The organism is Chryseobacterium sp. 2P, from assembly GCF_059579425.1.
Window position 1 is genome coordinate 1,787,357 of the sequence record NZ_CM184194.1, and the last position, 230,686, is coordinate 2,018,042.

Consider the following 230,686-nt stretch of genomic DNA (forward strand, 5'->3'; position numbering starts at 1 on the left):
ATCCATTTCCTCCCCTTAAATAAAAATCTGCAAGTCCTCCTCGTGGTACGTTATCTTCAACCGGTTCGGGAGCAAAAGCTTTTCTTCCGTCCGGATCAATAAACATCACAGGATTATTCAGTGCATAATTATACGGATTTACCCTTGTCGTTGTTTCAGCTAAAGGATCAATACACCCCATCTTGCGATATCGCTCATGTACATTCTTGCTCCAAAATCGCTCCAGCCTGTTTCCTTCTGCAACTCTTTTCCGCTGTATTGGTAATTGTAAGAAGGATTTCCTGCGTCTGGTTATACCCTTCATGCTTCATCCCAAAAGGGTAGAAATTGTTCTCTTCAAGAACTTCTGCGCTGCCATTGGTGTTTTTAAAGTAACTTACTCTAATGTTCCCCAAATGGTCTGTATAGCTGTAAATATATTGATTTTTTTAAGAGATATTTATTAACATAAAAATAAAACAGACAGCTAATAGAAATTAGTGTCCGCTTTATTTCTTTAAGATTTTTAAAACACAAAACCCACCGCAATGCGGTGGGTTCTTTATTATTGCTCATGGATTACAAATCCGCGAGAGCGGGTTAATCATCAATAACTACACTTTTCCAAACAGTTTTACAGCTATCTTTCCATTCTTTAGGAAAATTTTTATCATTTAATATACTTTTAGATATTGAAACAAACTTTAATTTTTTAGGATTTTTCCCTTTTTGTAAGATATAGAAAAATGGAGAATTTTTATGTTTTAGAATACTATCACCAATGTCTACAAGCTTATTATTTTCTATTCCTAACAGAACTAAAGTATCTGATTTTTTATACCTTGAAATTTTTGCATGTGTTAAAAGACCCTTTCTAACCGCAACTTTTTTCTTTATTTTACCATATATTTCAGTTTTAATGTCTGCAATAATAAATTTATTCTCATTTTTAGGAAAATAAAGGAATAAAAACAACATGAATCCTGTAGCAAATAATATCAACACAAGATATATTAAGTCTCTTTTTTTCATTTTAGAAAACTTTTTTTAATATTTTATAATTTGACCAAAATACTTTCCCTCCCATCTCTCCATATGCAGCACCATTAGATATTGTAACCCAAGTTGTTTTACTTTTTTGTCCTGGCCATAATTCTCCATCATTTGTTCTATTACCCCAAGATTTTGAATATCCCCAAACTCCAACTCCAAAACCATGACCTGAAGATTTTCCAGCATAACCAGCAGCATTAAAGTTATCTTTTAATTCTTTGTCAACGAACTTTGCATAAAACTTACTAACGCCAATAGATGCTTCAAAGCCAGTATTTCCTCCAGTATATCCATAAACATAGCCACTTCCAGCATCACCTCCAGCCATAAAATAAACAAATGCAAGTCCTCCATTTGGTCCCCCTCCCAGTGTAGCACTATAATCTAAACTAAATCCGACAGCATGTGCCCCCATCTTTTCATAATCCTCCAAATTAACTGTCATTGGGTTTCCAATTTCTATATCTGTATCAATTTTTACGTCTTTGTAAACAGTCTTGGATAAAATTCGGTACATAATATGTCCTTTTCTATTTCTAATGATGATGTCATGAGGATCAGTATCTCCATAACCTGAAAAATCAATATCTTTAAAATATTCTCCAGAATTTTGTTTTACTCCAAGAAAAGATAATGCTTCATAATATGCCGAAACAACATCATCTGAATTGTCTGCGTTTACTCCGTTTTCACCGCCGCCACCGCCGTCAGAGCCGGAACCTTTGTAAAAGAAAGGCATACCATTTCCTAAGAACTCATTATATGATGCATAAGATTCATATCCTCCCCTTGAATAAAAATCAAGAAGTCCTCCTCGTGGTACGTTATCTTCAACCGGTTCGGGAGCAAAAGCTTTTCTACCATCCGGATTATTGAAATTCAAAGAGTTAATTATTTAAATTGCCATCACTAAATTTGACACATTACCGTAGCAACACAGAGTATTATTTCTTTTTAACACTCTTCTCGGAACAATAAACTGAAGATGATGGTGGAACAGGTTTTCCTTTTTCAGTATAAATATGGTTCATTGATGATTTTGCTACATCATCTCCGATTTCATAAGCTTTTAAGATCGAATATGTTCCATATTTACTTTCAAATTTGTTAAATAAAGGATGAGTATTTTCAAAACTCAAGATTGTTGAAATATCCCAGTATGCCTTACCATAATTATTTTTTTCTGCCATTAATATGGCATAATATAAAAATTCTTTATATCTACCATTAATTGCATATTGCTTACACGCTCTGCTATATGCTATGGTATCACCTTTATATATTGCTTTATTCAGATTTTCTTTTAGTGTTTTATCATTAAAATCAAAACCACTATCTACATAAGGAACGTATTCGTCTGTTTGCTTTTCATTCAATACATTTTTAAGATGTATATTTTCTTTAGATCTATCTTTACTATTACAACTTAAAAATAAAAACAAAAAAGGTAAAAATATTAAGTTTTTCATTTAATTAAAATTTGGATATTTTTTCAAAAATTCTCTATAATAATAACCACCAAGTGCTTGTCCATTTCTATAAAAAACAATTAGTCCATTATCATCTATATTTTTTTGTGATCTGCTTACATTTTTAATACCTGTAACACTTGAATCGTACATAACAAAACCTCTAAAAGCAACAACCATAAGTCTTGGATGTGCCTTTGAAATCTGTTTCGCTATAGAACCATCATTACCAACATCAGTTGCTGAAAGACAAGAATATAAAATTAATATAGGTCTTTTATATTTGTCTACATTTGTCCAATTTTTATTCTTAGCAATCATAGCTTTATCAAAATTTGCAGCATTACGAATTTCATTATCTCCGTCCCATATCATATTTAGATTTCCATGCCCGTATACTCTAAAAATACCATCACCGTCAGTATTTTTAAGACGATTATATATTTCTTTAAACTTTTTATGAAAAACTTTATCATCATCCTTTCCAAAGAATTTAACAGGTTCTTCATCACTAATATTACTAAACTGCGAGAAATCAATACCTTTAAAATATTCAGGTTCCGGATTAGCAAGATACGCCATAATATCCTTATACCATTGTGTTTCTCCGAAAGTGGTACTTCCTCCACCACCACCATAAGCACCATTGGCTCCTTTGTAGAAAAGAAGCATATCTTTTCCTAAGAACTCATTATAAGATCCATTTCCTCCCCTTAAATAAAAATCAGCAAGTCCTCCTCGTGGTACGTTATCTTCAACCGGTTCGGGAGCAAAAGCTTTTCTACCATCCGGATCAATAAACATCACAGGATTATTCAGTGCATAATTATACGGATTTACCCTTGTCGTTGTTTCAGCTAAAGGATCAATAACGCCCCATCTTGCGATGTCGCTCATGTACATTCTTGCTCCAAAATCGCTCCAGCCTGTTTCTTTCTGAAGCTCTTTTCCGCTGTATTGGTAGTTGTAAGAAGGGTTTCCTGTTGTCTGGTTATATCCTTCATGCTTCATCCCAAAAGGGTAGAAATTATTTTCTTCAAGAACTTCTGCGCTGCCATTCTGGTTTTTAAAGTAGCTTAAACGCACATTTCCCAAATGGTCTGTATAGTTGTAAATATACTTATTATTTTCGAAATTATAATATCCTTCCGATGTAGGTACAAATTTTAAGATGACAGCAGCAGGATTTGAACCAATCTGCTTAGATTCATACTGAAAACCATTTAAATAATCTGTGGTGACAGCCTCCTGCCCAGATCCTTCAGGGTTTTTATGAAGATATATTTTTCGAAGCTTTTCTCCTGATGCATTATATTGGTAAAAAGCACGAATATTAACAGGACGAGCAAAGTTTCTAGGAACATAAGTCTGGTTGAATATCAATAAACTTGGTTGGTTCATGAAATTATAGTCAATTTGCAAAACTCCTTTATCTATCTGGTTTGTCATATTTCCATTGGCATCATAAGAGATTGTATTTCCGGAAGTATCAGGATACCCTCTGTAATTGGTGGAGTTATCAGTAACGGTACTCAACCTGTTTCCCGTATAGGTATAGGTAAGGTTATCAATAAGTTCCGCTGTTGCAGAAAACTGTCCTTTAGCATTTCTCTGTAGGGAAGTAATGTTCCCGCCAAGATCATACGCTGCGGTTTCATTAAAGAAATTGTTCTGCGGAAGAGAAGCATCGGGCTCAGAGTAAATACCCTGTGTCATCCTGTTAAGATCGTCATAGCGGTATGCGTATTTTCTCAGGATATTGTCCTGCGCAGATTTCCAGCTTACTTCCTTTATGTTGCCGCTGTATTTCCCTGTGATATTGTCTGAGGGATCAAAAAAAGACAGAGCATAGGCAAAAAGGTCGTTTCCCGGGTTGGCAGGATCGTTTACCCTGGTGGTGGCTCCTCTCATATTGTAGGTGTAGTCTATGTTCTGCAGACTGTTGCCAACCTTTTTCTGGATCAGCCTCGAGAGATCATTGTATATATTTTCAGACAAAAGCTCCTGAGGATTGCTGTCTACCTGATGCCACTGTTTTTTCAGCCTGTTCTGGCTGTCGTATTCAAAGGTCTGGGTAATCACTTTCGGGGGATCCGAAGCCAGTCTCGCATGGGTAAGCCTGGTCTGCTGTACCACTCCTGCAAAATCCGGAAGAGATTCTGTTTTGGTATATCCTCCAAGATGGTTAACGGCATAGGTTCCTACCACTCTTGCTTTTTCATCGTACCAGATGTAGCTTTTCGTCCAGTTATCGTCTTCTATATTCTTCACATAAGAAGCCGTAGGAAGGTTTTTGGTATTCACCGCCATGGCAGGGTTATCGCCAATAGTGTTTTTGCCAAATACCTGGGAAGGTCTTGCAGGTGTTTCCGCAGGATAGGTATCAAAATAGTTAATACTCAGGATCTTGGTAAACGCGGTGGGGTATGCGCTGTTGGTGTAATAAGCCGTTACGCCGTTGGCGCTGAATCCTCCCGGGTTTCTGCTCTCGTTTTGAGAGACGGCGGCAGCATTGGCAGTATTCTGCTCTGCCTGTCTTCCTTCGCTGCCATAGTTCTGTGCACTGGTGAATATTCCGGTGTATACCGTTCTTCCGAACCTGTCGTACTTGGTAAAAAGCCACTGTCGGGAAGCTCCCATATTGGCATCCTGGGTCATGAGCACACGATCCTGCGTATCATATACGATGTATTCCCATCCTTTTCCCGGGAGTTTCTTTTCTACCTGCCTGCTTCTGCTGTCGTAGCGGTACTGGTAGCAAAGCTCATCCAGCACTGTTCCCGTTAACGGCTGAGAGACAGCCAGCGGAGGAATTACATAAACCAGCTGCCCGTATTTGTTGTAGAGGTAGTAGGTTTCCGTATTCTGTTTTTTTACCAGTACGGTTTGTCCTTTTCCGTTCTTATATTCGGTGGTCTGGTGTCCGTCTTCATCCGTAACGGAAGTTTTCATCAGCTCTCCTGCGCCATAGTTTCCGGCAGGAGAAACAGCATTGCTGGTTGCTCCGTTCAGCCATGAGGTCGTTACGGTATATTTTTTTACTTCGTCTGCGGCATTTACCCCATAGCCATACTGTACGGAATGCCCCAGATAATCCGATCCCGGTTTTCTCTGGGAAAGGAGCCTGCCGCCGGGAGCGTTCTCCTGTACCGACTCGCTGTAGAAATACGGATCTGAGCCATAAGCCTGAGCAGCATTTGCTTTCGGATCTGTATAGATTGCCCCGTTCTGGGTTCCCGTCTGTGGAACAGGAAGGTAAGATCTTAGCTGTCTTCCAAAGCTGTCGTATTCCGAAGGAATCACGATGTCTTTACCGTTAGGGGATGCCTTGATGCTGATGACCTGCTTCGCCCTTCCCAGCCCGTCGGAATACTGTACGGCTTCGGTTTTCCGGCTGCAGTCTTCATTCAGACAGTTTTTGGTATAGATGAAGTTATGGTCTGTGGAAAGCCCCGTGGTTTGTGCATATAGGGTGAATGAAAAAAGAAGTGTGAAAAGTGAAAGGTATTTTTTCTCCCCTTGTTTTTCACTTTTATTTTTTCCTTTTTCAATCTTATTGATTATTTTTTCTTTCATGATGATCATTTGTTGAGTGTAGATTTTGAAGTTTTGATACTGGCAACCAGCATACCGATAAGCGCATCATTTTGCGTCACATATTTATCGAAATCGTCCTTACCAATATAGTCTGTATGATGCAAAAGTTCCAGCCAGTATCGGGTTTCGTTTGCTTCTTTCAGTGAGATGGAGAGTTTGCTGATAAAGTCAGGTTTGCTTTGGGCAAATTCAGCTTCCCGTATCAGGGCTCCCGTTGCAGTTCCGCTGCGAAGCATCTGTTTAGACAGCACAAATTCTTTATTCTGCACCAGCTTTTTATAAAGGTTTATGATATCAATACTGAAAATAAAACTTTTATCCTTTAGAAAATTCTTTCCCGAACTTTTCATTTTTAATTCCTCATTTTTCATGCTCATTAATGTTTATAGTTGTACTGATTTTCTTTAATCACCTGTCCTTCGCTGTTTTTCACCCGCAGCAATCTTCCGGAATCATCATACTGGAAGGTGTTTCTGATGCCGTTGGGCGATACAGAGTTGGTAACCCCAACCAGCGGATCATAGGTGTACACCGTGATGGAATACTGCTGAAGCTGGGAATCTGTGCGCAGGGCATTGAGCGCAGTAAGCAAAGCTCCTTCATTGGCAGGGTCTGCCGCATCGGCATTGGATGCCGATATGGCGGCAGAGATCACAGAAAGGGAAGAAATATCACTGTATTTCGCTCCGGCAATCTGTGCGATGGGAAGACTGTTCTGGTATCCCCATATTGTGGTTACGGAATTTCCTGCTTTGTTGGTGGTCTGCACAAGGTTTCCGTTGCTGTCGTAAAGATCGAAGGTCACGGAAGTTTCCGCCGTCTGGTTCAGGTCTGTTGTTTCGATAGAGGTAGGATAAAAATGGCTGCTGCTGTCATACTTCGTGGTAATCCTGGTCATCACGGTGCCATCTGCTTTCACTTCGGTCTGCAAAGGGACGGAAAGCATATTTTTATTTACCAGACGGGTATTCCCAAGATCTGCGGCATATTTTGTAGAAGCTTCACTCACGGTACCGTCCTGAGCCGTTGTTTTAACAAGCATTTCCTGAAAATTGTCCGGATGGAAGGTACTTTCTTTAATGGTAGCGTAAGAGGAATTATTATCCGGATAGACAATCTCCGTCTGTTTGCTGTACTGCAGCCATGCAGGTTTTGTACTTCCTAATTCAATAAAGTTTTCAGGCGCTCCCGGAATCTCCTGAAATGTATATTCGTACAGTGAAGATTCGGTTTTCTGATTCAGTTTATTATATACTTCCTTTTTTTCAAGAATACCTTGCGATGTTAAATTGTAATATGGGGCATATCCGGTATTAGTAGGCAATATATAATCATAGGGTGTTTTGAAGTAATATTTGATGTAGCCGTTGTTTTCGGTTCCTGCTATTTCCGTTTCCTTTACATTCTTATACAGCAGAAAGCCGCTGGGATCTCCAAGATCATTCTGGAAAAAAGTCCCACCTGAACTCGAAGCATCTGAAAACAAATGGTAATCAAATGTTTTTGTTTTCACCAGCACCCCGTTTTCGTCAAAAGACCGGATCTTTTCTACCCTTGCCCCTGCATTTACAGGATGTTCGTTCCTGTAGGGTGCGGGCATTGTTTTCTTTTTGTAGAGGCTGAGAAAACCATTGCCTCCTCCGGTCATGCTTACCGTATAAGTTCCGGGGAACAGGGTAAAGATAGGAACGGTACTGCAGGAGCTGTCTTTTGTTAAGGTATGGTTTGCGGCATTTCTCACCGTATAAGTGAAAGGGATGATATCCCCATGGGGATTGGTAAGGTTGTACACCTCCATCACTCCCGGGATCAGGTATTGATAGCCTCCTGTTACCGTAAAGGAATAATGGCTTGAGGTATTGGTATCAAAAGGAATAACGTTCGTGGTATCGTAGTAATTGATTTCCAGGTCATCTGTACTTTGTGCGTAATCTGGAGCTGTTTTATCAACATATACCATATTTGCTTCAAAATTGTACACTACAGATCCTTTTGTAGGAAAGGTGATCTTTTTCAGGAGTCCTACGGTGTATTTTTTGGGATTTACAGGCTGCGTTCCTTCGCACAGAAAGTTCCCGTAGCGTGTATCGCTATAGTATCCGTATTGTCTGTCAGAGCCGTCTGCATCATATTCAAAAAGTGTTTCTTCCGTTGGTGCGAGGTTTTTATCCAGCTTCTGTATTCCGGTCAGTGCTTTTCTTCCGCTGATCTTCCAGGAAGGGGAACCCTGCAGGTTATCTTCCAGAACATACGAGGTTCCGTAGGTAAACTGGTATTTGGAGATCAGCCTGTCTGCCGGATCGGTGAGGCTTACTGCAGTAAGGGTATAGGGATCGGTAGTCACGATCTCTCCGTCATTCATCTGGTCATAGAGATAACTGAACTTCAGTTTGCCTTTTGCCGTAGAAATGGTATTGATCTTACAGTACTGGTACTTCATGATGGAAGACGTACCCATGTATTTGATCTTCTTATCGTAGCTGTAATTAATGAACTCTGTGCCGTTAGGATCTTTTACTTTTGTAAGAAAGAATGAGGTTTTGTAATTCTTATAGCTGATATCTTTAATAACCCCTACATTATAATCCTGAAATAGATACTGATATCCCAGATCATCGGTAATGGTAAAAGTATTGATGATGAATTTGCTGCTTGAGGTATTTCTTTCATAATCTATCCTGATCTTTTCACCTGTAAGATTGCTGACCATAAAATTTCCGGTAGCCGCATCTTTCAGTATTTTAAATTTGCCGGAATGCCCCGGGATATTGTAAAAGAAGATATCTGCCTGTTCTTCATTTATGAAAGAAGCGTCGGTAATTTCGTCCAGCTCGGAGACAATCTGCCGCGTTATCATCCCTGAAGCGAACATCGACCAGCCTTGTCCTACCTCACTGGCAGGGATGTGGGCTTTGGCATTGTAAACGTGATAGGATAAAGCAATATTTACCGGAAGATCTTTATGGATGCTTTCCAGCTGATAAACAGGGAAACCGATATTGGGAACCCCCGTTGCAGGAGATACTGCCGTATTGATGTAATTGGATAACGATCCGGTGGTAGGTTCTGCCACCGCAGTGTTTTGTGCCGCTGCCACTCCATAAAGCAGAGACAGGGAAAAAACAGTCAGTTTTATTTTCTTCATTTGTCTTATTTTTTAATCAATTTGGCATTCGCCGTTTTGTCATTGGTTTTCACCACCACCAGATACGCCCCCTGAATCAGAGGCTGGGTATTGATCTTAGTGATCTTATTTTTTGTTTTTACCGTTTCAAGCTTTCTTCCGCCCATATCATACACCGCAATCTCAGCCTCAAATGCGCCTTCTCTCAAACCCTCAAACCCAAGCTCCACGTACACATAATCCGTTACCGGGTTCGGGTAGATCCTGATATCCTGCTTTTCGATCAGCTGGTCAACCTGTTTATCCCCAAGCTTCACGATCTTCCAGTTTTCTTTTCCCAGTTCCTCTGCGCTGGTTCCTGCGAGTACAATGGATCCGTCACGGTTCAGCTTAATATCAGACAACCGTTCCTCTTTTTTTCGGGATTCTCCCTTCACGTGCTTTCTCCACTGTTCGTTTCCGTTCTGGTCGAGATACAGCATCCAGAAAGTCTCATCATCATTTTCAATCCTGCCTTCCGCCTGTGTGTAACCGCCCAAGAGAATTCCCTTAGACTTCCCGCCTCCGTCTTCCTGCTTTCCGGCAATGACGCTCATTCCCATCAGAACATCCCTGTTTTTAAAGCTGTAGGATTTCTGCCAGAGTTCTTCGCCCCTTTCATCAATGGAGATCAACCAGAGGTCTGTACCCTCTTCAATACCGACGGATTTATTTCCCGATCTTTCCGATCTGGATTCCCCACCGATCAGATAGCCTGTTGAAGTCAGTGCCAGTGTTCTTAGATGATCGTCGCCTTTTCCGCCAAAGTTCTTTTCCCATTCCACTTTTCCGTCTTTCGAAAGTTTCACGATCCAGTAATCGCCTTCGCCATAATTGTTGCTTGTTTTTGGCTGATAGTTGATGGTTTTACTACTTCCGGTCTCCGTCTTCCCGCTTCCTGCCAAAGCCCCGCTTCTGGAGTAGATCCCTAACAAGGCTCCCCCGTCTTTGGTGGGAATCATCTTTTCCACTTCATCCAGACCTTTTCCGCCTAAAATTAATTGGGATAATTCTTTCCCGTTTTTATCCAGTCGTACCACCAGAACATCTTTGGAGCCGTAGCCTTTCGGTGAGTTCTGCACATTGCCAACGACAAAGAACCCCATATCCGTGGTCTGAATCACCGCCCTTGCTTCTTCATCTGCTGTACTGCCTATGGTTTTCTGCCATAATTCATCCCCAAATTCGTTGATTCTGATCAGCCAGAAATCCGACCCGCCTTTGGAATCGTCTTTTTTATCCAGCCCTTTCCCTGAATAGCTGGAACCCGCCAGAAGAAATCCTCCTTCCTGCGTGTTGACGGTTGCCGACAAAAAATCATGGTTTTTCCCAGAGAAATATTTTTCCCAGACCTCTTCGCCCTGCTGGTTGAGTTTTACCAGATGGAAATCATAGCCGTTGTTCTGCTTTTGGCTGCCGGATGATGGCTGATGGTTGTCAGGACGGATGCTGCTTCCGGTAATTAAATACTGCTGATCGATGGTCGTGGTGACCTGTGAAAGAAAGTCCTGCGTAGAGGACCGGATGTCTTTCTGCCAGACTACTTCCTGGGCATATACCCCCAGAATGCTGCACAGAGTGAACACACTCATGCTGAGTTTTTTCATACTTAGTGTAATTTTAACGTTATTGTAAAGGTGAAATTAAGAATAGAACGGGTTAAAAAAATAAGGAAACCCTCATTCTTAAAAAATTATCCCGGATATAATCTGCTCGAAAATCATTTGTTGTATTCATGGTTTTTGTTTTTTTATCGGCTTTTGACAGCCTGTTTTTAGTTTTTTTTAAAATCAGAATGGTAAAAAGCTGTTAGTCTTTTTGTCTTCTGCAAAGTTACACCCCTGTAACGACAAAAGGTGTCGTTTTATTTTAAAGATGCAAAAATTTTTAAAAAGGTTGGAAATTAATCAAAAAAAAAGAAAGCGTGGAGCTTCCCATTTTCCCGTTACAATCCGGAAACGAAATTAGACAAAATATTTTTCAACGCAAAGTTTATTTACTGTGCGCTTCGGCTCCGCTCAGCGCACGGTGGTGGGTGTATTTACAATGATCTGTTTAAAATGGAGTGGTAATGAAGTACGCTCTGCAGAGTCGAAGCGGAAAATATCCGCCTTAAAATTTTATCGTAGATAAAATCTTTGCGCCTTAATACATAGAGCATGAAGTTGTTTAAAGTAAAAGATTTTGCTCCTTTAGGAGCAGAATCTGTGTAGAAATAAGAATAAATCCGTCAGTCAATCCATAGGATTGATATCTATACTGCGATAAATTTTCTAAAGATAGCGTTCCTACGGAACGCAGAACGCCTTGCGAATATGGTGTCTACACAGATAAAACTCTATAGAGTTTTCTACCATTTTACTTTAAACAACTTTGATGTTAGAAATCCTGCGCCTTTGCGATTGTAAACAATTTTGGGGAGGGTTATTCAGGATGATGTGTGCTTCGGCTCCGCTCAGCGTACGGTGGCAGGTGTGATTGACAATTATTTGTTTAATGGAATTGCAGCACCGTAGGCTTCGACTCCGCTCAGCCTACAGTGGCAGGTGTATTTACAATGATCTGTTTAAAATGGATTGACAATGATGTACGCTTTGCAGAACCGAAGCGAAAAAGCATCCGCCTTAAAATTTTATCGGAGATAAAATCTTTGCGCCTTAATAGATAGAGCATGTTAGAAATCTTGCGCCTTTGCGATTGTAAACAATTTTGGGGAGGGTTATTCAGGATGATGTGCGCTTCGGCTCCGCTCAGCGTACGGTGGCAGGTTTGCGTTACAATGATTTGTTTAAAATGGGGCGACAATGATGTGCGCTTCGGCTCCGCTCAGCCTACGGTGACGGTATGCGTTACAATGATTTGTTTAAAATGGGGTGACAATGATGTGCGCTTTGACTCCGCTCAGCGTACGGTGGCGGGTGTGGGTACAATGATCTGTTTAAAATGGAATGACATGATGTACGCTGAGCGGAGCCGAAGCGTATCTTTATTTATTTTGAAAATCATGAAAAACATCAAAATTTTTTCCGGTGAACAGCATTCATTTTTACAGGAAATTTTATCCCTCTGATTCCGGATAACTAAAATTTTAACAAATAATTTTCAGAGTTTTTATTAAAGGAATGAATTTCTGCATTGTAGTGTTTCCCCCGCTTCTGCCTTTAGGAGGCGGGATGACGCAATATTTTATATTTCCTCCACGTTTGAAATAAAAATTAATACCATCATTTCTTAAAGAGCACAATATGAAAAAGAAATTTAGCAATACCCCGTTGTATGATGAGGAGACGATGCATACCATTCTGGATATCTTTTCCGGAATTCTGGAAACTCTTGAAAAAAAGCAGATCGGCGATTTGCAGTATTATGACAGTGCCGATGTAAAAAGGCTGCTGAAGATCAGCGACAGTACCTTGTTCAGAATCCGGAAATCACAGAATATTCCGCATGTAAAGATCGGAAAGAAGATATATTATCCCAAATGGTTTTTTAATACTGCCCTCAAAAAATGAGGGTATTTTTTATGCTTTCTGTGGACGGGATCAAATCCCGGATTCTGCTGAATGAGCCGGGTATTGGGCTGGTCATTCCTCTGTCATCCTGAGCGCGAAGCTGCCGAAGGATCTCTTTTCTTATCACAATAATCTGTTGTTTTGATTTTTGTGCGCAATTATATCACGCAGATTGTGGAGATTACGCAGATGTACAATGTAACTTCTTAAGTTACTTTCTAAATATAAAACTTGTTTAAACTAATTTCAGAATTAACCGCAAAAGGGACAAAAGATAATGTTAAAGCGAATTTCCAGGATAATCAAAGCGCTCAAAAGAATAAAAATCAAAGATTTTTAAAAACTATTGTGAGCTTTTTAATTTATAATGATCAACTTTTAAATAAAAAAATTAGTAGATCTTTTGTGACTTTTGTGGTTAAATAAAAGTTTAAACAGACTTATAGTAAACAGCTGAAGGATCTTTTTATTACAATAAATAATTGTCTAACGCTTTCAATTCAATAGCATAGTCTAAAATCAATGATTTTCTGCGCTGTCATCCTGAGCGCGAAGCAGCCGAAGGATCTCTTTTTATCACAATAATCTGTTGTTTCCATTTTCATCCGCAATTGCTTCACGCAGATTTTGGAGATTACGCAGATATACAATGTAACTGCTTAAATTACTTTCTAAATATAGTAAGCAGCTAAATGATCTCTTTTTTTATTACAATAAATAATTGTCTAACGCTTTCAATTCAATAGCATACTCTAAAATCAATGATTTTCTGCGCTGTCATCCTGAGCGCGAAGCAGTCGAAGGATCTTCTTTTACTACAATGATTTATTTAAAATGGCGTAGCAGTGATGTGCGCTTCGGCTCCGCTCAGCGCACGGTGGTGGGTATGGTTGACAATGATTTGTTTAAAATGGTGTAGCAGTGATGTGCGCTTCGGCTCCGCTCAGCACACGGCGGTGGGTATGGTTGACAATGATTTGTTTAAAATGGAATGGCAGTGAAGTACGCTGAGCGGAGCCGAAGCGAAAAATATCCGTATTACATTTTATCGGAGATAAAATCTTTGCGCCTTAATACATATAGCTTGTTAGAAGTCTTGCGTCCTTGCGATTGTAAACAATTTTGGGGAGGGTTATTCAGGTTGATGTGCGCTTCGACTCCGCTCAGCCCACGGTGGCGGGTTTTATTTACAATGATCTGTTTAAAATGGAATCGCATTGATGTGCACTTCGGCTACGCTCAGCCCACGGTGGCGGGTTTTATTTACAATGATTTGTTTAAAATGGAGTTGTACTGAAGTACGCTGAGCGGAGCCGAAGCGAAAAATATCCGTATTACATTTTATCGGAGATAAAATCTTTGCGCCTTAAATAGATAGAGCATGTTAAAAAATATTGCGTCTTTGCGGGTTTAAACAACTTTAGGAATGATTATTTACGATGATCTGCGCTTCAGCTCCGCTCAGCGCACGATGGAGGGTATGGTTGACAATGATTTGTTTAAAATGGAATGACATGAAGTACGCTGAGCGGAGCCGAAGCGTACAATGAAGCAGAAATATTTTCATAAAATTCTTCCGGAATCCTTCGGGTGTTGTTCGGTGTTTCTTCGGAAAAAATCCCATTTTTCCGAAGCCGATCCGAAGAAGACCCGAACATGATCCGAAGAAATGGGTTTTCAAACCGGTCAAAACCGGTCAAAAGCAGTCAAAACCGGTCATCTTTTTCACAGGTGCCTGAAATTGGAAAATTCTGTAATACCTTCGTTCTGTTAACCAATAAAAATGCACAAAATGGCACGAATAACAAAAGGAATCCTTGGAGGATTTTCAGGAAAAGTGGGAACGATTGTAGGCGCAAACTGGCGCGGACAGGACATTATCAGAAGCATTCCCAAACCAAGCTCGAAACAGCCCACCGATAAACAGCTTCTGCAGCAGACCAGATTCAGCATGGTGATCAGCTTTCTGCAGCCGCTCAAAAATATCCAGACGAAGTATTTCGGATCGGGGAGCGGTTCAAAATCGAGGGTGAATATGGCGGTTTTCTATACCATCAGCGAAGCGTTACAGATGAATGGCGATGTTCCCGAACTGGTATACAACAAGGTTCTGATCACGAAAGGTGATCTGGCAGGTTTCCAGAACGTCGCTGCTGCTCCGCAGACCGGAAATATCATTGCGCTGAGCTGGGAAGACAATTCCGCACAGGGAAATGCAGATACCGCCGACAAAGCCAATGCGGTGTGTTATTGCGAAGAACTGGGAACTTTTGAAATTTTCGAATCCGTTGCCGAAAGAGGAGCACTGACTGCTGATGTCACAATGCCTGCTTCCTACACAGGAAAGGAAATTCAGGTCTGGGTGTTTTTCAGGAATGTGAAAGAAACCCTTGCGTGTAACAGCGCGTATCTTGGGGCTATGACGATGATTTAATGAGAAGCCTCTGCCTGAAAGGGCGGAGGTTTTTTTATCCAGGAAAATATATCATTTTAAGAGCCTGCTTACATACTGCTCAATAAAAGATGTACAGGTTTTTCTTAATGATCTGATTGATTTATCTCTTTACCTGATATTGGAGAACAACAATTAGCAGGCGGTTTTCTGATAGTGCCCGTTCGACAGGCTCAGGGTGACATCTGGAATGCTCACCGCAATATTTTAACATTGTCAGGCTGAGCCTGTCGAAGCCTTTATGAGTAAAAGAGATAAGTCTATTATCTCAAATACAATAAACTCTGTTTATCCTTATATTTAACATTAAGAAATCTTCAGATTAAACGGCATCAATGCAAGCTGGTTAAGCTGATTCTGATTAAGGAATCAATCCATTGCTTTTTATTAGGTTTTTAAGCTAAAGGGGTTTAACTCCTTAAGGGTAAAAATAAATGATCAATTTAAACACGCTGAATAAATACAAAATCCAACGATATTTTTTATGGTATCCCGTAATAGTGAAATGTTTTTTTTATTTATATTTGAATTATAATTTAAAAAAACGATAAACCATGATCATCTTTACGATACATTCGATTGATTATCAATCGTCATAGGTTATACCGATATCATATGATGATGCCCGCCGTATGAAAACAGCACTATATTTTTGGAAGTGAAAAGCTGAAAATTCTTAACTTCAAAAATATGCAGGAGGGAAGGAATCGAAGAATTGCGATATATTTGCTGTTCTATTATATCTAAGATTTAACAATGGCAACGAAAACAGCTGCAAAAACAAAGAGTACCGAAGAAATCCTCTGGGATTCTGCCAATAAATTAAGAGGTTCTGTAGAGCCTTCCGAATATAAACACGTGGTGCTGAGTCTCATCTTCCTGAAGTTTGCGAATGACAAATTTCTGAGAAGAAGACAGGAACTCATTAATGAGCACAAAGAAGCGTTCTTAGATATTCCCGAATTTTATCAGGCAGAAAATGTATTTTATCTGCCGGAAGAATCGCGGTGGACTTTCATTATGGAAAACGCCAAGCAGGAAAATATTACCCTGATTGTAGATTCTGCGCTGAAAACTATCGAGCGTACCAACAAATCTCTGGAAGGCGCATTGCCCGATAATTATTTCTCCCGTCTCGGGCTGGATCAGTCTAAGTTTTCGGCTTTGCTGGATACGATTAACAATATTGATACCTTGAAAGATGAAGCCCACGATATTGTGGGACGTGTGTACGAATATTTCCTGAGCAAATTTGCCATTGCCGAAGGGAAAGGAAAAGGAGAGTTCTATACCCCGAAATCGATCGTCAACCTCATCGCGGAAATGATAGAACCCTACAAAGGAAAAATCTATGACCCTTCCTGCGGTTCGGGTGGGATGTTTGTACAGTCGCTGAAATTTATTGAAAAACACAAGGGCAACAAGAAAGATGTTTCTATCTATGGTCAGGAGCTTACCAATACCACCTATAAACTGGCGAAGATGAATCTTGCCATCCGTGGAATCTCCTGTAACCTCGGAAGCAAAGCGGCAGATACTTTTAGCGACGACCAGCACAAAGATCTGAAAGCCGATTACATCATGGCCAACCCGCCTTTTAATTTAAAGGACTGGCGTGCAGAAAACGAACTGACCACCGACCCACGATGGGCAGGGTACGAAGTGCCCCCAAAATCCAATGCCAACTATGCGTGGATTCTGAATATGATCTCCAAACTCTCTCAGAACGGCGTTGCCGGATTTATATTGGCAAACGGTGCACTGAGTGGCGGCGGCGAAGAATATAAAATTCGGAAACAGATCATTGAAAATGATTTGGTAGAAGCCGTGGTGATTTTACCACAAAGTATGTTTTATTCTACCGATATTTCGGTGACACTATGGATTCTGAACCGCAATAAGAATGAAAGAAGTATTGTAAGGGCGAATAATGATTCGTCTGCACCAAACGATGGGGTAAAAAATTACCGCAACCGAAAAGGCGAAGTTCTTTTTATGGATCTGAGACAGAAAGGCGAGCCGTTTGAAAAGAAATTCATTCAGTTTGGCGAGGAAGAGATTACGGCTATTGCTGCCCATTATCACAACTGGCAGCAATTTCCTTCCACTGGAGGGGTGTCCGAAGGACGGGGTGGTTATAATATTCCTGAATATTCTTACAGTGCGACTCTGGAAGAGATCCGCAAAAAAGATTATTCTCTGGTGCCGAGTAAATATATTGAGTTCGTTAACCGGGATGAAAGTCTGGATTATGATGAGCAGATGCAAAGCTTGCAGGCAGATCTGAAAGATTTATTTGAGCAGGAAAACCAATTGAAAGAGGAGGTTTCCAATGTTTTTAAAACTTTGGGGTATGAGTTATAGACGATTGGGTGATATGGTCAAATTTATCAGTAACAAAAATACTGATGGAAATGCTACGGTATTGTTTGGGATTAATATTGATAAATTTTTTATGCCATCTGTGGCAAATATTATTGGTGTTGATTTAAAGAAATATAAACTTGTAAAGAAATATCAATTTGCCTGTAACCGGATGCACGTTGGGCGTGATGAAAGATTACCTATATCAATGTCAACTTTTGATTATGATTTTATTGTTTCTCCGGCATACGATGTTTTTGAAGTAACTTCTTCTGACGTTTTGCCAGAATATTTGATGTTATGGTTCAGACGTAAAGAGTTTGACAGACAGTGTTGGTTTTATACAGATGCAGATGTGCGAGGTGGACTTCATTTGGATGCTTTGAAGTCTATTGAAATCAAGGTTCCATCCATCGAAGAACAGCGACAAATTGTAGCGCAATACCAAAGCATAGCCAACAAAATAAAAGTGAACGAGCAGATTTGCGAGAAACTGGAAGCTGCTGCGCAGGCTTTGTATAAACATTGGTTTGTGGATTTTGAGTTTCCTTATTCCCCTCCGTCGGAGGGGTGTCCGCAGGACGGGGTGGTCATAGAAAAAACTTATAAATCTTCCGGCGGAAAAATGGTTTGGAATGAAGAACTTGGGAAGGAAATTCCGGAGGGGTGGGAAGTGAAGAGTCTTGGAGAAATTTCTAAAATAATTACAAAGGGTACAACTCCAAAAGAAATGTCATTTTTAAAAAATGATTATTATTCTATACCTTTTATTAAAGGTGAAACTATTAATGAAAATCACACATTAAATAATGATAAGACATCATATATAAATGATAATATACATAATGCTGATTTAAAAAGATCAATTATTTATAAGCATGACATTCTTTTTTCAATAGCTGGTACACTAGGTAAATATTCCATCTATGAAGAAAATCACAATGCAAATTGTAATCAAGCAGTAGCTGTTATTAGATCTAATAAAGCAAAATATATCTATTGGAATTTTTTAGCTAATGAACATAAGGAATATTTCAATTTTAATATACAACAAGCCGTACAAGCAAACTATAGCTTAGATACTGTTAGTAATTATAGATTACTTGTAGCTAAAGATAATGATTTAGTAGATTTTTTTACTACTAAAATTTATTATCCAATATTGAATTTTAGAGTTCAAAGCCAAAAACTCACCCAACTGCAAAGTTTGTTGTTATCGCGGTTGGCGGTTGGAGAGGAAGTAGAAGCATCATAAAACATTTTAAAATTAAAAACTAAACCTGAAAACTCTTACCATGAAAGAAATCGCAAAGCTTCTTCAGGAAGTTAACTGGATAATTAAAAATAGAAAATCAGAGCTTGCTAAGAATGATGATTCATTTAATATGTTCAGGATCTGTGGGGTTAATCATTATGAAAATACACATTCATCCATCCTTGCAGAACTGTTAGATCCCAATGGAAGCCATCAGCTGCACCATAAATTTTTAGATGCTTTTATCAATACGCTCATTAAATCGGGTATATTGCCTCCGGAATATGTTTTTGGATATCAGGATGTCGAAGTACACCGGGAATATGCTACACGGTTTGGAAGACTTGATATTTTAATAAAGAATTCTTCGGGCGAAGCTATTTTAATAGAAAATAAAATATATGCAAACGATCAATTCGAGCAGCTGAAAAGGTATCATGCTTTCGGGGTCCAGCAATACGGGACTGCGTTTAAATTGCTTTATTTAACATTATGGGGGAATGAATCTCCACAGACTGCACCTGATAAAACAGATTATCTGCAGGTTTCTTATTGTGAAGTCATCTTAGACTGGCTGGAGCGGTGCATTGAAATAGCGGTAAGGTCTCCTATTGTCCGGGAAACACTGATACAATACAGCAATCACCTTAAAGAGTTAACCAATCAAAATACAACTTCAGCCATGGATAAAGAATTATTCGACCAACTGTCATTAACGGAAAATTTAGATGCCGTTTTTATGATCTCTGACAATCTCAGCAATGTAAAAAATAATCTGATCAATACTGTTTTCCTTAAACAGCTTGAAGAACTGTGCGAAGAAATGGGACTTGATCTGCTAAGTGATCCGGGAGACTACGTTAACACGAGCTGGGCGGGTTTCCAGTTTTCAGTTCCTCATTGGAAAAATTACAAAGTATTCATAGAATTCGGAGCGCAGGGATTAAGAAACTGTATCATTGGTCTGGCTCCTAAAAATGATCAGGTTGATACATCAGCGCTTTCAAAGATTAAAGAAAAAGTAGGAGGCGGAAATGCAAGGCTTGCGTACACCAGATTTCCTAAATATCAGAATTGGCAGGCTGATGCAATGAAAGCCATTATCAGCGGCGAGATGAAAGGGATTATAAAAAATGAAATCAATAAGTTTTTTGAATTGCTGGCAGAGGTTGAAGGGGTGTAGAAAACTGATATAATTATGATGTTATATAAAGAAGTATGAAAGATGAGTTTAAAATACTGTTCACTACGATTAATATATTAAAGGAAAAATACAGGCATCACAAAAAGAATTTTACTTTAGATGGAAAGCTGGTAGGAGATATAGGAGAAGTATTGGTTGCAGAACATTATGGGTTAACTCTTTATGGAGATAATACTCACATTCACGATGGGTTTGTGACAGATTCAAAGGAAAGAGAAGTCCAGATAAAAGCTTCCTTTAAAGAGTATTTTTATTTTACTAAACATATTGATCGAAAACCAAAATATTTTATTGCAGTGCAACTCTATGAAGATGGTACATTTGAAGAAATTTATAATGGAACAGGAGAACTGCTTTTTAATAAATTACTTGCTCATTTACCAACTGACAGAAAGTATCCCTACAGACTATCTGTAAAAAAGTTGAGAGAATTGAACATGTCTGAGGAGAATGTTGATAGGATAATGAGAATCAAATAATAAAACTTATATAAATAATTACTGTTTCCGCGTAAAGGACACTTGTGCAATTTGCTTAATCACTCAAAATTATCTAATAACTTATGAAAAATAAAAATTTATTATCATCTGTAGCGCTATTTAGTGAATTATATAGTAATTCAGACAAGGATATTTTCGATATAATAGGAGATTTTATTCTGGGTATTTGTACGATAGAATCTAAATATTCATTTACATCTGCAGAACTAAAATTGCTTATGGAAAGCACTTTTGGTTTTGATATTCCAGAAGCTGTTCTTAAGACAGTATTAAATAATAGGCTAAACAAAAAGTTAAATAGAAATGGCTTAGTCTATAATTTTGAAATTACACAAAATCACGGAAGAGATGCTATTAAGGATAAGTATAATACTATTAATAACGAACATAAAAATCTGTTTTTAAACTTAATTAAGTTTATTGAGGAAAGAACGCAGCGTAAACTAACATCGCAACAACAACGAAAATTAGAGGATAATTTTTATGAATATTTACTTGATAATGGGTATTCTGAAGAGTATTCTAATTATATAAGTGCTTTTTTTGTAAAAAATGAAGGAAATGGAAATTTTAGAGATATTCTGTTAAGCATTAAAGAAGGTTTAATTTTATATGAAGGAATTAAGTATTCCCCGGACCTAAACGAGCTTGGCACGTGGAAAAATAATTTAACAATCTATTTGGGAACTGAATATTTATTTAATTCGCAAGGGCTAAATGGTGAACTATATAAGGAGATGTTCAATGATTTTTATACATTGGTACAGGAAATCAATATAAAAAATAAAGGTGGAAAAAAGACAATTGAATTAAAATATTTTACTGAAACAAAGTTAGAAATTGATAATTTTTTTTCTACTGCGGAAAAGATCAAATCAGGAAAATTAAGTTTGAAAATTAGTAAACCTGCAATGGTAGACATAGTCAATAATGCTAAAGAAGTTTCTGATGTGGCGTTACGTAAAACTTTGTTTTATAGAGGACTACTTAATTTGGGTATTTATGAAGACGATTACGAATGCTCCATTGAGGAATTGGAAAGATATAATTTAGAGGATAAAACAATTTTAGAAGAGATTGAAAAAATTTCTAAAGAAAAAAATAGAATTTTTAATGAAGTAGATACTGTAGAATTAATTAAGATTTTCACAAAGATAAATTGTCTTCGTAAAGGAAATTCTAAAGTTAACTTTGAAAAATGCTCTTATTTGTATATATCAGAAAATTCTTTAGCGAGATATTTAGGTCATAATAACTTATTAAAGATTAAAGAAGGAGATTTTACTTATTGTAAAGAAATGGATTTTGTGACCACAAAATTTTGGTTCTATTTAAACAAAGGTTTAAATCAACATAAGGATTGTTTACCAAAGACATTTGATTTAATTAATAAAGCTAAAATTATTATTTCTTCTCATTTACAAAATTCAGTCGTTGAAAAGTTCGATGAGTTTTCAGAAAGAGTTAGAAATAATGAACTTAGTGAAGAAGAAATTAAAATTTACAATCTTGAATTAAAGTCTAAAATCTCAAATCCAGAGAAAATTGTTGTTGATACTGTAGATAATTCATTAGATTTTCTTGAAAATGAAGACTACCTTAACAGAGCATACGAAGAAAATATTCTTAAAGATAAAAAGCTGAAAGAGCAGGAGAAAAAATTGCAATATTTTTATGAGAAAGAAAGTTTGGAAAAGCAAAAAAAAGCGGAGGAGGTATTTGAACATGAAAAGTTAAAATGGTCAAGACAAGAAGCACAAAATGATAAAAATATAAATAAAAAAAACCTTCAATATTTTCTTAAATGTTTAATTCCTGAATTTTTTATTATTATTATCACTGTGGTGATTTTTAGAATAAATTCAATTACAGATTGGCTTAAAACTATTTCAGATAATGTCACTATGATATTTTGGATATTTTTAATTTTAGTACTTTTAAGCTTTCAGTTTATAAAAAGTAATTTCGTTGATAAGACAAAAGTTGCTGAAGGTTGGAAAGTCCTAAAATTATACAGATATTATTTTTCTGAAAAATTCATCAGAGATAGAGTTGATTTCCATAAATCTAATTATAAGCCAACTGATAATCTAAATCAATGAAATACACCAAATCCCAATTAGAAAAGTAATCTATGAATCACTACAATCCCCAAAAACACCATCGCCGCTCGATACGGTTACAAGGCTATGATTATAGCCGGGAAGGATTGTATTTTATTACGATTTGTTATCAGGATAGAGCACATTTGTTTGGGAAAATTGCAGAGAAATGTTTACAATTGAATGATGCAGGAATTCAGGCACAACAATGTTGGTTGGATATTCCGAATCATTTTCCAAATGTGGTGCTGCACGAATTTATTATTATGCCCAATCATATCCACGGCATTATTGAATTTGTTGGGGCGAATAATTATTCGCCCAACCCATCATTACCCCAATAACCATTATTGCCTCATCAACCATTGCCCCATAATTTTGGTGTGAATGATCCGGAAATAGGGAATGGTGGAAAAAATATAGAAATGGCGAATGAGGCGAAAGATGCAGAAATTACAAATGCAAAGAGAAATGTTATGAATGGGGGAAATGATGCCGATGCAGAAATGGCGAATATAGGGGCGAAAAATGTGGAAATGGCGAATGGGGCGAAAAATTTTTCGTCCCTATGGCGGTCACCATCAAAAACAATTGGTTCCGTTGTTCGCGGGTTTAAAATCGGGGTTACAAAATGGATGCGTAATAATACCAATGTTATGAATGTGTGGCAAAGGAATTATTATGACCACATTATAAGAAACGAAAAGGATTACCACAGAATATCAGAATACATAAAAAACAATCCGATTCTCTGGAAAGAAGATAGGTTTTATGATAACGGTATTTAATGAGATATTTACGTACGAAAGATATTTCGTTCGTAGGCTATAAAAAAAATAATTATGAAATACACCGAATCCCAATTAGAAAAATCATTCATCCACCTTCTGAAAGAAGAAGGTTATGAATACGTAAATGGCAAAAAGGTAGCACGGGCATCAAACCAGGAGATCCTCATTCGGGAAGATCTGAGTGATTTTCTGCTGTCGCGTTATCCGGATTTGGAAACGATGGAACTGGAAACCCTGATTAATGAACTGGCGTATCAGCCGGCTTCCAATCTCTATGACAGCAATAAATACATTGGAAAACTATTGGCAGACGGTCTGATTTTCAAGCGAAACAATCCTGCAAAAAAAGATCTGCATATCCGTTATATCGATGTAGATTCAGCCAGTCTTTTAGAAACCAATCGTTTCAAGATGGTGAACCAATTGGAGATTCAGGGTAAAGAGCTGCGCATTCCGGATCTGATTGTATACATCAACGGGATTCCGGTGGTGGTTTTTGAGTTTAAAACACTGATTGAAGAAAACGTTACCATTTTTAATGCCTACGAACAATTGGCAAAACGTTACCGGAGAGATATTCCGGAACTGATGAAATACAATGCGTTCTGCATCATCAGCGATGGTGTGAACAACAAAGCGGGTTCTCTGTTTGCACCTTACGATTTTTTCTACGGCTGGCATAAAATTACAGGCGACGAAAAGAAAGCATTAACGGGCATTCATACCGCCACTTCCATCGTTCACGGAATGCTGAACAAGGAAAGGCTGTGTGATATTCTGCATCATTTCATCTGGTTTCCCGATACTTCCAAAAAAGAAGAAAAGATCCTGTGCCGTTATCCGCAGTATTACGCAGCCAACAAACTGTTCAGCAATATCCAAAAGCACCGCAAACCGGAAGGCGACGGAAAGGGCGGAACTTACTTCGGAGCAACCGGTTGTGGAAAGAGTTTTACAATGCTTTACCTTTCCAGACTGCTGATGCGTTCTACACAATTGGCAAGTCCTACCATCATTATTATTTCTGACCGTACCGATCTGGACGATCAGTTATCAAGAGATTTTACCAACGCCAAAGACTTTATTGGCGATGAAAACATCATCAATATAGAATCCAGAGCCGATCTTCGCACAAGATTGCGGGGCAGGGAAAGTGGCGGTGTTTTTCTGACAACCGTACAGAAATTTGCAGAAGATGATGAGGTGTTGAGCGAGCGTAACAATATCATCTGTATTTCAGATGAAGCGCACCGTTCGCAGGTGAATCTGGATTTGAAAGTCCGCATTGATGAAGACGGCGTAAAGAAATCCTATGGGTTTGCAAAATACCTGCACGATTCGCTTCCCAACGCTACGTATGTCGGTTTTACGGGAACACCGATTGATAAAACACTGGATGTTTTCGGTCCTGTGGTAGATTCTTACACGATGTTTGAATCGGTGGTCGATGAAATCACGGTTCGCCTGGTCTATGAAGGTCGTGCTGCAAAAGTGAATCTGAACCATTCTAAAGTAGTGGAAATCGAACAGTATTATCAAAATGCAGTTGCAGAAGGCGCTTCGGAATACCACGTGGAAGCCAGCCAAAAGGCGATTGCCAAAATGGAAGCTGTCTTGGGAGATCCGGGAAGAATTGAAGCCATTGCGCAGGATTTTATCAGTCATTATGAAAAAAGAATCGAGGAAAAAGCGACCGTTGCCGGAAAAGTAATGTTCGTCTGTGCTTCCAGAGAAATTGCGTATAAATTATTCAAAGAAATTATCAGGCAAAGACCGGAATGGAATGAGAAAACCATTGCGGAACATCTGAGCGAGAAAGAACAGAAAGAAATTAAGCCCATAGAGCGCATCAAAATGGTAATGACCCGAAGCAAAGATGATGAAGAAAGCCTGTGGAATCTCCTCGGAACGAAAGAAGACCGAAAGGAACTGGACAGACAGTTTAAACAAAAGCATTCCAACTTTAAAATAGCCATCGTTGTGGATATGTGGCTCACTGGTTTTGATGTGCCGTTTCTCGATACGATCTACATTGATAAACCTTTGCAGACGCATAATCTCATCCAGACCATTTCCCGTGTGAACAGAAAGTCTGAAGGGAAAGACAAAGGTTTGGTAGTCGATTATATCGGCATCAAGAAAAATCTGAATCACGCTTTAGGAATGTTCAATAATACCACGGCAGCAGATGATTTTGAAGACATCGATAAAGCCGTTATTATCGTGAAAGATCAACTGGAACTTTTGAGACAGTTTTTCTATCAGTTCGACACGACGGATTATTTTAAAGGTTCACCTATTGAACAGCTGAATTGCTTAAACCGGGCTTCTGAAGTTGTTCTGATGACAGAGAAATCTGAAAAATTCTTTGTAGAGGTGACCAAAAAACTGAAAGCGGCCTACAACCTGACCTGCAGTGCAGAAATCTTTAACGAAAAAGAAACCGATGAGATTCATTTCTACTTTGCCATCAAATCAATTGTCGTAAAACTGACCAAAGGCGAAGCGCCCGACACCGCACAAATGAATGCGAAAGTGAGTAAAATGGTAGAAGAGGCCATTGTTTCGGAAGGGGTGGAAGAAATCTTTAAACTGGACGACAACAAAGCCAACGCAATTGATTTGTTTAATGATAAGTTTCTGGAAAAAATAAATGCGCTGGAATTACCGAATACCAAGATTAAAATCCTTGAAAGATTGCTGAAACAGGCGATCTCTGATTTTAAAAAAGTAAATAAAGTAAAAGGCATCGAGTTTTCTGAAAGGCTTCAGAAAATCATTAACAGCTACAACGAAAGAAGCGAACTGGATATTTTGGATTATGACGGCATCCAGACCGATACTTCCGAACAGATCCTCGACCTGATTTTAAAACTGCGTACCGAAATGGCGTCTTTTGAAGATTTAGGAATTGATTACGAAGAAAAAGCCTTTTACGACATTCTGGATATGGTCTGCACGCAATACGGTTTTACCTTTGATAAAAACAAAATGCTGGAACTCGCCCGAGAAATTAAAAAAATTGTAGACGACACCGCCAAGTTCCCGGACTGGAGCGACAGAGAAGACATCAAAGCACAATTGAAAATGGAAATCATCGTCAAGCTTCATCAGTTCGGCTATCCGCCGATTACGCAGGATGAGGTGTATAAGAATGTGCTGGAACAGGCGGAGAATTTTAAGAGGAATAGATAAATTAATTGAGCAATATGGTTAACAAAATAGAAGATAAAATAATAAAAATTTCGGATAAAATTTTAAATATACTGTTAGAATTTAGAGAGAAAAAATCCGATTTTACTTTTTCTTTGCGACAAAGAGATAGTCCTCAATCTAAAGATAAGAGATTAGATAAAGGTTTTTGGTTTCAAGGGTCTACTTATATTTATGTTCCTCTTTTTAAAAAAGGAGATAATGCAAGAAAATTAAAAACATTGGGTTTCGTTGTTGGTTTTAGTAAAGATGGGGAAAAACTTCACAATTATATTGAGATTTCGTTTAAAGTTGGAAGTAATAATAATGAAAAAGCTTTTCATAAAGAATTGGCTGATTTTTTCAATATAAAATTAGATAAAAATAATGTAGGATATTATAAATTTTCTAGCAACGATTATGAGAATAATATTAATTTTTATTTAAATGAATTTAGAAATAAAGCTTTAGAATTATTGGATAAGTATTCTATTACAAAACAATTTGTAATTACTGAAGATCAATTTAAAAAATCATTGACTAAGATTAATAAGATAAGAGAAAATCTTAATTTTTTTTCAAATCAAGAAAAAATAAGCGCAATAGAACCTAATATTATTCATAGATATGATATTAATTTACCTTTAAATCAAATCCTCTATGGTCCACCAGGAACTGGTAAAACACATAAGTTATTAAATGAATATTATAGTCATTTTGAAGTTCAGAATAAAACTGTTACTAAAGAAGAGTTTGAATTTGAAATCATCAATAAACTTAGTTGGTGGCAAGTGTTTGCTCTTATACTTTTAGAAAATAAAAGTTTAACGGTACCAGATATTAAAAAACACAGATTTGTAGGTTACAAGCTACAAGTTTCAAATACTAAAAGTTTAAGCCAAACAGTTTGGGGGCAATTATCTGCACACACAATTGAAGCTTCAGACACTGTTCAATATAGCAAAAGAACCGAACCTTTAATTTTTAATAAATCAAATGATTCCGTTTGGCAAATTGTTAATGAAAAAAAAGAACTAATTGATGAGTTATTAGAATTATCACAAAAGATCGGAGATTATAAGGGAAAAGTTGTCACCTCTAAAAACTATAAATTCATTACTTTTCATCAATCCTTTTCTTATGAAGATTTTATTGAAGGAATCAAGCCTATATTGGATAAAGATGTAGGCGATGAATCTGCTGACGTAATTTACACTATCGAAAAAGGAATTTTTTATGAATGTTGTAACGAGGCAGCAAAGATTGCAGGATTTCTGAGCTTAAAAGATTCCATTGAAAGTTATACTAAAGAAGAAAGAATAGCTAAGTTTGAGAATTCTCCTCCTTACGGTTTATTCATTGATGAAATTAACAGAGGAAATATTTCTCAAATATTTGGAGAATTAATAACTGTTATTGAAGACACAAAAAGGCTTGGTAAAAATGAAATTATAGTAGAATTGCCATACAGTAAAAACAAATTCGGAGTGCCTCCAAATCTCTACATTATCGGCACAATGAATACCGCAGACCGAAGTATAGAAGCCTTAGATACAGCTTTGAGAAGACGTTTTTGTTTTGAAGAAATGTTGCCCAAGCCTAACCTGCTTAACGATATGATTATTGGTACAGTTAAGTTAGACGAACTATTAACCACAATAAATAAAAGAATAGAAGTGTTACTGGATCGAGATCACACCATTGGTCATTCTTATTTTATTAACGTAAAAACAGAACAAGATCTTAGAAATACTTTTAAGACTAATATCATTCCATTATTGCAGGAATATTTCTATGGAGACTATGAAAAAATCGGGATGATTTTAGGGATTGGATTTTTTGATGAACAAGAAAAATATGATAATAAATTTTTTGCCGCTTTTCCTACACAAAATTATCCTGAAGGAGGAAATATTCTTAGATTAAAAACGATTGATGACAATTTTAATATCATCAATGCAATAAACATATTATTGGGTAATAACTCAAATCAATAATGAATAGAATCCAAGTTTTTGAACACAGCTTCTTACCCATTGGAGAAAATGGTTTTGAAAAACGTCATTTTGTAGCGTTATCAAAACTTAACGCCCTACACAATTATCAATATTTTGATTTGAAACATAATGGAGTAGTGTTCAAGCAATTTGTTGGTGTTATTCAGGCAGGTAATCTCACAATAGAGATTCTCCCAAAGATAGACCGTTACGAATCTGAAGATCAGGAAAACAAAACAAAGTGGCAAAAGGTATTAATAGAAATGTTGCGTGTAACCAAAAAACTGAAAATTCAACAGGTTGGGCAAGCCAATGTTTCCAGACAGTCGATTCATCTGCTAGATATTTATTTTGAATGGTTTCTGAACGAGGTGCAATTGTTGATTCACCAAGGTTTAATTAAACAATATTATAAGGAAACCGGAAATGTAAAAGCTCTGAAAGGAAAGCTAGAATTTGCTAGACATATTAATAAAAATCTTGTTCATAAGGAAAGATTTTACACCACCCATCAAGTGTATGAAAAAGATCATTTAATTCATCAGATTTTAGGTCAGGCTTTGGATATTATCGCTCACCTTTCAAAAGGAAGTTATCTTTATAGTAAATGTAAAACAGTACAGCTTGATTTTCCAGAAGTCAAAAAGATTAATGCAACAGAAATCACATTTTCCAAAGTCCCGAAATCCAGAAAGACCGTACCTTACGAAACGGCTTTATCCATAGCCCGACTAATTATTTTGAATTATGCGCCTAATATTTCGAGTGGTTCAGAAAAAATGCTGGCTTTGCTTTTTAATATGAACAGTCTTTGGGAAGAATATGTTTTGGTCAAATTAAAACAGGCGGCGCAAGGAACAGGCATTGAAGTTTACGGGCAGGATTCAAAAGCGTTTTGGAACGGAATTACTATTCGCCCCGATGTTGTCCTGAAAAAGAATGATGAGGTTGTTTTAATTATTGACACCAAATGGAAGAATATTGATCAGTCGCAACCTTCAACGCATGATTTGAGACAGATGTATGTGTACAATGAATATTGGACGAGTAAAAAGGCGCTTTTGCTTTATCCATCAAATAATAATGAGTTAAATCAGTTTTCAAGGTTTGAAAAAATCAGTGAAGATGAACACCATCAATGTGGTTTGGGTAAAATTTCTGTTTTAAACTCTTTCTCACAGTTAGATGATCGTATAGGAAATATAATTTTAAATACAATTAATTAAATAAAATGCACCACACCTACCACATCGCCATCCTCGAAGACAGCCCCAAACAACTGGAAAAACTGGAGCTGTATCTTCAGCATATTCCCAATGTTCAGATTATTTTAAAAAGCAGCAGTTCAGATCATTTTTTTGAGGAACTGAAAACGGTAAAGCCGGATATTTTGCTGGCAGATTTGGATCTGGGTAACGACAGCATGACGGGAATGGAAGTAGCGCAGGAAATCAGGATTCCGGTGTTCTTTGAAAGTGTTAATACCAGAGAATACATCGAAGATATTGAGAATCTCAAGCGCGATTCCGGGATTTGTGTAGATCATATTACCAAGCCTTTTACGGAAGAAAAATTGGTTAAAAGTTTCAAAAGATTCTTACAGGAAGTGTATTTGTTTTCTAGTCTTCAGTACGTTTATCTGGATTTTAATAAAACAAAAAGAAACAGGGTTCTGATTGATGATATCGTCTATTTAAGCGCAGATAAGTCTTCCGGCTCCGAGTCCAACAACAAACAGATTCATTTCATTAACCGGAAAACGGAGAATCTTATTGATTTTTCCTTTTCGAAAATGGAAGATAAAGGACTGATGAAAAGCCAGTTTATAACGATTCATAAATCTTTCAGAGTCAATAAAAGATACATTCAGTGTTATCATAAAAAAGATGAGCACGTAGAAATCATTGTATTTGATGAAAAAAACAAGACAAAATGTCATTACCTGCCTGTGTCAGAAAATTATCAGAATGACATAAAAAAACTTTTGGGCTAAACGCTCTTATTCCTCAAAAAAAAGCTTTTGTTCCTGCGTTTCCGGTTATGTTTTCCGGAAACGCATTTTTTTGTTTTCCGGATGTTTTTTTGTTGATACTCCTGTACAATAAACAATTATTAAAACAAACAATGGAAACATCTTTTGAAGGAATAATTCCTTCCGTTAATTATCATCTCTGGGAACCCTGTAATATGAAATGCAGGTTCTGCTTTGCAACATTTCAGGAGGCTAAAAAAATACTTCCTAAAGGACATTTGCCTAAAGAACAATCTCTGGAACTGATAAAGCAGATTGCCGGAATGGGCTTAAAAAAAATAACCTTTGCAGGAGGGGAGCCTACAATATGTCCATGGATTTCAGATCTTATTGCCGCTGCAAAAGAAGCAGGGATGACTACAATGCTGGTGACCAACGGAACTAAGCTGAATGAAACGTTTTTTAAGAAAAACAAGAAGAATCTGGACTGGATCATCTTGAGTATTGACAGTCTGAATGATGAAACCAATATTAAATCGGGAAGAGCTTTTAAAGGAAAAGAGCCGTTAACTGCGGAAGCCTATAAATCGCTTATAGATGAAATTAAGAGGTATGGTTTTCAATTAAAAATCAACACAGTTGTCCATCACCTGAATTACAATGAATCTTTAATGGATCTGATTCTTTATGCTCAGCCAAAACGCTGGAAGGTATTTCAGGTTCTGCCGATGAAAGGGGAGAATGATGAACATATTGAAGAATTTATGATCAATAAACAGCAGTTCGATCATTTTATAGCGAACCATCAGTTTTTGAAAGATCGTGGAATATTGGTTTCTGAAGATAATTCTGAAATGAAAGACAGCTATGTGATGATAGATCCTGCCGGAAGATTTTTTACCAATAAAAAAAGCTTTCAGGAATACAGCAGGCCAATATTGGAAGCGGGGGCTAAAAAAGCTTATGATGAGATGGATTACAGCTATAGAAACTTTTTAGAAAGAGGGGGTTTATATCAATGGGATTAATACTTAAAAATTATATGAAAACAAAAATTACATTATCCGGTGAAGTAGCTTCCGGTATCAGTTTATTTCTTTAGGAAATTTAATCCGGAAGAGAGCAGAAAATGAAGGAATAAGTATTGTTGAATTTCAGCGAAGATGTACTGAAAATCCGGAAACTGATAAAGAAATTGACAGGGAATTCGCTGATGAATGCAATAAAAAAGAACATTTAATTATTGATTATCGTTTAGGATTTAAGTTTATTAACAATGCCTTTCATGTTTTTCTTAAAATCTCTGAGGAAGATGCGTCAGAAAGACTCAGAAAATCTGAAAGAGGTGATGAATCTTCAAAAACGATTCCTGAAAGAAACAATGCCTTTAAGAAACAATTTAAAAATGCGTATGATATAGATTATACTTTAGAATCACACTATGATCTGGTCGTGATCATCAACAACCAAATAACGCCTCAGGAAATTGTAGATATTATTTTGTCTGAGATCAAAAGTTAATTGCTGAGTAATTAATAACGCTGTCCCAAAAGTCAATCTGACTTTTGGGACAGCAGATTTTATACTTTCATTGTAAAAATGATCCTCAATTCAACACCTCCGATCCAAAAATCCTCACACAGTACTCACTCCCCAAAAATCTCGGATCACCATATTTCTCAGACCAGAAACCATCCAGAACATCTTTACTGATACAGCGGTAAACCGCCACACCTTTGTAAATTTTGAGATCTTCCCCTTCGTAGCGGAAGTTGATGACCAGAATCCCGTCTTTATAAAAGCCGGTGCCTTGCTGCAGATGATCCCCAATCATCCACTCAGCCATAATGCGTTGGTTTTCGTCGAGGGACAGCGTGAGAATCCCGTAATAAGAAACTTCCGCAGACTCTTCCTGATTGCTTCCCTGAATAGAATAGCTTCCTGCTAAATCCTGTACTGTCATTAGTTGTATTAATAAATTGTGCAAATGTAGGACTAATATGAAATTTTATAAAAGAATTTATTTAAACTTTTAAAAAGGTTCTGTATTAATAAAAGCTAATAAGTCAGTTTAAACTTTTATTTAACCGCAAAAGGCACAAAAGATCTACTAAATTTTTTATTTAAAGCTGATCATTATAAATGAAAAAGCTCACCATAGTTTTTAAAAATCTTTGATTTTTATTCATTTGAGCGCTTTGATTATTCTTGAAATTCGCTTTGCCATTATCTTTTGTCCCTTTTGCAGTTAATTATTCTGAAATTAGTTAAAAAGTTTAATATTTACAATTATTAAAAGCAAAGAAAATATATTATTGTCGAGAAGCAGAACAGGGTATTTCCATAAGAGACGACTGATGAAGCGTTTGCTTTAATGCAGATGAAATCTGCTTTTTTGTTTTGTTTAAAATGTTAATTCTGAAAACACGGACTTTACATTTAAAATTTATAGTTAAAAATGACGGTTATTATGATTAAATCTTTAAAATCAGTCCGCTAAAAATTTTTATTCAATAAATGTTGAAATATTTTGCAGTTCTAATGTTTTTTTATATTTTTATATCTCAAACTATAAAAAATATATCATGAAAAATCTAAAAAAGGTTTCTAGAAATGCGATGAAATCTATTCAGGGAGGTATCATTAAAGGTATGGTAAGATGTAAAGACCCAAATACATGCGTTGTTCAGTGGGGATGGAATGGAGGGTCATCAAGTAACTGCGGTACTTTTGATATTATTTGTGGAGAAGCTCCTCCGCAGGATCCTTGTGAATATACTTTATGTGTATAAATAAAAAAAAGAGGCTGCCTTTTGAGACAGCCTTTTTTATTTTAGATTTGCCTATGTTTTATTTTTTATTGGTAATCAATTTTTTCAGTTTCATCATTTACAGAGCAGACAAGAGAAAGGCAGAAAAACACGAGCGGAGAATTTCTGAAAAAAACCTTTTGGCGGTTTCTTTTTTCGGCGGAACTCTTGGGGCTTTTCTGGCAATGGTGATCTTCAGGCATAAAATTTCGAAGACTTCATTTGTATTAAAATTCGGATGCATTGTCTTAATTCAGGTGGTTTTCATTTACCTTTTTGAAAATGCTTTCTAAAAAGGAAGAAAAATATACAGATTTTATGACTAATATGTTAATCCCTAAGAGAATATTTTGTGATCACATTCTGCATTTAAAGTAGAAAGTTCACTTTTTATCCCGAACCTTTTTTGATGAGTAAATTTTAAAAATTTATATATTATCCCAGAAATAAATCATTTCACAACATTTTTCTTATTTAAATTACCGAAACAAATATTTTTGCTCAATAGAAATGGAGAAAAGAATAAAAGAAGAATACTTATTCTAAGAGCAGATTGATTTCTGTTACAATATTCAGATTTCGATGTTCATTCCATTTCAGAAGAACTTTTGCAATAAGATTACTAATAAAGAAATAACATTAGCTTAAGATAATATCATATCATATCATATCATATGAAAAATACGATAGTTGGTCTTTTCTGTTTTATATCGCTATTCTCTTGCGCACAAGAAAGGAAAGCCATTTCGGGCTTAAATTTTAATCCCGACAAATATGAGATTCAAACTCTTACTTACAAAGGTAAAGAAATCCGCGTAAGAGCTTTTGAGAAAATTGTTTATGTTGAAAAACCTGTAGACACAACTTATCAGGTTCTTAATTTCTATGTTCCTGAAGAATATTACAGAAATAAAAGTATTAATGGATACAATGCCCAAAATGCCCCTATATTTTTCCCTAACCAGGTAGGTGGTTATATGCCTGCTGAACCCGGATCTACAAAGTCAAACAATTTTAGACCTCCGATTAATGGCGGTGTGGCAAACGATAATAACCAGCAAAGACCACAGGGCGGTTTTGAAGACAAAAAAGAAAATACCATCTTAAAGGCCTTGGCTCATGGCTATGTAGTAGCTTCTGCGGGAGCAAGAGGGCGCACGAATAAAAATAAAGATGGCAAATACTATGGGAAAGCACCTGCCGGGCTGGTCGATTTAAAGGCTGCGATTCGTTATCTTAAACTAAACGACCGCGAAATGCCGGGCAATGCCGACAAAATTATTTCCAATGGAACCAGTGCTGGTGGTGCCATGTCAGCTTTATTGGGAGCTACCGGAGATAACCCTGATTATTTGCCTTACCTGAAAGAAATAGGAGCAGCAGAAACCAGCGATGCTATTTATGCCTCCTCTGATTACTGCCCAATTACCAATTTGGATCACGCAGACGCTGCTTATGAATGGCAGTTTTTCGGGATAAATGATTACAAAAAAGGAGGACTCTTTGGACCTCAAGCCGATACAGCTACAGAAACTTTAAATGAAAGGCAGCAGAAAGTCTCATTGGAGTTAAAAAACACATTTCCTATCTATATTAATTCTCTGAAACTTAAAGATGAAAAGGGAAATCTCCTCACATTAAATAGTAGTGGAAATGGTTCTTTCAAAGAGTTTTTGAAGACAAAAGTAATTGTATCAGCTAATGTCGCATTAAAGGCAGGAACTGATCTTTTCGGAAGATCCTTTCTTATCATAAAAAACGGAATAGTAACAGACATTAATTGGGATGAGTATGTACGCTATATGCAAAGACAAAAAACACCACCTGCTTTTGATGCGCTGGATTTATCAGCAGCAGAAAATACAGAGTTTGGAACAGAAAGTTTTAATGCAAAACATTTTACTGAATATAGCTTAAAAAATAGTACCGTAAGTAATGCAGTGATAGCGGATAAACAAATCGTAAAAATGATGAATCCTATGAATTATATCGGGGATGCTCATACAAAAGCAGCAAAATATTGGAGAATTCGTCACGGTTCAAAAGATAAAGATACTGGTTTGGCGATTTCTGCTATTTTAGCTGTGAGACTTGCAAACCAAGGCTATCACGTAGACTATGCATTGCCTTGGGACAAACCTCATAGTGGAGATTACGATTTGGATGAGCTTTTCCAGTGGATAGATCAGATTTCCAAATAAAAAATAGATAGAATTTTAAACTCTTTTGATTATTAGGAGCAATTCGTTTGTGTCTTCGGAAAGTATTATTAGAAATATTAATTTTCCGAAGATTTTTTATTAAATTCTAAAAAGGACTCATTTGTTTCACTAACTTTCAAATACTGCGAAACGAAAACCCGCAAATTATTTCTTCATTTTTTTCCAAGTATTTAGCGATAACGAATCATCTATGATTTGTTTTTCTTTTCGGCTACATAATGTCCCCATTTATTAATAACATCCAAAGCAGGAATAAACGTTCTGCCAAATTGAGTCAGACTGTAGAATACTTTTACCGGAGCTTTATCTCCATCTACAGTTCTAGATATTAAACCGTCTGATTCTAAATTTTTTAACTGTAAACTGAGTGTCATCTCTGTAATTACTTCAATTTCTTTTCGCAGTTCATTAAAACGTTTGTCTCCGTCTTTAAGATGATATAAGATAACAGCTTTCCATTTTCCACCGACTAAATCCATTGCGAGACTTATTGTACAAGGATAATATTTTCCTTCAACTTCTATGTTTTTTCCCATTGTTTTTACATATCAATTTTGATAGTTCTTGCAAAAATAGATAACTATTAATAATTTTGCAACTATAATTACTTTAGTTAGTTATTAAACAGATGTAATATCAATTTAAAGAGATTCTTTTTATATTAAAAGATATTTATAATTGTAAAATTTTTAAATTTTTGCAGGCAGGAATATTTTTCAATATTAATTTTAGCGGTGACTTTTTATTAAAACAACTTACTCAATATAAATCATATACAATGAAGCAAAATGCTATAATATGGCCGGAAAAATATACTCCGGGCACAACAGACAATTACTGTTCAAATGAGGTGATCGTAAAAGATATAACCGCCTCTGAGGTTTGGCCTTACCTTACTAATCCGTTTACTTGGCCAACCTATTACTCCAATTCTTCAGATATTGAATTTTTAAAAGCTGGCGATAATGAATTGTATCATGATGTACGCTTCCGATTCAAGACTTTTGGTTTTCCGATAGAGGCTCAAGTTACCGAGTTTGTGCCTCCTTCAGAAAATGAACCTGCAAGACTAGCTTGGCATGGTTGGGCAGAAGGTGATGAAGAGACTCGGTTGGACGTAATCCACGCGTGGCTTATCGAAGATCTGCCGGGTAACAGAGTACGCATTCTCACTCAGGAAAGTCAAATTGGTAAGCCTGCGCAGCAATTGGCTAAACAAAAGCCAAATCCAATGATAAATGGTCATCAGGAATGGCTTGAAGGCTTGATAGACGCTATCATTAAATCAAACGATACACGACTTTAGTGTAAATATTTAAATCCTCTATGCTTACAGAATTTCTTTGAGCAAATATATTTGTGCACAACCACAAAACTTGACATAATATTTCTAATTATGAGGATTTTTTTAGATGCTAATATTTAAATTCCTCATTATGAATTTGTTAATTATCAAAAGTTATTGGTGAATATTTCATTAAAAATCACTATTTTTGCACCCGTAAAAATCTTATATGCAAAACATTAGAAATATTGCGATTATCGCACACGTTGACCACGGTAAGACTACTTTGGTCGACAAGATCATCCACGCTACCAACATTTTCAGAGAAAATCAGGAGAGTGGGGAGTTAATTATGGATAACAACGATCTTGAAAGAGAAAGAGGGATCACGATCTTATCCAAGAATATTTCTGTTACTTATAAAGACACGAAAATTAACGTAATTGATACACCGGGTCACGCCGATTTCGGAGGAGAGGTAGAAAGAGTACTTAAAATGGCAGACGGGGTAATTTTGTTGGTGGATGCGTTCGAAGGACCAATGCCACAGACAAGATTCGTACTTCAGAAAGCTTTGGAGCTTGGTTTAAGACCATTGGTGGTAATCAATAAAGTAGATAAGCCAAACTGCCGTCCGGATGAGGTTCACGATCAGGTATTCGATCTTTTCTTCAACCTGGATGCTACTGAAGAGCAATTGGATTTCCCAACGTTCTACGGTTCTTCTAAACAGGGATGGTTCAACACTTCATTAGAGCAGACGGAAGATATTTTACCATTACTGGATGGTATTTTACAGTACGTTCCTGCACCGAAAGTTACAGAAGGTACCCTTCAGATGCAGATTACTTCTCTTGATTATTCTTCTTTCTTAGGAAGAATCGCAATCGGAAAAGTAACGAGAGGGGAAATTAAAGAATCTCAGTGGATCGGTCTTGCTCAGGCAGACGGAAAAATAGCAAAAGGAAAAGTAAAAGAATTATACGTTTTCGAAGGTTTAGGAAAGAAAAAAGTAACTGAAGTTCAGGCAGGAGATATCTGTGCTGTGGTAGGTTTCGACGCGTTCCAGATCGGAGATTCTTTCGTAGATCTTGAAAATCCTGAGCCATTGGAAAGAACGGCAATTGACGAGCCTACGCTGAACATGACGTTCTCCATCAACAATTCACCTTTCTTCGGGAAAGACGGTAAATATGTAACGTCTAACCACTTAAAAGAAAGATTAACCAAAGAATTAGAGAAAAACTTAGCATTAAGAGTTCAGCAGACCGACGATGCCAATACCTTCCTTGTTTTCGGTAGAGGTATTCTTCACTTATCAGTTCTTATCGAAACCATGAGAAGAGAAGGATATGAAATGACGATCGGTCAGCCACAGGTAATCCTTAGAGAAATCGACGGAGTAAGCTGTGAGCCTTACGAATCTTTGGTAGTAGACGTTCCTGAAGAATATGCTTCAAGAGTAATCGACCTTGCTACCCAGAGAAAAGGAGACCTTCACATCATGGAAACCAAAGGGGAGATGCAGCACATGGAATTCGAAATTCCTTCAAGAGGTCTGATCGGATTGCGTTCTCAGATGTTAACCGCGACTGCGGGAGAAGCGATCATGGCACACCGTTTTACAGAATACAAGCCTTTCAAAGGAGCTATTCCGGGAAGAAACAACGGGGTGTTGATCAGCAAAACGCAAGGACCGGCTACAGAATATTCCATCAACAAACTACAGGACAGAGGCAAGTTCTTCGTAGATCCGGGAGAGGAAATCTACGCAGGAATGATCATCGGTGAGCAGAACAAACCGGGTGACCTTGTGGTAAACATCGTGGAAGCGAAGCAGCTGAACAACATGAGAGCCGCAGGTAAAGATAAAGATACAGGCGTTGCTCCGAAGATCTTATTCTCTCTTGAAGAATGTATGGAATATATCCAGAGTGATGAAGCGATTGAGGTAACTCCGAACTTCATCCGTATGAGAAAGAAATTGCTTTCTGAAGAAGACAGAAAAAAAGTGGAAAGAGCGGCTAAAGCTTAATTCAGTTTTTATAATAATAAAGCTCCGGTTTTTCGGGGCTTTTTTGTTTTAAATTAAAATTCAATCTGTCATTCTGAATGGAATTTTGCGAAGCATTATGAAATGAAGAATCTTTTTAGAAATTAATCAAAATGGTATGGATTTTACTTGCTTTAAATATTCGGTAAAAGTTCTGGCTTTGGTCAAAATTAATATAAAACTTGTCTAAACTTTTTTACCGCAAAAGATGCAAAAGATTGTAACACTGTAATTGTTTAAGTTTAATAATTAAATGGGAAAAAAAGAGCACATAAGTTTAAAAAAATCTAAAGATTTTTTCTCTCTGCATACTTTTGAAATGCTTTGAATAAATCCAATAAAGTCTTTTGTCTTTTGCGGTAAAATTTAGAAGCTGTTTAAAGTAAAAGAGTTTGCTCCTTTAGGAGCAGAATCTGTGTAGAAACAAGAATAAATCCGTCAATCAATCCATAGGATTGATATCTATACTGCGATAAATTTTCTAAAGATAGCGTTCCTACGGAACGCAGAACGCCTTGTGAATATGTTTTCTATACAGATAAAAACTCTATAGAATTTTCTGCCATTTTACTTTAAACAACTTTTTAAAATGACTCTAAACAAACTTATAAGTAAGGAAATCTTTTAGAGTTTACCTGAGTGAAACGCCTTCGCAAACTTAAAAGCAGTCAATAGTCAAAAAAACTTTGCGTTAAAGCATCAGTAATTTTAAATCAAAGTCCAAATAATTCATTTTATTATTGTAATTTAAAATCAACAAAATAAATTAATGTAGTTTTGCAGACTATGAAAATGAATACCCTAAAAATGATCGTTTTATCGGGATTTTTTACATCATTTGTTGCCTGTTCCACACAGAACAACGCAGTGAAAGCTTCCACTCCTGTAAAAAATTCCGTAAAATCCAATATACCGAAACCGCCGCTTCCCATAACCAGTACAGATTCTTCGGCAGTACCTCCGAATGACGACACTTTCCGAACCAATCTCCCGGAAATCAAAAGAGAATTTCGCGGAGCATGGATTGCAAGTGTTGCCAATATCAACTGGCCTTCAAGAAATAATTTATCCGTCGATCAGCAGAAGGCAGAAGCCATTTCCATGCTGGATATGCTGAAAGACAACAACTTTAATGCGGTGATTTTTCAGGTAAGACCTTCCGCAGATGCTTTGTACACCAGTAATCTGGAACCTTGGTCGTATTTCCTGACCGGACAGACCGGAGCCGCTCCTTATCCGAATTATGATCCTTTGCAGTTCTGGATTGAAGAATCCCACAAGAGAGGACTGGAACTTCATGTGTGGCTGAATCCGTACCGCGCCCATCATTCGAACGGAGGCTCGCCCAACAGTTTATCTATGGTGAATAAGCTTTCCGATATCGTTATCCGCCTGAAAAACGGAATGTACTGGTTTGATCCGGCTGATCCGAAAACGCAGGGACACGTTTCGAACGTGGTAAAAGATATCGTAACGAGATATGATATTGATGCCGTGCATTTTGATGACTATTTTTATCCTTACGCAACCTATAATAAAGGAGCCGATTTTCCGGACAATAAAACCTGGAATGCGTACGTAAGCAGCGGAGGAACCTTAACGAGAGCCGACTGGAGAAGAGATAATGTGAATAAATTTGTTGAAAGAATCTACAAAGAAATCCACGCAGAAAAGAACTATGTACGATTCGGGATCAGTCCGTTCGGGATCTGGAAACCCGGTTATCCGGAAGGTGTGGTTGGTTCTTCTCAGTATGATGAGCTGTATGCAGATGCTAAATTATGGTTAAATAAAGGCTGGGTAGATTATTTCTCGCCACAGTTGTACTGGCCGATAGAATCGAAAGGACAGCCGTTTGAAGGCTTATTGAACTGGTGGAAATCTGAAAACACCATGAACCGACATCTGTGGCCGGGCTTGAATACGGTAGAAATTAAAACTTCAGACCGTCCGACAGAAATTAAAAATCAGATCGAAATATCACGTCAGGTGTTAGGGAAAGATGCAGGGGAAATCCACTGGAGTATTGCCGGATTAACCAAAAATGCCAATATGCTTCCCACCCTGAAAAACGGTCCTTATAAAGAAAAAGCATTGGTTCCTAAAACATCGTGGATAAAAGCCGTCCCTCTGCAGACCCCGACTTTGTTCATTAATGATAATGGAAATTCTGCGCAGGTAAGCTGGAGCGTAAAGAATATAAAAGATGTTTTTCAATGGGTGCTTTTCACCCAGTACAACGGAGTCTGGGAAACCGAAATTCTTACACTGGATCAGCTTTCCAGAGAAATTCCTAAAAATAAAGACGGAAAAGTACTGAATGCAGTGGCGATCAAAGCAATTGACCGATTAGGAAATGAAAGCGATTATATCGCCAAGAAAATAAAGTAATTTTAATAAATACAGATAAATAAACTCAGCAGTCTTAAACAGGCTGCTGGGTTTTTTATTTTAACCACAAAGTCACAAAAGATTTTAAATAATTTTTACACTTTATATCAGAACACATTGGTTTTTGAAAATCTTTGATTTTCTTCTTATGTGATCTTATTTTAAAGAAATTAATGTAAAAAAACTTATGTGACCTTATGTGTTATATCTAAAAAAAACTGTCATTCTGAATGGAATTTTGCGAAGCATTATGCAATGAAGAATCTCTAGTCTGAAGTTATTTTAGATTTTTCGGCTCCACTTCGTTTCGCTCAAAATGACAGTGTTGAAGATTTAATGTAAGATTTTTTTTCAAACACATAAGTCACATAAGATTTTAAATAATCAGCGTATCATATGCAAGAACACATTAGTTTTTAAAAATCTTTGATTTTTATGCTTTTTGAGTTCTTTAATTATTGTGAAATTGAGCTTTATCATTATCTTTTGCGCCTTTTGTGGTTAAATTTCCCCCAAATTCCGGATAGTTGAGAAGAATTGTCATTTAATATAGTAAATTTGCTTTTGCATATAATAACCGGATCTGGCTAACTGTAAATGATATGAATGATTTTTTAATAGGCATTGGAAAAAGACTGAAAGACATCAGAAAAAAAAATAATTTAACCATTAACGAATTAGCTTTCAGAGCCAATGTAAGCAACGGGCTTGTTTCCAGAATAGAAAACGGCAGAACGATTCCTTCGCTTCCCGTGCTGTTGGATTTAATCCAGTCTCTGGAAATTGATGCAAGTTATTTTTTTGAGGGGGTTGAGAAAAAATCAAACGCCAAATTCATTTATCTGCCCAAAGAAAACCAGCAGCTTATTGAAAAAGAAGTGGAAGCCGAAGGGTTTAAATACATGCATATCTTCAGCAAAAGCCTTCATTCTTTAGGTTTTGAAGCGGTTTTACTTACGCTTGAACCCAATGCCAAAAGAGAAAAAGTAATTACCGACGCATGGGAATTCAAATATATTCTGAAAGGAGAAGTGAAATATCTGATCGATAATGAAGAAGTGATATTAAAAGAAGGAGATTCCCTTTATTTCAACGGAAAATTCCCGCACGTTCCGGTGAGCATCAGTAATGAAAGCTGCATTATGCTGGTTTTGTATTTTTACTCAGGATAAATTTTACATCTCTTTTTTAATTGTTTATTTACAAATATTCAATTATTGTTTTTCATAAAAGTTTACAAATACTCAACTTTCTGTTTTTTATCAATCCTTCTGATTTAACTTTAAATTAATCTTTGAGCGTTTGTTTTTTTGAAAATTTTATTAAACAAATACGCATTGCATATGGTGTTCCGTCTTCTGAAACACTGATTAACACTCATATTTTTCCATTATAAAAGAAAAATACGATACTTTTTGCAGGTAAAACTGAGGTAACAATTCTGCTTCATTTATTAAACATTACTTAATATAAAATAATTACATATATTAAAATTATTGACTTGTTTTGCGGTATAAATTTAATATATGTAAACAATGGAGCCGATAATAAAAAAATCTCTATTCCCTCTTTTTGCCTGTTGCAGTATCTTTATCTCTGCCCAGCAACAGATCGTTACAGGAATTGTTTCAGACCATAATCAGCCGCTTCCGGGAGCTGCCGTAAAGGTTGCCGGAACCTCCAAAATCATCATGACCGATTTAGAAGGAAAGTTTTCCGTCAATGATCTGAAACCGGGGCATTATGACCTGCAGATCTCTTATATTGGTTTTGAAAATCAGAATATTACAATAGATCTGAAGTCTCAGCAGACTATGGATCTGGGAATGATCTCCATGCTTCAGAAACAGAAAAACATTGATGAAGTCATCGTTACCGGATCTCTGAAAAACAGCGAGGCAAGAGCTTTAAATCTTCAGAAAAACGCAATCAATATTTCCAACGTTATTGCTTCCGACGGAATCGGAAAATTACCGGACCGAAATGCTGCGGAAACCGTTCAGCGTGTACAGGGAGTCTCCATAGAGAGAGATCAGGGCGAAGGAAGATTTGTTTCTCTGAGAGGATTGCCGCCTTTCTGGGCATCAACAACCATCAACGGAAACAGGCTTCCCACAGCGGAAGAGGAAACCACCTCCAGAGCAACCGCTTTCGATTTTTTTCCGACAGAACTTATCTCTTATGTTCATGTGAACAAATCTTTCACTCCCGATATGGAAGCCGACGGAATCGGAGGCGGCGTGAATTTCATTACGAAAACACCACCCATGAAAACCGAGTTCAAAGCAACACTGGGAAGCGGTTACAATGCTAAATCTGATAAAGGAGTCTACAACATCGGACTGCTTTACGGCGGAAGAACAAAGGATAAAAAATTCGGGTATTTATTCAATTTTGCACACTTCATCCGAAACTGGTCTACCGATAATTTTGAAGCGAAAAGAAGCGGAGACGAAGGTGTTTTCAGGTTAGAGCTTCGCGATTACAACGGAGTGAGAAAAACGACAGGAATTAACACTGCTTTTGAATATGTGCTGTCTCCAAAAACCACATTTTATCTTAAAGGAATGTACGGAACGCTGTCTGATGATGAAACGCACTACAAACACAGAATCCGTTTTGATAAATTCAGTTCCGCCAACAACACCGCAAGAGTGGAATTGCAGAACATCCGTAACCGTCTGATTACAGAATTAACTTCGGTTTCTTTAGGCGCAGTTCATCAGTTAAACAAAGGGAAGATCGACTGGGATCTATCGTATTATGACAATAAATTCAAGTACGGAAATATTCCGGATAAACAGAACAATTCCTATTTTGTCATCAAGTATAGCCAATCCGGAGTGGGAATTGATCCGGCTTATATTGCCAATCACGGAATCGGTCCAAGAGCTTACTGGAAAGCCGATGGCGGAAAATTAGACTATAAAGATCCGGACGCATTATTTGGCTTTTACAGCGATCCCAATTTTAAAATGGATGCTTCCAAAATGAGATTTACCGATCTGGAATTTTACAAAGTCTTTGTTGAGGAAAAGGATAAGATTGTCGCTGCTTTTAACCATGAGATCAATGCCTCAGACCGTTTAACCTTAAAATACGGCTTCAAATACAGGGATAAAGAACGGAACGCCAGATTCTCGGATATTTTCTACAACTGGAACAACGGAACAGCACCGCTTTTATCAGATTTTGGACAATATATTACGAGTCAGGCAAATGGCTCTCAGTATTTAAGCGAAATGAACACCCACATCGGGAATACGTTCGGCCCTGTTCTGTCGACATCGGGAATGGATCAGTTCTGGTTGCAGAATCAGGGAAATTTAAAGATCAATACAGCCGATTCTGAAGCTCTGGAATACAATAAAGCACTCGGAAGAAATTTCGATGTCTTTGAGAAACACGCCGATGCTTATGGAATGGGAACGTATAAAGTGAATGGTAAGATCACCATTTTAGGAGGGATCAGATTATCAGATACCAATACCAAAGTAAAAGGATATAATGTAATCAATAATACCCTTGTTCCTGTTGAAAACACAAAAAAATATCTTGCCGTTTTGCCGATGCTGCATATTAAATACGCTCTAAATGATAAAATAAATCTGCGTTTTGCCGCCACGAGAACATTTTCCAGACCCAATTTCGGAGATTTAACGCCGGGAGGAACATACAGCGAAGCGGACAACGAATTCAAAGGCGGAAACCCGAATCTGAATCCGACCTATTCCCTGAATTTTGATCTGATGGGAGAGTACTATTTTTCAAACGTGGGAATTCTGAGTGGGGGAGTATTCTATAAATCTATTACAGACCCGATTTTTCAGGATTCTTTCATCGGAAACTACAACGGAATAAACGGCGTACAGTTCACCGCACCAAATAACGGAAAAGCAGCTTCACTAAGCGGAATCGAATTGGGCATCAACAGAAGATTCGATTTTTTACCCGGTTTCCTGCAGTATTTCGGAACACAGCTTAACGCCACTTTTATGGATTCTGAAATGGTAAAACCAGGCGGAAGAAAAGTAAAACTTCCTTATCAGGCAAAAGAATTATACAATGTTCAGTTGTTTTTCGAGAAAAAAGGATTCAACGCAAGACTGGCATACAATTACAAAGGCAAATATGCTGTGGAATATGCGGAAGACGATATCAATGATTCTTATTACGGAAAATACAGCAGTCTGGATTTCGGAGGTTCTTATCAGTTTACCAAACATATTCTTTTGTACGCGGATGTGAATAATATTCTGAATAAACCGCTTATTTACCATTTTGGAAAAGACGAAACCCGACCGGAACAGGTTGAATATTACGGCGTAAGATGCAATTTGGGAATAAAATTTAATTTCTAACCGGATCATCATGATAAAAGCGGTCAATAAAAAAACAGCAGTAACCCTTAAAGCGGCTTTTGCGGCATTTGGAGTGTACTTTTGCATGTACGGTTTCCGGAAACCCTTTACAGTTGCCTCTTTCAAAGGACTTTCTTATTTCGGGATCGACTATAAAGTTTTGATAATCATTGCGCAGGTTATGGGATATTTTATCTCAAAGTTTCTTGGAATTAAGTTTATTTCAGAACTAAAGCCGGAAAATAGGATCTTCTATTTATTCATTTTTATTGTAGTGGCAGAACTTGCTTTGCTGGGTTTTGCCGTCATTCCTGCTCCATACAATATTCTTTGTATGTTCATTAACGGGATTCCGCTCGGGATGATCTGGGGAATCGTTTTTTCTTATATTGAAGGAAGGAAAACAACAGAAATCATCGGTTTGTTTTTGTGTTCGAGCTTTGTGGTTTCTTCAGGATTTACAAAATCCGCAGGAAAGTTTTTGATGGATACTTTCTCTGTTTCAGAATTCTGGATGCCTTTTTCGGCAGGATTATTATTCATTATTCCGTTGCTCATATTCGGACTGATGCTGGAAAAACTTCCGCAGCCTACGGAAGAAGACATTCTGTTAAAAAACAAAAGAGAGCCGCTTCATAAAGCAGAAAGAAAAAAAATCATTCAGCAGTTTCTGGTTCCGATGGTCTGCATTACATTGTTGTACGTAAGTCTTACAGTTTTAAGGGACTTCAGAGATAATTTCAACCGCGAGATATGGGATAATCTGCACATCAGATTCAGCAGCTCTGTCTTTACCTTAACGGAAATTCCGATTGCTGTTATGGTGCTTCTGATCTTAGGTTTTATGGTGAAGATCAAAAACAACAGAAAAGCTTTTGCCTGGTATCATTATCTTCTTTTTGGAGGGATTTTAACCGTAGGTTTTTCAACCTTTTTATTTGAAAGCACTGTTATATCGCCTTTTTTATGGATGGTTCTTTCAGGTTTCGGAATGTACCTCTGTTATATCCCGTTCAACGGAATTTATTTCGACAGAATGATTGCTGCTTTCAATATCAAAGGAAATGTAGGGTTTCTGATTTATCTCGTAGATTCTTTCGGGTATTTGGGAAGTGTTCTGATTCTGCTTTACAAAAATTTTGGCTCACCTCAGACTTCATGGCTGAATTTTTATATCCGCCTAAACTACATCATTGTAGCCATTGTGCTGATTTCTTCCTTCATCGCATTGGTTGCATTCAGAAGAAAATCAGGAAAAAATGAAATCAATAAAAAACCATACATCAGTTTTGATCCTTCGAAAAGTATATAAATTATAGTAAAAATGACAACAAAATTCGATTTAATCGTTGTAGGAGGAGGCATTTTAGGAACTTTTCATGCGTATCATGCGCTGAAAAAAGGACTTAAGGTAGCTTTAGTGGAGAAGAATTCTGTCCCTCAAGGAGCAACGGTAAGAAATTTCGGACAGGTCGTACCTTCCGGAATGGATCTCAAATGGCAGAACTTCGGAAGAGAAAGTTTAACCATGTATAACGAACTTCAGTTTCAGGCTGATTTAACGGTACGAAAAAACGGTTCGGTCTATATCGCATCCAATGACGAAGAGCTTCAGCTGATTAATGAGCTACATGAAATCAATAAAAATAATGAGTATGAATCTGTTCTCCTGTCAAAAAGTGAATGCATCAGTAAATTTGACGGACTCCGTTCAGATTACTGCAAGGGCGGATTGTTTTTCCCTCAGGAATTGTCGGTAGATTCTGCTGATATGATTGTAAAACTTCATCGGTTCCTACAGGAAAAACTGAAGCTGGAAATTTTCTACAACACGACCATTGTTGAAACCCATGAAAATAATGGAAAATGTATTGCCGTAACTTCTGATCGTTCAGAACTGAATTCTTCAAAAATCATTATTTGCGGCGGACATGAATTTAAAACCTTATATCCCGAAGTTTTTAACGAAAGTGATCTCGAAGTAAGCAAACTGCAGATGCTTCAGACAAAGCCACAGGGAATTTATGCGCTTCAGGGAAATATTCTCACCGGACTTTCCATCAGAAGGTATGAAGCCTTTGAAGAATGTCCGTCTTTCAAAAAAATCAAGTCACTGGAAGATCCGAATTCCTTTGAGAAAAAATACGGCGTTCATATTTTGTTCAAACAGGCTTTGGACGGTTCGGTTATTTTAGGAGATTCCCATGAATATGCAGATGCGAAAAATGCAGATGATTTAGGATTTGATCTGAATATGGAAATTGATGAATTCATGATTAATGAAGCAAAGAAAATCATAGATCTTCCGACTTACGAGATCCAGAGAAGATGGTTTGGAGTGTATTCCCAATGCAAAACAAAAGATATTTTCGAGTACAGTCCTTCTCCCAACATTCATATTGTAACAGGAATCGGAGGAAAGGGAATGACGGGAAGCGGAGGCTTTTCAAAATTTAATATAGATAAAATTTACGCATAAAATTAAATGAAGAACATAGAATTACTGGTTCTGGATATGGCTGGAACCACCATTGATGAAGATAATGTGGTATATAAAACGTTAATGAAATCCGTGAATGATTACGGATACAGCGTTTCTCTGGAAAAAGTTTTATTAAGCTGCGCCGGAATGGAAAAACTGGAAGCGATCAGCAGTCTGTTAAAAGAAATAGGCGGAAATGAAGAAGATGCGGCTGCCATTTTTGAAAGCTTTTCGGATCAGCTGAAAACAGCGTATCAGAATTTAGTGGTAAAACCGATTAACGGCGTTGAAAATTTCCTCATCAAGATGAGAACTCAGGATAAAAAGATTGTTTTAAATACAGGCTATACTTCCGAAATTGCCCTGCAACTTTTGGAAAAACTGGGCTGGAAAGAAAATGCGCACTTTGATGCTTTAATTACAGCCGATGACGTTTCGGAAAGCCGGCCAAGTCCGGAAATGATTCTTCTGGCTATGAAAAAATTCAATATTCATGAACCTGAAAAAGTTTTAAAAGCGGGCGATTCTGTCATCGATATCGAAGAAGGCAAAAATGCAGGCTGCGGAGTTACGGTAGCTGTTCTTTCCGGGGCGCAGAGCAAGGCTGAACTGGAAAAATCCAATCCCGATTATATTTTTAACACGATTTCTGAGGCTGAACGATTTTTTTACTAAAAGCTTGTTTTAACTGAATGGATATAACCATCGCAAAGGCGCAAAATATTCATCAAATACGGTTTTGTCTTAAGGCGCAAAGATTTTATCTACGATAAAATTAAGCATATTCCCTATTGAAAATCTTTGATTTTCTTGCGCCTTAAAGATTTGAGACGAATAAAAATCCTGCGTCTTTGCGTTTTACAACAAGAATATTTTATTTTAAAAAAAAGTTTAAACAAACTCTAATTCTTTCAAATTACGCTTATCCAAATTCATCCTCTTTTTTACTTCTGAACATCGGTTTCGTGAAATCAGGAAATCAACTTTGTCAAAGTTTTAAACTTTGACAAAGTTCCCAACATCCCTTTTTAAAATTACTCAATCAACCTAAAGTTTGTAAAGTCTTAAAATTCAAAACCCACTTATTATTATGAAAGCAAAACTATTTTCAATGGCAGTCGTAATGAGCTGTTTTCTCGGAGCTCAGACGAAGAAAGTTCTTTTTATCGGGATCGACGGTTGTCGGGCGGATGTTATGATGTCTTCCGGTACACCGAACATTCATGCACTGGCAAATCAGTCAGTTTATTCTTTAGACGGACTCTGTGCCGCAATTACTTTGAGCGGAAACGGCTGGAGCACCATGCTTACAGGAGTCTGGCATACGAAACACAATGTGCAGGACAATAATTTTACCAGTCCGAACTATGCAAATTACCCTGACTTTTTAACGAGAACGGAAGCGTATAATCCCAATTTAAGAACCATTTCTCTGGCTCATTGGGCTCCGGTTAACAATACCATTGTTCAGAACGCCGATGTAAAGACTAATTTCACAACGGATCTTGCAGTGAAAAATGCGGCTGTAAATGCTTTGCAAAACGATAATCCGGATATTTTGTTTATTGATTTTGACGATGTGGATCACGCCGGACATTCTTATGGCTTTTCGTCTTCTGTACCGCAGTATGTTTCTTCCATACAAACCATCGATACGTACATCGGAGAAATTGTAAACACTATGAAAAGCCGATCAACGTACAGTAATGAAGACTGGCTGGTTGTTTTAACTACGGATCATGGTGCGGTAGATAACGGGCATGGAGGCGGAAATCTTTCGGAAAGGAATACTTTTACCATCTATTCTAATCTTAATTTTACTCCTCAGCAAATCAGCAGAACCATTTCAGAATCTCCTAAAACGTTCAATCAGCTCAATCTTCCGGCAGGAACGTATGCAAAACCTGCGAATCAGACTCCATTTAATTTTGGGGCAACTCAGGATTTTACAGTTGAATTCTGGGTGAAACCCAATGTTGCGTACACCAGTGATCCTGTAATGATCAGTAATAAAAACTGGGCAAACGGAAAAAACAAAGGCTTTGTGATCTCAGGATATTCCGGACAGACTTTTAAAATGAATATCGGCGACGGAATCAACAGGATTGATCTTGTGGGTGGGAAAATGGAACTCAATACATGGAAGCATATTGCCGTAAGTTTCGACAGAGACGGACTTGTAACGATGTATGAAGATGGTGTTCCCGTAACTTTTGCAAAAATGAATACCATTGGAAATATTGATTCGGGACTTCCGTTTACGATCAATCAGGACGGGACGAACACCTACAGTCCAACACTCGCAGCTTCCTACAGAGACATCAGAGTGTGGAAATCTGCGCTTCCGAATGAGGTCATCGTGAATTGGGCAAATCAGGATATTACAGCTTCGCATCCTTATTATTCTCAATTGGTTGCCAACTGGAAATGTGATGAGGTTTCGGGAAATACACTGGCGGATTCCGGTCCGAATGCAAACACTGTTACGATTACCGGATCTCCTGCCAGAAATCTGAACACGATTACTAATTTTAAAATTTATAATTATTTATCGACAACCCGGGAAACGGATCATTTGCCGACTGTATTGAACTGGCTGTGTATTCCCGTTCAGCCATCTTGGGGAATTGATGGGGTCAACAGAATTCCACTATGTGCTAACGGAAGCTTATCTGCTGAAGAAAAGGAGATTACAACGAATGATTTTATTATTTATCCCAATCCTTCGAATCAGGAGGTAAATATACAATTCAAATCAAAGGAAAAAGAAATGAAGATTGAAATTATTGATGCAAGAGGATCATTGGTTTTATCAAAAAATGTGAATTCTTACAACGATGATTACCATGAAAAACTAAATATTAATCATTTCCCGAGCGGAATTTATTACATAAAAATAACAGGGAAAGGAAAGTCACTTACGAAAACATTGATAAAGCAATAGAACAGAGATAATTTTTTAGAGAAGGCTTCCGTTTTTATACCGGAAGTTTTCTTTTGATCTGAAAATTTTATCTTCATATTTTAGAATAACTATAAATTAATGGCTTAAAATGATGTAATTCAGTGGTTTGTGGATGTGTGTAAATGTTTTGGTTAAAAATAAAAACTTCTCGGAACTATTTTTGTATCCATAGATTCATAATCACAAAAAATATCTATTATGAATACCAAAAGACTTTCCGATTCCATTGAAAAAGCATTAAGCGACCAGATGAACAAAGAAATTCACGCTTCACACACCTTTTTATCATACGGAATCTGGGCAGACGATAAAGGATATCAGGGAATGGCCAATTTCCTGTACAGACACGCTCAGGAAGAAAGAAATCACTCCATCAAATTCATGGAATATGTATTAAACAGAGGCGGAAAGCCAAAGGTAGATGCAATTCCTGCTCCTCCGGCAGATCCGGAATCGCTTACCGATTGTTTTGAAGGGGTTTTCAAACATGAAGTAGATAATACCACTGCCATTTATAAAATTGTAGATATGGCTCTTGAAGAAAAAGACTGGGCAACGTGGAACTTTATGCAGTGGTTTGTACAGGAGCAGATTGAAGAGGAAACACTGGCGCAGAATCTGATGGATAAATTAAAAATTGCAGGTGGAGACAGAGCTACGGATGAATCTTTATTTACCTTAGATAAAACTTTACAGGAAACTCCGGGAGACGTTCCATTGGCGCAGGAAGCGACGGGAGATAATCCTTAATAATCTTTTTTGAAATTAAATTATTGAAATCCGTCATAGTGGTGACGGATTTTTAGAATAGTTTTATTTCTATAGTAAATTTTTAACTTAATAATTCATTATGTAGAGAATATTATTATATTTGTCTGAATTACAAATAAAAATTACTATGAAAAATTTGAAAAAAATTTCAAGAGAACAGCTGAAGCAGGTAAAAGGAGCAGGACCCAATGTTCCAGCTTGTCCTGTAGGACATTTATGGAGATGTGAAGCCATTGGTGTTTGCGATGAGGTATTTGATCAGTGGGATTGTCTTTGCGGATGCTATCCTGTAGATCCTATTCATCCAACTCTTCCTTTCCCAAGATAATTGAAACATCTCTTTAACAAAATGTCCCCGAAGCTTAATGTTTCGGGGATAATTTATTTCTGGAAAGGAAAATAGCTTAGAATTTAATTAATAGAAGGGTGAAGGAATTATGCTTTAAAATCACTATCTTTGCACGCTGAAAGTTCAGATCGGAAATAACCTCCAATTTGAATATTAATCTTAACCATAGAATTTTACAATATGAAACCGAAAGGTTACATAGCATTATAAATAAAATAAAAATTTCGTTATGAAATGTGGAATCGTAGGCTTACCGAATGTAGGTAAATCAACTCTTTTTAACTGTCTGAGCAATGCAAAAGCACAGTCGGCAAACTATCCTTTCTGTACCATCGAACCGAATTTGGGGACTGTTTCAGTACCGGATCACAGATTGTTTGAGCTTGAAAAATTAGTAAAACCTGAAAGAGTTTTACCGGCAGTTGTAGAGATTGTAGACATCGCAGGACTTGTAAAAGGAGCAAGTAAAGGAGAAGGTTTGGGAAACCAGTTCCTTGCCAATATCCGCGAATGTGAGGCAATTATCCATGTTTTAAGATGTTTTGATAACGGTAATATTGTTCACGTAGAAGGCTCGGTAGATCCGTTAAGAGATAAAGAGATCATTGATATCGAACTTCAGCTGAAAGATCTGGAAACGGTAGGAAAAGCAGTTGAAAAAGCTAAAAAGTTCATCAAATCCGGTAAAAAAGAAGATGTTTTGGCTTATGAAACACTTCAGAATCTTCAGAAATTTTTAGAAGACGGTAAAAATGCGAGAGAATTTGCAACAGATGATTTTACGAAATCAATTATCGGAGATGTTCAATTATTAACCAATAAGCCGGTTCTTTACGTTTGTAACGTGGATGAAAATTCAATAAAGAATGGTAACGAATGGATTGGTAAAATTGAAGAAATGGCAAAAAATGAAGGTGCAGAAGTCGTTGTTTTAGCCGCTCAGATTGAAGCAGACATCAATGAACTTGAAACTTACGAAGAAAGAGAAATTTTCCTTGAAGAGCTTGGTCTTACGGAGCCGGGAGTAAATCGACTGATCAGAAAAGCCTATGATTTATTAAAACTTCAGACTTATTTTACAGCAGGAGTAAAAGAGGTAAGAGCGTGGACAATCGGAAAAGGGTGGACTGCTCCTCAAGCGGCGGGTGTAATTCATACCGACTTTGAAAAAGGGTTCATCCGTGCAGAAGTAATCAAGTATGATGATTACGTAAACTACGGTTCTGAAGTAAAAGTAAAAGAAGCCGGAAAACTTTCTGTAGAAGGGAAGGAATATATCGTAAAAGACGGTGATATCATGCACTTCAGATTCAACGTATAAGAATAAAGTATTAAAGTTAGTTATAAAGAAAAACGCTCCGGAGCATTGCTTCGAAGCGTTTTTATTTGTTTAATAAATTAATTTAGGCATAATACTGAAAAATAGTTGGTAGAATCCTATCAAAACCTCATTGTTAGGCTGCTTGGAGGAAGTTTTATGAAACGTGTTTCATAAAACTTTTTCTTTGTCTGAAAAATGGCAAAAAAACGTTGTTGGTCTTGTTCAAGCCTGGAGGTAATTCGTTGGGGAAAACAAGGGGGAAAGCAAAGATTTAAATGTAAAAATTGCGGGATTTTATTTACTCAAAACAGAACGGAGCAGAGAATTAAAAATCGTTTTATCTGGTTCAAAAAATGGGTATTGGAAAGGCAGACCTACAAAACGCTTTGCAGAGACAGCGGTTATTCGAAAGATACTTTGCAGAAAACATTTTATACCATTTTAGAGCAGTCTCCTACCTTAAAGATCATCAAACGGGAAAAGGTGAATTTAAGAATGGATGCAACTTATTTTGCTCAGTTCTGTTTAATTGCTTATCAGGATGATTTTGATGGATATACACAGCTTATCCGTTTTACCGATGGAGAACATTATGAAGAAATCAGGGAAGATTTAAACAATCTTTTACGGCTGGGCGTAAAGCTGGAAAGCATTACTACAGATGGACATAAAAGCGTTTTGAAAGCCATAAATAAATCTGATGGAGACATCATTACTCAGAGATGTCTGGTTCATATTCAGAGAATGTGCCTGATCTGGCTCACAAAGTTTCCTAAACACATTGCCGGTCAGGAACTTCGAAAACACGTTTTATTATTACTGAAAATTAAAACACAAAACGATAAAATCTGGTGGAAAAATGAACTCAACGACTGGTATTTGAGACATCAGGATTATATTAATGAAAAAACAATTAATCTTGAAACCGAAAGATACTGGTATACCCACAAGCTTCTCAGACGATCGTATTTTACTATAAAACGGGCATTGCCCAATATGTTTCATTATCTGGAAAATCCCAATATTCCTAAAACAACCAATGGTATTGAGGGATATTTCAGCCATTTAAAAAATCATCTCGACCTGCACAGAGGTCTCACATTGAAAAACCGAATCAATTTCATCAAATGGTATATTTATTTTTCTAACGAAAAATAGAGTTTTTTTAGCCATAAGGTTCATCCGATAATAAACGAAAAGGTGAGGGAAACCTCACCTTAAAACTATCGTTTTGAACATTAATCCTATTGCTGAAAAGTTGATCTCCACCAGTGCTTTTGTCCTCTTCGGATTAACATCCATAATTTATTAAAATATATCCTGAATTTCACCAACTATTTTTCAGTACATTACCTTAATTTATAAATCAGGAATGAGCTGGCATTGTATCTCACCACAAAATGGACCATATTTTCTACATTCCCCTGTATTACGATCTATACACATTTCTTTTCCCCCTGTAATAGAACGCAGTTGTTTTTTGTTCAATTTCCTTCTGTTGCTTAAATTTTGATTTTTCATATTGAATATTTTTAATTTGACATCACTAATATATAAAATAATTCAATATAAATCACTTTTGTTTGATAAATTTATAAAATTATTGTTTGGGATTTCGGAAATAATATTCCGTACATTTGAATTTTACAAATTTCAGTTATGGAAAAGATGCAGCATACTTCCTACACTTCGCTGGATGACTTTTACAGAGAAATGACCGCAAAACTCGGAACGGATATCGAGACTATTTTTCCGAAAGGGCTTCATAAGGAAATCGGCCATTTTAATGTTTTTGATATTGCCCAAACTCTGGAAAGAGCAAAAACAACTTCTGAAATGCCTTACAACAGGAGGAAATATTACAAGATAAGCTTAATAAGAGGCAGAAACAGGGCGGAATATGCAGATAAAATTATTCAGATAAAAGGGAATGCACTTTTATTTGCGACTCCTAAAGTTCCGTATCACTGGATTCCCGAAGATCCTTTCCAGTCGGGGAGTTTCTGCGTTTTTACAGAAGATTTTTTTATTAAGGATAAATCGCATAATACTCTTGAAGATTTGCCGATCTTTCAGCCTGGAAATGTGCCTCTTTTTGAGATTGAGGATGATCTGGCTGACGAAATTGAACAGCTGTACGATAAGATGAAAAAAGAAATTAATTCTGATTATATTTTTAAGTATGATCTTATCAGGAATTATGTTCTGGAGCTTATTCATTACGGGCAGAAGCTGCAGCCGGCTTCAAAATTATCAACATCAAATGATGCTTCACTGCGTGTTGTTTCGCTGTTTATAGAACTGTTGGAAAGGCAGTTTCCCATAGAATCATCGGATCAGAGACTGCAGCTGAAAACGGCAAAAGATTATGCAGACCGATTGGCTGTTCACGTAAATTATTTGAATAAAAAACTGAAAGAAAGTACAGGAAAAACCACTACGGAAATTATTGCAGAAAGGGTTATTCAGGAAGCAAAAATTCTTCTGAAACAGACCAAGTGGAATGTTTCTGAGATTTCCTATGCTCTAGGATTTGAGGAAATTGCTCATTTTTCAAACTTTTTCAAAAAGAAAACATCTCTCGCTCCTTTGGAATTTCGATCATGATTTGAATTTTGCAAATTTAAGTTTGATTAAAGCAAACGCCTGAACCGTAAATTACCTGAACTTTGTCTCATTAAAATAAATCATTAAATAATGGAAACAAGAACAAAAATTGCTCTGATTACAGGTGGAAGCAGAGGATTAGGAAGAAATTCTGCTATTAAAATTGCCCAGAAAGGTCTTGATGTCATTTTAACTTACAGAACCAATAAGGAAGAAGCGGATAGAGTAGTAGAAGAAATTCAGTCTTTAGGACAGAAAGCAATTGCTTATCAACTGGATACAAAAGAGGTGAAAAGTTTTGATGCTTTTGTAAAAACGGTGGGAGATCACCTTGAAGAAAATACAGGCAGCCGAAATATCGATTATCTCATCAACAATGCAGGAACAGCTTTGTACTGCCCGATTCCGGAGGTTACCGAAGAGCAGTTGGACGATATGGTGGATATTCATTTCAAAGGAGTATTTTTCCTGACTCAGAAGTTTTTGCCTTTTATGAATGAAGGTGGTGGAATCATCAACGTTTCATCAGGATTGGCAAGGTTTGCATTACCCGGATCTTCCGTATATGGTTCTATGAAAGCAGCCATTGATATGCTTACGAAATATCAGGCAAAAGAATTGGGCGCAAGAAAAATTAAATCCAATGTTGTGGCTCCCGGTGCTATTGAAACAGATTTTGGCGGCGGAAGAACAAGGGATGATAAAAACATCAATACTATGGTTGCCAATAATACCGCTTTAGGAAGAGCAGGTGTTCCCGACGATATCGGCGGAATAGTGGCTTTCCTGTGTACCGAAGAGGCAAGATGGATCAACGGACAGAGAATTGAAGCTTCCGGAGGTATGTTTTTATAATCTTAAATAAAAACTGATGACAGAAATTATCAATGTCACCAGTTTTTTATTTCAACTTTTTTACTGCGAAAGATGCAAAAAGATGGAAACACTTTAGTTTTTAAAGTTTACTACTTAAATGGAAAATTTGTCTAAACTTTTTTACCGCAAAAGATGCAAAAGATTGTAACACTTTAGTAGTTTAAGTTTAATACTTAAATGGAAAAAAGAGCACATAAGTTTTAAAAAAATCAAAGATTTTTTCTCTTTGCAGACTTTTGAAATACTTTAAATAAATCCAATAAAGTCTTTTGCATCTTTTGTGGTTAAATTTTTTTTGAAATCTTTATAGTTTGCTAAATCAACGATCAACGAAATTACAGTTTAGACAAATTTTCCAAAGCTCTTTCTAAAGTTTCCTGCTTCTTGGCAAAACACAAACGGATAACATTTTCATTCAGTCTGTTTTTATAAAAAGAAGAGAAAGGAACACTTGCCACCTTATGATTAATCGTGAGTTCGTGAGCAAAATCAAGATCATTTTTGTCAGAAATCTTATCATATTTTAAAGCCTGAAAATAAGTTCCTTCACAATCCAGTAATTCAAAAGAAGTATTGGCTAAACCCTGTCTTAAAAAATCTCTTTTTTCCTGAAAGAACTGATTCAGCTGATTGTAATGATCCGGATTTTTCATATACTCCGCCAAAGCAAGCTGCATCGGTGTATTCACGGAGAAAACATTAAACTGATGGACTTTCCTGAATTCGTCAGTCAGATATTTCGGAGCTGCACAATAGCCTATTTTCCAGCCGGTAACATGAAACAGTTTTCCAAATGAAGCAACCAGAAGACTTCTGTTTTTCAGTTCGGGATATTTGCAGATGCTTAAATGCTGTTTTCCGTCAAAGACAATATTTTCATAAACTTCGTCACTTAAAATCAGGATAGAAGTTCCTTCCACAATTTTAATTAATTCTTGAATGTCATTTTCCTTTAAAATCTTTCCGGAAGGATTGTTCGGATTGTTCAGGATAATCATCTTTGTTTTTTCCGAGACTAAATTTTTCACAACATTCCAGTCGATTTCATAATCGGGAGCTTTCATTTCGAAACGCTTTACAATTCCTCCGAAAAGCTCTACCGTAGGTTCATAACAGTCGTAAGCCGGTTCAAAAATAATGACCTCATCTTCTTTCTTTACAAAAGTCGCAATTGCAGTGAAAATAGCCTGAGTTCCGCCTGCAGTAACGGTAATTTCAGAATCTGGATGATACACTGCCTGATGAGAATTTTCTATTTTTCCGGCAATTTCTTCCTTCAAACCAATCATTCCGCCCATCGGTGCATACTGATTAAAGCCTTTTTTAATGAAATGATCCACATGATCCAGCAATTCGGAATCCGGCATGAAATCGGGAAACCCCTGCGATAGATTGATGGCTTCATTTTCATTGGCAAGCTGCGTCATCTGGCTGAAAATCGTAGTTCCTACATTGGAAAGTTTAGATAAAGGAAGTTGTATCATTAAAGGTTATTTTTTGTTGTTTCGAATTTAATTTATTTTTTACAATCAGGCGATATTTAGAGTTTTAAATTAATCACAAAAAACAAAAAGATTTTAATTTCAGATTATGGGAACAAGAATAGGCTATTTTACTAACTTACAAAGAAAAACCATCCGATTCCGGATGGCTTTTTTTGAAGATATGAATTGCATTACCTCGTTATGAGTAACTTTTGCGAAGTAGTTTTGGAGGACGATTTTATCTCAACAATATAAGTTCCCGGAAGAAGCTGTTCTGTGCTGAGCCTTATGGATTGTTTTCCGCTGCTCAGCATTTGAGATTTTTCAGAAGATATTTTACCTAAAGAACTGATGATTCTTACAGTAATCAATTCGCTTTTTTCCAGATTGATATTTACGTCTACATAATCTTTTGCAGGATTAGGAGTAAGTTTTGGACTCTCGAATGATAAAGTATTGTCCGTAGCCGTATTTGCATTTTTTTGCACCACTGCGGTACTGATATCAAATCCGCCATCCATTACTGTTACCAGGGTAAGCTTTTCGTCATCATTTAAATTAACATTAATAGGAACCGATGAAGAAAAATTGCTGAAAGAAACACCTTTTTCCTGTGCGGTAGCATATTCTTTAATCTGGTTGCTTATAAATCCGTTTTTAAAAATTCCGTCGTATATAAGTCCGTTTTTAGAAATATGTACGGTTGCGGTATACACTACATCGGGATAAGTTCCGTTTTGCACAGCCTGTTCATTGGCAAGCGCTTCATCATCCGAAATATTGACATTTTCTTTAATGACAACTATTTTTACGTCAGAATAAAAATCTGCTGACGGAGTAACACTGATTCTTCCGTTCATTTTAGTAACAACAAGCTGATTGTTATCGTTCACCGTAACATCGCCGGTAATTTCTCCGAAAGAAGTACCATTGTCTACAAGTCTGGAGAACTTCTTTTCATCTAAAGCATAACTTCCTGTAAGTCCTGCAGAACCTCTGCCTGAGGAAGTCTGCGTAAGATAAATTCCGCTTGTAAGATGTTCGGCTTTTGCGTAGCTGTTATACGCATAGGGACCTGTGAAAGAAAGTGTACAAAGATTGTAGACCTGATCGTAAACCGTTCCGCTTTTGCTGCAGGTGGCTGTCTGAGGACGGGAACATCCTTTGCTTTCATTGGAGCAGGTTGAAGACCAATAACCTATATTTCCGTATCCTACAAATTGCCCGATACAATTATAGCCTGTTACATATTTTGTGTAAGAAAGTGCGGAAGTCTGAGCCTGAGCAACAAATTTTCTGTGAAAAAATCCGCCGCACCATTTTCTTGTAATCGTAGAAGCATGTGCAGAAACTTCTGAATAAGAAATCAGACTGATGAAAATGGCTAAAAGTAATCTTTGCGATTTTATGATTTGGAAGCTTCTCAGAAGCAGTCCTCCGGTTTTTAGATTTGTTTTCATAGTATATTATTTTGTGTGTTGGTTTTGATTGAATTTACTTCGAAATTAAAAGCTTTTGTGCAGATTTAATGTTATCAGACTGCACTTCTACGATGTAGGTCCCCTGAATCAGTTTCTCTGTATTAATCTTGATGCTTTGTTTTCCGCTATCCACTGTTTCAGAATTACTGATCAGAATTTTTCCGGAAGCATCCATTATTCTGATGGTTACATTTCCTCTTTTTGCCAGATTAGTCTGCACATCCACATAATTTTTTGCAGGATTAGGAACCAGATTATAATCCAGTTGGCTGGCTGTTCCGGATTCTGCTCTTGCTGCATCTGCCACATCTTTCAGAGGAGATTTCAGATTAGCTGAATTTCTGGCATTTCCGCCTTCTGCGGGTTTCGGAATACAGATCGAAATACAGGTTTTACATTTAGGTACGTCTCCCTGAAGCTGAGTCACACAGACTGTGTAGCTTCCCGGTGTGTTGTAGGTATGCGAAGTAAGTACGTTGCCTGTCGTTCCGTCGCCCCAGTCTACCTTATACATACTTGGAGAATTGGTGCTTTCTAAAAATACCTGAGCCGTGGTATAATTTCCGGATGTACTGGTTGTAGTCTGGATTTTAAAGTTAGAGTTACATTCGTTACAACCTTCACAAGGTTTTACACAAATATTATCAAAATACATAACTTCCTGTTGTGTAGAGGTAATATCCGGAGTGATCGCAATAAGCTGAGTATTCATGATGATATTATCAAAAACTGCTGCATTAACGGGACTCATCGTCCATGCTCCGTCGGAATTGCTCGGAAGAACACCGCCGCTGGAAAGCTGAATAGGCGCTTTTATACGAACCCATCCGCTTCCGGGAGTTACAGTTACGCTTGCAACAAACGTCGCACTGTTGGTTCCGTCGGAAATAGTAATGTACGGGTGATAAGGCAATCCATAACCACTGTCGTTTTCCAGATAAAAATCAAAATAAATACACTGTCCCAGAAAATATTTTCCCAGATTCTGGTAATCTTTCCAGTTCTGGTACCAGGAACCTCCGGATTTATCCTTAATAACAAGAAACTGTGATCCGTCAAGCGGATTGGGAGAATCTACGCCTACACTAACGTTTCCGTTGGGCGGTGCAGCAGGAGCCCAGTTTCCGTAAGGATTTACAGGATCATTAAAATCTGAGCAGGGTGGATTCTGCCCGAAAAGCATGACGCTTCCTAAGAGAAAACAGAGAGTTAAAAAATACATTCTTACCATGATGCGAAATTGATTTTATACATCAAAAACCAACAAAAACTTTAAGAATTAATACTCAATGAATAATACATTTTGGTTTTCACCTTTTAGTTTGTTTTATTTTCTATATGTAGTTAATAGTTTAAAAGTATCATTTAAAACAATATCACACTAAGGTGATTAAGTAAGTGTGGGAAGATTTTGAGTAAGTGTAAAGTATTTTTTAATAAATGTTAAAAGCTGCCCGAAGACAGCTTAAAAATTAAAAAAATATCTAAGACCATTAACTATTCCTGAATCAGCATTTTTTTTGAGTCTGCAATTTTCCCGTCTGCAATAAGGCTGTAAACATAAGAACCGCCTCTCATCCCTGAAAGGTTGATACTTCCGTTTCCTTTTTCTTGCAAGGAAATGGTCTTCATCACCTGCCCTGAAGCATTATAGATTTCAATGGAGGCATTCTTGGTATCTCTTGGAAGATAATATTTGATAATTGTTTCGCCTTTTCCTGGATTAGGAGCGTTTTGATATAATTTTGCTTCATGGGCTTCTGAGCTCATATCAACGCTCATTTTATTTTGTTTCAGCAGTTCTTTAAGCTCTTTAATTTCATTTTTCAATTCATCAATCTGGATCTGATAATCGTTTTCATTATTTGCTTGTCGTGTAATCGTACTTGTTGCCACCATCACATTTCCGTCATTATCCACAACCAATGCTCTTCCGGATCCATTAGGAAGCCCCTGAAGCCGCACTGTTCCTACAGTATGAAAATTAGCCGTAGGAGCCGTTGTTCTTACACCGACATATTGGTCTACGATCAGCATTGTGGAAGTTGGTGACATACCAAACATAATAGAACGCGGAATACTGTTCGTTAATTTTGTTCCGCCCGTTCCGGATCCGATGACGAAAGAACGGTCACCGGTTGCCGCAAGATCAATCCCGAATCCTCCCGAATAAAAGTTTCCGAGATCAATTCCTACCCCAATCGCGAACTGATTGGCATTCCTGATGACGTTTTTCCACCCTAAAGCAACAGATTTACTTGCATTATTCAATACAACGTTGTCCTGTCCGCTCACCAGATTAGCGCCTGCTGCAGCCGCTAAATTATTTCCCCAGCCGCTTACCAATGAACTTCCGGATCCTGCTCCGATAGTGTTACCTGCACCGGCGACAATATTTCCTTTGGATTTTACAATGTTGGTATTGTTGTCTCCATCTACAATAAAGCTTCCGAATTCATTAAGAATCGCCTGTCCGGGAACCGCTGCAGTTCCGTTCGTTCTCAGATAAAATGCGGTTGCTCCTGTTGTTCCGGCATAGTTTCCTGCAGTAGTTCCTGCGTTTCCTGTCGTTAGCCATTGTTGTGCATTTACTAAACCGCCGGAAAAGATCATTGCTGCTGCAAAAAGATTTTTCGCATGTAATAGACTTTTTTTCATAATGATAATATTTAATGATTGGATTGTCCTCAAAAATAGTAAAGCATTACAAAACAGCCTAGTTGAAGTGATTAACTGCAGCCAACAAATGAGCAAGTGTGTAGATTATTCAAACATGTGTGAGTTTTAAGCCATTTTATGAAGAAACTCATTTTTCTTTCGGATAGAAACGTCAAGTACAGAATTGTCTGCCATTACAACCTGTCCGCCTTTTCCTTTGATGTATTCTTTCAGATGTTCCAGATTGATGAGATGCTTATGATGAATTCTGAAGAAATTATATTCTGAAAGATTTTTTTCAAAATCGCATAAGGTTTTCGAAACCATTACTTTGCTTTTATCGGAAAGGTAAATAGAAGTGTAGTTGGAATCTGCTTCGCAACGGATAATTTCATCAATATTTACCCGCTTAAAGCCCTGCAGGGTGGGAAGGTTAATTTTGTTTTGAGAACCTGCAGAATGAGAAGCTTTATTTTTTCTGAATTTTTCAAGTGCTTTATTAACGGTGAGAACAAAATCCAGATTTTTTAAAGGTTTAAAAACATATCGGATAAACCCTTTTTTTATAGCCTGAATGGCCGATTTTTCAGATTCCGTAACCAATATAACGGGGAAATCATTTTCTTTCAGTTTCATTAGTATTTCCGCACTCTTATCGTCGAAATACTGAATATCAACGAATAAAATATCCGGAGAATTCTTGCTGAAATAATCTGGCTCGAAAAGGATACCGCTCTTCTGAAGATGCACTTCAAATTCAGGAAATTCCTTTTTCAGTAATCGGGAAATGCATTTGCCATCATCCTTGTCATCAATGATGAAGGCATTCAATTTATTTTTCATGTGAGTTTGGTTTTGGTTTCAGTTTTCTATATTAATAGCTAAATGATCTAAGTCATAAGATAATATTTTATTTTTATGATTAAAATTATTAAATTGAAACATAATCTGCGTTAATTTTAACGAAAAAAATAAAACAAAATACTTTTTTCACTTTATATTGAATTATTTAAATTGACATTTTCTCTATCAATAATGCCATTCTTGGGAGAATATTAACAAAAAAACGGCTTAAAATATTCGGATAATTTTCTTCAATTTCGTATTTTTGTATGTTTGCTGAAATTACATATGTCACAAGAAATAAATCCGATCTATTCCGAAGATAATATCAGAACCCTCGATTGGCAGGAACACATCCGCCTGCGTCCCGGAATGTACATCGGGAAGCTGGGAGACGGGTCTTCCGCCGATGATGGTATCTACATTTTACTGAAAGAAATTCTGGACAACTCCATTGATGAGTTCAGGATGAAAGCAGGTAAAAGAATTGAAATAAAATTAGACGACGGAAAAGTCACGATCCGTGATTTCGGACGCGGTATTCCACTGGGGAAAGTAGTGGATGCGGTTTCCAAAATGAATACCGGAGGAAAGTACGACAGTAAGGCCTTCAAAAAATCCGTAGGTCTTAACGGAGTCGGTACAAAAGCAGTTAATGCCCTTTCCGATTATTTCCGCGTTCGTTCTTTCCGTGACGGGAGGATGAAAGCCGCAGAGTTTTCCAGAGGTATTATTACAGAAAATTTTGAAGAAAAAGACTCCTCAGACAGAAACGGAACCGAGATTTCCTTTATTCCGGATGCGGATATTTTCCTTCACTTCAAATTCAGAAAAGAGTATATTGAAAGAATGCTCCGCAATTATGCGTATCTGAATCCCGGCTTAAAAATCCTTTTCAACGGAGAAACCTTCTTTTCAGAGAACGGACTGAAAGATTTGCTGGATGAAGAGCTGGAAAACGAAACCCTTTATCCCATTGTTCATCTGAAAGACAATGATATCGAAGTTGCCATTACACACACCGATAAATCTCAGACCGAAACGTATTTTTCATTCGTTAACGGACAGAATACAACACAGGGAGGAACGCATTTAAATGCCTTCAGAGAAGCGTATGTAAAAACAATCCGTGAGTTTTTCAATAAAAATTTTGATGCTTCTGACGTTAGAAAATCAATTGTGGCGGCAGTTTCCATTAATGTGGAGGAACCGGTTTTCGAATCTCAGACCAAAACAAAGTTAGGATCCAATGATATCGGACCGAACGGACCCACCGTAAGAACTTTTGTTATTGATTTCCTGAAAAGTAAATTAGATAACTTCTTACACAAAAATCCTGAAGTGGCAGAAGCGATCCAGAGAAAGATTTTAATCTCGGAAAGAGAAAGAAAAGAACTTTCAGGAATTCAGAAGCTGGCGAGAGAAAGAGCCAAAAAGGTTTCTCTCCACAACAAAAAGCTTCGCGACTGCAGACAGCATTACAACGATCAGAAGAACGAAAGAAAAGGAGAAACCCAGATCTTCATTACCGAAGGAGATTCTGCATCAGGATCCATCACAAAATCCAGAGATGTAGAAACACAGGCGGTTTTTTCCCTGAAAGGTAAACCATTGAACTGTTATGGCTTAACTAAAAAAGTAGTGTATGAAAATGAAGAATTCAACCTTCTTCAGGCAGCTTTAAATATTGAGGAAAGTCTCGAAGATCTTCGGTACAATCAGGTAATTATAGCAACTGATGCCGATGTCGACGGAATGCATATTCGTCTGCTGATGATTACATTTTTCCTGCAGTTCTTTCCGGATCTCATCAAGAATGGTCACCTTTATATTCTTCAGACTCCGTTATTCAGGGTGAGAAACAAAAAAGAAACACGATACTGCTATACAGAACAGGAAAGGATAAAAGCACTGAACGAACTGGGAAGAAATCCTGAGATCACCCGATTTAAAGGATTGGGAGAAATTTCTCCTGATGAATTCAAGCATTTTATCGGAAAAGACATCCGTCTGGAACCTGTTGTCGTAGGAAAAGATCAGACGATTGATCAGCTTCTTGAATTTTATATGGGAAAAAACACTCCGGACAGGCAAACTTTTATTCTTGAAAATCTGGTAGTTGAAGATCCGGATATAAATAAAAAAGACATATTGAGTGAAGTCATAGATGAAAATTAATTAAAAGAACTACCTTAAAAACACAAATAAACCCACTAATACAATTATTAATATGAGACTCAGCAACCGCAATAAGACTTCGGTTTACAGCTTCATAAGTACCTTATTGGCAATGCTTTTAGTCGGAGGTATCGGAGCGTATATCTTAGAAGAATACAGGTTTAAAGTACTGGGACAGGAAAATCTCCTGCTTATTATTGTTCCCGTCATTTTAATTCTGTTCTTCTATTTCAACGGAAGACAGATTTTTGAATATGACAGCGACGGAGAAGCACTGCATTTCAGAAACAGGAATATTATTCCCTTTCTGCAAAAACCTTTAAGCGACGAATTTCCAAAATATAAACTGCAGAAATTTGAGGTCATTGATCTCTTTTTGATGAAAAGACTTTATATAACGATTTCAAGCAAAAACAGCGGTTCTACTATTTTAAGATATGAAATTTCGTATCTTACCAAAAGAGAAATTAGTGATTTAAAAATCTCCTTAAACAAGGTTGTTAAAGCCAATAAAGAGAAAAAGAGTTAATAAATTAAATGATAACAGAAGAATACTCGCATGAGGGCGAAAGCTTAAAAAAGGTTTCAGGGCTGTATAAAGACTGGTTCCTGGATTATGCTTCTTATGTAATTTTAGACAGGGCAATTCCTTCCGTTTATGACGGTTTTAAGCCTGTTCAGCGAAGAATCATGCATTCCATGCGGGAGCTGGAAGACGGACGTTACAATAAAGTTGCCAATATCGTGGGAAATACCATGAAATATCACCCTCATGGTGATGCTTCCATTACGGATGCCATGGTAGGAATCGGCCAGAAAGAACTGTTGATTGATACTCAGGGAAACTGGGGAAACATCTACACCGGAGATTCTGCGGCTGCGGCGAGATATATCGAAGCCCGATTAACACCTTTTGCACTGGAAGTGGTTTTCAATCCGAAAACAACGGAATGGGCAAAATCTTATGACGGCAGAAATAACGAGCCTATTGATCTTCCCGTAAAATTTCCTCTCCTTTTGGCGCAGGGTGTGGAAGGAATCGGAGTCGGACTTTCTACAAAGATTCTTCCGCATAATTTTAATGAACTCATCAATGCTTCCGTAGCTTACCTTAAAGGCAAAAAGTTTGAGCTTTTCCCGGATTTTATGACGGCAGGTTATCTGGATGTTTCCGAATACAACGACGGACACAGAGGCGGAAAGGTAAGAGCCAGAGCTAAAATTTCGCCTTACGATAAACACACGCTGATTATTACGGAACTTCCGTACTCAAAAACGACAAGTGATCTTATTGATTCCATCATTAAAGCCAATGAAAAAGGAAAAATCAAGATCAAAAAAATTGAAGACAATACTTCCGATAAAGTTGAAATCCTGATCCATCTTCATAATGATGTTTCGCCGGATAAAACGATTGATGCTTTATATGCTTTTACCGATTGTCAGGTTACCATTTCTCCGAATGCCTGTGTGATTGTCGGCGATAAGCCGATGTTCATGAATGTTTCTGACATCCTGAAAATGAACACGGATCATACTGTTTCTTTGCTTAAAAAAGAACTGGAGATCGAACTTCATGAGCTTCAGGAAAGCTGGCATTTCTCTTCATTGGAAAGAATTTTCATTGAAAACAGGATTTATCACGATATTGAAGAGGTTAAAAGCTGGGAAGAGGTTCTTAAAACCATTGATGAAGGATTGAAACCTCATACAAAACATCTTTTAAGGGCTGTAACGGAAGAAGATATTTTAAAATTAACAGAGATCAGAATCAAGAGAATTTCAAGATTCGATTTAGATAAATTTAAAGAGAATATAGCTGCGCTGGAAGGTAAGATCGAGCAGGTGAAACATCATCTTGCGAATCTTATTCAGTATGCGATTGATTATTATCTGAACATTCAGAAAAAATACGGTAAAGAAAGACAGAGAAAGACAGAACTTCGAATTTTTGATACCATTGATGCAACAAAAGTTGCGGTTGCCAACGAAAAGTTCTACGCCAATTTCGAGGAAGGATTTATCGGAACGTCTCTGAAAAAAGACCAGTATCTGTTCGACTGTTCGGATATCGACGACATCATTACCTTCCGAAAAGACGGAAGCATGAAAGTGGTAAAAGTAGAGGCGAAAACATTTATCGGAAAAGATATTCTTCATGTTGCGATCTGGAAGAAAAACGATAAAAGAACGGTCTACAACATGATCTACCGCGAAGGAAGAGAAGGACCTTATTATATGAAGCGTTTTTCTGTAACAGGAGTTACCCGAAATACAGATTATCCTCTGGCTTCGGATAAAAAAGGATCGGAAGTGCTTTATTTTTCGGCAAATCCAAACGGAGAAGCAGAAACTGTGACGGTTCTTCTGAAACCCAATCCAAGGATCAGAAAAAATAAAATGGACATCGATTTCTCAGAACTCGCGATTAAAGGTCGTGATTCCAAAGGAAATCTGGTAACCAAATATTCCGTGAAAAAAGTTGATCTGAAAGAAGAAGGCGTTTCTACATTAGCACCGCGAAGAATCTGGTTTGATGATACGGTGAGAAGACTGAATGCAGACGGAAGAGGAACTTTACTGGGAAGCTTTAAAGGAGATGATAAAATTTTAACCATCAATACCAACGGAGAAGCAAAATTAGTTTCCTTTGATCTTGGAAACCGCTTCGATGACGAATATCTGGTGCTGGAAAAATGGCGTCCGAATCAGCCGGTAACCTGCATCTATTACGATGGTGAAAAAGATATTTATTTCATCAAACGGTTTTTATTTGAAAACACGCCGAATGTGCAGACTTTTATGCCTTCGGAACATTCAAAATCGTTTATTGAAAATGTAATTGTTGCCAACGGAGCTACTGCCGAAATTATTTTCGCAAAGGACAAGGGCAAAGAACGAGAACCGGAAGAAGTGAATATCGATGAATTTATTGCCGTGAAAGGAATCAAAGCCATCGGAAACCAGTTTACCAAATTCAAAGTAAAATCCATTAATATCAACATTCCTGAACCTGTGGAAGAAGAACCGGAAGTATATGAAGATCCCGAACCAACAGCGGGATTTGATGAAGACGGAACCATTGGAAACCTGTTTCAGAATGATGATAATACAGAACATTAAATGTTGAAAAAATGAATATTTTAATAGCAATCATCATCATAACCGCAGTAATAAGTTTTGCTGCTCCTATGGGAAGTGCCAACTTTGAGAAATACAAATTCAGCGTAGGCGCCATATTAAACAGGAAAGAATATATCCGTTTGCTTTCTTCAGGATTTCTGCATGCCGATATTATGCATCTGGTCTTTAATATGCTCACCTTGTATTTTTTCGGTCCGGTTGTTATTCAGGGATTTGGAAATCTGGGTTTTCTTATCATTTATTTCGGATCAATCCTGCTGGGAAATATGTTTTCTCTATTTGTTTACCAGAGGCAGCCTTGGTATTCAGCCATTGGAGCAAGTGGAGGAGTTTCGGGAATTTTGTTTGCATCTATTGCCCTGATTCCGCATTTAGAAATCTATATGTTTTTCATTCCGATCGGAATTCCGGGATATATATTTGGGCTTGTTTATTTCAGCTATTCTGTTTATATGATGCTGAATCCCAATTATAACGACAATATAGGTCATGCCGCGCATTTAGGAGGAGCATTTTTCGGGCTTGTTTATGCAGTTGCTAATCATCCACAGGCGGCGATTGCTAATTCAATGTATCTGGGAATTATGTCGCTTCCTTTAATTTATTTGGGATATGAGATTTTTGTGAAGAAAAGAATTGGATAAAGATTCCTTACAGATAAATTTAAAAGCAATGAATTATATGTTTCATTGCTTTTTTATTGAAGCTCAAGACAGATAAAATCTTTTAATTGATTAAAGTTTAAAGTTTATAGTTTATAGTTTATAGTTTATAGTTTATAGTTTATAGTTTATAGTTTATAGTTTATAGTTTATAGTTTATAGTTTATTTTGTCATTAAAAACTAAGTCTCTTTAGCTTAAACTTAATAAAAATCAATCTCAATGAAAGTATAAAAGACTCAATTTTGACATCAACAGACTGGATATTCAGTCTGTTTTCTTGGATGGCGAGTGTTTTAAACTTGAATTCCTTTAAACTTTTATCAATAAAATTGTGTAAACTACTTCAATAATAAATCGTTCGTTTCAATACAGATTAAGCCTTGCATCATTTCAGAAGTGATTTACATTCAAAATTAAAAAGCCGTCCCAAAAATGAGACGGCTCAACAGAATGTTAATTTAATGACCTGATTTTATTTATTTTTTAATGATCTTCTGATTAATTACTTCCTTATTGGTTTTGATCTGAACGAAGTAAATTCCGCTGATCAGTTCACTTACATCAACATTTTTAATACTTCCTTTTATAGATTTAATAATTTTACCTCCGTCATTAATAATGGTAATCCCTTCCACCGTATCTGATGTTAAAACGGTGAAATAATTTTCAACAGGATTGGGATAAATGGCTAACCTATCCGATCCTTTGCTTTCTTTTGCGGCTAAAATGGCTGCCGAAGAATATTCTGTTTTAATGTAGAATAAATTTGCCACGCTCCCTTTGGTGATGGAATGTGAGCCTGCCGGAATATTTGAAAGGGTAACCAGTCCTGAAGAAGCGGTATAAGAAACATTATCCACTTTAATTGTTCCGCTGAAAGAAGGATCAAAGACAAGCGTAAGCGAAGACGGGGCAGAGGTTGTATATGTAATTGCCGTCGCAGATTCTATTTTTAATCTCTTTGTTAAAGTTAATCCGTTATACGTCGCAGAACCATCTGTAGAATTGATATTGGCAGACGTAAACGTGTAAAACGAGCTCGTTAAATTGGATGTTGTAAAATTATGAATCTCATTTCCCTGAGGATTGCTTCCTGTGGGCGTAATCGAAATGCTGCCTGTTCCTGAAACCGGAGTTCCCGCAGAACCTACCGTTGTTACCGTAAAATCCAGATCCGCAGTTGGAGTTCCTGAAACAGTAATTGTTTTTGCTGCAGTATTTTTAACAAAACTGATTCCCGAAGCCGGAAGTCCCGTTACAGCAGCATCCGTTGCTGTTCCTCCCCATGTAAATACCATTGGAGCAATTGCACTTCCCGAAGCCACCGTCTGATCGTTATTTGAAGCAATGGTTAAAGTCTGTGAACTTGCAGGCGCAGCCGTTTCTCCCTGCACCGATACAAGTGAGGAGGTGTAGTTTTGCAGCAAAGCCATCAAGCCTGTGTTTACTGTATCGGAAGTATCATCAACCGAGTTATTGAAAGTCCAGTTAATATCTCCTCCGGAAACTCTTCCTGAATATTGCGTTACTTTATCCTTCGCCACGGCTGGAGCCTCCGGAACAAGAGTTTTAACGTACAGTGAGTTGTCGGTATCGAAATTATTATACGTTCCGTTTCCCTGTAATGCCTTAATATTGGTTCCTAGAATTTCATTTCTTGAGGATGCCACATAAGCGTCGAAATGAATTGATGCTGTTGAAGAATTATAAGGAACAAAAGCGCTCTGTCCCGTCATAAAATTATTAAAAGCCTTTACAACGCCTCCGTTTTCTCCTGAAAAAGTTCCCACCGCTCCGTTGGCAACATCGGTTCCCTGCTTGGAGATCAGAATCGGATATTTGGCATTTCTGAAATAATTTCCTTCTGCAAAAACCGAAGAGCCCAATGTAGAACCTATTCCGTATTTAGAATTTCCGTCATAATAATTGTTGTAAACATGCGCAGAATAATACCTCACTCTGGGATGTCTGGAATCTGAATGATCAAACCAGTTGTGGTGATAAGTAATATACAATCCCGAAGTTGTTCCTTCGCTTAAACCCAGAAGACAGCTCTTTCCGTTATCCCAGAAATGATTGTAGGAAAAAGTAATGTACGTAGATTTTTTCGCATCCAGAGCGCCGTCACCCTTTACCTGATCTGCATCACTTCCCGGCTTGCCGTAGAAAAGATCGCAGTTGTGTGCCCAGATATAACTGTTATCCTGCTGTAAACTCAGATTATCTCCTTCCGCAGCATCAGTCAGCATAAAACCAAGATTCCTGACTTCAATATTGGTGGCATTTTTTATTCTGATTCCCCATCCGTTGATGAGAGCATCTGAACCGACTCCTTCCAGCGTGATGGAGCTTGCAGCGATATTTTTATTCTCTACAACCGCATCTCCGTTTAGCAGATAACTGGGATCGGTGATGTTTCCTATAAATCTGATGGCGAGAGGACGGGTGTCATATCCCTTTTTAAAACCATCCAGAATCGTCTGCAACCCAACACATGGATTTGCTGTCGCTCCCGTTACATTCAGCGAAACCGTATTTTTATTATTTTGAGTTATATAAAGAACAACGGCATTGGCTTTTAAAGTTCCGTCCAGATTGTAAGCACCGGGAATTCTTCCGTTGCTGTGCGCAAAACCGTTTCTGTCATGAGGAAGAACGGTAACCGAACCCGAAACCGTGGCAGTTCCTTCCACATTATTCGTTACAGGAGCAACTTTTATGGTGTAATTTCCGGGACTTAATCCTAAAATATCTGCACGAAAATAAGAACCGTAATTTCTGATTAACTGATTATCAATTATTTTGTTGGTAAAGCCGCCGCCTGTGTAATAGACTCTGTAACTGTCGGCTCCGTTTACGGGATTCCATTTTACATAAGCAGTTTCCAGCCATCCGGTTGCCTGCGTAATCGTAACCTGTGCATTCAGCAGAACAGACCCCAGCACAAGAATAAAAAATGAAAAGAGTTTTTTCATGATTAATAAATTTTTAATGGTTTTGGAATTAATTTAATAATGTGTAATCGATTACACACAAATATATAGAAATATTTAAATTAAATCTTTTTGTTGTGAAATTTGTTTGAAAAAAGTTTTGAAACGCTTTATTATTCAGGGATTGCTGCAGTATATTGAAAATAACTTAATCGTATAACCCAAGAAAATTTTCGGATTTCGGATTACCAATAAATTAATACAAAAGCTGAAAAGTTATTTTGTTACGAAAAACTGAAAAGAGATTAGTTAAATCTAATTGAAGTTTTATGAAAAATTTCTGTACGAGGATAATTTTAAAAGATCAATCTGTTTAAAGTTTTGATTATCCGCTATTAATCATACTGTTTTTTCTAACGCAAAGGACTCGCAAAGATTCTTTATATACTAACTGTTTTTAAGTTCGCAAAGGTTCTTCGACAAGTTCAGCATAAACTATTCACTCGGCAAAGAACTCAAAGATTTTTCAAATTATAACAAATAACGGACAATCATATTAAAGTTTCTAGTTAAGTGCAAAAGTGACAGATGATCAGATAAATTTTTATAAGTTAATTAATGTGAGTTCAATATGAGAAGATTGAAAATGAAATGATCATTAAACTATTGTATCCGTGAGTTGCGGTAGTCTTTAATTCGATGTAAATTTTTCAAATCAGGATTAACATCAGTTTTAGCTAAATCCAATTGTTTTCTTAATTATTAAATGAAATAGGCTAAAGTTCATTCCTATTGATGTTTTTGTATTGCTTTTACATCGTACTCACGTTAAGTTTTGATTGCTTAAGGTAAAGAATTTTGCTTTTTTAAATCTGCAAATGTTCTAAAGATAGCGTTCCTACGGAACGCCAATCATCGCCCGAATATGATCTCTACACAGATAAAACTCCATAGAGTTTTCTTTAAATAGTCACCAGCTATCAATGTTACTTCCTCCCAAAAACAAACCGGTCATTTTCCGATAAATCTTTGATTAAACAAGCCTCTTCAAAATCATTAAGATATAAATCCACTGTTTCTGGGCCTAATTTCTGATTGATTTCTAAAAATAACAGTCCGTTTTTGTTCAGGTATTTTTTAGCATCTTCGGCTATTTTTCTGTAAAAAATCAATGCATCGGAAGTAGGAGAGAAGAGTGCCATGGTCGGTTCAAAACCTTTTACGGAATGCTCTATTTCCTGTTCTTCATCTTTTCCAATATAAGGCGGATTTGAAATGATAACATCAAAGTTTTCTTTTAAGTCAAAATTCAGATAATCGGCATGAATGAATCTGACATCAAGCTGATGAAATGCCGCATTTTTTCTGGCAATTTCCAGTGCTTTTTCAGAAAAATCGATGGAAGTAACTTCCGCCTGCGGAAAATGTTTTTTTAAAACCAGCGGAATGATCCCGCTTCCTGTTCCGACGTCCAGAATTTTTAAATTTTGAGCATCAAAAGCTGAACTTTTAATCTTCTTTATTGCCAATTCCAGCAGCTCTTCCGTTTCAGGACGGGGAATTAATACGTTTTCATTTACGAAAAATGTCATTCCGTAGAAATCTGTTTCGCCTAAAATATGTTGATAAGGTTTTGAAGTTTTTAGCTCAGAAATAACTTCAAGAAGCCTTTTTTCATCATCTTTTAATAGTTCCTGATCCGCAGATCTTCGCTGATAAAAAGCATCAAATCCGCAGATTTTTTCGATAAATACTGAACTCAGAAATGTAGTTTCCGAGTCTGTATATAAAGCGGAAAGTTCTGTTTTGAAGTAATTTTTTAGTTCTGAAATGGTCATTTTTAGACAATTATTTTAAATGGCTGCTGCTTTTAATCTCAATTTTTTCGCCGTTTTCTTTTTCCAGAATATAATCTTCTTTGCTGAAATATGCCCATTGTAACAGCTCGCATTCCGTAAATTCTGATGCATTTTTACCATTGATCGATTTGATGTGGTCTCCGATCTGTACGTTTTTTGCCGTAGAATTTTCGTTCATGTTTTTTGAAATTACAGTGAGCTTACCGTCGATGAAAAAAGCTTTGGCATCCATTTGTTTTTTAGGAAGCAATGGTTTTCCGGACTGTTTTAAGTAGAAAGTATTTTCGTTAAAATTCATGATTAAAACATCTGAATACTGGCTGAAAAAGGTAATTCCGATCTTGGATTCTTTTGCTTTATTGATGGTAACCGGCAATTGACGGATTACAGTCTGATCCAGTTTTATTTCATCAACAAAAAAGGTGCTGTAAGATTCGGGATTTCCCAAACCGCTCAGTCCCATATTCGTAGAAATGAATTCATCGGCTTGATTTTTAGACTTTTTTTCATCAAAAATAGTATTCATGATGTCCGTATCTTTAGAATTAATTTCCATTACACCCGAAAATCCGGTATCTAACAAACAGTTTTTAAAGGTTTTGTTTTGGATGGTAAAATCGATCAAAGGTCTGTTGCTGTGATAGTAAACCGTCCATTTTTGGTAAGACTGATCCGTCGGAAATGGTTTTTCTGAAATATAAATCAGCTTTTTTGTAAAATCTATTTTCCAGTTGAATTTTTTGATGAAGTCCTGTCCCAGAAGCAGCAGATTGGTGCAGTATAAAAAAGGCATATCAAACGTAACTCCTTTTAGATTTTTTACTTCAAAATTTCCTATGGAAAGCGATTCTATTTTTGTGCTTTTAATCTTTATCTTTTTGTTGCTGGAATCGTTGATGGTTTTATTGGAATCCAGAATTTCTACTCCGGCAGTTTTATTATTGATAGAATTGGTTACGGAAACAGCGGCTCCCGTATCGAGCGCAAATTCTATTGTTTTTCCATTCACTTTTCCCGAAAATGTAAGCAGCTGCTTTTCCAGAGAAAAAGGAATTGAATTAACTTCTGCCTGTTGAGAATAACAACAGATGATTGTTAAAAAGAGATATGAGAGGAGAAAAATTTTTTTCATCATTTCAGGGTTTATCTTACAAAAACCAGTTTGTTTTCAGTCGATTTTTCTTCATTAATGAGATAACCTTCGTAGTTGAAAGCCTTCACATCATCCAAAGTCTGTGCATTTGTCTGTGCGCAAAATCTTGCAACCAAACCTCGTGCATGTTTCGTGTAAACTACAATGGTTTTCAGTTTTCCTTCTTTTAATTCGTAAAAATCAAAATCGATAATTTGATGGTTGAGTTTTTTACGGTCAACTGCTTTAAAATATTCATTGCTTGCAAGATTCAGGAGGATTTCCTTCTTTTTCATTTCAGAATTCAACTGTTCCGTTATCTTTTCTCTCCAGAATTCGTAAAGATTTTTATATTCATCAAATTCAAAAGGTCTTCCCATTTCCAGTCTGTAAAGCATCACTTTATCCGAAGGTTTCAGCAATCCGTATAGTCCGGAAAGAATTCTCTGGTTTTTCTGAAGATAATCTACTGCATCTTTGTCTAATGTTTTGGCATCCAAACCTCTGTAAACCTCTCCTGTAAAGGCAAATAGAGCAGGAGCAGATTCTTTTGCGGAAGGTTTTGCTTTCCATTTTTGGTTTCTTTCCCAGTTTTCGTCTGCTAATTTGGCAGAAATTTCCATCAGCTCAGAAAGATATTTCGGCGATTTTTGTTTTAGATAAGAGTGTATAAATTCTGACTGTTCAATGAATTTAGGCGTAGTGGTTTTCAACAGGTCAGTTGAATTTTCCACATTCATTAATTTGGCAGGGGATGTTACTATTTTCATAATGTTAAAAGACAGATAAATGTTTAAAATCAATTAAGTTCATAATCATCAGAGAAATGAAATCATACATAAAATGGCAGATAATCAGGATCTTAATATTAGAATATATTTTATAAAACATGGCAAAAACAACACCGATGAAGAAAGTTCCTAAAATCTGATTTATCGTTCCGTAAGGGCTATGTAAAATTCCGAAAAGTAGGGCAGAAATGATAATTCCAATATATTGATTATGATAAATTTTTTCAATTCTGGACTGCATATAACCACGCATCAGAAGTTCTTCCACAACACCCGCCGTTAAGCATGTAAAAATAATTAATAAATAATTGTTTTTGAAAATGAAAGAAAGCTGTACAAGCTTATCACTGAAATTTTCGTTTATTAAAATTTTAATTAAAAGGCTTAAAAAAGCACCACCAACGGCACAAATTAAATAAAGACGGAGTATTTTTTTAACATAAAATGAGAAAGAATAGTTTTTGTCTTTCCACAGCAGGAAAGGTTGTTTTTCGATCAGGAAACTGTACAGAAAAGTAATTGCCAAAACCATCCAGAGTACCATTCTGGAATACAAAAATGAAGTCGCAGTAAAGGCTTTTTCTCCTGTTATCATTGAGATAAGAGGAAAAATATACAGCATTACTGCGGCGAGCAAAACAAATGTAAGAAGAATTCCTAAGGAATATTTTCCGTTCAGACTCATATTAAAAACCTTCAACCATCATTTTAAATAAAAAGACAAAGCTTTTTTATAATTAAATATCTCCTTTTCCCTGACGGATAATTTCAGGTTCTCCCGAAGTAAGATCTACAATCGTGGATGCCATATTATCTCCATAACCGGAATCTATCACGATATCAACTAAATGATCGTATTTTTCGGCGATCAGTTCAGGATCGGTAGAATATTCGATGATTTCATCGTCATCTTTAATGGATGTGGAAGCTATGGGATGTCCCAGTTTTTCAACAATTAATTGCGGAATCGGATGATCGGGAACACGGATTCCGATGGTTTTATGTCCTTTGTAAGCGAGCGGCAGACTTTTATTGGCTTCAAGAATAAAGGTAAAAGGTCCCGGAAGATGGCTTTTCAGAAATCTGAAAGTTGACGTATCTATCGGTCTTGTAAAATCTGAAAGATGGCTTAAATCATTACAGATAATAGAGAATTTTGACTTTTCGAGCTTTATTTTTTTGATCTGGGCAAGCTTTTCCATGGCTTTTATGTCGAAAATATTACAGCCTAACGCATAGACCGTATCGGATGGATAAATAATTAATCCACCATTGTTTAAAGTTTTAATAACCTCATTAATAAGGTTTTCCTGAGGGTTATCCGGATAAATTTTCAGTATTTTTGCCATACCTCAAAGATACGAATATTAAAATAGTTTTCATGAAAGTCCTTTATTTAAAAGAAAAATTAGGAGTTTTAAAAATAATTCGTATATTTGCAGTCCAATATCGCGGGATGGAGCAGTAGGTAGCTCGTCGGGCTCATAACCCGAAGGTCATCGGTTCGAGTCCGGTTCCCGCTACTAAGTAAACGTTTGTCGGTAACGTTTTTAAAAATATACCGCGGGATGGAGCAGTAGGTAGCTCGTCGGGCTCATAACCCGAAGGTCATCGGTTCGAGTCCGGTTCCCGCTACTAAGACAGTGTTTCGGTAACACTCTAAAAATACACCGCGGGGTGGAGCAGTAGGTAGCTCGTCGGGCTCATAACCCGAAGGTCGCACGTTCGAGTCGTGTCCCCGCTACTAAGACAACGCTTCGGTGGCGTTCAGAAAATACACCGCGGGATGGAGCAGTAGGTAGCTCGTCGGGCTCATAACCCGAAGGTCATCGGTTCGAGTCCGGTTCCCGCTACTATTTTAAAAGAGTATTGCAATTTTTGTGATACTCTTTTTTATTTATGCGAGCCGGCAAATGCTTTTGTGGCTTAATTTGTGCAGGTATTGTGATACACTTAAATCATTATATTATGTATAAAAAAATTCTCGCAGGTTTGGGCGGAGCAATCGCATTAAACCTTCTGCACGAAATCATCAGGAAAAATTTTGATAATGTCCCCGAAATTAATAAAGTGGGAGAAGAAGCTTTAAATAAAACTTTGGCGAAAGTTGATGCCGAAATTACAGATCATGATAAGCTGTATGCTGCAACCTTAGCCGGAGATATTATCGGCAACGGAATGTATTATGCAACCACTGCTACTACAGGTTTTAATATCGCTTCAGGATTGGCAATGGGAATCGGAGCCATTACGCTTCCACAAAAGATGGGTATGGATGAAAATCCTGTCGCTGAAACTACCCAAAAGAAAGTAATGACGGTGGCTTATTATCTTTTCGGAGCTATTGTTACTAAATTTATTTACGATAAAATTAAATAATTTTTTCTGCGAAAATTTGCCACAAAAAACTGTGGCATTTTTTACATTTTTTTCAGGGAAGAAGCTTTGTGTAAGGCTGATTTTCCTGTTTTTTCGCTCATGACTTCATATTGTGGTTCATCCTCTGTCGCTCTTCTCTGCTTATCCATGAATACAAAGTCTTTTTTATGAATTTTTGTAATCTTTCCGTGAGTTTCTCCGTTGCTGGAATTCCATCTCACCATGTCTCCTTTTTTTAATGTGCTCATTTTGTTTTGATTTGGTAGTGATGTACCATTCAGTTTTTGTGCCATATTTTGAAGTTTATACGAGGAAGATTTGGCTGCGCTTATTTAAATCACATACGTCACATAAGTTTTGTAAGTTATTTTAAAATAAAGATCACATAAGAGAAAATCAAAGATTTTCAAAAACTAATGTGTTCTTCTATGCTGTATGCCGATCAATAAGTTCTCATGTGACTTATGTGTTAAATTTAAATATTTCAAATTTTCAAAATAATAAAAGTCAGAGCTTTCAAAACTAATATGTTCTTGTATGCTTCATGCCGATCAAATGAAAGTTCATGTGATTTATTTATTTAAATTAAAATTTACCTCCGAAACTAAAACTTTGGATTGTAGATTTATAAATAAAAAATCCCGCTTAAAAAAGCAGGATCTCGTATCATTTAATTAAAAAAAATAAATTATTGCGCTAGCTGATTGAAAGGCTTAAGAGCATTGTCATCAGCCATAGTCTGCCCGATAAAATCTTTCTTCTGATTTCCTTGCATTCTGTTAGCTGCATCATTTCCGTTAAAGAAAGACTCGCTTAGTTTTGTGGTGATCTCAGAAGGGTTAAATTCAAATTTTGTATCACCATCCACTCCAAGATATCCGTTCTTTCTTGTAAGATTAGTGATGTAGTTGTTGTAGTTAATTAAAGTGCCTCTGAACATATTATTATGATATTCCATGCACTTTTTCGCTTTTTTGGAAGAATTGTTCAGGATGCAGTTGTTCATATTTCCTCTGTACAGTTTCCATTCAAGCTCTACCTTTCCGTATTCTTTTGCCAGAGCAGTTTTGCCGTTAGAAAGAATGTTCGGATTGTTTTCTTTTTCACTGACCTCTTTTAAATGTTTAATAACTAAAGGAACTGTATTTTCGATTTTGTTTTTAGCTTCGCCTACTGCGCTGAAATCTGCTGCCGGAGAACCTTTCTTTTGAGCGGTAGTAATGTTAAAAATAAGTAATAATAGTACAATTAATAAATTATATCTTTTCATGAGAAATTTTTAAAGCACTAAAATAAATATAATTTCTCAGTTTAAACAAATACATTTTAAATTTATTTAATAAAAATTAACAATTTTATAACGTAAGTGGTTCATTATTGTTAAAATGATGTTTTTAAACTTTTTATGAAAGTCATTTTTTACAATGATTCCCCCAAATTCTTATATATTTTTAATATCTTTAAGGGAACAACACACGATACTAAAATCACATTTTAAGGCTATGAATCATAAGATTATTGCTTTTACTTTATTATGTACCACAAAATTATTCTGCCAGCAGCTTACTTTGCAGCAATGCATAGAAAAAGGAAAACAGAATAATGTCGCTGTAAAACTGGCAGAACAGTCTTTGGAAACAAGGCAGAAAATAGCACAGTCGAGCAAAAACAATATTCTTCCCAAAGTCGATTTTCTTGGCGGATATAACTACATTGGAGAACCCATCAGAGTAAATCTTCAGCAGGTAAAAGACGGAATTGTGGAAGGTTCAGCCAGTCAGAGTGCCTATTCAGCCAATGCGGCTTATCAGCAGATCACAGGAAATCCGCTTCCGCAGCAGGTGCAGAATGTTATTTATCAGACTTCAAAAGATATCATCAGTGCGGTGTACCCCAATTACAATCCTGCCATTGCCAAACAGAGTTATTTTCTTGCCGGAATCCTTGTAAGACAACCGATTTATCTCGGAGGAAAACTGAATGCTTCGAGAGAACTTTCGAAACAGCAGGTGGAAAGCGGGAAAGCCAATCTGGAATCTATTCAGAATCTTAATTCCTACAATATTTCGCTGAACTATATTCAAATCATGTACCTTAATTCCATGATCAAAAAGCAGGAGAAAATGGCAGAAGCTCTGGAAAGCAATGAAAAGTATGCGCAAAATCTTCTGAAAGCAGAGATTATTCCGCCTTATCTTAAAAACTGGTCAGATATTGCCAAAATTCAGGGTGAAACTACTCTTAAAAATTTACGGCTTGAAAAGGAAAATACGTTACTGACTTTAAAAGATCTTATGGGAATTCCTCTTGATGAATCTTTGGAAATTAACGAAGAATTAAATGAAAATATTGAAGTAACCAGTTTTGGTTCCTCAGATAAAAATACAGATCTGAAATTATTACAGAGTAAGAAAAAAGAGGCACAAACCACCAACGATATCACAAGATCTCTGTCTAAGCCCAATATTTTTGCCATTGGAAATTACCAGTTTTTCAGAAATGATCTTCCTTTAATCACGCCGCCGTGGTTAGTGGGCGTAGAAGTTCAGTGGACTCTTTTTGATCCTGAAAGAAGATCCAGAAATCAGGCTTCTGAATCTTTGGTAAAAGAGGCAGATCTGTTAATAGATCAGAAACAGAAATCGGTGGATCTTGCCGTCAGAATTTCTGAAAATAAACTCATCAGTTTCAAAGAGCAGAAAGAAACTTTGGATCTTGCGAGAAAACAGGCATATACTACCACAGAAATGGTGAGAAAAAGAATGGAAAACAGCCTTTCTTCCGTAAAAGATGTAAACGATGCACTGCAGCTTCAGTATGAGGCAGAGAAATTGTATTACACATCTCTGGTGGCTTATCAGACGGTGGTGGCAACCTATTTTTATATTACAGGAAACGTCGAAAATATTACCAATTACATTCCCTAAACAAGATGAAAAATTTTATAAAAAATTACTGGGCAGTATGTATTCCAATTGTTGTATTAGTCATCGCGCTGGTTTATCTTCTTAAGGACAAATCTTCCGAAAGCAGCAGCAAAGATGCGGTTATAGGAATGGTAGACGCTGAATTTGTGGACGTTTCGGCTTCACTTCCGGGTAGAGTTTTGGAGCTTTTGGTAAAGGAAGGCGATGATGTAAAGGAAGGACAGATTATTGCACAGATGAAAACCTCCGAGATTGAAAGCATACAGTCTCAGGTGTCGGAAGCGGTGAAAATTGCACAGAATCAACTGGATAAAGTGAATCGCGGAGTAGAACCGGAAGTATTGAAATCAGCCGAGAATTTACAGCAGATTGCACAACAGCAGATGGATCTGATGTCTAAAACGTACAGCCGTTTTCAGAATCTGTATGCTGAAGGAGTAGTTTCCGGACAGGAACGCGATGTAATTTATTTCAAATACAAAGCAGCCCAGAAAGAACTGGAAACCGCCAATCTGAATGTTCAGCTTTTGAAAAGAGGAAACAATGAAGAGCTTAAAAACTCGGCACAATCGGTTTTAAATCAGGCAAAAAGCGCGGATGAACTTACGCAGGAAATAAAAGACAATGCTTCTATAAAAGCACCCGCTTCCGGAATAATTTCTACGGTAATTGCCAAAAAAGGAGAAATGGTAAATGCGGGGTATCCGATGATGACAATTCAGAAAGATCAGTCTTTTTTTGTGAAATTTAATCTCCGCCAGAATCAGATGACGAAAATAAATAAAGGAAGTCTGGTGACCATGAAAATTCCCGGCTGTACGCCTGAAAAAGTTCAGGGAAGAGTGGCAGAACTGGCTCCGGCTTTAGGCTACGCAGACTGGGTTCCGGAAAAGCAGAACGGAGAATTTGAACTCAGAACGTTTCAGATCAAAGTAAGACCGGAAAATGCAGGTTCCATCAAAGGACTTCGTTCAGGAATGACGGCACAGCTTATTTTTCAATAATTTAATTCACAAGAAGAACCTTGAAAACAATCAGCCAGATTATCATTCGGGAGTGGAAACGGATTTTTTCGATTCCGAATTTCTATGTGGTTTTACTGGTCATTCCGCCGATAATATTCCTTTTTTACGGATTAATTTACCAGAGGCAGTTTGCAAAAGAACTTCCGATGGCAGTTTGGGATGAAGACCAGTCTTCTGTTTCCAGACAGCTTACGGATATGATGGATCACAGCGATCTGATTCATATTACAGAAAAGGTTTCCAGCAATGCAGAAATAGAAAAGTTAATGAAAGAGGGAAAGATTTTTGGAGCTGTACATTTTCCTAAAAATCTGGAGTCGGATGTTAAAAAAAATCATCAGTCAAACATTACTTTGTATACCAACGGAGCGTATCTGGTTCCTGCAAAAATGATTTATAAAGGAGCGGCAGAAGTTATTATAAAAGGCGGTCTTGCCGTAGTTCTCCAGAAAGCGGAAAAGCAGGGAATGCCCGCTGAACAGGCAACAGCTTTGGTTCAGCCGATAAAACTGAATACCACAACGCTCTACAATCCGGACTTTAATTATCAGATGTATTTAACACCCGGACTGATTACAGTCGGGCTTCAAATGGCTTTGGTCGTGGCTTCTGTTTTAATTTTAAATCTTGAATTTAAGCGGAATACGATTGATGAACTCTTAAAAATTTCCGCTTCTTCCTCACAGATCGTAGTCGGAAAAACGCTTGCTCATCTTTGCATTTCATGGATTCTTTTTGTATTGGTTGCTTACATTGTTTTTCCTGTTTTTGAACTGGGAAAACTCCAGACCGATTTCAATTTTTTTCTGATCTATACTTTAATGTCTTTAGCCTGCATCGGAATTGGAATGATGCTTTCTGCAATATCCAATAATCTGCTTTTCGTAACCGATGTGGCTTTGTTCTTTACTTCTCCGGCTTTTGTTTTCAGCGGTTTTACATTTCCGCGATGGGCGATGCCTTGGTACGATCAGTTTTATGCAGACATTATGCCTTACACACACTTTCTGGATGGTTTTATTAAGCTTTATTTCATGGAACTTCCTTTATCGTATGCCATGCCTGAGATTTTTAAACTGCTGATTTTTACCGGAGTAACATTTCCTTTAAGCATTGTATTTTTTCAGAGAAAAATTAATAACTATCTTAAAGAAAAGAGCATATGAAGGAGATCATTGAGATATTTAAAAGAGAGCTTCGGAATGTTTCGAAAGATTCGAGTCTGTTTCTGATTTTGCTTCTCGCTCCGATTCTGTACGCATTCATGTATGGAAGTATTTATTTAAACAAAGGTGAAGAAAAGGTAAAACTGGCGTTAATTGATGATGACGGAACTGCCATTTCCAGAACATTGACGCAGCAGTTCAATTCCACTTCCATGATTGAAATTGTTCCGGCTTCAAATATTGCGGAAGGACAGGAAAAAATGTATCAGGGCGAAGTTCAGGGATATTTTTATATTCAGTCTGGATTCGAGAGAAATATTTTATCGCAGAAACAGGCAAATGTGAATATGGTTCTCAATGCTTCCCGTTTTTTACCTTCCAGCGATTTACTCAGCACTGCGACCAAAGTATGCTTAACGGTTGGAGCAGGAGTGAGGAAAACGTACTTTAATAAACAGGGAATGGGAGAAGATGAATCCATGAAAATGACCAATCCCATCAATATGGATTACCGTCCGCTTTACAATGCGAGTATGACGTATGGAGGATTCCTTTTGCCCGGTTTATTGGCGATTATTCTTCAGCAGACACTTCTGATTGGCGTTGCGGCGGCTTTTACTTCAGAAAGGGAAGAAAATAAACTGCTGAATCTTTATGAAATTTCAAAACAGAGCATTTCTAAAATGATTTTTGGGAAAAGCATCCTTTACTTTTTTGCTTTTATGATTTTCGGATTGTTTTTCGCTGTAGTGAATTTCTCTGTTTTCGGAGTTGAAATTCGCGGAAACGCTATTGATCTTGCGGTAATTTTTGCGCTATTTATTTCTACAATTATCATTTTCGGAATGCTGATTGGAAGCTTTTTTAAGACCAAACTGTTTGCATTTCAGGTTCTTGTATTTTCCTCTTATCCGATATTTCTGATTACGGGATATTCTATGCCGTATCAGGCTTTGCCGAAATTTGTTCAGTTTTTGTCTGATGCTTTGCCGACATCGCCGTTTTTAAAGACCTTTATTTCTATTGTACAATCCGGAGGTTCGCTTTCAGATAATCTTCCGTCGGTCATTCATCTTATTATTTTATGGATCATTTTTGAATGTCTTCTGATTCTGAGAATAAAATATTTAGTCAGTTCATCAGTAACAGAAAAGAAAAATCGGGAGTGATCTTTATGATGATCTGAGGATTTTTAAAACCAGGCAAATAATCCTACCAAAATTTCTTTAACAAATTTTAATAAAATTTATTTACTTGATTATCAATTATTTATTTGTTTTAATCTTTTATCACTAAAAAAATAGTTGTTTGGATGAATTTTATTTCTACATTTGTATAACTAATTTCTTAGTGATATAAAATTTTCGTGAATATTTTTATGTCACATTTAATGATAAAAATGAAAACGATATGAAAATTCAGACTTTAACAAAAGCAGAAGAACAGGTGATGCAGTATTTATGGAAACTGGAAAAAGGATTTCTGAAAGACGTTCTTGATCTTTTCCCTGAACCAAAGCCTCACACCAATACTGTTTCTACCATTTTAAAAGTGCTGAAAGAAAAAGAATTTGTAGACTATAATGTATACGGAAGACAGCATGAGTATTTTCCGTTGGTTTCCAAGGAGCAGTATTCCGGAAAAACCATTAAAAGTCTGGTAAAAAATTATTTCAAAGGATCTTACAAAAGTGCCGTTTCTTTTCTGGTTGAAAAAAATGAAATGACGGTGGAAGATCTTGAGATGTTATTAAACGAACTTAAAAAGAAAAACTAGCCATGGAAACTGTACTTCTCTATTTCGGAAAAGTTATTTTATGTTCCGGTGTAACGTTTCTGTATTATCAGTTGTCTTTAAAAGACAAGACGTTTCATCACTACAACAGATTTTATCTTTTGTCTGCGATGCTCATTTCTTTATTGCTTCCTTTAATAAAGGTTGAAGACTTTACCATTGAAGTAAGCAGTGATTTGTATAAGTTGATAGATCAGGTACAGAATTTTAATACAATTAAAAACTCAAACAATGATTACATTTATTTTAGAATTATTTTTTCGGCTTTGGGACTTGTTTCTTTCTATTTTTTAGGAAGATTCGTCTACGGGATTTTCAGAATCCAAAAGCTTAAAAGTCAGTTTCAGAAAGAAAGTTTCGACGGTATTAATTTTTACCATACAAACTTATCCGAAGCTCCTTTTTCTTACTTTAAAAATCTTTTCTGGAAGAACTCCATCACGCTGAATTCTGATCTCGGGAAACAGATTTTGAAGCACGAAATGGTGCATATTGAACAGAAACACTCCTTCGATAAAATTTTTATTGAGATTATTACCTCTGTTTTCTGGTTCAATCCTTTTTTTCATCTCATCAAAAAAGAAATTAGTTTAATTCACGAATATCTGGCTGATAAAAAAGCCGTAAAACAATCGGACACCAAAGCATTTGCGCAGATGCTTTTAGCAAGCCACTTTTCCGGAAACCAGTTGCCTGCAACCAGTCCGTTTCTTAGTTCAAATCTAAAAAAACGATTAAAAATGTTACAAAAACCTAAAACCAAATTCGGGTATGCGCGTAGAATTTTTGCATTGCCGGTAGTATTTTCTGTTGCGTTTGCCTATTTGGTAAATGCCAAAAACCAAGAAATTAAAGCAACGAATATAGAAATTGAGAAAGCGGTTTCTCAGATTAAAAAAGGAGATAAAATTGTTATTAAAAAAGATACCATTACTCCAGATTCAAAAGATCGTGTCGTCGTAACTCCAAAAGTGTATAAAAAATCGGAAGACGACAAAAAAATAGCAGATTTAAGCAAAAAGATTCAGGAAAAAAGCCAGAATCTGAAAAGTTTAAAACCTGAAAGTGACGAGTACAACAAAAATGTCGAAGAAATCGGAAAACTATCCGGAGAAATCGGAAAAATTGCAAGCTCAAAAGATTTTCTGAAATCGGCAATGGTGATCCGAATGGACGGAAAAGATGTTAATATCAACGATTATTTTAAATCCAAAGAATGGAAAGATCAAATGAAAGATCTGGAAGAACTTAATATTGAAATTCCTGATATTCCAGAAATGAGTTTTGAATTTTCCGATGCTCCTCCAAGTCCTCCTAATGCGCCGAAAGCGCCAAACGCTCCAAAAGTAAAAGTATACTCTTTCCGTGATTCCAGAGACATGAAATGGTCGCCGGAATTTGAAAACAGCTTCAATTTTTCCGAACCAAAAGTAAAAGAATCTGCGGCAATGGCTAAGAGAAGAGCGAAACTTGAAAAAGAAAGAGCCAAGCTGGAAGAAAAAAGAGCAAAATTAGAAGGCGAAAGAGCTAAACTGGAAGCAGAACGAAGAGCTTTGGACGGAAACAGAAAAGTGTACATTTATGGCAATACTTTCAGAAGTTTTCCGGATGAAAAAGTATTCAGAATCCATGCAGACAATATTAAAATCGATAATAAAAATCAATCTGTTGTTGCTTCGGGCATCAAAAATCTGAACGGAGCGGGAGATATGAAGATCTATATTAACGGAAAAGAATCTACCAATGAAGAAATGCAGGCTTTGGATTCTAGAACCATCAAAAGAATGGATGTAAACAAAAGAAATGTAGACGGAAAGATGCAGGGCGAAATCCGAATTCAGACTAAATAATCAAGTTTTTAGACTCTGCTGATTATTTGAAACTAAATAACAGCAGAGTTTTTTTTAAAAAACAGTTTATGAAATATAAATTACTCCTCTTTTTATTGGCGGGAATTCTTGCCAATGCACAGATCAACCGTTTTTTCTATGATTATAAATTCATTCCGGATTCCAATAATAAGGAAGACGTGAAAAGCGAAATGATGTACCTTGATATTGATAAAAACGGTTCGAATTATTACAGCAGAACAAAATTTGTTGCCGATTCCACTTCCAGAGCAGAACTGGAAAAGCAGATCAAATCGTTTTCCGGAAATATCAGTATTAACAGAAGAGAAAATCCGGGACAGGTTTCATTCAAAGTAACCAAAAGCTATCCCGATTTCAAAACATATCTTTTCCGAAGTGTTTCTTCGGATCAGTATAAAATCAGAGAAGATCAGAAACCGGAATGGAAAATTTTATCCGACAAGCAGAAAATCGGGGAATACAATACGCAGAAAGCAACCACAAGCTTTGGCGGAAGAGAATGGATTGCATGGTTTTCTACAGATATTCCTTTTCAGGACGGACCTTATAAATTCTACGGTTTACCGGGGCTGATTGTTAAAATTGAAGATACTACAGGTTCCCACATCATGACTTTGGTCGGAAATAAAAAAGTTGCCCAAGCTGCTGCTTCGGAAAAAGAACCGGAACTTCCGCAAAACATCAGGGTTTTCGGAATGGACGGAAAAGAGCTTGAAGTAACGGAAGATCAGTTCAGAAAAGCGTGGAAAGATTATGTAAATGATCCTGCTAAAAACATGAGGGAAATGATGATGAGAAATACCGATAACTCTAAGATGACTTTTAAAGTAAAAACTTCAGACGGAAAAGAAATTTCAGATCCTAATCAGGTTTTCAGGGAAATGGAAAAGAGAACAAAAGAATCTCTGGCAAAAAATAACAATCCTATTGAGCCGGATCTTGTAAAATAATAGGTTAAATATTTCTTAAACAGGGCGAAAGTAATTTTTGCCCTGTTTTGTTTTTGTTATCTTTAGAACTGCAAATCATAAAATATGACGGAAAAGGAAAAATGTGCGAAAGGACTTTTGTATAATGCCAATTACGACCAGGAACTTATTGAAGAAAGAATTAAAGTAAAAGATCTTTGTCAGGAATACAACCTTCTGAAAAATTCTGATGCTGAAGGAAGAGCGGCACTGCTGAGAAAGATTTTAGGCAAAACAAAACAGAATATCTGCATAGAACCCAGTTTCTGGTGCGATTACGGATATAATATTGAAGTGGGAGAGAATTTCTATTCGAATCATAATCTGGTAATTCTGGATTGTGCGAAAGTAACTTTCGGAGATCATGTTTTTATCGGTCCCAACTGTAGTTTTTACACCGCAAATCATCCCATAGATTTTAAACAAAGAAACGAAGGTCTTGAATCTGCTCATCCCATTACAGTAGGAGATAACGTATGGTTCGGAGGAAATGTAGTGGTTCTTCCCGGAATTTCTATCGGAAACAACTCGGTGATCGGAGCGGGAAGTGTCGTAAACAAAGACATTCCGGACAATGTGGTTGCAGTGGGAAATCCTTGTAAAGTGGTGAAAAATATTATGAATTAAAAATTTAAACTAAATAAAAAATATTAATGAAGAAGATCATTATTGCGTTTGCGTTGCTATTGGGAATGTTGTTTAATGCCCAAAACAAACGTTTTGTTTATGAGTACAGATTTGTTTCAGATTCTACAAAAAAAGATGTATCAATCACAGAATCGATATATCTTGATGTTTCTAAGAAAGGTTCGAAATTTTACAGCAGAGATAAATATATTTCAGATTCGTTGATCGAAGCTCAATCGAAACATCAGAACGGAGATTTTTCTAAAATTAAGTTCGGAATGGTTCCTTATGTTGTTCAAAAATCTTATCCTGACTATAAAATTTTGTTTTTCAATCGTTTGGATATGGATGAGTACAAAGTTTCCGATGACAGGAAAATAGACTGGAAAATTTTACCTGAAAAACAAAAAGTAGGTGAATTTAATGCACAAAAAGCAACCACGGATTTCGCCGGAAGAAAATGGACGGCTTGGTTTGTTGCCGAAATTCCGATTCAGGACGGGCCGTATAAATTTCATGGATTACCGGGATTAATTGTAAAGCTGGAAGATCAAACGAACTCTCATTCTTATGTTTTAAAGGAAATTATAGATTTAAAAGATCGGGAATGGAAAAGTCAAGAAGAAAATCATAGATTCGGAGCATTGGTTCCTTTAAATCAGGAGAAATATAAAAAACAGTTTCTAGATTACCGGATTAATCCGACAAAAGGAATACGGCAGATGCTTTCCAGCGGAACAAAAATCATGATGACCGACGAAAAAGGAAATAAGCTGGATGTGGAAGACATGATTCGTCAGCGTGAGAGAAAGGTAAAAGAAGATAATGCAAAAGACAATAATCTTCTGGAACTGGATTTACTGAAATAATAATTACGGCGCGGAAACGAAGTTTCCGCGCCGTAATTTATTCTAAAATATAAAAAGATATATTGTTAAGATAATTTCTGAGAATCCGCAACAAACTGAGCCAATCCGCTGTCTGTTAAAGGATGTTTCAGTAAACTCAAGATCGGAGGAAGCGGTGAAGTAATCACATCTGCCCCGATTTTAGCACAGTCGATAATGTGCATCGAATGACGGATAGAAGCTGCTAAAATTTCAGTTTCATACATATAATTATCAAAAATCAATCTGATTTCCTGGATTAAATTTAATCCGTCAGTTGAAATATCATCCAGTCTTCCCAGGAAAGGAGAAACATAAGTTGCACCCGCTTTTGCAGCCAAAAGAGCCTGTCCCGGAGAGAAAATCAGCGTACAGTTCGTTTTGATCCCTTTATCTGAAAAATATTTTAATGCTTTAATTCCGTCTTTGATCATTGGGATTTTCACCACGATATTCGGATGGATTGCTGCCAATTCGTCCCCTTCTTTAATCATTTCTTCATACGTTGTAGAAAGAACTTCCGCAGAAATATCTCCGTCTACAATTTCGCAGATGGCTTTGTAATGATTTTTAATCGCTTCAGCTCCCTGAATTCCTTCTTTTGCCATTAAAGACGGGTTGGTTGTTACCCCATCAAGAATTCCAAGATCTTTGGCTTCTTTTATTTGCTCTAAATTAGCAGTGTCAATAAAAAATTTCATTTGTTTTACAGATTTATTTTTTACAAAGATAATCATTCCTTTTTGAGTGGAAAATTAATTAAAGATGAGATTCCGCATTCAGGAAGAGTTTCTGTTAAAACAAAAGTTAAATAATAGAGAAATACAATTCCCCTCTTTCGGAGGGGTGTCAAAAATTCAAAGAATTTTTGACGGGGTGGTTAAAGATTTACAGTTTTAAAATAATCACTAATTTAGTTAACAATAAAGTAGTAATGAAAAACCATTTCACCACAAAACTCGAAATTATCGGAATTAATCCTTTTGTTTTTCTTCCTGAAGAAATTCTTGCCGCCGTATTTGAAAATTCAGACAAAAATAAAAGTCCGATTCCCATAAAAGGTACGGTCAACGGCAAAGAATTTAAGCAGAATTTAATGAAATACAAAGGAGAGTGGCGTCTTTATATTAATATGATTATGCTGAAAGATTCACCTAAAAGAATTGGTGAAACAGTTGATATTTTTATTGAATATGATAATTCCGAGAGAAAAATTTCTATGCATCCTGACTTGGAGAAAGCCATCAACGAAAATTCTGTTGCTTTAAGAAACTTTGAAAATTTAACTCCTTCAAGAAAATCAGAGCTGATAAAATATATCAATCATCTAAAAACTGAAAAGAGTATTCAGAGAAATATTCAGAAAATCATTCAGCATCTGAAAGGAGAATCAGACTTTTTCGGCAGGAAAATTTAACCAAAAATAAAAAAGATCCGAAGAAATTTTCTTCGGATCTTTCACAACTATGAATTTAAAGCTTTGCTTAACTTTACAGCATCCTGATTGGTAGGATCGTACTGTAAGGATTTAGCAATATGCTCCTTTGCTTTATCGGGATTGCTCTGCTGTTCGGAGAATGCTACATAAAAATAGGCATATGCCAGATTTTTCTTATTCTGTTCCACCTCTTCAGGCTTTACCGTTGCAATATACTTTTCATAAGCCAGTTTTGCATTGGCATCATCTTTTGCAGACTGATAGGCATAAGCCTGACTATAATAAGATGGTGCCCAATCCGGTACTAAAGCCGAAATCTTTTTCCATGTATCAATTGCATTTGTCCAGTCTGAAGCTTCCTGATACGCTCCTGCTAATTTTGCCAAAGCTTCGGTATCTTTCGGGTTGGCTTCGATCTGTTTTTTTAGACCGTCAATCGTCGGATTTCCTGTCGACTGAGCGGTTGTTGTGGTTGTTTTTGCAGCAGTTGTACTGTCTGTCTGTGTCGTCTGTGCATTTACAAAACTTGCGGTTCCTATAAACATCAAACCTAAAAACAGGTTTTGGATATTACTTTTAATCATTTTCATAATCTTACATTTTTCAAGTTGATAACTAAAGTTCAATTATAATTCCATAAACGTCTAAATTTTAGAACCTTTAAACTTTTTTGGAAAATATTAACGGGATTCTATGTTTTTTTATCATTATTTTTGATTCGCTGTAGATTCGGTTATCTTTGTAACACAACGATCATAAGACAAATCATTCGTTATGAATATCATTTTGGCATCAACTTCCACACTCTTTGGTGGAGCATATCTGGAATATCTGAGAGAAGAATTAATCAAATTATATGAAGGAATCGAAGAAATCATTTTCGTGCCTTTCGCAAGACCGGGCGGAATTTCTCATGACGATTATACAGCAAAAGCACGTTCTTTTTTTGAAACCATAAATATTAAAGTGAAAGGTCTTCACGAATTTGAGGATAAAACACAAGCCATAAACAGCGCGAAAGCATTTTTTACAGGAGGCGGAAATACTTTTTTACTAGTAAAAACTTTACATGAAGAAGGCTTGATGAATGTTTTGAAAGAAAATGTTGAAGGCGGAAAACCTTATCTGGGATGCAGCGCAGGAAGCAATATCGGCGGACAGAATATGAAAACAACGAACGATATGCCGATTGTATATCCTCCAAGTTTTGATTGTATGGGGCTGGTTCCGTTCAATATCAATCCGCATTATCTCGATCCGAATCCTGAACTTAAACATAATGGCGAAACGAGAGAAACCAGAATTAAAGAATTTTTAACGCAGAATGACCTAAAAGTTGTCGGACTTCGTGAAGGAAACTGGATCAGAAGAATGGGCGATAAAATTACCGTTGAGGGAACCGAACTCACGAGAATCTTCGAAAAAGGGAAGGAACCTTATGAAATCGAATCCGGAACTGAACTGTAAATTTTATTTTAATTATATTTGAATTGAAGAATTTGATTTTGAATTCATATGTAAATGAAATCAGATGTTTCGCAGGTTTAGCATGATATTTATAATACTAACGGTTTTATATCAACAGTTTATTTGTAGCAGTGTCATGCTGAGCTTGTCGAAGCATATCAATTAAGCGATCAAAAGAATAAAAATCAAAGATTTTAAAAAACTATGTTGAGCTTTTTCATTTATAATGATCAGCTTTAAATAAAAGTTTAGTTCATCTTTTGTGGCTTTTGCGGTTAAATAAAAGTTTAGACAGACTTAAAAATATGCTGAAAAAATAAAGCAGATTCTTTATTTCTAAAAAGACAATAAAAAGTTTATAAAAAAACGCAATGAAAAAGACATTGGCTGTTCTTACATTATCCACGCAGATTATTTTTGCCCAAAATATTACTCAGAAACTGGATGAAGCAACCAAAAACCTGATGAATTCTTCAGGGGCAATTTCGTCTAACTTATCATTTTATGTTTCCGATGAAAACGGAAATTTTATTTATGAATATCAGGGAAATAAAGGACTTTCCACAGCTTCTACGCAGAAAATATTTACTGCCGGAGCAGCTTTGGAGATTTTAGGAAAGAACTACACGTATAAGACTACTTCATCATATTCCGGAAATATTTCTGGTGGAAACCTGAACGGAAATCTTTTCATCAGCTCAACTGGAGATCCCACATTGGGAAGTTGGAGGTATGAAGCGTATAAACCCGAAATTTTTAAGCAGAAATTAATCGATGCCATAAAAAAATCCGGGATCAAAAAAATTTCAGGAGATCTTGTGATCGACGATTCTTACTTTGATCATCAGACGATTCCGGGAGGATGGCCATGGAATGATCTTGGAAATTACTATGGAGCCGGAGTTTGGGGGATCAACTGGCGCGAAAACCAGTTCGACATCAACATCAACGGAAATGAATTCAAAAGCTTCTCTTATCCGCTTGAAGGAGTTAACTGGCTGAATGATCTTAAAGTGGGCGGAAGTTCAGATCAGAGTCTGATTTTTACGGCGCCGCATTCTGACGTTGCGCTGATTAACGGAACTTTACCCGCCAAAACGGTTACGGTTTCCGGTTCGGTTCCCAATCCGCCTTTGCAGCTTGGAGCGGAAGTGAAACAATGGCTGAAAGATTCGGGAATTGATTTTTCGGGGAAAGTGGTTACCAATTCCCAACTGGAAATTGAAGGAAAAAAGGCATTGCAGGCTCCGAAAAATAATATTATTCTTACTTACGAATCGCCGACTTTGGATAAAATTATTTACTGGTTTCTGAGAAAAAGCATTAATTTTTATGGAGAAACTTTAATAAAAACGTTAGGAAAAGAGAAAAAAGGCGATCCAAGTTTTAAAAGTGGAGTGGCTTATTTAAAAGAATTCTGGAAATCAAAGGGAATCACCCCGAATATGATTAATTTTGCAGACGGAAGCGGACTTTCTCCGCAAAATTATGTTGCGGCAAAAGCAGAAGTTCAGGCTTTGCTGTACGCCAGAAAACAGCCTTGGTTTGAATCTTATTATGATGGTTTTCCAACACATGATAACGGCATGAAAATGAAAAGCGGAACGATGAGCGATACCAAATCTTATGCAGGATATCACACCTCAAAAGACGGAAAAAAATATGTTTTCTCCATTATCATCAACAATTATGAAGGAAGCGGAAGCACGGAACTGCAGAAAATCCTGAATGTTTTAAAATAAATTTGCCTTGAAGAAATCCATATTTGCAAGACTTAACAACTGGATTATTTTTACGCTGATGACAATTGTTGTCTTAACAATTGTTATTGCTTCCACGATCCTTTTTAATTTCCTCCGAAAAGAAGAAGTAAAAAGGGTAGATATTTTAGTGACTGCACTGAAATTTCAGCAGGAAGTGAAGGTTCCGAGTCTGGAAATTCAGGCTTTGCTGCTGCAGATTTACAGTTCGAATACCACAATTCCGGTGATTATTCTGGATAAGGACGGACAGATTATTGAGCATAAAAATATTCCGCGCGATATTGAAAATAATTCTGCTGAAATTGTTGCTCTGGCTAATAAAATGGCTAAAAGTTATCCGCCGATTGAAATAAAAGTTCCCAACGCCAACAATCAGTTTGTATACTATGATAATTCCGAATTGCTGAATAATCTTCGGTATTCTCCCTATATTTTAGGGTTTTTCATTCTGTGTTATTTCCTTTTTTCATTCTGGTTTTTAAGGACGATTAAAAAAACGGATGAAGGCTATCTTTGGGCAGGTTTGGCAAAGGAAACCGCTCACCAGATCGGAACTCCATTGTCTTCGATGATCGGCTGGATGGAAATTATGAAGCTGGATACTCCGGATTCCGAAGGTGTTCATGAAATTGAAAAAGATATTGAAAGATTACGAACAATTTCCGAGAGGTTTTCGAAGATTGGTTCTGTTCCGGAACTGAATGATAAAGATTTCAACGCGACCATTCAGGAAAATTACGATTATCTGAAAACAAGAATTTCAAGAAAGATCAATTTCGGACTTCACCTTCCCAATTACACGATTTTGGTTCCCCATAATAAAATCCTGATGAGCTGGGTGATTGAAAATCTGGTTAAAAATGCAGTGGATGCGATGAAAGGAGAGGGTTCTATTTCTATGTCTGTTTTGGAAAGAAATAAAAATATTGTTGTGGAAGTTCAGGATACGGGAAGCGGAATGACGAAACAACAGGCAAGAAATGCGTTTAAGCCGGGTTATTCCACCAAAAAACGAGGTTGGGGATTGGGATTGTCTCTTGCAAAAAGAGTGATTCAGGAATATCACAACGGAGATATTAAAATTTCCCAGACGGAAATAGGAAAGGGAACGACTTTTAGGATTACAATTAAAAAAGGGTAAATTTTTTCAGGAATGTGCTGCGTAAAGTTTGTCATTCCGGAGGAATCTAAGCTGCGAAATTTATATATTGATTTTTATTAACTGACAATTTTTTATTGAATATTTAAAGGAGCAACCTGAATTTTAGCCCTGATTGAAGCTTTGTCTGAGCTCATTTTGTGTATTTGGGTTTGCGGCGGCGAAGCCGCCGCAAACCCAAATACACAAAATAGCGAGTGCGGAAAGCAGGAAAAAGCTCCTGAAAATGATCTCTTAGTTACAGCATTTACAAGACTTCGACAAACTCAGTCTGACAAAATTTCAAAATAGCAGTTGGATTTAGCAATGTCAAAAAGCATCTGTTTACTCAAAAAACTTATGGGTGTTCACATTGACAATAAAAAAAGCGGGGAAAATTCCCCGCTTGATTACTAAGTCCTAATTTTAATCTTAGCTGCATTTATTTTTTTCCGGTTAACCACTGATCCTGTAATTTTTGTTCAGCGGCTGTTGGATTAGATTTGAACTGAAGCGTTTCGATCGTCATTTTATCAAGAACTGCTTTCCCTTTAAGATCGATTTTCTCTGTTTTGTCACCATTTTTTCTTAAAACGGTTACTGTTACGTTTTGTCCTTCCTTCACAGATTTCGCATATTCTACAAAAGACTGGATATTCTGAACATTGATGGTTTTTCCGTCGAGAGCAACGATTTTATCAGTGATTTTAAATCCGATGCTTTTTGAAAAAGGAGACAAGGCAGAACTTTCGTCGAATACAAATGCATTGTCCTTATCATCAAAACCGGTCTGTTGAGGATCTTTAATGAACCAGAAAATTGGCGGAGTTTCCTGTTTTTTTGCTTCTACACCAACAAGACTCAGATATTGTGCATATGGCGTTGGCTGATCTCCTGCAATGTATTTGTTGTAAAAGTCTTTTACCTGAGGATACCCTGTAACCGTTACCAGTTCGTCAATCAGTTTATCGTCTTTAAACGGTTTGTTTTCCCCAAATCGCTGCGACAGTTTTCTGATCATGTCACGATAGCCCATTTCTCCGTTGGACAGCTTTCTCAATTCGATATCAAGACACATCGCAAGAAGCGCTCCTTTTTCGTAAACGTTTCTGTATTGGTCTTTGTATTCGTCTTTAAGAACATTTTTACTCATTACCGTAAAAGGCATGGTATCGTTATAGTTCTTGGAGTTGGCGATTTTTTCGCTCATTCTCTGAAGGAATTCATCTTTTGTGATCAGACCTTCCTGAATCTGGAATAAATTCGCAAAATACTCCGTTCCGCCTTCATACATCCATAAATGCTGAGACATTTTCGGATCTGCATAATCGAAATAATGAATTTCTTCCGAATGTGTTTTCAAAGGATTTACCGTGTGGAAAAACTCATGAGAAACAACGTCTGTAATGGTTTTGTCAATCGCATCTTTCGGCATCATTTCAGGAAGGACAACACTGGTTGATTCGTGGTGTTCCAACGCTCCAAAACCTTTGATATGCGGTTCTTCCATTCCCGAAAGATAAAGCATGATCGCATATTTTTTGTTGGTGTTCATATCACCTAAGAATTTCTTCTGGGCAATCACCGTTTTCTCAAGATTTTCTTTGAAATCTGCGGCTTTGTATTTTCCTGTCGGAGAATAAACGCCCAATACAAGATCCATTCCTCCCGCGTTGAACGTCACATAATCCGGTTTTGTGTACATTAACGGAGAATCGGTCACTTTTGCATAATTCGCTAAAGTATAGGTATCTGTAGATTCAGATTTATCCTGATCTACCAAAGCGGTTGTTCCGTAGAAATCTGTCGGTTTCTGGATAACCAACTGATAAGGAACATCCTGCATATTATCGATGTAACCTATAAAACCGTGGGTATTGATCAGATAAACTTTTCCGGTTTCAATATCTGTTCCCGAAGGTGAAAATACCGCTTTGTGTTTGGAATCATCCATTTCTTCATCAAAACTGTCATTCACAAGATAAGTTACTTTGCTTAAATTCTGAGCGTTTTTTAGAGCGTAAGTGTTGTCATTTACTTTTGTGAAAGCAATCTCTTTTCCTTTGTTATCTAAAAATTTAATTCCTTCCACGAATCTTCCGTAATCGTCTACAGAATAAGTTCCCGGAACCGTTTTAGGAAAATGAAACTTCACGTCACCAGATTTCATTTTTGGAAATTCCATCGTTACGGCAACCTTATCGTCTTTTACATTTACCAGATCTATCGTAGTTTTTATAGACTGTGCATTTACAAAAAACGCAGCCAGTAATCCTAAACTTAGTGCTATTTTTTTCATTGAGTTCAAATTATATCTAAGTAGTTGATGAAAAATTGATTTTGTTACTTTAAAAGTTTTAAATTTTTGTTAAAATTTACAGAGAGTAATTAATTTAATACTGATTCCTGGATAAATCAAACAAAAAAGCAAAACCGAAAAACGATTTTGCCTGTATTATTAAGATTTTACTGTACCTTTTTATAATCAATGTAATAATTCTCGTTAAACTGTACCGGATTTCCTTTTTTTAGTTTTACAATCTGCCATTGCTCGGTTGGATTAATGGTGATTCCGTCAACAATAATAGGAAGTTTTAAATTCTTCACAACGTTGGTGTAGCGGAATTTCAGTTCTTCGCCTTTCTGGGAATATTCCAGTGTCGGAATTTTTGTGGTTCTCAGATATTGATTGAACACACTCGAAAAATCGATTCCGGATTTCTTTGAAATGTAATTTTCGATCTGTTCGGTGGTAACCGTCTGATGATAAAAATCTTTATTGATTCCTCTTAAAATTTCTCTGAATTTCGCATCGTTATTGATGACCTGACGGATCGTGTGAAGCATACTTGCTCCTTTCGGGTACATATCGCCGCTTCCTTCATTTCTTACGCCGTATTTCCCGATGATCGGAATATCATTCTGAATACCATTGCGGATTCCCTGTGCATAAATATCCGCAGATTTTTTGTCCATATATTTTTCGGTGAACAAGACTTCGGAGTACATCGTGAAACCTTCGTGTACCCACATATCTGCCTGATCTTTTGCCGTGATATTATTCGCAAACCACTCGTGTCCGCTTTCATGAACAATAATGTAATCCCAGTTCAGACCAACTCCCGTTCCGGAAAGATCCTGCCCCAGATAACCGTTTTGGTAAGCATTTCCGTACGCAACGTTACTTTGGTGCTCCATTCCCAAATAAGGGGAATCTACAAGCTTGTAAGAATCTTCATAGAAAGGATAGGGTCCAAACCAGTATTCAAAGGCTAAAAGCATGGGTTTTACCTGCTGAAACTGTTTTTTTGCTTTGTCTAAATTATAATCAATTACCCAGTAATCCAGATCCAGTTTCCCTTTTTCTCCATTAAAAGTATCCTTGAAGTTCACATATTTTCCAATATTCGGAATGATAGAGTAGGCGTTAATCGGATTTTTAACTTCCCATGTGTAAGCCATTTTATCACCTTCTGCTTTTTTGCTGATTAGTCTTCCGTTTCCAACCCCCACTAAATCTTTGGGAGTAATGATTTTCATCACAACGCCATTGTCGGGTTCATCGTCCCAGATATCTTTGGTAGGAAGCCAGATAGAAGCTCCGATTCCTTCGTCGGCAACGCTCATCCACGGATTTCCGTTTTCATCTTTGGTAAAAACCCAGCCTCCGTCCCAAGGAGCCCGTTTTGCAATAGTAGGATTTCCGGAATAGGTGACGTCAATAGTATATTTTTCACCCTTTTTAAAGCTTTTATTGGTTTTGATCCAGATAAAATCGCCATCCTGTTTATATTCTGCCATCGGAAAACTGGCTTCCACTTTGTCCGCTTTCATTGGCTGCTGAAGATCAATCTGAAACGTAGGGTTTGTAACGTCTTTAATGATCTCAAAACTGATCTTGTTGTTTCCTTTAATGCTTTTCTGGGCAAAATCCGGCTCTACGGAAAGGTCATATTTTTTGACGTCCCAAAAGTTTCGGAATTGTGTATTGGAACCTTTTAAGGTATCTTGTTTCGTAAAAACCTTATCTTTTTCGAAAAACTGTCCGAAAGAAAAACTTGCCGCAAACAAAAGCGTATATGAAAGTTTTTTCATCTGAATTAAATTATAATGGCTAAAATATAAATTAATAAACGTAAAATAAAGTGGATATTAATGATTATGATCCTCATAATTAGACGAAGCAAATAAAACTTTGTTACATTCTTTGAATTTATTATTTGGTAATCAGTTGTTTATGTAATGAAATTCCCCTCCTTTGGAGGGGTGTCAAAAATTCTGAAGAATTTTTGACGGGGTGGTTAAAAAAACACAATCCGCAAAAGACTTATTATCAATATTTTCAGAAACAATTCTTTTCCACACAAAAACCCTAGCCGCGATTGCAGCAATTGTCTGAGCTCATTTTCAAGGTTCAGTTTTTGCGGCGGCGAAGCCGCCGCAAAAACTGAACCTTGAAAATAGCGAGTGCGGAAAGCGCGATAAAGCTCCTGAATGACTAGTCCTGAAAAAGGTTAACTAGTTTTATATCACAAATATACTTAAATCAGAGTAGGAATTTTCCTATTCTGATTTTGTTTTTTATAGGTTTTTAATTTCACATTATTTTTCATGTGTACTTGGTTTGGAATATTATAATGTAAAGAAAAATGCGGTCTTAAATTGTTATAGCAATAAATTGCTTGTTCAAGCTGTTGGGAAAGATTTTTAAAATTTTCAAAAGTATCAATCAATCCAAATTCATGTTTCAGAATACCATTCACTCTCTCTGCTATAGCATTTTCATAAGGATCCGAATTTTCGGTCATACTGATAAGCATATCACTTTTCTTGAGTGTTTCAGTATATTCTTTACTGCAATACTGCAACCCTCTGTCTGAATGATGAATGAGTGAATGCTTGTACAGTCGATTCTGTATGGCTTGCTTTAATGCTTTCAACGTAGAGTTGGTCTGTAAATTATCACTCAATTCGTATCCTACAATTTTCTTAGAATAGGCATCGGTAATCAGATGAAGATAATAATTCTTCTCTTTGGTCTTGAGATAAGTAATATCTGCAACCCAAACTTTCTCCGAACATTTCAATTCTTTTCCTTTGATAATATTGGGATATTTTTTCATCCAATGTCTGGAATTGGTTGTTTTAAAATAGCTGTGCCTTCTGGGAATTAAAAGATAATTTGATCTCAAAATGCTAAACAACTGATCCCTTCCTACATGAATTTCTTCCTTTTCAAAATCATTCTTAAGTAAAACATAAAGTTTTCTAGTACCTATTTTAGGCATCTTTTTACGAATTGATACAACAAATTCTATAACTCTTGTTTCATGATCTGTAGAAACAGGCTGTTTTTGTCTCTTGTAATAAGCTTGCTTACTGTAGCCAAACAATCGGCAGATATTCTCTGTTGAAAGAGTCGTATTTACCTTTATTTCCTGGATTGATTGGAACCAGACTTTTTTACAATCTCAACCTTAAGCTCACGCTCTGCAATTTCTATAAATTTCCTGAACACTTTGATTTCTTCTTCCTTTTTGGCCAATGCTGCTTCAAGCTCTTTAATCTTCTGTTTCTGTGGATCTTTCATGGGTCTGCCTTTACTTAATTGTTTTTCATAAGTAAAGTTACCATATTTCATTAACCATCTGGGAATGCAGGAATTACCCCTGATATTATAGCGGGTTTGTAATTGTGATTTTGTATATAATCCCCGCTCATATTCGGAGACAACTTGTCTTTTAAATGCTTCACTGTATTCTTGAACAGGGGCGGATACTTTTTTTAATCTCATTAGGATGACTGGTTTTTTGGTATTTAGTAGTCAACCTTTTTCAGGACAAGACAGAAAAAGAAAAATCCCGCAGAAAATCTACGGGACTATATTTTGAATGGATAAAAATTATTTCTGAACTGCAGGTAAATTTCCTGCCGCTTTCTGAACTTTCTTATACGTATACGAACACATGATGATACTGAATTCGTACAGTAAAAGCAGTGGAAATGCTGCCATCAACATACTTAAAACGTCTGCCGGAGTGATAATTGCTGCAACCACCATGATTAAAACAATCGCATGACGACGGTATGTTTTCATAAAGGTTGGTGTAAGAATTCCGATAGTGGTAAGGAAATAAATAAGAACCGGAAAAAGGAAAATTACGCCCATTCCTAAAACTACCTGTAAAAACAGAGTCGTATAATCGCTTAAATCATAAAGCGGAATAATAATATCGGAGATTTTGAAAATAACCCCAAAATTAACGGCAAAAGGAAGGATTAAATAATATCCGCATAAAACGCCTGTCATAAATAAAATCCAAACTGAATTGATGATAAAGATTGAATTTTTTCTTTCATTCGGATGTAAAGCGGGACTGATGAATCTCCAAAGTTCCCACACAATATAAGGAAAAGCCAAAACAATTCCTCCAAAAATGGAAACTGCCATCATCACATTAAACTGCTGGTAAAGCTTGCTTGCACGAACCGGAAAATCTTTCGGAAGGTGAATGCTGTCTTCGCCTAAAATCATTTTAGAAAAATGATTCACAATCTCAAATGTAGCAAAATCGTTTCGGGTAGGACCAAAGAAAACATGATCCATAATCCAGTTGATATTGAAACCGATAATAACTGCAGCAACTATAATAGCAAGAATAGAACGGATGAGATGACCTCTTAGTTCACCAATATGTCCCCAAAAAGACATGTCTTTAGCATCACTCACAGGATAATATTTTTTAAGATTTCAAATTTAGGGAAAAAGTTTCAGTAAAAAGAGATGTTTCATTTTTTTAAATGCAGATGCATGTTTATTATGAGAAAAAATTAAATCTTTTCACGTATACATTCTGATTAATTAATTCCTTCATCCAGCAGTTTGTGCAGATCGATAATCCCGAAATATTTTCCGTTTTCCGTTACCACAAGCTGTCCGATATTATTGTCCTTTAATATTTTCATGGCTTCTTTAGCCAGAGCACTTCTCTCGATGGTTTTCGGATGCGCAGACATGATGTCTTTTGCCAGAACTTTAGCGATATCATCACCCTTTAAAAGCATTCTTCTCAAATCGCCGTCGGTAATGACCCCGATAATTTCATCATTATTCGTGACTACCGTGATTCCGTGTCGGGAACCGCTGATCGAAATAATAACATCTTTTACCGTATCATTTTCTGTAACCTGAGGTTTTTGGGATGAAAGAAAATCATCCACTTTCGAAATTAAATTTTTACCCAGACTTCCTCCCGGATGAAATTTGGCAAAATCATTCGCCTTAAAATCATTCATTTCCATTAAAGCAATCGCCAAAGCATCTCCCAAAGCCATTTGCAGAGTGGTTGAACTGGTAGGCGCAAGTTTATTCGGGCACGCTTCCTTTTCTACATGGGTATCTAAAATTATTTCTGAAAATTCCGCAAGTTTACTGGATTTATTTCCCGTCATTCCTATTAAGGCGGAAGAATAATCTTTTAAATAAGGAACCAGATTCACAATTTCCGGTGAATTTCCGGAATTTGAAATACATAAAACAACATCCTGCTTCTGAATAACGCCCAAATCTCCGTGGATGGCTTCCGAAGCGTGTAAAAACTGAGAAGGAGTTCCTGTAGAGTTCAGGGTAGCAACGATCTTATTTCCGACGTGTGCCGATTTCCCGATTCCCACCACGATAAGTTTTCCTTTTGCAGAATGTATGATTTCTACAGCTTTTGCAAAATTGTCATTAATTCTGGATTTAAGTTTTTCAAGTTCTGAAATTTCTATTTCTAAAGTGCTTTTCGCGATTGAAATGATGTCGGCTCTTTCCATTTTTCTTTTTACAGCGTATACAAAAAATCTCTTAAAAAACGTTATATTTTTAAAAGAATATTTAATATAAATTTTATTTTTTATAAATTCGTTCGCTTTTATTTTAAGCGAAAAATTCATATCTTTGGGTTAGATGCAAATTTAGCAATAGAAAATTAGATGAGCGCAAAAAAAGCCAATTTATCAGGCGAATTGAAAAAATATTTCGGGTTTTCTACTTTTAAAGGACAGCAAGAGCAGATCATAGAAAACCTGTTGAATGGGAAGGATATATTTGTTCTGATGCCTACAGGAGGAGGAAAATCCTTATGTTATCAGCTTCCGGCTCTTATTTCGGAAGGTACGGCAATCGTGGTTTCTCCGCTTATAGCGTTGATGAAAAACCAGGTGGATGCCGTAAACGGGCTTTCATCTGATGATGGAGTAGCACACGTTTTAAATTCATCATTAAACAAAACGCAGACCAAACAGGTTTTCGACGATATTAAAAATGGCAAGACCAAACTTTTATACGTTGCTCCGGAATCATTAATTAAGGAAGAATATTTAGATTTTCTGAAAGATGTAAAAATATCTTTCTTTGCGATTGATGAAGCACACTGTATTTCAGAGTGGGGACACGATTTCAGACCGGAATACCGAAACCTGAAATCCATTATCGATAAGATTGCCGATGTTCCGGTGATTGCACTTACCGCTACGGCTACACCAAAAGTTCAGGATGATATCCAGAAAACTCTTGGGATGACAAATGCTCTGGTTTTTAAAGAAAGCTTCAACAGACCGAATCTTTACTATGAAGTACAGCCAAAAGTAAACGTAGACAAAGAAATTGTTAAATTTATCAGTCAGAATAAAGGGAAATCCGGAATTGTTTACTGTCTGAGCCGAAGAAAAGTTGAAGAATTTGCACAGCTTCTTCAGGTAAATGGCGTAAATGCATTGCCTTATCATGCAGGTCTCGATCAGAAAATAAGGGTAGCGAATCAGGATAAATTTCTGATGGAGGAAGTGGATGTGATTGTGGCAACTATTGCTTTCGGGATGGGAATCGATAAGCCGGATGTACGTTTTGTAATTCATTACGATTTCCCGAAATCTCTGGAAAGTTATTATCAGGAAACCGGTCGTGCAGGTCGTGACGGAGGAGAAGGTCATTGTCTGGCGTTCTACGATCCTAAAGATATTGAAAAACTAGAGAAATTCCTCGCTCAGAAGCCTGTTTCCGAAAGAGAAATCGGATTGCAGCTTCTCAATGAAGTGGTTGGATACGCCGAAACTTCGATGAGCAGAAGACAGTATATTCTATATTATTTTGGGGAAAATTTTGATCCGATCAATGGTGACGGCGCAAAGATGTGCGATAATTCATCGAATCCGCCAAAATTAAAAGATGCAACAGATGATCTTAAAAAAGTCCTGGAGCTTATTAATGATACCGGAGAAAAATTCAAAGCTAAAGATCTGATTTCGGTCATCGCAGGAAAAGAAACTGCGGTTACTAAGTCTTACAAACTGGAACAGACTTCTTATTTCGGTTTTGGAAAAGAAGAAAAAGACAACCACTGGAAAACGATTTTAAGACAGGCAACGGTTCAGAATTTTTTACAGAAAGATATTGAAACCTACGGCGTTTTAAAAATTGCTGAAAAGGGAAGACTGGTTCTTGACGGAAAACTGGAACATTCTTTCTTAATTGCAGAAGACAGAGAGTTTGATTTAACGCAGACAAAAGCAGAAAGCGATCAGGTTCAGATGCAGTCCGGAGGCGGTCTGGATCAGAATTTATTCAACCAGCTTAAAGAACTAAGAAAAAAAGTTGCCAAAAAACACGGAATTCCGCCTTACACAGTGTTTATGGATCCGAGTTTGGAAGATATGACGGTTCAGTATCCGATTACGGTGGAAGAAATTACTAAAATCTACGGAGTCGGAGAAGGAAAAGCCAAGAAATATGGTAAAGAATTTGCAGATTTCATCAGTAAATATGTAGAAGATAACAATATTGAGCGAACTCAGGATATGGTTCTGAAACAGGTGGCAAACAAATCCAGTCACAAAGTTTTCATCATTCAGAGTACCGATAAAAAGATTGATCTTGAAGACATTGCGAGAGCAAAAAACCTTTCGATGGACGAATTGCTGAAGGAAATGGAACGTATTGTTTATCAGGGAACCAAACTGAATATCGATTATTATATTGAAGATAATTTTGATGAAGATATTGTTGACGGTTTCATGGAATTCATGAATGAATCTGAAAGCGACAGCATGAAAGTTCTGCTTGATGAATTCGGAGATGAGCTTTCGGATGAAGAGGTGAGAATGTTGAGAATAAAATTCATCAGCGATGTTGCCAACTAAATGAAAGATGTATTAAAATATCTTTTGTATATTATAATTTTCTTGATAGGATGCTATTTCCTTTTACTTCTTTTTGGGGTATTTATAGACTGGTTTCTTCAGGGAAAAAAATAAAAAAGAAGCTCTTCCCACGAGGAGTTTCTTTTTTATTTTAAGAAAAAGTACTCATTTAAGTGGTATTCGTAAAGTTTGTCATTCCGTAGGAATCTAAATGTAGTACTAGAAAATTTTATGTTGAGATTCCTACGGAATGACAAACTGAACAAATGAAAAAATTAAATAGAGTTTAATTTCATACTGAAATTATTAATTAGAATGTTTAAACTTAATAGCTATAATCGTCGCAAAGACGCAAAATATTCATTAAATACGACCTTGTCTTAAGGCGCAAAGATATTTTATCTACGATAAAATTAGGCATCAATTCTTATTGGAAATCTTTGATTTTCTTACGCCTTAAAAGTTTAAGATTAATAAAGATCTTGCGTCTTTGCGTTTTCCAATAAGTATATTTTTATTTATAAAAAAGATTAAATAAACTCTATAGGTTTGGTTTGAAGGTTAAGAAAACTTTTTACTAATTTTACAGTGATGAAAAAGATTTCTGTCATATTTATTCTGCCGGATCTGGAAACCGGAGGCGCAGAAAGAATTGTTACTACCATTGCAAATCATCTCTCACGGGATCGTTTTGAGCCTAAGATATTGCTTCTGCGCAAACAGGGAGGTTATCTCAATATTTTGAAAGATGACGTTGAAATCATTGATGTTAATACGGAAAGAATCAGACATTCCTTAAAACCTATTCTCAGGGAAATTTACCGCAGAAAGCCGGATATTGTATTTTCCGGATTTGGAGAAGTAAACGCTTATCTGTCTTTATTCATCAAAGTTTTTCCCAAGACAAAATTTATTGCAAGGGAAACCAATGTTGTTTCTCAGCACGTTACCAGAAAGGAAATTAAATTTTTCTACAACTTCTATAACAATTATGATACGATCATTGCGCAAAGTGATGATATGAAGCATGATCTGATGCTTAATTTTAAGATTAAGCCTTCGAAAATCGTTAAAATAAACAATCCTGTAGATTTTGATTTCATTGATGAAAAAATTAAAATTTCCCATAAACCGGAAAGTTTTAAATACGGCTATAAAAATGTTGTCGCGATCGGAAATTTATCGGCAAGAAAAGGTTTTGATAATTTACTGAAAGTTTTCTCCAGGCTTAAAAACGAAAATATCCTGCTTCATATTTTGGGTGACGGACAGGATCGTGAAGTTTTGCATCAAATGAAAGATTTTTTAGGCTTAAAAAACGTGATCTTTCACGGAAGACAGGAAAATCCTTATCAGTTTTTAAAATATGCAGATCTTTTTATTCTTTCATCAAGATATGAAGGTTTTCCGAATGTTTTACTGGAAGCCGGAGCTTGCGGAACCTATTCTTTAGCCAATAATTGCCCCGGAGGAATCACTGAAATCATTCAGGACGATACCAATGGTGAAATTGCGAATATTGAAAATTATGAAGAATTTTCACAGAAAATTACGAAAATTCTTCATGAAAATCATGAAAATGAAGCTATTAAAAATTCTATAAAATCCAGATTTTCCAAGAATATTATTTTAAATCAGTACGAAAAAGTTTTGCTGGATCTGATGAAATAACCGCCTTGAGTATTCAGCTAATATTTTTTAATTTTGGACTTTTAATTTCAGAAAACAATTAGTAATGATTAAAATCCAGAAACTGGGATGCGCCTGCGAAAAACCGACTTCCACTTACACAGAATTCAGAACGTCAGAATTGGGAATCGATAAAACGAATGGAAGATTTGCCGAAGTAAGCATTCAGCAGTGTAAACTTTGCCAGAGAATCTGGATCCGATATTTTGTGGAATATGAAAGTTTTTCCAAATCCGGAAGATGGTACAAAGGAATTGTCTCCAAAAAAGACCGTCCGCAAATTACTCCAGAAAATGCTGTAGAATATCTCGAAAGCCTTGATTGGTACGTTTACGGAGGCTCATATTTTGAAAGCACAGGAGAATTCGGACAGGGGAAACTGATAGTGGATTTATAATTGGTTGGAAGTATGAAGCCGGGAGCTGGAAGATCTTACTGGATGCTTAGTTTAGTGAATAAAAAGATTAAATTTAAAAGATATTTGCAATTCTTTAAACTTCCATCTTCCATCCTCAATCATCCCTCTCAAAAATTTGACAAATCTCACTTTCTCACGTGGTAATAAATCGTTAAATTTGTAAGCATAAGAAAGTTAATAATAAACAAATTCATAAAATAACATGAGTCAATTTGATGTTACCGTAATCGGTTCCGGTCCTGGTGGTTATGTTGCTGCAATCCGTGCTGCACAATTAGGTTTCACAACAGCAATTATTGAAAAATATCCAACTTTGGGAGGAACTTGTCTTAACGTGGGATGTATTCCGTCAAAAGCGCTTTTAGACAGCTCTGAGCATTTTGAGAACGCAAAACACAATTTTGCAGGTCACGGAATCATTATCAACGAGCCTCAAGCCGACATTGCAAGAATGATCGAGCGTAAAAATGAGGTAATTAAACAAAATACAGACGGAATCAGCTATCTGATGAACAAAAACAAAATCACTGTTTTTGAAGGTGTTGGAAGCTTCGAATCCGCTACTCAGATCAAAGTAACAAAAAACGACGGTTCTACAGAAACCATCGAATCCAAATATACCATCATCGCAACAGGTTCTAAACCTTCTTCTTTACCTTTCATCACGTTAGATAAAGAAAGAGTGATTACTTCTACAGAAGCTTTAAATCTTAAAGAAATTCCGAAACATTTAGTCGTAATCGGAGGCGGAGTAATCGGTCTTGAATTAGGTTCTGTTTATTTAAGATTAGGAGCTCAGGTGACAGTGGTTGAGTTTATGGATAAAATTATCCCGACAATGGACGGAGCGCTAAGTAAAGAATTAACGAAAGTTCTTAAAAAGCAGGGAATGAAATTCATGCTTTCTACAGCCGTATCCGCAGTGGAAAGAAACGGAGAGACCGTAAAAATTACAGCGAAAGACAAAAAAGGAGAAGAAGTAACAGTAGAAGGAGATTACTGTCTGGTTTCTGTAGGAAGAAAGCCTTACACAGACGGTCTTGGATTGGAAAAAGCTGGTGTTGAGCTTGATGAAAGAGGAAGAGTGAAAGTAAATGACCATTTACAAACTAATGTTGCCAACATTTATGCAATCGGAGACGTGGTAAAAGGAGCAATGCTGGCTCACAAAGCAGAAGAGGAAGGTGTTTTTGTTGCTGAAACTTTAGCAGGACAGAAGCCTCACATCAACTATAATTTAATTCCGGGAGTGGTTTACACATGGCCGGAAGTTGCAGGAGTTGGAAAAACTGAAGAGCAGTTGAAAGAAGAAGGAGTCGCTTATAAAGTAGGTTCTTTCCCGATGAGAGCTTTGGGAAGAAGCCGTGCAAGTGGTGATGTAGATGGTCTGGTAAAAATTATTGCAGACGAAAAAACAGACGAAGTTCTTGGAATGCACATCGTAGGAGCAAGAGCGGCAGATTTAATTGCTGAAGGAGTTATCGCTATGGAATTCCGTGCAAGTGCAGAAGATATCGCAAGAAGTTCTCACGCACACCCGACTTATGCAGAAGCGATTAAAGAAGCAGCTTTAGATGCTACCGCGAAAAGACCAATTCATATGTAATTGATTAACAATCATATAAATAAAAAAGAGAAATCAGATACTGGTTTCTCTTTTTTTTGGCATGAAAGTGGAGCTGGAGATTAAAAAAAGTGTTATGAAAAATATATTTATGAGTGTTTTGTTTCTTGTAGGAAGTTTTTCTTTCGCGCAGGAAGCAGGAAAAGCAGGCGAACTTTTAAAAAACGAGGCTTCAAAAACAGAAATGGAATCTCCAAAAGCAAAAAGAACGGAGAGCAGAAACAGCAATAATTCCGGTTTCAGAAATCAGAATGAAAATAACAACGGATTCAGGGTTAAAAATCCAAATTACCAATGGAATCAGCAGTATGGATATTCAGAAGTTTTCCTGAGAATTCCAGAGCAGGGAATGTTCAGTGTGGAACTGGGAGATCAGTTTATTTCCAACAATTCCGGAAGATTCAGATTTTTTGATCTCCCGTCAGGAAGAATTCCTGTTTCGATTTACGAAAGCGGGTATTTATTATACAGAACCACCTTAAATGTAAGAAACAATACCAGATTGGTTCTTGATTTCTTTACCAATGAAGGATTGTTTTTATTAGATTCATATCCTGTTCAGAACCAGTCTTACGGATTTAATGACTGGAATGATGTTTGGAACAATCCCTACGGAAATTCAGGAGGATGGAATGATGGCGGAAGTTATGCCAATGTGATGGATAACAGTTCCTTCAGTGAATTTATGGATATGTTGAGAAAAAATGCAAGATTCGACGACAGTAAACTCTCAATGATCCGACAGCAGATGCGTACAACCATGTTTACTTCCCAACAGATCAGTGCTTTGGTAAAAGAAGTGAGTTTTGATAAAAATAAACTTTCACTGGCAAAATCTATGTTTTCAAAATGTGTAGATAAGCATAAATATTTTCTGGTTTACGATGCCTTCGATTTTGAAAGCAGTAAACGGGAACTGATGGAATTTGTACAAAATTCATAAAAAAACAGTTTGAAATTAATATTAAACTTGTCTAAACTTTTTTACCGCAAAAGATGCAGAAGATTGTAACACTTTAGCTGTTTAAGTTTAATTCCTAAATTGAAAAAAGAGCACATAAGTTAAAAAAAATCAAAGATTTTTTTCTTTGCAGACTTTTGAAATACTTTACATAAATCCAATAAAGTCTTTTATGTCTCTTTTGCGGTTAATTTTAAAATTAGTTTAAACAACATATTAATAATTTGATATTAAAAGTTAGAAAGAGAAGCAGATTGTTTCTCTTTTTTTGTTTAAAGTTTTACATTTTGCAGATTCGGGTTATATTTCCTTACCTTTGCAGACTAATTTTATCATACATGCAATTCGGAAAAACTCAGACTTTAAAAATTTCAGATAAAAATAATTCAGGATGGATCTTAACTGACGAATCCGGAGAAAAGGCTTTTCTTCCTAAAATTTTCATTCAGGATGATAAGGAAATTGATGACGAAATTGAGGTTTTTGTATATCAGGATGATGGAAAATTAAAGGCAACTACAGAAATTCCTTTGGCAGAAGTAGGAGAGTTTGCCGTAATGAGCTGTGTACAAAGTCTTCCAAGCGGGGCTTTTATGGATTGGGGAATCATCAAAGATTTGTTTATTCCTTACAAGCAGCAGAAATCTAAGATCATTGAAGGCAAAAGATATCTTGTCTATATTTATGTGGATGAAGATATGGAACTGATTACCGGAACCACGAAATTCAAAAGAAATCCTCAATATCAGAATCTGCCTTTCCAAAAAGGAGATAAAGTGGATCTTATTATGATGAATGAAAGTGAGTTGGGCTGGAATGTAGTCATCAACAAAAAATATATCGGACTCATCTACAATTCGGATGTATTCAAAAAGCTTTATCCGTTGTCTGAAGAATCAGGGTATATCAAAGAGATCCGCGAAGACGGAAAGATTGACGTTTCCCTGCAGCCACAAGGTTTTGAAAATATCGATGAGTTTAAAAAGAAAATTTTAGACAAACTTGAAGAAAACTATGGTTTGCTTCATCTTTCAGACAAATCAACTCCCGAAGAAATTAAGGACGAAGTTCAGATGAGCAAAAAGAACTTTAAAAAAGCCATCGGAGGATTGTATAAAGATAAAATTATTGATATTCTGGACGATAAAATTCGATTATTGTAATTGTTTTTGACTCATCAAAAAGTGGTAAAAAATAATCAATAAACCTTTAAAAATAAAAAACGAGCGGAAAATTTTCCGCTCGTTTTTGTTTAGTCTCTGTTTTTAATCAGAAGCCAGCCTGTATATACTCTGCCATCTGAAACTTTTATCGTATACCAGTAGTTTCCTGTCGGGACAGGACTTCCGTTGAGTTTCCCGTCCCAATGCAGAGGTTTTTTAGAAATAATCTCTTTGAAAACAGGAAGACCTCTTCTGTCGTAAACGTTCACTTCAGTTCCCGGATAATTTTCCAGTCCTGTAATTTTCCATTGATCGTTATATCCGTCTGCATTAGGAGTGAATGCATTTGGGATATTGAATATCGAAAAAGGTTTCTGACCAATAATACAGCCGCCCTTTGTTCTTACATAAACAATATATTCTCCAATATTTAAGTTCGTGAAAATGTTAGAATCCTGCCATGTGAAGTTATCTAAAGAATATTCAAAGCTGCCTGTCGCAGAAAGGATTACCGTTGCGGAATTATTGCTGATATTTACGGAAACAATTTCCGGCAAAACCGTATAGCTTACCTGAATGTTATCTGTACTCTGACAGCCAAAACTATTCGTTACTGTTACAGAATAATTTCCGGGAGCTGAAACGGTAATTGTCTGAGTTGTCGCTCCGTTGCTCCATAGGTAAGATGAAAATCCGCTTCCTGCATCCAGAGTAACTGTTTTTCCTTTACAGAAATCAATTCTTTCAGGAAGGTTAAATATAGGTTTAGGGTTCAGAGCTAAATTTAATCGTACAATTTTAAAACATCCGTCCGGTGTGGAAACTTTTACGTGGATTACAGTAGCACCTAAATTGATAGAATATGCCGAAGGATTGGTAATTACGTTCCCAAAATCATCCGTATAAGTAAATGTATATCCTGAAGGATTGGCAATAATATTACTTTGATACGACGTTAAATTCACCATCATAGAGTTTCCTGTCGTACTGTTACAGAACGTCGCCGAATAATCATTGGCAGGAACATTATTCGTTGAAAGTGTTACCGTAATTGCCAGTTTTTCAGATTCACAATTGTTCACCGTCTGTGTTACGTAGTAAACTGTTCCATTTACCAGAGGAGTTGTAAGCGGTAAGATATTTCCTGCGGCATCATAAAACTTAAGGGAAGTTCCGGTTACAGCTAAACTTGCCAAAGTAGGATTTGCCGAAGCACAAAAATCCTGAACAGCGTTTCCTGTAGGTTTCGGAGTTTCATTTACAGTAACCTGAACAGCGATTTTATCACTTTCGCATCCGTTAATCGTTTGAGAAGCATAATAGGTCTGTCCGTTTACCAGAGCCGTTGTAGAAGGCAAAACATTTCCGGCTGCATTGTACCATTTGATATTCTGTCCTGTAATCTGAATATTGGCAACCGTTGGATTAGTGCTTTTACAGAAAATTTGTTGAATATTGGTTGTTACAGGTAATGCCGTTGCTGTTACCGTTACATTTTGGTTTTGAGCCGAAACATTTCCGTTTCCGTCATTATAAGTCCAGTGAATCACATAAGTTCCCGGAACAGAATAGGAAAGAGGATCGGTAGTGGTTGCCGTAATAATTCCGGCACAATTATCTGTTGCTTTTGGAAAACTGGAAATCGTCGTATGGCAGTCTCCGGTAATGTTGGGAAGACTGGCAGTATTTGGAATTGGAGCAACATTGTCTCCTACAACTACGTTTACTGTAAAACTTCCATCGCAGGCTCCTGAACCGGTAACCTGACAGGTGTATACTCCTGCGTTAGCTGCTGTTGCGTTGGGAATTACAGGATTCTGTAGAGTAGAAGTAAATCCGTTTGGACCTGTCCAGTGGTAATTTGTGCCTCCGGTTGCACTTAGCTGAAGGTTAGAGTTAATACAAACGGGAGAGTTTGATGAAATTACAGCAGACGACGTACAATCCTGAAATTTTGCAATAAATATATCATTCGATGGATGACCGCCTTGTTGCTGAAATGTTCCCGGAGTTGCAATACCAGTTGTATTATTACTGGACATTCCTGTAAAGTAAATAAATCCGTTACTGTCTTTAGTTGGTGTTCCTAATTGAGTTCCCCCGTTACCTCCATAAAAAGTTCCCCATTCTTTAACATTACTAGAATTATATTTTACTAAAAAAGTTTTAATATAGGGCCCGGTTGTTTCCATATAAGCACCGGGAGTTGCAATGCCCGTTTGATTTGTGTAAGCCAGCCCTCCAAAAAATATATTTCCTGTAATATCTATGTAGGCTGTTAATTGCATCTGATAAATAAATGGAAAATAAACTTTATCGATAGCGTTGGATGCTAAATCTACTTTCCAGACTCCCGGTTTTAGAACACTACCAGGAACAAGCTCCATATATTCGCCGGCAAGTAAAAGTTTATTATTAATGATTCTTGCTTCACGTACACTTTCCTGCCCGTTTTCTCCAAAATAGCTTGATCTTAACAAAATTCCTGATTTTGAAAATTTTAAATAGAGTCCATCCGATGTGCCGCCATTTGTAGCCTGAAACGGATTAATCATTGGAATTGTAGAAGATTGCGTTGCTCCAATCACTTCCAGATTATTTGTAGAAGAAAATATAGTGAAAATAGATGTTGATAATGATGAACCACCAAAATAAGTAGACCATTGTGCATTACCCGTTGCACTGTCCAGATCAATTAAGAACCCATCATAATACCCTGCTCCGCTCGGTTTTACAGGATATGCAGCATTAATAACCGGAAAGTCTGTACTCATCGTTTCTCCTCCAAGATAAATATGGCTTTGGTTATAGGAAACAGTATAGCATTCATCAACTTGAGTTCCGCTGAAATCTTTAATATACATTAAATTTCCATTAGCATTTAATTTTACTAATAGTGCATCTTTAGTAAGTGTTTTTTCTGCTGTACCGCCGAGATAAACATTATAATTTTCATCAAATGTAACATCATTGAAATAATCTGTTTTGGAAGTTCCGTAATAAGTACTCCAGGATCTTTGCCCGTCACTTGTAAGTTTCATTACAAATGCATCAGCTTGTCCGTTTAGCCAGGTTTGATATGCACCACTTGTAGCAATATTAGAAGTACTGGTAGTTCCTCCATAAAGATAAGGTCTGTTTTGATCGTCGGTTTTAATTTTTCCGTAATCTTCTCCATAACCTCCTGCATAACTTCCCCAAACCCTTGTAGGAACCGGATCAATAACAATAGTTTTATCAGAAACATTTACAGGAGCATTAAATCCGAAAATCTCATCGCCAAGATCATTAAAAGAAACATGAATATTCTCTTTTTTATTTCCTGCAATCCAGCTGTTAGGAATATTTTCATACATTTCTCCGAAACGTAATTTCATTAAAAGTTTATTCTCTTTTACAGCAACAGGAGCACCACTGAATTTCATTTTAATATCTGAAATTTTTCCTCCGGGATTGATAATAAAATTATACTCAATGGGTTTTAAAGTATCATTAGGTTTAAAAAATACCAGATCAATGTTCGGATAAATATTTTTATAAGAAACTTTCTGATAACGATGCACACTGGTTACTCCTTTCGGTTTGTTGGGAATGTTGTAATAATTATCGTAATCTGCAGATTTGCCTTCCGCAGTCAATTTTGCCGTTTTGTTCGAATTAATTAATTCAATATCAATTCGGTGAAACAGATTTTCGTAATTAAATTCATCATAACAATATGTTTTTGCATCAACAGAATGGTCTTTTCGGAATTTTGACGAATTCGGGTTTACTGTTTTTTTTGTTTCATAAACATCATAAGAAAAACCGTTAGATCGAAGCTGTACATTCAGTCCTGCAGAGTGGAAAAGGTATTTTACGCCTGCATTTTCTTTACCGTCCTGATCTACGATCTGTCCCTTGTTTTCGTAAAAATAATAATCATTGTTTTTTGAAATTTTGCTTTGAGAAAACAAAAATCCACAGCAGAAAACTGTGCATAGAAACAATATTTTTCGCATCGGTTACTAATTTTTCGGCAAAGATATAAAATCAGGTTATTTATCAAAGGTTAATAAGTCGTAATCTGAGAATAAAGTCAAAAATATGATGCATGTCACACTAATTTGTTTAATAATTTTGTTTAACAATTTTGTCAAAAATAAAATTTGATTTAAATTTGCACAAATTTGTTTAACAAAAATGTCAAATCAAGCAAAAAAAGACCAAACACAGGAATTAATTAAAGACACAGCAAAGAATTTATTCTTTGTGAAAGGTAAGTTTGACGCTACTACTCAGGAGATTGCTGATGAAGCCGGTGTCAACAGAACGCTTATCAATTATTATTTCCGCTCACGGGACAATCTCATTCAGATTATTTTTGATGAAGCTCAGAAAGTGGAAAAAGAAAAATCTGAAATTATCATGAATTCTGATCTTCCTCTGAAAGAAAAGATCAGCCAGTTTATCGAAGGAAGTTTGTCTACAAGTCTTCAGTATCCTTATCTCGAAACCTATATCGTTTCACAGATCAATAAAGGAAACTGCCACAAAAAAGACATCGAAGAAGATGAGCTGAAAAGGCTTTTTACAGATATTGAAATAGAAATGGAACGGGGAAATATAGAGAGGATGAAACCTATTCATTTTCTTCTGAATATGATTTCTCTGCTGGTTTTTCCAAGCGCGGTAAGACCTTTATTAATGGAAAATCTTATGATCAGCGAAGAGGAATTCGATAAGATCATTTCCGAAAGAAAAGAGATCATTTTGAATATGCTATTTAAAAACTAAAAAAATGTTAAAGTATTTTAAGAAATGATTCGTCATTTAGATATAAAAGCATTTAACATAATAATTACATTAAAAAAATAAACGAAGTATAATATTATGAAAAAACGTATAACTGCAAACAAGCTAAAAGTAGGAATAGCGGCTGCATTTATGATGTTCGGTTTTTCATCGGTGTCTGCACAACAGCAGGTTTCCTTACAGGAAGCAATCAAACAGGCACTTCAGAATAAAGCGGAAGCCAAAAAGGCAGCTTTACAGATCAAAAAAGCCGAATATAAGATTGATGAGGCAAAAGCAGGAGCTTTACCTCAGATTTCAGCGACAGCAGGTCTTACCTACAATCCCATCATTCAGGAATCCCTTCTTGCATTTGGAGGCGAAAAAATCAGAGCCCAGTTTGGACAGCCTTGGAACTCTACCGCTTCCGTACAGCTTCAACAGGCAATTTTCGATCAGAGAGTGTTCACCGGACTGAAGGCGGCAAAATCTACAAGAGAATTTTATGTTCTTAATGCACAGCTTACCAATGAGCAGATCATCGAAAACGTAGCATCCGCTTACTATCAGGTTTTTGTTCAGGAAGAAAATCTTAAAACCGTAGAAGCAAGCTATGCGAATACCGAAAAAGTAAGAAATGTAATTAAAAGTCTGGTGGATAACGGACTGGCAAAATCCATTGATCTCGACAGAACGAATGTTCAGCTTACCAACATCGGATCAAACAAACAGACATTAATTAATTCTGTTCAGTTGGCTAAAAACGCACTGAAGTTCTATATGGGAGTTCCGATTGAATCTGATATCGAGCTAGAAGAAAAAACCATTGAACCAAAACCGGAACTGGTTGCAGGAAATTTAAATCTTGATAACCGTACCGAAATCAAAGTTTTAAATAAAAACAGAGAGCTTCTGGTATTCAATAAAAAAGCGACTGAAGCGTATCTTTACCCTACAGTAAGCCTTGTTGCCAATTACGGCTGGGGTGCAAACGGAGCAAAATTTCCATTAACTAACGGGCTTAAAAATGGTGTGCTTTGGAGCGATTACTCTGCAATCGGATTAAATGTTAATATTCCGATTTTTACCGGAGGAGCTACAAAAGCAAAGATCAATCAGGCAGAAGTTGATATTCAGGATCTTGATCTGGATATTCAGAATACACAGTTAAGCCTTAATTTAGATTATAAAAATGCCATTACCAACATAGAAAATGCTTTAATTAATATTGAAAGTATGAAAGACAACGTAGGATTGGCAGAAAGAGTTCAGAAAAATACACAATCCAATTACCAGTACGGTTTAGCAACACTTACAGAAGTTCTGGATGCTGAAAATGCATTAACGCAGGCAAAACAGAATTACGCCAATGCTTTGCTGGATTACAAACAGGCTGAAATTAAATTAATTAAAGCAAAAGGAGAATTAAACACACTACAAAACCCGTAATAAACTATGAAAAAAACTTTAATATATATCATCGTAGCAGCTGTCCTGGTTGGTTTGGCGGCTTACAAGATTGCCGGAAATAAAGAAAAGCAGACACAGGAAGTAAAAGAGGTTGCAAAGCAGGTAGACAAAGTTAACGTAAACGTTGTAACGGTTTCGAGAGAAAACATTGATACAGATTACAGTGCAAACGGAACATTTATCCCGAAGCAGGAAATGAACCAGTCTTCTGAAATTTCAGGACGCGTGGTAAGCGTTTTGGTAAAAGAAGGCTCAAGAGTGGGAGCAGGACAGGTATTGGCAACTATTAAAAGAGATGCTATTGAAGTAGATGTTACACAGGCTCAGAACAATTTACAGAATGCTATTGCAGACAACCAGCGTTATGAAAATGCCTTTAAAACAGGAGGTGTTACCAAACAGCAGCTTGATAATTCCAGATTACAGCTTAAAAACGCTCAGGCTGCTCTAAGAGCTCAGGGTGTAAAAGTAAATGATACAAGTATTCGTGCAGGAATCAGCGGAACCATCAATAAAAAAATGGTAGAGCCGGGAATGGTGGTTGCTCCGGGAACAGGACTATTCGAAATCGTAAACATCAACAGCTTAAAACTTTCGGTTTTGGTTGATGAAAGCCAGATCGGGAAAATTCAGTTAGGACAGGAAGTTCCGATTAAAGTAAACGTTTTACCGGAAGATTCATTTGTGGGAAGAATTACATTTATCGCTCCTAAAAGTGATGCTTCTTTAAATTTCCCTGTTGAAATTGAAGTTCAGAACAGAGGAAACCTTAAAGCCGGTATGTACGCAACAGCAACCTTTAAAACAAACAACGGCGCAGAAACACAGAATATGTTAACGGTTCCTGCAGAAGCATTTGTAAACGGGGTAAGCTCCGGACAATTATTTGTTGTACAGAACGGAGTGGCTAAACTCATCAAAGTAACCGTCGGAAAAGTATATGGCGATAAAGTTCAGGTTTTAAGCGGACTGAATGACGGAGATCAGGTGGTTACAAGCGGACAGATCAATCTGGATAACGGATCTAAAGTAAATATCGTAAAGTAGAAGGTTTATGAAGTTAGCAGAAATATCGATTAAAAGACCTTCGTTGGTAATCGTATTGTTTACGATTCTTACGTTGGGAGGTATCCTGAGTTATACGCTCATGGGATACGAATTGATTCCGAAGTTTGAAACCAATATGGTAACCATTTCTACGGTGTATCCGGGAGCTTCGCCTGCAGAGGTGGAAACATCCGTTACCCGAAAGATTGAAGATGCCGTTGGTTCTTTGGAAAATGTGAAGAAAGTAGAATCTTCTTCCTATGAAAGTTTGTCCGTAATTATGGTTCAGCTGAACGACGGAGCTGATGTAGATTATGCATTGAATGATGCACAGAGAAAGGTAAACGCCATTCTGGCAGACCTTCCGGATGATGTAAAAGCGCCGTCTCTTAATAAATTCTCTCTGGATGATTTACCGATTATCACGATGAGTATTTCATCAGACAAATTAAACAGCAAAGATCTTTATGACCTTTTAGATAAAAAAATTGAGCCTATTTTCTCCCGTGTAAACGGTGTTGCTCAGGTTGACCTTGTGGGTGGACAGGAAAGAGAAATTCAGGTAAATCTTGACGAGAAAAAACTGCAGGGTTACGGACTTTCTATCGGAGATGTTCAGCAGGCAATTCTTTCTTCAAACTTAGATTTCCCGACAGGTAGTCTGAAAACCAGAACCTCAAAATCTACCATCAGATTATCCGGAAAGTATAAATCTGTAGCTGAAATGAACAATCTTGTGGTTTCCAATAAAAACGGAGCGCAGGTTCGTTTGTCTGATATTGCTACGGTTTTCGATTCTCAGAAAGATGTGGAGAAAGTAGCGAGATTCAACCAGTTTCCTACGATCTTAATGCAGGTTAAAAAACAATCTGATGCCAATGCGGTTGCAGTATCTGAAAGCGTTCAGAAAACCATTGAAACCGTTCAGGAAGCTTATAAAGCACAGGGTGTAAAAGTAAAAGTGGTAAACGATACAACCGACTTTACCCTTGAATCTGCGAACCACGTAATTTTCGACTTATTCTTAGCGATTATTCTGGTAGCAATTGTAATGTTATTATTCCTTCACAGCATCAGAAATGCCTTCATCGTAATGGTTTCCATTCCGGCTTCATTGGTGGCAACATTCATCGGAATGAATCTGATGGGATATACGCTGAACTTAATGAGTTTACTGGGACTTTCCTTAGTGGTAGGTATTCTTGTGGATGACGCGATCGTTGTACTGGAAAATATTTACCGTCACATGGAGATGGGGAAAAGTAAAATCAGGGCAGCCTACGACGGGGCTTCGGAGATCGGGTTTACTGTTGCAGCGATTACTTTGGTAATTGTGGTGGTATTCTTACCGATTGCGATGAGTTCTGGTTTGGTAGCCAACATTCTGGCTCAGTTCTGCGTTACGGTGGTTATCGCAACAATGCTATCGTTGCTGGCTTCATTTACCATCATTCCGTGGCTTTCATCTAGATTTGGTAAGCTTGAGCATTTAACAGGAAAAAACTGGTTCGAAAAATTCATCCTTTGGTTTGAAGGTTTAATCGAGAAATTCACGCACTGGATCACAGGAATTCTTGAATGGTGTTTAAAAACCACATTAAGAAGAATTTCCACGGTCGTAATTACTTTCATCGTATTGATTTCTTCATTCATGTTGGTAGCATTCGGATTTATCGGAGGAGAATTTTTCCCGCCGATCGATAGAGGGCAGTTCCTTGTTCAGATGGAATTACCAAAAGATGCAACCATTGAAAAGACCAATCAACTGACTTTAGATGTTGAGAAGTTTTTAAGAAACGATAAAGATGTTGTTGATTTAATTACAACAGTAGGACAGCAGTCAACAGGTTTTGGCGGAGCTCAGGCGACAACTTATCAGTCGGAAGTTCAGGTAAATTTAACGGATAAATCTGAACGTTCTGAAAGCACCAATATCAAAGCTGCAAAAATAAAAAGAGCTTTAGAAGAGAAATTTACAGGAGTAGAATTCAAAACTGCTCCAATCGGAATCATGGGTGCTGAAAATGCACCGATCGAAATGGTAGTAACCGCTCCGGACAACGCAACCGCTGTAAAAGAAGCAACAAGAATTTTAGAATTGCTGAAAAAAGTTCCGGGAGCAGTAGATGCAGAATTATCTACCGATTCAGGAAACCCTGAAGTTCAGGTAAATATCGACAGAGATAAAATGGCTTCTTTAGGCCTGAATCTTTCAAGTGTAGGACAGACAATGCAGACGGCATTCAACGGAAATACAGACGGGAAATTCAGAGCTGGAGAGTACGAGTATGACATCAATATCCGTTTCGGAGATGCGAACAGACAGTCTATTGATGATGTTAAAAACTTAATGTTTACGAATCCTCAGGGACAGCAGGTTCGTCTTAGTCAGTTTGCTGAGGTTAAAATGGGATCTGGGCCGAGTTTGCTTGAGCGTAGAGATAAATCACCTTCTGTAAAAGTAAGAGCTAAAGCAGTGGGTAGACCTGTAGGAGATGTTGCCAACGAATGGGCAAATCAGTTCATGAAGAGCAAAAACAAACCTATAGGAGTAGATTATATTTGGAGTGGAGATATGGAAAACCAGCAGGAAGGTTTCGGTACGTTGGGAATCGCTTTATTGGCGGCTATTGTATTGGTTTACCTTGTAATGGTTTCATTATACGACAGTTTTGTGTATCCTTTCGTGGTATTGTTCTCAATTCCTCTGGCGATGATCGGAGTAATGGTAATTCTTGCCTTAACAGCAAATTCACTGAATATCTTTACGATGTTAGGGATGATTATGTTGATTGGTCTGGTTGCGAAGAACGCGATTTTGATTGTCGACTTTACCAATGCCAGAAAAGCAGCAGGATCCAATACACACGACGCTTTGGTACAGGCAAATCACGCCCGTCTTCGTCCGATCCTTATGACAACGATTGCGATGATCTTCGGGATGCTGCCGATCGCATTGGCGACTGGAGCCGGAGCGGAAATGAACAAAGGTTTGGCTTGGGTAGTTATCGGTGGTTTAACATCGTCTCTATTCCTTACCTTAATTATTGTACCGGTAGTTTACTCTTTATTTGATTCAATTCTGAGAAGAATGGGTAAACATAAAAAAGTAGATTATGAAGCTGAAATGAAAGCCGATTATGAGCACAGAGAACTAAGTGAAGATGGTTTTACGCCAAAACATTTAGACTAATATAACACCTTAATTAACCAAAAACCGTATCAGCAATGATGCGGTTTTTTTTATGTCATTGCGACCAAACTGAAGACCTGCAAACGTAGTTCTGAAGCGACGAAGCAATCTTAAAAAGAAAAGAAACATGATTGCTCATTTGCTGAATAAAAAGTCTTTGCGACCGAAAAGTATGTTCAATAATTTAAAAAAGACTAGCGACTCTTTTGCGTTAAAATTAAAATTTAATTGATTATCTGTTATCAATCATAATGCTTGATTTTAACGCTAAGCAGGCAAAGACTTTTTATAAACAAACTAGTTTTTAAGGTTCGCAGAAGCGTTAAAACTTAACTGAGATCGCAGAGGTTTTTATTCTGACAAATTACGGACAATCAAAAAAAATTAATCAAATAAAAAAGCTTCCAAAATTAATTGAAAGCTCTTATTTATTGTAAATAGGGGATTATTCCGCCATTGCCTCACCGGCTTTTCTGTAGACAAAACTTCCGTAAATATGTCTTCTTGCAAAACGGCTCGGAGAATCAGAATTCACCATTTTGATATAGGTATTTTTCGGAACTCCAAGATATTCGTACATATTTCCGTTCAGGTGCTGCACTTTTAGAACCGATTTTTCAAGATAAAAATCCTGAATATTAGATTTCGTAATGGTTTCGGTATATTCTTCTTTGTATTTTTCCTGTGTTTCCGGATTGATGCTCACCAGAAAATGATAGGCTTCAATCACAGACTTGCTTTTTTCTTCCGCTTCCTGCTTTCCTGCTTCATCATTGATGAATTTATCTGGATGCGTATCTTTCATCGTATTCCTGTAGATGGTTTTCAATTCCTTCAGTGTTACATTTTTATCTACCTCAAGAAGCTTTCTGTATTCGCCTAATTTTTTCATAATGGATGATCCTTATTTCGGGGTGCAAAATTAAGGTTTTAAAATGTAAAAATCATAACTTATTCAGTATTAATTTATTTTATCCTGAAAATTAATATTAAGATAATCTTTGTGCATAATTTTATGTGTTATTTCACAGATAATTACTAACCTCAATTAAATTCAGATCCGGATCTCTAAAATAAACCGATTGTATTTTTCCTAAAGCTCCGGTTCTCTCAACAATTCCTTCGATGATCTCAATATTCTTTTCCTTTAGTTCCCGTAAAACTTCGTAAATGTCGGTTTCGGAAATAAAACATAGATCCGCAGAGCCACAAGTCGGATGTTCAGCTTTTGGTTCAAATTCTTTTACTTTCTGATGAAGGTTAATTTTCTGATTTCCAAAAGTCAGTGCTTTTCTGTTTTCTCCAAAAACTACGACTTCAAACCCAAGAATAGAGGTGTAAAAATCTACTGTTTTTTCAATGTCTGCAACTGTTAAAACAAGGTGATCTATGCTTTTGATTTTCATTTTTGATCTTTTAAATTAAAGACTATTAAAAGGAATTATTTTTTCTTCAGTTAATTTTTTCTTCAGTTGATCAGCATATTGATGGGCAAAATTTTCTTTTTCAACTTTAGGTAAGGCTGAGTAATAATCATCACAAATTTCTTTTGCATCATAATCTTCATCATTTTCGAAAGGTCTTTCAACAACTTCTAAATAATGAACATAATGGCCAAATTCATGTAATAAAGTTCTATACAATTGAGTATTTCTTGAAGGCTCCAAACTTAACTGAGAAACAAAATTTCTTTTATCTTCTGTAAAAATATGTCCGTCTTGCTTTAATCTTTCAAATTCTTTCTGATCTTCAACACTTTGCTTTTTAGACCATGTTAACTTTTTGTTTAAATCTATTGAGTCTAAAACTATTGCTGGAAAATATTCGTTTTCGTACTCAAAGCTGTAAACAAGCCTTCCCCAAACCGGAGAGATTATTTCCTCCTTTCTTTTCGGCTGGCGTAAAACAATAAACTTTAAATCTCCATAATCTTCTTTAGGAATATTTTCGATTATCTTTTCAAGATCAGAAACAGAACAGGAGTGATAACAGTTTTCGCGAAGCTCTTCAATGATAAATAAAAATTCGTGTCCATTTATTACTTTAGATTTTTTTTCATGCTTGCCAATTCTTTCGTAAAAAGACTTTAGTGTTCCGTTAGGTGTTGAAATTTTCAATTTATTATTTTGGCTAAAACCTTGATTTTCGGTTCCTATATTTCTGTTTCTTCTGGTCGCATTGTACATTTTCAGAGCGTAATTATTTTTCGAGATAATTTACATCAAGCCATCCCTTATTAAACCTTACTTTTACCGTATCATTATTCTGAAGATTAAAAATAGCTTTTAAATCTTTGGAAATTCTATAGCGGTTAATTTTTTGAAGATCCTCTTTATCATGAATAGAATTTTCATTATTCAGCCAAAATACTTTCTTTTTTTATCATGAATTACTTCGTAAGTTTTATTGATTTCCGTATTCTTCTTTTTTGAATTGATTAAAAGTAAAGCATTATCCACCAAAGAATGGAATCCGAAGTAAAATCCGCTTCCGAATATCATTAAACCCAATAAAATTGAAGGCACAGCCGAAAACGTAATGTTTTTCCTTGAAATGAAAATAATGATTCCCGCAAGAATAGTAAAAATAAAAACCGTGTATTTCCATGAAAACTCTTTGAAATTTTTTATATCGTCGTTTAAATACAGATCTTTTACAAAGGGTTTGAGAAAAAAATCCTGTAACAAAAGAATTATAATAAAAATAATTACCCAAAAATATTTTCTCAATAAAGCTTTTACATTGACGTTATGGTTATTAGTCATCCTTCTTACTCCGTTCTCTGGAAAATATGCGTCAGTTTGGAATTCTTAATAAAATCCTGAACAGAAGTATCTTTTGTAGCATTTTTATTCGTTAATTCAAAATAATAAATCATAAGATTCGGAAACTTCGGGTCTTTGCAGACCACTTTAAAACGCTTTACCTTTTCATCGGTACTTAAAAAACTCAGTTCAGAACCACCACTCAGTTTAATATTATTGACTTCAAAAGAATCTTTCCAGTTTTTTTGAATTTTTGCAAATCGTTTCTGCGTTCTGTCGCTGTCTTCGTTTTCGAATTTATCAACCTGAAATTCCGTTAAAAGCTGAGGATAAATTAATCCTTCTTTAAGCATCGTTTCAGTAATTTTATCCGCTTTATCATAGAATATAATTTTGTTATCAAACAATATCTGATTGTCATTAAGTGTCATTTTTCCATCGAACTTCTTATAATTTTTCTTTTTATAATCATTCTTAAAATGTTCAATGACAGCTTTATCTTTAGGGCCTGCTTTTTCAGTTTTCTGTCCAAAAACAGAAGCAGATAAAAATAAAGAAAGACTTATTGTATATATTAGTTTCATAATGGCTTGAATAAAATTAATTTAAATTTGAATTTTATAGAATATTTTTAATTCTTAAATATTGCAGCAGCATGATTGTTTTTGCATCTTTAATTTCTCCCGAATCGATCATTTCCAATGCTTTATCAATTGAAAGTTCAAGGACTTCAATGTTTTCGCCTTCTTCATCCAATCCGCCGCCTTCTGTAATTTTCATTTCCGTAGAATATTCTGCAATAAAAAAATGAAGAATTTCTGTTACCGAACCGGGAGACATATAGGCTTCAAATATTTTTTCAGCTTTTGAGATCTTATAACCTGTTTCTTCCTCGGTTTCCCTTCTGATGCAGTCTTCGGGATTGTCATCGTCCAATAATCCGGCACACGCTTCGATCAGCATTCCTGTTGGATTTCCATTGATAAAAGTTGGCAGTCTGAACTGTCTTGTCAAAATAATCGTTTCAGATTTTTTATTATAAAGTAAAATAACGGCACCATTTCCTCTGTCATAGGCTTCACGGCTTTGCTGTTCGATGGTTCCGTCTTTTTTTTGAATATTGAAAGTTACTTTTTTCAAAGTATACCAGTTATCAGATAAAATTTCTGTCTTTTCAATATGTACGTTCATATTTTGCATAGATTTTACAATCTTCATTACATTTTTTATTTCAATAAATCTTCCAGAGCCCGCTTTAATTCAGGAAATTCAAACTGGAAACCTGCTTTCTGAATTTTTTCGGATGAAGCTCTCGAACCTTCCAGCAAGGCCTCCGACAACTCTCCGAACATCAGTTTCAGAACAAAAGCGGGAACATTGGGCATAAATAAAGGTTTGTGAAGAACTTCCGCCATATTTTTTGTCAGATTTTCATTCGTCGTATGTTGCGGGGAATTCGCATTAAATGCACCATCCAGTTCAGAATTTTTTAAAGCAAATTCGTAAATCGAACAAATATCATTGATATGAATCCAAGGCATGTATTGTTTTCCTGTTCCGATAGGCGAACCGATGCCCATTTTTACAGGCGGAAGCATCTTTTTTAAAGCCCCGTCTTTTTTAGAAAGCACCACTGCAGTACGTACTTTAACCACTCTTTCTGCAACATTTTGTTCCTTGAAATCATCCGCAGCTTTCTCCCAGAGAATCACAACTTCACTTAAAAAATCATTTCCCGGACCATCATTTTCAGTAAAAATTTTCTCCGTTGTTTTTGTTCCGTAATAATTAATTCCGGAAGCGGAAATGAAAGATTTTAATCTGATATTATTTTTTTGCAGAGTTTTTAAAAGCAAACCTGCAGAATCGACACGGCTTGAAATCAGTTCTTTTTTTCTTTCATCGGTCCATCTTTTTTCCGAAATATTCGCTCCCGCAAGATGAATGATATGGGAAACATTCTCAAAAACTTTTTCGTCGATCGTTCCTTTTTTAATATCCCATTCAAAATCGTTGCTGTTCTGTTTTTTTCGCGTAAGAAAACGTACCGTATAATCTTTCTCAAGTTTTTTAGACAATTCTTTGGCAACCAGTCCGTTTGCGCCCGTGATAAGAACAATTTCTTTCATGTTTAAAAATCTTTGTTGTTTCTAAGCCTGATTTTTTACGATCAGAACAAAATCATCTTCTAAAAGTTTATAGCCGTAATCGTAAATAAATTTATATTCGGAGCCGTTTTTATAAACTTTCAGATTTGTGAAATAATCGAAATCAAAACCTAAGCCATCGAGCTTGGATTTGGCAATTTTTGTTTTTCCTTCGGTATTCACTTCCGTCAGAATTCTGTAATTTTTGCGAAGCCTGTTATTGATGTTCCGCATCAGATTGCTGGAATCCTTGTTCTGTTTATTGTTGTAGGCATTTCGGCAGGCATCATTACAGAATTTTTTGTCGGATCTGCCGATAATTTTTTCGCCGCATTCGAGACAATTCATAGCTTTTTCATTTTGTGTGGATGTTTGTGTTTTTTCTTCAGTAAATATGTAAACCGATTATGATTCGGATAACTTCTGTTTGAGGTAATATTATTGAAAATTAAAGCAATAATCAATAAAATAATACATCCTGAAAGAACAGGAGAAAGAACATACCAATATCCCAGTTCCGGAATTTTTCCTGTAGAACTTACCGCAATAAGCGCAGTGGCTCCGCCTGGGGGATGAAGCGTTTTTGTGTACTGCATTAAAACGATGGAAAAAGCAACAGCCAGAGGTGCAGAAAGCCAGATGATGTCCGGAACAATTTTATAAACGGTAACGCCTACCAAAGCCGACAGAACGTGTCCTCCGATTAAATTTCTGGGCTGTGCAAGAGGACTTTGAATGGCTCCGTAAATTAAAACGCTTGAAGCTCCGAAAGAACCGATTAAAAAGATATTTTCTGTTGCCGACAAAGTGTGCGACTGGATGAAAGCAATTATTCCGATTCCGAAAAACGCTCCCAGAAACGACCAGAAATGCTCTTTATAGTCTACCAGAGTTTCTCTGTAAATCACATATTTAGAAACGCGGAACGTTCTTTTTATTGTCTTCTTCATAGGATTTCAAAGATACGAAATTATCCGTTTGCAAACGACTACAAACGAATTTAAATAGTTTTCTACCGACTCCGGTTCTTAAATTCAGCAACCTTTGCCACAGAGATTTGAGAAAAACATGAACGTCTCTTATCTGAACGTTAAATTTAAAAATAAAGTTATGTCACTAAGAAACAAAGTTACCCTAATCGGATTTACAGGAAAAGAAGTAGAAATCATCAGCTTCGATAACGGAAATGTAAAAGCTGTCGTTTCTCTTGCAACATCAGATCATTACACCAATGCAAAAGGTGAAAAAGTAGAAGAAACACAATGGCACAATCTGGTCGCTTTCGGAAAAACCGCTGAAATATTTCAAAAATACGTTCCGAAAGGAAAAGAAATCGCTGTGGAAGGAAAACTTACTTACAGATCGTATGACGATAAAGACGGTGTAAAAAGATACATTACGGAAATTCGTGTAGATGAAATTCTTTTGTTGGGAGGAAAATAATCTAAAAATTACAAACCATGAAAATAAAAGTTTTTAAAATCGGACTGGACGACAGACAACTTGAAAAAGATCAAAAAACACTTGAAGCTTTTCTGGAATCGCACGATATTATAAAAGTTGAAACCGCTTTCGTTCAGGACGAAAAATACTGGTCGGTTGTGCTGTATTTTGAAGAATTGAAAATCGTTCAGCAAAGCGTTGTAAAAGATTCTAAAACAGTAAAATACTCCGCAGAAGATGAAGCCTTAAATAATGATGAATTAAAAATACTGGAAGCTTTGAAATACTGGCGCTCCGAGAAAGCAAAAGAACAAAATCTGCCAAGCTATTTTATTGCTTCAAACAAAGAACTGATGTCTGTAGCGAAATATAAACCGGCTAAAAAAGAAGAGTTACGAGATATCAAAGGTTTTGGAAAGCATAAAATAGAAAATTACGGCGAAGAGATTTTGGAAATATTAGAAAGCATATGAGCTTCATGTATTTTTAAGTCTTTTCAAACCTCACAGGTTTTAAAAACCTGTGAGGTTTAGTAATATCTGCAGATAAAGCTTAAACAGGTTTATGTGTAGTAAAAGTCCTTTCAATTCCTTATTTTTGCAGCTTATACATATTAATATCATTTATTTATCATAAAATGAAACCAAGTTTAGCAAGAGGGACAAGAGATTTTTCAGCATTAGAGGTCTCAAGAAGAAGATATATTATCAATACTTTACAGAAAAATTTCGAACTTTTTGGATTTCAGCCTTTAGAAACTCCAAGTTTTGAAAATCTTTCAACATTAACGGGAAAGTACGGAGAAGAAGGAGACCGCCTGATTTTTAAAATTTTAAATTCAGGAAATTATTTAGATAAAATTCCTCAAGAAGAACTAACTATTGAGAATCATCAGGCTTTAACGAAAAAGATTTCTGAAAAAGCATTACGATATGATCTTACCGTGCCTTTTGCAAGATATGTTGCCATGAATCATGGTCAACTTACTTTTCCTTTTAAAAGATATCAGATTCAACCTGTTTGGAGAGCAGATAGACCCGCTAAAGGAAGATTCAGAGAGTTTTACCAGTGCGATGCGGATGTGGTAGGAAGCGAAAGTCTTTTGCAGGAAGTAGATCTGGTTCAGTTGTATTTGAAATCTTTCGCGGAACTTGGAGTTTCTGTAACCATCCACATCAATAACCGTAAAATTCTTTCAGGATTGGCTGAGTTTGCAGGAATTACCGACAAATTAATAGATTTCACGGTAGCTTTGGATAAATTAGACAAAATCGGGAAAGACGGTGTTGTAAAAGAATTGCTGGAAAGAGGAATTGCACAGGAATCAATTAATAAACTGGATTTCCTTTTCAACCAGTCGGATGATGCGCTGGAAAATCTTCTTCAGCTAAAAGAAAAATTTGCAGGGAATGAAACAGGACTAAAAGGGGTAGAAGAGCTTGAATTTGTGATTACACAATCTTTAAATCTCGGTGTGGACATTCAGAATCTTGTGTTTGACATTACGTTAGCAAGAGGTCTGGATTATTACACCGGAGCGATTTTCGAAGTAAAAGCAGATGAAGTTCAGATGGGTTCCATCGGCGGCGGCGGAAGATATGATAATCTTACGGAAGTTTTTGGCGTAAAAAATATTCCGGGAATCGGGATTTCTTTCGGATTAGACAGAATTTATCTTGTGATGGAAGAACTTGGTCTTTTCCCTGAAGGAGCGACCTCTAAAACAGAGTATCTTTTTGCTAATTTCGGTGGAAATGAAACGGTAGCAGCTTTAAAATTAATCCGACAACTGCGAGAAAAAGGAGTTTCCGCAGAAATGTATCCTGAAGCGGCAAAGATTGGCAAACAGTTTACATATGCTGAGAAAAAAGGGATTAAAAATCTGGTATTCTTAGGCGAAGAAGAAATTAAAAACGGAACGGTAACCTATAAAGATCTTGAAGCAGGGGAGCAGAAAACGCTTTCTCTAGAAGAGTTTTTGGGATAGAATAAATAAGAAATAAAAAAGCATCATTAATCCTGATGCTTTTTTATTTTCAGTTGGTACGATTTAATTACAAATTTGTATTTTAGAAAATCATAAAATTGTTTTGTGATTTTTAAAACTATTAAACATAAAACCCAATGAACAATATTTGTGGATTGTGCGGAACTCCTTTAACGGCTATGGATACGCTTTTGGGCGAAAACAAACTGGCAGACAATCATATTCTCTGTAACAAATGCCTGAATGAAGCTTCCGGTATCAATAAGGATATTGTTAATAATCTGCAGCAGTTTTTCCTGCCCGAGATCAGGGGAATTATTTTGCAGGGGAAAATCGGCGAAGTTGAAAATCCGGCTTCTTCACAGACTTCAAATGTACAGCGTTCCCAAACTCCTTCTTTTGGATTTGGCGGAACAGTGACCAGACTTGATGATATTCAGGATCAGATTGTTGCCCTGAATGCGAGGCTGAGCATTTTTGTAAACAGCGAAGTAAAAGAGCTCGTTCATATTTTAGAAAATAATGAAAGGTTAACCGCGATTGCAGAAGGTCTTACCATGCCTTCGAAGGTGGAAGGACTTTTGTTTTCTACGCAGAAAAGAGTTGTTTTCATAGATAAAAAGCTTTTTGGAAATGTGCAGAAAGATGAATATCTCTTCGAACATATACGTTCTGTTGAGCATGTGGAAAGTCTTTTATATTCAACGTTAAAAATTTTCTCTAAAAACGGTTCCACAGCAGAGTTTAAGCTTCATAACAAAAGTGACGGGAACAACTTCTGCAACGCAGTTAATCAATATCTGCATGGGAATGTGAATCAGCCTGTTCAACAACAACAACAACAACAACAACAACAACAACAACAACAACAACAACAACAAATTCAGTCTTCGTCTTTTAATCTCTACAATATGCCGGTTGCTGAGAATCCGTTTCAAAAGCCTGAGGATTCAAATCCGGTACAGCAGAATTCTGGTGTACAGAAAGAAGCTCCGGAAGTTATTTTTGAACAGCTGGAAAAGCTCGGCAAACTTAGGGAAATGGGTGTTCTGACGGATCAGGAATTTGCGGAACAGAAGAAAAAATTATTAGACCGGCTTTAATCCCTGTTTTTCTTTTTTAGCTAAATCAAAAATTAAAACAGGTTAAATATAATAAGATATTATAATGAATAATCATTGCGGATTGTGTGGAAAAGAACTCACTTCAATCGATATGATGTTGGGTGAAAATAAGCTTTCTGACGGAAATATTATCTGTAATTCATGCCTTGAAAAAGCGAGTGTGCTGAATGAAGAATTGCTTTCGGATCTGCACCGTTTCAGCTTAAAAGACATTGAAAGCCTGCTCCAAAACGGAGAAATTGTTCAGCATGAAACCGTTCAGGAAAATATTTCTGAAAATGTACCTGCTGTTGCAGATTCAGAGCGAAGGGTGCTGTCAAAAGATCTTTATAAAAGACGACTGAAAGAAATAAAAAATCAGATGGAAGGTTTAAGAGCCAGTCTTTCTATGTTTACAAAGGGAGAAATTAAGGAACTTCCTTATATTCTTGATCCTGACGAAGTGATTCTAGCGATTACCGATGCACAGTTTGCAAAAACTACGGATGCCGGAATTCTGCTTACGACTCCAAAAAGAATGATTTCAGTTTCCAAAGCGATGTTTTCACCTGCAAAAGTGAATGAATTTCTTAATGAGGATATTCTTGAAGTAAGCTTCGTCAAAAACTTTGTATCGCCGAACATCAGAATTCATACAAAAGATAAAATGTTTGAGTTTGAGTCGTTTTTTAATAAAGATTATGCTGAAGATTTTTACCAGTTCATCAGTAAAATATACAACAGGGAAGACGTTTCGGAAACATCCTCTGCAGAACAGGATGTAATTTCTGAAAGCGTTCTTGAGCAGCTCGAAAAATTAGGAAAATTAAGAGAAAACGGCATTTTAACGGAGGAAGAATTTACCTTACAGAAGAAAAAACTATTAGAAAAACTATGATGAAAGCAATCTTTTTAAGAAGACTTGTTTAAACTTTTATCTAAAAATTAAAACCAATGGAAAATTATCTTGAAATAAACAAAAATTCGTGGAATGCGAAAGTAGAACCGCATCTCAAATCAGATTTTTATTTTGTAGACGAGTTTCTGAAAGGAAGAACTTCCCTGAATTCCATCGAATTGGAACTTTTAGGAAATATTGAAGGAAAAACCATTCTTCATCTCCAGTGTCATTTCGGACAGGATTCTGTGTCGCTGTCGAGAATGGGCGCGAAAGTTACAGGAATTGATCTGTCGGATAAAGCCATTGCAGCAGCAAAAGATCTGGCTCAGAAAGCAGGAACCGATACAGAATTTCTCTGTACAGATCTGTACAGTCTTCCCGATGTTCTCGATCAGAAATTCGATATTGTTTTTACAAGCTACGGAACAATCGGCTGGCTTCCCGATTTGGGAGAATGGGCAAAAGTGATTAACCACTTTCTGAAACCGGAAGGAAAATTCATCATGGCAGAATTTCACCCTGTAGTCTGGATGTATGATGATGATTTTAAAGGCATACAATACAATTATTTCAACGAAAAGCCGATTGTGGAAACCTATGAAGGAACGTATGCAGATCAGTCTGCGGACATCGTTCAGGATTATGTGATGTGGAACCATTCTCTGGCGGAAGTTCTTCAGAATTTAATTGAACAGGATCTTCAGATTAAAAGATTTCAGGAATTCGACTGGTCGCCGTATCCATGTTTCAGGCATGTTGAAGAATTTGAAAAAGGAAAATGGAGAATCCCTCAGTTCGGAAATAAAATTCCTTTGGTTTTCGCGATTGAAGCACAAAAAAAGTCATCGTAATAAAAACTACGATGACTTTCCTGTATATATGAATGTTAAAATAAACTATTTATGGTCTAGCTTACCGCTTCCTGAGCTTTATTTTTAAGATCTTCCGCTTTATCCTGAGCCTGAGAAGCTACGTCGTTTGCTTTGTCTTTTACCTGCGAAGCAACATTATTGGCTTTATCTTTAAGATCATTTCCCCATTTGTTTAGGTTGTCTTTTGCGGTGTTGATCTTATCTTTCACCATCTGCTTATCTTCTTCAGAAGAATTTTTGTATTTCCAGTATGCAATTGCTCCTAATCCTAATAACGCTAATAAGCCTTTTGTCTTATTTCCCATGATTTCTATTTTTTTTAGTTAATATTAAAGTTTGATGTTAGTAATCATGTAAAATGTGTGCCAAAAAAATAAACAGACTTATAAAATAATGTTAAATTTAATTGAAAACTTCAAAATTTTCTCGGTCAAAACTTGCGAAAACCATAGTGGGATAAGAGTCCTGATGGTATATATTTCCATTTTTATCAATGGCAATAGCACCCGCAAAGCCATCAATGGTTTTTAACTCGTCGAAAGTTTTTGTAAACGCTTCTTCTATCGTCATACCATCGGTAACTCGGGTTACAATTTTCGTTGCGGTGGCATTGCTCACAATGTCTTCACCCACTCCGGTACAGCTTACCGCGCAGAAAGAATTGGCATAATTTCCGGCAACTGTTGCCGAGTCTGATATTCTTCCCGGGATTTCAAAACCTTTTCCTCCGGTAGAAGTGGCAACTGCTAATTTTCCGTCCTTATCAATTGCGACGCAGCCTACCGTTCCTTTTCCGCCATTTTCCAGTTTTGCTTCATATTCTTTTCTTCTTTGCGGAATTTCAGTTGAAAAATTCTCGAAACCATGTTCTGTTGCGTAATTTTTAGCGCCGCTTCCTCCCAAAACCCTGTCGTCTTCCTTCATCAGCTCTTTCGCCACAAAAACGGGATTCTTCACATCCTGAATATTGATAACACCGCTTAGTTTCTGGGTTTCTCCATCCATAATCGCAGCACTCATCCTGATCACACCATCACTCTGGATCTGCGAACCGATTCCTGCATTGTACAGCTCATCATCTTCCAGTAAAGAAACAGCGTAGGCAACGGTATCAAATGCTGAGTTGGATTTTAAATATTCAAATGCTTTCTGAGCAATATTTTTTAATGAATTTTGTTTGGCTGTTTTCACTTCGTGGCTTTGGTCGCTTTCCGAGAAAAATCCGCCGTGGATGATTATTTTCATTTTTAATGTTGTTTTCTGTAGACAATATACCCAATTTTGATAAAATCATACAATATTCCTGAAATCAATGTTAGGGCAGCTAAAATTAATATTTTTAAACTCAATGATCCATAAAGTGTTCCTCCGGTAATACCTCCCAGAAAGAAAAAACTGATGATGGAAATCCTGAGTTTTATTGAAGACAAAAGTTTCTTTCTTTTATCATCCGCTTTTTTATAAAAGAAAAGCTGTGAAAGTTCAATACCCAGATCTGTAAATAATCCGGTTAAATGGGTTGTTCTTACTGTTGCATTGGAAATAGTGGTTACCATTGAATTTTGTAAACCCATGGCAAACAGCAGAATAAAAGACAGAAGAACAGAGTTGTATACTATAAAGTAATTTCCCCAGATACCGGCTGCCAGTAAAAGGCAGCATTCAATAAGAGTGGGAATTATATACAGATATTTACTGTTTTTTCTTGATGCAAATTCTGTTATGAAATTCGAGACAAAAGATCCGAAAAAGAAAAAAAGTATGTACAGAAAGTAAACTGTTCCCTTCCAGAATCTAAGACTGAATATCTCATCAATAAAATAAGCAAAATGACCTGTTATATTAGTTGTAAGAGTCTGTACAGACAGGTAACCGGCAACATTTACAATTCCGGCAACAAAAGACAATAAACATGCTATATGCAAATTATGATAATATGTCCTTGTTCTGCCTTTATGTCTGAACATACTCTACAGATCGTATTTAACGGTCTTGCGGGATCGGATTAAACTGAGAATTTTCTATCGTCAGAGTTTTTGTCGTAAGATCATAATGATCGTTCATCGACATTACATGAACCGTTAAATTATCAATAGAAATAGGCTCTCCAAGATTAATATTCGTAAGATTAGTGTCTTTAATAAACCTTCCGTCCACCAGAATCACCAGTCCGGAACCTACCGCCGTCATCACATCATTGTGGATGAACAATCCGGTATCTTCTCCCAGACCGATTCCCAGAGTTCTCGGATTGTTTACTACCGCCTGAAAAAGTCTTCCGATTCTTCCTCTCTGTACGAAGTGTGTATCGATAATCACGTTATCGATCAGTCCCAAACCCTGCGTGGTTTTAATTTCTCCTTTCAGCAAAGCTTCGGAACTGCTTCCCTGATAAATCATATTCTCCGATGCTGCTGCGGCTCCGGCAGAAGTTCCTGAGTAAATGAAATCCTGTTCCTGATATTTCAGTAAAATGGTATCGTGAAACCTTGTTCCGCCAAGAATTGAAGTCAGTCTCAATTGATCTCCACCCGTAAACATCACTACATCTGCTGCATTGGCTCTGGCAACAATCGCATCAGAATTTGCTTCCTCACGGTTATGAATGTCAAGGATGTTTACATTTTTAGCGCCTAGAAATTCGAAGGCTTTTTTATATTCGGAACCTACAATTTGCGGAATCTGAGAGGCAGTTGTGATAATCTCAATCACGGAATTCTCTTTTAACTTCGATTCATTGATAATCTTTCGAAGAATTCCTCTCTCAAAGAAATTCAGGTTTTTTTCTACGTTTTGATCAAAATCGGTTTCTGCAAAACTTCCTTTGTTTACAGCACCTCCGATAACAATTAATTTTCCAACAGGTTTCATCATAGGGTGCAAATTTAAAAAATAATTAACATTTGAGAAAGGATTAAGAGGGATTGATAATCAATAAGTGAAAATAAAATTTAAAAAGCAGGTATGAGAAGTGATTGTTTCTTTATTTCTTTGGTATTAATTGTGTTTTTAATCTGTTGTAAACTCCAGAAAAGTTAAGGTGATTGTTTTGTATGATAGTATTTTTAAATGTGTATAAGTATCTATCTCAAAATAATTTAACATAATAAAATTTTTCTTTTTAATGTGATTTATATTGTTAAATTAGCAGTGAACATACACATGAAAATAATGAAAAAACTAAAAAAATTATCTCGAGATGACCTTAAAACAGTAATAGGTGGAAAGGCTTGCAGCCAATGGGTTGGTATTACTGCTTTTTGCGGAGCTACCTATTCTTTATGTACAGACAATTATAAGAATTGGGCAGAATTACAAGAAGCTGTAGAATATTTTAATGATGCAAAATGCTAATTACAAATGAAAAGAATTATGATAGCCGTAATTTATTACGGTTATTGTTCTTATTCTTAAGTTTTTTCTCCTATGCTCAGATTTCTGTGAGCGGAAATTTTTCTATGAAACCTGATTCTTATGAAGCAATGGTTATTGACAGCAGTTATCAGAATGTTTACTATAAAACAGAATTTGTTAAAGATACCAAAAAGAAAAATCTGGAAACAACCTGCGTTCTGCAGATAGGAAAGAAATATTCTAAATTTTCAGATTTTAATGTATTGCGTAAAGATTCTTTAATGGAGAAATACAGTCATTTGGAGAAAATAGGAGCTAAAGAATTAAATCAGTCTCTTAATTTAGCAGAAAAATGGAAAAGTGTTTTAATAAAAAATTTTCCGGAAAATAAAATTACAGTGCAGGATAAAGCAAATATCATGTACCAATATGAAGAAGAACAGCCGTCTCCTGACTGGAAACTTGAAAACGAGACAAGGGAGATTCTAGGCTATGTATGTAACAAAGCCACGGCAAAGTATCGGGGAAGAAAGTATACAGCATGGTATTGTAAAGAAATTCCTATTAATAACGGACCCTATATTTTTCAGAATCTTCCCGGCTTGATTTTAGAAATAGAGGATAGTAAAGAGAATTTTCATTTTACTGCAGTTGGAATGGATAAAAAAGCAGATAAAATCTATTTAAGAACCGAAAAAAGAATTCTTCATGTAACCCGAGAGCAGTTTAGAAAAGCCCTTCAAACGTACTGTGATAATCCCGGTTTTTTCCATGGGAAGGCTTACAATGAGGATGGAAGCCAGATCGCTGTAAAATCTGCACCTCTTCCATATAACCCCATTGAACTGGAATAATAAGCGGATTAAAGTTTCACCTTAGGGTTAAAAGGTATTTTCTCTACAGAAAACAGGAATTTCTCTGGTGTAAAAAGTAATTGACTCTTATGAAAATTGATTTCAGCCAACAGATAAAAGAAATTCGTCCTACAGAAAACAGCATTTTGCCGGGCGAAAAAAGCTGTTAATATTGGTGCGCAGTCGTTTTGTACGGTATGCAATATTCATTATCCTGCGAACCAAAGGTTTTTTAATCCCAAGAAGGACAAAATTTCACCAATAAATATTTTTTATTTGCTTATGATGAGTAATAGATTTTATCTTATGTATAGACTGTTAATGATTGGTTTTAAATTATTTATAAAGGTGTTAAAAAAAATTTTAAAAATATAATTTTTTAAAAAAATGTTTAACTATATATTGAATTGATAATAAAAATTATTATATTAGTATTAAATTAAAAACAAGTAACCATGTATATTAAACAGGAAGAATATCTTCCACTGGCCAAAGATCTTATGGCTAGTTTCAGCAGGGATCTTTTGCTTTTTGCAGAGGAAGATCATAATTATACACAGGCATATAAAGATGCTTTTCAGTCGAAAATTACAGAAGTAGAGCAGAAAGAAGCCAGTAATACGGCTTTGGTACAGCAGAAACAGGCAACGCAGGCACTTTATCTTTTAGGAGAAGACCTGAAGAAACCTCTTAAAAGTCTACGGATACGCATTGAAAGAGCAGGGATTCCCACTAACCTCACCACACAGATTCTGACGGATATTAAGAAGCGTAATTTCGAAGGAGTCGGCAGTAAGCTTACAGACCTTATTTCATTGGTCGATGCCCATCTTACGGTTTTACAGGATAAGGGAATGAAAAGTACGATACCTCAGGATTTGCAGGATTTTCAATTGGCTATTGCCGCAAAAGCCGATGAGCAGACGCAGTTAATGAAAAAGGTAGCAGGAATCATCGGCACTCAAAAAGAGCTGTACGACGGCTTATACAAATATATTTCTGAGATCTGCGAAGATGGCAAATTAATCTTCGAAGGACAGCAAAAAGCCGATGAATATATCATCAAAAGAATGCTCGCCAAGCTGCGCTGCATGTGGATAAGGTAAAGAGCGGGGAGGGGAAGATAACTTCTTAGGTGTTTTTAGTTTGTATTGGCGCAATGTGCTGATGCAAATGTTAATTGTTATTTTTTAAATGACCCTATAAAAATTTGTAAATTAAAAAATGGTTTCATTATATACATTATCTAAATTATCATCAGATAGAACTTCTTCAAGAGTAAAAAACTCATCAGATAAAGCACCTGACTTTTTAGCAATTTATTCAAATAAGGAGAATGCTACTTTTCAGGATAGATTAATTGATGCTTGTCAAAAATCACACGATGATCCAAAAGGAGTTGATGAATTGTTGTTTATTGCAATACCTGAAAGATTAATTGCTAAGTTGATTTATATGTCTATTGGAAAACCAACTGACAAACCTTATTTAGAATTATCTTCAAATTTTAGTACGGATTCTTTAAATTTATTAGAGCTGATTAGAAAAGAAGACGAACAAGTAGAATTTTACAATATAAAAACTTCCGAACAAATTAAAAAAGCAGAGACAATACTTTTATGTGGTGGTTTAAGTCCAGTTGATGACTCTATTGCTCTTCTATGTGAGTTTGGTAGAGCTTATAGAGTTAGTAAAATTCTTAAAAAGCCAATAAGAGTAATGTTGGCTGATAGTGAGTGGATGAGTTCTAATAAAACTATTCGACAATTTAAAACTTTAAATGAAACACAAATTAATGAAGGGTTAGATAAATGTAGAGATAGGAAAGGAAAACTTTATTCAAAATTTGGCTTTGAAGTTGATTTAAGACAAATCGTTCATTTTGAAAGAAAAGATTTCATCAACAGTGAAAAATTAGCAAAAATAAGTAAATACTATCTTGAACTTTCTAAAACTCTTTGGGGAGAAAAAGCAATTGGCAAAAGATTAGACCATAATTTAGTTTCCATTATATCAAAGCCATTAAATAATATAACATTTTTGGATAAAGAACTATTAGACTTATTACCAGAACATATTAGAGTACTCTCTCAATTTCCAAGTGTATTGGGTGCAATAGAAAAACAACTTAATGACCATTTACAAATCTTAAGAACAATAGCAAAACAGTTTAATATTTTTGACGAAAACACTTTTAGTTATTTTTTCGCACAATATTTTGCGCAAGACAAGTACAAAGGCAAAGTACTAAAAATAGCTCCAATTTCAGAGTCAAAGTTTGATAAACCTTTTAATGATTTAGATAAATATTTTAAAACTTGGGGAGAGGGTCACACAACAAAAGATTTGTTATCTGATGAAAAAAGTTTAAACCAATTCTTTAATGAAGAAAGAATTTCATCAATTTATTCGCCTCAATATCAAATTGGCAAATACAGAGTGCTTCCTTACACACCACTTTCATTAGATTTTGGAAGTAAAGACGAAAAAAACCACGAACATCTTTATGATGAAATTATATTAATTGACAGAGTGCAAGAAAGTAAATTAGTTCAAGAAATAATAAAAATGACTCCTGTTTTACAAAGAAATAAAATATTTTCCGATCTAATTTGGTTTGTTATTCTTGCAACCGAACAATTAGGAATTGAAGTAATTAATAATTTGTTAAAATCAAATAATAAGCCGACAATAAATGCACAACTTAATAAATTTTCTGAAAAACTTAAAAATAATTTTGAAAAAGACTTAAAATATGCCATAAATGGTCAAATTAATGATTTATGGAAAATTTGGTTTAGAAAAATTCAAGAAGATTCAAAAGACACATATTTGCCATCTCATTTACATTTTCACTTACTTGACGAATCAGATTGGAATGAAAATGCGTTTGAATTTGCTACGGGATTTGTAGAAAGCACAATTTTGATTTATAATAAAATAATTTCTTAAAAATATGAGATCAGTAATACAAAGAGTTTTTAAATTTGTCACTATTAATTTATAATCAAATTTATTCAAAAATAAAAAAAGTAATAGTTGTTTAATTAGATTTAGTAAATCAGACACAGTAAATAATTGAACAAATTTCATCAAAAATAAGCAGCCTAAGAATATTGAATGGTGAAAATGGACATTTAGAGAAATCATTATTTGAAACTAATGGAGACATATTAATTATAAGCAACTTTACATTATACGCTGATATAAAAAAAGTAAAATATGATTTTACAAAAGCAGGAAAATCTGATATTGCAAAATGTCTATGATTTATTTAGCATATCGACAAACTTGGTATAACAAATATTAAAATAGGACAATTCTGTAAATATATGACTGTTATTAGTCTTTATGATTGATCAGTTTAATAATTGAAAACGAATAGTAAATGAAAGCAGATAACAATGGTTTGTCAAAATGGGGGCAGAAGTGCTTTTACCAAACATTATTGTAAGGTTCAACTTTAGTAATTCTATTGAATTTTTCGTAATAACAATTATGACGGAAGAATTGACTTTATCACAGCTTCGTTTTTTGACATTAGAAAGTCAGGGATTAACAAAACCATATCCTTTTGGAAAAGGTAAAAATGCAGTTCTTCAGGCATTAGAACATCTTGGATATCTACAAATTGACACTTTATCAGTTGTTGAAAGAGCTCATCATCATACACTTTGGACGAGAATACCTGATTATAAAGCAGAATATTTAGATGAATTGGTTGAAGAACATAAAATATTTGAATATTGGTTTCATGCTGCGTCTTATCTGTCCATAAAGGATTTTCGGTTTGCATTGCCTCAAATGATAGGGGTGAAACAAAGCAAAACGCATTATTACAATGTAGACCCAAAAGTGATGAAGTATGTTTTAGATACCATTCGTGGAGAAGGTCCCAAAAGAGCAAGGGATTTTGAAAATAAAACCAAAAAAGCGGGAAGCTGGTGGAGCTGGAAACCTACAAAAATAGCTCTTGAAAGACTTTTTTTGCAAGGTGACTTAATGATTACAGGCAGAAAGGGAATGCAAAAAACGTATGACCTTACTGAAAATGTTTTACCAAACACAATTGATACAGCTTTACCAACTGAACTCGAATTCGCTGAATATTTAGTAAAAACCTATTTGAAAGCCTATGGATTTACGACAGTAAAGCAAATTACCCATCTTAAAACAGGAGAATTAATACGAAAAAATGTTGACATCGTCTTAAAATCAATGCTTCAGGAAGGAACCATAAAACAAGTAAATATTGAAAATATGCCTTCTGTTTTTGTGAATAAAAGTTCACTTGAAAATTCGTTAAACAAAACCAGTTCAGACATTCGTATTTTATCGCCATTTGACAATTCAATTATTCATCGGGACAGAATAAAACAGTTTTTTAATTTTGATTATAAGATTGAATGTTACACACCAAAAGAGAAAAGGCAATACGGTTATTTCTGTTTACCTGTATTATTTGGCGACACCTTTATAGGACGGGTGGATTGTAAGGCGCACAGAAAAGAAAAAGAATTTGAAATCATCCATTTACACATTGAAAATACAAGTATTGACAGCGAATTATGGAAAGAATCGTTTGTAGAGAGGATGAAATCTTTTGCCTCTTTTAATGGTTGTAATATCATTAAACTGACAAAAGTTAGTCCATCAAAATTCACAAATAAAATAAGACCATTATTCTGATTAAATCATTGACTATAAAACAGCTATGAATCTGAAAAAAAGAGGAAGACTAAAGTATGAATTTACTACAAAAATGTGGCAGTCCTTCGGAAAGGGCGGTTGGTATTTTGTTTCGCTTCCGAATAAGCTGGCAGAAGAAATCAGAAAAAATTTAAAATCGGAAGAAGAAGGATGGGGGCGGTTAAAGGCAAAAGCACGAATTGGAGAGAGCGAATGGGAGACAGCTATCTGGTTTGACTCCAAACATGAAACGTACTTACTGCCATTAAAGGCAGAGATACGAAAAAAAGAAAAGCTTGAAACCGGTAAAGACATACAAACGATTCTATGGATTTAAAAAGAGAATCGTTTGTTTCTGTGGCAAATTGGTTCAGCTATTAAAGGTTTTTAGAATATCTTTGTTTAATTTTTTAAAGAAAGTTTAAACTCATTTTGAATTTAACCGCGAAAGAGGTACAAAAGACTTTATTGGATGTATGTAAAGTATTTCACAAGTCTGCAAAGAGAAAAAATCTTTGATTTTTTTTAAACTTATCTGCTCTTTCTTTTCATTTAAGGATTAAACTTAAACAACTAAAGTGTTACAATCTTTTGCGGTAAAAAAGTTTAGATGTAAACAGCTAACATAAAACGGTTGTTACTAATCCTTATTAAACAATCTTTAATGACGGCAGACATTCAAATAAGTTTCAATATATTGTTCTCTATTCCTGAGATTTTTAAAATTTTAATATTTTTTATTCATTTTTTAATAAATGTTTAACTGTGGTATAGTTTCGTTTCGGGTTTTACATTATCTTTGATTTTAAATGGAGTTATTGTTAACAAAAAAAATGCAAATAGACTATGAAAATTGAGAAGATACAGGCGTTACGGGGACCAAACATTTGGAGCATCAGAAGAAAGAAACTGATACAGATGAGATTGGACCTCGAAGAAATGGAGAATTTCCCAACCAATAAAATTGACGGTTTCAGAGAAAGAATAGAAAAACTGATTCCCTCTTTGTTCTCTCACAGATGTTCCGAAGGAGTAGAAGGCGGTTTTTTTCACCGTATCGAAACTGGAACATGGATGGGACACGTTATTGAGCATATCGCGTTGGAAATCCAGACTTTAGCAGGAATGGACGTTGGTTTCGGAAGAACGCGTGAAACAAAAACTCCGGGAGTGTACAATGTCGTATTCAACTATATCGAAGAAAATGCAGGAATTTACGCAGCCGAAGAATCGGTGAAAATTGCAGAAGCTTTAATAAAAGGGGAAGAGTACGATTTGAATGCCTGTATAAAAAAACTAAAAGAAATCAGGGAAAGAGTGCGCCTTGGTCCTTCTACGGGAAGTATCGTGGAAGAAGCGGTTTCCCGAAGAATTCCGTGGATCCGTCTGGGAACCAACTCTTTGGTTCAGTTGGGATATGGCGTAAATCAGCAGAGATTTCAGGCGACGATTACAGGAAATACAAGTTCAATTGCGGTAGATATTGCCTGTAATAAAGAGTTAACAAAAAAAATGCTCCACGATGCGGCAATTCCTGTTCCTATCGGAGATCTGATTGTGGATGAGGAAGGATTAGGAAGTGTGATAAGAAAAATCGGTTATCCTGTTGTGATTAAACCATTGGACGGAAACCACGGAAAAGGTTCTTCGATTAATGTGAACGACTGGGAATCTGCAAAAATAGGTCTTGAACACGCTCAGAAATACTCAAGAAAAGTTATTGTTGAAAAATACATCACCGGATACGATTTCAGAGTTTTGGTCATCAACAATAAAATGGTTGCCGCTGCAAGAAGAGTTCCGGCTCACGTTGTAGGAGACGGAGAACTGAATCTTCAGCAGTTAATTGATAAAGAAAATAAAGATCCGAGAAGAGGTTACGGACACGAAAATGTTTTAACCGAAATCTTAATTGATAAAGATACCACAGAGCTTCTTGAAAAACTTCAGTATACTCTGGAAACCGTTCCGCAGAAAGGGGAAGTGGTTTATCTGAAATCAACAGCCAATCTTTCTACAGGAGGAACTTCTATTGATGTTACCGATATGGTGCATCCGGAAAACATTACCATGGCGGAAAGAATTTCAAAAATCATTGGTCTTGATGTCTGCGGAATTGATATTATGGCAGAAAATTTAACCCAGCCCTTAAAAGAAAGCGGCGGTGCCATCATCGAAGTAAATGCAGCTCCGGGATTCAGAATGCACTTGGCTCCAAGTGAAGGATTGCCGAGAAATGTAGCTGCTCCCGTTGTAGATATGCTCTATCCGCAGGGAAAACCTTTTACCATCCCGATTATTGCAGTAACAGGAACGAATGGAAAAACAACCACCACAAGACTGATTTCCCATATCGTTAAAAGCAACGGCTACAGAGTAGGTTTCACCACATCAGACGGAATTTATATTCAAAATACGATGTTGACGAAAGGAGATACAACAGGGCCTCTTTCTGCTGAATTTATTCTGAAAGATCCAACGGTAGAATTTGCCGTTCTGGAAACTGCAAGAGGCGGAATCTTACGTTCCGGTTTAGGATTTTCTCAGTGTGACATCGGTGTTTTAACCAACATCAAAGAAGATCATTTGGGAATGAACGATATCCACAACCTGAAAGATCTTACCAGAGTAAAAAGGGTTGTTCTGGACAGCGTGAAGAAAAACGGATGGAGCGTAATGAATGCCGACGACGAATATTCCATGAGAATTGTTAATGATCTCCATTCTAATGTTGCCATTTTCAGTATGGATGAAAACAATCCGCACATAAAAAAATTCGCTAAAGAAGGTAAAATTACCTGTGTGTATGAAGAAGGGTTTGTCACCATTAAAAAAGGAGACTGGAAGATCAGGATCGGAAAGGCAAAAGATTTCCCGATCACGATGGAAGGAAAGGCTAAATTCATGATCGAAAATGTCTTAGCAGCAAGTCTGGCTTCCTATCTCTACGGTTTCGGGATCGAGGATATTTCGAATTCTTTAAGAACATTTATACCAAGTGCGCAGCTTACTCCGGGAAGATTGAACGTATTTAAATTCAAAAGCTTTAAAGTACTGATCGATTTTGCGCATAATCCTGCAGGGTATGAGGCAATTGAAGATTATCTTAAAAATGTAGAAGCAACGAAGAAGATCGGAATTATTTCCGGGGTAGGAGACAGACGTGATAATGACATCAGGGAATGTGGGAAAATTGCCGGAAGAATGTTCGATCATATTATCATCCGAAACGAGAAACATCTTCGCGGAAGAACGGAAGATGAAATCAACGGCTTAATTATCGAAGGAATGCAGTCTTCCGGAAGAGATGTAAGCTATGAGATTATACCAAAAGAAATTGAAGCTCTGAAACACGCCATGGGAATGGCTGAAGAAGGAACCTTCATTACCGCTTTAAGTGACGTGATTTCCAATGCGATTGATCTCGTACAGGAATATCAGGCGAGAGAATTGCTTGAAGATGATAAAATATAATCATACTATGATTTAAAAGTTTCGGCGGCATCTTCGATGCCGCCGAAACTAAATAAAAAAGCTTCGAAATTCGAAGCTTTTTTATTACATATTTTCCCAGATAGATTTTATTTTCTGCATTTTAACCAGATAAAAATATAAAGGGATTAATTCTAATCTTATGGTAAAACTTATATTTGGAACCGTAAAAGGAATAACAAACATCATGATGATACAAATTGCAATACCCAAAAAAGCATCAATAATAGCAGTTTGTGGCGCCCATTTCTGTTCAAACCAAAGTCCGTAGGCAACAATTCCTTTGAATATTAACAGTAATGTTACAATTATTCCGGGTAAAGTGTAAGGATGATTGGCATTGATGCCATAAAGCGATAGGCTTATATTACTTAAAAAAGGTGCAATCATTAAAAAAATGACCGCAAAAAAACCTCCAATCAAAAAGAACCATAAAAATATTTTGATCCAGAGCGGCAATAAACTCCTTCTTCGTGTATTGCCCTGCGTTTCAAACTCTTCAAAAGCTGACTTTTCTTCCATTGTTTATTCGTATAATCTATTCATCCGCAAAAAAAGCATTCGAACTTCCGATCCAGATCGCATCCTTTTTATTGAAATCTACATTTACCATGGCTGCTTTCGTCATTCTGCCCAGATTTTCCAGTAGAATAGGACGTTCGTCATTTTCGCGCCAGATATACAGTAACCTGATCTCTGCTTTTGAAAACTCTCCGTTGATATCCTCAAAAATCGGCTCATAGTTTACCTTTCTCTGCAAAATATAGTTTTCTTTATCCTCAATAGCATCAGTAATTTCCTTTGTCGGATTTAAATTGACTCCGCTTCCTGCAAAAGAAAATAAAGGTTTTAAAACGAAATTTTCAAGGTTTTCACTTTCCGGGAATTCATGCAGAAAATAACTTTTCGGAACAAACTGATGCTGTAAAAGCGGAAGGAGGAATTTAGAAATTTTAAAAAACCAGTTCGGATGCGTAACCCAGATTACATCAACATCTTCACGGAAATCAAATTCAGTTTTCAGATCCGGAATCCGGTCTAATTCGTCAAAGATAACACGGTTGTAAATCCTTCTGATTTCTGTTAATTTTCCATCGTTTTCATAGAATAATTTTCTTCCGTCTTTTTTTATTTTGGTTAAACATACCGTTTTTATTCCCAGTAATTTTTCAGTCAGAACAAAATCGATAGCGGTTTTCTGCTTTTCAGGATAAATTTCAAGGAGAATTACATGTTCAGGATTTTCATTACCCAGAATTAAATCTTTCATGTAATTTTTAAAATCTTCATGAGGTGTTTTATTTTGCAGCTCCGAAAGAAAAGGATAAACATCACAGAATGTCTGCTCAAAAACTTTCTGAAATGCATACAGTGAAGGAAAAGCCTGCAGCTCGATCAGCTGAGGTTCAATCTCGCCGTTTTCGCTCTTGCAGATCCCGAAATCTATCGTGAAAAAGTGAGGCTGTTTTGTGTCGTTGGGAACCCTGCAGTTATCAGGAATCGCTTTTTGTAAAGTTTCTTCAGGAAGATTTTTAATCTGTGTAATGATGCTTTCGCTGGCATCAATAAGTTTGGATTCAAATTCTTTTGTTAAAAACAAAGGACTTTCGGAAATTCTGAATCCGGCTTCCAGACCACTTTTCTGTTTTAAAATTTCTTTAAACTGATTGTATTTTTCCTGAGAAAATTCCTGATTAAATTGCTTTCTGTATTTTGGAATCATAATTCTTTTTCTTTTTGTGATTTAAAAAATCGGACAGTTTTTTGCCCGATTTTTTGTATTGATAATTTCGTGTATTACAAATTTAAGCCATTGCTTCTGCCTGCTTCAAAACGTTTTTTTTTGCGAACTGCAAAAATCTCGGCAGAATCTGTGCCTGAGTAAGGATAATCTTATCTTCATCATCCATTCTGTCTACAGTTTCAAGATACTTTTCCATTCCGAAATTTTCGATCATCGCCTGCTTGTTCTTTTCGTCTTTCAGATTTTCAATCATCCCTGCAGGATTGGCTTCCGGATGAAACTGTGTTCCGAATATTTCCTCCGAAAAACGAATCGCCATTACCGCTCTTTCAAGGTTAATGTGCGGGCGGAATTTTTCAATGGCAACGATTTTCATACCCAGTTCCTCAAAACGGTCATGATCCGGTTCGATAAACTGATACGCTCTGGAATCTACAGCATAGAAAGGATCGGGAAGATTTTTGAATAAAAATTCCTGTTCTCCTTCTTCGGTTTTATGAACCGGCATTACACCGAAAGAATAGGATTTCCTTTTGCAGATATTTCCAAGTTTCCAGTGAATACTTGCCAGCTGAAAAGAATGACAGATCAGAAACAGATATTTCTTATCATCGCTGTACTGGTTATGTTCAAAAACATTATCCAGAAACTGAGCAAATTTATCTTCCCATTCAAGACCTTCTCTGTGCGGATCTCCCGGACCTCCCGAAGAAATAAAAATATCGAAATCCTCTACATTGGGCATTTCATTTTTAAATCTTACATCAAATGTTTCAATGCTTACGTTTTCCTGAATACAGTTCTTTTTAAATGCTTCGGAAATTTCTTTAATATTTTTAAAACCCTGATTAACATGATTGTTGTTCATGTCCAGCAAAGCAATTCGAATATCATTCATACGACTTCATATTTTTTACAAAGTTACCAAAAAATTATGAAGCAGTTTCACCGTGTGTTATGCCATACTCTGTTTCTGAGATCATATAATCAACAACTTTCGTAAGGTCACCTGTTTCATTGAATACTTTAAGCTGTCGGTCTGCTCCGGTTCCGTTTTCAAGAATGGTCCATGCATATTCAACCTCTTTTCTGCATCCCAATTCGTCCACTACATCATCAATAAACTCAAGAAGTTCCTTTAATAAATCCGGATATGGAACAGATTCTTCTTTTCCGAAATCAATTAAGTGAGCTTCAATTCCGCTCTTCGAAGCACGCCATTTGTTTTCGTTTAACAGTAATCTTCTGTAACTTCTGAAACTTAAATTCTGCTGATGAAGTTTGTAGATTTTTGCAACCAAAGCCTGCATAATGGCAGCGAGACAAACGGTTTCATCAATTCTCATCGGCATATCGCAGATTCTGAATTCGATCGTAGGGTAGAACGGATGAACTCTGAGATCCCACCATATTTTTTTAGCGTTATCAATGGTTCCTGTCTTTACCAAAAGATCTACATAGCTGTCAAATTCAGCTAAAGAATTAAAAAAGCTTGGAATTCCGGTTCTTGGGAATTTTACAAAAATTTCCTGTCGGTAAGACTTAAAGCCTGTATTTCTTCCGATCCAGAAAGGAGAATTTGTTGATAGTGCATAAACGTGCGGAAGGAAATACCTCATCACATTCTGTATTCTTACGCCTTCTTCACGGTTCGGAATTCCGATATGCACATGAAGTCCGAAAATTAAATTTCCTCTTGCCACATCACCCATATCGTCCACAATCTTAATATAACGCTCTCCGTTTGTAATGGTGTTGTGTTCCCAGTTAGAGAAGGGGTGCGTTCCGCCGCCGGAAACTCTCAGTCCCTGTTCGTGGGCGGTTTTTATAAGATGTCTTCTTAAATTCGTTAATTCGGCTTTTGCCTCCTGAATATTCTGGCAGATGCCTGTCTCCATTTCAATCATGGATTCATGCATTTCATGCTTTAAATTTTCACTTAAAACAGCTTTTCCGCCTTCAATAATTTTCGAAACATGAGAAACCAGATCCCGGCTCTCAACATCAATAATCTGATATTCTTCTTCGATTCCAATAGTAAATTGATGCATTTTTTTTCGTGCTTTTTGTTGATATTCTTATTTTACAGAATCTTTTACGAAAGTTCCCCAAGAGATGTTTGGTTTTCCCGGAACATATTCTTTTGCCTTTTCGATCGCTAATTTTGCTGCGTGTTCTACGATCCATGCAAAATTTTCTTCTCCTACAGAATTTTTGTCTGCATCCGGAGCCGGATTACAGAAGTCGATTGCATAAGGAATTCCGTCTCTTACCGCGAATTCTACCGTGTTGAAATCATAGCCAAGCGCTTCATTCATTTTGATGGTATAGTCGTGAATTGTTTTTAATAATTTTTCCAGTTCTTCACCCTGCGTCTGATGTGTAGTTGCATATCTCAGATGATGAGGATTTCTCGGTTCATAAGGCATAATATGAACATATTTTTTGCCTAAACAGTATACTCTGTAATAATCGTCAAAGATAATTTCTTCCTGAACCATCATAACCAACTGCTCAGTTTCGCTTAATTTCGACCAAAGATCTTCAGGATTTTCCACGCGGTATACGTTTCTCCATCCGCCTCCGTCATGCGGTTTCATGTACGCAGGAAAACCTACATAATCGAAAATATAATCCCAGTCGTGAGGGAATTTCAAATTTCTGAAAGAGGTTTCTGAAGTATTTGTCGGTCTTTCGTGAGACGGAAGCAAAACTGTTTTCGGAAGCGGAATTCCCAGTTTCGTCATTAAAGCGTTATTAAAAAACTTTTCGTCTGCGCTCCACCAGAAAGGATTGTTGATGACATACGTTCCGTTCAATGCTGCATTTTTCAGGTACGCTCTGTAAAAAGGCACATCCTGCGAAATTCTGTCGATAATTACAGCATATCTGTAATCTGCGCCCTGTTCAAGTTTATCGATATGTACAGGTTCTGCGATGATTTCTCCGCCTCCCAATTCGTTAACTTTATCAATAAACGCCCAAGGAAACGTATCTTCCATACCGAATAGAATTCCTACTTTTTTTGCCATAAATGTATTTTTTAATGTTGTATTTTAATATTAATTTTTAAGTTTTTAAGAAAAGAATGCTCCGATAAAAGTTGGGAAAACCATTCTCCAGAGTGGCCAGTCGTGATTAATCCACTTTCTTTCATCATACCAGAAATCAATGCCTTTGGAAGCTAAAATTTCTGCCATTTCCACGTTTTTATCTTTGCAGATATCCTGATCGGAAGTACTCAAAACGATATGCATATGTTTGTATTTCCATGCTTCATCATTTCTTACAAATTCGCGCGGACAGTTGAAATAAACCAGCTCATCGGAATAGCCGTCCATAAAATTTCGAATGCTGAATGCTCCTGACAGACAGAACAGATGCGAGACAACGTCCGGAAAACGGAAAGCAAAATTAGCCGCATGATATCCTCCGAAACTTGCTCCTGCTACCGCAACGCGGTGCGTCTTATGAATTTTCTGAACGTAAGGAACAAATTCCTGAATCAGAAACTGAACATATCTTTCATAATTTTTAATCCTTTGCTGAGGGGAAATATTATTGTCATAAAAACTCCATCCGTCTATGGTCTGAACGTTGTACAGTTTTACTTTTCCCTGTTCTATAAACCAGTTGATGCTTCCGTTAAGATGAAAATCATGGTTTTGGGTATATTGTCCCTGTGAAGTCGGAAACATGATGATCGGATAACCGTAATATCCTGTAACTTCCACTTTAAGACTTGTTCCTAATATGTGTGAATAATAATCTGTATGCTCTATCTGTGGCATTTTTTTTCGTATTTGGGTTTAATCAGTAAATTGATAATAAGGTTTACCTTTCCATTCTCCTGATTTAATTGTATCTAAATTACTTCTTAAACCAGAACCTTCGTGTAAACTTAATTTTATAAAATCAATAATTTCTTTGATGTTAATTTCTCTGTTCAAATTATGATATGGGTTTGTCTTTTGGCGGAAGAATATTCAGTAATTCAGCATGAATTTTTTCTGCTGCCGTGTCTAATCTTTCCTGTACGACTACTGAGTCTTTCGATTTGTAAACGATTCCGACATGATAATCGATAGGCAGGAATTTTACAGCCTCTTCACATTCAAACTGATTGTAATCCGGCTCTTTGTCTTTAATTAAAGCAACAATAAGTCCCGAATAATATCCTGTAGGCTTAGAAACCTCATAGTTTTTTCCTCTTAATAAAGCATCTTCAATTTTCGCCCATTCTCTCCAGATATTGATGCTGCTCGATGCTTCCACAAGATCCGGAATATGTGCTCCTCCCACTCTTGATGAAGTTTCAAGGAAATAATATTTGCCGTCGTCTTTACTGCGGATAAATTCTGTATGAGTCGCTCCGTTGATTAGTCCGAAATTGGATAAAACTTTCGAATTTACCTCTTCAAGAGCCTTAAATTCATCAGAATATCTTCCAAGCGTTTTTGTTCTGAAAACGCCTCCTTCATGCGAAACCTGCATCGGCGGAGCCAAATATTTTGAGGCAGAAGTGAAAACAATTTCTTTATTAAAAGTAAGACTGTCTACATGATAAACATCTCCGGGCTTAAAGCTTTCCAGAAGGAATAAGTGACGCTCTTCCCCAAGATTATTCAAAGCTTCCCAAAGCTCTTCTTTGGAAGACAGCTTTTTGATTCCCGAAGCAGAAGCTTCAGAACGAGGTTTTAAAACCCACGGTGCAGGAACATCATCAATAAAACGATTAACCTCATCATTATTAAAAACTGCCGTAAACTCAGGAACATTAATTCCGGAATCCTTTGCTTTCTGTCGCATGGCAAGTTTATCCCTGAAATAACGGTGCGTAGTCTGTCCCATCCCCGGAATTCTGAATGTTTCACGGATAAGCGCAGCTTTTTCCACATCGTAATCGTCCAGAGCAATAACGGCGTGTACTTTTCTGGTCTGCATGAGATGAGAAAATCCCTGAACGAGATGATCCAGATTCCAGACAGAAGGCTTTACTTCAGGCATATAAAATACCTCATCAATGGCATGCCACGGCCAGTTTTTTTCTTTAAGATTTTCGGATGTTACTAAAATAATTTTATTACCGAGTTTTTTCATTTCATCCATGAAATCATAACCCTTGTAATAGCACGAAATACATACTATTGTTTTCTCCTCCATACAATGTTTTTTAATTTTTGATGAACTTTCAAAAATAAAAACGTTTTTTTATTAATTATTTAATGTTAAAAATTAAAATATTGTGCGCTTTTGAAAATTCTATTTCAATTATACAGAGAATTTTTGTAATAAACTAATTTTTAGTGATAATTTTCGATTAAATCGGCTAATAATTGCACTCCAAATCCGGTTGCAGCTTTTTCTTTGGCATATCCTACATTTCCGAATGCCACTCCGGCAATATCAAGATGCGCCCATTTAGGATGGTTTTCAATAAACTGTTCTAAAAATTTAGCCGCAATAATGCAATCTCCGATAGGTTTCATCGAAATATTCTTAATATCTGCCACATCCGACTGAATATCGTCTTTCCAGACATCCCAAAGCGGTAAATTCCAAAGTCTTTGATTGGTTTTATCGCCGGTTTTTATCAAAAGATTTTTCAATTCTTCATTGTTGGAAAACAGAGCCCCGCAGGTATCGCCAAACATCCTTACAGAACTTCCGGTAAGCGTGGCAAGGTCGATCAGAAAATCTGTTTTGAAGTTTTTTGCCATATAGGAAAGTCCGTCGGCGAGAATCATCCTGCCTTCCGCATCGGTATTGAGAACCTCAATTGTTTTTCCGTTGTAAGCGGTAATAACGTCACTCGGAAGAAAGGCATTTTCAGAAATAGCATTGTCGGTTATAGGCAAAATAGCAACAATATTAACCGGAAGCTGCATTTCCGCGGCATAAATCAGCGTTCCCAAAACGGCAGTTGCACCGCCCATATCCGATTTCATATAATGCATATTGTCGGGATTTTTCAGAGAAATTCCGCCCGTATCAAACAATACACATTTTCCGACCAAGCCGAAAGTGACTGCATTTTTAAGATTGGTTTTGTATTCAATAATGGTAAACGCTGCATCATAAGCACTTCCCTGATTAACGGAAAGGTAAGCTCCCAGACCAAGTTCCTCACACTTTTTCCTGTTGAAAGAAGTATATTTTAAATCGTATTTTTTAGCTAAATTTTTTAAATATAAACTCAGAGTATCCGGTTTTTTAAGATTGGCAGGTTTGTTCAGCCATTCCTGACAGGCGGTCTGTCCGTTGCTCAGTGCTTCGGCTTTTTTGCTGATGGTATCTAATTTTTTCTGGCTTAAATTTTCAAAATGAAGCTCAAATTTAGCATTCCAGAACGCATGCGTTTTTTCGAAAGGATAGTTGTAGGTTCCCAGCAATAAACCTTTTGCAAATTCTTCAAATTGCTTTTCATTGATGCAATCTGCTACAACTAATGTGGGAACAGGCTGTACTTTCCCTTTCTGCGTTTGGGAAAATTTAACGGCAGTCTGCTGAATTTCAAAATTCTGCAAAGTAGATTTTCCTAAGCCTATAAAGTAAGTAATACCTTCTTCATGGGCATTCACGAAAACTTCATGCTTTTTACCCGTAAAGAAAGTTGAAATGTTTTTATTGAAATTTTTGCTGGTTTTCGTCCATTCTTCTTCTGTGAAAAGATGAAAAACCTGCGTATAATTTTTATTTTTTTTGTTGATTAATTTCATAATTTTAATTTTTAATGCTTTCCTGATGTGGTTTTACTTCCACCGGGTTTTCTGTGTTGTTATAATAAAGCCATTCAATTGCTCTCGGGAATTCCTGCGACCAGTAAAATTCGCTGTGCGTACCTTCCGGATTGATGCTTGTTCTGAATTCAAAATCGAAAAGATTCTTTTTCTCCCAGCGTTTTAAATATTCTTCGAAAATATGGATTCTTTTTACCATTTTCGAACCTTCCTGACCGCCTCCGTAAAGGTAGATTTTTGTTTTAAAAGGAACCCTGAAGCTCATCATTGGGAAATTGTTGTTCGGTTCCACCCAAAGTGATGGAGAAAATATCAATAGTTTGGAGTAGACTTCAGGATAAAGAAAACCACTGTAAATACTGATAAGTGCGCCAAGAGAACTTCCTCCTATTCCTGTATTGTCGCGGTCTTTTTTCGTGCGGTAAGTCTGGTCGACATAAGGCTTCAAAGTATCTGTAATGAAGCGGATGTATTTTTTACCTTCCGATCCGTTAGCGACATTGTCGTTATCAAAAATATATTCTTTAATTCTTTCTTCGCTTCCGTGTTCTACTGCAATGATGATGACATCTCCACGACCGTATTCTGAGAGAATGGAAAGTTTCTTATCGATTTCCCAGTTTCCGTAGCCGCTTCCTTCATTAAATAAATTCTGTGCATCCTGAAGATACAGGACAGGATATTTCTTGTCGGAAACATAATAATCATAGGGTAGAAGTGCCCAGATTTTTCTGTAGCGGTCTAACTGCGGAATGTAGAATTCCTCCGAAATAATTTCTGCAATCGGAAAATATTCATCCTTGAAAGGTCCCCAGTTGAATCTCCATTTTTCAACGGTATCTGATGTTTTTCCTGAGGATTTTAAAGCTTTTTTGTTTGGGGTTATACTTCCGTATTTGTCGAGTTCTACATTTTCCCAGCCTCCTTTTGTAAATTTATACTCTACAATATCCGGCAAAAGGGCATCGTCGATTTCGATAAAATAGTTTTGGGGGTCTTTTTGTGTAAGTTGAAAGTTGTAGTCTTTCGGATTCCAATTGTTAAAATTTCCTGTGATGTAAACCATTCGTTCATCACTTTCTGCTGTGTAAAGTTCAAACTTCATCCGTGTTTTTAGTAAAATTAAAGCATAAATTTATAAAAAATCTTTTTAAGACAAATCATTTTAAAACGATAAACACTGAATAAAAAAGCGGTATATTTGATAGAAACAAGTACTGCAAAGAGTTTAACATAATAATTTATTCAAAATTTATTAATGATTATTGCAGATATTTTTTGTAGTTTCAAGAAAAATATAAAAATTAAATCAAAACCGTGATGAATTCGGTTAAAACATACACTCTTTTTACGGATCATGATGTTTATCTTTTCAAAGAAGGTAAGCATTATAAGCTGTATGATAAATTCGGCGCACATTCCGCTGAAAAAGATGGAGTAAAAGGAGTTTATTTTTCAGTCTGGGCTCCCAATGCGAAGAAAGTTTCGGTAATCGGAAATTTCAACAACTGGAACCATAAAGACCACATCCTGTTTCCGAGATGGGACGAATCCGGAATCTGGGAAGGCTTCATTGCAGGTTTAACATGGGGAACTTTGTATAAGTATGCTATAGAAACGCCGCGCGGAGAAATTTTAGAAAAAAGTGATCCATACGCTTTGAGCTGGGAACAGAATCTTCAGGCTGCCTCATTGGTTTCTACCACTTGGTACGAATGGAAAGATAAAGACTGGCTGGAAAACCGCTGGAAAAAAAATACGTTAAATGCTCCGTTGTCGGTGTATGAACTGCATCTGGGATCCTGGGTAAGAGAAGGAAATGATCCGAAAAAGTTTCTGAATTACCGCGATATCGGGAAAAAACTCGTTCCTTATATTAAAGAAATGGGCTTTACCCACGTAGAATTTATGCCGGTGATGGAATATCCTTACGATCCGAGCTGGGGATATCAGATTACAGGATTTTATGCAGCCACTTCACGTTTCGGTTCTCCGCAGGATTTGATGTCTTTGATTGATGAGCTTCATCAGAATGGAATCGGCGTGATTTTAGACTGGGTACCTTCGCATTTTCCGGGTGATGCAAATGGTTTGCACAGATTTGACGGTTCTTATCTTTACGAGCATGAAGATCCCAGAAAAGGCTTTCATCCCGACTGGAAATCATACATTTTCAATTACGGAAGAAATGAAGTGAAATCTTTTCTGATTTCCAATGCGATGTTCTGGCTGGAACGCTATCATGCAGACGGATTGCGTGTAGATGCAGTAACCTCGATGCTTCACCTCGATTATTCCCGAAATGAAGGAGAATGGGAACCGAATATTTACGGAGGAAATGTAAATCTCGAAGCAAAAGCATTTTTGCAGGATTTTAATACGGCTGTTTATAAAGAATTCGGAGACAATATCATTACCATTGCAGAAGAAAGTTCAGATTTTCCTATGCTTACAAAGCCTGTTCATGACGGCGGAGTAGGATTTGGAATGAAATGGATGATGGGATGGATGCACGATACGCTGGATTATTTTAAAGAAGAACACGAAAACAGAAAGTTTCATCATCATAAACTTACCTTCGCTTCTATGTATATGTATAATGAAAATTATATGATGCCCTTGTCTCACGATGAAGTGGTACACGGAAAAGCGAGTCTTATCTATAAAATGAAAGGCGATGAATGGCAGAAATTTGCCAATCTTCGCGCACTGTATGTGTATATGTTTACGCATCCGGGAGCAAAACTGCTTTTTATGGGCGATGAATTTGGGCAGACCAGCGAATGGAATTTCAAACAGAGTCTGGATTGGCATTTACTGGAATATCCTGTTCATAAAGGTTTGCAGACATTGGTAAAAGATCTTAATCATCTTTACAGATATGAAACGGCTTTCTATGAAAATCAGTTCAGCAGGGATGGTTTTGAATGGGTGGAAGCAGATGATCTGGAGAATTCCGTGTATGTCTATTTGAGAAAAGGAAAGAAAAAAGATGATGTTTTTATGGTGATTCTCAACCTGAAACCGGAAGTTCTGGATTATAAAATAGGCGTAAATGCGGGAAGTCACTGGGAAATTATTTTTAACTCTGATGATGAACGGTATTCGGGAAGCGGTTATAAGCCTGAAATTTTCAGTGAACAGTATGAGGAATACATGAATCATCAGAAATCCATCAGCGTAAGTCTGCCGCCGCTTTCAGGAATTATCTTAAAAAGAAAAGATAAAAAGTATAATAAGCATAACAGAATCAAACAACATAAAAAGCAATGATTCAGTTATTAGAAATTTTAGGAAAAGACTATGAAAGTCTCAAAGATATAATTACAAGGACAGATTTCGACAGTGAAACTCTGGAGTCGTTTTCGAAAGCCGGAATTAATGCTCCTGTAAGCGAAGGGAAATTTAATGAGGATTTATATTTTTTTACTTTTAAAATTGAAAGATATAAAATAGAGTTTCTAAGAAATAAGATTTGTCAGATTGATTTCATTGAAGATAAAAATAAAACTCAGGAAATTATAGATGTTCTCAGAACGATGAAGGAATTTGAGTTTAGGTTTATCACCAAGCAGCAGGTTGAAGAGACGGAATGGGAAATAATAGATGACAATACAGAAGAGAAGGGTTTCACGGAATTCAAAAGAAAGCGTTTCGATTTTGATCCTTCTTCTCAATTTGACAGAAATAATATTGATAAATATGGCGTTATGGGTTTTCGATCACACGAAGTGAATATTATCATTAAAGAAGAATTCATAGAAAGCAAATCTTTTTTTGTATTTGAGATTTATAAAATCCCGAATATTGAAGATTTTAATTAAGATATAAATAATAAACGAGAGAGAAAAAAATGATCATTTATCATCTAAGTACGGAGTGTTATCCGGTGGCAAAAGTGGGAGGTTTGGCAGATGTAGTGGGAGCTTTACCAAAATATCAGAACAAAATTAAAGATATTGATGCGAAGGTGGTTATGCCTTGGTACAACAAATCTTTCGTGCATGATCATGAGTTTGACATAGTTTTTGATGGCTTCATTCATCAGGGATCAAATATGCTTCAGGTGCAGGTTTTAAAGGAAAAAACCAATGCTTTGGGCTTTGAGCTTTTTATGGTAAGAATTCCGGGACTTTTGGATAGAGATAATCCTTACGGATATTCAGATGAAAATTTTCAGTTTTTGGCTTTTCAGCACGGCACGCTTCATTGGCTGAGTGCGATGGGGATTCGACCGGATATTTTGCATTGTCATGATTATCACACAGGTCTTGTTCCTTTTATGATTCAGCATTGTCCTGAATTTTCGTTTTTAAAAGGGGTAAAAACCATCGGAACCATTCATAACGGTGAATATCAGGGAATGATGAGCTGGGAAATGGCGAATTACATGCCGGCTTTCGATCAGTATAAATGGGGATTGCTGGACTGGAACGGAGTCATAAATCCTTTGGCAAGCATGATTAAATGTGCCAATGCTTTTACAACGGTTTCGCAGGGGTATCTTGAAGAACTTTTTGTAAGCTTCAGAGGTCTGGAAAGTCTTGTTCGTGATGAATTTGGGAAAGCCTACGGAATTATTAACGGAATTGATACGGAAGTCTGGAATCCGGAGACCGATCCGATGTTGGATTTTAATTTTAACGTTAAAAATGCCATTGCCCAGAAGAAAAAGAACAAAGAAAGACTATGTAAAGAATATGGTCTGAAACCGGAACTTCCTCTTTTCGCATTTATTGGAAGATTTGCTACCGAAAAAGGAGCCGATTTTCTTCCCGATGTAGTCTGGAAAAGCATTAAGCAGAGTTACGGCGCTTTAAATATCATGATTTTAGGCTCAGGAAATGCTTACATTGAAAATAAACTGAAAGAATACGATTATATTTATTCCAATTTTGCTTTGGATCTTGGATATAAGGAACATCTTTCGCATAAAATATACGCTTCGGCGGACTTTTTGCTCATGCCGTCGAGAGTGGAACCATGCGGTCTTAACCAGATGTATTCCATGAGATACGGAACCGTTCCAATTGTACGATATACAGGAGGATTAAGAGATACGGTGGAAGATGTTTCCACAGGTGGAGCGGGAATTAATTTTACGTTTCCGGGAGTGGACGATATTATCCATGCAATGAACAGAGCTTTATTGGTTTACAATAAAAAAGGTGAAATGGAAAATTTAATCCGTGCCAATATGAATTTTGACTTTGCATGGGAAAAATCAGCCGAAAAATACATAGCTTTATATAAGAATTAAATCGTGAAAAAGCTGTATTTTCTATTTGCAATAATAATTGTTCTTTCCTGTCATCAAAAAGAGGAAACGATGATCCATAAAGACGGATACTATTGGTTTTTAACTTATGGACTTCCAAATTTTCAGAGAGAAGAAATCGAAAAAACAGTTAACAAAAAATGGAAAATAAAAACAGTAAGAGTTGCAGGATGCGAAGTTACCCAAGAATTGGTGGACAGTGTAAGATCTGAAAATGAAAAAACAGATCTAGCTCTTCAAAAAAGATACGGCAAAAACTGGAAAGATTTATATGATAAGGATATTCAGGATTATACAATGAAACAAGTGGATATCATGGATGTTTTAATCACTAATAAAGTATTCAGAAAAGAACTGGCTAAGCATAAGATTGAGATTGATGATGTAGATAAAGATGCTGAAGAGTTGGGCAGACCGGACTTTTATAAAGTAAATATTAACAAAATATATCCTGAAAACGGGATTGCATTTACAGTAAATGTTGATACAAAAAACAGAACAGTAAACCTAATAAAATAAAACGCAAGATAAACTATGAATCGCAATGTAATTTCCATTGTTTTAGGAGGAGGTAGAGGAACGAGATTGTTCCCACTTACGTATTCAAGATCCAAACCGGCTGTACCCATCGCGGGAAAATACAGATTGGTGGATATTCCTATTTCCAACTGTTTAAATTCAGGATTAAATAAAATTCTGGTTTTAACACAGTTCAATTCAGCTTCATTAAATTCCCATATCAAAAATTCTTATCATTTTGATATTTTCAGCAAAGGTTTCGTAGATATTTTGGCTGCGGAACAGAACGTTGAAAACGACAGTTGGTATCAGGGAACCGCAGATGCGGTGCGCCAGTCGATGAAGCACCTTGAAAAGTATGATTATGATTATATCCTGATTCTTTCAGGAGATCAGTTGTACCAGATGGATTTCAGGGAGATGCTGAATTTTCACATTGAAAAAGGCGGCGATGTAACCATTGCAACCATTCCGGTGAATGCAAAAGACGCAACAGGTTTCGGAATTCTGAGTTCTGATGATGAAGGAAATATTACTTCTTTTGTCGAAAAACCTACTCATGATCTTTTAGACGGCTTAAAATCTGAGGTTTCTGAAGAAAATAAACATGCCGGAAAAGAATATCTGGCTTCCATGGGAATTTATATCTTCACGAAAAGTATTCTGAAAAAGATGTTTGATGAAGGAGCCGGAGATGATTTCGGAAAAGATATTATCCCGAATTCCATCGGAAAATATACCACTTTAAGCTATCAGTACGAAGGTTATTGGACTGACATCGGAACCATCGAATCTTTCTATGAAGCCAATCTGGATCTTTGTCAGGATTTCCCGCAGTTCAACTTATTTTCTTCTTCGCCGATTTTCACACGCGCAAGAATGCTTCCGCCTTCAAAAGTAAACGGTTCTTATGTAAGCAAAGCTGTTTTCGGAGACGGATGCATTATAATGGCAGATAAAATTGAAAACTCCGTTATCGGAAACAGAACAAGAATAGACAAAGGAAGTACTATTGTGAATGCTTACGTAATGGGAGCCGATTTTTATCAGGATACCACAGAAATCGTAATGAACGACAGAAACGGACAACCTAATATGGGAATCGGGAAATATTGTTACATCGAAAAAGCAATTCTGGATAAAAACTGCTACATCGGGGATAATGTAAGAATCATCGGCGGGAAACACCTTAAAGACGGAGATTACGGAACACATTCTGTACAGGACGGAATTATTGTGGTGAAAAAAGGAGCCGTTATTAAACCGGGAACTCACATAGGGTAGAAAGTAGAGAAGTATTGGGTAGGTCTGATTCAATTAAATTCTAAAGAAATAAAACAGTCAGATAGTAAACTTCCATCCTCCATACTTCGTATCTTCCAGCTAAAAAATAATTAAAAACAGAGTGATCAGCATATTGGTCACTCTTGTTATTTTCTATACTTTTGTACAATGCGTTTTTTTAAGATCATAGCGGTAGTAATTGTCTTGCTGATTGGAGCTTATGCAGCTTCCATGTATTATTTTGTGGACGAAAGCAAAGATTTCAAAATAGAAAAGGAGATCGATTATCCTTTGGAAAAAGTCTTTTCACAATTCAACAATCTGCAGCATTTTACGCGATGGAATAACTTTTTTACAAGTTCTCAGTCTATTGATATCGATTATTATACGCCGTATGAAGGGCAGGGAAGTTCCATCAGCTACGCAGATCCTAAAAATGATACGGATGGAGAAATGTTTATCCGCTACGAAAACCTTAATAAATCTTTAAGGTATCAGCTTTTTGAAGAAAAAAATGAAAGCCCGACTGTCGTCGACGTTAAATTTAAAGCATTATCCGCTGAAAAAACCAAAATTACATGGGTAGTTCATACGCCTAAACTTTCTGTTTTAAGAAGGGTTGAAAATTTCTGGACCGAAGACCGTTTCGCAGAAAACATCAACAAAAGTATGGTGAATCTTAAAAATGTTTTAGGCAATAAAGTGGAAAAAGACAATCAGATGGCTTCGATAAAATATGACAGCCTGATGGTAGAAAATGAAGAAGAAAAGTTATTGCTAGGAATCAACGTAAGTACTTCCAATAAAAAAGATGCCCTTTACAAAAATATTGTGATGAATTATAACAAGATTTACAATTACACCACAATGGATCTGGGCAAAAAAGAAGATGAATTCGGTTTTCCAATGCTGATTACGGATGCGGATAATTATAAAGACAAAGAAGTGTCCTATTTTCTGGGGATTCCTCTGTCTAAAAAATTTGGAGTTACAGATAATAACTTCAGTTTCAGAACAATTAGTCCAACCCAGAATTATGTGATCTACTACAAAGGAAACTATGCCGGAAGAGTAAAGGCTATACAACAATTAATTCAGAAAGCCAAGAAAGACGAGATGCGTTTTAATGATATTCGTCAGACTTTTATAGAACGCCCGACGGAAGATCAGGATGTCAATATGAAGCTCTCATTATCAGTATTTAAGTAAATTCTGTAGATTTATTTCTTTTATAGTTTTTTTAATAGTTTAAAGGCTGTTCAGAATCGGTTTTTTTTATTAAATTTGAAGCTTAATTCTACAAACAAATTTTAATAACAGATAAACTGTAATAATGGACAGATTTTCATTCCTAAACGCAGCTCATTCTCAGTTAATTGAGGATTTATACCAACAGTACTTAAAATATCCCGATTCTTTAGAACCATCATGGAAAGCCTTCTTTCAGGGTTTCGATTTTGCTTTGGAGAACTACGGAGACGATGATAACGTTCAATATGTTCAGGCTCCCGCAGTTTCAGCACCTGTTGTTCAGCAGGCAGCTCAGGCAGCAACAAACGGAGAAGTTCCGGAACACATCAAAAAAGAATTCAAGGTAGTAAACCTTATTGAGGCGTACAGGACGAGAGGACATTTGTTTACCAAAACAAACCCTGTAAGAGAAAGAAGACATTATACGCCGACTTTAGACATCGAAAACTTCGGTCTGGATAAGTCAGATTTAAATACAAAATTCAACTGTGCGGTTGAAACAGGAATGAAAGGTCCTGCAACTTTACAGGATCTAATCACACATTTAGAGAACATCTACTGCGATTCTATCGGTGTGGAATATATGCACATCAACAATGTTGAAGAAAAAGATTTCATCAAACAGTGGCTTCAGGTAAACGAAAACCACCCGAATCTTTCAGCTAACGAAAAAACGGAGATTTTATTAAAATTAAATCAGGCGGTAGCGTTTGAAAATTATCTTCACACCAAATTTGTAGGGCAGAAAAGATTCTCATTGGAAGGTGGTGAAACTTTAATTCCTGCTTTGGATCAGTTGATCTCAAGATCTTCTCAGTTGGGCGTAGATGAAGTGGTTTTAGGAATGGCGCACAGAGGAAGATTAAATGTTTTAACCAATATTTTCGGTAAATCTTATAAGCAGATCTTCTCAGAATTTGAAGGAAAAGAATTTGAAGAAGACGTATTCTCAGGTGACGTAAAATACCACTTAGGTTCATCCAAAAAAATCAAAACAGCTTCAGGAGAAGAAGTTTCTATTAATTTAACACCAAACCCATCTCACCTTGAAACGGTTGCAGCCCTTGTGGAAGGAATCTGCCGTGCAAAAGTGGACGATAAATACAAAGATTATTCTAAAGTTTTACCGATCATTATTCATGGTGACGGAGCGATTGCGGGGCAAGGTATTGCTTACGAAGTTGCGCAGATGATGACTTTAGACGGTTATAAAACAGGAGGAACGGTTCATATCGTGGTAAACAACCAGGTTTCGTTTACAACAAACTATATGGATGCGAGATCTTCTACATACTGTACAGACGTTGCTAAAGTTACAGAATCTCCTGTAATGCACGTAAATGCAGATGATGCAGAAGCAGTGGTTCATGCAATCCATTTTGCGGCTGATTTCAGAGCAAAATTCGGAAAAGATGTGTATATCGATTTGTTAGGATACAGAAAATATGGTCATAATGAAGGAGATGAGCCGAGATTTACACAGCCTAATTTATATAAAACAATTTCCAAGCACCCGAATCCGAGAGAAATTTATAAAGATAAATTACTAAAAGATAACGTAACATCCAACGATGTTATCGCTAAAATGGAAACAGAATTCAAAGCACTTTTGGATAAAGACTTTGATGCTTCCAAAGAAATTGAAAAGAACGTAATGGACGTTTTCATGGCAGATGACTGGACGAATTATCCTATCGGGAAAAGAGGAGCCGTTCAGGAACCTGTTGATACAAAATATGACCTTGAAAAGCTGAAAGAATTGGCTGTTAAAATGTCTACACTTCCGGCAGATAAAAAGTTCTTAAATAAAATTACAAGACTTTTCGAAAACAGATTAAAAGCGATTGAAGGAAACTCTTTAGACTGGGCTCTTGGAGAATGGCTGGCTTATGCAACGCTTTTGGTAGAAGGTCATAATGTAAGAATTTCCGGTGAAGATGTAGAAAGAGGAACATTCTCTCACAGACACGCAGTGGTAAAAACGGAAGATACTGAAGAAGAATATATCCCTTTAAGACAGGTTTCTGAAAGTAGATTTGATGTATTCAACTCTCACCTTTCCGAGTACGGAGTTCTTGGTTTTGATTACGGTTATGCCATGGCTTCTCCTAATACATTAACGATTTGGGAAGCTCAGTTCGGAGATTTCGTGAACGGTGCGCAGATTATCGTAGACCAGTATTTAGCTGCCGCAGAAGAAAAATGGAAAATTCAGGACGGTTTGGTAATGCTGTTGCCTCACGGTTCCGAAGGACAGGGAGCAGAACACTCTTCAGCGAGACTGGAAAGGTTCTTAACGCTTTGTGCAAACGAAAACATGGTGGTTGCAAACATCACTTCTCCTGCTAACTATTTCCATCTGTTAAGAAGACAGTTGAAATGGGCATTCAGAAAACCATTGGTGGTAATGAGTCCGAAATCATTGTTAAGACATCCGAAAGTGGTTTCTCCGCTTGAAGATTTCGCTAACGGAGGTTTCCAGCCGGTTTTAGACGATCCTACTGCAGATCCTAAAAAAGTAGAAAAATTAGTACTTTGTTCAGGTAAATTATACTTCGAATTATTAGCTAAAAAAGAAGAATTAAATGCTGAAAATATTGCATTGGTAAGATTCGAGCAGTTATATCCGCTTCAGACAGATGCTATCGAAGCAATCTTCGAAAAATATTCAAACAGAAAAGAATTGGTTTGGGCTCAGGAAGAACCAGAAAATATGGGAGCCTGGTCTTATATCCTGAGAAACTTCAGAGAAACAGGAATCAATGTTATTGCTCCGGTTCCTAGCGGTGCTCCGGCTCCGGGAAGTCACAAAATGTTTGAGAAAAACCAGAATGCAGTAATCAACAGAGTATTCGACAGAAACGATGCTCCGGTAAAAAGACCTGTAACCGCTTAATTAAAAATAATAATCAATAAAAAAATAAAAAATACGATATGTCAGTTTTAGAAATGAAAGTTCCTTCACCGGGCGAATCAATTACAGAAGTTGAAATTGCAACCTGGCTTGTAAAAGATGGAGATTATGTAGAAAAAGATCAACCCATCGCTGAAGTAGATTCAGATAAAGCAACTCTTGAATTGCCTGCTGAACAAAGTGGTGTAATCACTCTGAAAGCTGAAGAAGGTGACGTTGTACAAGTAGGACAGGTGGTTTGTTTAATCGATATGGATGCTGCAAAACCTTCAGGAAGCGCTGCTCCTCCTGCTGCTGAAGCTCCAAAACAGGAAGAAGCTCCGAAAGCTGCTGAACCTGCTAAACAGGAAGCTCCGGCTCCACAACCTGCTGCTCAGCCTGTAGCTGCTGCAACGCAGACGTATGCAACGGGTGCTCCTTCTCCTGCTGCTAAGAAAATTCTTGACGAAAAAGGAATGGATGCTTCACAGGTTTCAGGAAGCGGAAGAGACGGAAGAATCACTAAATCAGACGCTGAACTGGCTGCAGTTCCTGCATTGGGAGGAAACCCTGTTACCGCTACAGGTTCCAGATCTACAACTACGACTAAACTTTCAGTTCTTAGAAGAAAAATTGCTCAGAGATTAGTTTCTGTGAAGAATGAAACGGCAATGTTAACGACTTTCAATGAAGTTGACATGTCTGAAATTTTCAGGTTAAGAAAATTATATAAGGAAGAATTTGCTCAGAGACACGGAGTAGGACTTGGTTTCATGTCTTTCTTTACAAAAGCGGTAACAAGAGCTTTACAGATGTATCCGGATGTAAACGCATCCATCGACGGAGATTTCAAAGTAAATTACGATTTCTGTGATATTTCAATTGCAGTTTCAGGTCCGAAAGGATTAATGGTTCCTGTATTGAGAAATGCTGAAAATATGTCTTTTGCAAGCGTTGAAGCGAACATTAAAGATTTAGCGACTAAAGTAAGAGACGGAAAAATCACGGTTGACGAAATGACAGGCGGAACGTTCACCATTACAAACGGTGGAACTTTCGGATCGATGATGTCTACACCAATCATCAATCCTCCTCAATCTGCAATCTTAGGAATGCACAACATTATCCAGAGACCGGTTGCGGTTGACGGACAGGTGGTAATTCGTCCGATGATGTACGTTGCGATGTCTTATGACCACAGAATTATCGACGGAAAAGAATCTGTAGGATTCTTAGTTGCAGTAAAAGAAGCGATCGACAATCCGGTTGGTATCTTGATGAACGGAGACGAAAGAAAAGGTCTTGGATTATAATTATTGATAAAAATTATAGTATAAAATAAATCTCGCCTCAAAAAGGGCGAGATTTTTGTATCTCTTACCGTAAATACTTAAGATGATGTTTTCTAAAATGACCTCCAATATCAAAGTTTCAGTAATACCTGAATATGATAGCAAAAACAGTTATCCGTCTGAAAACAGACACGTTTTCAAATACAATATCGTTATCGAAAACGAAGGCAGTTTTCCTGTAAAAATCCTTAAAAGAAAATGGCTGATTTTCGACGTAGGCTTCGGATATACAGAGATAATAGGGGATGGCGTAATCGGTCTTACTCCTGAGATTTCTACAGGCGAAAATTTCGCTTATTTCTCCAATGTAATGCTTCGTTCCGGAGTAGGAAATATGAGTGGAAAATACCTTGTAAAAAACATGGAAACGCAGGAGACTTTTGAAATTGATATCCCTAAATTCAATCTCTTATCAGAAGTTTTAAGCAATTAACAAATTATTCTTTGATAAATTTATGTCTTGAGATACCATTTTTTGATGCTAATTCTAAAAAATAGCTTCCTTTAAGCAAAGCAGAAATATCAGTTTTAGTTTCATATTTATTTTGTAGAATCAATTTTCCTTCAGAATTATAGATTTTAACCCATTCTATTTGATCTTTTGATTTTATGACTAAGTACTCATTTGCTGGATTAGGATAAATAAGTATATTTTTTTCTGATGTCTGATTGATATCGTTACTAGATAAAGTACCGGATTGATAAAAAGCTTGATCTCCTAAATAATTTGTGAGTATCAGGTTTTTTATATTTCCTGTATAAGTAATTTGATAACTGTGTAAAGGTGAATATTGACTAAAATAGCCTGTATAGATAGAAGAAAATGTAATATTTTCAGGCAATGTACAATTATTTCCATTTCCTACACCATAGGTCCAAAAACTGAAATTATTTACTGTTATATCAAAATTATTTATCGTTCCCCAAATGCTTTGCTCACAAACAGAACTGCTTAAATTTGTTGACGTGGTATTTTGATCGTTAAAAGTAAGTATAGGCACACTTATCTCAATATTTTGTGGAACATTATAAGTGATATTATTCTTTACTACTTTTCTTAAATACCAATTTGTATTATAAAGATCTGCCTGAGCAGATAAAAAACAACTAATAAATATAGCAAGAAAAAATAAATTTTTGTTCATCTCTTTTTATTTTTAAAATTACAATTTTTTTATATACTTATTTAAAATAGAATTGTTTATCTCATCATTTTCCGTCATGAATAATTTTTCAAAAGCCAGTAAAGATATTTTAGCACAAACCTCTGCATCATCACCGGCTCTGTGATGGTTGAAACTAATCTGATGATATTCAGCAAGATGTTTTAATCCATATCTCGGAAGATAATTCCATGATTTTTTGGCTAACTGGATACTGCAGAGATAATTGAGTTTCGGCGTGAACATTCCGTAATGATTCAGGCATCCGCGAAGCACACCTGCATCGAAACCTGCATTATGGGCAATCATTAACGTTCCGTACATCATTTCTTCCACTTCATACCAGATTTCATCGAAAGTTGGTGCATCTTTCACATCATCCGGAAGAATGCCGTGAACATCCACATTAAACGGGCTAAAATAAGGAAAACTTGGTGGTTTGATGAGCCATGTTTTGGTCTCAATGATTTTTGAATCCTGTACAACACAGATTCCCAGTTCACAGGCGGAGTTTCGCTCGTGAGTTGCTGTTTCAAAATCTATTGCACAAAAATCCATAAGTAAAGTCTATTGTTTTGAGTTAAGGGATTAAATTTTCTTTTTGTTACCTAAAAAATGTTTAAAAACAAGCCATTTGGTTTGATAATAATCTGTTTTCTGGTGTTTCTGGCGACGTGTTAAAGTGCCGGGAATCTGCGCATAAAATCCGAAATGCCCTTTTAAAACTGCCCAGAAATGAGAAATCCCGTTTTTATAAGCAAAATAAAATGAGGCAGCTCCGTCAAGACACAATCTGAAAAAAATCAGCCAGATCAGTCTGGGAAATGGCAGATTCTTCAGCAACATCGAAAAGTTATTCCGGATGTTTAAAAAAGTTTTCTGTGCACTCTGCTTGTTCAAAGTTCCTCCGCCAACGTGATATATCTTAGATTTTCCGGTATAAAAAATTTTCTTTCCGGAATTAATCAGTCTCCAGCAAAGATCAATTTCTTCCTGATGTGCAAAAAAACGTTCATCAAAACCCTTTTGATCCCAAAAATCCTTGTTTCGGATAAATAAACAGCATCCCGAAGCCCAGAAAATTTCCGTTTCATCATCATACTGCCCTTTATCTTCTTCCAGATCATCAAAAATTCTTCCTCTGCAGTATGGATAGCCAAGATTATCAATTAATCCGCCTCCTGCACCGGCAAATTCGAAGTAGTTTTTATTGTTGTAGGAAAGAATTTTGGGCTGAACTGCTGCAATGGAAGAATCTTTTTCAAAAAGTTCCAAAACAGGCTCTATCCAGTTTTCGGTAACCTCCACATCGGAATTCAGAAGGCAGTATAATTCATTTTTAACTTCTTTTAAACCTTCATTATAACCTCCTGCAAAACCGTAATTTTTATTGTTTTTAATAATCTTTACCGAAGGGAAATTCTGTTGAAGAAAATCGACAGAATCATCGGTGGAAAGATTGTCAATTACATAAATATCAGCATTTTGAGAAAACTGAATAACATTCGGAAGAAATTTTTCCAGCCAGCTTTTTCCGTTCCAGTTTAAAATGGCGACTGCTAATTTTTTCGACATGAGAAATTAAATTTTTTCTGAATCAAAATTTTTGATGGAATCCTGATATTTCCATTTTCTGTGGGACCATAAGTAATTATCGGGTCTTTTATTCAAAGTGTTTTCCAATAATTTATGGAATTTTTTTACGACTTCATTTTCTGCAAATTTTTCCCCGTCAGGATAAATTCTGTGATAATTGACTTGATAATAACCGCGTTTTACCTTCTTCATTTCACAATAAATGAACGCCAGATCCATTCTTGTTGCCAGTTTATCATACCCGATAAAAACCGGAGTTCTCTGGTTTAAAAATTCCAGACCGTAGTTTACGTGGGAAAAGTGGGGAGTCTGATCTGCCACAAACATATACGCTGAATCGCCGTCATTTTTTGAACGGAAGATATTCAGAATCACTTCATTGGCTTCCAAAGCTTCGTTCCCGAATTTGTTGCGGACTTTTTTCATCTGGTTTTCCCAGAAATCGCTGTTCACTTTTCTGTAAACCGGATGACAGTGCTTTTGAGGAATTACTCTCGCTAAAGCATTGATCCATTCCCAGTTGAAGACGTGCCCTGCAAGCATAATCACATTTTTACCTTCCGCTTTTGCTTCATGAAAAACTTCCTGATTGATGTGCTGCATTCTTACCCGAGATTCCGTTTCGGAAATACTGAAAGATTTTACTGTTTCTACAAGATAATCTGAAAAATTGAGATAAAACTTCTTCCGGATTTCTGCAATGTCTTCATCTGTCTTTTGAGGAAAAGACTTCCTCAGGTTTTGTGTAATTACATTTTTTCTGTACCCGACAATATAATGATTCAGAAAGAACATGATGTCTGAAAATATATATAAAACTTTCAGGGGAAGTTTGGAGATCAGATATAATATTTTGATAAGGAAATTCATAAAACATGCAAATTTACGTATAATAAAATTATGGTTCTATTTTTGCTTACAAATAGTATTATTTTTTTATTTTTAACGTATGAAAAAATTATCATTAATCGCATTTCTGGGTTTAAGTTCCATTGCTTTCTCCCAGAATACCAATACCGTAAGACAGGAAGTTAAAAGTGGTTCGGAAGAAAAATCGTTATTGGTAAAGACAGATCAGGCCGAACTGGATGCCAAGAAAAAGGCAGCAGAAGAAAAGGCGAAGCTTCCAAAACCTTATGATCCGAAAGCAGATGCAGAAAAAGATATACAGAATCTGATTGCAAAAGCTAAAAAGGAAAAGAAAAATATCATGATTCAGGCAGGAGGAAACTGGTGCATCTGGTGTTTAAGATTCAATCAGTATGTAAAGACTACTCCGGAACTGAAGAAATTAGTGGACGACAATTATATATATTATCACCTGAATTATTCTCCGGAAAATAAAAATGAAAAAATCTTTGCGAAGTACGGCGATCCCGGAACCAAATTCGGATATCCGGTTTTCATCGTTCTGGATCAGAATGGTAAAATGATCCACGTTCAGCAGAGCGACGTTTTAGAGGAAGGAAAAGGATACAGCCTTGAAAAAGTGAAAGAATTTTTCAATGTCTGGTCTCCAAGATCATAACCAAAAACCGGGAATTTTTTCCCGGTTTTTATTTTACATGAATTTTTTAATCCAGCTTAATTTTTTATCAGAATACGGCGGATATTTCATATTCGGTTCTCCCCACGTTGCTTTTTCCAGAATAGATTTCTGATGCGAGAACGTATCAAACCCGAATTTCCCGTGATAATTTCCGATCCCTGAATTTCCTACGCCGCCAAACGGAAGATTATCATTTCCCAGATGCATAATGACCTCATTGATGCATCCTCCTCCGAAAGACAGTTTATTTTTAAAATTATCCTTTTCTTCAGAATTATTTGTAAAAAGATAGGCTGCCAAAGGTTTTTCATGTTCTAAAATTTCATTCAGAACAATATTATAATTGGTAAAAGAAATAACAGGCAGAATCGGTCCGAAAATCTCTTCCTGCATTACATCATCATTCCAGTTAACATCGGTAAGAACGGTGGGTTCAATATATAATTTTTCTCTGTCCCAATTTCCGCCGAAATAAATTTTATCTTTATTAATCATTTTAATCAGCCGGTCAAAATTCCTTTCGTTGATAATTCTGGTATAGTGATCGGAATCAGGCAGATAATTGAATTCTTTAATGTACTTTCTCAGCAGTTCCAGAAACTGTTCCTGAACAGATTCTTCAACTAAAAGATAATCAGGAGCAACGCACGTCTGTCCGGCATTAAGGAATTTTCCCCAGACAATTCTTTTAGCGGCAACTTCAAAATCGGCATCTTTGGTAATAATGGCAGGCGATTTTCCACCCAGTTCAAGCGTTACAGGCGTTAAATTTTCCGCAGCAGCCTGATAAACAATTTTCCCGACTTTCGTACTTCCGGTAAAAAATATTTTATCAAATTTTTGTTTTAAAAGTACCGTTGTTTCATCAACGCCGCCTTCATAAACATACAAATATTCCGGAGGAAAATTTTTATTGATGATTTCTGCCATGATTTTCATAGTGTTTTCAGCAATTTCGCTGGGTTTCAGAATACAGCAGTTTCCGGCTGCCAAAGCAGCGACAACAGGAGAAATGGATAGCTGATAAGGATAATTCCACGCTCCGATTACCAGTACATTTCCTAAGGGTTCGGATAAAATTCTGCTTGTCCCGATCTGGTTAACAAGATTGGTACTCACTTTTTTAGGTTTGGAAAGCGATTTTAGGTTCTTCAGATAAAAATCAATATCATTCAGAATAAAGGAAATCTCTGTAGTAAATGTATCAAATGCAGATTTTCCAAAATCTTTGTGAATAGCTTCGTACAGGAGGTTTTCGTTTTTAATGATCAGATCTTTGAGTTTTTCAAGATACATCTTTCGAAACTTGATGTTTTTCGTCTGCTGTGTTTTGAAAAAGTCTTTCTGCTTCGCTACAATTTCCTGAATTTCCATAAAACAAAATTTTCTGAATTATAGCAAATTTTTTGCCTAAATACGGTTTAAATTTTATTAACCGCAAAAATCACAAAATATCAGCAGTAATTTTCTTTAAGGTTGGTTGGTTTAATGGAAAAGCTTACGGTAGCTTTAGAAAAAACTGAGATTTTTATTGTTCTGATAATTTTCAATATTCTTATCATTGCTGCATGATTTTCTTTTCGACTTTTGTTGCTCATCCTTTACATAATATTTCTCACGGCAATTTTCACCGGATGATACAGTAAAATAATCACTGCGGTAATTAAAGCGAGCCAGAACAGTCCTGTAAAAATCTCCATATTGGACAGCAGAATTGCCTGTGAATTGATTTTTGACTTAAAAATTCCGGCAGTGACAGACAAAGAGTCATTAACCGGAAGTTTCGAAATGCTATTTCCAAAAATCTGGTTCCATTGTGACGCGAAAATCGGATTTGTGCTTACAAATCCTGAACTTAAAGAATAGGAATGTTTTAACGTTAAAAAAAGCATCAAATTCTGCATTAACGCATAACCGATTGCCGTGGTCCAGAATCTTGTGGCAGTTCCTACTGCGGTCGCATTGGAAACGTACTGTTCCGGCATTCCTGCGATTAAGAAGAACACAAGCGGAGTAAAAAGCAAGCCTTGTCCGACTCCCTGAAGAAACAAGGGCGGACAAATCGTCTGAAGCGTTGTATCCGGATAAAAAGTGTAGGTAAACCATGCGCTGTCTATGGCTAAAATTAAAAATCCGGTAAAAAATACAAGCCTTGAAGATGCCCCTTTCGTGATGCACAATGCGGACAGAAAAACGCCCAACAGACTTCCTGCAACGTTCCAGTATTGTACTTCCACGATATAATCCCACTGCCATTTCCAGACAACAGCCATCACGCTGTATACATTGTTGATAGAAGCTCTGAGAATATAAAAGATGAAGAAAAGAATAACGCCTACAATTACATTTTTTGAACTGAAAACTTCAAAATGAAAAAACGGGCGCGGCTGATTTCTCTGTTTCAGCATAAATAATCCTCCAAAAATCAGGAACAGTAAAAAACAGAATACAATAGTATCAGATTCAAACCACATCAGTCTTTTTCCGTAGATCAGCGCGTAACCTCCTGCCTGAAGACATCCCCAAAGTAAAAACCAGCTTGTAATATCAAGTTGATACAAAGGCTTTTTCGGGAAAAATCTGTTTTTATTGAAAATAGCAAAAGCCATTACCAATACAAAAACGTGAAAATAAACCATCATAAGAATCATGTGCCGGAAATCATAGTTTTCAATGCTTGATTTTAGCAGGGAAGTGGTTAATGTTCCGCCTGTAAGAATAATGGTGTACATAAAAAGGTAGGCAATTTCTTTGGCGTGTTTTGTCTTTAACTCAGCCACAATAAGCGGAAGAAATATAGCCCCTTCCAGAACTCCGAAAATTCCTTCCAAAAAACGGATGATAAGAATAATATGATAATCATGCGTAACGGAAAGTCCGTAAAGAATGAGAACGGAAGCGGAAGACATAAGCAAAGTATAATATTTTACGCTGAAATATGCCATAAAACGCTGTATCACCAAAAGCGTGACCACAAATGTTCCGTACATCAGGATCATGAGATACTGAATGTCGTCCGAATCTGCATCCATAAAAGAAGCGGTAAAAGCACTGTTGGAATGCAGGAGAGACAAAAGCATCAGATGTGGGAAAAGCGCGAGAATAAGGAGCGGAAGCTTCAGCCACTGCGGAACCCATCGATGATAAACTGAATTGTGATGCATGATTAATTAAATAAAGGAAATAAAAATTGCGAAAAGACAGAAGTGGTAAAAAAAGGTATGATGACAAAATTGTATTCTGCCTTTTCGCTAAAAAATAATTGATTGGTTAATTAAAAATCCGAGAAAAGAAATTTGAAAAATGAAAACACTAAAAAAGCTCAAACCCTTTCACTCTCAAACTCTCAAACGCTCAAACGCTAAATCTTCTTCGCACTCACCAGAACATTCATTCCGGAAAGCAATTTTTCATTGTTTTGATTTTTATTGAGAATGATTTTTACCGGAAATCGCTGTTCAATCTTTACAAAATTTCCTGTTGCATTGTCGGGTTTTACTAAAGAAAACTGAGAACCAGAAGCGGGAGAAACTGATACGATTTTTCCTTTAAATTCAACATCAGGATAGGCATCTGCGGTGATAATGACTTCTTTTTTCTGATCGATTTGTCCCAACTGCGTTTCTTTATAATTGGCAATGATCCATTTTTCTTTGCTCACGATCTGAACCAAAGCCTGACCTTCTTTGATGAGCTGTCCTTCCTGAATGGTTTTCTTTCCTACCCAACCGTCGTAAGGCGCAGTAACAAAAGTATAGGAAAGAAAAAGTTTGGCATTGTTAAGATTGGCAGAACTTTGCTGTACCTGGCTTTTTACCGGAGCGATTTTCGTTTTTTGCTCACTAACGCCTGCTTTCACGGCATTTTTTTGCTGTTCTAAAGCCAAAAGACTCGCTTTTGCCTGTTCGTACAAAGCTTTTGCATTTTCAAACTGCTGATCGGTTGCTGCATCTTCATCCACTAAATTTTTATACCGCTTAAAATCCTGTTCGGTTTTCCAGATGTCGATTTTGGCGGAAGCAATTTTTGCATCAATAATTTTAGTGTCACTTTCTTTCGTATTCACTCCGCTTTCGATAGTGTTGATATTATCTGAATTGGCATGGAGACCGGCTTCCGCTATTTTTACCTGATTGATAAATTCGCGGTTGTCGATGATAACTAAAGTATCACCTTTATGCACAAACTGGTTTTCATTGAATTTTATTGTTTTTATAAACCCCGAAACTTTGCTGGAAACCGGCGTAATGTACTGTTCGATCTGTGCATCGTTGGTCGTTACATTTTTTCTCGAAAAAAGATAGAAGCTTAACATTCCTGTTATTCCGCTGATGATAAGAATCCACGCCAAAACGCTGATGATTTTATTGATTCTTTTTTCCTTTTGCGTTAATTGTTTCTTCGCCATAGTTTTATAAATTTCCAATCGTGTACTGGAGTTGATAATATTTAAGTTGTCGGTTAATTTTTACAGAAATAAGGTTGGATTGCGCTTCCAGATAGGCATTGTCGGCATCAATGAGTTCGGTGATTAAACTTAACTTATTCGCATATTTGGTCTTTACGATCCTGTAATTTTCTTTTGCCTGATTGATGGCTTCTTCTGCGATTTTTACCTTCTCTTCCGTTTCTTCGAATTTTTTGAAAACTTCATACACTTCATGCCGGATATTTTCTTCGTTTTCTTCGATCTGCAATCGGGCAAGAGTTATATTTTCTTTTGCTTCCTGCATTTTGTATTTATTTTTGTACAGATTTTCGATGGGATAGGTAAGATTGATACCGATCATTCCCAAACGGTACGCATAAGGTTCGGGCGGAAAAAACATCATATTGGGATATTTTAAAAAGTATTCTCCGCCTGCGGTAATTTTCGGTAAATAATTCGCTTTGGTAATTTTCTGATCTAATTCTTTCAGAGTGAGATTTTTATTGGCAATTTCTACCGATTCGTTTTTATGTAAAGCGGTTTCCGTTAATTCATTGATATAAGGGATTTCTGCATTCTCAGAAATTAAGTCTTCTGTTTCCACATGTATTTCCTGATTTTCCGGAAGCGAAAGCATCGTTTTCAGCTTGTGTTCTGCAATCTGAATATCGTTATCCAGTTCTGTCCGGCTCATTTTATGGTTAGAGAGCTGTAAAGAGGTTCTCAGAACTTCATTTGCCGTAACCACACCGTTTGCTTTCAGTGCTTTTACCTGTTTGATGTTTACGGAATCTTCTTTCATTTTATCATTAATTAAACGCTGCTGTTCTTTTAAATGATGAATCTGGAGAAAGGCGGTGATAATTTCCATCTTTAGATGTCTCTCATTCAGATGGGTTTTAATAGATGAAATTTCGGTATCAATAGCGGCTTTTTTTTCGGTATTTTTAATTTTTCCGCCCATATAAACAGGAATGGAAGCCGAAAGCGTAAAATCATACATTCCATTGATGATGTTGTACTTTGTTGCTTTTGCAAACACGCCGTCTTCATGCTGAAAAAGATTGGTGACCTGATTGTAGCTTGTGTGAAATTCTACATCGGGAAGCTTTTCCATTTTCAGATCTTTTTCTCTGGTTTCGGACATTTCATCTTTTAAATGGCTGATTTTTATTTTTTTGTTTTGAATTAATCCGATTTCTATTGCTTTTTGCAGGGTAAGATGTTGATAATCGGTTATCTGTGCCTTTAATAAATTACTCATAAGTAATAGGCACAACGCAAACCACTGATATCTGTTTGCGTATGATATCATTTTCATAAATATAGTTAAGATTTTTTGCTGAATTGTTTTTGACTCTGCAAATTTACGCGGTGCAGCTTCCGACATGATTTGTGAAAACAGAAAAAGATTTGCTCATTTACGCCATATTGAAATTTTCTCTTTACCTTTATTGAATGAACGAAAGTCATTTTAAAGCAGTAGAAGAAGCAGATTCGGAATTTTACGTTTATCATGTGCTTACCGGAAAGGTGAAAACCGAAATCCATTATCACAGTTCGGCTCAGTTGGTTTATGCAGAAGGCGGAATCGTGCATATTTTCACTGATCTGAAACACTGGTATTTACCGGCAAGATGTTTTATGTGGATTCCTGCCGGAACACCGCATTACATTTTTTCTACCAGTCCGAAAGTAGATCTGTATAATTTTTACTTTAAAAAAGAAGACAACGAAAATGGCTTTTTTGATGAAATCAATATTTATTCAGTAAGTCATCTTCTTCGGGAGATGATTTTGTACACTAAAGACTGGGATGGGAAAATCACAAAAAATGACGGAGTAAAATATGATTTTCTTAAAGCATTAAAAGGAATTCTATCTGAAAAGAGGGATAAGAAACTTGCATTTCCGGTTCAGCATCCTTTTCCGAATGACGAAATGCTTCTGAAGGTCGCACAATACATTCATGCAAATCTGGAAAAGCCTTTAAGCATAGAATCTACGGCTAAAGAATTCGGGATGAGTACAAGAACGCTTTCCCGAAAGTTTAAGGAAATTCTGGGCATGAATTACGTCCGTTTTTTACGTGCGCTGAGAATTACCCGCTCTCTGGAACTGATGCTGGAAGGGAAGTATAATATGTATGAAATCGCGATGATGGTAGGCTACAACAGTTTGTCGTCTTTCAGTAATATTTTTAAAAAAGTGATTGGGGTTGCTCCGACGGATTATCTACAGAAGCTGAAAGGTGAGGAGTGATTTTGGGTTGGAGAGTTTTAGAGTTGTAGGGTTTGAGAGTGGTAGAGTTGGAGAGTGTTAGAGTTTGAGAGTGGGAGGGTTTTTGTGTTTTTTCTAAATACTAATGATACAAGTTTTTTATGGAAACATTAATTAACCTTAATTTATCGCAAAGAAAAACAAAAGATTTTTTATTTATTGAAATTTTTTAAGCTAAACAAAGGCACTTCGTTTATTTAAAAAAGACAAAAATGGTATTACTTTGATCAATTTTACGCCTTTGTATATCTTAAAAGCAGAATTCCTGATAATTGAATCTCTTTGTTTAACCTTGCGTTTAAGAAGACTTATTCCGAACTTAGGATAATTAAATTTCTGCTTCATTCTTTATTTTTGGAGAGGTAAATGCTGTGAAAACGTATCAGTATTGATTGATGAGGGGAATTTTAGCCCCGATTGTAATGAAAATCCTTTTTTGCAAAAAAAGATTGTAATGGAAAGCGGGAAATAGCTCCTGAAAAATATAAAGATGTTCTGCTTGGAAGGTAGATTTCTCCTTCGTCGAAATGACAAATCTGTTGATGTAATAATAGATTATTGTAAGAGATTGCTTCGTTGCATTAGAAGTACGTTCACAGACCTTCAGTCTGTTCGCAAAGACATAAAAAAACCACTTCGGTTGAAGTGGTTTATATGTTGAGAAAATCTCGTCTTGATTAAGCTTCTTCAGAAGATGCTTCTTCTTTTTTAGCAGGAGCTGCTTTCGGAGCTTCAACCGGAGCATCAGATACAACATCGAATTCGTAGTTGTACTCAACGTTTCTGTGAAGTCTAACAAGAGCTGAGAATTTACCCGTTCTCTTGATCGTGTTTCCAGGAATTTTGATGTATTTTTTATCTACAGATACTCCTGCTTTTCCTAGAGCTTCAGCAAGATCCGCATTGTTGATAGAACCAAATAATTTATCACCTGTACCTACTTTTGCAGGGATTGTGATAGAAGTTTTCTTTAATTGCTCAACTACAGCAGTTGCAGCAGCAACCAATTTCGCTTCTTCTTCTTTTCTAGCCTCCAAAGTAGCTTCTAAAGCTGCAATGTTTTTAGGAGTAGCTAATAAAGCATACCCTTGAGGAATAAGGAAGTTTCTTGCATAACCAGGCTTTACGCTTACTGTGTCGAATTCAAGACCTAAGTTTTCTACGTCTTTTTTTAGGATAATGTTCATTGTTGTTGTCCGTTTTAGAGTTTGGAGCTCCGGATTGTATGTTCCGGTTTACTCTTCACATCGTTAGAATTTATAAATTAATTCAGCAACAAAAAGCCAAAAGCGAGAAGCTAATGGCTAATTGCAATTTTTTTATTTTAATAAGTCAGCTACGTATGGTAGTAACGCCAAGTGTCTTGCTCTTTTGATTGCAGCAGAAACTTTTCTTTGGTATTTTAAAGAAGTTCCTGTGTATCTTCTTGGTAAGATTTTACCTTGTTCGTTTACGAACTGTAATAAGAAATCAGCATCTTTATAATCAACGTGCTTAATTCCGTATTTTTTGAATCTACAATATTTCTTTTCAGATTTTGTATTGATATCAAGCGGAGTAAGGAATTTTACTTCAGATTCTCCTCCAGCTGAGGCTTGTTTAGCCATTTCGTCTATTGCCATGTCTTTTCTTTTTAAAAAATAGGGTTAATAATTAAGCTTTAGCTGCTTTTACTTTTGCTCTTCTAGTTACAGCGTAGTCAACAGCGTGTTTGTCTAGTTTTGTAGTAAGGTAACGGATTACTCTCTCGTCACGCTTGAATGCCAATTCTAAATCAGCAACTACAGAACCTTCACCTTTAAACTCGATTAAAGTGTAGAATCCGTTCTTTTTCAATTGGATCGGGTAAGCTAATTTTTTTAATCCCCAGTTTTCTTTAGCAACGATTTCGCAGTTCTTTTCTTTGATAAGATCTACATACTTGTTCACTGCTTCCTCCACCTGAGCTTCAGATAGAACGGGAGTTAAAATGAAAACAGTTTCGTAATTGTTCATAATGTTAAAAAATTTGTTAATTATTTCGAGGTGCAAAAGTAGACAATATATTTGTAATATGCAATATAAGAGGAGTCTTTCTTGAAAATAATTGATGGCGAAGTGTTGTTAGTTATGGTTTTTGGCTGTTGAAGCATTTCTGAGAAATAAACTTTAAACCCAAAACCCTGAACTTTACATACGGTCGTCTTTTCTGATCTCTGTTAAAAAATTCACTTTGATGATATCATATAAAGAATGTCGGCTTACCAAGATCGAGGCAATGGAAGACACCATTCCGGCTAACATAAGATGAAATATTAAAGAATGTCTGTCGGTCATTTCCAGAACAATGATTGCCGATGTAAAAGGTGCTCTTGTAATTCCGGTTAAAAAAGCAACCATTCCTGCCAAAACAACAACATTGGTTTCATTCGGGCTTAAATGAATGAATCCTGAAATAACAGAACCAATACTTGCTCCGGCTGTTAAAGCAGGGGCAAAAATTCCTCCTGCGCCGCCGGAAGTGAAGGAAAGGGCAGGACCCAACATTCTTAAAACCGGAACGTACCAGTCTTCATGTTTTTCTGAAGTAAAAAGAACGCGTTCCATGATTTCTTTTCCGGAGCCCAATATTTCTCTGTTGATGAAAAAGGCTATAGAAGCGATGATCAGAGCGCAGAAAATTAAAAATGCTACGTTCGCACGGTCTGTTTTAAGTTTTCTTTTCTTCCAGTCATTCATTTTCAGCATGATTACGGAGAGCTGACTGGCTAAAATTCCGGCAATTCCGCCCACTAAAATGATGGGAAACATGACCATTAAAGAAACGTCATTTGTTTTCGGATATCCCAAATACAGGTAAGAACCTGCCAAAGTCTGAGCCGTTAAACCCGCAATGATAACTGCGGTAAACAGAGCGGTTTTAAAGTAATTGATATGCGTTTTGGAAAGCTCTTCCACAGCGAAAACAATTCCGCCTAAAGGTGTGTTGAAAGCCGCTGCAAGTCCCGCTGCTGCACCCGTCATGATCATGTTTTTCTTTGAAATTTTCGGCCACCATTCGGGAAGGTATTCGTTTACTTTTCTGAAAACAGAACCTGCAATCTGAATCGTAGGACCTTCGCGACCGACTGCACCGCCCCCGATAACCAAAACCAAAGAAGAAAGAATTTTAAAAACAATAATTTTTAAGCTTAGTAAACTTCGGATCTTTTTATGTTCTTTCGGGTTGGCTAATTCTACGGCTGCCATCACCTGAGGAATTCCGCTTCCTTTTGCATTCGGGGCAAATTCTTTCACGAGCCACCAAGACAAGACAAAACCAATCGGGGCAATAATGAAGATCATCCAGGAATGCCAGTCCAAAATAAAATGCAAAAGATTTTCTCCCCATGCAAAAATTTTGGCATACATCACCGCCACAAAACCCGTAATTACGGAACCGATCCAAAAAGGAATTGCCTGAAGCAGATTGTACTTCAGTTGTTCGTTTCTAATATTATCAAAAGATTTTTTTAGAGATCTTCGGATGATGACTATTATTTTCTGCATTAAATGGTTTGTCGCAAGATTGTTGATAAAAATAAGGAATTTATATTTCTTTCAAAAATTTTGAAACCATTAAAGCATTTTGTACAGAAAGTTCTTTAGGCAAGGCGAAGCTTAATAAGTCGTTTTTAATTTCCAGCTTAAAATCTTCATCAGAAAACGCTTTGATTATTTCTTTTCGTTCTGAGTTTAAAAAGGATTGGGTTTTTAAAGGATCACTTCCCAAAACATAAAAGTCTTTAAAATCACGGTCTTTGAAATTAACAGTAAAGCTGCTGAATATTCCTGCAATTTTATCTGCCCATTTTTTTCTGTTGACTGAAATGAACTCAAAATCACTGCTTAATTTTTTCATTCCCCAGATTTGCAGACTGTCGTAAGAAGTTGTTGTGTACGCTCCTTTTACAGTTGTTCCGATTTTACTGACAATAAAAAGATAAAAAGAATTTTGCTTGTTTTCGTCTGTAATAAAATAGCCTATTTTTGGAGTAAAAAGCGGTATTTCTTCAGCGGAGTTAAATTCATGAAAAGGGGAGTCTTTGATTTCAATAACGGCAATATCGTAAATTTCAAAAAGGTTGTCATAAACCTCAAAAATCAGATTTTCCTCTTCTTTTGAAAAATCGAAAAGTTTTTTAACGTTTAGTTTTCTGAAATCGAGTTCCACGGTGAAAAGGGTTTTTTAAATTGTGTTAAATTTAAATATTAATGAGTAGATTTACACAAAAACGGAAAAAAGTTTATAAAACATGATGAATATTTATAAAAATAGAGATCAGCTACTGAAAAAAAACTCTACAAATGTGATATTGGTTTTTATATTTTTTTTGCTTTCACATATTCTGTTTTTACAGCGTTATGATTTTTTATCAAATGATTTTTTAAATAATTATCTTTATCTGTTAATCATTAACATGCTAATTATTCTTATAAGTTCTGCAGTAACAACAGGTAAAGAAATCAGAACGGTGTACATTATAATTCTTGTCTGTATGTTTATTTTTCTTATTATTTACAGCTTGTTTTTAGTATTGTTATCAGGATTGGCTAAAGCGCATATAAATGGCTATTAAAATTTGGAATATCATTTTATTAATTCTTATTGGAGGATTAATTATCGGAATTTTTTTGCATGAAACTGCTTACAAAAGATTTGACAGATCAGATTATTATATTTATGTTGAAAACGAAGAGAATATAAATACTGTACTTCTGGAAAATAAGTTCATAAACAAAGATGATACTATTAATATTCCCAATGGGGAAAATCATTTATCGGTAAATGAAAAACTTCTGCCTAAAAAACTTCATTTGCTTTGGTTCTGTTTTGAGGACAACAAATTTTATGAATTCAATGGAGAAATTGATAATGACCTTATCAGGAAAAACATTGAAAATAGCGAAAATTTTGGGCTTACCTTTGGAAAACATGGAGCGTTTACTGTAAAAGCGAATTATAAAGTAACACAAAAACTTAGGGGAACTGCGGTTTTAAAGCCTTGGTTTAATAAAGAGGTAAATAGAGATGTCGCAGTATTTTTTGCTCAGAATAAAATAAAAATTACCCCATATCTTACGATAAAAAGCGGCTCCGGGTTTTCAGGAATAGAATTTAGTCCTGTGACTTATCATTATTTATCAAATTCATCTTATTCAGCAGATACACTCATAAACAGAAAATTTTTCTATGAAAATCGACCTCTTATAATACGTCCCTTTGATGAAATTGATCTTAAAGTCACTAAAAATGCCGGAATGAAACCTAAGTCGGAAGAATATTTTTTTGCGCCTGTTTTAAGAATGAAAATACATCTAGATCCTGATCATCTCTATGAAATTTTAAAAAACAAATCTACAGATCATTTTGATCTACACATCGATCTTGATAAAAATGACAGTCTGAAAAGTATTTATCTGTCCAATAAAAAAGAAAATTTCAAGCTGGATACTGAAATAAAATACGAGTTAGAATCTAATCAATAAGAAATATTTGCTAACAAAAAAACCTCCGAAAAAATTCGAAGGTTTTATATTGTAAAGATGTTTCGATAAGCTTAATATAACAATTGTATCATTTATCACTTATCATTCATCATTCATCATTTATAAATTATATTTCCGTGTTCAGATCCCAGTTTTCAAGGTAATCATGAACATGTTTCAGCATCATTCCGCCTAAAGAACCGTCTACAACTCTGTGGTCGTATGAATGAGACATGAACATCAGGTTTCTGATCGCGATTACATCTCCGTCCGGAGTTTCAAGAACGGCAGGTTTCTTAACGATGGCTCCGATTGCCAAGATTGCAACCTGAGGTTGAGGAATAATCGGAGTTCCCATTAAATTTCCGAAGCTTCCTACGTTAGAAATTGTATATGTCGCGCCCTGAGTATCTTCAGGTCTTAATTTTTTGTTTCTTGCTCTGTACGCCAAATCGTTGATCGCTTTTGCCAATCCTGAAAGTGATAACTGATCTGCATTTTTAATAACAGGAACGATAAGGTTTCCGTCCGGTAAAGCTGTTGCCATACCGATGTTGATGTTTTTCTTTTTGATGATGTTTTCTCCGCTGATTGATACGTTGATCATAGGGAAATCCTGAATCGCTTTCACAACTGCTTTCACGAAAATCGGCATGAACGTCAGTTTTTCACCTTCACGTTTTTCAAAAAGAGATTTGTTTTTATTTCTCCATTTTACAACGTTGGTAACGTCTGTTTCAATGAAAGAGGTAACGTGCGGAGCAATCTGCTTCGCTTTTACCATGTTTTCAGCGATGATTTTTCTCATTCTGTCCATTGGAATGATCTCATCACCTGCAGCAGCCGTAATCGTAGCAGCCGGAGCTGAAGTTGCAACCGGTTGTGGAACAGATGCAGTTTGTACTGGAGCTGCCTGCTGAACTTGCTGGTTTCCTCTGTTTTTAACGTATGCTAAAATATCTTCTTTGGTAATTCTTCCTTCCAGACCGCTTCCTTTGATGGCTTTCAGTTCGGTTTCAGAAATATTTTCCTGCTGAGCAATAGATTTTACAAGCGGCGAAAGATAAAGATCTCCCGAAAACTCTGTTGAAGCAGCTGCTTTTAAAGGTTCTTCAATGGTTTTTAAGGTTTCTGCGTCCGGAGCAGCAGTCGGAGTTTCCGTTTTTACTTCTTCAGAAACTGGGTTTCCGCCTTCTCCTTCAATTTCTAAAATAGCAATGGCTTCACCTACTTTTGCAACTTCGTCTTTCTGTTTCAAAATCTTTACGATTTTCCCCGAAACGGGTGTCGGAACGTCTGAATCTACCTTATCTGTTGCAATTTCTACTACGGAATCATCCTCTTTTACGCTATCACCTTCGTTGAACAACCAGGAGATAATTGTCGCTTCCATAACACCTTCTCCCATGGACGGAAGCAATAATTTGTATTCTGCCATTTTTAATTTTTAGATTTTGACAAATATATAAAAAAAATCGATTTTTTTATGAAATATTAAATTTTAGAAAAATTCAATGTAAATATTCTCGCCCACGTTAAGTCCAAACAGGGATTTTGCCCCGTTTTTTCTGCTTCCTTTGTAAATGGTAAGCTCCAAAAGCTGACTGTCATTGAAGATTGCAGCAGACTGCCCGTGAAATTCTGTTTCCCGATCCCAGTCCGAAACCACTTCCGTATGACTCGAAAAGACTCTTGAAAGTGCTAAGTTTCTGAATTTTATCGTAAAACTTTCGTATCCTTTTGAGATGGTTTCGAAAAAATCTTTATTAATATTTGAGATTATATTTCCGAAATTATCAATGTAGGTAACTTCTCCGATAATCATTTTTTCAGATTCATTGTAAACAGGTTTCGGAAACAGAAGCTGCTTTGCAGAGTCTATTTTTCTTCCGATTACTTCGGGAAGTCCTCCGTTTGCCAGATGAACGGCTGCAGGAACAAAAACATCCGTAGAAGTAAAATTAACGATATCGTCGAAACGGTTATTTAATGTAATTTCGTAAATGGCTTCAGGTTTAATATCAAAAAAGATTAAACTTAAAACGCCGTTATCCGCCGCCAAAAAGTAATGACCGTCGGATTTATATAAAATATTTTTCCTGTTTCTGTTATGAAAACTGTCTACGGAAACAATATGTATGGTGCCTTTCGGAAAATGTTTGTAAGCATTTCTTACGATGTAAGACGTTTGTATAAGGTTAAAAGCCTGTATTTCGTGACTAATATCAACAATATTAACCTTCTGATTCAGAGAAAGAATGCTCCCTTTTACAGCGGCAACTCTGTAATCCAAATTTCCGAAATCTGAAGTGAGGGTTATAATTGACATTGATGGTTGTATAGAATGATAGAAATGCAAATTTATCTAAAATAAAAGGAATGCCGGAAAAATTATGGAAAAGAATTTGATATAAATTTCAAAAAAAGCTTTAAATTTAAAATCTAAAATTAATAATAATACTGCATGTTTGAATTGACATATGATCTTGAGGATATCGATGCGAAAATCTTCTACGGAGTAAACAACCAATTTTTCAACCTTATAAAATCTACTTTTCCCACTCTTAAAATTACCGGAAGAGATCACTATATTTTTGCGATGGGCAATCAGGAAGCTTTGGATATTTTTAAGAAAAAGCTTGATGATATTGTCAATTTTATTTCAAAAAATAATTCTATAGACCTGAAAGATGTTGAAAATCTTCTGAATATTAAAGATGAAAACGAAAAACAGCTTGTTTTTGATCAGGATATCATTGTAAAAGGCGTTAATGGTAAAATCATCAAAGCGAAAACCACCAACCTTAAAAAATTAGTTAAAGAAACTGAGAAAAAAGATATGGTTTTTGCGATCGGACCTGCCGGAACGGGAAAGACGTATACGAGTGTGGCTTTGGCGGCAAAAGCTTTGAGGGATAAAACCGTTAAAAGAATTGTTTTAACAAGACCTGCCGTTGAAGCAGGGGAGAGTTTAGGATTTTTACCGGGTGATCTTAAGGAAAAGCTGGATCCGTATTTACAGCCTTTGTACGATGCGTTACGCGACATGATTCCGCATGAAAAGCTGGAAGGCTTTATTGAAAAGAAAGTGATTGAAGTGGCTCCGTTAGCTTTTATGAGAGGGAGAACTCTGGATGATGCGTTTGTAATTCTGGATGAAGCCCAAAATACGACTCATTCCCAAATGAAAATGTTTTTAACCAGAATGGGGATGAATGCTAAATTCATCATCACCGGAGATCCGAGTCAGGTGGATTTACCTCCGAAACAGCAATCCGGATTAAAAGAAGCCATGAGAATTCTAAAGGATGTAAAAGAAATCGGTTTTGTTCATTTAACTGAAGAAGATGTTGTAAGGCATCCTGTTGTAAGAAAAATTATTCTTGCCTACAATGATGAGGAGAAAAGACAGCGAAACGATTAAACAATTTATCGTAATATAATTGAAAAGCAGATTAACAGGAGTTGATCTGCTTTTTAATTTTTAAACAATCAATAACAAAAATTTTGATATTAGAAAAAAAATACTATTTTTGCGGCTGATTAATAAAAAAAACTATTAACTATGAAGAAATTATTTCTTTTGACAGCAGTCGCTGTTATGGGATTGAGCGCAAAAGCTCAGGAATTCAGATTCGGACCTAAAGCTGGTTTTGCTATGTCAACAATTAAGGTTGATGAAAAGCAAGATGATCTTGGAAAAAGAAACATGGATCCTAAATATACTTTTTATATTGGAGGTATGGCAGAATACAAAATCAATGATAATTTTGGTTTTCAGGCTGAAGTACTATATTCACCTCTTGGAGCTAAAGAAAAAATTGATGGAGTAAACGCTGGAGTAATGTTTGTTGGTGAACAAACAAAAGTTACCTATGGAACTCTTTTATTTCCGGTATCTGCAAAATATTTCATTACAGAAGGTTTTTCTGTTGCAGCAGGAGCTAATTTTGGAGTTATTCTTTCGGCTAAGCAAAAAACTGTAATCGGTTCAGATCTTATCAGTGTAGATGTAACTGATGGCGAAAGTAGCGGCGAAGTAGACATCAAAAAACAAACTAAATCTTTAAATATTGCACCTTTTGTTGGTGTAGAATATATGCTGGAGAACGGATTGTTCTTTGATGCAAGATATAGCTTAGGTGTTTCTAACCTTTCTAATGATGGAAGCGGAGGTAAAGTAACCAACAGCTTTGCTCAAGTGGGTGTAGGATTTAAATTCGGAGGAAACTAAGAATTATTCTCATAAAAAATTAAAGCGGTACAGAATTTGTACCGCTTTTTTTTATAAAATGCTACCACATTTTTATCATTAGTAAATTCAAAATTTAAAATTATTAAAATGAAAAAACTACTATTATTAGGTGCTTTTGCGTTTTTAGGAGGTCTTACGCAGGCTCAGGAAGGTTTCAGACTGGGAGCTCATGTTGGTGCACCGCTTGGAGATGCGGCAGATGCTGCGAGTGTAACTCTGGGATTAGATGCAGCGTATATGTGGAATATCACGAAAGGTCTTGATATTGGTGCTGCTACAGGATATTCTCATTTTTTCGGAAAAGATAATGTAGACGATTTTGGATTTATACCTGTTGCTGTTTCCGGAAAATACAGATTTAATAAGATTCCTTTGTTTGTAGGATTGGATCTTGGAGCAGGAATTTCTACCAGAAACTATATCAACAGTGGATTGTATGTAGCACCGAGAGTAGGATATCAAATGAAGAATACAGAACTGTATTTGGGATTCCAGAGTGTAGGCAGTAAATACAAAGGTCGTGGCCCTTATTGGTATGGTGACGACAGATTTAACTTCGGAGCGGTGAATTTCGGGGTAAATTTATTCCTTAAGTAAATTTTTTAAAATCAACTATAATGAACTCCGATTGCAAAATTGGAGTTTTTTTATTCAAAAATTTGTGAAAACGCTAAAAGCCTTTATTTAATAAGATTTATTGTTGGAAATTGCTAAAAATTTCCGATGATATTAATCACATTAACAAATTTTAATATTCACAGCGGTCACTGTAAATTTGCCGTCAGAAAGTATTAAAATTATTAAAAAAATGAAAAAGGTATTATTAGCAGGTGCTATCGCACTTTTCGGTTTATCTAATGCGCAAATCGCTAAGGGAACTACATATGTATCAGGAACTTTAAACTTTGCAGCTACTGAAGATAACAATACAAACGCTAAGACTAGTAATTTAAGATTAGTTCCTACAATCGGACATTTCGTTGGAACAAATGTAGCAGTTGGAGTTGGAGTAGGTTATGCTTCAAGTGTAGCAAAAAATGAAGGTGCACTTGCAACTACTAAAAGCACTGTTTCTGCATTTGTTGTAGAGCCATTTGCAAGAAAGTACTGGACTTTAGGTGAGAAATTCTACATCTTCGGTCAGCTTTCTGTACCAATGGCTTTCGGAAAAGATAAGCTTGAGAATACTGTTGCAAATGTAACAAACACTACAGAAGAGAAATTCAATTCTTTCGGTGTTGCTGTGAAGCCAGGTTTAGATTATTTCTTAAACAAAAACTGGACTATTGAAGCTACAATCGGAGAATTCGGATACAGCAACTTCAAATACAAGAATGCTAAAAGTGTAGATAGCTACAACTTCGGTCTTGATTTGGCTTCTGTTGGAATCGGTGTAAAATATGTTTTTGCAAAATAATAAACAAAGCATATAAACTAAAAAGTCCTGAGTTTTACTTAGGGCTTTTTAATCTTTAAATAAACTTTAAAATAAATTTTTTAACTATGAAAAAACTATTATTAGCAGGTGCAATCGCATTTTTCGGATTATCTAACGCTCAGATGACTAAAGGAGACTGGGTAATCAGCGGAAATACAGGAATTGGTTTCAACAATATGGAAACTAAAACAAAGGTGAACGGACAGACTTTTGACGGGACTAAAGTAAGCACTTTCGCTGTTACTCCATCTGTAGGTTATTTTGTAATAGACAAATTAGCCGTAGGAATTGATTTAGGTTTCACAAGTGTTACAACAAAAGACAACGGTGATAAGAATACTGTTTCCAGCTTTTCTGTAATGCCGACTGCGACTTATTATTTTGCCAACAGCAGCAAAGTAGTTCCTTTCTTGGGAGCAGGTATCGGTTATGCTTCGAGCAAAACAAAAGAAACTATTTCAGGAACTTCAACAGATTTTACTGCTGACGGTTTAGCGTGGAAAGTGAAAGGAGGAGTTACTTATATGGCAACTCAGTCTTTAGGGATTAACTTAGGGGTATCTTTCGATCAATTCTCAAACAAAGAAACTTATTTCGGAACTGAATTTAAGAATAGAGTAGATACTTTCGGGGTAAACGTAGGTTTCTCTTATTTCATCAAAGCTAAAGCTCAGAAATCTGATAAATAATTCAATTTCTTTCATTAGGATAAACAAAAAATCCGGTTCAGATATGAGCCGGATTTTGTATTTGTAAAATACTAAAGTTTTAAAACCATTCTTTCTGGTTCTGAACATATGTTCTGTCAAATTCTTCATCAGATTTTGTAAGGTAAATAATTCCTTCAATAAAAGCAATTAAACCTCCGAGGCATAATAAACTCAGTAAGATCTGAATAATTCCTGCTTTTGTATAGCCTAAATAAAATTTATGTACTCCGAATGCACCAAGTAAGAGTGCTAAAATTCCAGCAGTTACTTTTTTTTCTGATTTGTAAGGTTGGTTGTTCCCTTGTTGATTGATTTCCATAATAATTATTTTTTAATCGTTTTTTTGTGTTTATTTGCCGAACATTCCGCCCATTCCAGGCATATTTGGCATTTTGCTCATCATCTGCATCATCTGTTTTCCTTGTGGACCCTGCATCATTTTCATCATTTTGCCCATTTGGTCGAATTGCTTCATTAATTGGTTTACATCTTCAATTTTTCTTCCTGCGCCTTTTGCAATTCTGTTTTTTCTTTGGGTATTGATGATGGAAGGTTTTCTTCTTTCTTCGGGAGTCATAGAGTAGATGATTGCTTCGATATGCTTGAATGCGTCATCGCTGATCTCAACATCTTTAATCGCTTTTCCTACACCCGGAATCATCCCCATCAAATCCTTCATATTACCCATCTTTTTGATCTGGTTAATCTGCTTTAAAAAGTCATCAAAACCAAATTCATTTTTAGCGATTTTCTTGTGAAGTTTTTTCGCTTCCTCTTCATCAAACTGTTCCTGAGCTCTTTCTACCAAGGAAACAACGTCTCCCATTCCAAGAATTCTGTCTGCCATTCTTTCCGGGTAGAAAAGATCCAAAGCCTCCATTTTCTCACCTGTAGAAATGAATTTAATTGGCTTTTCAACAACAGAACGGATTGTTAAAGCGGCTCCACCACGGGTATCACCGTCTAATTTCGTTAAAACAACCCCGTCAAAATTCAAAGTATCGTTGAATGCTTTAGCTGTATTCACAGCATCCTGTCCCGTCATAGAGTCAACAACGAAAAGCGTTTCGTTTGGCGTAATAACAGAATGAACGGTTTTAATTTCCTTCATCATCTGCTCATCGATTGCTAAACGACCAGCTGTATCCACGATCACAACATCGTGACCGTTAGCTTTTGCAAAATTAATCGCATTCTGAGAAATGCTTGAAGGATCCATAGAACCTTCTTCCGTGAAAACCGGAACCCCGATTTGTCCGCCTAAAACTTTAAGCTGATCAATAGCAGCCGGACGATATACGTCACACGCAACCAAAAGAGGTTTTTTATTTCTTTTTGTCTTTAAATAATTCGCCAGTTTTCCGGAGAAAGTAGTCTTACCGGACCCCTGAAGTCCTGCGATAAGAATTACAGACGGTTTTCCGGAAAGATTGATTCCTTCCTGAGAACCTCCCATCAGATCCACCAATTCGTCATGAACGATTTTAGTCATCAGCTGTCCCGGAGTAAGCGATGTAAGAACGTCCTGTCCTAAAGCTTTATCCTGAACTCTTTTGGTAAGATCTTTTGCAACTTTATAATTAACATCGGCATCCACCAATGCTCTACGAATTTCTTTTACGGTTTCCGCAACGTTGATTTCCGTGATTTTTCCACGTCCTGAAATATTATGAAGCGCTTTGTCTAATTTATCCTGTAAACTATTAAACATATGTATTGTAAATTATAGGTTTGCAAAAATAAGGAAATTTTTTAGTAAAATGAGAATTCTCATGGTGATAAGATTGTAAACATTCAATAAAGATAAAAAACCAGACAGAGAATTATATTTATTCAATTTGAAGGTCATCTTCATATATTAATCGGATATTGATCTTTATACAGAAAAACAGACTTCTTTTGGAAGCCTGTTGGGGTTTAGAATTAGAATGACAATTACTCTAAGGTTTCCAAAATGTCCATTTCTGACCATTAAATAGAATAAGCCTGTGTTTAGAAGAATCAGTGGGATGTTTTATAAAAGCCAGCATTCCCGGAGATGGATTCTTGATTGCCATAAAGTCTGTAACGATTGGCAATACCATTGCTTTGTCATTGGAATCTAAAACCAAAATACCATCAGTTGTCGTAGCGGAATTACCAATGACAGTTTTTGCGTTCGGATGATCTGTTAAAGGTGAAGCTTGTGGTACTTTTACAGTGGCTTCAACTGTTGTGCTGTAACCGGATTGTACACTTAAATCGGTCCATCCGGTATTTTCATTTTTTACCTTTACTTTATATTCTGTATTGGAAGATGCGTCAAAAATAAATGTTCCGCCTTTCGAATTATTTGTTCCTGTAGGTACAGTTTCTACATAGGGGAGTATGATGCCTTTATCATGAGTATCTCCGAATTCTAATAAAACAGACGTATTTGTAATATCTGGATTAGCTGTTATGGATTTTTCTCCGATTCTTACCTGAGCATTCATTATATTCAAAACTGAGGTAAGAGTTACCAATATAATTATTTTCATTTTATGTTTTAATTAATCGTTAAAATTTTTTAAGTATTTCAATGATGATATTTTATGGACAGGTTTGTGTGGTGAAGCACTTCCAGCCTTCTCCTGTAGCAGATCCTGTATAGATTTTAAGGCAGCCTTTTCCTGCGTTTTCGTCTGTATCAAAGACCATCATTCCTACTACGGGAATTGCAATTGTTCCTTCCGGATTGCTGTTTCGGGTAATTACAAAACCTTTTGTTTTACTTTCCAGTACAGTATAGGCAGAATTTCTCAGCATAGGCCAGTTTCCGTTATTGGCACCCGCTCTTCCAAGCGAAGTTATTCCATGTTTTACCGGATAAGTCTGGTTGGCTACTAAAGCTGGATCTTCATAGCAAACAGAATCTTTTATTACAATAGTTATAGAGCATGATCCTGTCGCACGAGGAGATGTTATTGAAATTGTAAGATTTCCCGCACTGCCGCTTCCGTCATAGGTAAAAGGAATATCAACATAACTGGCTCCCTGTGAAATGAATGCTACATATGGAGAAGGGGATGTTGTAATTCCGTTACCGCTTAAAGTAAATTCTGCCAATCCGTTTACTGCTCCTGAAATAGGAATTCGTAATACAGAATTTTGAATATTTCCGTTTGCAAACAGTTGTGCTCCTACTATACCTCCGCCGGGAGCACTGCAGTCAAATGTAAAGTTTCCGGGTACGTTCGTAACAGTAGCACAGGATCCTAAATCGCCAAAATCTCTTCGGTTTGTACTGGTACCTGCAATATTTCCCACAAAAGAAGAAATACCTGTCATTGCGTCCAATTTCCAAAGATCGGTTCCGTTTCCGTTTATTCTGCTGTAGTAAAAATAATTTCCAAGGTACGCTAAACCATTACCGTTAGAAGTGGTGAGATCCGGCACGGTTCCGCTCATCTGCGTTACCGGTGTTGCTGTAAGTGTTGAAGGATTTATTCTGTACAGCCAGTTATTAGTGTCGGTTACGCTAATAATTAAATACAGGTTTCCTCCGTTATCTACGGCAATATCATTCAGGGATCTTCCATTTGTCCAATTGGCATCACCTGTCACATTTCCTAATGTTGTGGCAGCTCCGCTTCCTGACCATCTTGTTAAAGCTTTGTTGTTAATTCCATACACTAAGCCTGTAGAGGGATCGGTACCAATTCCTAAAGGTGAACCCCAGGTTGTTGAAGTACTTTGTTGTTGATAAGTAGTATTAGCTGATGTAGCTACTCCAACCCAGATTCTTCCTGAGGAACCATTAGGCGAGGAGACAAATTGATTTTGAGATAAATTTCCGGCAATAGGACCATAAGACATATTACCATGAGTGGCTGGCGTACCGTCTGCTACCGATGTTGTTCCTGTAATGTTACCGGCAGAATCAAAATTGATCTTATAAGTTATTCCCTGGTTTGAATTGATACCGAACAATTCATTACAGGTAGGAGCGGCAGAGGGCGTAAATGACTGACAAGAAGCAAGATCTAAATCATCTGCATTAGAAAATGGACCTAAAAGAGTATTTAACGTATATGATGTTTTTACTGTGCTTACACCCGTATTAGGATTTATTTCATAAATTCTTGCTCCAAAAGAACTTGCCAATAGTATTGTTGTGGAGAACCCCTCAACAGCATAAATATTCCCGTTATAAAACGCCAATCCCTGAAAAGTCGACGGCAGATTACCACTCAACTGAACAACCTGTGCAGCCTGTAAAGTAGACAAATCTATTCTGTAAATATATCTTGCCGAACCTTGTGTAACTACAGTATACATTCTTCCGTTTGAATCGAAAAAAGAGTCGCTTGCAACAGTACCGCCAGACCAGATGGTGTCGCCGGTAATCGTTCCGAGATTGGCTGCAGGTGCAGGACTTGCTTTAATAAGACTTTTATTATCTGATATGCCATAAACATATCCTGCTGTAGAAGAACCTGATATAGGATTTGCAGTTAATCCTCCCACGCCTAACGGTAAATTTGTTCCTATAGAGGAATTGCTTACATACACCGGAGAGTTGGCAGATATATTAGAAGAGGTAAAAACCGTTTGTGATGTATTGGCAGGATTGGATCCCATAGCCAAATTGCTTCTTGCCGAAGAAGACATATTGGTTGTAGCGGCGGGCAAATTTCCGTTCAATGAAGAAATATCATAGACATTTCCGTTCTGAGCATTTATTATATATAATGCGTTGCAATTTTGAGCTTTTGCATTCCAGAATATACTGCAAATGCAAGTTAAAATAAAAAGAAATCTAATATTCATCTATATGTATTTAAAGTTATACTTCTATCTGTTTTTTTTAGATTAAAGTGTACCGATACAAATAGATGAAAAATAATCGCAACTATTTAATTAACAAGACCTCAGAAGTCCTCGTGTGGCAAAGTAAGGTGTCAGAATACGCTGTAATTTTAATCATATGGCAGAAAACCAGACTCTGGAATCTACATCTGATGATAAATTGAGTTTCTTTCTCAATCTGTAGATTTTGCCTTCCACAGATTTTATAGAGGAATTTGTATAGATGGCAATTTGCTTACTTGTAAATCCCAACTTAAGCATTGCACACATTTTCTTATCTGAAATGTTAAGAGAATTCGAACTGATTGCATTTAGTTTTTCAAAAAAATCAGGAAATGCTGTATTGAATTTTTCGATAAAGATCATATCGCTTAACTGTACGGATTCAATAAGTTCTTTTAATGTTTCCTCAGAAAATGCTTCTTTATTTAAATTTTCTTTTAACCGTTTTAGTTCGTTGCTGAGGTTTTCAATTTGTTGTTTTCTGTAAAGATTTCGATAAAGTGTAATATAATATTTTTCCCGCTTCTGGATAAAGTAATACGAATTGACAAACATTAAGATAAGTACAGATGAGATGTTTACGATTAACAGATAATTGTCAAAGCTTTCATACTTTTCATTATGATCAAAAATTTCAAAATCTGAAAATGCAGAAATATAAATATTTGATAAGATCAATGCAGTGAGAAAAATAATTAATAAGCGATCATTTTCCGAAGAGAAAAATAAATAAACTGCCAGCAATAGAGGAAAATAATACAAAAATGTACCACTTTTAATACCGTAATAACAGGAATAAAACGTAACCAGGAATGTTAAGGCAATAAAAGACAGAATTATACAGTATCTATTCATGAGAATATCTCTCAGGAAGAGAAAACAGAAGCAGTAAAACAGGGATATACAGAATAATAAGAGAGCATTAGAATAAATCCCGATAAAAAAGATATTAAAGGCAGACTGAATTAGGAAAAATACAGATAATAAAAAGATGTAGATATTGAAAAGAATAGCAGAATCTTTCTCTTTATCCGAATCTAAAGAATCATCAATTCTCCAATAGGAAACAGCGTAATACAATCGATTAAATGTTTTTTTTATCATCAGAAGTGTTTAATTATTTGTGTTGTAAAAAAGTACTCTGCTAAAACATAACAAACATTAGATAATTTCTTTAATTGATGTAGCAAAAAATTATATATATGTAAAAACTCATTTGATGCATGAAAAACAAGTTCTTATTATAAATGAGATTAAAGCAAAGTGTTTTTATAAAATTGATTGCAAATATACAAATAAGTTGCTTTTTATGAATTAATATTAAAATTATATGGATGATTTTTTTATTCTATAAATAGGATTTTTACTTGAATTGAAAGTATTCCGAAATGATTGAGATGATAAAAATCAAATTGTGGCAGAATACGATAGAAAAAGTCTATTTTTGTGTTCGTTAAAATTACCTTATATATTTATATATGTTAGGTTACAACTAAAATAAAAAATGAAGGTCAATCCAAATATTCTGGTTACAATACTGTTTTTTTTAACATTTTTGATTCATTTTTCATTATGGAAATTTGTTTTCCATCTTGATGAAATCATTATTGTAAAGTTTTATCTTTTTCTGAGTGTTATGTTTATGATGATGATAACACTTATTGTCTTAATTAATAGAATAGCTCCTGAGTTTTTAGGTTTGTCAGTTATTGGATTAATTCTTTTAAAGTTTGGATTAATGTATTTAATTAGAAAAAAACTAAACTTTGAATCTATTCCCGGCTATAAATTTCACTTTATATTACCATATTTTGTCCTGACAACCCTTCTTACCTACTATGCAATTAAGCTTATTAATTATGACAAAAAACAGTAAAAATATTTATTGAAACTAGAAAAATTATTATATTTTTGCACAACGAAAAAAACCTATCAATGTTTAAGAAATTCGCAGTTTTATTCTACAGTATTTTTGTATTAAACTTAGTGTCTGCACAGCATAGTGGTGCTGATGCTGAAGCAGGTTCTGCTACTACAGAGCTATCTGAAAAAGATAAAGTAAGTAAAGAAAACAAAGAGTATATCGATCATCACTTATTGGATGCTCACGATTTTACATTGATGGTGGATAAAGAAGGTCATCATATTGGTTTTCCTCTTCCGGTTATTTTTTATGATAACGGTTTTCACGCTTTCATGAGCAACAGTAAAGAGGGATTCATGCATGGTGAAACTACAGAGGTTGACGGAGCTTTCTATAAATTACATCATGAAAAAATTTACAAGACTGATGCGGCTGGAAATTTAAAAGAAGATGAAGAAGGTCATGTTACTTCGGAAAAGGTTTTAGATTTATCAATTACGAAGAGTGTTTTGATTATTTTATTGACAGCGGTTTTCATGTTCTTATTGTTTACCGGAATGGCTAAGTCTTATAAAAAGTCTGCTGTTCCTACAGGTGCAGCAAGATTTTTGGAGCCTTTGGTAATTTTCGTGAGAGACGAAATCGCTATTCCGAATATCGGGCATAAATATAAAAGATTTATTGGTTATCTTTTAACAGTATTTTTCTTTATCTTATTTTTGAACGTATTAGGATTGATGCCATTCGGAATTAATGTTACAGGGAATATTACGATGACGTTCTTTCTGGCTATTCTTACTTACCTGATTACGACTTTTTCGGCAAACAAAGATTATTGGAAGCATATTTTCTGGATGCCTGGAGTTCCTGTTCCAATGAAATTGATTATGTTGCCAATCGAATTATTAGGAACAATTACTAAGCCTTTTGCATTGATGATCCGACTTTTTGCAAACATGACTGCAGGACATATTGTAGTAATGAGTTTGATCGGATTGATTTATGTATTTAAAAATGTAGTGGCAGGAGTTGCATTCCCTTTCTTAACATTAGTAATTTATTTGTTAGAAGTATTAGTTGCATTCTTACAGGCTTATATTTTTACAATGTTATCTGCTTTATTCATCGGAATGGCAGTGCAGGAGCATGAGCATGAACACCACGCTGCTCACTAATTTGAAAGTTTAAATTAATTTATCAGAAACAAATTTTTTAAAATTATATATTATGGAAATCCCTAAAATTGTAGGTGCTGGTATCGTAGTACTAGGTGTAGGTATCGGTCTTGGTAAAATCGGAGCTGCTGCTCTTGAAGCTATCGCTAGACAACCTGAGCAATCTGGAAAAATCCAAACAGCTATGCTTATCGCAGCTGCACTTGTAGAAGGTGTTGCGTTTGCTGCTCTATTCGCGGTAAACTAATTAAAATTAAACCACTATCCGTAACGGTTGGTTACAGGTAGTGGTTATTTAAGAAAAAAAGTAATAATTATTTATACATTTATATAATGGAATTAATTCATCAGTTTTCATCAGGATTATTTATTATCCAGTCTGTTATTTTTCTGGCATTGTTATTCTTGTTAGGCAAATTTGCTTGGAAACCTATTTTAAAATCTATTAATGATAGAGAAACTTCTATTGTTGACGCTCTTAATCAGGCTACATTAGCAAGAAAAGAGATGGAAACTTTAAAAGAGGATAACGAAAGAATTATTCGTGAGGCTAAAATCGAGAGAGATGCTATCCTTAAAGAAGCAAGAGAAATCAGAGATAAAATCGTAGGTGAAGCTAAAGATGTTGCTAAAGTAGAAGGAGATAAAATGATTGAAGCTGCTAAACAAACCATCAATGCTGAGAAAAACGCTGCAATGGCAGATATCAAAACTCAGATCGGTACTTTATCAGTAAACATCGCGGAGTCTATTTTGAAGCAGAAGTTAGATAACAGCGAAGCTCAAAACGAATTAGTTCAAAATTATTTAAACAAATCAAACCTTAACTAATAATGCTTACATCTAAAGTAGCTAAAAGATACGCACAAGGTTTACTTGACTTCACCAACGAATCAGGTCAAACGGCTACTGTATTTTCTGAAATGAAAGATGTAGTAAAGATCATGAAAGAGTCTGCAGACTTAAACAAATTCTTCATGACACCTTACATCGATTCTAAAAAGAAAGTAGAAGTAGCAAACGAAATTTTCAAAGGTTTATCGGTTTCTTCCAAAAATTTGATTACATTGGTGATCAAGCACGGTCGTGAAAGCCAATTAAAGAATATCGCTCAGGAATTCATCAATAAAGTTGAAGATATCAGTGGAGTGCAGAGAGTGACGGTAACAACGGCAACTCAGCTTTCTAAAGAAAACCTTGATGAGATTTTAAGAAATTCCAACCTTGTTAATACCAATGCAAATTTTGATTTGCGGCTGAATATAAAGCCTGAAATTTTAGGAGGTTATATTTTAAGAGTTGGAGATCAGCAGATCGATGCTTCTGTGAAGTCTAAACTTAATCAGGTTAAAAAAGATTTTAGCTTAAATTAATTCAAAAAAAGAAAAAACAACCATACAATGGCAGAAATAAATCCGGCAGAAGTATCTGCGATCTTAAAACAGCAATTGGCCAACTTCGATACTCAATCAAATGTTGAGGAAGTAGGTACAGTTTTAACCATCGGTGATGGTATTGCTCGTGTATACGGGTTAGAAAACGTACAATACGGAGAGTTGGTGAAATTTTCTAGTGATGTAGAAGGTATTGTACTTAACCTTGAAGAAGACAACGTAGGTGTTGCGCTACTTGGTGAAAGTAAATTAGTAAAAGAAGGAGATACAGTAAGAAGAACAAACAGAATCTCTTCTATTAAAGTAGGAGAAGGAATGTTAGGAAGAGTAGTAGATACTCTTGGTAACCCTATCGATGGTAAAGGTCCTATTACTGGGGATTTATACGAAATGCCATTGGAAAGAAAAGCTCCCGGAGTTATTTACAGACAGCCGGTAACCGAGCCTTTACAGTCAGGTATCGTTGCAATCGACTCTATGATCCCTGTTGGAAGAGGACAGAGAGAGCTTATCATCGGTGACAGACAGACAGGTAAAACTACTGTTGCGATCGATACGATCATCAACCAAAAAGAATTCTTTGATGCAGGTAACCCTGTATATTGTATATATGTTGCTATCGGACAGAAAGCGTCTACTGTAGCACAAATTGTTAAAACACTTTCGGATAAAGGAGCTTTAGCATATACGGTAATCGTTGCGGCTAACGCATCAGATCCGGTTCCTATGCAGGTATATTCTGCAATGGCAGGAGCTGCAATCGGTGAGTTCTTCAGAGACACCGGAAGACCAGCTTTGATCGTTTATGATGATTTATCTAAACAAGCGGTTGCTTACCGTGAGCTTTCTCTACTTTTAAGAAGACCACCGGGTCGTGAAGCATATCCTGGAGACGTTTTCTACCTTCACTCAAGATTATTGGAAAGAGCTGCGAAAGTAATCGCTGATGACAATATCGCAAGACAGATGAACGATTTACCTGAGTCTTTAAGACCAATCGTAAAAGGTGGGGGTTCATTAACAGCACTTCCAATTATTGAAACTCAGGCGGGTGACGTTTCTGCATATATTCCTACCAACGTAATCTCTATTACAGACGGACAGATCTTCTTAGAGTCTGATCTATTCAACTCAGGGGTTCGTCCTGCGATCAACGTAGGTATTTCTGTATCCAGAGTAGGAGGTAACGCTCAGATCAAGTCAATGAAAAAAGTTTCTGGTACACTTAAATTAGACCAGGCTCAGTATAAAGAATTAGAGGCGTTTGCTAAATTCGGTTCAGACCTTGATGCTGCTACATTAGCGGTAATCTCTAAAGGGGAAAGAAACGTGGAAATCCTTAAGCAGCCGGTAAACTCTCCACTTCCGGTAGACAGCCAGGTTGCAATGATTTATGCAGGAACAGAAAACTTACTGAGAAACGTTCCTATCAGAAAAGTAAAAGAATTCCAGATAGAATACATCGAGTTCTTAAGATCTAAGCATCCTGATACAATGGCTGCAATTAAGGCAGGGAAAATTGATGATTCAATTACCAGCGTTCTTAAGCAGGCTGCAAATGACTTAGCTTCTAAATATAACTAAAAATTAGTTGATGGTTGTTGGCTGATAGTTGACAGAATTTTCTAAAACTAGCAACCAACAACCGACAACCAACAACTAACCCAATATGGCAAACTTAAAAGAAATACGAGGCAGAATTACGTCTATCTCATCCACGATGCAGATTACCCGTGCTATGAAAATGGTTTCCGCTGCGAAACTGAAGAAAGCACAGGATGCAATCGTAATGTTAAGACCTTATTCTGAGAAATTACAGGAACTTATCCAGAATGTAAATTCCAGTTCAGATCCTGATCAGATTTCTGTTTATGCTCAGAAGAGAGAAGTAAAAAGAGTGCTTTTTATTGCAATTACTTCAAACAGAGGTCTTGCCGGAGCTTTTAACTCATCTATTGTTAAGGAGCTTAATGCACAGTTTCAGAACAAATCTCAATATGAGGTGGAAGTTTTGTCTATCGGTAAGAAAGCTTTTGATGCTGTAAGAAGAACCCGTAAGGTATACGCAAACGAAAGTGCTGTTTACGATAATCTGAACTTTGATACGGTAGCTCATGTTACTGAAGCTGTAATGAAAAACTTTACAGAAGGTAAATTTGATGAAGTATATTTAATTTATAATAAATTCGTTAATGCTGCCACTCAGGAAGTAACTACAGAACAGCTTCTTCCAATTTCAATGCCTGAGAATACAGAACCTCAGGTAGAAACAGATTATATTTTTGAGCCAAACAGAACAGAAATATTAGATAATCTGATTCCTAAATCAATCAAAACTCAGGTTTTCAAAGCCATCCTTGATTCAGTAGCTTCTGAACACGGAGCGAGAATGACTGCGATGCATAAAGCGACAGATAACGCGCAGGCTCTGAAAAACGATTTGGTAATTTTCTACAACAAAGCAAGACAGGCTGCTATTACAAACGAGATCTTAGAGATCGTTTCCGGAGCAGAAGCTTTGAAAAATTCGTAAAAAATTATTTTAACACAATATTAAAGCATCGTACATCACGATGCTTTTTTTGTTATTTTTATTTTGTATATATTTGTAGTACTAAATTTATATAATTTCTAAATGGATTCGGACATAGTCAGGCTTTTGCTGGCCTTATTACTTGTTTTACTTAATGGCTTTTTCGTAGCCGCAGAATTTTCAATTGTTAAAGTTCGTTATTCACAGATTCAGATAAAAGCCGCAGAAGGAAACTCAATGGCAAAGCAGGCAGAGCATATCATCAAACATCTTGATGAATATCTTTCTGCTACACAGCTCGGCATCACGCTGGCTTCCCTGGCTTTAGGTTGGGTTGGAGAAAGCGCGTTACACCATATTGTAGAAAATATTTTCCATTCGCTTAGTATTGATCTTAGTCAGGCAACCATCACTTCCATTTCGGTGATCACAAGTTTTGTACTGATTACGATTATGCACATTGTTTTCGGTGAGCTTATTCCGAAGTCAATTGCGATCAGAAAATCGGAATCTACTACAATGGCAACTGCAATTCCGTTAAGAGTTTTTTATACGGTTTTCAAGCCTTTTATCTGGTTGATGAATCTAATGTCGAATACCTTTTTGAGACTGGTAAAGATTCATCCGGCTTCAGAACATGAAATTCACTCTACAGAAGAACTTCAGCTTTTGGTAAAACAATCTGCCGACAGCGGAGAAATTGAAGAGGAAAATTATGAGATCATTAAAAATGCATTTGATTTTACAGATCATTCTGCAAAACAGATCATGGTTCCCCGTCAGAACATTACTTCCATAGATTTTGAAGAAGATATCAATGAAATCATCAATAAAATCATGGAAAGTGGATATTCCCGTATTCCGGTTTATGAAAATTCTATTGATAACGTGATTGGTGTTTTGTATACTAAAGAAATCATCAGAGAATTTGTAAAAAGAAAAGGTGAACTGAATCATGAAGATCTTAAAGAACTGATGCGTGACGCATTTTTCGTGGTAGGAAGTAAAAAGATTTCAGACTTACTGAAAATTTTCCAGCAGAAAAAGCAGCATTTGGCAATCGTTATTGATGAATTCGGAGGAACTGAAGGGATCATTACTCTCGAAGATATTTTGGAGGAGCTTGTAGGAGAAATTCAGGATGAAGAAGACGATGAAGAAAAAATTGTAGACAAGATCGGAGAAAATACATACTGGGTTCAGGCAACACAGCCATTGGACGAAATTAATGAATTTATCCCTAAAAAATTACCGCTTTCCGAAGAAAGCGAGTACAATACATTAGCTGGTTTTATTCTTCATGCTTTAGCCGATATTCCGGAAGAAAATCAGGAGTTTGATCTGGAAGATTATCATTTTAAAATTCTTAAGATGAATAATAAGAGCGTTGAACTGGTAGAACTGGTCTATGAAGAACAGAACAGCATCAGTGATCTTGCAGAAAAAATAGGAGAAGTTTAAACAATAAAAAAATGATTTTTTATAACCATATAAAAGATTACGAAAATCCAAAACGTCAATATGAAGAAGATGTTCTTGTTCTGGACGAAACGGATGAAGTATACAAGTTAGTCCTGCATAATGATGATGTCCATACATTTGATTATGTAATTGACTGCTTGATAGAGATCTGCAAACATACCTTAGAACAGGCAGAACAATGTACAATTCTTGTCCATTTTAAGGGTAAATGTACCGTAAAAACAGGCTCACTGGATATTTTGAAACCGATGCACGAAAAACTGCTTTCAAGAGAATTAACCAGCGAAATCGTATAAAATTGATCAGCTCCGACCATCGTCGGAGCTTTTTTTATGAGAGCAATCAATTATCGATTCATTAGAAGCAGTAACAAGCTAAAAGTGGAATTTATGATCCTGTGTTTTTGTACAGTATTTTTTCTGAACAATTTCAGCTTTTAATATTTATTTGCATTCAAGTAAAATAGTATATTTGTAAAAACTATAAAGAAACAAAAATAATGCTTGTAATAGGAATTGCAGGAGGTACAGGCTCCGGCAAAACTACGGTTGTTGATAAGATCATTCAGCAGCTTGACATCGAAGGAATGAACATCCTTTCACAGGATAACTATTATCATGATAATCATAATCTTACATTGGCAGAAAGAGAAGCCTTAAATTATGACCATCCCAAATCCATCGATTTTGATCTTCTGATAAAACATGTAAAAGCTTTAAAAAATAACGAATCCATTGAGCAGCCTATTTACAGCTTTGTAACGCATGGAAGAACAGGAGATCACGTTACCGTAGAACCTAAAAATGTATTGGTAGTAGAAGGAATTCTCGTTCTTACCAACAAGGAATTATTGAAGGAATTTGATCTGAAAGTTTTTGTGCATGCAGATTCGGATGAAAGGCTGATCAGAAGGATCAGAAGAGATACACAGGAAAGAGGAAGAGATCTTAACGAAGTATTACACCGTTATCAGACAACTTTGAAGCCAATGCATCAGGAATTTATTGAACCTTCCAAAAATGAAGCGGATCTTATCATCCCGAATATGAGACAGAATTCCGTTGCGATAGATTTTTTAACCACCGTTATTAAAAACTCGTTGAGAAAACACTAGAAATGAAAGAAAATAAGCTTATTAAAGACATTCAGCCCAAGTCTGAAACATTCAAACTTATTCAGAAATATTTTTTGAATAAATATACCATTACAATCTGTCTGTTTCTGGTATGGATGATTTTCTTTGATAAAACTTCCTTTCTTGTCATCAATGAACTAAACGGCGAAATCAGCAAATACGAAGAACAGCTTCAATACTATAAAACCGAATACGAAAAGAACGATACGTTTTATAAAAAACTGATGAACAACAAATCTGAAAAAGAAAAATACGCAAGAGAAAACTACTTCATGAAAAAGCCGGATGAAGAAATTTTTATTCTGGTAGTTGACAGCGCAAACGCGAAAAAATAATTTTTTTTAATGAATTCTCAATAGTGAATTTTGCTTCGCAAGTAAATTTTAAAATGATTGTTCGTCATTTATCATCATGGAAAAACCTTTGCGTTAGGATTATAATCAAGTAAAAATTGATGAATAAAAGCGGATTGACTATTGACCATTCACAAATTCATACAAAAACTATGTCAAATACAGCCTGGGAAAATTTAGTAAAAAAACAGCTTAAAACAGACGATATTTATCCAATCCTTACCAAAGAAAATCTGGAAGGAATTGTGGTAAAACCTTTCTACGACGCTGTGCAGAAACCATTGGTAAATCTGCCGAAAATTGAAGAAAGCACCCATTTGGTAGCAAAATATCATGAAAGTTTAGAAGAAGACGTTTTTGCATTTATTTTAGACCAAAATGTAGAAAATATCGATCAGAAAACAATTTTCATAAACAATGAAGAGTTGGCAGGACACATCAGTCCCGAAGAACAGGATCTGTACTTTTCACTAATTGATGTCTTTGATGAAAAGCAAGCTGTAATTAATGACCAGTTGGTCAAAGAATTACTCGCAAAACAGTTCAGAAGAAATATTTGTGTAGATATTTCCCTTCATCAGAACGCTGGAGCCTCTATTGTTCAGCAATTGGGAATTGCTTTGGCAAAAACAAAAGAACTTGTAGAAATCTACGGTTCTGAAATTGTAAACAAACTCATCTTCAGAATAGCAGTCGGTGGAAACTACTTCTTCGAAATGGCAAAACTGAGAGCCTTTAAAATAGTTTTCAATCAATTGTCAAAAGAATACGATCTGGACGAAATTCCATACATTTTTGCAGAAACTTCCCTGAGAAATAAAGCCGTTTCCGATAATGAAAACAACCTGATCCGTTCTACTTTAGAGCTTGCTGCAGCCATGATCGGTGGAGCAGATGCGGTTTTCAGCAATAATTATCTGGTAGAAAAAAGCACCGAAAATTCAGAAGAAATTTCTTTCAAACAGCAGATTGTTCTTGCGTATGAAAGCATCATTAATGTTTTTGAAGATGCCTCTAACGGAAGTTATTATGTAGAAGATATTACCCGACAGATCGCAGAGAAATCTTGGGCATTTTTTGTGGAAATAGAGGAGAACGGAGGCTATCTCGAACTTTTGAAGCAGGGAACTATTCAGAAAAAAATCTACGATCACGCCATTGAAGAGCAGAAGTGGGTGGAAGAAGGAAAAATAAAGCTGATCGGCGTTAATTTATACCCGAAATTAGACGTTAAAAAGTCTATTGAGGAATTATACAGCGAAAAAGAAATTAAAGCCGTTCGCTGGGCGGAAATGTTTGAATAATTTTTGAAAATATCATGAAAAGATAGATCCATTATCACCAGATACAATGCTGTTCAAAAAAGAATCTGATTTGTAACTTAGTATGAAAGAAAAATTAGTTGATTTATTCGAATATACTTATCATTTCAACAAAGAAATGATTAAAATTATTTCTGAAAATCTTGAAAAGGTTGATGAAAAAACAGTCAGTCTTATCAATCATACTTTAAATGCCCAACAAATTTGGAATTCCCGGATTTTAAATGAAAAATCTTTTGAGGTTTGGCAGATTAACCCTTTTGAAAATTTAAACGGGATTAATCAGCAAAACTTTAATAAAAGCCTTGAAATTGTTCAGAAATTTGATCCGGATCAAAAAATTGAATATCAGAATTCAAGAGGGACAAAATTTGAAAACACAGTTTTCGAAATCCTTTTTCAGGCAATTAATCATTCCACTTATCACAGAGGACAAATCAATTCGTTATTGAAACAAAATGGAATTACTCCTATTTTAGCGGATTACATTTTTTATAAAAGATAAAAAACTTTGAAAAAAGAAATTTTATATCAGGAAATTCAGCAATTTATCAATGCAAATCTAAACGCAGATTTGCATTCTTTGTTATTAAAAAAATCCCCGTTTCCGGAAGTTTCTATACAGGAAATTGTTCAGCAGATCAAAGGAAAGCAGGTTGCACAGAAGAAATTTCCTTTTCTGCTTAAAGAAGGAATTATTTTTCCGCCACAACTGAATTTAGAGCAGTCTTCCTCCGAAAAAACAGCATTGTACAAATCTGAGATCTTAAAAGGTAAGAAGTTCATCGATTTAACAAGCGGCTTTGGAATTGATGCCTTTTATTTATCAAAAAATTTCGAAGAAATAACCCTGGTGGAACAAAATGCTGAGCTTTTGGCAATTGTTGAACACAATTGGAACATTTTAGGAAGAAAAGCAAAGTTTGTCAACCAGAACCTCGAAGATTTTTTAAATGAAAATACAGAAACTTTCGATGTAATCTATCTCGATCCTGCGCGAAGAGACCACAATAAAAATAAAGTTTTTTTACTCGAAGATCTTTCGCCTGATATTATTGAAATTCAGGAAAAACTACTTTCTATCTCCAATAAGGTCGTGATAAAACTTTCACCCTTAATTGATCTGAAATATCTGGTTTCCGTTTTACCCAACCTTTTCAGGATCGATATTATCGCCTTAAAAAACGATGTTAAAGAAGTTGTTGTATTTCTGTCCAAACAAAATTCAGACAAAATTATCTGTCATTGTGTAAACCTTGAAAGTGAAGAATCGATGTTTACATTCACATTTGGAGATGAAGAAACTACTGTTGCAGAGTTTGGTGAACCTGAAAGATACATCTACATTCCCAATAATTCGGTTTTAAAAGCCGGAGTTTTTAATGTAATCTCAGAAAAATTCAGATTAAAAAAACTACATCCTAATACACATCTTTACACGTCAAATCAAAAGATAACTTATTTTCCCGGAAGGATTTTGGAAATGGAAGTTATTGATGCTAAACAGATTGTAAAGAAAAGTCAGTTCAATATCATTTCCAAAAATTATCCTCTAAAACCGGAAGAAGTTAAGAAGAAATATAACCTGAAGGATGGCGGAGAAAACTATCTTATTTTTACACAATCCAAAAAAGGAAAAATTATACTAAAATCAGTATAAAAATGTTGCCGAAAAAAATAGGAATCCTTAATTTTGGACAATTAAAAATTAATAAGAATCGTCTTTGTTAATCTATGCAAAATGATTCTGCTGATCTTAAAAAAATAAATTTTACATATGAAAAAATTAGTTATATGTTTAGCTCTTGCTACCGTTGCTGTAAGCTGTAAGAAAATTCAGGCCGGAGGGAACAAAAATACCTTGAAACTTGAAGAAGGAGCAGAAAGATATTCAGATGATCCTCAAGGTGAAGGTCATGGTCACGAAACTGCCACAATGCATACAGAAGAGGCAACTGCAGAAAAGCACGAAGCCGAAGCGCCAAAAACAGACAGTACAGCAACTGCAAAACCTGCCGAAGCTAAAGAAGCTCCGAAAGCTGAACACTAATTAAAAGTACAATATAAAAATGTCCCGCAGCAATGTGGGATATTTTTTTTGAAGCTGTTTCGCGCTTTCCGCACTCGCTATTTTCTGGATTTCGGCGCGGCGAAGCCGCGCCGAAATCCAGAAAATGAGCTCAGACAAATGCTGCAATCACGGCTAAACTGAAGTCTGTCAGTCAATTTCAGGGATAAAATACCATTCAGATTAAGATTTTTCGACAGCACACTTCAAACCTGAGGAAAATTATCTGTTTTTGTTTGTTCCTGCGGGGCAAATTTTTTATTTTTAGCAAAATAATATTTTACAATGCAAGAGACATTAAATTACATCAGCGAAAACAAACAGCGTTTCGTGGATGAATTATTTGAATTACTGAGAATACCTTCCATTTCTGCCGATCCAGCTTATAAAAACGATGTTTTGAAATGTGCGGATGTAGTAGCAGAACACCTTAAAAATGCAGGAGCTGATAATGTGGAAGTTTGCCAGACCAAAGGATATCCTATCGTGTACGGAGAAAAAATTTTAAATACAGATTTACCTACGGTTTTAGTCTATGGACATTATGATGTTCAGCCTGCAGATCCGTTGGAACTGTGGACAAAACCGCCATTCGAACCTTATATTGAGAAAACAGAACTTCATCCGGAAGGAGCAATCTTTGCAAGAGGTTCAGCAGACGACAAAGGACAGTTTTTCATGCATCTTAAAGCTTTTGAAGCGATGATGAAGACTAATGCTCTTCCTTGCAATGTTAAATTTATTTTAGAAGGAGAGGAAGAAGTAGGTTCGGTAAGCTTAGGAGATTGGGTAAATGAAAATAAAGAAAAGCTTTCTTGTGATTGTATTTTAATTTCAGATACACATATCTACAGCAACGAACAGCCTACTGTTACTACAGGTTTAAGAGGATTAAGCTATGTGGAAGTAGAAGTGGAAGGTCCAAACAGAGACCTGCATTCAGGACTTTATGGCGGTGCCGTTCCAAACCCGATCCATGTCCTGTCAAGAATGATTGCTAAACTAATTGACGAAGACGGACACATAACAATCGACGGATTCTATGATAATGTAGAAACCGTTTCAGATTCAGACCGTGCAGATATGAATAAGCTGAAAGATAACCCTGAAGAATTCAAAAAATCTATCGGCTTAAACGGAGTAGAGGGAGAAAAAGGATATACTACACTCGAAAGAACCTCGATTCGCCCAACCTTAGACTGCAACGGAATTTGGGGAGGTTATACAGGAGAAGGAGCAAAAACTGTAATTCCGTCAAAGGCTTTTGCTAAAATTTCAATGCGTCTGGTTCCGTATCAGACTCCGGAAGAAATAACAGAAAAATTCACGAAATACTTTGAAAAAATTGCTCCGGAAAATGTAAAAGTAAAAGTTACTCCACATCATGGAGGAATGCCTTATGTTTTACCAACCGATACCAAAGAATTTATGGCAGCAAAACAGGCAATGGAATCAGCCTTCGGAAAAGAAGTTCTTCCTTACAGAGGAGGAGGAAGTATTCCGATTACTGCTATGTTCGAGCAGGTTTTAGGAGCCAAATCTGTTTTAATGGGCTTTGGATTAGATTCAGATGCAATCCACTCTCCAAACGAACATTACGGGCTGTTCAATTTTTATAAAGGAATAGAAAGTATTCCGTTATTTTTTGAGAATTATGCGAAGTAATTTTTAACAATCAATAAATGAGTTCCTTAGGATTTTTTTTCTTAAGGAATTTTTTTTATATTTAGTGCAGCTAATAAATTAATTGAAATATAATGAAAAAAATTCTACTTTTTATTTCCGGAATACTTTCTGTAGGCAGTATTTACGGACAGGTTATTGACAGCCAGAATTTTAACAGTTTAACTGCCGGAAATGTCGGAACAAATTTTACAGGAGCTTCTACAGGACAAGGAGGATATTATTTATTAAATGGTGCTGCTTCAGATTACCAGATCGCTACTATTGATGCGGCTCATGCAAATTCTTTAAAAGTTACTGCAGGACCGGGTTATGCAGCTACAAGCGATCCAAATAATCACTATGCTATTAAATTAGTAGGAGTAAATGCTACCACAGGTAACGATATTATAAAAGCGACATGCAGTTTTTATACCGGATCTGCAAACGGTACCGGATCAGTGTATATAACGCTTTTTGATGACGGAACAACTCCTTCAGTTATCATAAGTCTCATTTATAATGTTGCCACCAAATCTATTACAGCCGGAGGAACATTATCCAATGCAGGAACAAGAGGGTTCTTTGGTATCAAAACTTTAGGAGCAACCTATCCTGCGAACACTTGGGTTACTGTAGGAATGGCATATAATATGACGACAGGAGTTATGAACTGGTATACGCCGCAGGAAAGCTACACTTTCTCTTCTCCACCTGCAGGATATACACTAATTCCTGGATTAGATGTAGGGCAATACCGTACCTATAATATTAATGCATCAGGAAATTCAGTTGCTTATAATTGGGCGATCGATGACTTTAATCTTTCTTATTCTAACAATACAATCCTCGCTACTAAAGAAGAAGTTTCGAATACAAAAGAAATTATTGATATTTATCCTAACCCTGCAAAAGATATTGTAACTATTGAAGGTAAAAATAAAATACTTTCGGTGTATGTTTATGATCTTTCCGGAAAAAGAATCGATCTTCCTTTAAGCGGTAATAAAGTGAATGTTTCCGGCTTAGCAAATGGAAATTATTTATTAGGAATTAAAACAGAGGCAGGTTTTGTCACTAAAAAACTGATCAAAGAATAATATTGAAAATATTTTCATTAATAAGGCTGCATTGTAAATAATGTAGCCTTTATTGTTGAAATTTTACTTATAATTGTGGTATTAGTATCATATTTTAAATATAAATGTTTTGTTTTTAAAATATTATTAATATATTTATAAAACTAAATTTTAATGATATGAGAAAACTTTTACTACTCGGCTCGTTTCTGGGCCTGGTCTCGATGAACGCGCAGACAAACGTTTACAGCTATGGTTTTGATACCGCTTTTACAACATGGACAACCTCTAATCAAAGTAGTCCTGTAACTACCTCGGTTTGGACAAAAGCCACTTATACCACACCTTTAACCAATCCACTGTTTGGAAGCGGCAATACAACTACTGTTCCTGTGGGACAGGCAGGAGGCAGCAATTCTTTTGCTTTGGTAAATTATACAAGTACATCCGGCGCGGGAACGATCAGCAACTGGTTATTCACCAATGCAATAGATGTTAAAAACGGCGACATTGTAAGCTTTTATTCCAGAAAAGGAACAGACGGAACTACCGATTATCCTGATCGTCTGGAACTAAGATATGCATTAGCAGCCGGAGCCGTTCTTCCGACTACCGGAGCTGCTGATGTGGGTTCCTTTACAAACTTAGGAGTATCTGTTAATCCAACTTTGGCAGGAAATTTTGTTTATCCCAAAATATGGACAAAATATAGCTTTACGGTTACCGGAGTAGGAACAACGCCGGTTCCTGTAAGATTTGCCTTCAGGTACTATGTAACCGATGGAGGTCCAAGTGGAAATAATTCGGATCTTATTGGTATTGATACTTTTTCCATCGACAGACCTACATTATCTACCAATGATGTTTCTTTGAGTGATAAAGAAGTTTCTGTTTATCCAAATCCGACGACAGATTACATTTCTGTTAAATCTGCAGACAAATTCAGTAACATCGAAGTATTTGATATTGCCGGTAAAAAAGTAGATGTAAAACTGGAGGGAGATAAAATAAATGTAAAACATCTGAACGCTGGTTCATATATTATCAGTATTGAATCTAAAGGAAATAAAATTTCCCAGAAATTCATCAAAAAATAAATTAAGTTTGATACTATTTTCAAAGCGCTTCGACCCGGAGCGCTTTTTTATTTGATCTAATAAACTGACAAATGTTAGGCAATAAAAATTACCTTATTTAAAGCATTTTTGCTATTTTTAAGAACTTAAACTGGCAATAATTATGATCGATAATAAAGTAGCATATATAACAGGAGGAACCAAAGGTATAGGCTTCGGAATTGCTAAAGTTTTGCTTGAAAACGGAGTTTCGGTTGCATTTTCGGGAAGAAAAAAGGAAGATGTGGAAAAAGCTGAACAGGATTTAAGGCAGATTTCAGAAAATGTCTTGGGAGTTGTGTCTGATGTAAAAGAACTTACCAATGAAGAAGATGCAGTAAGACAGATAAAAGAAAAGTTCGGAAGACTGGATTTTGTGATTGCAAATGCGGGTTTAGGAATTTTCAAGCCTGTTGATGAACTATCTGCTAAAGAGTGGAATGATATGATTGAAACGAATTTAACAGGTGTTTTCTATACATTAAAAGCTTCTGTAGAAGAATTGAAAAAGACAGAAGGATATTACATCACAGTTTCAAGTCTGGCGGGAGCAAATTTCTTTGAAAACGGAACAGGTTATAACGCCTCAAAATTCGGTGTAGTAGGGTTTACACAGGCAGCAATGATCGATTTAAGAAAATACAACATCAAATCTACGGTAATTATGCCGGGTTCTGTAGCCACCCATTTCAACGGAAATATTCCTTCAGAAAAAGACGCATGGAAGATTCAGCCTGAAGATTTGGGGAATCTGGTTTTGGATATTTTAAAAATGAACCCGAGAGTTTTACCGAGTAAGATTGAATTTCGGGCAACAAAACCCGCTAAATAATGACTTTAATGCATTGAATAGTAAAATAATAAGTGCTATGCATGCATAATATATTTTTTATTTATATTAGCAACAGATAATTGAGTTAAAATTTAAAGAAACATTAAATTTAATTAAGAGCTAAAAATAGTACACATGAAACCTAAAAGTTTCATCTGACCATTAAAACAATAAGAACAACATATGAAAATATTAGTTTGTATAAGTAGTGTTCCGGACACTACTTCCAAAATTAACTTTACAGCGGATAAATCTGCATTCGACAAAAACGGAATTCAGTGGGTAATTAATCCTCTTGACGAATTTGCGTTAACAAAAGCAATAAAATTACAGGAATCTCAGGGAGCAACAGTAACCGTAATCAACGTAGGAGATGTTTCTACCGAGCCTGTTGTAAGAAAAGCTTTGGCAATCGGAGCAAATGATGCGGTGAGAGTAAATCTTGATCCTAAAGACAGTTTCTCTACAGCTAAAGAAATTGCAGCAGTTGCACAAAACGGAGGATACGATTTAATCCTTTGCGGAAAAGAATCAATAGACTATAACGGAGGTTCTGTTCCGGGAATGGTAGCTCAGTTATTGAACCAGCCTTTCGTAAACGCTTCTGTAGGACTTGATGTAAACGGAAGTGAAGCTACTGCAGTAAGAGAAATTGAAGGAGGTAAAGAAACCATTTCTGTAAAATTACCGGCTGTAATCGCGGGTCAGAAAGGATTGGTAGACGAAAAAGACTTAATTATTCCGAACATGAGAGGAATTATGTCTGCAAGAACAAAACCTTTGCAGGTAGTTGAGCCGGCTTCATCGGAGGTGAAAGTTCAGGGAGTTTCTTATGACAGTGTTCCGCCAAGAGCAGCTGTAAAACTGGTTTCTCCGGATAATTTGGATGAATTGGTAAGATTACTTCACGAAGAAGCAAAAGTTATCTAATATTGAGGCTAAGACTGAGTTTTAGATTTAAATTTAAATTCTAAATCTTAGCCTAAACCTAAACCTTTAATTTTTTAAAATTCAAAAAATGGCAGTATTCGTATACGCAGAAAATATAAACGGAGTTTACAAAAAAGCAGCTTTTGAAGCAGTTTCTTATGCTAAAGCTGTTGCAGATCAGGCAGGAGATAGCGTAACGGCAATCTCTGTAAACCCTACAGATTCTTCAGATCTATTGTATAAATATGGAGCATCTAACGTAATCAACATCAAAGACGAAGGTCTTAAAAGTTTCTCAGCTAAAGCTTATGCTCAGGCGGTAAGTGAAGCAGCAAACGGAAACATCATCGTTTTCCCTCACACAACAGATGCTTCTTCAATTGCTCCGATGTTGGCAGTAATGAACGGACATTCTTTAATTACCAATGTATTGGAAGCTCCCGAAAGCCTTTCTCCGTTTCAGGTGAAAAGAAGAGCTTTCTCAGGAAAAGGATTTATGCATGCAAAAGCAGAAGGAAGCGGGGTAATTGTAACCGTTTCTCAAAATGCTTTCGGAGTGAAGGAAAATGCAGTTTCCGGATCAGAAGAAGTGAAAAATCTATCCGTTGCCAATGATGATACTAAAGTAATTTCTCATGAGCAGAGTTCAGGAAAATTAGACCTTAAAGAAGCAGAAATCGTAGTTTCTGCTGGAAGAGGGTTAAAAGGTCCTGAAAACTGGGGAATGGTAGAAGATCTGGCAAACGTTTTAGGAGCTGCTACAGCTTGTTCAAAACCGGTTTCAGATATCGGATGGAGACCTCACACAGAACACGTAGGACAGACAGGTAAGGCAATTTCTCCGAATCTTTATATTGCAATCGGTATTTCCGGAGCAATTCAGCATTTGGCAGGAGTTAACTCCTCTAAAACAATCGTAGCGATCAACAGTGATCCTGAAGCTCCATTCTTCAAATCCGCAGATTACGGAGTTGTAGGAGATGCTTTCCAGATTATTCCTGCGCTAACAGAGAAAATAAAAGCTCTTAAAGCATAAAAAGTGGATTGGGTAACAGTCGATTATTTCATGTATAAATTTTAAAGTACATCTTTAAAAAATTCGCTTACGAAGTAAAACAGACAGTGTCATTAAATCACAATTCGCATATAAAAGCCCTTTTCGGGCTTTTATTTTTGTACAAAAAGTAAAAAAAACTTTGAAAAATTAATCTATATTTGTAGTTATGGATTATAAACAGTTAATTATTCGCGGAATATCGTACAGCCAGACACAATCCGGGGCGTACGCACTATTATTGGAACATGAAGAAACACATATTAAATTACCTGTTGTTATAGGGAATTTCGAGGCACAATCCATTTCTTTGGGGCTTGAGAAAGACATTCACCCTCCTCGTCCTCTTACACATGATTTATTTACAAAATTTATACATTCTGCAAATTACGAACTTGTATCCGTTATCATCTATCAGATTGTAGACGGCGTTTTCTTCTCAAATATCAACTTTAAAAATAAAGCTACAGATGAAGAACTCATCTTAGATGCCAGAACTTCAGATGCAGTAGCAATGGCAGTTCGTTTTGATGCCCCTATTTTCACAACACAGCAGGTACTTAACGAAGCCGGAATTCTGCTGGAACTGGAAGATGTAACCAAAGAAGAGCCTTCGTTTTCCGAAACCGTTCAGGCGGAAGATAATCTAAAATCGATTTCGATGGAAGAATTGCAGAAGTTGCTGGATGAAGCGGTAAAAGAAGAAGATTACGATACCGCTCTTGAGATTCAGGAAGAAATCAGGAGAAGGAAGAAAAAAATTGACTAAAGAGATTATTTATACTAACTTATGAACTTAAAATTACGACTGACCATCTTAAGTTTTCTGCAGTTCTTCGTTTGGGGAGCATGGCTGATTACGATGGCTAATTTTTGGTTCGGTACAAAACATTGGGACGGAGCGCAGTTTGGTGCTGTTTTCGGAACCATGGGGATTGCTTCCATTTTTATGCCGACCATCACCGGAATTATTGCCGACCGTTGGGTAAACGCAGAAAGAATTTTTTCAGCGTTACATATTTTATACGGTATCGTGCTTTTCATTCTGCCTCATTCTGCAGATCCCGGTTCTTTTTTTACGGTAATGCTCGTTGCCATGTGTTTTTACATGCCGACTATTGCATTAGCCAATTCAATTTCCTATACTATTCTTAAAAACAGTGAACTGGATGTTGTTAAGGATTTCCCGCCAATCCGTGTTTGGGGAACCATCGGTTTCATTGTTGCCATGTGGATTACCAATCTTACGGGGAATAAAGCTACAGAAGGGCAATTCTATATTGCCGGAGCGGTTGCTGTTTTCTTAGGAATTTACGCTTTAACATTACCAAAATGTCCTCCACAGAAATTAATAGACAAAGATGCGCCGCTATCCGAGCAGTTAGGTCTTAATGCTTTTAAACTGTTCAAAGATTACAAAACAGCATTGTTTTTCTTATTTTCCATGCTTTTGGGGGCAGCTTTACAGCTTACGAATGCTTACGGAGACGTATTCCTGAGTGAATTTGAACATTTTCCCAAATATGCTGACTCTTTTGTAGTGAAAAGATCTACAATTATCATGTCTATTTCTCAGATTTCGGAAACACTATTCATTTTGGCAATTCCTTTCTTTTTAAAACGATACGGAATTAAAAAAGTAATGCTCATCTCAATGTTTGCATGGGTTTTACGATTCGGATTCTTTGCTTATGGTGTTCCGGAAGGATATGGCTTAAGTTTAATCATCCTTTCCTGCATTGTGTACGGGATGGCTTTCGATTTCTTCAATATTTCAGGATCGCTTTTTGTCGAAACCACTACCGATAAAAAGATCCGTTCTTCGGCTCAGGGATTATTCATGATGATGACCAACGGTTTCGGGGCGGTTTTCGGAAGTTATGCAGCAGGCTGGGCAATCGATAAATTCTTCACCCACAAATTTACTACCGCTTCTTCACTGGCAAATTATCTTGAAACAACACCGGACAACCAGACTTTTTTAGGAATTCTGCAAAAGAGTTTCAATTCTGCGGTAAATCCGGACGGAACTTTATCTTCTATTGTAATGGTAAAAGACTGGCATAATATCTGGCTTTCTTTCGCTGCATATGCTTTGATTTTAGCTCTTTTATTTGCTGTTCTGTTCAAACATAAACATACACCAATTCAGACATCTGATATTAAACATTAATTTTATCACACTGATAACGAATATATTAAATTGCACTTTCAAAAAAAGTGCAATTTTTTTGATATTCAGGCAACCCTTTCAAAAATCTTTCGTCTTATAAACAGAAACTAATTAATGAAGAATTTAGAAGAGAATTTTAAACTGGCAAAAAAGCAGGATCGGAGAGGGCAGAAAGCTCTGTACGAAATGTTTTCGGCGAAAATGCTTGCCATAGCAAATTCTTATGTGAATAACCTTCATGATGCGGAAGATATTTTAATGAATTCTTTTTTCACTTGTTTTTCAAAAATAGAGGAATGCAGAGAATGGAAAAGCTTTCAGTTCTGGCTGAGGAAAATCGTAGTGAATAACTCGATTAATTTTATCAGGAAAAACAGAAATATCCTTTACACGGATGTTGAAATCAGCGAAATCGGAAATGTTGAGGAAAACTGGGAAGAAGAAATGGAGGAGCTTAATATGGAGGAAATTTTTTCAAAAATGCCCGATGGATACCGATTGATTTTCAATCTCTATGTTTTTGAAGAAAAAAAGCATCATGAAATAGCAGAAATACTGAATATTTCTGAAGGCACCAGCAAAAGCCAGCTGAGCAAATCTAAAAAATGGATTGCAGATTTTTTAAAACAGAAGCAAAATGAAAAACAATACGTTAAATAATTTAAAATCCGAGTATGAGAAGCTTGAAATAAAGCCTTCCGCCGATCTTTGGGACAGATTGGATCAGAAGCTGGATGAAAAGCCTGAAAATGCTTCAAAACAGTCTTCCGAATGGTGGAAATATGCAGCCATTATCTTGTTGATGGTTTCTGTAGGAACAATTATTTATATTAAAAACAAAAATAACTTTGACCATCAAAAAACCGACTATATTGTAAAACAGCGTCTTGAAAATGCGGTAAATCCCATAAATCCGGAATTCGAAAAACAATCTGTCGCTTCTGAGGAACAAAAAAACAATCAGGAAAATACGGTAAAAGCTGTTTTAAAAAATCAGGAAACGAATTCGGCTGAGGTTTTAAATTCAAAAAAAGAAGTCAAAATTCAAAAAATTTCGAGTCCTGTAATTGAAGAAATTGCAGTTATGCAACAGAGAACTATCGATATTAACCCCGACAAAATTAAAAGCGAAAATATAATTTTTCCTGCGATTGCCGAAGCAAAGAAAACAAAATCAGGCTATACTAATGCTGATGAACTGCTTATGGGAAGAGAATTTGATAAAACCAGAGAAGAAGTGAAAAAAGATGATCGCAAATTCGGCGTTTTTAATATCAATAAAGTCTTTCAGAAAGTGGATAATGTAACGGTTCTTGGCGTAACGGTCTACACAGACACGAAATAGATTCTAATACTTTAAATAAAAATTACTGTTCTTTTTTATGAACAGCGGTAAAATATTGTCTAAAAAATAAAAGAAAATACATGAAAACTAAATTTGCCTTAATGACTGCTCTTTTTGCTTTTTCCTACGCCTTTTCACAGGAAGTAAGACCGGAATTAAGAAGCTATTCTAAAAAAGTGGACAGCATTGTAGTATCAGAAAAGTCTAAAATGAATCTGGAGCTGGATGATCTGGATAAGAACTACAGAGAAAACAAAGTAAGCGCTGATGAAAAGCAGAAGCAGAGAACAGAAATCGCGATGAAATACGAAGAAATCATCAACGAAAAAATAAACAGCCAGAAAGAAGAGCTGGAAAATGCAACCAAAGGCATTGTAAAAGATGTTGTGATGGGAAGATCCGGAAAACATTCTATTGAACTTTTAGCTCAAAATAATGCACTTCTCACACTGAATACCTCCGGTAATAAAACAAAAAAAGACCTTTTACGCACAACAGATTTTAACATCGGTTTCGGTTTCATGAATCTTACAAAATCATCCTCTTCCCTTGCAATAGGTAATAAAGAATCCGGAATGCGAGTAGGAAATTCCATGTCTTCACAAATGGAATTGAGAATGACGAGACAGATCGGTTCTTTGGTTTCTCCGGTATTTTACCGTATCGGTCTGGGATATCGGTCAGATTCTTTTTCACCGAAAAAAACAACAATTTTCACTCAGGATAAAAATGAAATCTCTATTTCGGATTTTAATACTTTCGCCGAAGGAAATTTAAAAAAATCATATCTTAAAAATCACTATTTTCTGGTTCCGATTGATTTTGTATTTGTCTTAAATCCTAAATATACTGTAGAAAATAATGAAAAAATGCTGGATAATTCCAAAGGAAATTTCAGAATCAGTGCAGGAGTTTACGGAGGCGTAAGATTTCTTACCCAAAACTATATCATTTACAAGAATGAAGAGAACAACCGCGTAAAATACAGGGAAAACATTTCAGACGCTGTTAATGCTTTTCTTTTTGGGGGTAAATTGTCTTTGGGATATGGTCCGTTTAATATTTTTGTGAAAAAAGATTTCACACCTATATTCAACGATCAGGCAAAAATTAATAACAAATATGGCGTTCAGATAGGATTGGAGCTGTTATATGTCAATTTTTAATATGAATCTGCATCATAGAAAAACACACTTTTTGGAGTGTGTTTTTTTTTGTATTTTGGCACTTTAAGAAATATGAAAAATATTCAGTTATTAGGATTGATATTGGTGGTTGCAGGAAGTTTTCTGCCGCTCGTTCACGTTCCCATCATCGGAAACTGGAATTATTGGAAGCTCGATCATTCTCTGGCAATAATCTGCTGGATTCTTTCTGCAGGAGCACTCTTTGGTATTGCAAACAATAATACAAAAGTTTCTAAAATTTTTGGTATTCTTCTGGTTGTTCTGTTTGTTTTTACGCTTATTGCCGTAAAACTTCAGGCTTCAGATTATTTCAGCTTTATGCCTTTTAAATCATGGCAGGATAAACTGGCAGGAATTGTAAAATTGAAGTGGGGCTGGATCTTAGAATTTTTAGGAGCGTTTATCATCATTTTAGTTAAAAATAATAAAGTAAAAGCATAATCACGTATGAATTTTTTGAAAATATTTTCGATCGGAGTATTTTTTCTGGGTGCATCGTACGCGAATGCACAGTCTCAGGAAACGGTAAAAAAGAAACCTGTAGATAACCCTCCAAAATGTACTAATATTAAGGAAGGTAAGTTTTACAGGATGAATTATCCGCCCAATCTTTGGTATATGACCATAAAAGATAATATACAGACCGAATATTATAACGATGGTAAAGATTTTATAAAACTAACCATGGTTTTTGTGAGTGACTGCGAGTATAAATTAATTGCTGTTGAAAAAACCGAAAAAGAAAATCCTATTAAAGTAGGAGATATATTCACCAATAAAGTTATTGCCACGCAGGACAATTACATAAAAATTCAGTCAAAATTCGAAAATGACACTTATAATTTTGTACTGATGAAAGCAAAAGAAAACAAAAAATAAACAGAAAATTATAAGATTCGGTTTAAACTAAACGTAAAAAAATAGAATTATAAAAATGAAAGAAGTATTCATCGTTTCCGCAGTAAGAACTCCGATGGGAAGTTTTTTAGGAAGTTTATCTGCTGTTCCTGCAACGAAGCTGGGAGCTGTTGCTGTAAAAGGAGCATTAGAAAAAATCGGTCTTGATCCGAAACAGGTTCAGGAAATCTACATGGGGAACGTTTTACAGGCGGGAGAAGGACAGGCTCCGGCTCGTCAGGTAGCTTTAGGAGCAGGACTTTCAAACGAAACGCCTTCTACTACGGTAAATAAAGTTTGTGCATCCGGAATGAAAGCGGTTTCTATGGCTGCACAGGCAATTAAAGCAGGAGATGCAGACGTAATTGTTGCAGGAGGGATGGAAAATATGTCCTCAGTTCCACATTACTACAACGCGAGAAATGCAACAAAATTAGGCGATGTAAAAATGCAGGACGGAATGGTTCTGGACGGGCTTACAGACGTCTACAACAAAGTTCATATGGGAGTTTGTGCAGAAAAATGTGCAGCTGACTACAGTATTTCAAGAGAGGAGCAGGATAATTTTGCCATCGAATCTTATAAAAGAGCAGCAAAAGCATGGTCGGAAGGTAAATTTGCTGATGAGGTTGTTCCTGTGGAAATTCCTCAGAGAAAAGGAGATCCGATTATTTTTGCAGAAGATGAAGAATATAAAGCGGTAAATTTTGACAGAATTCCTACACTTCCTACAGTGTTTAAAAAAGAAGAAGGAACAGTAACGGCAGCAAACGCTTCTACACTCAATGACGGAGCCTCTGCTTTGATCCTTGTTTCTAAAGAAAAAATGGAGGAATTGGGACTTAAGCCTTTGGCGAGAATCGTTTCTTATGCAGATGCAGCTCAGGCTCCTGAAGATTTTACAACAGCACCTTCAAAAGCTTTACCCATTGCCCTTAAAAAAGCAGGTTTAGAGCTTACAGACATTGATTTCTTCGAATTCAACGAAGCTTTTTCTGTAGTAGGTCTGGCGAACAATAAAATTTTAGGACTGGATGCTTCTAAAGTAAACGTAAACGGTGGAGCTGTGGCTATTGGTCACCCTCTTGGAAGTTCAGGATCAAGAATCATTGTAACTTTAATTAACGTTTTGAAACAGAATAACGGTAAATACGGTGCAGCAGCAATCTGTAACGGAGGAGGCGGAGCTTCTGCAATCGTTATTGAAAATATGCAGTAATCATTAGATTGATACATTCAGAATCCGGAAGTTTTACTTTCGGATTTTTTTTGGAGCTTTTTCCCGCTTTCCGCACTCGCTATTTCGGTTTTCGGCGGCGGCGAAGCCGCCGCCGAAAACCGAAATGAGCTCAGACAAATGCTGCAATCGGGGCTATAATTCCAGACATTCATAGAAATTATCGGTAAAAATCATTTTGAAAGGTTAAAAAACTTTTAAAAATCAAAAGCAATCAAAAAAAACAATATCTAATTGAAATAAGATAATTTTTCTTCTGAAAAATATTCTCTTCGGGCAAGAAATATTTATACTGAAGCCATTTTTTAAATAGCACAATTTTAACGGAATAATAAAATTTTCTCCAAACCAAATAAAAAGCTCCGAATATTCAGCGGTTTTGCTATTTTTGTGTTTATTAATAATTATTTGAAATGTCTGAAATTGAGAATCTGCAAACTCAAAACATAAAGAATAATCCAAAGATCATGAAAGCCTGGGCGGTTTATGACTGGGCAAACTCCGTTTATTCTTTGGTAATTACTTCTACTATTTTCCCTATTTACTATTCCATTCTTACCACAGCGTACGAAAAAAAGGAATACGTGGCGGAAACGAAATCATGGATCGATGTCCCTGTAAGACACATGATTAAGATCTTTGGAGAAGAATATCAACCCGATGCGGTCTATGGATATTCCTTAACGATTTCGTTTTTCATAGTGGTTTTATTGTCTCCGTTTTTATCCTCTTTGGCAGATACAATAGGAAACAAAAAATCCTTCCTGCAGTTCTTCTGCTATTTAGGAGCTACATCTTGTATGGGATTGGCAATGTTTACCGGAATGCACAACGTATTCTTGGGATTACTCTTCAGCATTACTGCAAGTGTCGGATTTTGGGGAAGTCTGGTATTCTATAATTCCTTTTTACCGGATATTGCCACCAGAGACAAACAGGATGCGCTTTCTGCTAAAGGATATGTTTACGGATATATCGGTTCCGTAGTTTTGGTAGTGATTTGTTTAATATTAATTCAGGTTCTTGCAAAAGGAGCTGCACAACAGTTGCTTTTCACAAGAATCAGCTTTTTATTAACCGGAGCTTGGTGGTTCGGTTTTTCTCAGTATACCTTCAAGCATCTGCCTCAGTTTGGTGATGTGAAAGAAAAACTTCCGAAAGATTTAGTCCTTTTAAACTATAAAAACATCTTCAAAAGACATAAAGAACAGGGTGGTTTCTTCGAAGTTTTAAAAGATAACTTAAGCTTCTATAAAGATATCGCCAAAGAAAGTTTTCATGAATTATTCAAAGTAGGAAAAGATCTGTTCAAAGACAGAAATCTGAAATATTTCCTTTCCAGCTTCTTTTTTTACAGCGTGGGAATGCAGACCATTTTCCTGATGGCAACACTTTTCGGGAAAAGCGAAATCAATCTTCCTCAGGATAAACTCATCGGAACACTTTTGGTCATTCAGATTGAAGCCATTATCGGAGCTGTAATTTTCTCAAGATTATCAAGAAAAATAGGAAACAAAAACGTAATTACCATTGCTATTATTCTTTGGATTGTTGCCTGTATCTGGGCATATTTCCTTAACAAAGAAAACCCGACAGTAGAATATCAGTTTTATGGCGTAGCTGCTGTGGTTGGTTTGGTAATGGGAGGACTTCAGGCAATGTCCAGATCCACTTATTCCAAGCTGTTGCCGGAAAACTCAATGGAAAACACTACATTTTTCAGTTTTTACGATGTTCTGGAAAAAATTGCCATCATTGTAGGAACATTTGTTTTTGCCTTATTTATCGATAAATACGATTCTTTAAGAGCCATTTTCGCTAAAATTGATGTCATGCTGCCTTCCGCTTCAGGAATGAGATTTGCCGCGTTTTCAATGGCACTATTTTTCTTTGTAGGATTAATTTTAATACGCTTCTTAAAGCTGAATACCCAGAAAAAATAGTTAAATCATACTACAACAAATTAAGGCGCTTTATAGCGTCTTTTTTATTTACCTGACTTTAAATTTAAGTGAGTTGATGTATAAACAATACAAAAATAGCAATAGGCTTTAGTCAAAACTTATATTCAATTTTCATTAAAGTTAATTTTGATCTGAAAACTTTATATCGGGCTGAAGACTAACGCTATTAATGAAATGTAGTAATTTGATTATCAATTTATTTTAATCTTCTTATATCGACTCACGGTAAATTTACATACCTCATTATTTCTTTTGAATAGAAAACCATATAAACCTTAATTTTCATCAATGTAATTCTGATTTTAGATTTAATTAAAATTTTAAGAATATTTTGCTGTTAAAATTTGTTAGAATTCGGCGCGGGATTTGCTTATATTCATCAGAATAGTATTAAATTTGCAGAAAAATTTATTTAAATAAATGACAAACCCATTATTTTACGCAAAAATTCTTTTGTTCGGAGAATACGGAATTATTGAAGATTCCCAAGGTTTGACATTACCTTACAGTTTTTATAAAGGTACCCTCAAATTCTCATCACTGGATTCCGAATTTGAAAAAAAATCCAATGATCATCTTAAAAAATACGCAGAATACCTGCAGAATTTAGCACTTCCTGAAACTTTTGAGCTTAATGTTTCAAAATTTAAAGAAGAAATTTCTGAAGGATTATTCTTCGACAGCAATATTCCTCAGGGATATGGAGTAGGAAGTTCAGGCGCTTTGGTTGCCGCAATTTTCGAAAGATATTCTATTTCTAAACATGAACCTGAAAATATTTCAAAAGACGAACTGAAAAACCTTCGAACAGTTTTTGGGTTAATGGAAAGCTATTTCCACGGGAAAAGTTCAGGAATTGATCCTCTGATCTGCTACATGAATCTTCCGATTCTTATCGAAAGCAAAGAAAGTGTAGATAAGGTGGCAATTCCGGAAAGTGAAGCCGGAAAAGGAGCTATTTTCTTGATAGACTCAGGAATGACGGGCGAAACAGGACCAATGGTTCAGATTTTCTTTGAAAAAATGAAGACCGAAGGCTTCAGAAAAACCCTGAAAGAAGAGTTTATCCGCTATAATAACGCTTGTATCGATGCATTCCTTAAAAAAGATATGAATCCATTTTTCAGAAACCTTAAAAAACTTTCTCACTGGGCATATGAACATTTCCGTCCCATGATTCCGGAAAGTTTATTCAACGTCTGGAAAAAAGGCTTAGATTCCAATGCATATTATTTAAAACTCTGCGGAAGCGGCGGCGGCGGTTATATTTTAGGTTTCACCAAAGATTACGAAAAAGCAGAAAAAATGCTTGATGGCTTCCATAAAGAAGTGATTTACAGATTCTAAAAATTGTTGTGAATGAATTCTGAAAAAGAAACTTTCCAACAGAAAAACTATATCCAAAAATCTTTTTTTTACAGATTTTCACAATTCGTGGGCTTTCTTTTGGGAGCTCGCTTTTTTGTTGCCGTTCTGCTGATTTTTGCACTCTATGTTTCAACATTTTTCCTCTTTAATCAGGATGAAAATTTCAGAAAATTCGTATTTGATTTTAAAGTTCACGGAATTATTTTCTGTACGGTTCTTACGATTCTTGCCGGAGGAATCATCAACCAGTTTTACGATTTCGAAAAAGATCATGTCGTAAAACCTTTCAGAACAAGAATCCAGAGCTTCATTAAGCAGAAATATTTTCTTTACGCTTACCTCGTTTTAAGTGTGATTTCTTTGGGAGTTGCATGGATGATTTCGCATAATGTTTTTGTATTTTTTGTAGTTTATCAGTTCTTTATGTGGTTTTACAGCCATAAACTCAGCCGGATTTTAATATTAAACAATCTCACTTTTGTAAGCCTTACGTTGTATCCCTTTTTCGGAATGATGGTCTATTATGAAACCTTTTCGAAGAAAGTTTTACTCATGGCGGTTTTTCTTTTTCTGATTCTTTTATGCATTGATATTGTAAAAGATACGTTAACAAAAAGTGTGGATAAAGCGTTTGGATACACGACAATTCCCAATTATTTTAAAAGCAGGAATACCAAAACAATTATTGTTTCTCTGCTTATCATTACCATGGCAGTATCCATGAAGCTGATCATGAAAACAGGAATTTCAGGATTCATGGCATATTATTTTACTGCCGGATTATTTATTTTCATCCTTTGCGTTTACCTTATTTTAAATCATACAAGAAAAAGCAACTTCATTACGCTTAATATTCTCAGAATTTGGGTTTTCATTGGGATAATCGCAATGCTTCTCAACGGACTGGAAGGTAAATTATAGAAAATTTTCTTTATAAAACCTGATCCTTTTCTTACCTTTGCAGTACCTTAAATTTATAAAAAGTAATGCCCATTTTTAACGATACTAAAGTCGCATTTGCGGATAAATCCGATGCACAGTTAAGAAAAGCGTATTGGATGTTCAAAATGATTGAGCAGCCTTCCCTTACAAAAATTGGAACTTCCGTTCTTAATTTCACCGTTCATAATAGTTTTCCTTTCGTTACCGGAATTGTAAAAAACACTTTGTTTGAGCAGTTTTGCGGAGGAGAAACCCGTGAAGAAAGTATGAAAGTAGTGAAACAGCTTTTCAGAAGAGGAGTCGGAAGTATTTTCGATTATTCTATTGAAGGCAAAGAAGACGAAGAAACGTTTGATGCAGTTTGCAAAGAGATCAAAGATATCGTAAGATTTTCTGTAGGAAATCCGGCAATTCCGTTTATCGTTTTTAAACCTACAGCCTTCGGAAGAATAGATCTGTATGAAGCTGTCGGGAAAAATGCGGAACTTACAACAAGCCAGAAAGAAGAGTGGGAAAGAGTAGTAAAAAGGTTTGATGAAGTCTGTAAGCTTTGCCACGAGCACGACAAAAAAGTGATGGTAGATGCCGAAGAAACCTGGATGCAGGATGCAGCGGATCATCTTTGTGAAGAGATGATGGAGAAATACAATCAGGAAAAGCCGATTGTCTGGAATACCATTCAGATGTACAGAACCGGAAGACTGGAATATATGGAGTCGCATCTTCAGCGCGCGCGAGAAAAAGGTTATTTTATCGGGTATAAGATCGTTCGTGGAGCCTATATGGAAAAAGAAAGAGCAAGAGCCGCAGAAAAAGGCTATGCAGATCCTATTCAGCCGACAAAAGATGCTTCCGATAAAAATTACAATGCAGGAATTGATTTCGTTATGAATCATTTAGATAAAGTTTCCGCATTTTTCGGAACCCACAATGAAATTTCTTCAGAGCTTGTCATGGATAAAATGAAAACGAAAGGACTGGAAAACGGAAATCCTCATATCTATTTCGGGCAGCTTTACGGGATGAGCGACAATATTACGTTCTATCTTTCGGATAAAGGCTATAATGCGGCAAAATACCTTCCTTACGGACCTGTAAAAGACGTTGTACCATATCTTACCAGAAGAGCGCAGGAAAATACTTCTGTTGCGGGGCAAACCGGTCGTGAACTGGGTCTTATCAAAAAGGAACTCGGAAGAAGAAAAGCAAGCAGATAAATTTTAAAGATAAATTTCTAAGCCTTACAATATTTTGTGAGGCTTTTTTATGATCTAAATATAAGTTGATTGAAATTTTGAAAATTGAACGGTTGCAAAGATCATTTAAGGTTCAAAACTTTCGAATTTGCCGTTTTCGTAGAAAATAACAATCCGTTTAATTTTATTTTGTTGATTTTCAATAGCTTGAACAATGATCTGATCACTGTTATTTTCTAATCGCTGAGAATCCGATATTTTCTCCTGTGCTTTACTTTGATCCGGTATAAGCGATTCCTGCCGCTTCATTTCTGGCGGTTCTATTTCTGTTTCTTCACTGCCAAAATCTTCATCGTTATTTACCATCGTAAAAAGATCGGGGAGAGAAGTTGTTCTCGGTTTTTCCTCTTCATAAATTTCTTCTTCCAGTTCAGAAACGTCCGATTCGGGAAGCTCAGACTTCAGCATTTCACCTTCACCCGTAATCAGCCAGTCCCAAAGAATTTCAGGAAAGCGCGATTTTATTTTAATGATAAACTCAAGCGACGGCTTATTTCTTCCGGACGTAATGTGCGAAATAGAAGATCGCTGTACTTCAATTTCATCCGCAAACTCCGAAGAAGAAAGATTAGAATACTCGATAACTTTTGAAATTCTCTCGTTTAGACTCATAGAACCATTATTAAAACGCGTTACAAATGTAAATAAATAAATTTACAAATGCAAATTGAATTAATAAACAAATGTAAACTAAAGCAAAATACAAATGTAAACTACGTAACTATTTGAAAATAACCGTTTTATATAATTAATAAAATACTAATTCTAAATTTTACAAAAGTTTATCCACAATTAAATTATTAAAATCAATAAAATTTGGCTGAAATCGTCGATAACTTATTGATAAGTTATGTTCATATAAATACCATTATTGGTGTATTAAACATAATTTTGTTGCGGTTTAATACACTGTATCAGCAAATACAGAGAATATACTTAAAATAACAGATAAATGCCTTATAATAGGGTAAAATGAACGTTTTACTTTTGTAAAATATAGCTTTCAAACGCATTTGGACTGGGTTTTGTATTATTTTAATGTAAAATATAGTTATTGATCTTTTTTAAGATGTACCAGATTAAATTTCTGAAATTAAAAAAAGAAATAATTTAATAGAAGACTGTATTTTTAATGATTTACATTTGTATACAGTGTTCTATTCAAAGTTTTCAACAATAATTTTGTTTAAACTATTTCTCAATATTTTTCTGTAATGAAGGTTTTCAACACTTAAAGTAATATTGAAATAATTATTGAGTTAAATTTCATAAATTACTCAAATTAAATAATTTACGTATTTCGTATTAAATTATTCTCAATCCACAATTTTATCAACAGACATTTTGTCATATCAATATGTTTAATTATTTCACAAATGTAAAATTTATTTTTTCCATAAAAAAAACTTAAATTTGACTATTGTAAACTATTTATATGAATTTCGAACACATCTATTTACAAAATCCAAATTTCCCAAATCGCTATATTTCCCCTGAAAAATTATTTTCTTACCTACAAAACAATCTCAGTGATCATATAAAACAGATCGGATCGTCTTATTTAGAAAAACCTATTTATAAGTTAACAGTCGGAACAGGAAACATTAATATTCTTGCCTGGTCGCAAATGCACGGCAATGAATCTAACGCAACACATGCGATGCTCGATTTGCTTTTTTCTTTAGATAAAGCACCGGAGTTGAAAGAAGAATTGTTCAGTAAAATTCAGCTTGATTTTATTTTTATGCTAAATCCCGACGGATCCGAAAAATGGACAAGATTAAATGCAGTCGATATAGATCTGAACAGAGACTTTCATAACGAAGCCAGTAAAGAAATCAAATTCTTAAAAAATACGGTGGCTTCGAAAAAATATGATTATGCGCTGAATCTTCATGAGCAGAGAACAATTTTTACGACAGACGGAATTCATCCGGCTACATTATCTTTTTTGGCTCCCTCAGAAAATGTTGAAAGAACCGTAACCGAAAACCGGAAAAAATGCATGGCGGTAATTGCAAAAGTTTATCAGCATCTGAAAGAATTAATCCCGAATCAGATCGGAAGATATTCTGATGAATTTTATCCGACTTCCACAGGCGATAATTTTATAAAAGCAGGAATGCCTACGATTTTATTTGAAGGCGGACATTTCGTAGACGATTACACCAGAAAGGGAACCCGAAAATATTATACGGTTGCTTTATATTATGCGTTAAAAGCGATTTCAGAATTAAATTCCGAAACCACAGGCTGGGAAACCTATCTCGAAATTCCGGAGAACAGAGAAACTCATTATGATATCATTTACAGAAATGTAAAGCTGAATACAGATCATGAATGTATTTTAGACGTAGCAGTTCAGTACCGTGAAATAAAAGAAGAAGGAAAAGATGAAATCTCTTTTATTCCTTTTGTCATGGAAGTGGGAGATGTGAAGAAGAAAAAAGGCTGGCTCGAAATCGACTGTACCGGAAAGAAATTTGTCTCAGAAACAAAATATCCAAAGCTGGATGCAGAAGTGAATTTTACAATAGAAGACTGAAAATAAAAAAAGCGGAACATTGATTCCGCTTTTGTTTTATATTAACTGTGTCGTTTTGATGAAAGAAGAATCTGGAAATTTACAGATCCCTTATTTCATTGAGAACAACAAAATTAGTTTACCACTTTAATTCCGTTGGCTACAAATCTGATTTCCTCTTTTGGAGCTTTGATCGCATCGATTTCAGACTGAGGCTTTTTAGCATCTTCCGCATAATGTTTTTGCTCATCTACAGAAGTAATTTTTCTTTCTGCAGTTCCGTCCATAACAACAGTTTTACCTTTTAAAGCAGTAGGAACAAAGAATGCATAATCCTTCATTTTTACAAAAAACTGAGAGTTATCTTCTGTCTGGATCGTTAACCAACATCCTTTTTTGTCGCAAACGTCTGTTACTTTCCCTTTTACGGCAACGTTTTCTACTTTTTTATCTTTTTTAAGCTTTTTGCTCAGCTTATCTACAGAAATTGCTTTAGATTCTACATTTGAAGCAACTCCGCCACCGTAAACATCACCTACAAGAGCATTTCCTGCAGGAGGTCCGAATTTTTTTGTTTCCTGTGCAAAAGCTAAAGACGAAGCACTCAAGGCTACAGCAAATAATATCGCTTTGAATTTCATTTGAATTATTTTTCTCAAAAGTAATAATAAAATTCTGAACGGCAAACATTAAAAATTTGATAAAAAACAGGTTCAATCTTTCAGAATTTGAATGCATTTTCTTAAGACTAGCTTTGTTATACATTTTTAACGCAGAGTTCGCAAAGATAAACAGGATTAGCTTTGAAAAAATTCCGTTCGCAAAGGCGTTTCACTCAGTAAGTGATAGCAGAATTTTATTTTGAAAATAATATTGAATTTCTTTGATTTTAATAAACTATCGGCACGCAAAAAATTGGAAAACTCTTTTACGCATTTTTATCATTCGCTGAGTGAAACGCCATTGCGAACGAAAAATAATCAATCTTGTTTTTAATAAAACCTTGTGGTCATTGTGTTAAATATCAATTTACAGAAAAATCCGGCGAATATTAAATAAAACAGAAAATAATCCTATAATTATTTATATTTGGAATCTACAATCAATTATGCAGAAAAAACTAAAACTTTGGGA

The 230,686-nt window shown here is 36.1% G+C and carries 203 protein-coding genes and 4 tRNA genes (2 of these 207 cut by a window edge); 130 read left to right on the forward strand and 77 right to left on the reverse strand.

What is annotated here, in order from left to right; all coding sequences use genetic code 11:
- The 9 genes from AC52CF_RS08190 to AC52CF_RS08230 all read right to left on the reverse strand — a co-directional run.
- Window positions 1-181, reverse strand: the beginning of a protein-coding gene (locus tag AC52CF_RS08190; protein ID WP_496518041.1) for an RHS repeat-associated core domain-containing protein. Its footprint begins 758 nt before the window's first position; the window shows 181 of its 939 coding nt (coding positions 1-181); its start codon is at window positions 179-181; its stop codon lies beyond the left edge, outside the window.
- Between the two features lie 13 nt (window positions 182-194).
- Window positions 195-395, reverse strand: coding sequence for a hypothetical protein (locus AC52CF_RS08195; protein WP_375181831.1), 201 nt, complete (start codon window positions 393-395; stop codon window positions 195-197).
- Between the two features lie 184 nt (window positions 396-579).
- Window positions 580-1,011, reverse strand: a complete 432-nt coding sequence (locus AC52CF_RS08200) for a hypothetical protein (protein ID WP_214590037.1) — start codon at window positions 1,009-1,011, stop codon at window positions 580-582.
- Window position 1,012: 1 nt separating this feature from the next.
- Entirely contained in the window at window positions 1,013-1,915 is a 903-nt protein-coding gene (locus tag AC52CF_RS08205) for a hypothetical protein (protein WP_496518042.1), read from the reverse strand.
- A 61-nt stretch (window positions 1,916-1,976) separates the two neighbouring features.
- Window positions 1,977-2,501 carry a hypothetical protein gene (locus AC52CF_RS08210; protein WP_496518043.1) on the reverse strand — a complete coding sequence of 175 codons (525 nt, stop codon included), beginning with the start codon at window positions 2,499-2,501 and terminating at the stop codon, window positions 1,977-1,979.
- Window positions 2,502-6,077: a DUF6443 domain-containing protein gene (locus AC52CF_RS08215; protein WP_496518044.1), complete on the reverse strand. Its 3,576-nt coding sequence runs from the start codon at window positions 6,075-6,077 to the stop codon at window positions 2,502-2,504. It abuts the gene before it with no gap.
- 5 nt (window positions 6,078-6,082) lie between these two features.
- Window positions 6,083-6,469 carry a four helix bundle protein gene (locus tag AC52CF_RS08220; protein WP_271162325.1) on the reverse strand — a complete coding sequence of 129 codons (387 nt, stop codon included), beginning with the start codon at window positions 6,467-6,469 and terminating at the stop codon, window positions 6,083-6,085.
- Between the two features lie 5 nt (window positions 6,470-6,474).
- Window positions 6,475-9,243 carry a hypothetical protein gene (locus AC52CF_RS08225; RefSeq protein WP_496518045.1) on the reverse strand — a complete coding sequence of 923 codons (2,769 nt, stop codon included), beginning with the start codon at window positions 9,241-9,243 and terminating at the stop codon, window positions 6,475-6,477.
- Between the two features lie 5 nt (window positions 9,244-9,248).
- Entirely contained in the window at window positions 9,249-10,868 is a 1,620-nt protein-coding gene (locus AC52CF_RS08230; RefSeq protein WP_496518046.1) for a T9SS type A sorting domain-containing protein, read from the reverse strand.
- Window positions 10,869-11,932: 1,064 nt separating this feature from the next.
- Between AC52CF_RS08230 and AC52CF_RS08235 the strand changes: the two genes are divergently transcribed.
- From AC52CF_RS08235 to AC52CF_RS08305, 15 genes are all read left to right on the forward strand, one after another.
- Window positions 11,933-12,331 (forward strand): hypothetical protein, encoded by a 399-nt coding sequence (locus AC52CF_RS08235; protein WP_214590027.1) that lies wholly within the window; start codon window positions 11,933-11,935, stop codon window positions 12,329-12,331.
- 175 nt (window positions 12,332-12,506) lie between these two features.
- On the forward strand, window positions 12,507-12,773 hold the full coding sequence (locus AC52CF_RS08240; protein ID WP_214590026.1) for a helix-turn-helix domain-containing protein: 267 nt from the start codon (window positions 12,507-12,509) through the stop codon (window positions 12,771-12,773).
- A 1,792-nt stretch (window positions 12,774-14,565) separates the two neighbouring features.
- Complete coding sequence (locus tag AC52CF_RS08245; RefSeq protein ID WP_496518047.1) at window positions 14,566-15,207, forward strand: DUF6266 family protein; 642 nt, start codon at window positions 14,566-14,568, stop codon at window positions 15,205-15,207.
- 774 nt (window positions 15,208-15,981) lie between these two features.
- On the forward strand, window positions 15,982-17,589 hold the full coding sequence (locus tag AC52CF_RS08250; RefSeq protein WP_496518048.1) for a type I restriction-modification system subunit M: 1,608 nt from the start codon (window positions 15,982-15,984) through the stop codon (window positions 17,587-17,589).
- Entirely contained in the window at window positions 17,579-18,844 is a 1,266-nt protein-coding gene (locus AC52CF_RS08255; RefSeq protein WP_496518049.1) for a restriction endonuclease subunit S, read from the forward strand. The genes AC52CF_RS08250 and AC52CF_RS08255 overlap by 11 nt, the downstream gene beginning before the upstream one ends.
- Before the next feature lie 40 nt (window positions 18,845-18,884).
- Window positions 18,885-20,027, forward strand: a complete 1,143-nt coding sequence (locus AC52CF_RS08260) for a PDDEXK-like family protein (RefSeq protein ID WP_496518050.1) — start codon at window positions 18,885-18,887, stop codon at window positions 20,025-20,027.
- Window positions 20,028-20,062: 35 nt separating this feature from the next.
- On the forward strand, window positions 20,063-20,527 hold the full coding sequence (locus AC52CF_RS08265) for a DUF6998 domain-containing protein (RefSeq protein ID WP_214590021.1): 465 nt from the start codon (window positions 20,063-20,065) through the stop codon (window positions 20,525-20,527).
- A gap of 83 nt (window positions 20,528-20,610) precedes the next feature.
- Window positions 20,611-22,650 carry a hypothetical protein gene (locus AC52CF_RS08270; RefSeq protein ID WP_214590020.1) on the forward strand — a complete coding sequence of 680 codons (2,040 nt, stop codon included), beginning with the start codon at window positions 20,611-20,613 and terminating at the stop codon, window positions 22,648-22,650.
- A gap of 32 nt (window positions 22,651-22,682) precedes the next feature.
- On the forward strand, window positions 22,683-22,994 hold the full coding sequence (locus AC52CF_RS08275; RefSeq protein ID WP_290266423.1) for a transposase: 312 nt from the start codon (window positions 22,683-22,685) through the stop codon (window positions 22,992-22,994).
- 6 nt (window positions 22,995-23,000) lie between these two features.
- Window positions 23,001-23,438, forward strand: coding sequence for a transposase (locus tag AC52CF_RS08280; RefSeq protein WP_496518051.1), 438 nt, complete (start codon window positions 23,001-23,003; stop codon window positions 23,436-23,438).
- Between the two features lie 54 nt (window positions 23,439-23,492).
- Window positions 23,493-26,636: a type I restriction endonuclease subunit R gene (locus tag AC52CF_RS08285; RefSeq protein ID WP_214590018.1), complete on the forward strand. Its 3,144-nt coding sequence runs from the start codon at window positions 23,493-23,495 to the stop codon at window positions 26,634-26,636.
- A gap of 14 nt (window positions 26,637-26,650) precedes the next feature.
- Window positions 26,651-28,630: an McrB family protein gene (locus AC52CF_RS08290; RefSeq protein WP_214590017.1), complete on the forward strand. Its 1,980-nt coding sequence runs from the start codon at window positions 26,651-26,653 to the stop codon at window positions 28,628-28,630.
- The gene (locus AC52CF_RS08295; protein WP_214590016.1) at window positions 28,630-29,856 is read left to right on the forward strand and encodes an McrC family protein; all 1,227 of its coding nucleotides are present in this window, start codon (window positions 28,630-28,632) and stop codon (window positions 29,854-29,856) included. Before AC52CF_RS08290 ends, AC52CF_RS08295 begins: the two co-directional genes overlap by 1 nt.
- A gap of 5 nt (window positions 29,857-29,861) precedes the next feature.
- Window positions 29,862-30,623 carry a LytR/AlgR family response regulator transcription factor gene (locus tag AC52CF_RS08300; RefSeq protein ID WP_375181215.1) on the forward strand — a complete coding sequence of 254 codons (762 nt, stop codon included), beginning with the start codon at window positions 29,862-29,864 and terminating at the stop codon, window positions 30,621-30,623.
- 131 nt (window positions 30,624-30,754) lie between these two features.
- Window positions 30,755-31,630, forward strand: coding sequence for a viperin family antiviral radical SAM protein (locus AC52CF_RS08305; protein WP_375181216.1), 876 nt, complete (start codon window positions 30,755-30,757; stop codon window positions 31,628-31,630).
- A gap of 578 nt (window positions 31,631-32,208) precedes the next feature.
- Here AC52CF_RS08305 and AC52CF_RS08310 read toward each other — a convergent pair.
- Entirely contained in the window at window positions 32,209-32,565 is a 357-nt protein-coding gene (locus AC52CF_RS08310; protein WP_375181218.1) for a hypothetical protein, read from the reverse strand.
- A gap of 622 nt (window positions 32,566-33,187) precedes the next feature.
- Here AC52CF_RS08310 and AC52CF_RS08315 point away from each other — a divergent pair.
- The 3 genes from AC52CF_RS08315 to AC52CF_RS08325 all read left to right on the forward strand — a co-directional run bounded on the left by AC52CF_RS08315 (window position 33,188) and on the right by AC52CF_RS08325 (window position 35,613).
- The gene (locus AC52CF_RS08315) at window positions 33,188-33,394 is read left to right on the forward strand and encodes a bacteriocin-like protein (protein WP_214590011.1); all 207 of its coding nucleotides are present in this window, start codon (window positions 33,188-33,190) and stop codon (window positions 33,392-33,394) included.
- Window positions 33,395-33,447: 53 nt separating this feature from the next.
- A complete protein-coding gene (locus AC52CF_RS08320) occupies window positions 33,448-33,705 on the forward strand; it encodes a DUF1294 domain-containing protein (RefSeq protein WP_375181220.1) in 258 nt (85 codons plus the stop codon).
- Between the two features lie 381 nt (window positions 33,706-34,086).
- Window positions 34,087-35,613, forward strand: coding sequence for a subtype B tannase (locus AC52CF_RS08325; protein ID WP_375181221.1), 1,527 nt, complete (start codon window positions 34,087-34,089; stop codon window positions 35,611-35,613).
- Window positions 35,614-35,822: 209 nt separating this feature from the next.
- Here the strand turns inward: AC52CF_RS08325 and AC52CF_RS08330 are convergent, their stop codons facing one another.
- Window positions 35,823-36,170 carry a winged helix-turn-helix transcriptional regulator gene (locus AC52CF_RS08330; protein ID WP_214590008.1) on the reverse strand — a complete coding sequence of 116 codons (348 nt, stop codon included), beginning with the start codon at window positions 36,168-36,170 and terminating at the stop codon, window positions 35,823-35,825.
- Window positions 36,171-36,331: 161 nt separating this feature from the next.
- On the opposite strand from AC52CF_RS08330, the gene AC52CF_RS08335 reads away from it, so the two are divergent.
- From AC52CF_RS08335 to AC52CF_RS08395, 13 genes are all read left to right on the forward strand, one after another.
- Window positions 36,332-36,940, forward strand: coding sequence for an SRPBCC family protein (locus AC52CF_RS08335; protein WP_214590007.1), 609 nt, complete (start codon window positions 36,332-36,334; stop codon window positions 36,938-36,940).
- 208 nt (window positions 36,941-37,148) lie between these two features.
- Entirely contained in the window at window positions 37,149-38,954 is a 1,806-nt protein-coding gene (gene typA, locus AC52CF_RS08340; protein WP_214590006.1) for a translational GTPase TypA, read from the forward strand.
- A gap of 810 nt (window positions 38,955-39,764) precedes the next feature.
- On the forward strand, window positions 39,765-41,363 hold the full coding sequence (locus AC52CF_RS08345; RefSeq protein ID WP_317195189.1) for a glycoside hydrolase family 10-like protein: 1,599 nt from the start codon (window positions 39,765-39,767) through the stop codon (window positions 41,361-41,363).
- A gap of 602 nt (window positions 41,364-41,965) precedes the next feature.
- Window positions 41,966-42,535: a helix-turn-helix domain-containing protein gene (locus AC52CF_RS08350; RefSeq protein WP_084196320.1), complete on the forward strand. Its 570-nt coding sequence runs from the start codon at window positions 41,966-41,968 to the stop codon at window positions 42,533-42,535.
- A gap of 363 nt (window positions 42,536-42,898) precedes the next feature.
- Window positions 42,899-45,724 (forward strand): TonB-dependent receptor, encoded by a 2,826-nt coding sequence (locus tag AC52CF_RS08355; protein ID WP_496518052.1) that lies wholly within the window; start codon window positions 42,899-42,901, stop codon window positions 45,722-45,724.
- Window positions 45,725-45,734: 10 nt separating this feature from the next.
- Complete coding sequence (locus AC52CF_RS08360; protein WP_496518053.1) at window positions 45,735-47,036, forward strand: DUF5690 family protein; 1,302 nt, start codon at window positions 45,735-45,737, stop codon at window positions 47,034-47,036.
- A 12-nt stretch (window positions 47,037-47,048) separates the two neighbouring features.
- A complete protein-coding gene (locus AC52CF_RS08365) occupies window positions 47,049-48,203 on the forward strand; it encodes a TIGR03364 family FAD-dependent oxidoreductase (RefSeq protein ID WP_214590002.1) in 1,155 nt (384 codons plus the stop codon).
- A 6-nt stretch (window positions 48,204-48,209) separates the two neighbouring features.
- Complete coding sequence (locus AC52CF_RS08370) at window positions 48,210-48,881, forward strand: HAD-IA family hydrolase (protein ID WP_214590001.1); 672 nt, start codon at window positions 48,210-48,212, stop codon at window positions 48,879-48,881.
- 415 nt (window positions 48,882-49,296) lie between these two features.
- On the forward strand, window positions 49,297-51,150 hold the full coding sequence (locus AC52CF_RS08375; protein WP_214590000.1) for an alkaline phosphatase family protein: 1,854 nt from the start codon (window positions 49,297-49,299) through the stop codon (window positions 51,148-51,150).
- A 219-nt stretch (window positions 51,151-51,369) separates the two neighbouring features.
- Window positions 51,370-51,921 carry a ferritin gene (locus AC52CF_RS08380; protein WP_214589999.1) on the forward strand — a complete coding sequence of 184 codons (552 nt, stop codon included), beginning with the start codon at window positions 51,370-51,372 and terminating at the stop codon, window positions 51,919-51,921.
- Window positions 51,922-52,069: 148 nt separating this feature from the next.
- Window positions 52,070-52,270 (forward strand): bacteriocin-like protein, encoded by a 201-nt coding sequence (locus AC52CF_RS08385; protein WP_214589998.1) that lies wholly within the window; start codon window positions 52,070-52,072, stop codon window positions 52,268-52,270.
- A 250-nt stretch (window positions 52,271-52,520) separates the two neighbouring features.
- Window positions 52,521-53,612 carry a redox-regulated ATPase YchF gene (gene ychF / locus AC52CF_RS08390; protein WP_214589997.1) on the forward strand — a complete coding sequence of 364 codons (1,092 nt, stop codon included), beginning with the start codon at window positions 52,521-52,523 and terminating at the stop codon, window positions 53,610-53,612.
- Between the two features lie 195 nt (window positions 53,613-53,807).
- Window positions 53,808-54,770, forward strand: a complete 963-nt coding sequence (locus AC52CF_RS08395) for an IS256 family transposase, variant Zn-binding type (RefSeq protein ID WP_496517329.1) — start codon at window positions 53,808-53,810, stop codon at window positions 54,768-54,770.
- Between the two features lie 201 nt (window positions 54,771-54,971).
- On the opposite strand, the gene AC52CF_RS08400 is transcribed toward AC52CF_RS08395, so the two are convergent.
- Window positions 54,972-55,133: a hypothetical protein gene (locus AC52CF_RS08400; protein WP_214589996.1), complete on the reverse strand. Its 162-nt coding sequence runs from the start codon at window positions 55,131-55,133 to the stop codon at window positions 54,972-54,974.
- Window positions 55,134-55,280: 147 nt separating this feature from the next.
- On the opposite strand from AC52CF_RS08400, the gene AC52CF_RS08405 reads away from it, so the two are divergent.
- Both AC52CF_RS08405 and AC52CF_RS08410 read left to right on the forward strand, forming a co-directional pair.
- Window positions 55,281-56,219 carry a helix-turn-helix domain-containing protein gene (locus tag AC52CF_RS08405; RefSeq protein WP_410492773.1) on the forward strand — a complete coding sequence of 313 codons (939 nt, stop codon included), beginning with the start codon at window positions 55,281-55,283 and terminating at the stop codon, window positions 56,217-56,219.
- Between the two features lie 90 nt (window positions 56,220-56,309).
- Window positions 56,310-57,074, forward strand: coding sequence for an SDR family NAD(P)-dependent oxidoreductase (locus AC52CF_RS08410; RefSeq protein ID WP_214589994.1), 765 nt, complete (start codon window positions 56,310-56,312; stop codon window positions 57,072-57,074).
- Between the two features lie 356 nt (window positions 57,075-57,430).
- Here the strand turns inward: AC52CF_RS08410 and AC52CF_RS08415 are convergent, their stop codons facing one another.
- The 5 genes from AC52CF_RS08415 to AC52CF_RS08435 form a co-directional block, all read right to left on the reverse strand.
- Window positions 57,431-58,579, reverse strand: coding sequence for a methionine aminotransferase (locus AC52CF_RS08415; protein WP_214589993.1), 1,149 nt, complete (start codon window positions 58,577-58,579; stop codon window positions 57,431-57,433).
- 191 nt (window positions 58,580-58,770) lie between these two features.
- Entirely contained in the window at window positions 58,771-60,039 is a 1,269-nt protein-coding gene (locus tag AC52CF_RS08420; RefSeq protein WP_496518054.1) for a T9SS type A sorting domain-containing protein, read from the reverse strand.
- Between the two features lie 34 nt (window positions 60,040-60,073).
- A complete protein-coding gene (locus AC52CF_RS08425; protein ID WP_496518055.1) occupies window positions 60,074-61,291 on the reverse strand; it encodes a T9SS type A sorting domain-containing protein in 1,218 nt (405 codons plus the stop codon).
- Between the two features lie 266 nt (window positions 61,292-61,557).
- On the reverse strand, window positions 61,558-62,718 hold the full coding sequence (locus AC52CF_RS08430) for a T9SS type A sorting domain-containing protein (RefSeq protein WP_496518056.1): 1,161 nt from the start codon (window positions 62,716-62,718) through the stop codon (window positions 61,558-61,560).
- A 126-nt stretch (window positions 62,719-62,844) separates the two neighbouring features.
- Window positions 62,845-63,561, reverse strand: a complete 717-nt coding sequence (locus AC52CF_RS08435) for a LytR/AlgR family response regulator transcription factor (protein ID WP_336688762.1) — start codon at window positions 63,559-63,561, stop codon at window positions 62,845-62,847.
- Window positions 63,562-63,849: 288 nt separating this feature from the next.
- On the opposite strand from AC52CF_RS08435, the gene AC52CF_RS08440 reads away from it, so the two are divergent.
- The 4 genes from AC52CF_RS08440 to AC52CF_RS08455 are packed head-to-tail and all read left to right on the forward strand — an operon-like array spanning window position 63,850 to window position 69,527.
- The gene (locus tag AC52CF_RS08440) at window positions 63,850-65,739 is read left to right on the forward strand and encodes a DNA topoisomerase IV subunit B (RefSeq protein ID WP_214589988.1); all 1,890 of its coding nucleotides are present in this window, start codon (window positions 63,850-63,852) and stop codon (window positions 65,737-65,739) included.
- Between the two features lie 52 nt (window positions 65,740-65,791).
- Complete coding sequence (locus AC52CF_RS08445; protein ID WP_214589987.1) at window positions 65,792-66,268, forward strand: hypothetical protein; 477 nt, start codon at window positions 65,792-65,794, stop codon at window positions 66,266-66,268.
- An 8-nt stretch (window positions 66,269-66,276) separates the two neighbouring features.
- Complete coding sequence (locus AC52CF_RS08450; RefSeq protein WP_375181509.1) at window positions 66,277-68,862, forward strand: DNA gyrase/topoisomerase IV subunit A; 2,586 nt, start codon at window positions 66,277-66,279, stop codon at window positions 68,860-68,862.
- Window positions 68,863-68,873: 11 nt separating this feature from the next.
- Window positions 68,874-69,527: a rhomboid family intramembrane serine protease gene (locus tag AC52CF_RS08455; protein ID WP_214589985.1), complete on the forward strand. Its 654-nt coding sequence runs from the start codon at window positions 68,874-68,876 to the stop codon at window positions 69,525-69,527.
- A gap of 496 nt (window positions 69,528-70,023) precedes the next feature.
- Here the strand turns inward: AC52CF_RS08455 and AC52CF_RS08460 are convergent, their stop codons facing one another.
- The 6 genes from AC52CF_RS08460 to AC52CF_RS08485 form a co-directional block, all read right to left on the reverse strand.
- A complete protein-coding gene (locus AC52CF_RS08460) occupies window positions 70,024-72,522 on the reverse strand; it encodes a pectate lyase family protein (RefSeq protein ID WP_496518057.1) in 2,499 nt (832 codons plus the stop codon).
- A 944-nt stretch (window positions 72,523-73,466) separates the two neighbouring features.
- Window positions 73,467-74,318, reverse strand: coding sequence for a peptide chain release factor N(5)-glutamine methyltransferase (gene prmC / locus AC52CF_RS08465; RefSeq protein WP_496518058.1), 852 nt, complete (start codon window positions 74,316-74,318; stop codon window positions 73,467-73,469).
- Window positions 74,319-74,328: 10 nt separating this feature from the next.
- Window positions 74,329-75,474, reverse strand: a complete 1,146-nt coding sequence (locus AC52CF_RS08470; protein ID WP_496518059.1) for a retropepsin-like aspartic protease — start codon at window positions 75,472-75,474, stop codon at window positions 74,329-74,331.
- Window positions 75,475-75,482: 8 nt separating this feature from the next.
- The gene (gene yaaA, locus AC52CF_RS08475; RefSeq protein WP_375181513.1) at window positions 75,483-76,241 is read right to left on the reverse strand and encodes a peroxide stress protein YaaA; all 759 of its coding nucleotides are present in this window, start codon (window positions 76,239-76,241) and stop codon (window positions 75,483-75,485) included.
- Window positions 76,242-76,245: 4 nt separating this feature from the next.
- Window positions 76,246-76,947, reverse strand: coding sequence for a CPBP family intramembrane glutamic endopeptidase (locus AC52CF_RS08480; protein ID WP_214589980.1), 702 nt, complete (start codon window positions 76,945-76,947; stop codon window positions 76,246-76,248).
- Window positions 76,948-76,999: 52 nt separating this feature from the next.
- A complete protein-coding gene (locus AC52CF_RS08485; RefSeq protein ID WP_214589979.1) occupies window positions 77,000-77,611 on the reverse strand; it encodes an L-threonylcarbamoyladenylate synthase in 612 nt (203 codons plus the stop codon).
- A 101-nt stretch (window positions 77,612-77,712) separates the two neighbouring features.
- Between AC52CF_RS08485 and AC52CF_RS08490 the strand changes: the two genes are divergently transcribed.
- The 5 genes from AC52CF_RS08490 (at window position 77,713) to AC52CF_RS08510 (ending at window position 78,641) form a co-directional block, all read left to right on the forward strand.
- Window positions 77,713-77,785 (forward strand) — tRNA-Met (locus AC52CF_RS08490).
- 39 nt (window positions 77,786-77,824) lie between these two features.
- Window positions 77,825-77,897: transfer RNA gene (locus AC52CF_RS08495), tRNA-Met, on the forward strand.
- A 36-nt stretch (window positions 77,898-77,933) separates the two neighbouring features.
- Window positions 77,934-78,006: transfer RNA gene (locus tag AC52CF_RS08500), tRNA-Met, on the forward strand.
- 36 nt (window positions 78,007-78,042) lie between these two features.
- Window positions 78,043-78,115, forward strand: a tRNA-Met gene (locus tag AC52CF_RS08505).
- A 115-nt stretch (window positions 78,116-78,230) separates the two neighbouring features.
- Window positions 78,231-78,641 (forward strand): hypothetical protein, encoded by a 411-nt coding sequence (locus AC52CF_RS08510; RefSeq protein WP_375191195.1) that lies wholly within the window; start codon window positions 78,231-78,233, stop codon window positions 78,639-78,641.
- Between the two features lie 41 nt (window positions 78,642-78,682).
- Here the strand turns inward: AC52CF_RS08510 and AC52CF_RS08515 are convergent, their stop codons facing one another.
- Window positions 78,683-78,889, reverse strand: coding sequence for a hypervirulence associated TUDOR domain-containing protein (locus AC52CF_RS08515; RefSeq protein ID WP_496518060.1), 207 nt, complete (start codon window positions 78,887-78,889; stop codon window positions 78,683-78,685).
- A gap of 440 nt (window positions 78,890-79,329) precedes the next feature.
- Window positions 79,330-79,911, reverse strand: coding sequence for a hypothetical protein (locus tag AC52CF_RS08520; RefSeq protein ID WP_336688772.1), 582 nt, complete (start codon window positions 79,909-79,911; stop codon window positions 79,330-79,332).
- Window positions 79,912-80,143: 232 nt separating this feature from the next.
- Here AC52CF_RS08520 and AC52CF_RS08525 point away from each other — a divergent pair, with 232 nt between their 5' ends.
- From AC52CF_RS08525 to AC52CF_RS08565, 9 genes are all read left to right on the forward strand, one after another.
- Entirely contained in the window at window positions 80,144-81,568 is a 1,425-nt protein-coding gene (locus AC52CF_RS08525) for a TolC family protein (protein WP_375181766.1), read from the forward strand.
- Window positions 81,569-81,573: 5 nt separating this feature from the next.
- The gene (locus AC52CF_RS08530) at window positions 81,574-82,572 is read left to right on the forward strand and encodes an HlyD family secretion protein (protein WP_375181767.1); all 999 of its coding nucleotides are present in this window, start codon (window positions 81,574-81,576) and stop codon (window positions 82,570-82,572) included.
- Between the two features lie 20 nt (window positions 82,573-82,592).
- Complete coding sequence (locus AC52CF_RS08535) at window positions 82,593-83,759, forward strand: ABC transporter permease (RefSeq protein WP_496518061.1); 1,167 nt, start codon at window positions 82,593-82,595, stop codon at window positions 83,757-83,759.
- Entirely contained in the window at window positions 83,756-84,928 is a 1,173-nt protein-coding gene (locus tag AC52CF_RS08540; protein ID WP_375181769.1) for an ABC transporter permease, read from the forward strand. Before AC52CF_RS08535 ends, AC52CF_RS08540 begins: the two co-directional genes overlap by 4 nt.
- 241 nt (window positions 84,929-85,169) lie before the next feature.
- Window positions 85,170-85,535, forward strand: coding sequence for a BlaI/MecI/CopY family transcriptional regulator (locus tag AC52CF_RS08545; RefSeq protein ID WP_076389915.1), 366 nt, complete (start codon window positions 85,170-85,172; stop codon window positions 85,533-85,535).
- A gap of 2 nt (window positions 85,536-85,537) precedes the next feature.
- The gene (locus tag AC52CF_RS08550) at window positions 85,538-87,403 is read left to right on the forward strand and encodes a M56 family metallopeptidase (protein WP_375181770.1); all 1,866 of its coding nucleotides are present in this window, start codon (window positions 85,538-85,540) and stop codon (window positions 87,401-87,403) included.
- A 68-nt stretch (window positions 87,404-87,471) separates the two neighbouring features.
- On the forward strand, window positions 87,472-88,374 hold the full coding sequence (locus AC52CF_RS08555) for a GLPGLI family protein (RefSeq protein WP_496518062.1): 903 nt from the start codon (window positions 87,472-87,474) through the stop codon (window positions 88,372-88,374).
- A gap of 84 nt (window positions 88,375-88,458) precedes the next feature.
- A complete protein-coding gene (locus AC52CF_RS08560; protein WP_214589970.1) occupies window positions 88,459-89,019 on the forward strand; it encodes a sugar O-acetyltransferase in 561 nt (186 codons plus the stop codon).
- A 26-nt stretch (window positions 89,020-89,045) separates the two neighbouring features.
- Window positions 89,046-89,888: a GLPGLI family protein gene (locus tag AC52CF_RS08565; protein WP_214589969.1), complete on the forward strand. Its 843-nt coding sequence runs from the start codon at window positions 89,046-89,048 to the stop codon at window positions 89,886-89,888.
- A 65-nt stretch (window positions 89,889-89,953) separates the two neighbouring features.
- Here AC52CF_RS08565 and fsa read toward each other — a convergent pair whose 3' ends face one another.
- Window positions 89,954-90,607: a fructose-6-phosphate aldolase gene (fsa, locus tag AC52CF_RS08570; protein WP_076389923.1), complete on the reverse strand. Its 654-nt coding sequence runs from the start codon at window positions 90,605-90,607 to the stop codon at window positions 89,954-89,956.
- 233 nt (window positions 90,608-90,840) lie between these two features.
- On the opposite strand from fsa, the gene AC52CF_RS08575 reads away from it, so the two are divergent.
- Entirely contained in the window at window positions 90,841-91,323 is a 483-nt protein-coding gene (locus tag AC52CF_RS08575) for a YdeI/OmpD-associated family protein (RefSeq protein ID WP_214589968.1), read from the forward strand.
- Window positions 91,324-91,370: 47 nt separating this feature from the next.
- Here the strand turns inward: AC52CF_RS08575 and AC52CF_RS08580 are convergent, their stop codons facing one another.
- Complete coding sequence (locus AC52CF_RS08580; RefSeq protein WP_214589967.1) at window positions 91,371-91,934, reverse strand: tetratricopeptide repeat protein; 564 nt, start codon at window positions 91,932-91,934, stop codon at window positions 91,371-91,373.
- Window positions 91,935-92,118: 184 nt separating this feature from the next.
- On the opposite strand from AC52CF_RS08580, the gene pepE reads away from it, so the two are divergent.
- From pepE to AC52CF_RS08595, 3 genes are all read left to right on the forward strand, one after another.
- Window positions 92,119-92,811, forward strand: a complete 693-nt coding sequence (gene pepE / locus AC52CF_RS08585; RefSeq protein WP_336688782.1) for a dipeptidase PepE — start codon at window positions 92,119-92,121, stop codon at window positions 92,809-92,811.
- 371 nt (window positions 92,812-93,182) lie between these two features.
- Window positions 93,183-94,553: a D-alanyl-D-alanine carboxypeptidase/D-alanyl-D-alanine endopeptidase gene (gene dacB / locus AC52CF_RS08590; RefSeq protein ID WP_496518063.1), complete on the forward strand. Its 1,371-nt coding sequence runs from the start codon at window positions 93,183-93,185 to the stop codon at window positions 94,551-94,553.
- Window positions 94,554-94,560: 7 nt separating this feature from the next.
- Window positions 94,561-95,715: a sensor histidine kinase gene (locus tag AC52CF_RS08595; RefSeq protein WP_496518064.1), complete on the forward strand. Its 1,155-nt coding sequence runs from the start codon at window positions 94,561-94,563 to the stop codon at window positions 95,713-95,715.
- Between the two features lie 439 nt (window positions 95,716-96,154).
- Here AC52CF_RS08595 and AC52CF_RS08600 read toward each other — a convergent pair whose 3' ends face one another.
- From AC52CF_RS08600 to AC52CF_RS08620, 5 genes are all read right to left on the reverse strand, one after another.
- A complete protein-coding gene (locus AC52CF_RS08600) occupies window positions 96,155-98,011 on the reverse strand; it encodes a M61 family metallopeptidase (RefSeq protein ID WP_496518065.1) in 1,857 nt (618 codons plus the stop codon).
- Window positions 98,012-98,178: 167 nt separating this feature from the next.
- Window positions 98,179-99,807: a M1 family metallopeptidase gene (locus tag AC52CF_RS08605; RefSeq protein WP_496518066.1), complete on the reverse strand. Its 1,629-nt coding sequence runs from the start codon at window positions 99,805-99,807 to the stop codon at window positions 98,179-98,181.
- A 446-nt stretch (window positions 99,808-100,253) separates the two neighbouring features.
- Window positions 100,254-101,506 (reverse strand): IS3 family transposase gene (locus tag AC52CF_RS08610; RefSeq protein ID WP_496518067.1). Its coding sequence is split into 2 segments (ribosomal slippage): window positions 100,254-101,179 and window positions 101,179-101,506, totalling 1,254 coding nucleotides; the frame shifts between segments, so codons are not numbered across the junction.
- A 108-nt stretch (window positions 101,507-101,614) separates the two neighbouring features.
- Window positions 101,615-102,442, reverse strand: a complete 828-nt coding sequence (gene tatC / locus AC52CF_RS08615) for a twin-arginine translocase subunit TatC (protein WP_185117461.1) — start codon at window positions 102,440-102,442, stop codon at window positions 101,615-101,617.
- A 128-nt stretch (window positions 102,443-102,570) separates the two neighbouring features.
- A complete protein-coding gene (locus AC52CF_RS08620; protein ID WP_214589962.1) occupies window positions 102,571-103,530 on the reverse strand; it encodes a KpsF/GutQ family sugar-phosphate isomerase in 960 nt (319 codons plus the stop codon).
- A gap of 159 nt (window positions 103,531-103,689) precedes the next feature.
- On the opposite strand from AC52CF_RS08620, the gene recQ reads away from it, so the two are divergent.
- The 6 genes from recQ to AC52CF_RS08650 all read left to right on the forward strand — a co-directional run bounded on the left by recQ (window position 103,690) and on the right by AC52CF_RS08650 (window position 111,749).
- On the forward strand, window positions 103,690-105,894 hold the full coding sequence (gene recQ, locus AC52CF_RS08625) for a DNA helicase RecQ (RefSeq protein WP_214589961.1): 2,205 nt from the start codon (window positions 103,690-103,692) through the stop codon (window positions 105,892-105,894).
- 591 nt (window positions 105,895-106,485) lie between these two features.
- Window positions 106,486-107,565 (forward strand): glycosyltransferase, encoded by a 1,080-nt coding sequence (locus AC52CF_RS08630; RefSeq protein ID WP_214589960.1) that lies wholly within the window; start codon window positions 106,486-106,488, stop codon window positions 107,563-107,565.
- Window positions 107,566-107,629: 64 nt separating this feature from the next.
- On the forward strand, window positions 107,630-107,980 hold the full coding sequence (locus AC52CF_RS08635; protein WP_214589959.1) for a hypothetical protein: 351 nt from the start codon (window positions 107,630-107,632) through the stop codon (window positions 107,978-107,980).
- Window positions 107,981-108,203: 223 nt separating this feature from the next.
- Window positions 108,204-109,607 carry a dihydrolipoyl dehydrogenase gene (gene lpdA, locus AC52CF_RS08640; RefSeq protein ID WP_214589958.1) on the forward strand — a complete coding sequence of 468 codons (1,404 nt, stop codon included), beginning with the start codon at window positions 108,204-108,206 and terminating at the stop codon, window positions 109,605-109,607.
- Between the two features lie 94 nt (window positions 109,608-109,701).
- A complete protein-coding gene (locus AC52CF_RS08645) occupies window positions 109,702-110,568 on the forward strand; it encodes a proline and serine-rich protein 1 family protein (RefSeq protein ID WP_214589957.1) in 867 nt (288 codons plus the stop codon).
- A gap of 356 nt (window positions 110,569-110,924) precedes the next feature.
- Window positions 110,925-111,749, forward strand: coding sequence for a CvfB family protein (locus tag AC52CF_RS08650; protein ID WP_375181380.1), 825 nt, complete (start codon window positions 110,925-110,927; stop codon window positions 111,747-111,749).
- 89 nt (window positions 111,750-111,838) lie between these two features.
- Here the strand turns inward: AC52CF_RS08650 and AC52CF_RS08655 are convergent, their stop codons facing one another.
- A complete protein-coding gene (locus AC52CF_RS08655) occupies window positions 111,839-115,750 on the reverse strand; it encodes a DUF7948 domain-containing protein (RefSeq protein ID WP_375181381.1) in 3,912 nt (1,303 codons plus the stop codon).
- A 181-nt stretch (window positions 115,751-115,931) separates the two neighbouring features.
- Between AC52CF_RS08655 and AC52CF_RS08660 the strand changes: the two genes are divergently transcribed.
- The 4 genes from AC52CF_RS08660 to AC52CF_RS08675 all read left to right on the forward strand — a co-directional run bounded on the left by AC52CF_RS08660 (window position 115,932) and on the right by AC52CF_RS08675 (window position 122,232).
- Window positions 115,932-116,525: a TetR/AcrR family transcriptional regulator gene (locus AC52CF_RS08660; protein WP_496518068.1), complete on the forward strand. Its 594-nt coding sequence runs from the start codon at window positions 115,932-115,934 to the stop codon at window positions 116,523-116,525.
- 93 nt (window positions 116,526-116,618) lie between these two features.
- Window positions 116,619-117,971 (forward strand): TolC family protein, encoded by a 1,353-nt coding sequence (locus AC52CF_RS08665; protein WP_214591097.1) that lies wholly within the window; start codon window positions 116,619-116,621, stop codon window positions 117,969-117,971.
- A 6-nt stretch (window positions 117,972-117,977) separates the two neighbouring features.
- Window positions 117,978-119,039 carry an efflux RND transporter periplasmic adaptor subunit gene (locus AC52CF_RS08670; RefSeq protein WP_235130550.1) on the forward strand — a complete coding sequence of 354 codons (1,062 nt, stop codon included), beginning with the start codon at window positions 117,978-117,980 and terminating at the stop codon, window positions 119,037-119,039.
- Window positions 119,040-119,046: 7 nt separating this feature from the next.
- Entirely contained in the window at window positions 119,047-122,232 is a 3,186-nt protein-coding gene (locus AC52CF_RS08675; RefSeq protein WP_235130551.1) for an efflux RND transporter permease subunit, read from the forward strand.
- Window positions 122,233-122,677: 445 nt separating this feature from the next.
- Here the strand turns inward: AC52CF_RS08675 and AC52CF_RS08680 are convergent, their stop codons facing one another.
- From AC52CF_RS08680 to AC52CF_RS08720, 9 genes are all read right to left on the reverse strand, one after another.
- The gene (locus AC52CF_RS08680) at window positions 122,678-123,124 is read right to left on the reverse strand and encodes a KTSC domain-containing protein (protein ID WP_087710487.1); all 447 of its coding nucleotides are present in this window, start codon (window positions 123,122-123,124) and stop codon (window positions 122,678-122,680) included.
- Between the two features lie 133 nt (window positions 123,125-123,257).
- A complete protein-coding gene (locus AC52CF_RS08685) occupies window positions 123,258-123,638 on the reverse strand; it encodes a VOC family protein (RefSeq protein WP_496518069.1) in 381 nt (126 codons plus the stop codon).
- A 15-nt stretch (window positions 123,639-123,653) separates the two neighbouring features.
- Window positions 123,654-124,349 carry a hypothetical protein gene (locus tag AC52CF_RS08690; protein ID WP_375181384.1) on the reverse strand — a complete coding sequence of 232 codons (696 nt, stop codon included), beginning with the start codon at window positions 124,347-124,349 and terminating at the stop codon, window positions 123,654-123,656.
- 240 nt (window positions 124,350-124,589) lie between these two features.
- Window positions 124,590-124,997 carry a hypothetical protein gene (locus AC52CF_RS08695; RefSeq protein WP_375181385.1) on the reverse strand — a complete coding sequence of 136 codons (408 nt, stop codon included), beginning with the start codon at window positions 124,995-124,997 and terminating at the stop codon, window positions 124,590-124,592.
- Window positions 124,998-125,002: 5 nt separating this feature from the next.
- Window positions 125,003-125,581, reverse strand: coding sequence for a hypothetical protein (locus tag AC52CF_RS08700; protein ID WP_214589947.1), 579 nt, complete (start codon window positions 125,579-125,581; stop codon window positions 125,003-125,005).
- A 34-nt stretch (window positions 125,582-125,615) separates the two neighbouring features.
- Complete coding sequence (gene nudK, locus AC52CF_RS08705) at window positions 125,616-126,197, reverse strand: GDP-mannose pyrophosphatase NudK (RefSeq protein ID WP_496518212.1); 582 nt, start codon at window positions 126,195-126,197, stop codon at window positions 125,616-125,618.
- 26 nt (window positions 126,198-126,223) lie between these two features.
- Window positions 126,224-127,126: a TIGR01777 family oxidoreductase gene (locus AC52CF_RS08710; protein WP_496518070.1), complete on the reverse strand. Its 903-nt coding sequence runs from the start codon at window positions 127,124-127,126 to the stop codon at window positions 126,224-126,226.
- 21 nt (window positions 127,127-127,147) lie between these two features.
- Entirely contained in the window at window positions 127,148-127,492 is a 345-nt protein-coding gene (locus AC52CF_RS08715; RefSeq protein ID WP_214589944.1) for a hypothetical protein, read from the reverse strand.
- Window positions 127,489-128,094 carry an HPP family protein gene (locus tag AC52CF_RS08720; RefSeq protein ID WP_235130559.1) on the reverse strand — a complete coding sequence of 202 codons (606 nt, stop codon included), beginning with the start codon at window positions 128,092-128,094 and terminating at the stop codon, window positions 127,489-127,491. The genes AC52CF_RS08715 and AC52CF_RS08720 overlap by 4 nt, the downstream gene beginning before the upstream one ends.
- Window positions 128,095-128,254: 160 nt before the next feature.
- Between AC52CF_RS08720 and AC52CF_RS08725 the strand changes: the two genes are divergently transcribed.
- The 6 genes from AC52CF_RS08725 (at window position 128,255) to AC52CF_RS08750 (ending at window position 133,429) form a co-directional block, all read left to right on the forward strand.
- Entirely contained in the window at window positions 128,255-128,587 is a 333-nt protein-coding gene (locus AC52CF_RS08725) for a single-stranded DNA-binding protein (RefSeq protein WP_485395502.1), read from the forward strand.
- 17 nt (window positions 128,588-128,604) lie between these two features.
- Window positions 128,605-129,060: an HRDC domain-containing protein gene (locus tag AC52CF_RS08730; protein WP_336688805.1), complete on the forward strand. Its 456-nt coding sequence runs from the start codon at window positions 128,605-128,607 to the stop codon at window positions 129,058-129,060.
- 164 nt (window positions 129,061-129,224) lie between these two features.
- Window positions 129,225-130,574 (forward strand): histidine--tRNA ligase, encoded by a 1,350-nt coding sequence (gene hisS, locus AC52CF_RS08735; protein ID WP_496518071.1) that lies wholly within the window; start codon window positions 129,225-129,227, stop codon window positions 130,572-130,574.
- A 137-nt stretch (window positions 130,575-130,711) separates the two neighbouring features.
- Window positions 130,712-131,677 (forward strand): PH domain-containing protein, encoded by a 966-nt coding sequence (locus AC52CF_RS08740; RefSeq protein WP_496518072.1) that lies wholly within the window; start codon window positions 130,712-130,714, stop codon window positions 131,675-131,677.
- 64 nt (window positions 131,678-131,741) lie between these two features.
- A complete protein-coding gene (locus AC52CF_RS08745; RefSeq protein ID WP_496518073.1) occupies window positions 131,742-132,575 on the forward strand; it encodes a PH domain-containing protein in 834 nt (277 codons plus the stop codon).
- 56 nt (window positions 132,576-132,631) lie between these two features.
- Window positions 132,632-133,429: a class I SAM-dependent methyltransferase gene (locus AC52CF_RS08750; RefSeq protein ID WP_290265292.1), complete on the forward strand. Its 798-nt coding sequence runs from the start codon at window positions 132,632-132,634 to the stop codon at window positions 133,427-133,429.
- A 56-nt stretch (window positions 133,430-133,485) separates the two neighbouring features.
- Here AC52CF_RS08750 and AC52CF_RS08755 read toward each other — a convergent pair whose 3' ends face one another.
- The 4 genes from AC52CF_RS08755 to AC52CF_RS08770 form a co-directional block, all read right to left on the reverse strand.
- A complete protein-coding gene (locus AC52CF_RS08755) occupies window positions 133,486-133,755 on the reverse strand; it encodes a YtxH domain-containing protein (RefSeq protein WP_214589936.1) in 270 nt (89 codons plus the stop codon).
- 97 nt (window positions 133,756-133,852) lie between these two features.
- Complete coding sequence (locus tag AC52CF_RS08760) at window positions 133,853-134,695, reverse strand: isoaspartyl peptidase/L-asparaginase (RefSeq protein WP_496518074.1); 843 nt, start codon at window positions 134,693-134,695, stop codon at window positions 133,853-133,855.
- Window positions 134,696-134,697: 2 nt separating this feature from the next.
- Window positions 134,698-135,417: a YoaK family protein gene (locus tag AC52CF_RS08765; protein ID WP_214589934.1), complete on the reverse strand. Its 720-nt coding sequence runs from the start codon at window positions 135,415-135,417 to the stop codon at window positions 134,698-134,700.
- Between the two features lie 16 nt (window positions 135,418-135,433).
- A complete protein-coding gene (locus AC52CF_RS08770; RefSeq protein WP_214591096.1) occupies window positions 135,434-136,321 on the reverse strand; it encodes a cyanophycinase in 888 nt (295 codons plus the stop codon).
- Between the two features lie 300 nt (window positions 136,322-136,621).
- Here AC52CF_RS08770 and AC52CF_RS08775 point away from each other — a divergent pair, with 300 nt between their 5' ends.
- The 8 genes from AC52CF_RS08775 (at window position 136,622) to cphA (ending at window position 145,821) form a co-directional block, all read left to right on the forward strand.
- On the forward strand, window positions 136,622-136,804 hold the full coding sequence (locus AC52CF_RS08775) for a bacteriocin-like protein (protein ID WP_214589933.1): 183 nt from the start codon (window positions 136,622-136,624) through the stop codon (window positions 136,802-136,804).
- Window positions 136,798-137,658 carry a GLPGLI family protein gene (locus tag AC52CF_RS08780; protein ID WP_214589932.1) on the forward strand — a complete coding sequence of 287 codons (861 nt, stop codon included), beginning with the start codon at window positions 136,798-136,800 and terminating at the stop codon, window positions 137,656-137,658. The genes AC52CF_RS08775 and AC52CF_RS08780 overlap by 7 nt, the downstream gene beginning before the upstream one ends.
- A gap of 455 nt (window positions 137,659-138,113) precedes the next feature.
- Window positions 138,114-138,764 carry a hypothetical protein gene (locus AC52CF_RS08785; RefSeq protein WP_214589931.1) on the forward strand — a complete coding sequence of 217 codons (651 nt, stop codon included), beginning with the start codon at window positions 138,114-138,116 and terminating at the stop codon, window positions 138,762-138,764.
- Between the two features lie 118 nt (window positions 138,765-138,882).
- Complete coding sequence (locus AC52CF_RS08790) at window positions 138,883-140,610, forward strand: hypothetical protein (protein WP_214589930.1); 1,728 nt, start codon at window positions 138,883-138,885, stop codon at window positions 140,608-140,610.
- Between the two features lie 164 nt (window positions 140,611-140,774).
- Window positions 140,775-140,927: a D-aminoacyl-tRNA deacylase gene (locus AC52CF_RS08795; RefSeq protein ID WP_214589929.1), complete on the forward strand. Its 153-nt coding sequence runs from the start codon at window positions 140,775-140,777 to the stop codon at window positions 140,925-140,927.
- A 229-nt stretch (window positions 140,928-141,156) separates the two neighbouring features.
- The gene (locus tag AC52CF_RS08800) at window positions 141,157-142,347 is read left to right on the forward strand and encodes a winged helix-turn-helix domain-containing protein (protein WP_214589928.1); all 1,191 of its coding nucleotides are present in this window, start codon (window positions 141,157-141,159) and stop codon (window positions 142,345-142,347) included.
- Between the two features lie 25 nt (window positions 142,348-142,372).
- The gene (locus AC52CF_RS08805) at window positions 142,373-142,684 is read left to right on the forward strand and encodes a DUF1905 domain-containing protein (RefSeq protein WP_496518075.1); all 312 of its coding nucleotides are present in this window, start codon (window positions 142,373-142,375) and stop codon (window positions 142,682-142,684) included.
- A gap of 509 nt (window positions 142,685-143,193) precedes the next feature.
- Window positions 143,194-145,821 (forward strand): cyanophycin synthetase, encoded by a 2,628-nt coding sequence (gene cphA, locus AC52CF_RS08810; protein WP_375191127.1) that lies wholly within the window; start codon window positions 143,194-143,196, stop codon window positions 145,819-145,821.
- 84 nt (window positions 145,822-145,905) lie between these two features.
- On the opposite strand, the gene AC52CF_RS08815 is transcribed toward cphA, so the two are convergent.
- From AC52CF_RS08815 to AC52CF_RS08855, 9 genes are all read right to left on the reverse strand, one after another.
- The gene (locus tag AC52CF_RS08815) at window positions 145,906-146,361 is read right to left on the reverse strand and encodes a hypothetical protein (protein ID WP_375181319.1); all 456 of its coding nucleotides are present in this window, start codon (window positions 146,359-146,361) and stop codon (window positions 145,906-145,908) included.
- A gap of 16 nt (window positions 146,362-146,377) precedes the next feature.
- Window positions 146,378-147,562 carry a hypothetical protein gene (locus tag AC52CF_RS08820; RefSeq protein WP_375181318.1) on the reverse strand — a complete coding sequence of 395 codons (1,185 nt, stop codon included), beginning with the start codon at window positions 147,560-147,562 and terminating at the stop codon, window positions 146,378-146,380.
- Window positions 147,563-147,644: 82 nt separating this feature from the next.
- Window positions 147,645-148,481: a type 1 glutamine amidotransferase gene (locus tag AC52CF_RS08825; RefSeq protein ID WP_375181317.1), complete on the reverse strand. Its 837-nt coding sequence runs from the start codon at window positions 148,479-148,481 to the stop codon at window positions 147,645-147,647.
- Window positions 148,482-148,515: 34 nt separating this feature from the next.
- Window positions 148,516-149,634 carry a carboxylate-amine ligase gene (locus AC52CF_RS08830; RefSeq protein WP_076390024.1) on the reverse strand — a complete coding sequence of 373 codons (1,119 nt, stop codon included), beginning with the start codon at window positions 149,632-149,634 and terminating at the stop codon, window positions 148,516-148,518.
- A gap of 27 nt (window positions 149,635-149,661) precedes the next feature.
- Window positions 149,662-150,615: an ATP-grasp domain-containing protein gene (locus tag AC52CF_RS08835; RefSeq protein ID WP_496518076.1), complete on the reverse strand. Its 954-nt coding sequence runs from the start codon at window positions 150,613-150,615 to the stop codon at window positions 149,662-149,664.
- A gap of 45 nt (window positions 150,616-150,660) precedes the next feature.
- Window positions 150,661-151,374: an alpha/beta hydrolase-fold protein gene (locus AC52CF_RS08840; RefSeq protein WP_375181315.1), complete on the reverse strand. Its 714-nt coding sequence runs from the start codon at window positions 151,372-151,374 to the stop codon at window positions 150,661-150,663.
- Window positions 151,375-151,534: 160 nt separating this feature from the next.
- Window positions 151,535-152,746 (reverse strand): ATP-grasp domain-containing protein, encoded by a 1,212-nt coding sequence (locus AC52CF_RS08845; protein WP_375181314.1) that lies wholly within the window; start codon window positions 152,744-152,746, stop codon window positions 151,535-151,537.
- Window positions 152,747-152,886: 140 nt separating this feature from the next.
- A complete protein-coding gene (locus tag AC52CF_RS08850) occupies window positions 152,887-154,302 on the reverse strand; it encodes a M17 family metallopeptidase (protein ID WP_496518077.1) in 1,416 nt (471 codons plus the stop codon).
- Window positions 154,303-154,306: 4 nt separating this feature from the next.
- Entirely contained in the window at window positions 154,307-155,428 is a 1,122-nt protein-coding gene (locus AC52CF_RS08855; protein ID WP_496518078.1) for an alpha/beta hydrolase, read from the reverse strand.
- A gap of 215 nt (window positions 155,429-155,643) precedes the next feature.
- On the opposite strand from AC52CF_RS08855, the gene glgB reads away from it, so the two are divergent.
- From glgB to apaG, 9 genes are all read left to right on the forward strand, one after another.
- Window positions 155,644-157,596: a 1,4-alpha-glucan branching protein GlgB gene (glgB, locus tag AC52CF_RS08860; RefSeq protein ID WP_214589918.1), complete on the forward strand. Its 1,953-nt coding sequence runs from the start codon at window positions 155,644-155,646 to the stop codon at window positions 157,594-157,596.
- Entirely contained in the window at window positions 157,593-158,147 is a 555-nt protein-coding gene (locus AC52CF_RS08865) for a hypothetical protein (protein WP_214589917.1), read from the forward strand. Before glgB ends, AC52CF_RS08865 begins: the two co-directional genes overlap by 4 nt.
- A gap of 29 nt (window positions 158,148-158,176) precedes the next feature.
- On the forward strand, window positions 158,177-159,583 hold the full coding sequence (locus tag AC52CF_RS08870; RefSeq protein WP_214589916.1) for a glycogen synthase: 1,407 nt from the start codon (window positions 158,177-158,179) through the stop codon (window positions 159,581-159,583).
- A gap of 3 nt (window positions 159,584-159,586) precedes the next feature.
- Complete coding sequence (locus AC52CF_RS08875) at window positions 159,587-160,120, forward strand: FEKKY domain-containing protein (RefSeq protein ID WP_214589915.1); 534 nt, start codon at window positions 159,587-159,589, stop codon at window positions 160,118-160,120.
- A 15-nt stretch (window positions 160,121-160,135) separates the two neighbouring features.
- Window positions 160,136-161,404 (forward strand): glucose-1-phosphate adenylyltransferase, encoded by a 1,269-nt coding sequence (locus tag AC52CF_RS08880; RefSeq protein WP_214589914.1) that lies wholly within the window; start codon window positions 160,136-160,138, stop codon window positions 161,402-161,404.
- Between the two features lie 168 nt (window positions 161,405-161,572).
- Window positions 161,573-162,613, forward strand: a complete 1,041-nt coding sequence (locus AC52CF_RS08885) for an SRPBCC domain-containing protein (RefSeq protein ID WP_214589913.1) — start codon at window positions 161,573-161,575, stop codon at window positions 162,611-162,613.
- 124 nt (window positions 162,614-162,737) lie between these two features.
- Window positions 162,738-165,551, forward strand: a complete 2,814-nt coding sequence (locus AC52CF_RS08890; RefSeq protein ID WP_214589912.1) for a 2-oxoglutarate dehydrogenase E1 component — start codon at window positions 162,738-162,740, stop codon at window positions 165,549-165,551.
- Window positions 165,552-165,589: 38 nt separating this feature from the next.
- Window positions 165,590-166,861, forward strand: coding sequence for a 2-oxoglutarate dehydrogenase complex dihydrolipoyllysine-residue succinyltransferase (gene odhB / locus AC52CF_RS08895; RefSeq protein WP_214589911.1), 1,272 nt, complete (start codon window positions 165,590-165,592; stop codon window positions 166,859-166,861).
- Window positions 166,862-166,943: 82 nt separating this feature from the next.
- Window positions 166,944-167,333: a Co2+/Mg2+ efflux facilitator ApaG/CorD gene (apaG, locus tag AC52CF_RS08900; RefSeq protein WP_214589910.1), complete on the forward strand. Its 390-nt coding sequence runs from the start codon at window positions 166,944-166,946 to the stop codon at window positions 167,331-167,333.
- 4 nt (window positions 167,334-167,337) lie between these two features.
- On the opposite strand, the gene AC52CF_RS08905 is transcribed toward apaG, so the two are convergent.
- The 4 genes from AC52CF_RS08905 to AC52CF_RS08920 are packed head-to-tail and all read right to left on the reverse strand — an operon-like array spanning window position 167,338 to window position 170,529.
- A complete protein-coding gene (locus AC52CF_RS08905; RefSeq protein WP_214589909.1) occupies window positions 167,338-168,045 on the reverse strand; it encodes a T9SS type A sorting domain-containing protein in 708 nt (235 codons plus the stop codon).
- Window positions 168,046-168,063: 18 nt separating this feature from the next.
- Entirely contained in the window at window positions 168,064-168,621 is a 558-nt protein-coding gene (locus tag AC52CF_RS08910; protein ID WP_290265319.1) for a 3'-5' exonuclease, read from the reverse strand.
- A 30-nt stretch (window positions 168,622-168,651) separates the two neighbouring features.
- A complete protein-coding gene (locus AC52CF_RS08915; RefSeq protein WP_214589907.1) occupies window positions 168,652-169,638 on the reverse strand; it encodes a glycosyltransferase family 2 protein in 987 nt (328 codons plus the stop codon).
- Window positions 169,639-169,644: 6 nt separating this feature from the next.
- Complete coding sequence (locus AC52CF_RS08920; protein ID WP_214589906.1) at window positions 169,645-170,529, reverse strand: lysophospholipid acyltransferase family protein; 885 nt, start codon at window positions 170,527-170,529, stop codon at window positions 169,645-169,647.
- Window positions 170,530-170,608: 79 nt separating this feature from the next.
- Here AC52CF_RS08920 and AC52CF_RS08925 point away from each other — a divergent pair, with 79 nt between their 5' ends.
- Window positions 170,609-171,187, forward strand: a complete 579-nt coding sequence (locus tag AC52CF_RS08925; RefSeq protein ID WP_214589905.1) for a thioredoxin family protein — start codon at window positions 170,609-170,611, stop codon at window positions 171,185-171,187.
- A gap of 33 nt (window positions 171,188-171,220) precedes the next feature.
- Here AC52CF_RS08925 and AC52CF_RS08930 read toward each other — a convergent pair whose 3' ends face one another.
- The 4 genes from AC52CF_RS08930 to AC52CF_RS08945 form a co-directional block, all read right to left on the reverse strand.
- Window positions 171,221-172,582, reverse strand: coding sequence for an aldehyde dehydrogenase (locus AC52CF_RS08930; RefSeq protein ID WP_496518079.1), 1,362 nt, complete (start codon window positions 172,580-172,582; stop codon window positions 171,221-171,223).
- 227 nt (window positions 172,583-172,809) lie between these two features.
- Window positions 172,810-174,372 (reverse strand): MFS transporter, encoded by a 1,563-nt coding sequence (locus AC52CF_RS08935; RefSeq protein WP_214589903.1) that lies wholly within the window; start codon window positions 174,370-174,372, stop codon window positions 172,810-172,812.
- Between the two features lie 197 nt (window positions 174,373-174,569).
- Window positions 174,570-175,616, reverse strand: a complete 1,047-nt coding sequence (locus AC52CF_RS08940; protein ID WP_214589902.1) for an HlyD family secretion protein — start codon at window positions 175,614-175,616, stop codon at window positions 174,570-174,572.
- A gap of 4 nt (window positions 175,617-175,620) precedes the next feature.
- Complete coding sequence (locus AC52CF_RS08945) at window positions 175,621-176,958, reverse strand: TolC family protein (RefSeq protein WP_496518080.1); 1,338 nt, start codon at window positions 176,956-176,958, stop codon at window positions 175,621-175,623.
- A 137-nt stretch (window positions 176,959-177,095) separates the two neighbouring features.
- On the opposite strand from AC52CF_RS08945, the gene AC52CF_RS08950 reads away from it, so the two are divergent.
- Complete coding sequence (locus tag AC52CF_RS08950) at window positions 177,096-177,899, forward strand: helix-turn-helix domain-containing protein (RefSeq protein ID WP_214589901.1); 804 nt, start codon at window positions 177,096-177,098, stop codon at window positions 177,897-177,899.
- A gap of 695 nt (window positions 177,900-178,594) precedes the next feature.
- Here AC52CF_RS08950 and rplI read toward each other — a convergent pair.
- The 5 genes from rplI to AC52CF_RS08975 form a co-directional block, all read right to left on the reverse strand.
- Window positions 178,595-179,104: a 50S ribosomal protein L9 gene (gene rplI / locus AC52CF_RS08955; RefSeq protein WP_214589900.1), complete on the reverse strand. Its 510-nt coding sequence runs from the start codon at window positions 179,102-179,104 to the stop codon at window positions 178,595-178,597.
- A gap of 132 nt (window positions 179,105-179,236) precedes the next feature.
- Entirely contained in the window at window positions 179,237-179,539 is a 303-nt protein-coding gene (rpsR, locus tag AC52CF_RS08960; protein WP_002979091.1) for a 30S ribosomal protein S18, read from the reverse strand.
- A 31-nt stretch (window positions 179,540-179,570) separates the two neighbouring features.
- The gene (gene rpsF / locus AC52CF_RS08965) at window positions 179,571-179,912 is read right to left on the reverse strand and encodes a 30S ribosomal protein S6 (protein ID WP_066434819.1); all 342 of its coding nucleotides are present in this window, start codon (window positions 179,910-179,912) and stop codon (window positions 179,571-179,573) included.
- A gap of 174 nt (window positions 179,913-180,086) precedes the next feature.
- A complete protein-coding gene (locus tag AC52CF_RS08970) occupies window positions 180,087-181,445 on the reverse strand; it encodes a chloride channel protein (RefSeq protein WP_214589899.1) in 1,359 nt (452 codons plus the stop codon).
- Between the two features lie 40 nt (window positions 181,446-181,485).
- Window positions 181,486-182,109 carry a hypothetical protein gene (locus AC52CF_RS08975; RefSeq protein ID WP_214589898.1) on the reverse strand — a complete coding sequence of 208 codons (624 nt, stop codon included), beginning with the start codon at window positions 182,107-182,109 and terminating at the stop codon, window positions 181,486-181,488.
- Window positions 182,110-182,504: 395 nt separating this feature from the next.
- Between AC52CF_RS08975 and AC52CF_RS08980 the strand changes: the two genes are divergently transcribed.
- Window positions 182,505-183,425: a hypothetical protein gene (locus AC52CF_RS08980; protein ID WP_214589897.1), complete on the forward strand. Its 921-nt coding sequence runs from the start codon at window positions 182,505-182,507 to the stop codon at window positions 183,423-183,425.
- 127 nt (window positions 183,426-183,552) lie between these two features.
- Here AC52CF_RS08980 and AC52CF_RS08985 read toward each other — a convergent pair whose 3' ends face one another.
- Window positions 183,553-184,863, reverse strand: a complete 1,311-nt coding sequence (locus tag AC52CF_RS08985) for a dihydrolipoamide acetyltransferase family protein (RefSeq protein ID WP_214589896.1) — start codon at window positions 184,861-184,863, stop codon at window positions 183,553-183,555.
- A gap of 63 nt (window positions 184,864-184,926) precedes the next feature.
- Entirely contained in the window at window positions 184,927-185,754 is an 828-nt protein-coding gene (locus AC52CF_RS08990; protein WP_185204670.1) for an SAM hydrolase/SAM-dependent halogenase family protein, read from the reverse strand.
- Window positions 185,755-185,889: 135 nt separating this feature from the next.
- Between AC52CF_RS08990 and AC52CF_RS08995 the strand changes: the two genes are divergently transcribed.
- The 5 genes from AC52CF_RS08995 (at window position 185,890) to AC52CF_RS09015 (ending at window position 189,807) form a co-directional block, all read left to right on the forward strand.
- Complete coding sequence (locus AC52CF_RS08995; RefSeq protein WP_087710390.1) at window positions 185,890-186,849, forward strand: PhoH family protein; 960 nt, start codon at window positions 185,890-185,892, stop codon at window positions 186,847-186,849.
- Between the two features lie 141 nt (window positions 186,850-186,990).
- Window positions 186,991-187,659: a porin family protein gene (locus tag AC52CF_RS09000; protein ID WP_235130628.1), complete on the forward strand. Its 669-nt coding sequence runs from the start codon at window positions 186,991-186,993 to the stop codon at window positions 187,657-187,659.
- Between the two features lie 108 nt (window positions 187,660-187,767).
- Window positions 187,768-188,277, forward strand: a complete 510-nt coding sequence (locus AC52CF_RS09005) for a hypothetical protein (protein WP_375181650.1) — start codon at window positions 187,768-187,770, stop codon at window positions 188,275-188,277.
- Window positions 188,278-188,488: 211 nt separating this feature from the next.
- Window positions 188,489-189,097, forward strand: a complete 609-nt coding sequence (locus AC52CF_RS09010) for an outer membrane protein (protein ID WP_375191129.1) — start codon at window positions 188,489-188,491, stop codon at window positions 189,095-189,097.
- 86 nt (window positions 189,098-189,183) lie between these two features.
- A complete protein-coding gene (locus tag AC52CF_RS09015) occupies window positions 189,184-189,807 on the forward strand; it encodes an outer membrane protein (RefSeq protein WP_214589892.1) in 624 nt (207 codons plus the stop codon).
- Between the two features lie 79 nt (window positions 189,808-189,886).
- Here AC52CF_RS09015 and AC52CF_RS09020 read toward each other — a convergent pair whose 3' ends face one another.
- The 5 genes from AC52CF_RS09020 to AC52CF_RS09040 all read right to left on the reverse strand — a co-directional run bounded on the left by AC52CF_RS09020 (window position 189,887) and on the right by AC52CF_RS09040 (window position 195,765).
- Window positions 189,887-190,147, reverse strand: a complete 261-nt coding sequence (locus AC52CF_RS09020) for a TM2 domain-containing protein (protein WP_214589891.1) — start codon at window positions 190,145-190,147, stop codon at window positions 189,887-189,889.
- Between the two features lie 30 nt (window positions 190,148-190,177).
- Window positions 190,178-191,539 (reverse strand): signal recognition particle protein, encoded by a 1,362-nt coding sequence (ffh, locus tag AC52CF_RS09025; protein WP_087710379.1) that lies wholly within the window; start codon window positions 191,537-191,539, stop codon window positions 190,178-190,180.
- Window positions 191,540-191,768: 229 nt separating this feature from the next.
- The gene (locus tag AC52CF_RS09030; protein WP_214589890.1) at window positions 191,769-192,347 is read right to left on the reverse strand and encodes a hypothetical protein; all 579 of its coding nucleotides are present in this window, start codon (window positions 192,345-192,347) and stop codon (window positions 191,769-191,771) included.
- A 52-nt stretch (window positions 192,348-192,399) separates the two neighbouring features.
- On the reverse strand, window positions 192,400-194,619 hold the full coding sequence (locus AC52CF_RS09035) for an SMP-30/gluconolactonase/LRE family protein (RefSeq protein WP_496518081.1): 2,220 nt from the start codon (window positions 194,617-194,619) through the stop codon (window positions 192,400-192,402).
- A 153-nt stretch (window positions 194,620-194,772) separates the two neighbouring features.
- Complete coding sequence (locus AC52CF_RS09040) at window positions 194,773-195,765, reverse strand: helix-turn-helix transcriptional regulator (protein ID WP_214589888.1); 993 nt, start codon at window positions 195,763-195,765, stop codon at window positions 194,773-194,775.
- Between the two features lie 831 nt (window positions 195,766-196,596).
- Here AC52CF_RS09040 and atpB point away from each other — a divergent pair.
- From atpB to AC52CF_RS09200, 32 genes are all read left to right on the forward strand, one after another.
- Window positions 196,597-197,700 carry a F0F1 ATP synthase subunit A gene (gene atpB / locus AC52CF_RS09045; RefSeq protein WP_214589886.1) on the forward strand — a complete coding sequence of 368 codons (1,104 nt, stop codon included), beginning with the start codon at window positions 196,597-196,599 and terminating at the stop codon, window positions 197,698-197,700.
- Window positions 197,701-197,752: 52 nt separating this feature from the next.
- Window positions 197,753-197,947 (forward strand): ATP synthase F0 subunit C, encoded by a 195-nt coding sequence (atpE, locus tag AC52CF_RS09050; protein WP_002979108.1) that lies wholly within the window; start codon window positions 197,753-197,755, stop codon window positions 197,945-197,947.
- Between the two features lie 86 nt (window positions 197,948-198,033).
- Window positions 198,034-198,531: a F0F1 ATP synthase subunit B gene (locus AC52CF_RS09055; RefSeq protein ID WP_108409973.1), complete on the forward strand. Its 498-nt coding sequence runs from the start codon at window positions 198,034-198,036 to the stop codon at window positions 198,529-198,531.
- Window positions 198,532-198,533: 2 nt separating this feature from the next.
- Window positions 198,534-199,073 carry an ATP synthase F1 subunit delta gene (gene atpH / locus AC52CF_RS09060; RefSeq protein WP_214589885.1) on the forward strand — a complete coding sequence of 180 codons (540 nt, stop codon included), beginning with the start codon at window positions 198,534-198,536 and terminating at the stop codon, window positions 199,071-199,073.
- 27 nt (window positions 199,074-199,100) lie between these two features.
- The gene (gene atpA / locus AC52CF_RS09065) at window positions 199,101-200,678 is read left to right on the forward strand and encodes a F0F1 ATP synthase subunit alpha (protein WP_214589884.1); all 1,578 of its coding nucleotides are present in this window, start codon (window positions 199,101-199,103) and stop codon (window positions 200,676-200,678) included.
- An 85-nt stretch (window positions 200,679-200,763) separates the two neighbouring features.
- On the forward strand, window positions 200,764-201,627 hold the full coding sequence (atpG, locus tag AC52CF_RS09070; protein WP_214589883.1) for an ATP synthase F1 subunit gamma: 864 nt from the start codon (window positions 200,764-200,766) through the stop codon (window positions 201,625-201,627).
- A gap of 102 nt (window positions 201,628-201,729) precedes the next feature.
- The gene (locus AC52CF_RS09075) at window positions 201,730-203,088 is read left to right on the forward strand and encodes a hemolysin family protein (protein ID WP_214589882.1); all 1,359 of its coding nucleotides are present in this window, start codon (window positions 201,730-201,732) and stop codon (window positions 203,086-203,088) included.
- Window positions 203,089-203,099: 11 nt separating this feature from the next.
- Window positions 203,100-203,405 carry an ATP-dependent Clp protease adaptor ClpS gene (locus tag AC52CF_RS09080; RefSeq protein ID WP_214589881.1) on the forward strand — a complete coding sequence of 102 codons (306 nt, stop codon included), beginning with the start codon at window positions 203,100-203,102 and terminating at the stop codon, window positions 203,403-203,405.
- Between the two features lie 203 nt (window positions 203,406-203,608).
- A complete protein-coding gene (udk, locus tag AC52CF_RS09085; protein ID WP_076390068.1) occupies window positions 203,609-204,223 on the forward strand; it encodes a uridine kinase in 615 nt (204 codons plus the stop codon).
- A 2-nt stretch (window positions 204,224-204,225) separates the two neighbouring features.
- Window positions 204,226-204,579, forward strand: a complete 354-nt coding sequence (locus AC52CF_RS09090) for an FtsB family cell division protein (protein ID WP_214589880.1) — start codon at window positions 204,226-204,228, stop codon at window positions 204,577-204,579.
- A gap of 170 nt (window positions 204,580-204,749) precedes the next feature.
- Window positions 204,750-205,901, forward strand: coding sequence for a methylmalonyl-CoA mutase family protein (locus AC52CF_RS09095; RefSeq protein WP_214589879.1), 1,152 nt, complete (start codon window positions 204,750-204,752; stop codon window positions 205,899-205,901).
- Window positions 205,902-205,983: 82 nt separating this feature from the next.
- A complete protein-coding gene (locus AC52CF_RS09100) occupies window positions 205,984-206,424 on the forward strand; it encodes a DinB family protein (protein WP_375181675.1) in 441 nt (146 codons plus the stop codon).
- A gap of 6 nt (window positions 206,425-206,430) precedes the next feature.
- Entirely contained in the window at window positions 206,431-207,579 is a 1,149-nt protein-coding gene (locus AC52CF_RS09105; protein WP_214589877.1) for a THUMP-like domain-containing protein, read from the forward strand.
- A gap of 117 nt (window positions 207,580-207,696) precedes the next feature.
- Window positions 207,697-207,969, forward strand: a complete 273-nt coding sequence (locus AC52CF_RS09110; RefSeq protein WP_214589876.1) for a hypothetical protein — start codon at window positions 207,697-207,699, stop codon at window positions 207,967-207,969.
- Window positions 207,970-208,272: 303 nt separating this feature from the next.
- Window positions 208,273-209,652 (forward strand): dipeptidase, encoded by a 1,380-nt coding sequence (locus tag AC52CF_RS09115; protein ID WP_214589875.1) that lies wholly within the window; start codon window positions 208,273-208,275, stop codon window positions 209,650-209,652.
- A gap of 92 nt (window positions 209,653-209,744) precedes the next feature.
- A complete protein-coding gene (locus AC52CF_RS09120) occupies window positions 209,745-210,749 on the forward strand; it encodes a T9SS type A sorting domain-containing protein (RefSeq protein ID WP_214589874.1) in 1,005 nt (334 codons plus the stop codon).
- 158 nt (window positions 210,750-210,907) lie between these two features.
- A complete protein-coding gene (locus tag AC52CF_RS09125) occupies window positions 210,908-211,825 on the forward strand; it encodes a T9SS-dependent choice-of-anchor J family protein (RefSeq protein ID WP_214589873.1) in 918 nt (305 codons plus the stop codon).
- Between the two features lie 142 nt (window positions 211,826-211,967).
- On the forward strand, window positions 211,968-212,675 hold the full coding sequence (locus AC52CF_RS09130; RefSeq protein ID WP_214589872.1) for an SDR family oxidoreductase: 708 nt from the start codon (window positions 211,968-211,970) through the stop codon (window positions 212,673-212,675).
- A gap of 183 nt (window positions 212,676-212,858) precedes the next feature.
- Window positions 212,859-213,605 (forward strand): electron transfer flavoprotein subunit beta/FixA family protein, encoded by a 747-nt coding sequence (locus AC52CF_RS09135; RefSeq protein WP_214589871.1) that lies wholly within the window; start codon window positions 212,859-212,861, stop codon window positions 213,603-213,605.
- Between the two features lie 88 nt (window positions 213,606-213,693).
- Window positions 213,694-214,641, forward strand: a complete 948-nt coding sequence (locus AC52CF_RS09140; RefSeq protein WP_214589870.1) for an electron transfer flavoprotein subunit alpha/FixB family protein — start codon at window positions 213,694-213,696, stop codon at window positions 214,639-214,641.
- Window positions 214,642-214,828: 187 nt separating this feature from the next.
- Window positions 214,829-215,428 carry a bifunctional nuclease family protein gene (locus tag AC52CF_RS09145; protein ID WP_214589869.1) on the forward strand — a complete coding sequence of 200 codons (600 nt, stop codon included), beginning with the start codon at window positions 214,829-214,831 and terminating at the stop codon, window positions 215,426-215,428.
- A 21-nt stretch (window positions 215,429-215,449) separates the two neighbouring features.
- Window positions 215,450-216,832, forward strand: coding sequence for a nucleoside permease (locus AC52CF_RS09150; protein WP_214589868.1), 1,383 nt, complete (start codon window positions 215,450-215,452; stop codon window positions 216,830-216,832).
- 114 nt (window positions 216,833-216,946) lie between these two features.
- Complete coding sequence (locus AC52CF_RS09155) at window positions 216,947-217,492, forward strand: RNA polymerase sigma factor (protein ID WP_108408611.1); 546 nt, start codon at window positions 216,947-216,949, stop codon at window positions 217,490-217,492.
- Entirely contained in the window at window positions 217,470-218,177 is a 708-nt protein-coding gene (locus AC52CF_RS09160) for a hypothetical protein (protein ID WP_214589867.1), read from the forward strand. Before AC52CF_RS09155 ends, AC52CF_RS09160 begins: the two co-directional genes overlap by 23 nt.
- Window positions 218,178-218,257: 80 nt before the next feature.
- A complete protein-coding gene (locus tag AC52CF_RS09165) occupies window positions 218,258-219,343 on the forward strand; it encodes a coiled-coil domain-containing protein (RefSeq protein ID WP_290265394.1) in 1,086 nt (361 codons plus the stop codon).
- 72 nt (window positions 219,344-219,415) lie between these two features.
- The gene (locus AC52CF_RS09170; protein WP_290265397.1) at window positions 219,416-219,805 is read left to right on the forward strand and encodes a hypothetical protein; all 390 of its coding nucleotides are present in this window, start codon (window positions 219,416-219,418) and stop codon (window positions 219,803-219,805) included.
- Between the two features lie 6 nt (window positions 219,806-219,811).
- Window positions 219,812-220,243: a hypothetical protein gene (locus AC52CF_RS09175; protein ID WP_214589864.1), complete on the forward strand. Its 432-nt coding sequence runs from the start codon at window positions 219,812-219,814 to the stop codon at window positions 220,241-220,243.
- A gap of 55 nt (window positions 220,244-220,298) precedes the next feature.
- Window positions 220,299-221,480 carry an acetyl-CoA C-acyltransferase gene (locus AC52CF_RS09180; RefSeq protein ID WP_214589863.1) on the forward strand — a complete coding sequence of 394 codons (1,182 nt, stop codon included), beginning with the start codon at window positions 220,299-220,301 and terminating at the stop codon, window positions 221,478-221,480.
- A gap of 431 nt (window positions 221,481-221,911) precedes the next feature.
- The gene (locus AC52CF_RS09185; RefSeq protein WP_214589862.1) at window positions 221,912-223,441 is read left to right on the forward strand and encodes an MFS transporter; all 1,530 of its coding nucleotides are present in this window, start codon (window positions 221,912-221,914) and stop codon (window positions 223,439-223,441) included.
- A 441-nt stretch (window positions 223,442-223,882) separates the two neighbouring features.
- A complete protein-coding gene (locus AC52CF_RS09190) occupies window positions 223,883-224,809 on the forward strand; it encodes a mevalonate kinase family protein (protein WP_375182065.1) in 927 nt (308 codons plus the stop codon).
- Between the two features lie 12 nt (window positions 224,810-224,821).
- Window positions 224,822-225,751 carry a UbiA family prenyltransferase gene (locus AC52CF_RS09195; protein ID WP_375182064.1) on the forward strand — a complete coding sequence of 310 codons (930 nt, stop codon included), beginning with the start codon at window positions 224,822-224,824 and terminating at the stop codon, window positions 225,749-225,751.
- A gap of 65 nt (window positions 225,752-225,816) precedes the next feature.
- Entirely contained in the window at window positions 225,817-226,989 is a 1,173-nt protein-coding gene (locus AC52CF_RS09200; RefSeq protein ID WP_375182063.1) for a proline dehydrogenase family protein, read from the forward strand.
- Between the two features lie 105 nt (window positions 226,990-227,094).
- Here AC52CF_RS09200 and AC52CF_RS09205 read toward each other — a convergent pair whose 3' ends face one another.
- A complete protein-coding gene (locus AC52CF_RS09205; protein WP_375182062.1) occupies window positions 227,095-227,640 on the reverse strand; it encodes a helix-turn-helix transcriptional regulator in 546 nt (181 codons plus the stop codon).
- Window positions 227,641-228,463: 823 nt separating this feature from the next.
- On the opposite strand from AC52CF_RS09205, the gene AC52CF_RS09210 reads away from it, so the two are divergent.
- Window positions 228,464-229,573, forward strand: coding sequence for a M14 family zinc carboxypeptidase (locus tag AC52CF_RS09210; RefSeq protein ID WP_375182061.1), 1,110 nt, complete (start codon window positions 228,464-228,466; stop codon window positions 229,571-229,573).
- Window positions 229,574-229,686: 113 nt separating this feature from the next.
- On the opposite strand, the gene AC52CF_RS09215 is transcribed toward AC52CF_RS09210, so the two are convergent.
- Window positions 229,687-230,193, reverse strand: a complete 507-nt coding sequence (locus AC52CF_RS09215; RefSeq protein WP_375182060.1) for a DUF4920 domain-containing protein — start codon at window positions 230,191-230,193, stop codon at window positions 229,687-229,689.
- 467 nt (window positions 230,194-230,660) lie between these two features.
- On the opposite strand from AC52CF_RS09215, the gene AC52CF_RS09220 reads away from it, so the two are divergent.
- Window positions 230,661-230,686, forward strand: partial view of an APC family permease gene (locus tag AC52CF_RS09220; protein ID WP_116099189.1) — the beginning only. The gene runs 1,390 nt beyond the window's last position; the window shows 26 of its 1,416 coding nt (coding positions 1-26); it begins with the start codon at window positions 230,661-230,663; its stop codon lies beyond the right edge, outside the window.

Bases quoted from the DNA above. Each gene is read 5' to 3' on its own strand.
- AC52CF_RS09195 (WP_375182064.1), top strand. From the start codon at position 224,822: ATGAATTCTGAAAAAGAAACTTTCCAACAGAAAAACTATATCCAAAAA.
- AC52CF_RS08310 (WP_375181218.1), bottom strand. From the start codon at position 32,565: ATGACAGTACAGGATTTAGCAGGAAGCTATTCTATTCAGGGAAGCAAT.
- AC52CF_RS09165 (WP_290265394.1), top strand. From the start codon at position 218,258: ATGAAAACTAAATTTGCCTTAATGACTGCTCTTTTTGCTTTTTCCTAC.
- AC52CF_RS09020 (WP_214589891.1), bottom strand. From the start codon at position 190,147: ATGGAAATCAATCAACAAGGGAACAACCAACCTTACAAATCAGAAAAA.
- AC52CF_RS08855 (WP_496518078.1), bottom strand. From the start codon at position 155,428: ATGAAGTTTGAACTTTACACAGCAGAAAGTGATGAACGAATGGTTTAC.
- AC52CF_RS08850 (WP_496518077.1), bottom strand. From the start codon at position 154,302: ATGAAATTAATCAACAAAAAAAATAAAAATTATACGCAGGTTTTTCAT.
- AC52CF_RS08870 (WP_214589916.1), top strand. From the start codon at position 158,177: ATGATCATTTATCATCTAAGTACGGAGTGTTATCCGGTGGCAAAAGTG.
- AC52CF_RS08450 (WP_375181509.1), top strand. From the start codon at position 66,277: ATGATAACAGAAGAATACTCGCATGAGGGCGAAAGCTTAAAAAAGGTT.
- AC52CF_RS08620 (WP_214589962.1), bottom strand. From the start codon at position 103,530: ATGGAAAGAGCCGACATCATTTCAATCGCGAAAAGCACTTTAGAAATA.
- cphA (WP_375191127.1), top strand. From the start codon at position 143,194: ATGAAAATTGAGAAGATACAGGCGTTACGGGGACCAAACATTTGGAGC.
- AC52CF_RS08235 (WP_214590027.1), top strand. From the start codon at position 11,933: ATGTTAGAAATCTTGCGCCTTTGCGATTGTAAACAATTTTGGGGAGGG.
- nudK (WP_496518212.1), bottom strand. From the start codon at position 126,197: ATGCAAAATATGAACGTACATATTGAAAAGACAGAAATTTTATCTGAT.
- AC52CF_RS08330 (WP_214590008.1), bottom strand. From the start codon at position 36,170: ATGGGAAAAAACATAGAAGTTGAAGGAAAATATTATCCTTGTACAATA.
- AC52CF_RS08830 (WP_076390024.1), bottom strand. From the start codon at position 149,634: ATGCATCAATTTACTATTGGAATCGAAGAAGAATATCAGATTATTGAT.
- AC52CF_RS08200 (WP_214590037.1), bottom strand. From the start codon at position 1,011: ATGAAAAAAAGAGACTTAATATATCTTGTGTTGATATTATTTGCTACA.
- AC52CF_RS08350 (WP_084196320.1), top strand. From the start codon at position 41,966: ATGAATGATTTTTTAATAGGCATTGGAAAAAGACTGAAAGACATCAGA.
- AC52CF_RS08250 (WP_496518048.1), top strand. From the start codon at position 15,982: ATGGCAACGAAAACAGCTGCAAAAACAAAGAGTACCGAAGAAATCCTC.
- lpdA (WP_214589958.1), top strand. From the start codon at position 108,204: ATGAGTCAATTTGATGTTACCGTAATCGGTTCCGGTCCTGGTGGTTAT.
- AC52CF_RS08835 (WP_496518076.1), bottom strand. From the start codon at position 150,615: ATGGCAAAAAAAGTAGGAATTCTATTCGGTATGGAAGATACGTTTCCT.
- atpE (WP_002979108.1), top strand. From the start codon at position 197,753: ATGGAAATCCCTAAAATTGTAGGTGCTGGTATCGTAGTACTAGGTGTA.
- AC52CF_RS08415 (WP_214589993.1), bottom strand. From the start codon at position 58,579: ATGATACAACTTCCTTTATCTAAACTTTCCAATGTAGGAACTACGATT.
- AC52CF_RS09110 (WP_214589876.1), top strand. From the start codon at position 207,697: ATGAAAAAATTAGTTATATGTTTAGCTCTTGCTACCGTTGCTGTAAGC.
- AC52CF_RS08305 (WP_375181216.1), top strand. From the start codon at position 30,755: ATGGAAACATCTTTTGAAGGAATAATTCCTTCCGTTAATTATCATCTC.
- AC52CF_RS08755 (WP_214589936.1), bottom strand. From the start codon at position 133,755: ATGGGAAATAAGACAAAAGGCTTATTAGCGTTATTAGGATTAGGAGCA.
- AC52CF_RS08785 (WP_214589931.1), top strand. From the start codon at position 138,114: ATGTATATTAAACAGGAAGAATATCTTCCACTGGCCAAAGATCTTATG.
- AC52CF_RS08915 (WP_214589907.1), bottom strand. From the start codon at position 169,638: ATGTCGAAAAAATTAGCAGTCGCCATTTTAAACTGGAACGGAAAAAGC.
- AC52CF_RS08985 (WP_214589896.1), bottom strand. From the start codon at position 184,863: ATGGCAGAATACAAATTATTGCTTCCGTCCATGGGAGAAGGTGTTATG.
- AC52CF_RS08360 (WP_496518053.1), top strand. From the start codon at position 45,735: ATGATAAAAGCGGTCAATAAAAAAACAGCAGTAACCCTTAAAGCGGCT.
- AC52CF_RS09210 (WP_375182061.1), top strand. From the start codon at position 228,464: ATGAATTTCGAACACATCTATTTACAAAATCCAAATTTCCCAAATCGC.
- AC52CF_RS08695 (WP_375181385.1), bottom strand. From the start codon at position 124,997: ATGACTAATAACCATAACGTCAATGTAAAAGCTTTATTGAGAAAATAT.
- glgB (WP_214589918.1), top strand. From the start codon at position 155,644: ATGAATTCGGTTAAAACATACACTCTTTTTACGGATCATGATGTTTAT.
- AC52CF_RS08910 (WP_290265319.1), bottom strand. From the start codon at position 168,621: ATGGATTTTTGTGCAATAGATTTTGAAACAGCAACTCACGAGCGAAAC.
- AC52CF_RS08885 (WP_214589913.1), top strand. From the start codon at position 161,573: ATGCGTTTTTTTAAGATCATAGCGGTAGTAATTGTCTTGCTGATTGGA.
- AC52CF_RS08435 (WP_336688762.1), bottom strand. From the start codon at position 63,561: ATGAAAAATAAATTGAATGCCTTCATCATTGATGACAAGGATGATGGC.
- AC52CF_RS08265 (WP_214590021.1), top strand. From the start codon at position 20,063: ATGAAAGATGAGTTTAAAATACTGTTCACTACGATTAATATATTAAAG.
- AC52CF_RS09180 (WP_214589863.1), top strand. From the start codon at position 220,299: ATGAAAGAAGTATTCATCGTTTCCGCAGTAAGAACTCCGATGGGAAGT.
- atpH (WP_214589885.1), top strand. From the start codon at position 198,534: ATGCTTACATCTAAAGTAGCTAAAAGATACGCACAAGGTTTACTTGAC.
- AC52CF_RS08315 (WP_214590011.1), top strand. From the start codon at position 33,188: ATGAAAAATCTAAAAAAGGTTTCTAGAAATGCGATGAAATCTATTCAG.
- AC52CF_RS09170 (WP_290265397.1), top strand. From the start codon at position 219,416: ATGAAAAATATTCAGTTATTAGGATTGATATTGGTGGTTGCAGGAAGT.
- AC52CF_RS08840 (WP_375181315.1), bottom strand. From the start codon at position 151,374: ATGCCACAGATAGAGCATACAGATTATTATTCACACATATTAGGAACA.
- hisS (WP_496518071.1), top strand. From the start codon at position 129,225: ATGAAACCAAGTTTAGCAAGAGGGACAAGAGATTTTTCAGCATTAGAG.
- AC52CF_RS08740 (WP_496518072.1), top strand. From the start codon at position 130,712: ATGAACAATATTTGTGGATTGTGCGGAACTCCTTTAACGGCTATGGAT.
- recQ (WP_214589961.1), top strand. From the start codon at position 103,690: ATGAGCGCAAAAAAAGCCAATTTATCAGGCGAATTGAAAAAATATTTC.
- AC52CF_RS08550 (WP_375181770.1), top strand. From the start codon at position 85,538: ATGGAAACTGTACTTCTCTATTTCGGAAAAGTTATTTTATGTTCCGGT.
- atpG (WP_214589883.1), top strand. From the start codon at position 200,764: ATGGCAAACTTAAAAGAAATACGAGGCAGAATTACGTCTATCTCATCC.
- apaG (WP_214589910.1), top strand. From the start codon at position 166,944: ATGATGTTTTCTAAAATGACCTCCAATATCAAAGTTTCAGTAATACCT.
- AC52CF_RS08295 (WP_214590016.1), top strand. From the start codon at position 28,630: ATGAATAGAATCCAAGTTTTTGAACACAGCTTCTTACCCATTGGAGAA.
- AC52CF_RS08565 (WP_214589969.1), top strand. From the start codon at position 89,046: ATGAAGAAGATCATTATTGCGTTTGCGTTGCTATTGGGAATGTTGTTT.
- AC52CF_RS08530 (WP_375181767.1), top strand. From the start codon at position 81,574: ATGAAAAATTTTATAAAAAATTACTGGGCAGTATGTATTCCAATTGTT.
- AC52CF_RS08725 (WP_485395502.1), top strand. From the start codon at position 128,255: ATGTCACTAAGAAACAAAGTTACCCTAATCGGATTTACAGGAAAAGAA.
- AC52CF_RS09100 (WP_375181675.1), top strand. From the start codon at position 205,984: ATGAAAGAAAAATTAGTTGATTTATTCGAATATACTTATCATTTCAAC.
- AC52CF_RS09160 (WP_214589867.1), top strand. From the start codon at position 217,470: ATGAAAAACAATACGTTAAATAATTTAAAATCCGAGTATGAGAAGCTT.
- AC52CF_RS08285 (WP_214590018.1), top strand. From the start codon at position 23,493: ATGAAATACACCGAATCCCAATTAGAAAAATCATTCATCCACCTTCTG.
- AC52CF_RS08940 (WP_214589902.1), bottom strand. From the start codon at position 175,616: ATGGCGAAGAAACAATTAACGCAAAAGGAAAAAAGAATCAATAAAATC.
- AC52CF_RS08255 (WP_496518049.1), top strand. From the start codon at position 17,579: ATGAGTTATAGACGATTGGGTGATATGGTCAAATTTATCAGTAACAAA.
- AC52CF_RS08720 (WP_235130559.1), bottom strand. From the start codon at position 128,094: ATGAAGAAGACAATAAAAAGAACGTTCCGCGTTTCTAAATATGTGATT.
- AC52CF_RS09005 (WP_375181650.1), top strand. From the start codon at position 187,768: ATGAAAAAACTACTATTATTAGGTGCTTTTGCGTTTTTAGGAGGTCTT.
- AC52CF_RS08890 (WP_214589912.1), top strand. From the start codon at position 162,738: ATGGACAGATTTTCATTCCTAAACGCAGCTCATTCTCAGTTAATTGAG.
- AC52CF_RS09140 (WP_214589870.1), top strand. From the start codon at position 213,694: ATGGCAGTATTCGTATACGCAGAAAATATAAACGGAGTTTACAAAAAA.
- AC52CF_RS08650 (WP_375181380.1), top strand. From the start codon at position 110,925: ATGCAATTCGGAAAAACTCAGACTTTAAAAATTTCAGATAAAAATAAT.
- AC52CF_RS08380 (WP_214589999.1), top strand. From the start codon at position 51,370: ATGAATACCAAAAGACTTTCCGATTCCATTGAAAAAGCATTAAGCGAC.
- AC52CF_RS08710 (WP_496518070.1), bottom strand. From the start codon at position 127,126: ATGAAAGAAATTGTTCTTATCACGGGCGCAAACGGACTGGTTGCCAAA.
- AC52CF_RS08445 (WP_214589987.1), top strand. From the start codon at position 65,792: ATGAGACTCAGCAACCGCAATAAGACTTCGGTTTACAGCTTCATAAGT.
- AC52CF_RS08480 (WP_214589980.1), bottom strand. From the start codon at position 76,947: ATGAGTCTGAACGGAAAATATTCCTTAGGAATTCTTCTTACATTTGTT.
- AC52CF_RS08545 (WP_076389915.1), top strand. From the start codon at position 85,170: ATGAAAATTCAGACTTTAACAAAAGCAGAAGAACAGGTGATGCAGTAT.
- AC52CF_RS08865 (WP_214589917.1), top strand. From the start codon at position 157,593: ATGATTCAGTTATTAGAAATTTTAGGAAAAGACTATGAAAGTCTCAAA.
- AC52CF_RS08405 (WP_410492773.1), top strand. From the start codon at position 55,281: ATGCAGCATACTTCCTACACTTCGCTGGATGACTTTTACAGAGAAATG.
- AC52CF_RS08950 (WP_214589901.1), top strand. From the start codon at position 177,096: ATGAACGAAAGTCATTTTAAAGCAGTAGAAGAAGCAGATTCGGAATTT.
- pepE (WP_336688782.1), top strand. From the start codon at position 92,119: ATGAATATCATTTTGGCATCAACTTCCACACTCTTTGGTGGAGCATAT.
- AC52CF_RS09185 (WP_214589862.1), top strand. From the start codon at position 221,912: ATGTCTGAAATTGAGAATCTGCAAACTCAAAACATAAAGAATAATCCA.
- AC52CF_RS08210 (WP_496518043.1), bottom strand. From the start codon at position 2,501: ATGAAAAACTTAATATTTTTACCTTTTTTGTTTTTATTTTTAAGTTGT.
- AC52CF_RS09095 (WP_214589879.1), top strand. From the start codon at position 204,750: ATGTCAAATACAGCCTGGGAAAATTTAGTAAAAAAACAGCTTAAAACA.
- rpsF (WP_066434819.1), bottom strand. From the start codon at position 179,912: ATGAACAATTACGAAACTGTTTTCATTTTAACTCCCGTTCTATCTGAA.
- AC52CF_RS09150 (WP_214589868.1), top strand. From the start codon at position 215,450: ATGAACTTAAAATTACGACTGACCATCTTAAGTTTTCTGCAGTTCTTC.
- AC52CF_RS08820 (WP_375181318.1), bottom strand. From the start codon at position 147,562: ATGATTCCAAAATACAGAAAGCAATTTAATCAGGAATTTTCTCAGGAA.
- AC52CF_RS08600 (WP_496518065.1), bottom strand. From the start codon at position 98,011: ATGAAAAAAATAGCACTAAGTTTAGGATTACTGGCTGCGTTTTTTGTA.
- AC52CF_RS08555 (WP_496518062.1), top strand. From the start codon at position 87,472: ATGAAATATAAATTACTCCTCTTTTTATTGGCGGGAATTCTTGCCAAT.
- AC52CF_RS08805 (WP_496518075.1), top strand. From the start codon at position 142,373: ATGAATCTGAAAAAAAGAGGAAGACTAAAGTATGAATTTACTACAAAA.
- AC52CF_RS08395 (WP_496517329.1), top strand. From the start codon at position 53,808: ATGGCAAAAAAACGTTGTTGGTCTTGTTCAAGCCTGGAGGTAATTCGT.
- AC52CF_RS08680 (WP_087710487.1), bottom strand. From the start codon at position 123,124: ATGAAAAAATTAGGCGAATACAGAAAGCTTCTTGAGGTAGATAAAAAT.
- AC52CF_RS08945 (WP_496518080.1), bottom strand. From the start codon at position 176,958: ATGAAAATGATATCATACGCAAACAGATATCAGTGGTTTGCGTTGTGC.
- AC52CF_RS08245 (WP_496518047.1), top strand. From the start codon at position 14,566: ATGGCACGAATAACAAAAGGAATCCTTGGAGGATTTTCAGGAAAAGTG.
- AC52CF_RS08660 (WP_496518068.1), top strand. From the start codon at position 115,932: ATGTCAAATCAAGCAAAAAAAGACCAAACACAGGAATTAATTAAAGAC.
- fsa (WP_076389923.1), bottom strand. From the start codon at position 90,607: ATGAAATTTTTTATTGACACTGCTAATTTAGAGCAAATAAAAGAAGCC.
- AC52CF_RS08470 (WP_496518059.1), bottom strand. From the start codon at position 75,474: ATGATGAAAAAAATTTTTCTCCTCTCATATCTCTTTTTAACAATCATC.
- AC52CF_RS08670 (WP_235130550.1), top strand. From the start codon at position 117,978: ATGAAAAAAACTTTAATATATATCATCGTAGCAGCTGTCCTGGTTGGT.
- AC52CF_RS08645 (WP_214589957.1), top strand. From the start codon at position 109,702: ATGAAAAATATATTTATGAGTGTTTTGTTTCTTGTAGGAAGTTTTTCT.
- AC52CF_RS08370 (WP_214590001.1), top strand. From the start codon at position 48,210: ATGAAGAACATAGAATTACTGGTTCTGGATATGGCTGGAACCACCATT.
- AC52CF_RS08260 (WP_496518050.1), top strand. From the start codon at position 18,885: ATGAAAGAAATCGCAAAGCTTCTTCAGGAAGTTAACTGGATAATTAAA.
- AC52CF_RS08410 (WP_214589994.1), top strand. From the start codon at position 56,310: ATGGAAACAAGAACAAAAATTGCTCTGATTACAGGTGGAAGCAGAGGA.
- atpA (WP_214589884.1), top strand. From the start codon at position 199,101: ATGGCAGAAATAAATCCGGCAGAAGTATCTGCGATCTTAAAACAGCAA.
- AC52CF_RS08635 (WP_214589959.1), top strand. From the start codon at position 107,630: ATGATTAAAATCCAGAAACTGGGATGCGCCTGCGAAAAACCGACTTCC.
- AC52CF_RS09175 (WP_214589864.1), top strand. From the start codon at position 219,812: ATGAATTTTTTGAAAATATTTTCGATCGGAGTATTTTTTCTGGGTGCA.
- AC52CF_RS08815 (WP_375181319.1), bottom strand. From the start codon at position 146,361: ATGGAAGAAAAGTCAGCTTTTGAAGAGTTTGAAACGCAGGGCAATACA.
- prmC (WP_496518058.1), bottom strand. From the start codon at position 74,318: ATGACCATTTCAGAACTAAAAAATTACTTCAAAACAGAACTTTCCGCT.
- AC52CF_RS08990 (WP_185204670.1), bottom strand. From the start codon at position 185,754: ATGTCAATTATAACCCTCACTTCAGATTTCGGAAATTTGGATTACAGA.
- AC52CF_RS08675 (WP_235130551.1), top strand. From the start codon at position 119,047: ATGAAGTTAGCAGAAATATCGATTAAAAGACCTTCGTTGGTAATCGTA.
- AC52CF_RS08420 (WP_496518054.1), bottom strand. From the start codon at position 60,039: ATGAAAACAAATCTAAAAACCGGAGGACTGCTTCTGAGAAGCTTCCAA.
- atpB (WP_214589886.1), top strand. From the start codon at position 196,597: ATGTTTAAGAAATTCGCAGTTTTATTCTACAGTATTTTTGTATTAAAC.
- AC52CF_RS09115 (WP_214589875.1), top strand. From the start codon at position 208,273: ATGCAAGAGACATTAAATTACATCAGCGAAAACAAACAGCGTTTCGTG.
- AC52CF_RS08240 (WP_214590026.1), top strand. From the start codon at position 12,507: ATGAAAAAGAAATTTAGCAATACCCCGTTGTATGATGAGGAGACGATG.
- AC52CF_RS08440 (WP_214589988.1), top strand. From the start codon at position 63,850: ATGTCACAAGAAATAAATCCGATCTATTCCGAAGATAATATCAGAACC.
- AC52CF_RS08780 (WP_214589932.1), top strand. From the start codon at position 136,798: ATGCTAATTACAAATGAAAAGAATTATGATAGCCGTAATTTATTACGG.
- rpsR (WP_002979091.1), bottom strand. From the start codon at position 179,539: ATGGCAATAGACGAAATGGCTAAACAAGCCTCAGCTGGAGGAGAATCT.
- AC52CF_RS09075 (WP_214589882.1), top strand. From the start codon at position 201,730: ATGGATTCGGACATAGTCAGGCTTTTGCTGGCCTTATTACTTGTTTTA.
- AC52CF_RS08575 (WP_214589968.1), top strand. From the start codon at position 90,841: ATGAAAAACCATTTCACCACAAAACTCGAAATTATCGGAATTAATCCT.
- AC52CF_RS08715 (WP_214589944.1), bottom strand. From the start codon at position 127,492: ATGAATTGTCTCGAATGCGGCGAAAAAATTATCGGCAGATCCGACAAA.
- AC52CF_RS08485 (WP_214589979.1), bottom strand. From the start codon at position 77,611: ATGGCAAAAATACTGAAAATTTATCCGGATAACCCTCAGGAAAACCTT.
- yaaA (WP_375181513.1), bottom strand. From the start codon at position 76,241: ATGAAAATAGTAACATCCCCTGCCAAATTAATGAATGTGGAAAATTCA.
- AC52CF_RS08700 (WP_214589947.1), bottom strand. From the start codon at position 125,581: ATGAAACTAATATATACAATAAGTCTTTCTTTATTTTTATCTGCTTCT.
- AC52CF_RS08580 (WP_214589967.1), bottom strand. From the start codon at position 91,934: ATGAAAATGATTAAAAGTAATATCCAAAACCTGTTTTTAGGTTTGATG.
- AC52CF_RS09035 (WP_496518081.1), bottom strand. From the start codon at position 194,619: ATGAATATTAGATTTCTTTTTATTTTAACTTGCATTTGCAGTATATTC.
- AC52CF_RS08385 (WP_214589998.1), top strand. From the start codon at position 52,070: ATGAAAAATTTGAAAAAAATTTCAAGAGAACAGCTGAAGCAGGTAAAA.
- AC52CF_RS08375 (WP_214590000.1), top strand. From the start codon at position 49,297: ATGAAAGCAAAACTATTTTCAATGGCAGTCGTAATGAGCTGTTTTCTC.
- AC52CF_RS09090 (WP_214589880.1), top strand. From the start codon at position 204,226: ATGAAAGAAAATAAGCTTATTAAAGACATTCAGCCCAAGTCTGAAACA.
- AC52CF_RS08775 (WP_214589933.1), top strand. From the start codon at position 136,622: ATGAAAAAACTAAAAAAATTATCTCGAGATGACCTTAAAACAGTAATA.
- AC52CF_RS08365 (WP_214590002.1), top strand. From the start codon at position 47,049: ATGACAACAAAATTCGATTTAATCGTTGTAGGAGGAGGCATTTTAGGA.
- AC52CF_RS08300 (WP_375181215.1), top strand. From the start codon at position 29,862: ATGCACCACACCTACCACATCGCCATCCTCGAAGACAGCCCCAAACAA.
- AC52CF_RS08220 (WP_271162325.1), bottom strand. From the start codon at position 6,469: ATGAAAAATGAGGAATTAAAAATGAAAAGTTCGGGAAAGAATTTTCTA.
- AC52CF_RS08760 (WP_496518074.1), bottom strand. From the start codon at position 134,695: ATGAAAATAATCATCCACGGCGGATTTTTCTCGGAAAGCGACCAAAGC.
- AC52CF_RS09055 (WP_108409973.1), top strand. From the start codon at position 198,034: ATGGAATTAATTCATCAGTTTTCATCAGGATTATTTATTATCCAGTCT.
- AC52CF_RS08770 (WP_214591096.1), bottom strand. From the start codon at position 136,321: ATGAAACCTGTTGGAAAATTAATTGTTATCGGAGGTGCTGTAAACAAA.
- AC52CF_RS08525 (WP_375181766.1), top strand. From the start codon at position 80,144: ATGAATCATAAGATTATTGCTTTTACTTTATTATGTACCACAAAATTA.
- AC52CF_RS08560 (WP_214589970.1), top strand. From the start codon at position 88,459: ATGACGGAAAAGGAAAAATGTGCGAAAGGACTTTTGTATAATGCCAAT.
- AC52CF_RS08320 (WP_375181220.1), top strand. From the start codon at position 33,448: ATGTTTTATTTTTTATTGGTAATCAATTTTTTCAGTTTCATCATTTAC.
- dacB (WP_496518063.1), top strand. From the start codon at position 93,183: ATGAAAAAGACATTGGCTGTTCTTACATTATCCACGCAGATTATTTTT.
- AC52CF_RS08325 (WP_375181221.1), top strand. From the start codon at position 34,087: ATGAAAAATACGATAGTTGGTCTTTTCTGTTTTATATCGCTATTCTCT.
- AC52CF_RS09000 (WP_235130628.1), top strand. From the start codon at position 186,991: ATGAAGAAATTATTTCTTTTGACAGCAGTCGCTGTTATGGGATTGAGC.
- AC52CF_RS08430 (WP_496518056.1), bottom strand. From the start codon at position 62,718: ATGAAAAAAAGTCTATTACATGCGAAAAATCTTTTTGCAGCAGCAATG.
- typA (WP_214590006.1), top strand. From the start codon at position 37,149: ATGCAAAACATTAGAAATATTGCGATTATCGCACACGTTGACCACGGT.
- AC52CF_RS09215 (WP_375182060.1), bottom strand. From the start codon at position 230,193: ATGAAATTCAAAGCGATATTATTTGCTGTAGCCTTGAGTGCTTCGTCT.
- AC52CF_RS08750 (WP_290265292.1), top strand. From the start codon at position 132,632: ATGGAAAATTATCTTGAAATAAACAAAAATTCGTGGAATGCGAAAGTA.
- AC52CF_RS08730 (WP_336688805.1), top strand. From the start codon at position 128,605: ATGAAAATAAAAGTTTTTAAAATCGGACTGGACGACAGACAACTTGAA.
- AC52CF_RS08995 (WP_087710390.1), top strand. From the start codon at position 185,890: ATGTTTGAATTGACATATGATCTTGAGGATATCGATGCGAAAATCTTC.
- odhB (WP_214589911.1), top strand. From the start codon at position 165,590: ATGTCAGTTTTAGAAATGAAAGTTCCTTCACCGGGCGAATCAATTACA.
- AC52CF_RS08355 (WP_496518052.1), top strand. From the start codon at position 42,899: ATGGAGCCGATAATAAAAAAATCTCTATTCCCTCTTTTTGCCTGTTGC.
- AC52CF_RS08845 (WP_375181314.1), bottom strand. From the start codon at position 152,746: ATGGAGGAGAAAACAATAGTATGTATTTCGTGCTATTACAAGGGTTAT.
- AC52CF_RS08290 (WP_214590017.1), top strand. From the start codon at position 26,651: ATGGTTAACAAAATAGAAGATAAAATAATAAAAATTTCGGATAAAATT.
- AC52CF_RS09120 (WP_214589874.1), top strand. From the start codon at position 209,745: ATGAAAAAAATTCTACTTTTTATTTCCGGAATACTTTCTGTAGGCAGT.
- AC52CF_RS09015 (WP_214589892.1), top strand. From the start codon at position 189,184: ATGAAAAAACTATTATTAGCAGGTGCAATCGCATTTTTCGGATTATCT.
- AC52CF_RS08460 (WP_496518057.1), bottom strand. From the start codon at position 72,522: ATGAAAAAACTCTTTTCATTTTTTATTCTTGTGCTGGGGTCTGTTCTG.
- AC52CF_RS09125 (WP_214589873.1), top strand. From the start codon at position 210,908: ATGAGAAAACTTTTACTACTCGGCTCGTTTCTGGGCCTGGTCTCGATG.
- AC52CF_RS08980 (WP_214589897.1), top strand. From the start codon at position 182,505: ATGGCTATTAAAATTTGGAATATCATTTTATTAATTCTTATTGGAGGA.
- AC52CF_RS08935 (WP_214589903.1), bottom strand. From the start codon at position 174,372: ATGCATCACAATTCAGTTTATCATCGATGGGTTCCGCAGTGGCTGAAG.
- ychF (WP_214589997.1), top strand. From the start codon at position 52,521: ATGAAATGTGGAATCGTAGGCTTACCGAATGTAGGTAAATCAACTCTT.
- AC52CF_RS08540 (WP_375181769.1), top strand. From the start codon at position 83,756: ATGAAGGAGATCATTGAGATATTTAAAAGAGAGCTTCGGAATGTTTCG.
- AC52CF_RS08225 (WP_496518045.1), bottom strand. From the start codon at position 9,243: ATGAAGAAAATAAAACTGACTGTTTTTTCCCTGTCTCTGCTTTATGGA.
- AC52CF_RS08230 (WP_496518046.1), bottom strand. From the start codon at position 10,868: ATGAAAAAACTCAGCATGAGTGTGTTCACTCTGTGCAGCATTCTGGGG.
- AC52CF_RS08400 (WP_214589996.1), bottom strand. From the start codon at position 55,133: ATGAAAAATCAAAATTTAAGCAACAGAAGGAAATTGAACAAAAAACAA.
- ffh (WP_087710379.1), bottom strand. From the start codon at position 191,539: ATGTTTAATAGTTTACAGGATAAATTAGACAAAGCGCTTCATAATATT.
- AC52CF_RS08270 (WP_214590020.1), top strand. From the start codon at position 20,611: ATGAAAAATAAAAATTTATTATCATCTGTAGCGCTATTTAGTGAATTA.
- AC52CF_RS08790 (WP_214589930.1), top strand. From the start codon at position 138,883: ATGGTTTCATTATATACATTATCTAAATTATCATCAGATAGAACTTCT.
- AC52CF_RS08765 (WP_214589934.1), bottom strand. From the start codon at position 135,417: ATGTTCAGACATAAAGGCAGAACAAGGACATATTATCATAATTTGCAT.
- AC52CF_RS09145 (WP_214589869.1), top strand. From the start codon at position 214,829: ATGGATTATAAACAGTTAATTATTCGCGGAATATCGTACAGCCAGACA.
- AC52CF_RS08685 (WP_496518069.1), bottom strand. From the start codon at position 123,638: ATGAAAATCAAAAGCATAGATCACCTTGTTTTAACAGTTGCAGACATT.
- AC52CF_RS09010 (WP_375191129.1), top strand. From the start codon at position 188,489: ATGAAAAAGGTATTATTAGCAGGTGCTATCGCACTTTTCGGTTTATCT.
- AC52CF_RS08630 (WP_214589960.1), top strand. From the start codon at position 106,486: ATGAAAAAGATTTCTGTCATATTTATTCTGCCGGATCTGGAAACCGGA.
- AC52CF_RS09040 (WP_214589888.1), bottom strand. From the start codon at position 195,765: ATGATAAAAAAAACATTTAATCGATTGTATTACGCTGTTTCCTATTGG.
- AC52CF_RS08515 (WP_496518060.1), bottom strand. From the start codon at position 78,889: ATGAGCACATTAAAAAAAGGAGACATGGTGAGATGGAATTCCAGCAAC.
- AC52CF_RS09135 (WP_214589871.1), top strand. From the start codon at position 212,859: ATGAAAATATTAGTTTGTATAAGTAGTGTTCCGGACACTACTTCCAAA.
- AC52CF_RS08455 (WP_214589985.1), top strand. From the start codon at position 68,874: ATGAATATTTTAATAGCAATCATCATCATAACCGCAGTAATAAGTTTT.
- rplI (WP_214589900.1), bottom strand. From the start codon at position 179,104: ATGAACATTATCCTAAAAAAAGACGTAGAAAACTTAGGTCTTGAATTC.
- AC52CF_RS08605 (WP_496518066.1), bottom strand. From the start codon at position 99,807: ATGAAAAAACTTTCATATACGCTTTTGTTTGCGGCAAGTTTTTCTTTC.
- AC52CF_RS08345 (WP_317195189.1), top strand. From the start codon at position 39,765: ATGAATACCCTAAAAATGATCGTTTTATCGGGATTTTTTACATCATTT.
- AC52CF_RS08930 (WP_496518079.1), bottom strand. From the start codon at position 172,582: ATGGAAATTCAGGAAATTGTAGCGAAGCAGAAAGACTTTTTCAAAACA.
- AC52CF_RS08425 (WP_496518055.1), bottom strand. From the start codon at position 61,291: ATGGTAAGAATGTATTTTTTAACTCTCTGTTTTCTCTTAGGAAGCGTC.
- AC52CF_RS08215 (WP_496518044.1), bottom strand. From the start codon at position 6,077: ATGAAAGAAAAAATAATCAATAAGATTGAAAAAGGAAAAAATAAAAGT.
- udk (WP_076390068.1), top strand. From the start codon at position 203,609: ATGCTTGTAATAGGAATTGCAGGAGGTACAGGCTCCGGCAAAACTACG.
- AC52CF_RS08745 (WP_496518073.1), top strand. From the start codon at position 131,742: ATGAATAATCATTGCGGATTGTGTGGAAAAGAACTCACTTCAATCGAT.
- AC52CF_RS08925 (WP_214589905.1), top strand. From the start codon at position 170,609: ATGAAAAAATTATCATTAATCGCATTTCTGGGTTTAAGTTCCATTGCT.
- AC52CF_RS08920 (WP_214589906.1), bottom strand. From the start codon at position 170,529: ATGAATTTCCTTATCAAAATATTATATCTGATCTCCAAACTTCCCCTG.
- AC52CF_RS08825 (WP_375181317.1), bottom strand. From the start codon at position 148,481: ATGAATGATATTCGAATTGCTTTGCTGGACATGAACAACAATCATGTT.
- AC52CF_RS09200 (WP_375182063.1), top strand. From the start codon at position 225,817: ATGCCCATTTTTAACGATACTAAAGTCGCATTTGCGGATAAATCCGAT.
- AC52CF_RS08880 (WP_214589914.1), top strand. From the start codon at position 160,136: ATGAATCGCAATGTAATTTCCATTGTTTTAGGAGGAGGTAGAGGAACG.
- AC52CF_RS08520 (WP_336688772.1), bottom strand. From the start codon at position 79,911: ATGAAAAGATATAATTTATTAATTGTACTATTATTACTTATTTTTAAC.
- AC52CF_RS08800 (WP_214589928.1), top strand. From the start codon at position 141,157: ATGACGGAAGAATTGACTTTATCACAGCTTCGTTTTTTGACATTAGAA.
- AC52CF_RS08905 (WP_214589909.1), bottom strand. From the start codon at position 168,045: ATGAACAAAAATTTATTTTTTCTTGCTATATTTATTAGTTGTTTTTTA.
- AC52CF_RS08275 (WP_290266423.1), top strand. From the start codon at position 22,683: ATGAATCACTACAATCCCCAAAAACACCATCGCCGCTCGATACGGTTA.
- AC52CF_RS09080 (WP_214589881.1), top strand. From the start codon at position 203,100: ATGATTTTTTATAACCATATAAAAGATTACGAAAATCCAAAACGTCAA.
- AC52CF_RS08510 (WP_375191195.1), top strand. From the start codon at position 78,231: ATGTATAAAAAAATTCTCGCAGGTTTGGGCGGAGCAATCGCATTAAAC.
- AC52CF_RS08970 (WP_214589899.1), bottom strand. From the start codon at position 181,445: ATGCAGAAAATAATAGTCATCATCCGAAGATCTCTAAAAAAATCTTTT.
- AC52CF_RS08655 (WP_375181381.1), bottom strand. From the start codon at position 115,750: ATGCGAAAAATATTGTTTCTATGCACAGTTTTCTGCTGTGGATTTTTG.
- AC52CF_RS09030 (WP_214589890.1), bottom strand. From the start codon at position 192,347: ATGAAAATAATTATATTGGTAACTCTTACCTCAGTTTTGAATATAATG.
- AC52CF_RS09155 (WP_108408611.1), top strand. From the start codon at position 216,947: ATGAAGAATTTAGAAGAGAATTTTAAACTGGCAAAAAAGCAGGATCGG.
- AC52CF_RS09205 (WP_375182062.1), bottom strand. From the start codon at position 227,640: ATGAGTCTAAACGAGAGAATTTCAAAAGTTATCGAGTATTCTAATCTT.
- AC52CF_RS09130 (WP_214589872.1), top strand. From the start codon at position 211,968: ATGATCGATAATAAAGTAGCATATATAACAGGAGGAACCAAAGGTATA.
- AC52CF_RS09190 (WP_375182065.1), top strand. From the start codon at position 223,883: ATGACAAACCCATTATTTTACGCAAAAATTCTTTTGTTCGGAGAATAC.